This is a genomic window from Rhodanobacter sp. AS-Z3, assembly GCF_029224025.1.
Taxonomy (GTDB): Bacteria; Pseudomonadota; Gammaproteobacteria; order Xanthomonadales; family Rhodanobacteraceae; genus Rhodanobacter.
Genome location: NZ_CP119392.1, coordinates 452,672 through 683,357 on the forward strand (window position 1 = coordinate 452,672; position 230,686 = coordinate 683,357).

At 62.7% G+C, this 230,686-nt stretch carries 187 protein-coding genes, 6 pseudogenes and 1 riboswitch (1 of these 194 only partly in view); of the genes and pseudogenes, 104 read left to right on the top strand and 89 right to left on the bottom strand.

Annotation, left to right across the window (positions count from 1 at the left end):
* Positions 1-111 precede the first annotated feature (111 nt).
* Positions 112-1,758 carry a phosphoglucomutase (alpha-D-glucose-1,6-bisphosphate-dependent) gene (gene pgm, locus PY254_RS01945; RefSeq protein WP_281013806.1) on the top strand — a complete coding sequence of 549 codons (1,647 nt, stop codon included), beginning with the start codon at positions 112-114 and terminating at the stop codon, positions 1,756-1,758.
* 150 nt (positions 1,759-1,908) lie between these two features.
* Entirely contained in the window at positions 1,909-3,957 is a 2,049-nt protein-coding gene (gene tkt, locus PY254_RS01950) for a transketolase (protein WP_281013807.1), read from the top strand.
* 62 nt (positions 3,958-4,019) lie between these two features.
* Here the strand turns inward: tkt and PY254_RS01955 are convergent, their stop codons facing one another.
* Entirely contained in the window at positions 4,020-4,775 is a 756-nt protein-coding gene (locus PY254_RS01955; RefSeq protein ID WP_281013808.1) for a Bax inhibitor-1/YccA family protein, read from the bottom strand.
* A gap of 134 nt (positions 4,776-4,909) precedes the next feature.
* Here PY254_RS01955 and hemC point away from each other — a divergent pair, with 134 nt between their 5' ends.
* Positions 4,910-5,824, top strand: a complete 915-nt coding sequence (gene hemC, locus PY254_RS01960; RefSeq protein WP_281013810.1) for a hydroxymethylbilane synthase — start codon at positions 4,910-4,912, stop codon at positions 5,822-5,824.
* 82 nt (positions 5,825-5,906) lie between these two features.
* Here hemC and PY254_RS01965 read toward each other — a convergent pair whose 3' ends face one another.
* Entirely contained in the window at positions 5,907-6,716 is an 810-nt protein-coding gene (locus PY254_RS01965) for a DUF481 domain-containing protein (protein WP_281013811.1), read from the bottom strand.
* A 96-nt stretch (positions 6,717-6,812) separates the two neighbouring features.
* Positions 6,813-7,697 (bottom strand): hypothetical protein, encoded by an 885-nt coding sequence (locus PY254_RS01970; protein WP_281013812.1) that lies wholly within the window; start codon positions 7,695-7,697, stop codon positions 6,813-6,815.
* Between the two features lie 101 nt (positions 7,698-7,798).
* Between PY254_RS01970 and PY254_RS01975 the strand changes: the two genes are divergently transcribed.
* Positions 7,799-8,773: a helix-turn-helix transcriptional regulator gene (locus PY254_RS01975; protein ID WP_281013813.1), complete on the top strand. Its 975-nt coding sequence runs from the start codon at positions 7,799-7,801 to the stop codon at positions 8,771-8,773.
* A gap of 239 nt (positions 8,774-9,012) precedes the next feature.
* Here PY254_RS01975 and PY254_RS01980 read toward each other — a convergent pair whose 3' ends face one another.
* Complete coding sequence (locus PY254_RS01980) at positions 9,013-10,773, bottom strand: SLC13 family permease (protein ID WP_281013814.1); 1,761 nt, start codon at positions 10,771-10,773, stop codon at positions 9,013-9,015.
* Positions 10,774-10,971: 198 nt separating this feature from the next.
* Here PY254_RS01980 and PY254_RS01985 point away from each other — a divergent pair, with 198 nt between their 5' ends.
* Positions 10,972-11,919, top strand: a complete 948-nt coding sequence (locus PY254_RS01985) for a patatin-like phospholipase family protein (protein WP_281013815.1) — start codon at positions 10,972-10,974, stop codon at positions 11,917-11,919.
* Positions 11,920-11,930: 11 nt separating this feature from the next.
* Here the strand turns inward: PY254_RS01985 and PY254_RS01990 are convergent, their stop codons facing one another.
* The 5 genes from PY254_RS01990 to ugpC form a co-directional block, all read right to left on the bottom strand.
* On the bottom strand, positions 11,931-12,299 hold the full coding sequence (locus PY254_RS01990) for a DUF488 domain-containing protein (protein ID WP_281013816.1): 369 nt from the start codon (positions 12,297-12,299) through the stop codon (positions 11,931-11,933).
* A gap of 63 nt (positions 12,300-12,362) precedes the next feature.
* Positions 12,363-13,079 (bottom strand): glycosyltransferase family 2 protein, encoded by a 717-nt coding sequence (locus tag PY254_RS01995; protein WP_281013817.1) that lies wholly within the window; start codon positions 13,077-13,079, stop codon positions 12,363-12,365.
* A gap of 218 nt (positions 13,080-13,297) precedes the next feature.
* Positions 13,298-14,167, bottom strand: a complete 870-nt coding sequence (locus PY254_RS02000; protein ID WP_281013818.1) for a ParB/RepB/Spo0J family partition protein — start codon at positions 14,165-14,167, stop codon at positions 13,298-13,300.
* A 3-nt stretch (positions 14,168-14,170) separates the two neighbouring features.
* Positions 14,171-15,049 (bottom strand): ParA family protein, encoded by an 879-nt coding sequence (locus tag PY254_RS02005; RefSeq protein ID WP_281013819.1) that lies wholly within the window; start codon positions 15,047-15,049, stop codon positions 14,171-14,173.
* A gap of 76 nt (positions 15,050-15,125) precedes the next feature.
* A complete protein-coding gene (gene ugpC, locus PY254_RS02010) occupies positions 15,126-16,217 on the bottom strand; it encodes an ABC transporter ATP-binding protein (protein WP_281013820.1) in 1,092 nt (363 codons plus the stop codon).
* 143 nt (positions 16,218-16,360) lie between these two features.
* Between ugpC and PY254_RS02015 the strand changes: the two genes are divergently transcribed.
* A complete protein-coding gene (locus PY254_RS02015) occupies positions 16,361-17,716 on the top strand; it encodes a GH1 family beta-glucosidase (protein ID WP_281013821.1) in 1,356 nt (451 codons plus the stop codon).
* Positions 17,717-17,805: 89 nt separating this feature from the next.
* Here the strand turns inward: PY254_RS02015 and rsmG are convergent, their stop codons facing one another.
* Together rsmG and PY254_RS02025 are read right to left on the bottom strand one after the other, a co-directional pair.
* Positions 17,806-18,435, bottom strand: a complete 630-nt coding sequence (gene rsmG / locus PY254_RS02020) for a 16S rRNA (guanine(527)-N(7))-methyltransferase RsmG (protein ID WP_281013822.1) — start codon at positions 18,433-18,435, stop codon at positions 17,806-17,808.
* A gap of 162 nt (positions 18,436-18,597) precedes the next feature.
* Positions 18,598-19,056 (bottom strand): SPFH domain-containing protein, encoded by a 459-nt coding sequence (locus tag PY254_RS02025; RefSeq protein ID WP_281013823.1) that lies wholly within the window; start codon positions 19,054-19,056, stop codon positions 18,598-18,600.
* A gap of 430 nt (positions 19,057-19,486) precedes the next feature.
* Here PY254_RS02025 and PY254_RS02030 point away from each other — a divergent pair, with 430 nt between their 5' ends.
* The 7 genes from PY254_RS02030 to PY254_RS02060 all read left to right on the top strand — a co-directional run bounded on the left by PY254_RS02030 (position 19,487) and on the right by PY254_RS02060 (position 30,881).
* Positions 19,487-20,497: a LacI family DNA-binding transcriptional regulator gene (locus PY254_RS02030; RefSeq protein WP_281015132.1), complete on the top strand. Its 1,011-nt coding sequence runs from the start codon at positions 19,487-19,489 to the stop codon at positions 20,495-20,497.
* 165 nt (positions 20,498-20,662) lie between these two features.
* The gene (locus PY254_RS02035) at positions 20,663-23,494 is read left to right on the top strand and encodes a TonB-dependent receptor (protein ID WP_281013824.1); all 2,832 of its coding nucleotides are present in this window, start codon (positions 20,663-20,665) and stop codon (positions 23,492-23,494) included.
* Positions 23,495-23,628: 134 nt separating this feature from the next.
* Positions 23,629-25,092: a glucoamylase family protein gene (locus PY254_RS02040; protein WP_281013825.1), complete on the top strand. Its 1,464-nt coding sequence runs from the start codon at positions 23,629-23,631 to the stop codon at positions 25,090-25,092.
* 41 nt (positions 25,093-25,133) lie between these two features.
* Positions 25,134-26,405 carry a sugar ABC transporter substrate-binding protein gene (locus tag PY254_RS02045; protein ID WP_281013826.1) on the top strand — a complete coding sequence of 424 codons (1,272 nt, stop codon included), beginning with the start codon at positions 25,134-25,136 and terminating at the stop codon, positions 26,403-26,405.
* Entirely contained in the window at positions 26,402-27,280 is an 879-nt protein-coding gene (locus PY254_RS02050; RefSeq protein ID WP_281013827.1) for a carbohydrate ABC transporter permease, read from the top strand. The genes PY254_RS02045 and PY254_RS02050 overlap by 4 nt, the downstream gene beginning before the upstream one ends.
* Positions 27,277-28,098, top strand: coding sequence for a carbohydrate ABC transporter permease (locus tag PY254_RS02055; protein WP_281013828.1), 822 nt, complete (start codon positions 27,277-27,279; stop codon positions 28,096-28,098). Before PY254_RS02050 ends, PY254_RS02055 begins: the two co-directional genes overlap by 4 nt.
* 2 nt (positions 28,099-28,100) lie before the next feature.
* The gene (locus tag PY254_RS02060) at positions 28,101-30,881 is read left to right on the top strand and encodes a discoidin domain-containing protein (protein WP_281013829.1); all 2,781 of its coding nucleotides are present in this window, start codon (positions 28,101-28,103) and stop codon (positions 30,879-30,881) included.
* 26 nt (positions 30,882-30,907) lie between these two features.
* Here PY254_RS02060 and PY254_RS02065 read toward each other — a convergent pair whose 3' ends face one another.
* From PY254_RS02065 to xth, 3 genes are all read right to left on the bottom strand, one after another.
* On the bottom strand, positions 30,908-31,741 hold the full coding sequence (locus tag PY254_RS02065) for a pirin family protein (RefSeq protein WP_281013830.1): 834 nt from the start codon (positions 31,739-31,741) through the stop codon (positions 30,908-30,910).
* Between the two features lie 158 nt (positions 31,742-31,899).
* Entirely contained in the window at positions 31,900-32,574 is a 675-nt protein-coding gene (locus tag PY254_RS02070) for a YecA/YgfB family protein (RefSeq protein WP_281015133.1), read from the bottom strand.
* Positions 32,575-32,579: 5 nt separating this feature from the next.
* Positions 32,580-33,347 (bottom strand): exodeoxyribonuclease III, encoded by a 768-nt coding sequence (gene xth / locus PY254_RS02075; RefSeq protein ID WP_281013831.1) that lies wholly within the window; start codon positions 33,345-33,347, stop codon positions 32,580-32,582.
* Positions 33,348-33,627: 280 nt separating this feature from the next.
* On the opposite strand from xth, the gene PY254_RS02080 reads away from it, so the two are divergent.
* Positions 33,628-33,837: a cold-shock protein gene (locus tag PY254_RS02080; RefSeq protein WP_007809889.1), complete on the top strand. Its 210-nt coding sequence runs from the start codon at positions 33,628-33,630 to the stop codon at positions 33,835-33,837.
* 112 nt (positions 33,838-33,949) lie between these two features.
* On the opposite strand, the gene PY254_RS02085 is transcribed toward PY254_RS02080, so the two are convergent.
* Entirely contained in the window at positions 33,950-35,992 is a 2,043-nt protein-coding gene (locus PY254_RS02085; protein ID WP_281013832.1) for a M3 family metallopeptidase, read from the bottom strand.
* 94 nt (positions 35,993-36,086) lie between these two features.
* Here PY254_RS02085 and PY254_RS02090 point away from each other — a divergent pair, with 94 nt between their 5' ends.
* Positions 36,087-36,620 carry a gamma carbonic anhydrase family protein gene (locus PY254_RS02090; RefSeq protein ID WP_281013833.1) on the top strand — a complete coding sequence of 178 codons (534 nt, stop codon included), beginning with the start codon at positions 36,087-36,089 and terminating at the stop codon, positions 36,618-36,620.
* Between the two features lie 20 nt (positions 36,621-36,640).
* Here the strand turns inward: PY254_RS02090 and PY254_RS02095 are convergent, their stop codons facing one another.
* Positions 36,641-36,895, bottom strand: a complete 255-nt coding sequence (locus PY254_RS02095) for a YkgJ family cysteine cluster protein (RefSeq protein WP_345781832.1) — start codon at positions 36,893-36,895, stop codon at positions 36,641-36,643.
* Between the two features lie 5 nt (positions 36,896-36,900).
* A complete protein-coding gene (gene aroE / locus PY254_RS02100) occupies positions 36,901-37,731 on the bottom strand; it encodes a shikimate dehydrogenase (RefSeq protein WP_281013836.1) in 831 nt (276 codons plus the stop codon).
* Between the two features lie 114 nt (positions 37,732-37,845).
* Here aroE and PY254_RS02105 point away from each other — a divergent pair, with 114 nt between their 5' ends.
* Positions 37,846-38,103: a hypothetical protein gene (locus PY254_RS02105; protein ID WP_281013837.1), complete on the top strand. Its 258-nt coding sequence runs from the start codon at positions 37,846-37,848 to the stop codon at positions 38,101-38,103.
* 10 nt (positions 38,104-38,113) lie between these two features.
* On the opposite strand, the gene PY254_RS02110 is transcribed toward PY254_RS02105, so the two are convergent.
* Positions 38,114-39,601, bottom strand: a complete 1,488-nt coding sequence (locus tag PY254_RS02110) for a RimK family ATP-grasp domain-containing protein (protein ID WP_281013838.1) — start codon at positions 39,599-39,601, stop codon at positions 38,114-38,116.
* A gap of 250 nt (positions 39,602-39,851) precedes the next feature.
* Here PY254_RS02110 and PY254_RS02115 point away from each other — a divergent pair, with 250 nt between their 5' ends.
* Positions 39,852-40,349, top strand: a complete 498-nt coding sequence (locus tag PY254_RS02115) for a GNAT family N-acetyltransferase (RefSeq protein WP_281013839.1) — start codon at positions 39,852-39,854, stop codon at positions 40,347-40,349.
* Between the two features lie 10 nt (positions 40,350-40,359).
* Here PY254_RS02115 and PY254_RS02120 read toward each other — a convergent pair whose 3' ends face one another.
* Positions 40,360-41,049 (bottom strand): hypothetical protein, encoded by a 690-nt coding sequence (locus tag PY254_RS02120; RefSeq protein ID WP_281013840.1) that lies wholly within the window; start codon positions 41,047-41,049, stop codon positions 40,360-40,362.
* A 139-nt stretch (positions 41,050-41,188) separates the two neighbouring features.
* Here PY254_RS02120 and PY254_RS02125 point away from each other — a divergent pair, with 139 nt between their 5' ends.
* From PY254_RS02125 to PY254_RS02165, 9 genes are all read left to right on the top strand, one after another.
* A complete protein-coding gene (locus PY254_RS02125) occupies positions 41,189-41,344 on the top strand; it encodes an LPS translocon maturation chaperone LptM (RefSeq protein WP_281013841.1) in 156 nt (51 codons plus the stop codon).
* 34 nt (positions 41,345-41,378) lie between these two features.
* On the top strand, positions 41,379-42,206 hold the full coding sequence (gene dapF / locus PY254_RS02130) for a diaminopimelate epimerase (protein ID WP_281015134.1): 828 nt from the start codon (positions 41,379-41,381) through the stop codon (positions 42,204-42,206).
* Between the two features lie 93 nt (positions 42,207-42,299).
* Positions 42,300-42,989: a DUF484 family protein gene (locus PY254_RS02135; RefSeq protein ID WP_281013842.1), complete on the top strand. Its 690-nt coding sequence runs from the start codon at positions 42,300-42,302 to the stop codon at positions 42,987-42,989.
* 7 nt (positions 42,990-42,996) lie between these two features.
* Positions 42,997-43,884 (top strand): tyrosine recombinase XerC, encoded by an 888-nt coding sequence (locus PY254_RS02140; protein ID WP_281013843.1) that lies wholly within the window; start codon positions 42,997-42,999, stop codon positions 43,882-43,884.
* Positions 43,885-43,957: 73 nt separating this feature from the next.
* Positions 43,958-44,494, top strand: a complete 537-nt coding sequence (hslV, locus tag PY254_RS02145; RefSeq protein ID WP_281013844.1) for an ATP-dependent protease subunit HslV — start codon at positions 43,958-43,960, stop codon at positions 44,492-44,494.
* Between the two features lie 71 nt (positions 44,495-44,565).
* A complete protein-coding gene (gene hslU / locus PY254_RS02150; RefSeq protein ID WP_281013845.1) occupies positions 44,566-45,909 on the top strand; it encodes an ATP-dependent protease ATPase subunit HslU in 1,344 nt (447 codons plus the stop codon).
* A gap of 41 nt (positions 45,910-45,950) precedes the next feature.
* A complete protein-coding gene (locus PY254_RS02155; protein WP_281013846.1) occupies positions 45,951-46,583 on the top strand; it encodes a hypothetical protein in 633 nt (210 codons plus the stop codon).
* 67 nt (positions 46,584-46,650) lie between these two features.
* Positions 46,651-47,547, top strand: coding sequence for a ribokinase (gene rbsK / locus PY254_RS02160; protein WP_281013847.1), 897 nt, complete (start codon positions 46,651-46,653; stop codon positions 47,545-47,547).
* Positions 47,548-47,592: 45 nt separating this feature from the next.
* Complete coding sequence (locus PY254_RS02165; protein ID WP_281013848.1) at positions 47,593-48,657, top strand: alkane 1-monooxygenase; 1,065 nt, start codon at positions 47,593-47,595, stop codon at positions 48,655-48,657.
* A gap of 1 nt (position 48,658) precedes the next feature.
* Here the strand turns inward: PY254_RS02165 and mnmE are convergent, their stop codons facing one another.
* From mnmE to rpmH, 4 genes are all read right to left on the bottom strand, one after another.
* Positions 48,659-50,005, bottom strand: coding sequence for a tRNA uridine-5-carboxymethylaminomethyl(34) synthesis GTPase MnmE (mnmE, locus tag PY254_RS02170; RefSeq protein ID WP_281013849.1), 1,347 nt, complete (start codon positions 50,003-50,005; stop codon positions 48,659-48,661).
* Between the two features lie 73 nt (positions 50,006-50,078).
* The gene (gene yidC / locus PY254_RS02175; RefSeq protein WP_281013850.1) at positions 50,079-51,812 is read right to left on the bottom strand and encodes a membrane protein insertase YidC; all 1,734 of its coding nucleotides are present in this window, start codon (positions 51,810-51,812) and stop codon (positions 50,079-50,081) included.
* Between the two features lie 64 nt (positions 51,813-51,876).
* On the bottom strand, positions 51,877-52,281 hold the full coding sequence (gene rnpA / locus PY254_RS02180) for a ribonuclease P protein component (protein WP_281013851.1): 405 nt from the start codon (positions 52,279-52,281) through the stop codon (positions 51,877-51,879).
* 14 nt (positions 52,282-52,295) lie between these two features.
* Complete coding sequence (gene rpmH, locus PY254_RS02185; protein ID WP_008211413.1) at positions 52,296-52,430, bottom strand: 50S ribosomal protein L34; 135 nt, start codon at positions 52,428-52,430, stop codon at positions 52,296-52,298.
* A 193-nt stretch (positions 52,431-52,623) separates the two neighbouring features.
* Between rpmH and dnaA the strand changes: the two genes are divergently transcribed.
* The 9 genes from dnaA to PY254_RS02230 all read left to right on the top strand — a co-directional run bounded on the left by dnaA (position 52,624) and on the right by PY254_RS02230 (position 62,997).
* Positions 52,624-53,958, top strand: a complete 1,335-nt coding sequence (dnaA, locus tag PY254_RS02190) for a chromosomal replication initiator protein DnaA (protein ID WP_281013852.1) — start codon at positions 52,624-52,626, stop codon at positions 53,956-53,958.
* Positions 53,959-54,202: 244 nt separating this feature from the next.
* Entirely contained in the window at positions 54,203-55,303 is a 1,101-nt protein-coding gene (gene dnaN, locus PY254_RS02195; protein ID WP_281013853.1) for a DNA polymerase III subunit beta, read from the top strand.
* A gap of 96 nt (positions 55,304-55,399) precedes the next feature.
* On the top strand, positions 55,400-56,479 hold the full coding sequence (gene recF, locus PY254_RS02200) for a DNA replication/repair protein RecF (RefSeq protein WP_281013854.1): 1,080 nt from the start codon (positions 55,400-55,402) through the stop codon (positions 56,477-56,479).
* A 95-nt stretch (positions 56,480-56,574) separates the two neighbouring features.
* Positions 56,575-59,007, top strand: coding sequence for a DNA topoisomerase (ATP-hydrolyzing) subunit B (gene gyrB, locus PY254_RS02205; protein ID WP_281013855.1), 2,433 nt, complete (start codon positions 56,575-56,577; stop codon positions 59,005-59,007).
* A 156-nt stretch (positions 59,008-59,163) separates the two neighbouring features.
* A complete protein-coding gene (locus tag PY254_RS02210) occupies positions 59,164-60,450 on the top strand; it encodes a tetratricopeptide repeat protein (protein WP_281013856.1) in 1,287 nt (428 codons plus the stop codon).
* Positions 60,451-60,662: 212 nt separating this feature from the next.
* Positions 60,663-61,322 (top strand): energy transducer TonB, encoded by a 660-nt coding sequence (locus PY254_RS02215; protein WP_281013857.1) that lies wholly within the window; start codon positions 60,663-60,665, stop codon positions 61,320-61,322.
* 56 nt (positions 61,323-61,378) lie between these two features.
* The gene (locus tag PY254_RS02220; protein WP_281013858.1) at positions 61,379-62,152 is read left to right on the top strand and encodes a MotA/TolQ/ExbB proton channel family protein; all 774 of its coding nucleotides are present in this window, start codon (positions 61,379-61,381) and stop codon (positions 62,150-62,152) included.
* An 11-nt stretch (positions 62,153-62,163) separates the two neighbouring features.
* Positions 62,164-62,586: an ExbD/TolR family protein gene (locus PY254_RS02225; RefSeq protein ID WP_281013859.1), complete on the top strand. Its 423-nt coding sequence runs from the start codon at positions 62,164-62,166 to the stop codon at positions 62,584-62,586.
* A gap of 6 nt (positions 62,587-62,592) precedes the next feature.
* Complete coding sequence (locus tag PY254_RS02230; RefSeq protein ID WP_281013860.1) at positions 62,593-62,997, top strand: ExbD/TolR family protein; 405 nt, start codon at positions 62,593-62,595, stop codon at positions 62,995-62,997.
* A 91-nt stretch (positions 62,998-63,088) separates the two neighbouring features.
* Here the strand turns inward: PY254_RS02230 and PY254_RS02235 are convergent, their stop codons facing one another.
* Complete coding sequence (locus tag PY254_RS02235) at positions 63,089-63,832, bottom strand: pyridoxine 5'-phosphate synthase (RefSeq protein WP_281013861.1); 744 nt, start codon at positions 63,830-63,832, stop codon at positions 63,089-63,091.
* A gap of 84 nt (positions 63,833-63,916) precedes the next feature.
* Positions 63,917-64,564, bottom strand: coding sequence for a 4'-phosphopantetheinyl transferase family protein (locus PY254_RS02240; protein WP_281013862.1), 648 nt, complete (start codon positions 64,562-64,564; stop codon positions 63,917-63,919).
* An 89-nt stretch (positions 64,565-64,653) separates the two neighbouring features.
* Here PY254_RS02240 and PY254_RS02245 point away from each other — a divergent pair, with 89 nt between their 5' ends.
* Positions 64,654-68,130, top strand: coding sequence for a hybrid sensor histidine kinase/response regulator (locus PY254_RS02245; RefSeq protein WP_281013863.1), 3,477 nt, complete (start codon positions 64,654-64,656; stop codon positions 68,128-68,130).
* Between the two features lie 15 nt (positions 68,131-68,145).
* Here the strand turns inward: PY254_RS02245 and PY254_RS02250 are convergent, their stop codons facing one another.
* The 4 genes from PY254_RS02250 to acs form a co-directional block, all read right to left on the bottom strand.
* Positions 68,146-69,600, bottom strand: coding sequence for a glutamate synthase subunit beta (locus PY254_RS02250; RefSeq protein WP_281013864.1), 1,455 nt, complete (start codon positions 69,598-69,600; stop codon positions 68,146-68,148).
* 16 nt (positions 69,601-69,616) lie between these two features.
* Entirely contained in the window at positions 69,617-74,320 is a 4,704-nt protein-coding gene (locus tag PY254_RS02255) for a glutamate synthase-related protein (protein WP_281013865.1), read from the bottom strand.
* A gap of 189 nt (positions 74,321-74,509) precedes the next feature.
* Positions 74,510-75,181: a response regulator transcription factor gene (locus PY254_RS02260; protein WP_281013867.1), complete on the bottom strand. Its 672-nt coding sequence runs from the start codon at positions 75,179-75,181 to the stop codon at positions 74,510-74,512.
* A gap of 128 nt (positions 75,182-75,309) precedes the next feature.
* Positions 75,310-77,250, bottom strand: a complete 1,941-nt coding sequence (acs, locus tag PY254_RS02265) for an acetate--CoA ligase (protein ID WP_281013868.1) — start codon at positions 77,248-77,250, stop codon at positions 75,310-75,312.
* 216 nt (positions 77,251-77,466) lie between these two features.
* Between acs and PY254_RS02270 the strand changes: the two genes are divergently transcribed.
* Both PY254_RS02270 and PY254_RS02275 read left to right on the top strand, forming a co-directional pair.
* The gene (locus tag PY254_RS02270; RefSeq protein WP_281013869.1) at positions 77,467-78,834 is read left to right on the top strand and encodes a hypothetical protein; all 1,368 of its coding nucleotides are present in this window, start codon (positions 77,467-77,469) and stop codon (positions 78,832-78,834) included.
* A gap of 54 nt (positions 78,835-78,888) precedes the next feature.
* Positions 78,889-79,467 carry an acetate uptake transporter gene (locus PY254_RS02275; protein WP_281013870.1) on the top strand — a complete coding sequence of 193 codons (579 nt, stop codon included), beginning with the start codon at positions 78,889-78,891 and terminating at the stop codon, positions 79,465-79,467.
* 97 nt (positions 79,468-79,564) lie between these two features.
* Here the strand turns inward: PY254_RS02275 and PY254_RS02280 are convergent, their stop codons facing one another.
* Positions 79,565-79,825 (bottom strand): GlsB/YeaQ/YmgE family stress response membrane protein, encoded by a 261-nt coding sequence (locus tag PY254_RS02280; RefSeq protein ID WP_281013871.1) that lies wholly within the window; start codon positions 79,823-79,825, stop codon positions 79,565-79,567.
* Between the two features lie 157 nt (positions 79,826-79,982).
* Here PY254_RS02280 and PY254_RS02285 point away from each other — a divergent pair, with 157 nt between their 5' ends.
* A complete protein-coding gene (locus tag PY254_RS02285; protein ID WP_281013872.1) occupies positions 79,983-81,659 on the top strand; it encodes an AMP-binding protein in 1,677 nt (558 codons plus the stop codon).
* Between the two features lie 17 nt (positions 81,660-81,676).
* Here the strand turns inward: PY254_RS02285 and PY254_RS02290 are convergent, their stop codons facing one another.
* Positions 81,677-81,910, bottom strand: coding sequence for a hypothetical protein (locus PY254_RS02290; protein ID WP_281013873.1), 234 nt, complete (start codon positions 81,908-81,910; stop codon positions 81,677-81,679).
* A gap of 644 nt (positions 81,911-82,554) precedes the next feature.
* On the opposite strand from PY254_RS02290, the gene PY254_RS02295 reads away from it, so the two are divergent.
* Both PY254_RS02295 and PY254_RS02300 read left to right on the top strand, forming a co-directional pair.
* Positions 82,555-82,893 carry a PRC-barrel domain-containing protein gene (locus tag PY254_RS02295; RefSeq protein WP_281013874.1) on the top strand — a complete coding sequence of 113 codons (339 nt, stop codon included), beginning with the start codon at positions 82,555-82,557 and terminating at the stop codon, positions 82,891-82,893.
* A 116-nt stretch (positions 82,894-83,009) separates the two neighbouring features.
* Complete coding sequence (locus tag PY254_RS02300; RefSeq protein WP_281013875.1) at positions 83,010-83,186, top strand: hypothetical protein; 177 nt, start codon at positions 83,010-83,012, stop codon at positions 83,184-83,186.
* Between the two features lie 80 nt (positions 83,187-83,266).
* Here the strand turns inward: PY254_RS02300 and PY254_RS02305 are convergent, their stop codons facing one another.
* The 4 genes from PY254_RS02305 to PY254_RS02320 form a co-directional block, all read right to left on the bottom strand.
* Positions 83,267-84,952, bottom strand: a complete 1,686-nt coding sequence (locus tag PY254_RS02305) for an ABC1 kinase family protein (protein ID WP_281013876.1) — start codon at positions 84,950-84,952, stop codon at positions 83,267-83,269.
* Between the two features lie 117 nt (positions 84,953-85,069).
* A complete protein-coding gene (locus PY254_RS02310) occupies positions 85,070-87,127 on the bottom strand; it encodes a S9 family peptidase (protein WP_281013877.1) in 2,058 nt (685 codons plus the stop codon).
* Positions 87,128-87,210: 83 nt separating this feature from the next.
* Entirely contained in the window at positions 87,211-88,116 is a 906-nt protein-coding gene (locus tag PY254_RS02315) for a patatin-like phospholipase family protein (protein WP_281013878.1), read from the bottom strand.
* Positions 88,117-88,148: 32 nt separating this feature from the next.
* Entirely contained in the window at positions 88,149-89,165 is a 1,017-nt protein-coding gene (locus PY254_RS02320; protein ID WP_281013879.1) for a class 1 fructose-bisphosphatase, read from the bottom strand.
* Positions 89,166-89,328: 163 nt separating this feature from the next.
* Here PY254_RS02320 and PY254_RS02325 point away from each other — a divergent pair, with 163 nt between their 5' ends.
* From PY254_RS02325 to PY254_RS02355, 7 genes are all read left to right on the top strand, one after another.
* On the top strand, positions 89,329-89,937 hold the full coding sequence (locus tag PY254_RS02325) for a DJ-1/PfpI family protein (RefSeq protein ID WP_281013880.1): 609 nt from the start codon (positions 89,329-89,331) through the stop codon (positions 89,935-89,937).
* A gap of 10 nt (positions 89,938-89,947) precedes the next feature.
* Entirely contained in the window at positions 89,948-90,142 is a 195-nt protein-coding gene (locus tag PY254_RS02330; protein WP_281013881.1) for a hypothetical protein, read from the top strand.
* The gene (locus PY254_RS02335; protein WP_281013882.1) at positions 90,142-90,771 is read left to right on the top strand and encodes a glutathione S-transferase family protein; all 630 of its coding nucleotides are present in this window, start codon (positions 90,142-90,144) and stop codon (positions 90,769-90,771) included. Before PY254_RS02330 ends, PY254_RS02335 begins: the two co-directional genes overlap by 1 nt.
* 60 nt (positions 90,772-90,831) lie before the next feature.
* A complete protein-coding gene (locus PY254_RS02340; protein WP_281013883.1) occupies positions 90,832-91,536 on the top strand; it encodes a helix-turn-helix transcriptional regulator in 705 nt (234 codons plus the stop codon).
* Between the two features lie 130 nt (positions 91,537-91,666).
* The gene (locus PY254_RS02345) at positions 91,667-93,457 is read left to right on the top strand and encodes a DUF885 domain-containing protein (RefSeq protein WP_281015135.1); all 1,791 of its coding nucleotides are present in this window, start codon (positions 91,667-91,669) and stop codon (positions 93,455-93,457) included.
* 76 nt (positions 93,458-93,533) lie between these two features.
* Entirely contained in the window at positions 93,534-93,947 is a 414-nt protein-coding gene (locus PY254_RS02350; protein WP_281013884.1) for an MbcA/ParS/Xre antitoxin family protein, read from the top strand.
* A 94-nt stretch (positions 93,948-94,041) separates the two neighbouring features.
* On the top strand, positions 94,042-94,725 hold the full coding sequence (locus PY254_RS02355; protein WP_281013885.1) for an RES family NAD+ phosphorylase: 684 nt from the start codon (positions 94,042-94,044) through the stop codon (positions 94,723-94,725).
* A 20-nt stretch (positions 94,726-94,745) separates the two neighbouring features.
* On the opposite strand, the gene phhA is transcribed toward PY254_RS02355, so the two are convergent.
* Complete coding sequence (phhA, locus tag PY254_RS02360; protein WP_281013886.1) at positions 94,746-95,639, bottom strand: phenylalanine 4-monooxygenase; 894 nt, start codon at positions 95,637-95,639, stop codon at positions 94,746-94,748.
* Positions 95,640-95,777: 138 nt separating this feature from the next.
* Here phhA and PY254_RS02365 point away from each other — a divergent pair, with 138 nt between their 5' ends.
* The 3 genes from PY254_RS02365 to PY254_RS02375 are packed head-to-tail and all read left to right on the top strand — an operon-like array spanning position 95,778 to position 98,113.
* Complete coding sequence (locus PY254_RS02365) at positions 95,778-96,254, top strand: Lrp/AsnC family transcriptional regulator (RefSeq protein ID WP_281013887.1); 477 nt, start codon at positions 95,778-95,780, stop codon at positions 96,252-96,254.
* Between the two features lie 42 nt (positions 96,255-96,296).
* Positions 96,297-97,097, top strand: coding sequence for a lysophospholipid acyltransferase family protein (locus PY254_RS02370; RefSeq protein ID WP_281013888.1), 801 nt, complete (start codon positions 96,297-96,299; stop codon positions 97,095-97,097).
* On the top strand, positions 97,094-98,113 hold the full coding sequence (locus PY254_RS02375; RefSeq protein WP_281013889.1) for a YheT family hydrolase: 1,020 nt from the start codon (positions 97,094-97,096) through the stop codon (positions 98,111-98,113). Before PY254_RS02370 ends, PY254_RS02375 begins: the two co-directional genes overlap by 4 nt.
* Before the next feature lie 14 nt (positions 98,114-98,127).
* On the opposite strand, the gene PY254_RS02380 is transcribed toward PY254_RS02375, so the two are convergent.
* Positions 98,128-98,739 (bottom strand): 2OG-Fe(II) oxygenase, encoded by a 612-nt coding sequence (locus tag PY254_RS02380; protein ID WP_281013890.1) that lies wholly within the window; start codon positions 98,737-98,739, stop codon positions 98,128-98,130.
* A 110-nt stretch (positions 98,740-98,849) separates the two neighbouring features.
* Positions 98,850-99,062 (bottom strand): DUF3820 family protein, encoded by a 213-nt coding sequence (locus PY254_RS02385; protein ID WP_281013891.1) that lies wholly within the window; start codon positions 99,060-99,062, stop codon positions 98,850-98,852.
* A gap of 220 nt (positions 99,063-99,282) precedes the next feature.
* Here PY254_RS02385 and PY254_RS02390 point away from each other — a divergent pair, with 220 nt between their 5' ends.
* Both PY254_RS02390 and PY254_RS02395 read left to right on the top strand, forming a co-directional pair.
* Positions 99,283-101,718: a PAS domain-containing hybrid sensor histidine kinase/response regulator family protein gene (locus PY254_RS02390; protein ID WP_281013892.1), complete on the top strand. Its 2,436-nt coding sequence runs from the start codon at positions 99,283-99,285 to the stop codon at positions 101,716-101,718.
* Between the two features lie 61 nt (positions 101,719-101,779).
* Positions 101,780-102,136, top strand: a complete 357-nt coding sequence (locus PY254_RS02395) for a response regulator (protein WP_281013893.1) — start codon at positions 101,780-101,782, stop codon at positions 102,134-102,136.
* 9 nt (positions 102,137-102,145) lie between these two features.
* Here PY254_RS02395 and PY254_RS02400 read toward each other — a convergent pair whose 3' ends face one another.
* Positions 102,146-103,621, bottom strand: coding sequence for a Ycf46 family AAA ATPase (locus PY254_RS02400; protein ID WP_281013894.1), 1,476 nt, complete (start codon positions 103,619-103,621; stop codon positions 102,146-102,148).
* Between the two features lie 100 nt (positions 103,622-103,721).
* Between PY254_RS02400 and PY254_RS02405 the strand changes: the two genes are divergently transcribed.
* The 8 genes from PY254_RS02405 to PY254_RS02440 all read left to right on the top strand — a co-directional run bounded on the left by PY254_RS02405 (position 103,722) and on the right by PY254_RS02440 (position 109,589).
* Entirely contained in the window at positions 103,722-104,810 is a 1,089-nt protein-coding gene (locus tag PY254_RS02405; protein ID WP_281013895.1) for a PQQ-dependent sugar dehydrogenase, read from the top strand.
* A 56-nt stretch (positions 104,811-104,866) separates the two neighbouring features.
* Entirely contained in the window at positions 104,867-105,490 is a 624-nt protein-coding gene (locus tag PY254_RS02410; protein WP_281013896.1) for a YbhB/YbcL family Raf kinase inhibitor-like protein, read from the top strand.
* Between the two features lie 137 nt (positions 105,491-105,627).
* Complete coding sequence (locus PY254_RS02415; protein ID WP_007809737.1) at positions 105,628-105,783, top strand: DUF1328 domain-containing protein; 156 nt, start codon at positions 105,628-105,630, stop codon at positions 105,781-105,783.
* Positions 105,784-105,836: 53 nt separating this feature from the next.
* Entirely contained in the window at positions 105,837-106,196 is a 360-nt protein-coding gene (locus PY254_RS02420; protein WP_281013897.1) for an ElaB/YgaM/YqjD family protein, read from the top strand.
* A gap of 23 nt (positions 106,197-106,219) precedes the next feature.
* Positions 106,220-106,702, top strand: a complete 483-nt coding sequence (locus PY254_RS02425) for an ABC transporter ATP-binding protein (RefSeq protein WP_281013898.1) — start codon at positions 106,220-106,222, stop codon at positions 106,700-106,702.
* Complete coding sequence (locus tag PY254_RS02430; protein ID WP_281013899.1) at positions 106,689-107,015, top strand: hypothetical protein; 327 nt, start codon at positions 106,689-106,691, stop codon at positions 107,013-107,015. Before PY254_RS02425 ends, PY254_RS02430 begins: the two co-directional genes overlap by 14 nt.
* Complete coding sequence (locus PY254_RS02435; protein ID WP_281013900.1) at positions 107,012-108,211, top strand: AI-2E family transporter; 1,200 nt, start codon at positions 107,012-107,014, stop codon at positions 108,209-108,211. Before PY254_RS02430 ends, PY254_RS02435 begins: the two co-directional genes overlap by 4 nt.
* Positions 108,212-108,539: 328 nt before the next feature.
* The gene (locus PY254_RS02440) at positions 108,540-109,589 is read left to right on the top strand and encodes a serine hydrolase domain-containing protein (protein ID WP_281013901.1); all 1,050 of its coding nucleotides are present in this window, start codon (positions 108,540-108,542) and stop codon (positions 109,587-109,589) included.
* Here PY254_RS02440 and PY254_RS02445 read toward each other — a convergent pair.
* Positions 109,586-111,127: a tetratricopeptide repeat protein gene (locus tag PY254_RS02445; RefSeq protein ID WP_281013902.1), complete on the bottom strand. Its 1,542-nt coding sequence runs from the start codon at positions 111,125-111,127 to the stop codon at positions 109,586-109,588. The genes PY254_RS02440 and PY254_RS02445 overlap by 4 nt on opposite strands.
* 7 nt (positions 111,128-111,134) lie before the next feature.
* Positions 111,135-111,932 carry an undecaprenyl-diphosphate phosphatase gene (locus PY254_RS02450; RefSeq protein WP_281013903.1) on the bottom strand — a complete coding sequence of 266 codons (798 nt, stop codon included), beginning with the start codon at positions 111,930-111,932 and terminating at the stop codon, positions 111,135-111,137.
* 390 nt (positions 111,933-112,322) lie between these two features.
* Here PY254_RS02450 and PY254_RS02455 point away from each other — a divergent pair, with 390 nt between their 5' ends.
* The 6 genes from PY254_RS02455 to PY254_RS02485 all read left to right on the top strand — a co-directional run bounded on the left by PY254_RS02455 (position 112,323) and on the right by PY254_RS02485 (position 120,860).
* Positions 112,323-113,021, top strand: coding sequence for a TorF family putative porin (locus PY254_RS02455; protein ID WP_345781822.1), 699 nt, complete (start codon positions 112,323-112,325; stop codon positions 113,019-113,021).
* Between the two features lie 43 nt (positions 113,022-113,064).
* On the top strand, positions 113,065-113,403 hold the full coding sequence (locus tag PY254_RS02465) for a P-II family nitrogen regulator (RefSeq protein ID WP_281013905.1): 339 nt from the start codon (positions 113,065-113,067) through the stop codon (positions 113,401-113,403).
* Positions 113,404-113,456: 53 nt separating this feature from the next.
* A complete protein-coding gene (locus tag PY254_RS02470) occupies positions 113,457-114,752 on the top strand; it encodes an ammonium transporter (protein WP_281015136.1) in 1,296 nt (431 codons plus the stop codon).
* Positions 114,753-114,941: 189 nt separating this feature from the next.
* Positions 114,942-116,351, top strand: a complete 1,410-nt coding sequence (glnA, locus tag PY254_RS02475; RefSeq protein ID WP_281013906.1) for a type I glutamate--ammonia ligase — start codon at positions 114,942-114,944, stop codon at positions 116,349-116,351.
* A 99-nt stretch (positions 116,352-116,450) separates the two neighbouring features.
* Positions 116,451-117,791: a hypothetical protein gene (locus PY254_RS02480; protein WP_281013907.1), complete on the top strand. Its 1,341-nt coding sequence runs from the start codon at positions 116,451-116,453 to the stop codon at positions 117,789-117,791.
* Between the two features lie 279 nt (positions 117,792-118,070).
* A complete protein-coding gene (locus PY254_RS02485) occupies positions 118,071-120,860 on the top strand; it encodes a putative bifunctional diguanylate cyclase/phosphodiesterase (RefSeq protein WP_281013908.1) in 2,790 nt (929 codons plus the stop codon).
* A gap of 783 nt (positions 120,861-121,643) precedes the next feature.
* Here PY254_RS02485 and PY254_RS02490 read toward each other — a convergent pair.
* From PY254_RS02490 to kdpF, 7 genes and pseudogenes are all read right to left on the bottom strand, one after another.
* Positions 121,644-122,336 (bottom strand): annotated as a pseudogene (locus PY254_RS02490) (response regulator transcription factor).
* Positions 122,333-124,999, bottom strand: a complete 2,667-nt coding sequence (locus PY254_RS02495; RefSeq protein WP_281013909.1) for an ATP-binding protein — start codon at positions 124,997-124,999, stop codon at positions 122,333-122,335. The pseudogene PY254_RS02490 and the gene PY254_RS02495 overlap by 4 nt, the downstream one beginning before the upstream one ends.
* Positions 125,000-125,037: 38 nt before the next feature.
* Positions 125,038-125,622 (bottom strand): potassium-transporting ATPase subunit KdpC, encoded by a 585-nt coding sequence (kdpC, locus tag PY254_RS02500; protein ID WP_281013910.1) that lies wholly within the window; start codon positions 125,620-125,622, stop codon positions 125,038-125,040.
* 75 nt (positions 125,623-125,697) lie between these two features.
* On the bottom strand, positions 125,698-126,495 hold the full coding sequence (locus PY254_RS02505; RefSeq protein WP_281013911.1) for a TorF family putative porin: 798 nt from the start codon (positions 126,493-126,495) through the stop codon (positions 125,698-125,700).
* Positions 126,495-128,567, bottom strand: a complete 2,073-nt coding sequence (gene kdpB, locus PY254_RS02510; RefSeq protein WP_281013912.1) for a potassium-transporting ATPase subunit KdpB — start codon at positions 128,565-128,567, stop codon at positions 126,495-126,497. Before kdpB ends, PY254_RS02505 begins: the two co-directional genes overlap by 1 nt.
* Positions 128,568-128,570: 3 nt before the next feature.
* Positions 128,571-130,349, bottom strand: a complete 1,779-nt coding sequence (gene kdpA / locus PY254_RS02515; RefSeq protein WP_281013913.1) for a potassium-transporting ATPase subunit KdpA — start codon at positions 130,347-130,349, stop codon at positions 128,571-128,573.
* Positions 130,346-130,438 carry a K(+)-transporting ATPase subunit F gene (gene kdpF, locus PY254_RS02520; RefSeq protein WP_281013914.1) on the bottom strand — a complete coding sequence of 31 codons (93 nt, stop codon included), beginning with the start codon at positions 130,436-130,438 and terminating at the stop codon, positions 130,346-130,348. The genes kdpA and kdpF overlap by 4 nt, the downstream gene beginning before the upstream one ends.
* A gap of 1,407 nt (positions 130,439-131,845) precedes the next feature.
* Here kdpF and istA point away from each other — a divergent pair.
* From istA to PY254_RS02540, 4 genes and pseudogenes are all read left to right on the top strand, one after another.
* Positions 131,846-133,343: pseudogene (gene istA / locus PY254_RS02525) on the top strand (IS21 family transposase).
* Positions 133,336-134,162 (top strand): annotated as a pseudogene (gene istB / locus PY254_RS02530) (IS21-like element helper ATPase IstB). The pseudogenes istA and istB overlap by 8 nt, the downstream one beginning before the upstream one ends.
* A gap of 353 nt (positions 134,163-134,515) precedes the next feature.
* On the top strand, positions 134,516-140,854 hold the full coding sequence (locus PY254_RS02535) for a hypothetical protein (RefSeq protein WP_281013915.1): 6,339 nt from the start codon (positions 134,516-134,518) through the stop codon (positions 140,852-140,854).
* Complete coding sequence (locus PY254_RS02540) at positions 140,851-141,789, top strand: RHS repeat-associated core domain-containing protein (RefSeq protein WP_281013916.1); 939 nt, start codon at positions 140,851-140,853, stop codon at positions 141,787-141,789. The genes PY254_RS02535 and PY254_RS02540 overlap by 4 nt, the downstream gene beginning before the upstream one ends.
* A gap of 812 nt (positions 141,790-142,601) precedes the next feature.
* On the opposite strand, the gene PY254_RS02545 is transcribed toward PY254_RS02540, so the two are convergent.
* From PY254_RS02545 to PY254_RS02555, 3 genes are all read right to left on the bottom strand, one after another.
* Positions 142,602-142,859, bottom strand: coding sequence for a hypothetical protein (locus PY254_RS02545; protein WP_281013917.1), 258 nt, complete (start codon positions 142,857-142,859; stop codon positions 142,602-142,604).
* Positions 142,860-143,298: 439 nt separating this feature from the next.
* The gene (locus tag PY254_RS02550) at positions 143,299-143,619 is read right to left on the bottom strand and encodes a hypothetical protein (RefSeq protein ID WP_281013918.1); all 321 of its coding nucleotides are present in this window, start codon (positions 143,617-143,619) and stop codon (positions 143,299-143,301) included.
* Between the two features lie 154 nt (positions 143,620-143,773).
* Entirely contained in the window at positions 143,774-144,148 is a 375-nt protein-coding gene (locus PY254_RS02555) for a helix-turn-helix domain-containing protein (RefSeq protein WP_281013919.1), read from the bottom strand.
* 103 nt (positions 144,149-144,251) lie between these two features.
* On the opposite strand from PY254_RS02555, the gene PY254_RS02560 reads away from it, so the two are divergent.
* The 3 genes and pseudogenes from PY254_RS02560 to PY254_RS02570 all read left to right on the top strand — a co-directional run.
* Positions 144,252-147,299 (top strand): CHC2 zinc finger domain-containing protein, encoded by a 3,048-nt coding sequence (locus PY254_RS02560; protein WP_281013920.1) that lies wholly within the window; start codon positions 144,252-144,254, stop codon positions 147,297-147,299.
* 2 nt (positions 147,300-147,301) lie between these two features.
* The gene (gene xerC / locus PY254_RS02565) at positions 147,302-148,300 is read left to right on the top strand and encodes a site-specific tyrosine recombinase XerC (protein WP_281013921.1); all 999 of its coding nucleotides are present in this window, start codon (positions 147,302-147,304) and stop codon (positions 148,298-148,300) included.
* Positions 148,301-148,442: 142 nt separating this feature from the next.
* Positions 148,443-148,553, top strand: a pseudogene (locus tag PY254_RS02570) (RHS repeat-associated core domain-containing protein); the annotation flags it as partial.
* Between the two features lie 288 nt (positions 148,554-148,841).
* Here PY254_RS02570 and PY254_RS02575 read toward each other — a convergent pair.
* From PY254_RS02575 to PY254_RS02590, 4 genes are all read right to left on the bottom strand, one after another.
* Positions 148,842-149,048, bottom strand: coding sequence for a hypothetical protein (locus PY254_RS02575; RefSeq protein WP_281013922.1), 207 nt, complete (start codon positions 149,046-149,048; stop codon positions 148,842-148,844).
* 875 nt (positions 149,049-149,923) lie between these two features.
* On the bottom strand, positions 149,924-150,181 hold the full coding sequence (locus PY254_RS02580; protein WP_281013917.1) for a hypothetical protein: 258 nt from the start codon (positions 150,179-150,181) through the stop codon (positions 149,924-149,926).
* A gap of 439 nt (positions 150,182-150,620) precedes the next feature.
* Positions 150,621-150,941: a hypothetical protein gene (locus tag PY254_RS02585; protein ID WP_281013918.1), complete on the bottom strand. Its 321-nt coding sequence runs from the start codon at positions 150,939-150,941 to the stop codon at positions 150,621-150,623.
* A 154-nt stretch (positions 150,942-151,095) separates the two neighbouring features.
* Entirely contained in the window at positions 151,096-151,470 is a 375-nt protein-coding gene (locus tag PY254_RS02590) for a helix-turn-helix domain-containing protein (protein ID WP_281013919.1), read from the bottom strand.
* A gap of 103 nt (positions 151,471-151,573) precedes the next feature.
* Between PY254_RS02590 and PY254_RS02595 the strand changes: the two genes are divergently transcribed.
* From PY254_RS02595 to PY254_RS02610, 4 genes and pseudogenes are all read left to right on the top strand, one after another.
* Complete coding sequence (locus PY254_RS02595) at positions 151,574-152,914, top strand: CHC2 zinc finger domain-containing protein (protein ID WP_281013923.1); 1,341 nt, start codon at positions 151,574-151,576, stop codon at positions 152,912-152,914.
* Positions 152,914-154,620, top strand: a complete 1,707-nt coding sequence (locus PY254_RS02600) for an MTBMA_p00010-related P-loop-containing protein (RefSeq protein WP_281013924.1) — start codon at positions 152,914-152,916, stop codon at positions 154,618-154,620. Before PY254_RS02595 ends, PY254_RS02600 begins: the two co-directional genes overlap by 1 nt.
* Before the next feature lie 2 nt (positions 154,621-154,622).
* The gene (gene xerC / locus PY254_RS02605) at positions 154,623-155,621 is read left to right on the top strand and encodes a site-specific tyrosine recombinase XerC (protein WP_281013921.1); all 999 of its coding nucleotides are present in this window, start codon (positions 154,623-154,625) and stop codon (positions 155,619-155,621) included.
* A gap of 142 nt (positions 155,622-155,763) precedes the next feature.
* Positions 155,764-155,874 (top strand): annotated as a pseudogene (locus tag PY254_RS02610) (RHS repeat-associated core domain-containing protein); the annotation flags it as partial.
* Between the two features lie 288 nt (positions 155,875-156,162).
* Here PY254_RS02610 and PY254_RS02615 read toward each other — a convergent pair.
* The 4 genes from PY254_RS02615 to PY254_RS02630 all read right to left on the bottom strand — a co-directional run bounded on the left by PY254_RS02615 (position 156,163) and on the right by PY254_RS02630 (position 158,791).
* Entirely contained in the window at positions 156,163-156,369 is a 207-nt protein-coding gene (locus PY254_RS02615; protein ID WP_281013922.1) for a hypothetical protein, read from the bottom strand.
* 875 nt (positions 156,370-157,244) lie between these two features.
* Positions 157,245-157,502 (bottom strand): hypothetical protein, encoded by a 258-nt coding sequence (locus tag PY254_RS02620; RefSeq protein WP_281013917.1) that lies wholly within the window; start codon positions 157,500-157,502, stop codon positions 157,245-157,247.
* Positions 157,503-157,941: 439 nt separating this feature from the next.
* Positions 157,942-158,262: a hypothetical protein gene (locus PY254_RS02625; RefSeq protein ID WP_281013918.1), complete on the bottom strand. Its 321-nt coding sequence runs from the start codon at positions 158,260-158,262 to the stop codon at positions 157,942-157,944.
* A gap of 154 nt (positions 158,263-158,416) precedes the next feature.
* Complete coding sequence (locus tag PY254_RS02630; RefSeq protein WP_281013919.1) at positions 158,417-158,791, bottom strand: helix-turn-helix domain-containing protein; 375 nt, start codon at positions 158,789-158,791, stop codon at positions 158,417-158,419.
* 103 nt (positions 158,792-158,894) lie between these two features.
* Between PY254_RS02630 and PY254_RS02635 the strand changes: the two genes are divergently transcribed.
* The 3 genes and pseudogenes from PY254_RS02635 to PY254_RS02645 form a co-directional block, all read left to right on the top strand.
* Entirely contained in the window at positions 158,895-161,942 is a 3,048-nt protein-coding gene (locus PY254_RS02635; protein WP_281013925.1) for a CHC2 zinc finger domain-containing protein, read from the top strand.
* A gap of 2 nt (positions 161,943-161,944) precedes the next feature.
* Complete coding sequence (xerC, locus tag PY254_RS02640; protein WP_281013921.1) at positions 161,945-162,943, top strand: site-specific tyrosine recombinase XerC; 999 nt, start codon at positions 161,945-161,947, stop codon at positions 162,941-162,943.
* 139 nt (positions 162,944-163,082) lie between these two features.
* Positions 163,083-163,292, top strand: a pseudogene (locus PY254_RS02645) (RHS repeat-associated core domain-containing protein); the annotation flags it as partial.
* A gap of 125 nt (positions 163,293-163,417) precedes the next feature.
* Here PY254_RS02645 and PY254_RS02650 read toward each other — a convergent pair.
* Positions 163,418-164,395 carry an IS5 family transposase gene (locus PY254_RS02650; protein WP_281013926.1) on the bottom strand — a complete coding sequence of 326 codons (978 nt, stop codon included), beginning with the start codon at positions 164,393-164,395 and terminating at the stop codon, positions 163,418-163,420.
* A 69-nt stretch (positions 164,396-164,464) separates the two neighbouring features.
* Here PY254_RS02650 and PY254_RS02655 point away from each other — a divergent pair, with 69 nt between their 5' ends.
* Entirely contained in the window at positions 164,465-166,951 is a 2,487-nt protein-coding gene (locus PY254_RS02655; protein ID WP_281013927.1) for a hypothetical protein, read from the top strand.
* A 187-nt stretch (positions 166,952-167,138) separates the two neighbouring features.
* Here the strand turns inward: PY254_RS02655 and PY254_RS02660 are convergent, their stop codons facing one another.
* A complete protein-coding gene (locus tag PY254_RS02660; protein ID WP_345781823.1) occupies positions 167,139-167,336 on the bottom strand; it encodes a tyrosine-type recombinase/integrase in 198 nt (65 codons plus the stop codon).
* A gap of 3 nt (positions 167,337-167,339) precedes the next feature.
* The gene (locus tag PY254_RS02665) at positions 167,340-167,765 is read right to left on the bottom strand and encodes a site-specific integrase (RefSeq protein WP_281013929.1); all 426 of its coding nucleotides are present in this window, start codon (positions 167,763-167,765) and stop codon (positions 167,340-167,342) included.
* A gap of 179 nt (positions 167,766-167,944) precedes the next feature.
* Here PY254_RS02665 and PY254_RS02670 point away from each other — a divergent pair, with 179 nt between their 5' ends.
* From PY254_RS02670 to ntrC, 4 genes are all read left to right on the top strand, one after another.
* Positions 167,945-170,239 (top strand): AAA family ATPase, encoded by a 2,295-nt coding sequence (locus PY254_RS02670; RefSeq protein ID WP_281013930.1) that lies wholly within the window; start codon positions 167,945-167,947, stop codon positions 170,237-170,239.
* Positions 170,232-172,091: a UvrD-helicase domain-containing protein gene (locus PY254_RS02675; protein ID WP_281013931.1), complete on the top strand. Its 1,860-nt coding sequence runs from the start codon at positions 170,232-170,234 to the stop codon at positions 172,089-172,091. The genes PY254_RS02670 and PY254_RS02675 overlap by 8 nt, the downstream gene beginning before the upstream one ends.
* A 627-nt stretch (positions 172,092-172,718) precedes the next feature.
* The gene (locus PY254_RS02680) at positions 172,719-173,723 is read left to right on the top strand and encodes a two-component system sensor histidine kinase NtrB (protein ID WP_281013932.1); all 1,005 of its coding nucleotides are present in this window, start codon (positions 172,719-172,721) and stop codon (positions 173,721-173,723) included.
* The gene (gene ntrC, locus PY254_RS02685) at positions 173,716-175,095 is read left to right on the top strand and encodes a nitrogen regulation protein NR(I) (protein WP_281013933.1); all 1,380 of its coding nucleotides are present in this window, start codon (positions 173,716-173,718) and stop codon (positions 175,093-175,095) included. The genes PY254_RS02680 and ntrC overlap by 8 nt, the downstream gene beginning before the upstream one ends.
* A 162-nt stretch (positions 175,096-175,257) precedes the next feature.
* Here the strand turns inward: ntrC and PY254_RS02690 are convergent, their stop codons facing one another.
* The gene (locus PY254_RS02690) at positions 175,258-179,124 is read right to left on the bottom strand and encodes a GH36-type glycosyl hydrolase domain-containing protein (RefSeq protein ID WP_281013934.1); all 3,867 of its coding nucleotides are present in this window, start codon (positions 179,122-179,124) and stop codon (positions 175,258-175,260) included.
* Between the two features lie 269 nt (positions 179,125-179,393).
* Between PY254_RS02690 and PY254_RS02695 the strand changes: the two genes are divergently transcribed.
* The 3 genes from PY254_RS02695 to gnd all read left to right on the top strand — a co-directional run bounded on the left by PY254_RS02695 (position 179,394) and on the right by gnd (position 183,250).
* Positions 179,394-180,722, top strand: coding sequence for a glucoamylase family protein (locus PY254_RS02695; RefSeq protein ID WP_281013935.1), 1,329 nt, complete (start codon positions 179,394-179,396; stop codon positions 180,720-180,722).
* On the top strand, positions 180,719-182,248 hold the full coding sequence (locus PY254_RS02700; protein ID WP_281013936.1) for a mercuric reductase: 1,530 nt from the start codon (positions 180,719-180,721) through the stop codon (positions 182,246-182,248). Before PY254_RS02695 ends, PY254_RS02700 begins: the two co-directional genes overlap by 4 nt.
* A 96-nt stretch (positions 182,249-182,344) precedes the next feature.
* Positions 182,345-183,250: a phosphogluconate dehydrogenase (NAD(+)-dependent, decarboxylating) gene (gene gnd / locus PY254_RS02705; protein WP_281013937.1), complete on the top strand. Its 906-nt coding sequence runs from the start codon at positions 182,345-182,347 to the stop codon at positions 183,248-183,250.
* A 112-nt stretch (positions 183,251-183,362) separates the two neighbouring features.
* Here gnd and PY254_RS02710 read toward each other — a convergent pair whose 3' ends face one another.
* From PY254_RS02710 to PY254_RS02720, 3 genes are read right to left on the bottom strand one after another with little or no spacing between them, the layout of a single operon-like run.
* Positions 183,363-185,690: an EcoAI/FtnUII family type I restriction enzme subunit R gene (locus PY254_RS02710; protein WP_281013938.1), complete on the bottom strand. Its 2,328-nt coding sequence runs from the start codon at positions 185,688-185,690 to the stop codon at positions 183,363-183,365.
* The gene (locus PY254_RS02715) at positions 185,687-185,977 is read right to left on the bottom strand and encodes a type II toxin-antitoxin system RelE/ParE family toxin (RefSeq protein ID WP_281013939.1); all 291 of its coding nucleotides are present in this window, start codon (positions 185,975-185,977) and stop codon (positions 185,687-185,689) included. Before PY254_RS02715 ends, PY254_RS02710 begins: the two co-directional genes overlap by 4 nt.
* 1 nt (position 185,978) lies before the next feature.
* On the bottom strand, positions 185,979-186,263 hold the full coding sequence (locus PY254_RS02720) for a ribbon-helix-helix protein, CopG family (protein WP_281013940.1): 285 nt from the start codon (positions 186,261-186,263) through the stop codon (positions 185,979-185,981).
* Between the two features lie 75 nt (positions 186,264-186,338).
* On the opposite strand from PY254_RS02720, the gene PY254_RS02725 reads away from it, so the two are divergent.
* Positions 186,339-186,632: an addiction module protein gene (locus PY254_RS02725; RefSeq protein ID WP_281013941.1), complete on the top strand. Its 294-nt coding sequence runs from the start codon at positions 186,339-186,341 to the stop codon at positions 186,630-186,632.
* A 65-nt stretch (positions 186,633-186,697) separates the two neighbouring features.
* On the opposite strand, the gene PY254_RS02730 is transcribed toward PY254_RS02725, so the two are convergent.
* The 5 genes from PY254_RS02730 to PY254_RS02750 form a co-directional block, all read right to left on the bottom strand.
* Positions 186,698-186,997: a type II toxin-antitoxin system RelE/ParE family toxin gene (locus PY254_RS02730; RefSeq protein ID WP_281013942.1), complete on the bottom strand. Its 300-nt coding sequence runs from the start codon at positions 186,995-186,997 to the stop codon at positions 186,698-186,700.
* Positions 186,994-187,215: an addiction module protein gene (locus PY254_RS02735; RefSeq protein WP_281013943.1), complete on the bottom strand. Its 222-nt coding sequence runs from the start codon at positions 187,213-187,215 to the stop codon at positions 186,994-186,996. The genes PY254_RS02730 and PY254_RS02735 overlap by 4 nt, the downstream gene beginning before the upstream one ends.
* A gap of 114 nt (positions 187,216-187,329) precedes the next feature.
* Positions 187,330-187,761: a UPF0158 family protein gene (locus tag PY254_RS02740; RefSeq protein ID WP_281013944.1), complete on the bottom strand. Its 432-nt coding sequence runs from the start codon at positions 187,759-187,761 to the stop codon at positions 187,330-187,332.
* A 130-nt stretch (positions 187,762-187,891) separates the two neighbouring features.
* Positions 187,892-188,935 (bottom strand): restriction endonuclease subunit S, encoded by a 1,044-nt coding sequence (locus tag PY254_RS02745; protein WP_281013945.1) that lies wholly within the window; start codon positions 188,933-188,935, stop codon positions 187,892-187,894.
* A gap of 101 nt (positions 188,936-189,036) precedes the next feature.
* Positions 189,037-190,716, bottom strand: a complete 1,680-nt coding sequence (locus tag PY254_RS02750) for a class I SAM-dependent DNA methyltransferase (protein ID WP_281013946.1) — start codon at positions 190,714-190,716, stop codon at positions 189,037-189,039.
* Between PY254_RS02750 and PY254_RS02755 the strand changes: the two genes are divergently transcribed.
* Entirely contained in the window at positions 190,715-191,119 is a 405-nt protein-coding gene (locus tag PY254_RS02755; protein WP_281013947.1) for a TIGR03067 domain-containing protein, read from the top strand. The genes PY254_RS02750 and PY254_RS02755 overlap by 2 nt on opposite strands.
* Positions 191,120-191,281: 162 nt before the next feature.
* Complete coding sequence (locus PY254_RS02760) at positions 191,282-191,749, top strand: hypothetical protein (protein ID WP_281013948.1); 468 nt, start codon at positions 191,282-191,284, stop codon at positions 191,747-191,749.
* 9 nt (positions 191,750-191,758) lie between these two features.
* Here the strand turns inward: PY254_RS02760 and PY254_RS02765 are convergent, their stop codons facing one another.
* The 8 genes from PY254_RS02765 to PY254_RS02800 all read right to left on the bottom strand — a co-directional run bounded on the left by PY254_RS02765 (position 191,759) and on the right by PY254_RS02800 (position 198,440).
* Positions 191,759-192,304: a DUF488 domain-containing protein gene (locus tag PY254_RS02765; RefSeq protein ID WP_281013949.1), complete on the bottom strand. Its 546-nt coding sequence runs from the start codon at positions 192,302-192,304 to the stop codon at positions 191,759-191,761.
* Positions 192,305-192,307: 3 nt separating this feature from the next.
* Positions 192,308-192,520, bottom strand: coding sequence for a hypervirulence associated TUDOR domain-containing protein (locus PY254_RS02770; protein WP_281013950.1), 213 nt, complete (start codon positions 192,518-192,520; stop codon positions 192,308-192,310).
* Positions 192,521-192,631: 111 nt separating this feature from the next.
* On the bottom strand, positions 192,632-192,877 hold the full coding sequence (locus PY254_RS02775; RefSeq protein WP_281013951.1) for a hypothetical protein: 246 nt from the start codon (positions 192,875-192,877) through the stop codon (positions 192,632-192,634).
* 81 nt (positions 192,878-192,958) lie between these two features.
* On the bottom strand, positions 192,959-193,666 hold the full coding sequence (locus PY254_RS02780) for a LytR/AlgR family response regulator transcription factor (RefSeq protein WP_281013952.1): 708 nt from the start codon (positions 193,664-193,666) through the stop codon (positions 192,959-192,961).
* Entirely contained in the window at positions 193,663-194,715 is a 1,053-nt protein-coding gene (locus PY254_RS02785) for a sensor histidine kinase (protein WP_281013953.1), read from the bottom strand. The genes PY254_RS02780 and PY254_RS02785 overlap by 4 nt, the downstream gene beginning before the upstream one ends.
* Before the next feature lie 29 nt (positions 194,716-194,744).
* Positions 194,745-195,407, bottom strand: a complete 663-nt coding sequence (locus PY254_RS02790) for an alpha/beta hydrolase (protein WP_281013954.1) — start codon at positions 195,405-195,407, stop codon at positions 194,745-194,747.
* A 17-nt stretch (positions 195,408-195,424) separates the two neighbouring features.
* Positions 195,425-196,237, bottom strand: a complete 813-nt coding sequence (locus PY254_RS02795) for an energy transducer TonB (RefSeq protein ID WP_281013955.1) — start codon at positions 196,235-196,237, stop codon at positions 195,425-195,427.
* A 43-nt stretch (positions 196,238-196,280) separates the two neighbouring features.
* Positions 196,281-198,440 (bottom strand): prolyl oligopeptidase family serine peptidase, encoded by a 2,160-nt coding sequence (locus PY254_RS02800; protein ID WP_281013956.1) that lies wholly within the window; start codon positions 198,438-198,440, stop codon positions 196,281-196,283.
* A 219-nt stretch (positions 198,441-198,659) separates the two neighbouring features.
* Here PY254_RS02800 and PY254_RS02805 point away from each other — a divergent pair, with 219 nt between their 5' ends.
* From PY254_RS02805 to PY254_RS02820, 4 genes are all read left to right on the top strand, one after another.
* Positions 198,660-201,098: a S9 family peptidase gene (locus PY254_RS02805; protein WP_281013957.1), complete on the top strand. Its 2,439-nt coding sequence runs from the start codon at positions 198,660-198,662 to the stop codon at positions 201,096-201,098.
* Positions 201,099-201,208: 110 nt separating this feature from the next.
* Positions 201,209-202,018, top strand: coding sequence for an SPFH domain-containing protein (locus tag PY254_RS02810; protein WP_281013958.1), 810 nt, complete (start codon positions 201,209-201,211; stop codon positions 202,016-202,018).
* 63 nt (positions 202,019-202,081) lie between these two features.
* Complete coding sequence (locus tag PY254_RS02815; RefSeq protein WP_281013959.1) at positions 202,082-202,675, top strand: HAD family hydrolase; 594 nt, start codon at positions 202,082-202,084, stop codon at positions 202,673-202,675.
* 41 nt (positions 202,676-202,716) lie between these two features.
* Entirely contained in the window at positions 202,717-203,052 is a 336-nt protein-coding gene (locus PY254_RS02820) for a hypothetical protein (protein WP_281013960.1), read from the top strand.
* A 69-nt stretch (positions 203,053-203,121) separates the two neighbouring features.
* On the opposite strand, the gene PY254_RS02825 is transcribed toward PY254_RS02820, so the two are convergent.
* Positions 203,122-203,757, bottom strand: a complete 636-nt coding sequence (locus PY254_RS02825) for a hypothetical protein (protein ID WP_281013961.1) — start codon at positions 203,755-203,757, stop codon at positions 203,122-203,124.
* Between the two features lie 176 nt (positions 203,758-203,933).
* On the opposite strand from PY254_RS02825, the gene folE reads away from it, so the two are divergent.
* Both folE and PY254_RS02835 read left to right on the top strand, forming a co-directional pair.
* Complete coding sequence (gene folE, locus PY254_RS02830) at positions 203,934-204,578, top strand: GTP cyclohydrolase I (protein ID WP_281013962.1); 645 nt, start codon at positions 203,934-203,936, stop codon at positions 204,576-204,578.
* A 110-nt stretch (positions 204,579-204,688) separates the two neighbouring features.
* Entirely contained in the window at positions 204,689-205,393 is a 705-nt protein-coding gene (locus tag PY254_RS02835) for an RNA polymerase sigma factor (protein ID WP_281013963.1), read from the top strand.
* A gap of 65 nt (positions 205,394-205,458) precedes the next feature.
* On the opposite strand, the gene PY254_RS02840 is transcribed toward PY254_RS02835, so the two are convergent.
* The 6 genes from PY254_RS02840 to zwf all read right to left on the bottom strand — a co-directional run bounded on the left by PY254_RS02840 (position 205,459) and on the right by zwf (position 212,003).
* Complete coding sequence (locus PY254_RS02840) at positions 205,459-205,863, bottom strand: DUF998 domain-containing protein (protein WP_281013964.1); 405 nt, start codon at positions 205,861-205,863, stop codon at positions 205,459-205,461.
* 215 nt (positions 205,864-206,078) lie between these two features.
* Positions 206,079-206,918 (bottom strand): TlpA family protein disulfide reductase, encoded by an 840-nt coding sequence (locus tag PY254_RS02845; protein ID WP_281013965.1) that lies wholly within the window; start codon positions 206,916-206,918, stop codon positions 206,079-206,081.
* A gap of 90 nt (positions 206,919-207,008) precedes the next feature.
* On the bottom strand, positions 207,009-207,653 hold the full coding sequence (gene eda / locus PY254_RS02850; protein WP_281013966.1) for a bifunctional 4-hydroxy-2-oxoglutarate aldolase/2-dehydro-3-deoxy-phosphogluconate aldolase: 645 nt from the start codon (positions 207,651-207,653) through the stop codon (positions 207,009-207,011).
* A gap of 126 nt (positions 207,654-207,779) precedes the next feature.
* Positions 207,780-209,627, bottom strand: coding sequence for a phosphogluconate dehydratase (gene edd / locus PY254_RS02855; RefSeq protein WP_281013967.1), 1,848 nt, complete (start codon positions 209,625-209,627; stop codon positions 207,780-207,782).
* Between the two features lie 80 nt (positions 209,628-209,707).
* The gene (gene pgl, locus PY254_RS02860; RefSeq protein ID WP_281013968.1) at positions 209,708-210,421 is read right to left on the bottom strand and encodes a 6-phosphogluconolactonase; all 714 of its coding nucleotides are present in this window, start codon (positions 210,419-210,421) and stop codon (positions 209,708-209,710) included.
* A gap of 118 nt (positions 210,422-210,539) precedes the next feature.
* Entirely contained in the window at positions 210,540-212,003 is a 1,464-nt protein-coding gene (gene zwf / locus PY254_RS02865; protein WP_281013969.1) for a glucose-6-phosphate dehydrogenase, read from the bottom strand.
* 223 nt (positions 212,004-212,226) lie between these two features.
* Between zwf and PY254_RS02870 the strand changes: the two genes are divergently transcribed.
* The 3 genes from PY254_RS02870 to nagA all read left to right on the top strand — a co-directional run bounded on the left by PY254_RS02870 (position 212,227) and on the right by nagA (position 215,281).
* The gene (locus PY254_RS02870; protein WP_281013970.1) at positions 212,227-212,979 is read left to right on the top strand and encodes a GntR family transcriptional regulator; all 753 of its coding nucleotides are present in this window, start codon (positions 212,227-212,229) and stop codon (positions 212,977-212,979) included.
* A gap of 9 nt (positions 212,980-212,988) precedes the next feature.
* Complete coding sequence (locus tag PY254_RS02875; protein WP_281013971.1) at positions 212,989-214,020, top strand: SIS domain-containing protein; 1,032 nt, start codon at positions 212,989-212,991, stop codon at positions 214,018-214,020.
* Between the two features lie 127 nt (positions 214,021-214,147).
* On the top strand, positions 214,148-215,281 hold the full coding sequence (gene nagA, locus PY254_RS02880) for an N-acetylglucosamine-6-phosphate deacetylase (protein WP_281013972.1): 1,134 nt from the start codon (positions 214,148-214,150) through the stop codon (positions 215,279-215,281).
* A 72-nt stretch (positions 215,282-215,353) separates the two neighbouring features.
* Here nagA and PY254_RS02885 read toward each other — a convergent pair whose 3' ends face one another.
* From PY254_RS02885 to PY254_RS02895, 3 genes are all read right to left on the bottom strand, one after another.
* Positions 215,354-216,952: a tetratricopeptide repeat-containing sulfotransferase family protein gene (locus PY254_RS02885; protein WP_281013973.1), complete on the bottom strand. Its 1,599-nt coding sequence runs from the start codon at positions 216,950-216,952 to the stop codon at positions 215,354-215,356.
* Positions 216,953-217,103: 151 nt separating this feature from the next.
* Positions 217,104-220,181 (bottom strand): TonB-dependent receptor, encoded by a 3,078-nt coding sequence (locus PY254_RS02890; RefSeq protein ID WP_281015137.1) that lies wholly within the window; start codon positions 220,179-220,181, stop codon positions 217,104-217,106.
* Between the two features lie 529 nt (positions 220,182-220,710).
* On the bottom strand, positions 220,711-221,691 hold the full coding sequence (locus PY254_RS02895; protein WP_281012220.1) for an IS5 family transposase: 981 nt from the start codon (positions 221,689-221,691) through the stop codon (positions 220,711-220,713).
* A 193-nt stretch (positions 221,692-221,884) separates the two neighbouring features.
* Positions 221,885-222,117: riboswitch (cobalamin riboswitch) on the top strand.
* Positions 222,118-222,243: 126 nt separating this feature from the next.
* On the opposite strand from PY254_RS02895, the gene PY254_RS02900 reads away from it, so the two are divergent.
* From PY254_RS02900 to PY254_RS02910, 3 genes are all read left to right on the top strand, one after another.
* The gene (locus tag PY254_RS02900) at positions 222,244-224,094 is read left to right on the top strand and encodes a TonB-dependent receptor domain-containing protein (protein ID WP_281013974.1); all 1,851 of its coding nucleotides are present in this window, start codon (positions 222,244-222,246) and stop codon (positions 224,092-224,094) included.
* A gap of 171 nt (positions 224,095-224,265) precedes the next feature.
* Entirely contained in the window at positions 224,266-227,442 is a 3,177-nt protein-coding gene (locus tag PY254_RS02905) for an efflux RND transporter permease subunit (RefSeq protein ID WP_281013975.1), read from the top strand.
* A 187-nt stretch (positions 227,443-227,629) separates the two neighbouring features.
* On the top strand, positions 227,630-230,686 hold the 5' portion of the coding sequence (locus PY254_RS02910) for an efflux RND transporter permease subunit (RefSeq protein WP_281013976.1). Its footprint extends 111 nt past the window's final position; only the first 3,057 of its 3,168 coding nucleotides appear in the window; its start codon is at positions 227,630-227,632; its stop codon lies beyond the right edge, outside the window.

The following is a 230,686-nucleotide window of genomic DNA, read 5'->3' on the forward strand; positions in this document are numbered from 1 at the left end:
GTTTGAGCGAATGCCTTTCGTGGATGTGATGAAGAGCATTCGCGCAGAGGGTGCGCTCCGACGAACAATCCACCCGTTGGTGAATTCCAACCGAGAGTTTTCCGAAAGCCCATGAGTCAGAAAATCAGCCCCCTCGCCGGCAAGCCGGCACCGAAGTCGATCCTGGTCGACGTGCCAAAACTGCTGGCCGCCTATGCCGATACCCGACCCGATCCATCGGTGCCGGCGCAGCGCGTGGCATTCGGCACGTCGGGGCATCGCGGCAGTTCGCTCGATGGCAGCTTCAACGAATGGCATATCCTGGCGATCAGTCAGGCAATCTGCGAGTACCGCCAGTCGAAGGGCATCGATGGTCCGTTGTACATGGGCTTCGACACGCATGCGCTGTCACAACCGGCGTTCGAAAGTGCGCTGGAAGTGCTGGCGGCGAATGGCGTCGAGGTGATGATTGCCAGCGGTGGCGAGTTCACCCCCACGCCGGCGATCTCTCACGCGATCCTTTGCTACAACAAGCACCGCACCCATGGTCTTGCCGACGGCATCGTGATCACCCCGTCGCACAATCCGCCGGACAACGGCGGCTTCAAGTACAACCCGACCAATGGCGGACCGGCCGATACCGACATCACCAAGTGGGTGGAAAACCGTGCCAACGCGCTGATCGAGGCCGGGCTGAAAGAGGTGAAGCGCGTACCGTTCGCGCAGGCGCGCAAGGCCGCCAGCACCCACGAACACGACTACCTCAATTCCTACGTTGCCGACCTCGCCAACATCATCGACTTCGACCTCATCCGCAGTGCCGGCGTGCACATGGGCGTCGATCCGCTCGGTGGTGCCGGCGTGCACTACTGGGCGCCGATCGCCGAGCGCTACAAACTCGACCTTACCGTGGTCAGCGATGTGGTCGATCCGCAGTTCGCTTTCATGAGCGTGGACTGGGACGGCAAGATCCGCATGGACCCGTCGTCGAAGTACGCAATGCAACGACTGATTAGCCTGAAGGGCCAGTACGACGTGGCGTTTGCCTGCGACACCGACCACGATCGCCACGGTGTGGTCACCCGTTCCAGCGGACTGATGGAACCGAACCATTATTTGTCGGTGTTGATTGATTACCTGTATCGCAACCGCCCGCACTGGAGTGACCAGGCGGCAGTGGGCAAGACCGTGGTCACCACCGCCCTGATTGATCGTGTGGTGCAGCGACTGGGACGCAAGTTGTACGAAGTGCCGGTCGGTTTCAAATGGTTCTCCGAAGGTCTGTTCGACGGTTCGCTGGGTTTCGGTTGCGAGGAAAGCGCGGGCGCGTCGCTGCTGCGCCTTGATGGTTCGGTGTGGACGACCGACAAGGACGGCCTGGTGCCAGCCTTGTTGTCGGCGGAGATCACCGCGCGCGCCGGCAAGGACCCCGGCGAGCTGTTCGACCAGCTCACCAGCGAGCTTGGCAAGCCCTACGCAAACCGCCTCGAAGCCGCTGCCACACCAGCACAGAAGTCCAAACTTTCCAAACTCTCTCCCGATCAGCTGAAGAGCGATCAGCTTGCCGGCGAGAAGATCGAACAGGTGCTGGACAAGGCACCCGGCAACGGCGCAGCGATTGGCGGGATCAAGGCGATTGCCGCCAACGGCTGGTTCGCCGCGCGGCCGTCTGGCACCGAGGCGATCTACAAGATTTACGCGGAAAGCTTCAAGAGCGAAGAACACCTGAAGAGCCTGCTCGACGAGGCACAGAAAATCGTCGACGCCGCGCTCGCGTAGGAGCGCACCCGGTGCGCGATGCTCTTCGTCACGCGACGAAATGCTCGCGCACTGGGTGCGCTCCTACAACGCCCGACCGCCCGGCAGGCCATGCCCGACTTGCGCGACATTTCGCACCCGATATACAACCCCTCAACACTGGAGAACACCATGTCCAACGATCTCGACCAGCAATGCATCAACATGCTTCGGTTCCTGTCGGTGGACATGATCCAGAAAGCCGACAGCGGTCACCCCGGACTGCCGCTGGGCGCCGCCACGATGGCATATGTGTTGTGGACGCGACACATGAAGTTCCACCCTGCTGACCCACACTGGGCGGATCGCGACCGCTTCGTGCTGTCCGCCGGACACGGTTCGGCGCTGCTCTACAGCTTGCTGTTCGCCAGCGGCTATGACGTGTCACTGGACGACCTCAAGCAGTTCCGCCAGTGGGGCAGCAAGACACCCGGTCATCCCGAGTACGGTCACACTCCCGGTGTGGAAGTCACCACCGGTCCGCTCGGCCAGGGCCTGGCCAATGCGGTCGGCATGGCGATGGGTGAAGCGCAGTTGGCAGCCACGTACAACCGCGATGGCCACACCATCATCGACCATCACACGTGGGCGATCGTCAGTGACGGCGACCTGATGGAAGGCGTGGCCAGCGAAGCGGCTTCGCTGGCCGGCCACCTGAAGCTGGGCAAGCTGATCTGCCTGTACGACGACAACTACGTGACCTTGTCTGCCGGCACCGACATGACCTTCTCCGAAGATCGTGGCGCGCGTTTCGACGCGTATGGCTGGCAGACCATCCACGTCGACGATGGCAACGATATCGATGCGATCCACGCCGCCTTGCGCGCCGCGCGCGAGGACACCAGCCGACCGTCGTTGATTCTGGTACGCACGCATATCGGCTTCGGCTCACCCGAGCAGGACAGCCACGAAGCCCACGGCTCGCCGCTGGGCGTGGAGAACGTGAAGAAAACCAAGCAAAACCTGGGCTGGCCGGTGGAGCCGGACTTCATTGTGCCGGAGGCCGCGCTGGCCCACATGCGTGAAGTGCAACAGCGCGGCGCGCAGGCGCAGTCGGCGTGGAACGGACAAATGCAGGCATACGCCGCCGCGTTCCCGTCACTGGCAAGCGAGCTGCAGGCCCGCCTGGGTGGCGAACTGCCGCAAGCCTGGGACGCAGATATTCCGCTGTTCCCCGCCGACCCGAAGGGTCTGTCCACCCGCGTCGCCGGCGGGCAGGTGATGAACGCGTTCGCGGCGAAACTGCCGGCATTGTGCGGCGGCTCGGCCGACCTCGATCCGTCCACTTTTACCGCGCTGAAAGGCTTTGGCGACTTCAACCCACCGGCGAAACCTGGCGAAGACACCGAAGGTTCCGACGGCGGCGGCTGGAGTCGCGCCGGTCGCAACTTCCACTACGGCGTGCGCGAACACGCGATGGCGGCGATCAGCAACGGCCTGGCTGCGCATGGCGGCTTCCTTCCGTTCGACGCCACCTTCCTGATCTTCTCCGACTACATGCGTCCATCGATTCGACTGGCCGCCTTGATGGGACTGCACGTGGTGCATGTCTTTACCCATGACAGCATCGCGCTGGGCGAGGACGGCCCGACACATCAGCCGGTCGAGCAACTGGCCAGTTTGCGCGCGATCCCGAATGTCACCGTGATTCGCCCCGCCGATGCCAACGAGACGGCGGTGGCGTGGAAGGTCGCCGTGACCTCGAAGGGTCACCCGGTACTGTTCGCACTATCGCGGCAGAAGCTGCCAACGATCGACCGCAAGCGCTACGCCAGTGCGGACGGCGTGCGCCGGGGCGCCTACATCTTGAGTGATGCGAAAGACAACCAGCCCGCACTGATCCTGATCGCCAGCGGCTCCGAAGTCAGCCTGATCCTGCAAGCCGCCGAGCAGCTCGAAAGCCGCGGTATCGCCGTGCGTTGCGTGTCGATGCCTAGCTGGGAACTGTTTGAGGCACAGCCGCAGAGTTACCGCGACGAAGTGCTGCCGCCGGAAGTCACCGCGCGGCTGGCAGTGGAGTTGGGCGTGGCGCAGGGCTGGCGCCGCTACACCGGCGAGCAGGGCGATATGCTCGGCATCGACCGTTTCGGCGCGTCCGCACCCGCCGACAGGTTGCTGCAGGAATTCGGCTTCACCGTCGACAACGTGGTGAAGCGGGCGAAGGCGTTGCTGAGCAAGTAAGTCCGCTCATGCGAAAAGGCCGGCGGATCGCCATGATCCGCCGGCCTTTTTGTTTCAGCGGCTTAGTTGCGCGACTGCAATTTCGACAACAGACGCAGCAATTCCAGGTACAGCCAGACCAGGGTGACCACCAGCGCAAACGCGCCGTACCACTCCATGTATTTCGGGGCGCGGGCTTGGACGCCTTGCTCGATCATGTCGAAATCGAGGATCAGATTAAGCGCGGCGATCACCACCACGACAGCGCTGAAAGCGATACCCATGCCGCTGTTGCCGTTGATGAAGCCCATCGAATGGCCAAAGAAACCCATCACCATATTGGCCATGTAGAGCAGAAACACGCCTCCGGTTGCCGCGACAATACCGAGCTTGAACTTCTCGGTGGGGCGGATCAGCCCACTGCGGTAGGCAATCAGCAGCGCCGCCATGATGCCGAAGGTGAGACCGACGGCCTGCAACACGATGCCCGGATAGCGCGCATCGAAGATTGCCGATAGCGCGCCGATGAACAGGCCCTCCGCCACCGCATACAGCGGTGCGGTGTAAGGCGACCAGGTTTTCTTGAACACCGTGATCATGGCCAGCACGAAGCCGCTGATGGCGCCGCCCATGATCAGCGGCAGCAAGGTTCCGATGCTTTCCGGACCGGCGTACTTGCTCCAGCTGAACATGGCACCGATCACCACCAGCACCAGCAGCAGGCCGGTCTTGTTGATCGTGCCGTTGAGGGTCATGGCCTGGTCGCCATGCGATACCACCGCGCCGCTGGCAGCATCGAGAAAGGTGTTCTTGTTGAGTGCCGGGTTACCGCTTTGCATGATGAACTCCCGATGGTTTGCCACCATCGTACTGGCTGTTGACGGCGACGACAGCCGCCGCGTTGATACGCCGCGCTGCATTGGCATGACCAACTACGCGACAATATGACCTTGCCGAGTCTGCCGGAGTTCCGATGAATCCATCCACCCTGCGTATTGCCACCCGCAAAAGCGCGCTCGCGCTGTGGCAGGCCGAACATGTGGCCGCGCTGCTGCGCGCCGCGCATCCGGGATTGGTCGTCGAACTGGTGCCGATGAGCACACGCGGTGACGAGATTCTGGACAAGCCGCTGGCCAGCATCGGTGGCAAGGGTTTGTTCCTGAAGGAACTGGAAGTGGCCATGCTGGAAGGCCGCGCCGACCTGGCCGTGCATTCGCTGAAAGACGTACCGGCCGAGCTGGAACCCGGCTTCGTGTTGCCGACGATTCTGCCGCGCGCAGATGCCGCGGACGCGTTCGTCAGCAACGACTACGCCGAGCTCGCTGCGCTGCCGCAGGGTGCGCGGGTGGGTACTTCATCATTGCGTCGACAGGCGCAGTTGCGCGCGTTGCGACCGGATCTGGTGCTGCTCGACCTGCGTGGCAATGTGGGCACCCGACTGAGCAAGCTGGACGCCGGCAACTACGACGCGATCGTGCTGGCCTGTGCCGGGCTGGAACGATTGGGACTGGCCTCGCGCATCCGTTCGCGACTGGCCGCACCGCACTGGTTGCCGGCCCCGGGCCAGGCCGCCATTGCGATCGAGGCGCGCGCGGATCAGTTCGCGGTGCTGGCCCTGCTCGGTGCGCTGGAAGATGTCGATAGCCGGCTCACCATCACCGCCGAGCGCGCGATGAACCACGCCTTGGGCGGCAGCTGCACGGTGCCGGTAGGTGCGTGGTGCACGCTGGCCGAACACGGCCTGCATTTGCGTGGACTGGTCGGCGATGCCGCCAGCGGGCGCTTGCTGCACGCCGAGGCCAGCGGCCCCGCTGACCAAGCCGAGGCACTGGGCCGACGGGTGGCTGAGCTGTTGCTGGCGCAGGGCGCGGGCGAACTGCTGGGGTGAGGCGGGGAACGGGGAACGGGGAATGGGGAACAAAAGCTTCCCAGCTTCACGCGCTTCCTGTTCCCTGTTCCCCGCCCTTCACTCAGAAGTTGTAAACCAGATTCGTGGTGGTCAGCGTGTCGGTCTTCTTGGTACCCGGCCGTACGTCGGTGTTGTGGCGAACCTGGAAACCAACCTTCAGCGCCAGCTTGCGGGTCATGCTGACCGCCAGGCTGGCGTCGTTCTGCAGGTAGGAGTTCTTGGAGCCCGCTTCCATCAGGAAGGTGTCTTCGAACGCCGTGTTCTCGGTGAGCTTGTACTTGTAGTTGATCAGGCCACGACCCACCATTTCGCTTTCGGTCGGCTGCCGCTGGTGCACCACGGTATTGCCGACCACCACGGCGACGTCCGCCGGACGATAACGCTTGTAACCCGGACCGATTTCGAACGACAGCTCGTTGCGGCCATCCTTCAGTGCAATGTAGCCGTAGCCCAGCGAGACGATGCCCTGCCAGAGGTTCGAGCCGAAGTCGTCGTGCTCATAGCGCGCGGCGCCCACGATATAGCTGCGCGGATCAAGCTTCAGGCCGACCGAGGCGCCGCCGTCATAGCGATTCGCAGTGGTGTTGAATTCCTTCAAGGTGTTGCCGTTGGTGTCGACCACGGTCTGCTGGCTTTTCGAGCGCAGGGCATCGACGAAGAAGTTGTTCTTCCACTGGTCGTTTTCCTGGCTCAGGCCGAGCTTGGCATTGATGTTCTCGGAGCGAGAATTGCCGGTGGCCGAGGCAAAGCCGAACTCGCCCGAGCCGGTCCAGCCGCCGTTGTTGGCTGGCTGCGTGTCGGTGTCCTGGGCCTGGACGGCGAAGCTCGCAAAGCTGGCCAGCAGCAAGCCGGCGATCAAGGTCTTTTTCATGGGGGACGATCCGTTTGTTAAAAGATGGTAACGCGCTACCTTAACGACGTGGATTGAACTGCCAATGAACGGCGCTGCATCGCCATCGCGGACGACTCAGCCCGCCAACGGAAGTTCGTCGCAGAGTGCCGTTTGGTAGACATGTTGTTCCACCATCTTGCCCAGCAAGCAACTGGGCACGGCGACGGCGGCAGCGAGTAAGCCGCCGCCGAAACGCTCGGTCAGCAACAGCGCGGCGCAGGGCAGCACGTAAACCAGCAGCGCGGCGAACATGCGCAGGGGCGACACCGGATGCAGGATGCTGTCGTGGTCGCCTGCGTGGGCGGGCTCCAGCGACTGCCAGCGCATGCCTTCGAGCAAGCCCAGCAGCAAGGCCAGCGCCAGCAACAGCAGCACCCAGGGATAGGCGCCGTGTTCCGGCTCCGGGCCACTCTGCAGCATGAAACACAACCACAGCCACAGCCCACCGCCATACCACGCGGTGACCAGCCGGCTCACCGGCAGGCTGCTGGACAGCCGCTGCAGATCCGGCGAGAGCTGGTTGCGGAAGCGACAAGCGCTTTGCACCAGGCTGACCAGACTGCACAACATCAATAATGCTCCGGCCAGACGCATGACCAGCGCGTGTCCGTGACCGTCACCCAGCAGGATCAGCAGCAGCACCGGGCCAAGACAGGTCAGCGCCATCCACCCTGCTCGCGTCGGCCAGCGACGCCCCGAGGGCGATGTGCCATACCCATCCGATCCGCCAGCCACGCGTTGACCGCGCGAACCCAATCCAGCACCTACGAGCGCCGTGCCAAGCATTAGCGGCATCTGCATGGGACCGTCACCGATCTGGTTCATGCCAAGCGCCACGCCCATGCCCAGCCAGACCCACAAGCCATAACCGCTGATCGCCAGCACCCGCAACAGAATCTCGACGTATCCCGGCGGCAAGGCATCGGGGGCATAAAGGTCGTGCTCGCGACTGGGCAGCATGAGGCATCCATGACGGTGTTCGACAATGCCCGCAGCGACTTGCGGGCGGCACATACCGCCGCCATGCTACACAAGGCCTGCCATCGACGAAATGCCGCCCCATGGATCGTTACGAACGCATACTGACCCTGCACCGGCTGCTGAAGTCGGCGCATTACCCGATTCCGCTACCGCGCCTGCTCGACGAGCTGGAATGTTCGCGTGCGACGCTGTATCGCGACGTGGCGTTTCTGCGCGATGCACTGCGCGCGCCGATCGAAAGCGGCGGCAACGAGCAGGCGGCGTTCCGCTACGAACTGGCCGACGGCGAGAAATTCGAGTTGCCCGGGCTGTGGCTGACCTCCGACGAGCTGGCCGCGCTGCTGGCCTTGAACGAACTGATCGGCCGTTCCGGCCCCGGCGTGCTGGCCGGCGCGCTGGCACCGTTCAAGTCGCGCATCGAAGGGCTGCTGTCCAATCACGACAACGGCAAGGCCCTGCCGATCGAGCGTATCCGGGTAATCCCCTGGGGCGAGCGCAAACTGGATCAGCAGGTATTCCGCACGGTGGCCGGTGCGGTATTGCAGCGCAAGCAACTGCGCTTCCGCTATCGCGCGCGCACCACCAACGCCGACAGTCGGCGTACGGTGTCACCGCAGCGACTGACGCATTACCGTGACAACTGGTATCTCGACGTGTGGGATCACGACCGCGACGCGCTGCGCAGTTTCGCCGTCGATCGCATCGTCGAGGCACAGACGCTGGATACCGCCGCGATCAATGTGACGGACACCGATCTCAATGACTTGCTGGCCTCCAGTTACGGCATTTTTGCCGGCAAGCCGAAGGCGTGGGCCACCATTCGGTTCTCGTCGCATGCGGCACGCTGGGTGGCCGACGAACACTGGCATTCGCAGCAAAAGGGCGAGTGGCTGTCCGACGGCCGCTACGAATTGAAGCTGCCCTACTCCAACTCCAAGGAGTTGCTGATGGACGTGCTCAAGTACGGTCCGGATGCGGAGATCGTGGCGCCGTTGTCACTGCGCGAGGAGATGAAGATTCTGCTGCAGCTGGCCTTGGGCGGCTACGCCCAATAGATAACTCGAACATGCATTCCTCAGCGGCATTCAAGCTCCTCGAATGCACGAAGTGACGAAACCCGCGCGGCACGATCGCCTCCTCTCCCCTGCGGGGAGAGGATTGAGGTGAGGGGGGCGGTATACGACGCAGCTTGTTCAAAGCCCGCTTCGATGTTGCTTCCGCGCAAGAGTGTCCCCTCACCCCAACCCTGTCCCCGCAGGAGAGGGGGAACGAACGCGAGAAGCTCTTGGCTCGGTTAAAACGGCCAGAACTGCGGGATCAGCCACATCGACAGCGTGCAGAAAATGGCGATCAGCGGGATGCCGACTTTCATGAAATCGGTGAAGCGGTAGCCGCCGGCGTAATAGACCATGGTGTTGGTGGGATAGCCGACTGGCGTGGCAAACGACGTGGCCGCCGCAAATGCCACCGCCACCACGAACGGGCGTGGGTCCACATGCATGGCATGGGCAACCGACACCGCAATGCCAACCATCAGCACCACCGACGGGTTGTGCCCCATCAGTTCGGTCAGCAGCGCGGTCAGCAGGTAGACCATCAGCAGGGCGGCCAGCGGTCCGTGATTGCCAACCACGCCAAGCCCCATGTGGACCAACGCCTCCGACAAACCGCTGCGCTCGATCGCAATGCCCAGCGGCAGGATCGCACCAAGCAAGACGATGATTTTCCAGTCAATGCCTTCGTAGACATCCTTGCGGCCAAAGCAGCCAGTCAACGCCATCGCCACCGCGCCGCAAATGGCGGCAATCGGTATCGGCAACCAGCGCAGGCCTGAGGTCACCACCACCGCCGCCATGATGGCTGCCGCGTACAAGGCCTTGCGCGGGGTGCGATGGGTTTCTTCGCGCTCGCTCAGCACGATGAAGGCCTCGTCATTGCGCAGGTTCGATAGCGCCGCGTCATCCACCAGTACCAACAGCACGTCGCCCACCGCAAGGCTGACATCGCTGAGCTTGTCGCGCAGCAGTTGACCACGCCGATGGATGGCCACGGCAACGGCGTCGTAGCGCCACTTCAGGCCGGTTTCGTCGAGCCGGCGTCCCTCCATCGCGCTGGCCGGCGCCACCATCAACTCGACCATCACGCGTGAACGACTGTCACCCTTGGCGTAACGGCGATCCGGTGCGCTGCGCAGACCGGTGCGGCGCTGGAAGTCCTCGATTTTTTCCCAGTCACCGCGTACCAGCAACACGTCGCCAACGGCAATTTCCTGGCTGCGCGGCGACCACATGCGCTTCTCGCCGCGCAACAGTTCCAGCGGATAGACGCCATAGCGCTCGCCGAGCTTGGCATCGGCAATGCTGCCGCCCAGCAGCGACGATTGTTCGGTCACTTCCAGTTCGGTGACGTACTTGCCGATTTCTTCCTGCGCCGGCATCTGGGCGTCCGTCTCGCGCGGCAGCAGCCAGCGGCCAACCAGCATCAGGTAGACGATACCCACCACGGCCAGAATCATGCCCATGCGGGTGAACTCGAAGACGCCGATCGGGTCCATGCCGTGCGTCTGCGCCAGCGTGTCGGCCAGCAGGTTCGACGAAGTGCCGATCAGGGTGCACACGCCACCCATCTGCGCGGCATAGGCCATCGGCATCAACACACGCCCTGGCGAGGTATTCGTGCGCTGGCACACGCGCAACGCCAGCGGCAGGAAGGTGGCGACCAGCGCGATGTTCTTGACGAAGGCGCCCAGCGGCGCAATCGCCAGCATCAACGCCAGGGTCAACAACCACGGCCGCTTTATGCGCATCAGCAGGCGAGTCAGGGGTTCCAGCGCACCGGAGCGCTCAATGCCGAGGCTCAGCGCGAACATCGCCGCCACCGTTACCGTTGCCTCGTTACTGAAACCGCTCAACGCCTCGGTCGGGCTGATGATGCCCAGGATCACCAGCGCCGCCAGCACCAGCAGGGCGACCAGATCGATGCGCAGCTTTTCGCTGGCAAACAACGCCATCGCCAGCACGATCACCGCCACCGTCGCCCAGCCCTGCAAAGTCATGCAGCGACTCCGCGTGCGGTGGCGCGTGCGGGTGATGAGAGTGCAGCGGTAGCGAGAAACGTCATGCCTGAATCCGGGTGGGTTAGCGCAAGATTGCTTTCACGAGCACCGTCATACTAACCAGCCGCCGCCGCGATCGCTCGTGGTTCGCGCAGCTTCCGCATGGCGCTGCATGCATTTCGTGATTGAATGTTGCTTATGAAAGTACCCGAAACCGCAGCCGCCGCAACGGCAACCTCGCGCGACCGTCGCAAGCCCACTGTCGCGTTGGCTTTAGGCGCGGGCGGCGCCAAGGGGCTGATTCATATTGGCGTGATCGAGGAACTCGAAACGCAGGGCTACCAGATCGTTGCCATCGCCGGCACCTCGATGGGCGCCTTGATTGGCGGTATCCATGCCGCCGGCAAGCTGGCGGTCTACCGCGACTGGGTCTGCGCATTGGACAAGTTCGACGTGTTGCGACTGGTCGACTGGACGTTCACCGGCGGCGGCTTGATCAAGGGCGAGAAAATCATCGAAACCATGCGCACACTGGTCGGTGACGTGCAGATTGAAGCGCTGCCGCTGGCCTTCACCGCGGTGGCCACCGACATCGAGCGTGGCCGTGAGGTCTGGCTCAGCCGGGGCAGTTTGTTCGATGCGATCCGCGCCTCGATCTCGATTCCCACGGTGTTCCGGCCGCACATCATCAACGGCCGCCGGCTGGTTGATGGCGCGCTGCTCAATCCGGTGCCGGTGACGCCATTGATCCGCGAAAGCGCCGACTACACCATCGCCGTCAGCGTGGACGGCGTCGCCACCAGCAGCACACCGCCCGAACCGCCGGTGCGCGACGACAGCGCGCAGGGCAGTTATCGCCAGCGTGTCGGTGATTTCATCGGGCGGATGATTCCACGCGGTGAAGAAGAACCGCGCGAGCCGGGTACGTTCGACGTGATGGCGCAATCGATGGACCTGATGCAGGCGAACCTGGCGCGCTTGCGCCTGGCGGCCTATGAGCCGGACTTGTTGATCGAGTTACCACGCAATATCGCCAGTGCCTACGAGTTCTACCGGGCGCGCGAGCTGATTGAACTGGGCCGCCTGCAGGCGCGCACCAGCCTGGCAAACTGGCCACGCGCAGGGACGCCACAGCGCGAGCGCTGATGCTCGGCGAATCAACGCGGGCCGTGCGAATGCAGCCAGTTTTCCAGATAGGCCTTCATCGCCACCGCGTTGTTGTGCTCTTCGTCGCGCGCGCCGTAGAGCAGGGTGAGCGGGTGCCGCGCGGCGCGTTGCGCCAGCGGTTGCCAATACTCGGCGAGCTGGTCCAGTTCGCTGGCGTAGCGATGGCGGAAGCCATCCCATAACGCCGGGTCATGCCCGAACCATTGGCGCAACGCGGTTGATGGCGCCAGTTCCTTCGCCCACAGATCCAGCGGCACCGCTTCCTTTTTCAGTCCGCGCGGCCACAGCCGATCAATCAATACGCGATAGCCGTCAGCCGGTGCCGCCGGCTCATAAACACGTTTGATGGCGATACTCATGGGCAAACTCCCCGCAGGAGATCCCCAGCATACGACGGTGCAAGCACGCCGTCGTGACGTGAATCAGAGCTCTTCGACGCGGGTGACCTTGCCACGGCGCATCAGCCAGGCCACGCCGCGCAGATCGGCCAGGCCCACCCATAGCCGATCCAGCATGCCGTACTTCGATACGCCGGCAGTGCGGGGTCGATGACCAACCGGCACGCTCAGAATCTGGAAGCCCGCGCGCTTGACCAGTGCCGGCAGGTAGCGATGCATGTGATCGAAGTAGGGCAGCCGCAGGAACACCTCGCGATCAAACAGCTTCAGCCCGCAGCCGGTATCCGGCGTGGCGTCCTTGAGCATGCGCGAGCGCACCGCGTTGGCCACCTTCGACGAAATCCGCTTGTTGAAGCTGTCACGCCGGGTGGTACGCCAGCCGGCAAACAAGCGCGTCTGATCGGTGGCAGCTTCACGCGCGGCGAGCAGTTTGGGGATATCTGCCGGATCGTTCTGGCCATCGCCATCGAGCGTGGCGATCCATGGTGCGGTCGCCGCACGCACGCCATTCCACACCGCCGTGCTCTGGCCGCTGCGGGTGACGTGATGCAGCACGCGCAGTTCCGGATGCGCCGCTTTCTGCGCCGCCAGCACGGCACGACTGTCGTCAGTGGAATCGTCGTCGACGTAGATCACTTCGTAGTCGACGAGGCCACGCAACGCCGCAGCGATCTCGGCCAGCAGCGGCGGGATGTTGTCACGCTCGTTGAAGACGGGAACGACGACGGAAAGTTGCAGCATGAGGGAGGCCTTTCAGCGGAAGTAGATACCGCGCATGACGCAGCAGCGACACAGTTTAATGCGAAAGCGCGGGCGGCTTCTCCGTACGTCCCCAGCGCGGCTACGTTCGATCACGGCAAAAGCCGGAAAAGCGCGTAGGGCGGGCACTGCCCGCCACTCTTGCTGCAGGGTTCCGCAAAGCCGGCGGGCAGTGCCCGCCCTACGGCGGTGGCAATACCTCAGCGAATCTTGCCGAGAATGCCTTCGAGTTCGTCGTTGCTGTGGTAATGGATCACCAGCTTGCCGCGACCACCGCGACCTTGGGCCAGCTCGACACGGGCGGCGAAGCGTTCGCCCAGCTCGCGTTCCAGCGCACTGATGTTCGGATCGTGCGCCGGGGCGTTTTTCGCCTTGCCCTTCGGCGCGGTCTGCGCGCGGCGCGCCGCTTCTTCCAGCTCACGCACCGACCAGCCAAGCGTGACCGCCTGCCGTGCCAGCGGTACGGCGATGGCTTCTTCCAGCGTCAGCAGGCAACGCGCGTGGCCCATTTCGAGTTTGCCGTCGTCGAGCAGTTTCTTGATCGACTCCGGCATTTCGGTGAGTCGCAGCATGTTCGACACCGACGCTCGCGAGCGACCAACTGCATCGGCGGCCTGCTGGTGGGTGAGGTCGAAATCGTCGATCAGCCGCTTCAGCGCGTCGGCTTCTTCCAGCGGAGTCAGATCCTGACGCTGGATGTTCTCGATCAGCGCCATCGCCGGCACGGCTGCTTCGGAGACCTGCTTGATCAGCGCGGGAATTTCGCTCATCTGGGCACGCTGCGCCGCACGCCAGCGACGTTCGCCGGCAATCAGCTCGTAGCTGTTCTTGCCCAGTTCGCGCACAACTACCGGCTGGATCAGGCCCTGCGCCTTGATCGACGCGGCCAGCTCGTCCAGCGCCTCGTCGTTCCAGTGGCGACGCGGCTGGTATTTGCCTGGCTGGATCTGCTGGATCGGCAGCGAGCGCAGCTCACCTTCCTGACTCAACACCGACGGCGTGCCGTCACCATCGCCACCGAGCAAGGCGTCAAGCCCGCGCCCCAAACCACGTTTCTTCGCAGCAGCCATGCCTTATTCCTGATGATTCGCAGCCGGCGCCCTGAGCGTCGGACTGCTGTCGTCGAGTGCCGGCACAGACGCCGCCACTTCGAGGTCTTCGACCGGATCAACCGCCGCGCCGCGCGACAAGCCACGCTCACGCCGGATCATTTCGCCGGCCAGGCCGATATAGGCGATCGCGCCGCGCGAGCTACGATCGTACAGATGGATCGGCTGGCCATGACTCGGCGCTTCAGCCAGCCGCACGTTGCGCGGAATGATCGAACGCAGCACCTTGTCGCCAAAATGCTGGGTGAGCTGCGCCGATACTTCATTGCCGAGGTTGTTGCGCACGTCGTACATGGTACGCAGCAGGCCTTCGATCTCCAGCTTCGGATTCAGTCGGTGACGCACGGCCTTGACCGTGTCGAGCAGGCTGGAAAGACCTTCCAGCGCGAAGTACTCACACTGCACCGGAATCAGCACGCCATCGGCGGCAGTCAGCGCGTTCAGAGTCAACAGGTTCAGTGAAGGCGGACAGTCGATGAGAATGGTCTGGTACTTGTCCGCCACCGTCGCCAGTAATTCCTTCAACCGGTGCTCGCGCGCCAGCGCGTCCATCAACTTCAGCTCGGCGGCGGTGAGATCGCCATTGCCGGGCAGCAGATCGTAATGCGCCTCGGTGGGCACGATTGCCGCCGCCAGCGTCACTTCTTCCAGCAGCACTTCGCAGCCACTGGCCTTGATATCGCGCTTGTTGACGCCCGACGCCATGGTCGCATTGCCCTGCGGATCGAGATCGATCAGCAATACCTTGCGCTTCGCCGCGGCCAGCGCAGCGGCGAGATTGACGGCAGTGGTGGTCTTGCCGACGCCACCCTTCTGGTTGGCGACAGCGATGATGCGAGCCATGGATGGATAGCTACCGTTCGCGGAGGACGGTTAGATTAGCATTGCCGCAGCGGCGTGCCTGCACGCTTCAGTGAGCTCAGGCGCCGATCCGGCTGCCGCTGGCGGCGTCAAACAAGTGCAGCCGCTTGGGCACCAGGGTCAGCGGCATCTGACTGCCGGGCTCGGGCAGGGCCCGCGGCGACACTCGCGAGACCAGCCTCTGGTCGCCGTAGCGCAGATTCAGAAAAACTTCGTTGCCGACCGGCTCGAGCACTTCGAGCTGCGCTGTGAGTGCGGAAATGCCCGCTTCCATCGGCTGCAGATCCTCCGGCCGGACACCCAACACCACGGCACGCTCGCACCATGGTTGCCATGCCGAAGACGGCGGCGGCTCACCCAGAGTGATCTCGCCGTGCGCGGTGACCAAGGTCCAGCCACCATCGTGCTTCAAGGTGCCGTGCAGCAAGTTCATCGCCGGGCTGCCGAAGAAACCGGCAACGAACAGGTTGGCGGGCTTGTCGTACAGGTTCATCGGCGTGTCGATCTGCTGGATCACGCCGCCATCCAGCACCACGATGCGCTGGCCCAGCGTCATCGCCTCGATCTGGTCATGGGTGACGTAGACCATGGTGGCCTTGAGCTGGCGATGCAGCCGGGCGATCTCCACCCGCATCGACAGCCGCAACTTGGCGTCCAGATTGGACAGCGGCTCGTCCAGCAGGAATACCTTGGGATCGCGCACTAGCGCGCGGCCCAGTGCTACGCGCTGACGCTGGCCGCCGGACAACGCACCTGGACGCGACGCCAGCCGTGCTTCCAGCTCCAGGGTTTTTGCGGCGCCCGCTACGCGCTGGTCGATGTCGGCCTGTTTGTGCCCGCGCAACTTCAGACCGAAGCCCAGGTTTTCCGCCACCGTCATGTGCGGATACAACGCGTAATTCTGGAACACCATAGCGATGTCACGATCTTTCGGAGGCAAGTCGTTGACCACCCGACCGTCGATTTCCAGCGTGCCATCGCTGATTGTTTCCAGCCCGGCGATCATCCTCAGCAAGGTGGTCTTGCCGCAGCCAGAGGGCCCCACCAGCACCAGCAACTCGCCGTCGGCGATCTCGAAACTGGCGTCGACCACGCCAACGTGGCCGTTCGGATAGATCTTGCGCAAATTCTTCAGGCGTACGGTGGCCATCAACATCTCCGCAGGGTTGGACGCGATCGCCCGTCATTGTCAGCCGTCTGGCTCCAGCATGCGCGGTCTGCACAGCGGCGGAACATTGCGCTATTCTGCCCATGTAATCGTTTACATCAAGCACTTTGATTGCAGGAACCCCGATGACGCGTGCCAGCTTCCGCTTTCCCGACGGCTTTCACTGGGGTGCCGCCACCTCTGCCTACCAGATCGAAGGCTCGCCGCTGGCCGACGGGGCCGGGCCCAGCATCTGGCAGCGGTTCGCCCATACGCCGGGGATGATGTCCAACGGTGACACCGGCGATATCGCCTGCGATCACTACCGTCGCTACAAGGATGACGTGCAGCTGATGAAGGCGCTGGGCCTGCAGGGCTATCGCTTCAGCATCAACTGGGCACGGGTGTTGCCCGAGGGCACCGGGCGAGTCAATCCGAAGGGGCTGGATTTCTATTCGCGACTGGTCGACGAACTGCTTGAAAACGGCATCGTGCCGAACGCCACGCTGTTCCACTGGGACTTGCCGGCGGCGCTGGATGACCGCGGCGGCTGGCTCAACCGCGACGTTGCGCACTGGTTTGCCGAATACGCCGAAGTGATGTTCAAGGCGCTGGACGACCGCGTGCCGCGCTGGGCCACGCTGAACGAACCGTGGGTGGTCACCGACGGCGGCTACCTGCACGGTGCGCTGGCACCTGGCCATCGCAGCAAGTACGAGGCGCCGATCGCCGCGCACAACCTGATGCGCGCCAGTGGCGCCGGCATCCAGGCGTATCGGGCGCACGGCCAGCACGAGATCGGCGTGGTGTTCAATATCGAGCCGAAATACCCGCACTCCGACAGCGCCGAAGACCTCGCCGCCACGCGCCGCGCACATGCCTACATGAATGAGCAGTTTGCCGATCCGGCGCTGCTTGGCAGCTACCCGCCGGAACTAAAAGAGATTTTTGGCGATGCGTGGCCCGATTTCCCCGAAGACGACTTCAAGCTGACGAATCAGAAGGTCGACTTCGTCGGTATCAATTACTACACGCGCGCCGTGGTGAAAAATGATCCGAATGCCTATCCGCTGAAGGCAGTGCCGGTACGCCAGCCGAACAAGACCTATACGGAAACCGGCTGGGAAGTGTTCGAGCAGGGCCTGACCGACACGCTCACGTGGTTCAAGCAGCGCTACGGCGACATCCCGCTGTACATCACCGAAAACGGTTCGGCTTTCTACGACCCGCCGGTGGCCGAAAACGGCGTACTCGACGATCCGCTGCGCACCAACTATCTGCGCAAGCACCTCAAGGCACTGCACAAGGCGATCGAGGCCGGAGTGAACCTGAAGGGTTATTACGCGTGGTCGCTGATGGACAACCTGGAGTGGTCGCTGGGTTTCTCCAAGCGCTTCGGCCTGTACCACGTCGACTTCGCCACCCAGCAGCGCACGCCAAAAGCCACGGCGAAGCTGTATGCGCAAGTGATCGAGAGCAACGGCAGCATCCTGGACGCGTAGAAGCCCGCTCGCGGGCGATGCTCTGGCTTTTGCAATTCCCGCCAAAAGGCATCGCCCGCGAGCGGGCTCCTGCGCGACACGCCGACCCGTCAGCTGCGACCGATCACCAGCAGATGGCGTTCGGCTGGCAGGCCCGGCACCGCCAACTCGTGCGTACTGCGTACGGCGAAGCCTGACGGAATGCCAGGCAACTCCTCGTCCGGCCGCTTCCCCTTCATCGCCAGCCAGATTCCGTCCGGCGCCAGCAGGTGGCCGCCCCAGCCGAGCATGTCGGCGAGACTGGCGAACGCACGCGCGGTTACGCAATCGAACTGACCTTCGACGTCTTCCACGCGCGACTGCTCGGCGCGCACGCCTTCCAGCTTCAGCGTGCGGATTGCCTCACGCAGGAAGCGCACCTTCTTGCCATTCGAATCCACCAAAAGGATTTGTCGACCCGGCGCGGCAATCGCCAGCACAATGCCGGGCAGGCCGGGACCGGTGCCGAGATCGGCCAGAGTCTGGCCCCGCACATACGGCAGGATCGCCAGCGAATCGAGCAGGTGGCGGGTGACCATCTCCTCCGCATCACGCACGGCAGTGAGGTTGTAGGTCGCATTCCAGCGCTGCAACAGCGCCTGGTAGTCGAGCAGACGCGGCACCGCCTCAGCAGGCAAATCCAGGCCAAGCGCGGCAATGCCTTGTTCGAGTCGTGCCTGCAGAGCGTCGCGGCTGGTCATCGGATCACTCGGGTGCGTGGGGGCGCAAGTATCAGCGGCTGGCGCCGGGCTTGCCAACCCCGACTCAAAGATCAGGTAAAAAGAAACCCGCCGAAGCGGGTCGAAAACTTGAAATCCCCTGTGGCGCGGACGCTCTCGGGCGCCCTGGCGCAACTCCGCTACTCAGGCGGCGTCCAACTCAACGCGCGTCACCATCATTCCGCGTTCCCGCAGTGCACTGTTCAAGGAATGTTTCACCCGTGCACCCACATCGCGCCGATCGGCGCCATCGGCGGCCGGCTCGTTGCGCAGTGCCTCGCGGGCACCGCGACGGATCAATTGATCAACTTGTTCGAACACGGCATCGGCGCGCTCCGGCTCCAACACCTGCCAGTAGACGGTGCCACGCATATCGCCGGCGTCGTCTTGCCGCGCGTCCAGCCGCAGCGTCTGACCAGCGAGGTCAATCTTGTGCGCAACCCGATCCAGCAATGGCAAGACCAGATGCGTTCCCTGCTGCAGAACACGCACCAACTTGCCGCGACGGTACAGGCTGTAGACGTGACCGGCCGGCACATGCCGGATCGCGCTGGCGATCAGCACGGCAGCAAGGGGAAACAGGAGGGCGGATAGAGTCATCATGGTCTTCAGAAACAACAAGTTGTCTTGCTTTTATTGAGAAAGTGGAACAACTAAAGAATACAGTTGTTTGAGTCCACGAATATTAACCTTCATTTAACGATGTGGCCAAGGCTTGGGCGGGGATTCCAGAACGACCTGTGGCAATACCTGTCAGGAAATCGGGAAGTACACGACTGACAAGCCTGAATCGTGCCAGCCACTTGAATGCTGCGGCGCCATAGCGCGGTCTTTGCGCCCACGGATCAGCGAAGGGGTGAATCTGTGACGGGCATCGCGTTCGGATACCGTTAACTTGTTGCACTGCAACGTGGAATCCCTTTTACAAGCGCTTTACAACGTGCCATGAAAACGTTTACGTTGGCGCTGTGCAATGGTTCTTGCGGTCTCCGCCATACATTGCAAGCCACACCATGCCAGTGAGGTTGCCATCATCAAAGCTGCCACCATCAAGGATGTCGCGCGTGAGGCCGGTGTATCCGTGGCCTCGGTATCGCGCGCGCTAAATGGCGGCAGCGGGGTCACCGCGGAGACTGGCCAGCGCATCCACGAAGTGGCCAAACGCCTGCGTTACGTGCCACATGCGGCCGCCCGCATGCTGATCACCCGGCGCACCAACACGGTCGGCGCGCTGCTGCCGGACTTGTACGGTGAATTCTTTTCCGAGCTGATCCGCGGCATCGACCTGGCCGCGCGCGCCCGCGGTATGCATCTGCTGGTTTCCAGTTCGCACGACGATGCCGAGACCGCGGCGCTCGCCCTGCGCGCGATGCAGGGCCGGGTCGACGGCCTGTTGCTGATGTCGCCCCACGCCAATGCTGACTTTTTGCGGCAGAATCTGCCGCAAAACATCCCTACTGTGCTGATGAACACACGTTTGTCCGGCACCGACTACTGCTCGCTGTCGGTGGACAACGACGGCGGGGCCCGGCTGATGGTCGAGCACATGCTGGCGCAAGGGCGTCAGCGGATTGCCTTCATCGAAGGTCCGTCCGGCAATCGCGATGCCGAGCAGCGCAAACTGGGCTTTCGCGAAACCCTCGCCAGCCATGGCCTGGCGAGCGCCGCAACGATGCTGCAAGGAGACTTCAGCGAAGCATCCGGTTACCGCGCCGGCCAGCAGCTGCTGGCCATGGAAACGCGACCCGATGCCGTGTTCGCCGCCAACGACATGATGGCGATCGGTTGCATGGCGGCCTTGCGCGAAGCCGGCGTGCGTATTCCGCAGGAGCTGGCCGTGGGCGGCTTCGATGACGTGCCCATGGCACGTTATGTCACGCCATCGCTGACCACGATCAAGGTGCACATTGCCGACCTGGGCAGCGAGGCTATGGCCTGGCTGGGCGAGCAAATTGATGATTCAACCGGAATGCGAATCGGCACCCGGCGCAAAGTTTCTGCCGAATTGGTGGTACGGGCGTCCAGCGCCGTGGCGTCCGGCTGACCGCATTTTTGAATACTGGCGCTGGATCGCGCCGGAAAGAACCGAGTTTTCCAAGGTCGGTTCGAGGCAGGCGAATCGGAGCACTGGTTCGCGGGCAGCATCACGTCAACATCTCGACGAAGCGTTCCACCTCAATTTGCAACGATTACGGGAGAGGATCAGGTCATGGTCAAACAACATACGTTATCCAGGCACATCTCGCTGGCGCTTGCCGGCCTGCTGGTCACCGCACTCGCCCTGCCGGCGGCACACGCGCAGTCCAGCACCGCCGTCCTGCGCGGACACGTCAGCGCGCCGCAAGGCCAGATGCCGACCGAGGTGGTTGCCACCAATACCGCCAACGGCTTCGTCAGCAAGACCAAGGTCGGCGCAGACGGCAACTACACTCTGGCGGGGTTGAGCCCAGGCAGTTACACCATCGTCGCCAGTGGCAACGGCAGCAGCACCAGTCGTACCGTCACCGTGCAGGTAGGCCAGGCCTTAAGCCTCAATCTGGATGCCGGTGCTGCCGCCACCGGACCCAGCACCAGCGATGCAACGAACCTGCAGGGCGTTTCGGTGAGCGCGGTCACCCTGGTTGAAACACGCACCTCGGAAGTGGCCACCAACATCAGCCAGAAGCAGATCCAGGAATTACCGCAGAACGAGCGCAACTTCCTTGACTTCGCCAAGCTGGTTCCCGGCATCACCACCTCACGCGACCCCAACTCCAAAACGTTCTCGGCGGGCGGTCAATCAGCCGAGAATGTAAACGTTTTCATCGACGGCGCCAGCCTGAAGAACAACGTGCTCAAGGGCGGCATCGCCGGCCAGGACTCCACCCGCGGCAACCCGTTCTCGCAGGAAGCGGTGCAGGAATTCCGCGTACTGACCAACAACTTCAAGGCCGAATACGAGCAGGCCGGCACGGCAATCATCACCGCGGTGACCAAGTCGGGCACGAACGACTTCCATGGTTCGCTCTACGACTACTACCAGAACCAGTCGATGATCGCGCAGAACTCGTTTGACAAGGAAAACCACGTCAAGAAACCCGAGTACAAACGCGAACAACGCGGCTTCAGTTTTGGCGGCCCTATCATCAAGGACGTGGCGCAGTTCTTCATCAACTACGAGGAACGCAAGGACACCGCCAACACCACCGTGCAGATCAACGACCCGCGATTCGCTCAGTACAACGGCACATTCTCGGCACCGTTCAACGAAAAGGCATTCTTCGGCAAGTTGAGCTGGCAGCCGAACCACGACAACAACGTCGACCTCAGCCTGACCACCCGGCGCGACAGCGAGCAGCTCGGTTTTGGCGGCAACACCGCCTACACCGCGCGCAGCAACCGCAAGAACAACGTCGACGATCTGCTGCTGAAATGGCAATCGCGCGGCGAAAGCTATACCAATGACTTGTTGCTGGATGCCGGCACCGCGAGGTGGCATCCCACCTCCGCTCAATCTGGCAACGTGCGCAGCGTGTACGATCCGGGCATCGCGGTGATCGGCAGCGGCAGCGACCTGCAGGACAAGGGCCAGAACCAGCGCACCATCCGCGACGACTTCACCTGGTTCGGCTTGCCCGATCACACGATCAAGGCGGGTATCAAATACGCCACTTACGGCATCACGCTGGAACAGAACAGCGCCACCGTGCCGACCTACTACTACCAGGAAGGAAGTGCTTATCCCGGCGGCTTCAACTCGCCTTACCAGGCCGTGTACTCGCCGAGCGGCGCCAGCGCCAACCTGCACACCAACCAGCTCGGCCTGTACGTGCAGGATGACTGGGATATCACCCAGCGACTGCAGCTGAATCTCGGTCTGCGTTGGGACTACGAGACCAACGCGCTGAACAAGGATTACGTGACCCCGGCCGTGCAGGTCCCCACGTTGCAATACCTGGGTCTGCAGAACTACATCAGCAATGGCCACAACCGCGACGGCTACAAGGGTGCGATCCAGCCGCGGCTGGGCTTCTCGCTGGACGTCAGCAAAGACGGCGACCAGAGCACCACCGTCTTCGGCGGTGTTGGCCGCTATTACGACCGCACTCCGTTTGACTGGATCAGCCAGGAAAAACTGCATTCGCTGGTACCGAACTACACCTTCCGGTTCAGCCCCGGCGGCGTCACCCCCGGGACCATCGCCTGGGATCCGAGCTACCTGACCGCGGCTGGCCTGAATGGCCTGTTGGCTTCGGGCTCTGCCGGCTTTACCAGCGAATTGGACGTGGTCAACAACAACACCAAGCCGCCGCACACGGACCAGTTCAGCCTGGGTGTGCGTCAGGTAATGGGAGACTGGAACGCATCACTGACCCTGACTCGCGTGCTGGGCTATGACCAGTTCACCTGGGTATGGAACCGTCTGCCGCAGCCAGGCTTCGTGCTCAATCAAATGCCGGGCAGTCCTTACGGTGTCGTCCTGCACAACACCGACAAGAAAACGCAATCCAGCAACGTACTGGTCAGCATCAACAAGCCGTACACGGAAGCGTCGGGCTGGGGCATGGGGCTGGCCTACACGTATCAGGACGCTCATCAGCAAGGTGGTGACAACTACTCGCTGGACTATGTCGATCCCGCTGGTTATTACGCCAACAACGTGGGCGAAAAGCAGCATCTGGTACTGAACGGAATCGTACGCGGCCCGTGGGACACACGTTTGACCGGCATCTTCACCTACGGCTCGGGCTTGCCGTACGACTACTTCGCCAACGTGCCCGGTTGCGACTACAACTGCATCTTCTACAAGAACGGCAAGTACGGTCAGAAGTATCTCAACCTGGACCTGTCGATCGCCAAGGAGTTCCACTGGGGCGAGAGCCAGGCGCTGGAACTGCGCTTTGACGTGATGAACGTGTTCAACCGTGATGTCGACAACGGTTACATCAACAACCAGTACAACTGGGGCTCGATGAATCCGAACCCGGACTTCGGCAAGGTGACCAGCGCCGATCCGAACCAGACCCGTCGCTTCCAGATTGGCGCGCGCTATTCGTTCTGATCATTTCGTGACATCCCAGTAGTCGATTCACCCGTCCGTCCACGTCACACGGACGGACGTCTGGACGTCCAGCCTGACCTGCACGAGATGCAGTTCAGGCTGGCGTCGCATACTCAAAGTACGGCAGACCGATCATGAAGCTTCCCCACCGGCCCGCATGGCTTTCCTCTCTCCTTCTTGGCGCGGCGCTGTTACTGGCAGCTCCAGCCAGCCCCGCCTGGCAGGCACAACCGGCCACCCCGGAAGCAAGCCGCAGCAGCGCTGAAGTACCCGCGCTGGTCAACGATCTCGAACAGCGCACCTTCCGCTTTTTCTGGGACAGCGCGGATCCGGCTACAGGCCTGGTTCCTGATCACTATCCCGGCGAGTCCTTCTCCAGCATTGCCGCGGTGGGCTTCGGCCTGACCGCTTACGGCGTGGGCGTGGAGCGTGGCTACATCACCCGCGAGCAGGCGATCGAGCGCACGCTGGCCACGCTGCGTTTCTTCGACACCGCGCCGCAGGGTGACAGCGAAGACGACGACAGCGGCTATCACGGTTTCTTCTATCACTTCCTCGACATGAAGAGCGGCAAGCGCTTCGCGCGCTGGACCGAAGTCTCCACGGTGGACACCAGCCTGCTGCTGGGCGGCGTGTTGTTTGCACAGTCGTACTACGACCGCGACACCCCGGCCGAACACGAGATCCGCACGCTGGCCGATCGCATCTATCGCCGCGTCGACTGGCCCTGGGCACAAGTGCGGCCGCCGTTGATCAGCATGGGCTGGACGCCCGGCGGCAAGTTCATCCCGCATGACTGGGAGGGCTACAACGAGGCGATGCTGGTCTATGTACTGGCACTGGGTTCGCCAACCCATCCGGTGGACTCCGATGCATGGTCGGCATGGACCGGTACCTACGACCGCAGCTGGGGCAAGTTCCAAGGTCAGCAACTGTTGAATTTCGGCCCGCTGTTCGGCCACCAGTACAGCCATGTATGGATCGACTTCCGCGGCATCCGCGACGCCTGGAATCGCCAGCATGACTTGGACTATTTCGAGAACAGCCGCCGCGCGGTGATCGCCCAGCGCAACTACGCGATCACCAATCCGGGGCATTGGACCGGTTATGGCGCAAACGTGTGGGGTTTGACCGCCAGCAATGGTCCCGGCGGCATCCTCGTCGAGGGTCAAGGCCGCCGACAGTTCTACGGCTATACCGCGCGCGGCGCGGGACTGGGCTATCTGGTCGATGACGGCACCATCGTGCCCAGCGCCGCCGCCGGTTCGATCGCCTTCGCACCCGAGCTGGTGATTCCCGCGCTGGAGGAAATGAAGCGCCGCTACGGCACCGCCATCTACAACGAGCACGGTTTCGTTGATGCGTTCAATCCCAGCTTCCACGTGCAAACCCTGCTGCGTACCGGCAAAGTGCTGCCGATGGGCTGGGTCGATAGCGAACAGCTCGGCATCGACCAGGGCCCGATCGTGTTGATGATCGAGAACTGGCGCAGCGACTTCGTGTGGAACGTGATGAAGAAGAATCCGTACATCCGCAAGGGACTTCAGCGCGCCGGCTTCGAAGGCGGCTGGCTGGATGCGCCGGTACCGGCAAAATGATTCACTCGGCGCGTCAGCAACGATGGCGGCGTGGGCTGTGCATGGCCAGCATCGTCTTGTGCAGTGCCTTGCTGGGCAGTTGTAAGCAGGCATCGGACAGCCACGAACTCGTGTTCTGGACGATTGGCCGCGAAGGCGAAGCCGTGGTCAAATTGCTGCCGGCGTTCGAGCGCGCGCATCCGGATATCCGTGTGAAAGTTCAGCAGCTGCCGTTGACTGCTGCGCACCAGAAATTGCTCACCGCGTTCGCCGGCGACTCCACCCCGGATCTCAGCCAGCTTGGCAACACCTGGCTGCCCGAACTGGCGGCGCTGCACGCACTGGAACCATTGCAGGTGCGGGTCGACCATTCGAGCGTGATCCAGCCGTCCGACTACTTCGCCAGCATCTGGTCCACCAATGTGATTGAGGGCACCCTGTACGGCGTACCGTGGTATGTCGACACGCGTTTGTTGTTCTATCGCAACGACCTGTTGAAGGCTGCTGGCTTCGATGCGCCACCGCGTACCTGGGCTGAATGGCGACGCATGCTGGGCGCGCTCAGCGATCCGTCGCAACATCGCTACGGCGTATTGCTTCCAACCAACGAGTACGAGCAATTGATGTCGCTGGGATTGCAGCAAGACGATCCGCTGCTGCGTGATGGCGGACGCTACGGGAATTTCGAGAGTGCCGGCTTCAAGCGCGCGCTGACGTTCTATGTCGACACCTTCCGGCTGCAGCAGGCGCCGGCAATCACCAACGTGGAAGCGGGCAATCCGTGGACGGAATTTGGTCGCGGCGTCTACGCGTTCTATCTGTCCGGGCCGTGGAACATCGGCGAGTTCCGTTCGCGCCTGCCGGCCCTTGAGCAGGACGATTGGTCTACCGCACCACTGCCCGGTCCGAGCAGTCCCGGTGTCGGCGTAGCCGGCGGTTCGAGCCTGGTGATCTTCCGGCGCTCACCGCACAAAGAGGCTGCCTGGAAGTTGATTGAATACCTGTCGCAGCCGGCCGTGCAGCAGCAGTTTTACGACCTGCTTGGCGACATGCCGCCACGGCGCAGCTCATGGGAAGGCGGCGCATTGCGCGACGATCCGAAGGCACGCGCTTTTCGCGAACAGCTGGAACAGGTGAAACCTGCGCCGGCGGTGCCGGAATGGGAACGCATCGCCAACGAAATGCAGCTGGTCGCCGCCCAGGTGATCGCCGGCCGACTGACGATCGACCAGGCCGCCGTTGAGATGGACCACCGCGCTGATGCGATTCTGGCCAAGCGACGCTGGGTGCTGGACCACGCTGCAGCGAGTCATGCGAAGGAGCCCACACGATGAATCCGCAGCGTACGGCCTGGTTGTTCCTTGCCCCCGCGCTGGTCGTGCTGGGAGTGTTCTTCCTGCTGCCGGTGCTTGCCGCGCTCGCGCTCAGTCTTACCGATTACGACCTGTACGCGCTGGCAAACATTCACAACCTGCGCTTCGTGGCGTTGGGCAATTATTGGGAACTGCTCCACCGGCCGCTGTTCTGGGCTGCACTGGGACACACGGTGTACTTCGTCGCGCTAGGCGTGCCCTTGTCGATGGGCGCGTCGCTCGGCGCGGCGATGTTGCTGAACTCACCGCTGGCGACAGCGAAGCCGTTCTTCCGCACGGCGCTGTTCGCGCCGGTGGTGACCACGGTGGTCGCCACCGCCGTGATCTGGCGCTATCTGTTCAACACCAAGTACGGCATGGCGAACTATCTGCTGGGACTGGTCGATATTCACCCGGTGGACTGGCTGGGTGATCCGCACTGGGCGATGCCGACGATCATCGCGTTCGCGGTGTGGAAAAACTTTGGCTACAACATGATCATCTTCCTCGCTGGCCTGCAGGCGATTCCGCCGGACCTGTACGAGGCTGCACGTATCGACGGCGCGTCGCCCTGGCGGCAGTTCCGTCACATCACCTTGCCAATGCTGAAACCGACCATGTTGATGGTCGGCATCCTCACCGTGTCCGGCTACTTCCAGCTGTTTGCCGAGCCGTACGTGATGACCGAAGGCGGGCCACTGCAAAGCACGGTCAGCGTGCTGTACCTGATGTACGACGAAGGCTTCAAGTGGTGGAACCTCGGCTCCGCTTCCGCCGTGGCGTTCCTGTTGTTCGTGATCATGTTCGCAGTGACCGTGCTGATGCTGAAGCTGTCGCAGCGGGGAGACCAGACATGAGCCCACGACTGGCCAAGGCGCTGATCAACGGTCTGCTCATCGGGGTGGCGGCGGTCGCACTGTTTCCGTTGCTGTGGATGTTGTCGGTGTCGTTCATGGCGCCGGGTGCCGCCAGCACGCTGCCACCGCCGTTGTTGCCGCGCCATGCCAGCTGGGACAACTATCGCGAACTGTTCGTGCATGCCGGCATGGGCCGCTACCTGATCAACAGCTTGCTGGTCGCCGGCGCGATCACCGTGCTCTCGGTGGTTTTCAATTTGCTGGCCGGCTATGCGTTCGCCAAGCTGCGTTTCGCTGGTCGCGAGCGATTGTTTCAGGCACTGCTTGGCGCACTGGTGATTCCCGCCCAGGTCGCCATGCTGCCGTTGTTCCTGCTGCTGAAATACATGGGCCTGGTGAACAGCTATGCCGGCGTGGTGGTGCCAGCGCTGGCCACCGTGTTCGGCATTTTCCTGGTACGCCAGTACGCACGCGGCATTCCCGATGAATTGCTCGAAGCGGCGCGGATCGACGGCGCCAGCGAGTCGCGCATCTTCGTGCAGATCGTGCTGCCACTGCTGAAGCCGATTGTCGTGACGCTGGCGATCTTCACCTTCCTCGCCGCGTGGAACGACTTCATGTGGCCGCTGATCGTGCTGACCGGACAGGAGCACTACACGCTGCCGATCGGGTTGGCCTCGCTGGCGCGCGAACATTCGCAGGACAGCGAACTGATGATGGCCGGCTCAGTCGTCACCGTACTGCCGGTGCTGCTCTTGTTCCTGTCGATGCAGCGCTACTACCTCGAAGGACTGCTGCTGGGCAGTGTGAAGGGTTGACGATGCGCCACGGTCATCTCGTGCTACTGGCCTTGCTGCTTGTAAGCAACGTTGTAGGTGCCGAGACCGCAGCGCGAACGCTCGACGATTTCAGTCAACCGAATCGCTGGACGGCTGCGGCCACCGATGACATCCGTGCCACGCTGCACCCGGCCAGCGCTCCACACGGCAAGGCGATCTGTCTGGAGTTCAACTTCAACGGTGTATCCGGCGGCCCCAGCCTGCGTCGTCGCCTGCCCATCACCTTTCCGGAAAATTACGCCTTGTCATTTGACGTGCGCGGCACCATGCCGCCGAATGACCTGCAAGTGAAGCTGATCGATGCCAGCGGCGACAACGTGTGGTGGTACCGCCGCGAGCACTTCACGCCAACGGACGCATGGCAGACCATCACTGCAAACAAGCGCGATATCGTTTCCGCGTGGGGGCCGGCGAAGGACCGAACGCTGCGCCAGACACAGACCGTGGAATTCACTCTTTATGCAGGGCAGGGTGGCCGTGGCGATTTTTGCGTCAGCAATCTGCGTTTGACGCCGTTGCCGCCAGCAGCCGTAGACGAACCCACGCCAGCCAGCCTCACGCCAAACGCCGTGCTGATGCAGCAAGCCAGGCATGCAGCACGCGGCATCTACCCACGTGGCTTCTCCGGTGAGCAGAGTTACTGGACGCTGGTTGGCGTCGACGGTGGCGCGGCAAAATCAGCGCTGATCTCCGAAGATGGCGCGGTGGAGGTGCGCAAGGGCGGCTGGTCGATCGAGCCGATGTTGCTCGACGGCAACCAGCTGATCGACTGGGCCACGGTGCAGACTAGGCAAAGTCTGCAAGACAATTACCTGCCGATCCCCACGGTGCATTGGCAGACCGACGGCGTGCAACTGGACACCACCGCCTTCGCCAGCGGCACGCCGCAGCAGACGAACCTGCTGCTGCAATACCGCCTCTCCAACCGCCGCAATAAACCACGCACGCTGACGCTGGCCTTGCTGTTGCGACCGTTCCAGGTCAACCCGCCAACGCAATTCCTCAATACCCCGGGCGGGATCAGTCCGATCACGGATCTGCGCTGGGACGGTCACGCCGTGCAGATCAACCACGCGTTGCAGGTGGTGTCGCTGCAGCCCGGCGACTTCGTCGCCAGCGCCCATGGTGCGATCACCCTCCCGGAGCGGTTGGCCGCAGGCGAACGTCCGCAGCTGCGCACGCTGCACGATGCAAGCGGGTACGCACAGGGTGCGCTGTTGTACCGACTGACTGTGCCGCCGCACGCAACCATCACGCTGGGGCTGGTGGTGCCTTCGAGCCCGGCGTCATTCAAGCCACCGGCCGATGCGGCAGCGTGGCTGAAACAGCAACGCGATGAAGTGGCGGCAGCGTGGCGCGTGAAGCTCAACCACGTGACGCTTGCGTTGCCCGCCGCGCAGCAGGATTTAGCTGACACCGCGCGCAGCGCACAAGCGCAGATGCTGATGTCACGCGATGGCCCGGCGTTTCAGCCAGGCACGCGCTCCTACGCGCGCACGTGGATCCGCGATGGCGCGATGATGAGCGAGGCGTTGCTGCGCAGCGGTCACAGCGATGTGGTCGGCGCCTTCGTGCGTTGGTACGCGCCGCATCAGTTCAATACCGGCAAGGTGCCTTGCTGCGTTGACGCGCGCGGTTCGGACCCGGTACCGGAGAACGACAGCCAGGGCGAGCTGCTGTTCACCATCGCGGAGTGGTGGCGTTTCAGCCATGACCTTTCCGGCCTGAAGAAGCTGTGGCCGCACGTGGAGCACACGGTGGCGTACATGGACCAGCTGCGCAACAGTGAGCGCACTTCGGCGCAGCAGGGCACCGCGCTGTACGGCCTGATGCCGGCGTCGATCAGCCACGAAGGCTATTCGGCCAAGCCGATGCATTCGTACTGGGACGACTTCTGGGCACTGCGCGGCTACGACGATGCGATCGCGCTGGCCAATGCCCTCGACAAACCTGATGAAGCGGCGCGCTTCACTGCCTCGCGGGATGTTTTACGCAGCGATTTGCAGTCGTCGATCCTCGCCGCAACGCGTGAACACGCCATCTACTACGTTCCCGGTGCGGCCGAACTGGGCGACTTCGATCCAACCTCCACCACCATCGCGCTGTCACCCGCCGGTGCGCAGGAGTGGCTGCCGCCGGCCTTGCTGCAACAAACCTTCGAACGCTACTGGCAGGATTTCATCGCGCGTCGCGACGGCAGCAAGGCGTGGGACGACTACACGCCGTACGAATGGCGCAACGTGGGGGCGTTTGTGCGGCTGGGCTGGCGCGAACGGATTCCGCAACTGCTCGCTTTTTTCATGGCTGACCGGCGACCAGCGGCGTGGAACCAGTGGGCCGAGGTGGTCGGGCATGACCCGCGCAAGCCGCGTTTCGTCGGCGACATGCCGCACGCATGGATCGCCTCGGACTACCTGCGTTCGCTATACGACATGTTTGCATGGGAGCGTGCCAGCGATCACGCGCTCGTTCTGGCGGCAGGCATTCCCGCTGCGTGGTTGCGCCAAGGTCACATCGACATCGAGGGATTGCGGACGCCTTACGGTGAGCTGCACTACTCGCTGCGAGAGCAGCATGACCAGCTGCAGCTTGAGGTAAGCGACGGATTGAGCTTGCCTTCCGGCGGTCTGGTTTTCCCGTGGCCGTATGCCGCTCAACCCAGCGGCAAGGCGTGGCTGAACGGCAAACCGGTGGCATGGCGCAACGGCGAGATCACGATACGCGAGCTGCCGGCAACGTTGAGGATCGAACGACCACGCTGACGGTTGCCGGCAACGCGGGTTCCCCGCTAGAACTTGCCGGCGCGGAAGTCGGCAATGGCCTGCTGGATCTGCTCGGGCGTGTTCATCACGAACGGTCCGTAGCGCGCCACACTTTCGTTGAGCGGTTTGCCGGCGACGACGAGCAGGCGTGCTGGTGTGTCGGTACCTGCCAGTTGCAGTTGTTCGCCATCGGACAAGACGCCCAATTCACTGCGCTGCAACGCTTCGCCACCCACCAACGCTGCCTCACCTTCGAACACGTAGGCGAAACCGTGATGGCCTGCGGGAAGGTCCAGCGTCAATTGCGCACCGGGTTGCAAGCTGATGTCCAGATACACCGGCGCGGTGACGATGCCTTCCACCGGGCCGGTGGCGCCGGCCAGTTCGCCGGCGATCACCTTGACTTCGACGCCGGGGGCGGGATGCACGACCGGGATGCGCTCCGGACCGATGTCCTGGTAACGCGGCGCGGTCATCTTGTCTTTCGCCGGCAGGTTCACCCAGAGCTGGAAGCCCCACATCAGGCCATTTTCCTGCTGCGGCATTTCCGAGTGCAGGATGCCGCGGCCGGCGGTCATCCATTGCACGCTGCCCGGCACCAGATCACCGCGGTTGCCATGGTTGTCGCCGTGCTGCATGTGGCCGGCGAGCATGTAGGTCACCGTCTCGAAACCACGGTGCGGATGCTCGGGGAAGCCAGCGATGTAGTCACCCGCCTGGTCGGAACGGAATTCGTCCAGCAGCAGGAATGGATCAAGCATGTCCAGTCCGGGCTGGCCGATGACGCGCTTCAATTTCACGCCCGCGCCGTCGGACGTATCCATGCCGCGGATGCGGCGGGTGATGTGGCGATCGCTCATGGCTTGCTCCATCAAGGGAATGACTGGCCGACAAGATGGCCCCATCACGCCGCCAGTCCAAGCCTCCGCGCAGGAACGGATCGTTCCATCGACGCGACAGTGGTTCGACGAGACGAGTTACCGCCCTCGTCCCTCACTCCTCTCCACTCATGCCCGCTTCAATGCACCCAGTGACCGCTGCGCTGGCGTGGCGGGCTGATTTCATCTTCCTTGCCCGGCCGCTGTTGCAGCACCATCGTTTCCACTTCGGCTTCGGTGGCAGGTTTGGCTTGCCAGTACTGGTTGACTGCGTTGAGCACGGTGGGCACCTGAGACAGACACTCGTCGTACTCGTCTTCGCTGAGTTTCTCGAATTCGGTATCGGCACTGAGAATGCCTTCGTCCACTGCCAGCGCCATCACCGGCCCCAGCAACTCCATCAACTGCGGGTCTTCGGCGAGGCGGTTTTCCCACAGCGCCGCGCGCAGGTCGATGCCACGACTGAACCCTTCGCACCAGCCGGCAGCCGACAGCAACGGGCCGCCTTCCATTTCGACTTCGCCGAGAATCGGTTCGTAAGCGTCCACATCAAGTTCCGCGCTGATCGAATCGTTGAGCTTGGCCAGCAGTGCCAGCACGCGATTGCCTTCGTCCTCGTCGGCGAACGGTTCGTGCAATACCTCATGCAGCCATTCATCCGGCAGCACCAGCAGCGGGCCAACTGTCAGCGCGCTGAGCAGGCCGTGCACGCCGTCCAGCAGCAAATCACCTTCGCCGGTATGCGCGCGCAGGTAGCGATCCAGCTCTTCCAGTTCGCTGTCGTCCAGCGAGCTGGGCCATTCGGCTTTGGTCATGTCGTTCATATATCCAGTTCCAGCATCACCGGCGTGTGATCGGAAGGGCGCTCCCAGCGTCGCGGTTCGCGGTCGATCGACGCTGCGGTAGCAGCAGATTTCAAAGCCTCGCCGATCAGGATCAGATCGATGCGCAAGCCCATGTTGCGGCGGAATGCTGCCTGCCGATAGTCCCACCAGCTGTAGTGCCCGGCCTCTGGCTGGAACAGGCGGAAACTGTCATGCAGGCCAAGGTCGGTAATCGCCTTGAGTGCGGCGCGCTCCGGCGGCGAACACAGGATGTCTTCACCCCAGGCAGCCGGATCGTAGACGTCGCGGTCGTCAGGACAGATGTTGAAGTCACCCAGCACCACCAGGTTCGGATGGCGTTCGTGCTCGTGGGCAAGGAAGTCGCGTACCTTGGCCATCCAGTCCAGCTTGTACGCATATTTCTCGTCACCGACTGCCTTGCCGTTGACGACATACAAGTCCACCACGCGCAACTTGCCGATGGTTGCGGCCAGGATGCGCCGCTGCGGATCGTCCAGACCGGGGATGTCGGTGACGATGTCGGTAGGTTCGTCGCGAGCCAGAATAGCCACGCCGTTGTAGGTCTTCTGGCCGGAATAGACCGCGCGATAGCCGGCGGCAGCCAGTTCCTCGACCGGAAACTTCGCGTCCTCCAGCTTGGTTTCCTGCAGCGCCACTACGTCCGGTTGGGCGTCAGCCAGCCACTGGGTCAGGTGCGGCAGGCGCACTTTCAGCGAATTGACGTTCCACGAGGCGATCTTCATGCGGCTATTGTAAGGGAACCGGGGTGGCTTCCGGGGGCGGGGGCCCGCCCGTAGAGTGGTCACCGATGGCGCCACAGCGCGGTTTTTGGGGCGGCACAGGGGCGTTTCGAGATGGAGAAATACGGGTTCGCGAATCTTTCGTTGAAAAATCCACCAAAACGCCAAAATCCAGTGTATGCTGGTCGAGCAAGAGTACCGCTTAAAGGCGACTTCTTGCTTCTAGTGGTTCGGCGCATGCCGCCAGGGCCACAAACCATCCATGCTTCAAAGGTATAGTTACATGTCGGATCGTCAGAGCGGTACAGTCAAGTGGTTCAACGACGCCAAAGGTTTTGGCTTCATCACCCCGGAAAGCGGTGACGACCTGTTCGTGCATTTCCGCGCGATCCAGGGCACGGGCTTCAAGTCCCTGCAGGAAGGCCAGCGCGTCACGTTCGTCGTCACCAAGGGCCAGAAAGGCCTGCAGGCTGAGGAAGTCCAGGTTGCCTAATTCCTTCGGGAATTGAGCGGTCTTGAAGAAACCCGCTTCGGCGGGTTTTTTCTTGCCTGGCGTTTGGCGTTTGTCCCGACAACGCCGCGGCAATGCCGCAGCGCTGCCTTGATCAGACCAGCCCGTAGCTACGCAACAAGGCTTCCGGTTCGGGTTTGCGACCACGAAAAGCGACGAAGCTTTCCAGCGCCGGCCGGCTGGCACCTACTGACAGGAACTCGGCGCGGAAGCGTTCGCCGGTGGCGCGGTCAATCACGCCATGTTCCTCGAACTCGCCAAACGCATCGGCGCTGAGCAGCTCGGCCCACAGGTAGCTGTAGTAACCCGCCGCATAACCGCCAGCGAAGACGTGGCTGAAGCCATGCGGAAAACGCTGCCACGCGGGCGGATGCAGTACGGCGACCTGCTTGCGCACCTGCTCCAGCACAGCCAGCGTGCGTGCACCCCGTGCCGGTTCGTACTCCAGGTGCAGCAGGAAGTCGAACAGCGCGAACTCCAGTTGGCGCACCAGGAACAGGCCGGCGTGGAAGTGGCGCGCAGCAAGCATGCGTTCGAACAGTTCGTCGGGCAACCGCTCGCCGGTCTGGTAATGCTTCGCGAACAGGTCGAGTGCTTCGCGGTTCCAGCCGAAGTTCTCCATGAACTGGCTGGGCAACTCCACCGCATCCCACTCGACGCCATCGATACCGCCAATCGAGGGTAACGTGATCTCGGTCAGCAGGTGATGTAGACCATGGCCGAATTCATGGAAAAGAGTGAGCACGTCGTCGTGTGTAAGCAACGCCGGCTTGCCTTCGGTCGGCGGGGCAAAATTGCAGGTGAGGAAGGCCACCGGCAACTGCTGCTGTGCGCCGTCGTCAAAGCGGGCGCGGCAGACATCCATCCACGCGCCGCCGCGCTTGCCATTGCGCGCATACAGATCGATATACGCGCCGGCAAACACCCGACCCTTGGCATCGCGCACGTCGTAATAGCGCACCTCGGGATGCCATACGTCGACGCCTTCGCGCACAGCCAGGGTAATGCCGTAGAGCTTTTCGGTGAGGCCGAACAAGCCATCGAGCACCGCCGGCAGCGGGAAGTAAGGCTTCAGCTGCTCTTCGTCCAGCGTGTACTCACGCTGGCGCAGTTTTTCCGAGGCATAGCCGACGTCCCACGGTTCCAGATTGTCGAGTTGCAATTCGTCATGCGCGAAAGCACGCAGCGTGGCCAGTTCCTGCTGTGCCACGGGCTTTGCGCGCAAGGCCAGATCGTGCAGGAATTCCAGCACCTCGACCGGCGAGCCGGCCATCTTGGTGGCCAGCGATTCTTCCGCGGCGTTGGCGAAGCCAAGCAACTGTGCCGCCTCGTGGCGCAACGCCATGATCTGCTCGATGCGCTCGCCATTGTCGAACTTGCCCGCGTCCGGGCCCTGGTCAGAGGCACGCGTCTGGTAGGCCCAGTACACCCGTTCGCGCAGGCCGCGATTGTCCGCGTAAGTCAAAACGGCCTGCACGCTGGGCTGCTTCAGCGTAACCAGATAGCCGTCCAGTTGCTGGTCCCCGGCGTACTGGCGCAGCACGGCACGACCGGAATCCGGAACGCCGGCAAGGTCGCGCTCGTCGGTAACGTGTTCATGCCATGCTTCGCTGGCATCGAGCACCGCGTTGGAGAATTCGGTGGAGAGTTTGCTGAGCTCGACACCGATCTCGCGAAAACGCGAACGCGCCGGCTCTTCCAGTGCCACCCCCGAGAGTTTGAAGTCACGCAGCGCGTGTTCCACCAGCGCGCGTTCCGCCCGCGGCAGCGTGTCGAAATCCGGTGCATCGGCCAGCGCCTGCACGGCGGCGTACAGCTCGCGGTTCTGGCCCAGTTCGATCGCGTGGTCGGTGAGCTGTTCTTCGGCCGGCGCGTAGACCTTGCGCAGCGCCTCGCTGTCTGCAACCGAGTGCAGGTGCGATACCGGCGCCCAGGCACGGGCCAGACGCTGCTCCAACCGTTCCTGGGTCAACATCACCGTGACAAAATCACGTGGCGCGCCAGGCGCGAGCAGCGCGTCGATGCCCGCGCGATAGTCGGCGAGCATCGTCTCGATCGCTGGCGCGACATGTTCAGGGCGAATTTGCGAAAAAGCTGGCAGGACATCGTCAGCCAGCAGGGGGTTGTCGTGACTCATGGGCGCTCCTTTGCGTAGGCTCAGCGTGGCGACCGGACGCACCGAAATCAAGCGCGGTGATGTGACAAGGCCAGCGCGCCGCTAGAATGCGCGAATGAATTCCCTGCGCAGCTTCAAGGGCATCGCGCCCACCCTCGGCCAGCGCGTCTACGTCGACCCCGTCGCCAGCGTGATGGGTGACGTAGTGCTCGGCGACGATGTCTCGATCTGGCCCGGCGCAGTGCTGCGCGGCGACGTCAACCATATCCGGGTTGGCGCGAAGACCAGCATCCAGGACGGCAGCATCGTGCATGTGGCGCACGCCGGCCCGTACGGTCCGGGCTTTCCGTGCCTGATCGGCGAAGGCGTCACCATCGGCCACGCTGCCGTCGTGCATGCCTGCACTATCGGCGATTACTGCATGATCGGCATGCATGCCACGGTGATGGACGGCGCGGTTATCCAGAAATACGGCTTCGTCGGTGCCGGCAGCCTGGTCGCTCCCGGCAAGGTCGTCGGCGAGCGCGAGCTATGGCTGGGCAACCCCGCGCGGTTCGTGCGTTTGCTCAGCGACGCACAGGTCGAACAACTGCATTACTCGGCCGATCACTACGTGCGATTGAAGGACACCTATCTGGCTTCGGCCTGATCCTGCGCTTGTTGCTGAGCTCAACGGCTCGTGGCGGCTTCCAGTTGCGTCAGCCACGCCAGCGCATGATCACGGTTGGCACCGCACATCGCCGGCTCGGCACGCAAGCTGCTGCACACGGCGGGTCGCTCGGGCCGACCGAAGATGGCGCAGCGGTTGTCTTCGGTCAGTTGCACACAACGAACGCCGGCCGGCTTGCCGTTTGGCATGCCGGGAATGGGCGAGGAGATTGACGGCGCAATACAGCAAGCACCGCAGCCAACCCGGCAAGTTATCGATGTCACGCAGCTTGCTGGCGCAAGGTTTGATAGACCGGTTCGGTTTCCGGCCGCTTGCCATGCCACAACTCGAACGCATCGGCGGCTGTTTCCACCAGCATGCCGAGACCGTCTACCGCGTAGCGCGCACCGGCGGCTTTTGCCCAACTCAGGAAACTGCTGGCGGCGGCACCGTAGGACAGGTCGTAACACAGCGCACGTGAGCCGATCAGCGAACCGGGAAGTTGCAAGGCCACGCCCAGCACGCCAGCTGAAGTCGCATTGACAATCAAGTCGTAGCTGCCGATGTTGGCCAGGTCATCCCAGTAGCGCGTGTGTGCACGCGCGGGATCACCGATCGCATCGGCGAGAACATCGGCGGCCGCGGGTGAGCGATTGACGATGGTCAACGTTTCCACACCGGCATCCAGCAGATCCCACGCCACGCCGTGGGCGGCGCCACCGGCACCGAGCAGCAGCGCGGTATGGCCACGCAGGTCCAGCTCGTGGCGTTCGGTGATATCGCGAACCATGCCGGCACCATCGGTGTTGTGCGCGGCCAGTCGGCCATCCGCCAGTCGGGTCAGGACGTTCGCGCCGCCTGCGCGGGTGGCGGCGGCACTGTGCTGATCGGCCAAGGCAAACGCCGCGGCCTTGTGCGGCAAGGTGACATTCGCGCCATGGCCACCTTCCGCGAAGAACTGCTGCACCGCTTGGGCAAACTCGTCGGGCGCCGCATCAATCGCGCGGTATTCCAGTTCGATACCGAACTGCTGCGCGAATGCCTGATGGATGCGTGGCGACAGGCTATGCGCTATCGGATGGCCGAATACGGCGAACTGAGCGACAGACATGGTGATTCCCTGAAGTGGTTTATGACGTCCATTCTACGTAGGTCCAGAGCATCGTCGCAGCGGATGAGATCAGCAGCCGGCAATCTGCCGCTGTCATTCACCGCTGGAGTTGCCATGCACGCTCGACCGCTGCCTTCCCCGCACCATCAACGCCTGCTTGGCGCCAGCGCACTGTGGCTGGCCGGTGGTGCAAGCCTGTTGCTGACTACGCTGATCCCGGCACACACCGAAACGCTCGGCTGGACGCCGGCGTTCTGGCTACTCGGAGCACCACTGGTCGTGCTGCTGGCACTGCAGCCCGCCTTGCCACGTCAGTTGTTGATGCTCTGCCGGCCACAGCGTCGGGCTCTTCACCGCAATATCTGGCAATAAACCAGGCCGATCAGCGCGCGCTGCCACCCTGACGCTTGCGCTCCATCCGGCGCAAAAACTCCTGCATGATCCGCAGATACAACTCGTCGCCGAGATGCGCATCCTCGACCCCCGCATCAATGGATGGGTTGTCGTTGACTTCGATGACCACCGGCTTGCTGCCGACCTGTTTCAGATCGACCCCGTAGAGACCATCGCCGATCGATTGCGTAGCCTTCAATGCCAGCTTGACCACTTCGGCCGGCGCATCGTTCACCGCGATCGTTTCGAAGCCGCCGGACTTCGCGGTGCCCTTGGCGCCGTGGTTGTAAATCTGCCAGTGGCCACGCGACATATAGTACTTGCATGCATACAGCGGCTCGCGGTTGAGTACGCCGATACGCCAGTCGAAGTCGGTATAGAGGTATTCCTGCGCCAGCAGCAAGGCGCTGTGCTGGAACAGGCCACTGGCGGCCGCGGCCAGCGACGCCTCGTCCTCGACCTTGACCACGCCACGCGAGAACGAGCCGTCCGGAATCTTCAGCACCAACGGGAAACCGAGCTTGGCAACAACGTCCTTGGTGCCCTTTGCATCATCACGATAGAGGATCTCGGTGCGCGGCACTGCCAGCTTGCGCGAGACCATCAGGTCGTTGAGGAAGATCTTGTTGGTGCAACGCAGGATCGAGGTGGGATCATCGATCACCACCATGCCTTCCTTCTCCGCGCGATGGGCGAAGCGATAGGTATGGTTGTCCGACGCGGTGGTTTCGCGAATGAACAGGCCATCGTATTCGGCCAGCCGCTGGTAATCATTTTTGCCGATGGGATCGACTTCGATGCCGAGTTCCTTGCCGGCAGCGACGAAGGACTTCAGCGCCTTCTTGTTCGACGGCGGCATCTGCTCGGCTGGATCAACCAGCATCGCCAGGTCGTAGCGGAACTGACGACGCGCGCGCGGCTTGCGCCACAATTTGCGCGAGAAACGGTCGAGCTCCTCGGCGAACGCGTCTTCCTGGGCATCGTCGAGCGTATGCAATCCGACCGGCTTGATCGAACTGACCTGCCACACGCGATCGCGCTCGAACTCGATCCGCAGCAGCGGGCAGGGAAACATTTCGAACACCTGCCGAGCCAGGTCCTGCAGCGCGGGATAGGCGGTTTCGCCGAAGTAGACGAGGATGCCAAAGTCGGTGGTGTCGCGCCCGCCGGCGGGAAGGAAGTGGGTCAGTTTCTGGTTGAGATCGTCGATGTCCAGACCGTACAGCGAGCGCCGGCGCAGATCGTTGACCGTGCGCACCGACGGCATCACCTTGTGCCCGCGGGCCTCGGCCAGCAACGATACGTAATAGCCGGTGCCGAGATATTTGTAGCTGCGGCAGAGGTTGAGCACGTGCGTGCGCTCATCGTCACTGTCGACCGGCCTGCGCAAATAGTCCATCGCGCTGACAACGTCGACGGACGGGTAGTACGAGCCCCAGTCGGAGGCTTTTTCGACAACGATGACCAGACGGGTCATGACACCACTCAGACGATGCGGCGACGGCGGGAAAGGCCCTCAGCTGGCAGGGCGACGCGTACAAGGCGCGCAGTTTGGCACAGCGTCCGGGTTGCACAAAGGCGCGCGCTGAAGCGCGAATAAACGCGCGGATGGAAGGGCGAATGGATCGTCACAAGGGGCCGGGCGATCAGCCCAGCCACCGAAGCGCATCCGCGGCTGCTAAAGTCCGCAGGTGCCGACCCTTAATTCCCCATCATCTTCTGCTCGCATGCGCCGCGTCTTGCCGGACTCCGCCGACCTGCCGCCGGCAATCAGCAGCACGCGAGTACGTCGCGCCGCCGGCTCCGATCTTGACGATCTGGTTGCGCTGGAACAGCGCAGTTTCAGCACTGATCGACTGAGTCGTGCGCAATACCGCCGTCATCTGGACAGCGATTCGGCGGTGGTCCTGATAGCTACCGACAGTCATCGCCAGCTGCTAGGCAGTGCCGTGCTGTTCTTCCGCAAACGCAGCAGCGTGGCACGTCTCTACTCGCTGGCCACGCGGCAGGAAGCGCGCGGCCACGGCGTTGGCGCAGCTTTGCTGGTGGCCACCATTGACGCGTCCCGCCAACGGGGATGCCAGGCAATGCGACTGGAAGTGCGCAGCGACAACAGCGCCGCGATTGGCCTGTACGAACGTGCCGGGTTTCAGCGCATCGGTCGCTACGAATCCTATTACGAAGATGGCGCCGACGCGTTGCGCTACGAACTGACGTTGGCTTGAACCACGGCGTTCAACGACCCAGTGGTTCTCCGATCCGACGCTCGGTTGCCTCATCAGGGCGCGCGACCAGCGCGCCGGTGCGCATCAGACTCACCGTGTAATGCCCCTGGTCGACCAGCGGCAGGAACGCACCACTGCCATAGACCGTATCGACCTCCGGCAACCAGCTCGGATACTGCTTTTTCAGATCGAGCAAGTCGAAACCACCAGCGTCGCTGAAACTGATCACCGTGCGCGGTGCCTGCATTTCCTGATTGGCGTCGTCGTAACGGCCAGACAGGCGATCCAGCCGATACAGCGGCGGCACGCCGGCCAGCAAGGCAGGCAGTTTCCACTTCAACACGACCGCCTCGATGCGCCAGTCATCGCCCGCCAGTTGCACTTGGCGCGTACGGCCATCAGGCCTGGTGAGGGTGACCGCCCAGCGCTGCGGCGACAGGATATGTGCGTCGATATCCACCACCGGCGCCTCCTCGCCAAGCAGGCGATAACCGCGCAACGCATAGCCCATGCCGGCCAGCAACAAGGTCAGCATGAAGCAGATGATGCACAGCACCGCTCGCCAACTGGCGGCGAGCCGGCGACCGCCATGCAGGCGCTGGCGTACGGCAATCAACTGCACCAGGGTAATCAAGGCCAACACCGCCGCCATGATCAGCAGCAGGGTGGTCGGCAAACGCAGTAGTGCGGCCCAATCCATCTTCGTCGTCCTCATCGCCTGCAACGGCGAATCACGGTCCATCATAACGGGGCAGGTTGATGACAGCGGCCAGAATGTCGGTGGCCGTGGTCAGTCCCGCGGCCTCGCTATACTGGATGCGTTTCCAGGAACCCTGACCATGTCCCGAATACTCTTGCTGCTGACATCCTGCCTCGTTCTGCTCCTGCTTGCCGGTTGCGGCAACAAGGGCTTGCTGGTGCTGCCGCCACATCCGGCCACACCATCCACGGTGGCGGCACCGACCTCCGCTGCGCCAGTCAACACACCACGCTGAGTGATCTCAGGTGAACCTGCTGCGCTTTTCGAAGATGCATGGCATCGGCAACGACTTCGTCGTGCTCGACTGCCGCGAACACGCATTCGCGCTGCAGCCAGCGCAGATTCGCGCCCTCGGTGATCGCCATACCGGGGTGGGCTTCGATCAATTGATCAGCATCGAGCCACCGCGGGACCCATCCTGTGCGTTCTATTACGGCATCTGGAATACCGACGGTTCGCCGTCGGGTCAGTGCGGTAACGGCGTGCGCTGCGTGGCCGCATGGCTGCATCGCGCGGGCGCGCTGGCGATCGGCGAATTGGTAATGATCGAAAGCCCGTCCGGTCCAGTGACGGTGCGTCTGGCAAACGCGCACGAAGTTACCGTGGACATGGGCGAGCCGGTGTTCGAGCCCGCAGGGATTCCACTGCTGGCTGACAGCATGGCGGACCACTACGAAGTCGTCGTCGACAACCGGACACTGGTGTTCGGCGCGGTCTCGATGGGCAACCCGCACGCCGTGGTAACCGTGAACGACCTGGCCGACCCGGCGCTGGAGCAGCTCGGGCCGCTGCTGACCGCCCATGCCTCGTTTGCCGAAGGCGCCAATGCCGGCTTTGTCCAGCGGGTGGATCGAAGTCACCTGCGTTTGCGCGTGCACGAACGCGGCGCCGGCTGGACCCGCGCCTGCGGTACCGGCGCCTGTGCCGCGATGGCCATATTGCATCAGCGCGGCGAGGTCAGCGACTCGGTCACCGTCGAACTTCCCGGCGGCAAGCTGCGGATCGACTGGTCCGGCCCCGGCCACCCGCTGTGGATGAGTGGCCCGGCGGCCTTCGTTTTCGAAGGTGAATGGCCGGTTTCGGCACTCAGCGGGTAATGAGGCGGTTGAAGCGCGCGCCGGTCCATCGCACACTCCGAACTGGCGGCATGCACCCGCGCCGGTCGTGACACGGTTCGAGGACTTTCCCCCATGAGCGCAAGCACCTTGCTCGATGATGCCACCCAGGCCCGGGTGGTCGCTGCCTATCTGAAACGCCATCCGGAGTTTCTCAGCGAATATCCCGAGCTGGCCGCCAAACTGACCATGCCCCGCCCGCAGGGCGCGGTGTCGTCACTGGCGGTATACCAACTACAGAGTCTGCGCGACAAGAATGCGGAACTGGAGCGCCAGCTGGCCGAACTGGTGGCAATCGCTGCGGATAACGAAAAGTTGATGGAGCGCGTGCACGCGCTGACGGTGGCCTTGCTGCGGGCAAATACCATGGAGGTCGCCACCCGCACGGTGATTGCCAAGCTGTCTGCGGACTTCCATACCGAACAGGTGCGCCTGCTGTTGTTCGGCGACGAACCGCTGCTGCCGCGTACCGACTGGATGCAGCAGATTCCCGAAGGTGCGGCGGCCCTGCCGGAGTTCAGCGAATTCCTGCAGAAAAACGAGCCGGTTTCCGGCCGACTTTCCACGGAAAAACTTGAGCGCCTGTTCGGCGCCGACGCGGCACAAATTCAGTCAGTGGCGATGATGCGGCTAGGCGACTGCGGCATGCTGGCCATTGGCAGCGCCGATCCGGATCGCTTCCAGCCGGGTATGGGCAACCTGTTCCTGAAGATGATCGCCAGCACCATCACCGCGGCGCTGGCACGTGCACGGGATGTCTCCTGAGCCGTCGATGAGCCCACAACAACAGGTTGAACTGTGGCTTGCGCGGCTGGCTGACGAACGGCATGCCTCACCGCATACCACCGCAGGTTATCGCCGCGACCTGGCCAAGCTGCTGCGCTTCATGCACGAAGGCAACATCGGCTCGTTCGAAGCACTGGATACCAACCGAATGCGCAGCTTCGTGGCGGGCGAGCATCGCGCGGGACTGGCACCAAAAAGTTTGCAGCGGCTGCTGTCATCCTGCCGCAGCCTGTTCCGCCAACTCAGTCGAGAAGGCTTGCTGGCACATGACCCGTTGCTCGGCATCCGCGGCCCCAAGGTACGCCGCAAGCTGCCTCAAGTACTCGACGTGGACGAAGCCAGCGCACTGGTCGAAACCGACAGTGGCGGCAAGCTGGCGGTGCGTGACCGCGCGATGCTGGAACTGTTCTATTCCAGCGGATTGCGTCTTTCCGAACTGGTCGGCCTGCGCTGGCTCGACCTGAGCCTCGACGACGGCGAAGTCCGCGTACTCGGCAAGGGCAGCAAGACGCGCATCGTGCCGGTCGGTCGCCACGCCATTGCCGCCTTGCGCGCGCTCGGTGCCGAGCAGGGCATGCCCGCGGACGGGCCGGTGTTCCGTGGGCGTGGCAATGCACCGATCAATCCGCGCACCGTGCAGTTGCGCATGAAGACGCTGGCGTTGCAGCAGGGCATCCCCAAGCACATCCATCCGCACTTGTTGCGCCACACGTTCGCCAGCCACATGCTGGAATCCTCCGGTGACCTGCGCGCGGTGCAGGAGCTGCTCGGCCACGCCGACATCGCCACCACGCAAATCTATACCCATCTGGATTTCCAGCATCTGGCGAAGGTTTACGACGCCGCGCACCCGCGAGCCCGACGCAAGCCGTGACGTGACGGGATGCATTGAAGCGAAACCGTGACGGCCCCATGTCATCGGCTCAAGCCCAATTCGCGGAGCCTCCATGGAATCGTTTCACGCCACCACCATTGTCTGCGTGCGCCGCGAAGGGCGCGTCGTGATTGGCAGCGACGGCCAGGTCACGCTGGGTAACACGGTGATGAAGGGCAACGCCCGCAAGGTGCGTCGACTGGGCAAGACCGGTGAAGTGGTTGCGGGTTTCGCCGGCGCTACCGCCGACGCATTCACCTTGTTCGAACTGTTCGAACAGAAACTCGAAAAGCACAACAACAACCTCACCCGCGCTGCGGTGGAGATGGCCAAGGAATGGCGTACCGATCGCCGTTTCGGCAAGCTCGAGGCGATGCTGGCGGTGGCGGACAAGGAAGTGTCGCTGCTGATTTCCGGCAACGGTGACGTGGTCGAACCCGAGCACGGCCTGATCGCGATTGGTTCCGGTGGTCCGTTTGCGCAGTCCGCGGCGATGGCGCTGCTGGAAAACACCGAACTGGATGCACGCACCGTCGTCGAGAAGGCGCTGAAGATCGCCGGCGACATCTGCATCTACACAAACCACAACGTGTCGATCGAAGAGCTGTAAGCCCCCTCGATCCATCGTCACCCGGGCCGGCGCCGGGATAGCGACTGAAAACCCCTCTTTCTGGTGATCCCATGTCTGAATTGACTCCCCGCGAAATCGTCAACGAACTCGACCGCTACATCATCGGCCAGCACGATGCCAAGCGCGCGGTGGCGGTGGCGCTGCGCAGCCGCTGGCGGCGCATGCAGTTGCCGACGGAAATGCGCAACGAGATCACGCCGAAAAATATCCTGATGATCGGACCGACCGGCGTCGGCAAGACCGAGATCGCCCGTCGCCTGGCCACGCTGGCGAATGCGCCCTTCGTGAAAGTGGAAGCCACCAAGTTCACCGAGGTCGGCTACGTCGGCAAGGATGTCGAGTCGATCATTCGCGATCTGGCCGATGGGGCTTACAAGCTGACCCGCGAACAGGCGATCAAACGCGTGCGTACGCAGGCCGAGGATCGGGCCGAGGATCGCATCCTCGACGCCCTGCTGCCGCGCCGCCAGGCCCAGCCAACCGACTGGAGCCACGACGCCGCGCCAGCCCCCGCGATCGACAGCGATACCCGCCAGAAGCTGCGCAAACAGCTACGCGAAGGCGTGCTGGACGAGCGCGAGATCGAACTGGACTTCGCCATGAATGTGGGTGTGGAGATCATGTCGCCACCCGGCATGGAGGAAATGGGCGCGCAGTTGCGCCAGATGTTCCAGAACATCGGCGGCGCCAAGACCCAGCAGCGCAAGCTGGCGATCAAGCTGGCGCGGCCGCTGCTGATCGACGAAGAAGCCGGCAAGCTGCTCAACGACGAGGAGATCCGCGCCCAGGCGATGGAGAACGCCGAGCAGAACGGCATCGTCTTTATCGACGAGATCGACAAGGTCGCCCAGCGCAGCGACCACGGCCATGCCGGGGTCAGTCGTGAGGGCGTGCAGCGCGACCTGCTGCCGCTGGTGGAAGGCTCCACCGTGTCGACCAAGTACGGCCCGATCAAGACCGATCACATGCTGTTCATCGCTTCCGGCGCGTTCTCGCTGGCCAAGCCGTCGGATCTGATCCCCGAGCTGCAGGGCCGGCTGCCGATACGGGTTGAGCTTTCCGCGCTGTCGGTGGGCGACTTCAAGCGCATCCTGCGCGAGCCGCACAATGCACTGACCAAGCAATACATCGCGCTGCTCGGCACCGAAGGCGTCACCATTGAATTCACCGAGGCGGGCATCGACCGATTGGCCGAAGTGGCATTTCAGGTCAACGAGCGCACCGAGAACATCGGCGCACGCCGGTTGCACACCGTGATGGAGCGTCTACTTGAGAAAATCTCCTTCGACGCGGCGGACAAATCCGGTGAAAAGTATCTTATCGACGCCGATCAGGTGGATAGCAGTCTGGGCAGCCTGGTGCAGAACGAGGATCTCAGCCGCTATATCCTCTAGCTTGCAACCACGTAACAAGCCAGCCAGCGCGCTCTGCTAAAATGGATCCCGTGAATAACGTCATCGAACTGAAAAATACCGGCCAGCGCGCCCAGTTGCGCGAGGCGCAGCAAAAGCAGACCTTGATCCGCTTGTGGCGCGACGAGCTGGAACACGGCAGCTTCTGCGGTTACGTGGGTGGCGTCGGCCGGGAGTTTTTCCTGCTGTGGGTGGTCGGTGACGGCATCACCTACGACGGCATGTACGTGATGCGTCACCGTGATATTTCCGAACTGGAAGCCCCGGACAAGCACCATGTGTTCTTCGAAAAGGCACTGGCGCTGAAGCACATCCTGCCGCGTCCGCCGCGCGGCTTCCCGCTGGACAACATCCGCGAAGTCATCCAGGCCGCTGGTGCGCAGGCGCCCGTCATTGGCGTGCATGTGGACAGCGAGGACGAGTCGGAGGTTTGCTATATCGGCCGGCTGGTCAGCGTCGAGGAAGACGGTTTCAACATGCAGGAACTGAGCCCTGACGCAGAATGGATGCGCGAGGCATCGTTCTTCAGCTGGGACGAAGTTTCCACGGTAAGCATCGAGGATGCCTACGCGCAATCGCTGCTGGCCGTCGCCGGCCCCGCACCCGAGCTGTTGCCCAGCGGTGAAACCGGCCTCGGTCGCGCGCCATCGCCCTGAGCGGTGGCAGTAGCGCTGCAACCGTTAAGCTCTCACTTCGTCTTCCCTCGAAACAAGTGAGCAATAGATGACCCGCATCGTCGTCGTCGGCAGCGTCAACATGGATCTGGTCACTCAGGCGCCGCGTTTTGTCGGCCCTGGGGAGACCATTCTGGGCGACCGTTTCCTGACCGTACCCGGTGGCAAGGGAGCCAACCAGGCCGTCGCGGCAGCTCGACTTGGCGCCGAAGTGGCACTCGTTGGCGCCATCGGCAACGACGCGTTCGGCGCGCAACTGCGCGACGGACTGGTCAGCGAAGGTATCGACCTCAGCCAGCTGACCCAGCTTGATGATTGCGGCAGCGGCACCGCCTCGATCACGGTTGCCGAGGGCGAGAACCAGATCATCGTGGTACCGGCGGCCAACGCAAGGGTAACCCCGGCGCAGGTTGAAAGCGCGCAGGCCTTGATCAGCCGGGCTGACGCGGTGCTGGTGCAGATGGAAATTCCGCTGGACGCCGTCGAAGCCACACTGCGACTCGGTCATCGACTCGGCACTCCGGTTATTCTCAACCCCGCTCCGGCACAGCAGCTGCCCACCGACTGGCTGAGACTTGCCCGTTACGTCACGCCGAACCAGCATGAACTGGCGATACTGCTTGGCGCAGATCTCGCGGAAGATTTCCGCGAACTGATGCGTCGCGCGCCCTGTCCGGTAGTGCTGACCCGTGGCGGCGAAGGCGCCTGGTATCGCGACGCAGGCGAACCGACCCATCAAGCCGGCTTCAAGGTCAGCGTGGTCGACAGCACCGGCGCCGGCGACACGTTCAACGCTGCGCTGGCGGTATTTCTGCACGAAGGCCTGGCCGCCGCGGTGCGCAAAGCCTGCCTTGCCGCCGCGCTTTCGGTGACCCGGCTCGGCGCCCAAGGCGGCATGCCACGCCTCGCCGAACTTGATCGGCAACTGTCCGAACATTCCGCCTGATCGCACCGGCGCAAGCAGCGGCCATGTTGGCGCTATGCTGCGGTCATGCGCCTGCGCGATCTCGGCTTCCTGCTCGCCTTCTCCACCGCCCTGCTGCCGTGGGGTGCGCGGTCGCTTGGCCGAGCCGGCGTGCCGCTCGATCTGGCTACATGGTTTCCGCTGCTCTTCATTTTCGGCATCGTGCCGCTGATCGATGCACTGGTCGGACAGGACCGCAGCAACCGGCTCGATCCTGAAGAAGTCGGTCGGCTCGACCGGAATCGTTACTTCCGCACACTGACCGCGCTGGTCTTGCCGTTGTGGCTGGCCACATTGGCATGGTGCACCTGGCAATTCATCAGCTGGCCGTTGGGGCCGGTCGGCGCACTCGGCTGGATTCTCTCGACCGGGGTGATCGGCGGAACGCTGGCGATCAACCCGGCACACGAATTGATCCACAAATCGTCGCGGATCGAACCGCTGATCGGCGGCATCCTGCTATCAAGCGTGGGCTACCAGGGTTTCAAGGTGGAACATGTGCGCGGCCACCACCTGCACGTGGCCACGCCAGAGGATTCCTCCTCGGCACGACTCGGCGAATCGGTCTACGCGTTTGTGCCGCGCGCGCTGTGGCGCAACGTCCGCAATGCCTGGCGGCTGGAATCGGCACGGCTGCGCCAGCGCGGCAAATCCGTGTGGTCGATGCATAACGAGATGGTGCACTGGACCCTGCTGTGGCTTGTGTTCATGGGAGTGGCGGCCACGTGGGGCGGCTTCCGCGGCTTGCTGTTCTTTCTGGCACAAGGCCTGGCCGCGGCAGCGACGCTGGAAGTGATCAATTACGTTGAGCATTACGGTCTGTCACGCCGCGAGATATCACCCGGCCGTTATGAGCGCGTCACTCACCTGCATTCGTGGAACTCGTCGCAACGCTACACAAACTGGTTGCTGTTCAATCTGCAGCGCCATTCGGATCACCATGAAACCGCGCGGCGGCGCTATCAATCCCTGTTGCACCATGAAGACAGTCCGCAATTGCCGGCCGGCTACGCCAGCATGTTCGTGCTGGCGCTACTGCCACCGCTGTGGCGTCGGGTGATGGACCCGCGAGTACGCGCAGCGGCGCAGTAACTCACTTGCCAATGCAGAACGAACTGAAGATCGCGCCAAGCAGATCGTCGCTGCTGTAGCTGCCGGTGATTTCACCGAGAACGTGTTGGGCTTGGCGCAGTTCTTCGGCGGCCAGTTCGCCGGCACGACTGCTGTCGAGAATGTGCGCGGTTTGATCGAGATGTGTGGCTACGTGCTGCAACGCCAGCACATGACGCCGGCGCGCACTGAAGGCGCCTTCGCCGCTGCCCGCGCCGGCCAGCAACTTCAGGTGCTCACGCAAGCTATCGAGGCCTTCGCCGGTTTTCGCCGAAACCCACAGCCAGTGCATGCCATCGCACTGATCGTGCCGTGGCCGCAGCTGGTCGATGTCGATCTTGTTGATCAGTACTACCCGTTCAACGCCGGCCGGCACGTTATCGAAAAACGCCAGGTCGGCGGCATAGCCGGCGTGGGTGGTGACCAGCAGGGCAACATCGGCACGCTGCAGTTCGCCGTGGGCGCGACGCACACCTTCGCGTTCCACCTCGTCGTCCGTTTCGCGCAGGCCGGCGGTGTCGGCCAGTTCAAGCGCGATGCCGTCGAGGCTCAGGCTTTCGCGCAACACATCGCGAGTGGTGCCGGCGATCGGCGTGACGATGGCACGGTCACTGCCAGACAGTGCATTGAGCAGGCTCGACTTGCCGGCGTTAGGCCGGCCCACGATGGCTACCTTGAGGCCATCGTTTAGACGCACGCCGCGTTGCGCCTCGCGCAGGAGTTCGGCCAACTCCGCATGCAGGCGTTCAAGTTGCGCCGTGATAGCTGGGTCGGCCAGGAAGTCGATTTCCTCTTCGGGAAAATCGATCGCAGCCTCGATGTGCACGCGCAAGGCGATCAGCTCATGCAGCAGCGCCTCAACTTTGCGCGAGAACACGCCTTCCATCGATTGCAGAGCCGCGCGCGCGCCCGCTTGCGAACGCGCGGCAATCAGATCGGCCACAGCTTCCGCCTGGGCCAGATCCAGCTTGCCGTTGAGAAATGCGCGCTCGGTGAATTCGCCGGGGCGGGCCAGTCGTGCGCCGAGTTCGCAGACGCGACGCAGCAACAGGTCCAGCAGCACCGCGCTGCCGTGGCCTTGCAGTTCCAGCACGTGTTCGCCGGTGTAGGAGGCTGGCGCGGGGAAGTGCAGCAACAGACCACGATCGATCAACTCACCTTGCGCATTCCAAAACGCTGCGAAGTGCGCGTAGCGCGGCTGCGGTGCGCGGCCAAGCAGGGCCTGCGCGATCGCCGGCACGGCAGCCCCGGACACGCGCAGTACGCCCACACCTGCGGCGCCTGGTGCGCTGGCGATCGCTGCAATGGTGTCGCTGCTGTGATCGCTCATGATTCGCCGACTTGTGCGAAGTCAGCCGCGACGGTTGCCCGATCGCGGCTGACAGGAAGACCGTGACGCGAACTCAGGCAGCCTTGGGCGTGGCCACTTCTTCACGATCAATGTGATGGGTGATCCACCACTGCTGACCCAGACCGACGATGCCGTTGACGGCGTAGTACAGGCACAAGCCGGCCGGGAAGAAGGCGAACATCACCGTGAACAGCAGCGGCATCACCTTCATCATCTTGGCTTGGGTGGGATCCATGCCCGCCGCGACCGGATTCAGGATCTGTGTTCCCAGCATGACCGCCGCGTAGATGATTGGCAGGATGTAGAACGGATCGGGCGCGCTGAGGTCGGGAATCCACATGAACGGTGCGTGGCGCAGTTCCAGACTGTACTCGAGCACATAGAACAAGCCGTAAAACACCGGAAGGGTAATCAGCACCGGCAGGCAGCCGCCCATCGGGTTGACCTTCTCCTTCTTGTACAGCTCCATCATCGCGGTCTGCATTTTCTGCTTGTCGTCGCCGTAACGCTCCTTGAGCGCCTGGACACGCGGCTGCAGCTTGCGCATGCGGGCGCTGGAGCGGTACTGAATGGCGGTGAGCTTCCAGCTCAAACCCTTGATCAGCAACACCAGCAGGATGATGGCCACGCCCCAGTTCTTGGTGATGGCATGCAATTGCGACAGCACCCAGTGCATCGGCACGGCGATGATCTTGAACATGCCATAGTCGATGGTCAGATCGAGGCCGGGCGCGATTGCGTCCATCGAGCCCTGCTTGTTCGGTCCGAGGTACAGACGCGACTGGCTGGTGACGGCCTGACCGGCCGCGACATTGAGGGTGGGCCCGACGGTACGGATCAGGAAACGCGGATGCGCACTGTCCGGGTTGATCGTATCGGTGAGGTAGTGCTCGGTCTGTCCCGCCGGTGGAATCCACGCGGCCACAAAGTACAAGCGCAACATCGCGGCCCAGCCACCCTTGATCTGAGCATTGAGCTGATCTTTGGGTTCGCCGAACTGCTTGAACGTTAGCTTCTCGAACTTCTCGCCGGTGAACCAGGCCGCGCCCTGAAAGCTGCGCGATTCCGGGTTGGTGTAGTTGGCCAGCCAGTTGCTCGGCTTCGGCGGCTGCACCCGCAAGAGTTGCTGGTAGGCATTGCCCTGCCAGGCCGTGGTGCCACCGTTATCGATACGCTGGCTGACGTCGATGACGTAGCTGCCGCGCTTGAACACGTAAGTCTTGGTGACCTTGAGGCCAGCGGCGTCTTGCCAGGTAAGGTCGACCTTCAGCTCATTCTGACCGTCTGCCAGCGTGTACGAGGTCTTGTCGCTGTGGAACAGCGCCAGATGGTTCGGCTGATCGGCCGCTGCCGTGTCGCTGCTGCTGACCAAACCGTTCTGGGCCACCGAGTAGTGCGCATCATCGCTGGAAAGCAGTACGGTCGGCGGCGGATTCGGCGCCTTGCGTGTGCGTGGTGCGTTCGGATAGGCCAGCAAGTCCGCGTGCACCAGACTGCCGCCGCGGCTGTCCACGCTCAGCTTCAACACGTCGGTCTGCACCGTGATCAGCTGCGCCGGCGCAGCCGCTTCGGTGCTCACCGTGCCGACGGCGGGCGTCGCGGCACCTGTGGCATTGCCTGCAGCGCCGGGAATGGCACCCGGCACGCTGGCATCGCTGGAAGGAACACTAGCCGTCGGTGCAACCGTCGACGGCGCTGCCGGTGCATAGTCTTTCTGCCAGGCCATGAACAGCAGGTAGGCCACAGCCAGCAGAGCGAACATGAGGAAGGTGCGCGTTTGATTCATCGCGTAGCAGGTCCAGGTAACGCCACGACACGTGTCAACGCCGCGGAGACAGTAAGGAAAGAGGTCAACGCTCGATTGTGGTGGTCTGGCCGGCGCGCTTCAATGGTTCAGGTGCCGCGGCATGACTGGCCAGCAACTTTTTCCACAAACCATCGAGTTCGATGAGCAACTCGGCTCCCGGCACGCCGGCAGCCTGTTCGCGCGCCATCACCATCATGTCGACTGCCGGCAGTTGATGACGCACGCGACGAAACGATTCGCGCAGCAGCCGCTTGATCCGGTTGCGCTCGACCGCCCGTTTCGAAACACGCTTGGAAATCGCCAGACCGAGTCGGGCATGACCCAAATCGTTGTCACGAAAACGCAAATGAAAACAGCGGCCGCCTGCGCGTCCGCTGTTTGTCCGCAAGGCGGCGAAGTCACCCGGCCGTCGTAGCCGCGCATCGCGCGGCAACCCGGCAGTCAACATGACGCCCGGCCCGATTACGGGATGAGGCGCTTGCGGCCCTTGGCGCGACGGGCGTTGAGAATCTTGCGACCGTCGGCGGTGGCCATACGGGCACGGAAACCGTGCGTGCGAGCGCGCTTGAGCTTGCTTGGCTGGAAGGTCCGCTTCATGGCTTACTCCGAAGGGAATGTGGATAAAAAGGTTGGAAAGTATGGCGGGCTTTTGCGGTCGCTGTCAAATGGTTGCAACTCGACTGCTGTGGACAGGCTTGTGGATATGTGGGCGGCCGGCCTGTGGATGAGGCTGCTAGACTAGTCCATCACCCCGCGCAGCAGCGCTTCAAAGCAGTGGTTGATTTCATTCATGAGTGATCTGTGGCGGCGCTGCCTTGAGCGCCTGGAGGGCGATCTGAGCGCCGAAGACCTGCACACCTGGCTGATGCCATTGCAGGCGCGTGAGGACACTCGGGGTTTGCAGTTGTTCGCACCGAACTCCTACACGCTTGAGACTGTTCGCGAGCGTTACCTGCCGCAGATCGAAGTCGTTGTGGCCCAGTTGGGCGGCAAGCCTTGCCCGGTCCGGCTGGAAGTTGGCTCGAGCGCGGCCCGTCCGGCTCCAGTGACCAAGCCAGCCGCCGCACCGGCCACCCGCCCTGCAGCCGCTGCGACGACCCCGCATCATCACAACCTCGATCCGCACTACACCTTCGAAACCTTCGTCGAAGGCAAGTCCAACCAGCTGGGCAAGGCGGCGGCGATCCAGGTGGCGACCAACCCTGGCCGCGCCTACAACCCGCTGCTGCTGTACGGCGGCACCGGCTTGGGCAAAACCCATTTGATGCACGCGGCGGGCAATCTGATGCGCGAGCGCAACCCCGACTTCAAGGTGCTTTACCTGCGCTCGGAACAGTTCGTCGGTTCGATGATCGAAGCGCTGCGCGCCAAGAGCATGGATGAGTTCAAGCGGAAGTTCCGCTCGGTGGATGCGTTGCTGATCGACGATATTCAGTTCTTCGCCGGCAAGGACACCACTCAGGAAGAGTTTTTCCATACTTTCAATGCCTTGTTCGAGTCGAAGCAGCAAATCATCCTGACCTGCGACCGCTATCCAAAGGAAGTGGACAAGCTTGAGCCGCGGCTCAAGTCTCGACTGGGCTGGGGTCTTTCGGTGGCTATCGAGCCGCCGGACTTCGAGACACGGGCGGCGATCCTGCTGGCCAAGGCTCACGAAAAGGGCGTGGGCGTGGACGAAAGTGTCGCCATGCTGCTGGCCAAGCGCATCCGTTCCAACGTGCGGGATCTCGAGGGTGCGTTGAACACGCTGGCTGCCCGCGCGAACTTCTATGGCAAACCCATCACCACCGAATTTGCCGAGGAAACCCTGCGCGACCTGCTGGCTACCCATGCCCAGGCAGTGACCATCCCGAACATTCAGAAGATCACTGCCGAGTATTTCAACGTTCGGCTGCAGGACTTGCTGTCGAAACGCCGGGTGCGTTCGCTGGCTCGGCCGCGGCAGATCGCGATGACGCTGTCGAAAGAACTGACCGAACACAGCCTGCCGGAAATCGGTGAAGCGTTCGGTGGTCGCGACCACACCACCGTGATGCATGCCTGCAAGACGATCCGCAAGTTCATCGAAACCGACCCGCGGATACGTCAGGATTGGGAACAATTGATCCGGACGCTGACCGGTTGATCCAAACAGGCGCAAAGTTATGGATAAATGGGCGTGCAGGCTGTGGATAATAGGTGGATGAATTGACCGCTGAAGTTATCCACATTTCACACACCGGTAACCCGCGTTTCAGAGCACAGCTTAAAAATCAAGTAAAGCGTTGATTCAATTGTGCTTTTCTCATTTTTTGAGTTATGCACAGCGCCTACAACAACTACTAAACTTCTTTTAAAGACAGAACAGCAGGTATAGGGGAAGCATCGCCATGCAATTCAGCATCCAAAGAGAAGCCTTGCTCAAGCCGCTGCAACAGGTTGTCGGCGTCGTTGAACGTCGGCAGACGTTGCCTGTTTTGGCCAACCTGCTGGTCAAGGTCGGCGACAACAAAGTTTCGCTGACCGGCACCGATCTTGAAGTTGAGATGGTTGCAACCACTGATGCTGAAAAACTGGTGGATGGTGAAATAACCATCCCGGCTCGGAAACTGTTCGACATTGTGCGCGCGCTTCCGGACGGAGCTCGGATCGACTTGAAGTTGAACGGTGACCGCGTTGCCCTGAGTGCCGGACGCAGTCGCTTCACGCTGACGACGTTGCCAGCCAGTGAATTTCCAACGGTGGATGAAATCGAGCTGGTCGAAAAGGTCAGCCTGCCGGAAGAGGTTCTGCGGGACTTGATGGAACGCACAGCGTTTGCGATGGCCAACCAGGACGTGCGCTATTACCTCAATGGCATGTTGCTCGATCTGCAGGAACACACCTTGCGCTGCGTGGCAACCGATGGCCACCGTCTGGCAATGAAGGAGACTGAACTGCAAAGCTCGGTAAGCACCCGACGTCAGATCATCATTCCCCGCAAGGGCGTGAACGAGCTGGTGGGTTTGCTGGAATCGGGCGACGGCCTGGTCGAACTGGAGTTTGGTCGCAACCACCTGCGAGTTCGACGTGGCGAAGTGGTGTTCACCTCGAAGCTGATCGACGGTCGTTTCCCGGATTACGAGGCGGTGATTCCGTTGGGTGCCGACAAGACCGCAACGTTGGACCGCGAAGTTCTGCGTGGTGCCTTGCAGCGAGCAGCGATTCTCTCCAATGAAAAGTACCGCGGTGTAAGGCTCGAATTGTCGCCTGGCAAGTTGCGGATCATTGCGCACAACCCTGAGCAGGAAGAGGCGGTCGAGGAAGTCGAGGCGGAGACGCATGTCTCGGACTTGGCAGTCGGTTTCAATGTGGGCTATCTGCTCGATGCGCTGGCGGCACTGCGCGGTGACCAGGCTCGTTTGAGTTTGCGTGACGCGCAGTCCAGCTGCCTGGTGCAGGAGCACGACAACGAACATGCGCGCCACGTGATCATGCCTTTGCGGCTCTGACTTCCTGCGCATGGCTTTCGCGGTTATCGGTAAAAAACTGAAGCGCCGGAGTTTCCATCAGGAGCTCCGGCGTTCCTGTTTGTGGGCTGATCGCGCATGAACATCGAGCAATTACGCATCGCGGGGCTGCGTTGCTTCGAGGAAGTGGCCATTGAATTGGACCCTGGCATGAACCTCTTCACCGGAGCCAACGGCGCCGGCAAGACCAGTGTGCTGGAGGCCGTGTTCCTGTTGTCTCACGGACGTTCCTTTCGTAGCGGTGCCAAAGATGCGCTTGCGCGCCGAGGGTGCTCCGCGCTTTCCGTGTTTGCAGAGTTGCGGCGCGGGGATGGGCGCAGTGTGCGTTCGGGCTTGGGCCGAAGCGGGTCGCGATGGGAAGCACGGATTGACGGAGCGACGGTACCGCTCGGTCAACTGGTGCAGGAATGTGCGGTGGTTTGTTTTGACCCAGGGTCGCATGCTCTGATTTCGGGTGGCGCAGAGGAACGCCGGCGTTACCTCGATTGGGGTGTGTTCCACGTGGAACAGGATTTCCTCACCTGTTGGCGTCGGTATCAACGAGCATTGAAGCAACGCAACAGTTTGCTGCGCACAACCCCGGTAACCGCAGACGCCCTATATGCGCCCTGGGAGGTAGAGTTGGCGCAGACTGCCCAGCAAATTGACAACCTGCGGGAAGCCTACCTCGGGCTGCTGCGACCGCTGCTCGTGCAGAGCACAAGCGCCTTGTTGGGCGAGTTGGGCGGCATGGAGCTGCGTTATCGACGCGGCTGGATGGACCACGTCGACTTGGCGGACCAGCTTCGCGAGCAACGAGCCAGAGACGTCGGCAGAGGGCACACGACCGCTGGTGCGCATCGTGCAGACTGGACTCTCGCTTTCGAATGCGCGCCTCTGCGTGAGCACCTTTCCCGCGGCCAGGGGAAGTTGGCCGCGCTCGCCTGCATGCTGGCGCAGGCCCAGCTATATGCTGCGCATCATGGCGAGTGGCCAATCGTCTGCCTCGATGATCTGGCTTCGGAACTGGATCAAGCTCATCAGCGCTCAGTAATCGCGCAACTGACGGAAGCCAAGGCACAGATTTTGTTGACCGGGACAGAATCGCCGCTCGCGATGGAGGGCATCCCTGCGCGTATGTTCCACGTGGAACAAGGGCAACTGTCCCGCCTGCTATAATCGAAGGGTTACATCACTCACAGATTGCATAACCCTGTCCAACCCATCACGGTGCCGTGTCGGGCGGGTAACTGGCGCCAGGAAACGGTCGACGCATGAACGAATCCATCAACGAATCGCATTACGACTCAAGCAACATCAAGGTCCTCAAGGGCCTGGAAGCGGTGCGCAAGCGCCCGGGCATGTATATCGGCGACACCGATGACGGCACCGGCCTGCATCACATGGTGTTCGAGGTAGTCGACAACGCGATCGACGAAGCCTTGGCGGGCTATTGCGACAAGGTTGTGGTCACCATTCTCGACGACGGCTCGGTCAGCGTCAGCGACAACGGTCGCGGTATTCCGGTTGATATCCACCCGGAGGAAGGCCGTTCCACCGCCGAGGTGGTCATGACCGTGCTGCATGCAGGCGGCAAGTTCGACGCGAATTCGTACAAGGTTTCTGGTGGTCTGCACGGCGTAGGCGTGTCGGTGGTGAACGCGTTGAGCGACCACTTGTGGCTTACCATCCAGCGTGATGGTCATGAATACCTGCAGGAATACTCACTGGGCGAACCGCTGTATCCGTTGAAGCAAATGGGCCCGTCGTCGAAGCGCGGTACCATGGTGCGCTTCCTGCCCAGCCCGGCCACGTTCACCAGCAACATCGATTTTCATTACGAAATTCTGGCCAAGCGACTGCGTGAACTGGCCTTCCTGAACTCTGGCGTCACCATCGATTTGAAGGATGAACGCGGAGAAGGGCGCCAGGACACGTTTGCCTACGAGGGCGGCATCCGCTCATTTGTGCAATACCTGGCCCAGGTGAAGACCCCACTGCATCCGAACGTGATCAGTCTGATCTCCGAGCAGGACGGGATCGTGGTGGACCTGGCCCTGCAGTGGACCGACTCCTACCAGGAGACAATGTTCTGCTTCACCAACAATATCCCGCAACGTGATGGCGGCACCCATCTCACGGGTTTCCGCGCCGCGTTGACCCGTTCGCTGCAGAACTACATCGAGAAGGAAGGCCTGGCCAAGCACGCCAAGGTTGCTCCCACGGGCGACGACATGCGCGAAGGCATGATTGCCGTGCTGTCGGTGAAGGTGCCTGATCCGAAGTTCTCTTCGCAGACCAAGGACAAGCTGGTTTCGTCCGAAGTGAAAACGGCAGTGGAGCAGGCGGTCAACGAGAAGCTCAGCGAATTCCTGCTCGAGCATCCCACCGAAGCCAAGGCGATTGCGTCCAAGGTCGTCGACGCCGCGCGTGCGCGAGAGGCTGCGCGCAAGGCGCGCGAGATGACCCGCCGCAAGGGCGCGCTGGATATCGCCGGCCTGCCAGGCAAGCTGGCCGACTGCCAGGAAAAGGACCCGGCGTTGTGCGAACTGTTTCTGGTCGAGGGTGACTCCGCTGGCGGCTCGGCCAAGCAAGGCCGCAACCGCAAGACGCAGGCGGTGTTGCCGTTGAAGGGCAAGATCCTCAACGTCGAGAAGGCGCGCTTCGACAAGATGCTGTCCTCGGCCGAGGTGGGCACCTTGATCACGGCATTGGGCACGGGCATCGGCAAGGACGACTACAACCCGGACAAGTTGCGTTATCACCGCATCATTCTGATGACCGACGCAGACGTCGACGGCTCGCACATCCGCACCCTGTTGCTGACCTTCTTCTACCGTCAGATGCCGGAACTGATTGAACGCGGCCACATCTATATCGGTTTGCCGCCGCTGTACAAAGTGAAGCAGGGCAAGCAAGAGCTGTACATCAAGGACGACACCGCACTCAACGACTATCTGATTTCCAGTGCAGTCGACAACGCCTCGCTGACCTACAGCCCGGATGCACCGCCGATTACCGGCGAGGCATTGGAGAAGCTGCTGCGCGGCTATCAGCATGCGCTGGATCAGATCGCCAAGCTGGCACATCGTTTCGATGGTGCCGTATTCAACGCCTTGCTCGAACATCCCCCGATCAACGCGGAACTGTGGGCCGACGAAGCCGTCATGAAGGTCTGGCTGGATGGTGCGGCCGGTCGGTTGGCTGCCAGTGGTCTGGGCAAGCCGCACTACCGCATGGCATTGCGTCCGGCGCAGGGTGAGCAGACGGCGGCGATCGAAGTGGTCAAGGAACAACACGGTCTCAGCCATACCTGGCTGCTCCCGCAAGCGTTTTTCGGCAGCAACGAATATCGTCCGATTCTGGCAATGAGCCAGCAGATCGCCGGCATGATCCAGCCCGAGGCGGTGGCGCGTCGCGGCAACGCATCGCGTGGCGTGCTCAGCTTTCTGGAAGCACGCAACTGGCTGCTCGATGAGGCCAAGAAAGGCCGCAGCATTCAGCGCTTCAAAGGCCTCGGTGAAATGAATCCGGAGCAGTTGTGGGATACCACGGTCAACCCGGAAACCCGCCGCATGTTGCAGGTGGGTATTGAAGACGCGGTCGCGGCAGACCAGATGTTCTCGATGCTGATGGGCGAAGCGGTGGAGCCACGCCGCGACTTTATCGAGGCCAACGCCTTGAAAGTAGCCAACCTGGATATCTGACCATTCGCGTGAGTACGCAAGCTTCAAGGCTAAGTGACTGATTTCCAAGAGCCTTTAATGCGGCACCGCAACTTGTTATTGCGTGCCGTGTAGAGGTACTCTCCGTGATTCCCCCGCGTCATTCGTTGCCGACGCGCACACAGATCGAGGACCACCATGAAGCATGTCCGTGTATTGACCATGCTGGCGAGCGCGGCGTTGCTGTTCTGCGTTGCCAGCAGCCCGGCACTCGCCCGCAAGCACGATGACGCTCCGAAGAAGGAAGCGCTGTATCCGAACGCCACGCGTGTCGAGCCGAAGCTCGACCTCACCAGCGAACGCGACCAGAAGAGCCTCAACGAAGGTCTTGATGCGGTAAACGCCGGTGACAAGGCGAAGGCGCAGGAAGTCCTGCAGCCAATCATCGACAAGAGCAAGAGCAAGTACGCTCAGGCGCTTGCGCTGCAAGGCTTGGCCAGCGTTGCTTACAACGATGGCGACATCAAGGGAGCGATCAGCCTGCTGCAGCGCTCGCTGGCCGCTGGCGTGATGCCAAACGAAACCTTCTTCCAGCTCGAGTACATGTTGGCCCAGTTCCAGTTGGCTGATGAGCAGTACCAGGCATCGCTTGACACCATTGCGAAATGGCGCGCGGAGGGCAAGCGGGAAACCGCAGACTCCTATGCACTCGAGGGCAATGCTTACTATCGCCTCGCCAAATATCCCGAAGCGATCGCCGCCATTACCAAGGCCAAATCGCTGACCACCAAGGCCGAGCCCACCTGGGATCAGATCCTGATGGCCAGTTACGCTGAATCTGGCCAGGACGAAAAGGCCGCCGAGCTCGCCACCAGCCAGTACTCCGCCAATCCGGACGATCCCAGCGCACTGAACAACGCAGTCGCCGTCCTGATGCAGGCGCACAAGTATCCAGAAGCCATTGCGATGATGGAAAAGGCTCGCGCCGCCGGCCACCTGACCAAGGACACTCATTACATCAACCTGGCCAAGCTCTACCTGATCACTGGTCAGGAAAGCGCTGATCCAGGCCCGAATGCCCAAAAGGCTACCGCGGTGCTCGAGGAAGGTATCAGCAAGGGCGTTCTGCAGCCGTCCGCCGACACTTATGTGTTGTTGGGCCAGGCCGCCGAGATTGGCAACAATATCGACAAGGCCATAGGTTATTACAACAAGGCCCAGCCGCTCGCGACCGACGGTGAGCCGGCGCTGCGTGCCGCGCGGCTGATGCTCAGCGAGAGCAAGTATCAGCAGGCAAAGACGCTGGCGCAGACGGCACTTTCCAAGGGCGTCAAGCAGAAGGGTACGGCGTACATGGTGCTGGCCGAATCCGAGCGCGCGATGAAGAACAAACCGGCCGCCATTGCAGCGATGAAAAAAGCCGCAGAGGATCCGGAAACTGCAGCGAAAGCCAAAGCCTGGTTGAAAAAGACTGGCGCTGGCTGAGTTTGGAAAAAAACATGGTGGGCTGCAGGTTGAATGCTTCCATATCACCCTGACAGCGCTATACAAAAGTCATGTGCTGTTGTAACGTTGAAACCTTCCCCTGCGTCTCCCCAGTGGCACAATTCCTCGGTTCCGTCCAGGCATCAGGCGGTATCGAGGCAAGCCCTGCGGCAACGTTGTCTTCCGATTGATCAGCTCCAGACTAGTGACAGATGGCCTCAAGTAACGAAGAAAATGGGCGCGAGCCGTTTAGTTGGAAGCGCACCTGGGCATTGGCTGTAGCCGTCGGGCTGCATGCGTTTGCGTTCCTGTTGATCGTCGCGCCGATGGCGCCGCCGCATCAAAATCACAAGGAAAAAGAACGCATCGTCCAGGTGAACTTCATCGAGCCGCCGCCGCCGCCACCGCCACCGCCGCCGCCGCCGCCGGAGCCGCCGAAGCAGCCACCGCCGAAGATCATTCAGCAGATCAAGCCGCCACCGACGCCGCCACCACCGACGCCACCACCACCGGTGGAAGAAGTCTCGGCAAATGCGACCCCGGCAGCACCGCCAGCACCGCCAGCACCACCGGCACCGCCAGCGGATATCACGGCAAGCTCGGACCTCAGCTACAACAGTCGTCTGCAGCCGAAATATCCACCGCAGGCAGTTCGTCAGCGGCATGAGGGTACGGTGATCCTGATGATCCTGGTGGGCGTGGATGGTTCGCCAAAGGACATCAAGGTCGACAAGTCCAGCGGTTACCATGAACTTGACCGTGCGGCGATGGATGCAGCACGTCGTTGGCGCTTCAATCCAACGATTCGAAATGGACAAAGAGTTGAGGGGTACGCTCGCGTTCCTGTCAACTTCAATCTCAATCAGCTGTAACCGGTTCACCCCGGTTTACAGTTACAGTTCACGCTTGACTTCCCTAGGGTAGCGTTATGTTCCTACAGACTCCTGCAACGACCGATGCCGCACAGGCCATGGGTGGCAATACCAACGCCGAAGCCATGAAACAGATGGGCTTTGACAACCTGATTCAGAACTTCGACTGGCTCGGTTGGGTGGTCTTCGTGACCCTCGTCGCGATGTCGTTCCTGTCTTGGTACTTCATCATCGCCAACGGCATTCGCAACGCGACCGTGCGGTCCCGCGCCGACAAGGTTATCGACGGTTTCTGGGGTAACGGTTCCACCCAGGACGCAATCCGCGAACTCGAAGCGCAGCCGCGCAGCGAGCCGTTCTCGAAGATCGCACTGGACGCTGCTTCCGCGGTTGCCCACCACCAGCAGGCCACCGCGGCTGCCGGTACCACCGGTCGTCTGGCCGAATCGCTGAGCCGTTCGGAATTTATCGATCGCGCCCTGCGTCAGGCTGTGGCTCGCGAGAGCCTGCGTCTGGAAGGCGGCATGACCCTGCTCGCCACGGTCGGCTCTGCCGCACCGTTCGTCGGTCTGCTCGGTACGGTGTGGGGTATTTACCACGCACTGATCCGCATCGCTGCTTCGGGCAATGCCTCGATGAACGCGGTGGCCGGTCCGGTCGGTGAAGCTCTGATCATGACCGCGTTTGGTCTGTTCGCGGCTATCCCGGCACTGTTTGCGTACAACTTCTTCAGTCGCTCGAACCGCCTGACTTACGCCCGTTTCGACGAATTCGCGCACGACCTGCACGACTTCTTCGCAACCGGTTCGCGCGTCGAAAGCTCGAAGTGAGGGATTGACTCATGTCGATGAGCGTAGGAGGCAATTCCGGCGGCCCGATGTCGGAAATCAATGTCACGCCGCTGGTTGACGTGATGTTGGTACTGCTGATCATCTTCATGATCACGGCACCCTTGATGTCCCACTCGATCACGATTGACCTGCCCACAGCCAATCCGAAAACCAAAGATCCAGAGATGGTGGTTGCACCGCTGGATCTGGCGGTCAAGCAGGATGGCAGCATGTACTTCAATGACCATCAGGTCACCGAGGCCGAGCTGCGGGCGCAACTGGCGGTGAACGCTCAGAAGTCGCCACAGCCGGAACTGCAGCTCCGCGTGGACAAGGGCACGGAGTTCAAGATCGTGAAGAAAATCATCGGTGATGCGAAGGATTCGGGCATGGTCCATGTCGGCTTCATGACTACCGACGCGCCGAAGGGGTGATCTGAGATGTCTTTCACTACCAATACCAGTGGTCCGATGTCGGAAATCAACGTCACGCCGCTGGTCGACGTGATGCTGGTTCTGCTGATCATTTTCATGATCACGGCCCCCGTGCTGGCGCACAAGATCCAGGTCGACCTGCCGCAGCCAAATCCGAACCAGACTCCGCCCACGAACCCGCTGGATCCGATCCATCTGAAGATCGACCAATCCGGCGCGTTGTACTGGAACGACACTCCGGTAGACGAACTGGGGCTCAAGGCTCAGCTGGCCGTTATCGCCCAGCAGACCAATCAGCCGGAAATCCAGATCGCCGCGGCGGATGGCGTGGCTTACCAGCACGTTGCCGTGGTGCTGGCTGACGCAAAAAGCTACAACTTGGTCAAGATCGGTTTTACCGAGAACTTCTGACCTGATAACGCCTCGGCAGCCATGACGCAAACGAAAACCCCCGCCTTGCGCGGGGGTTTTCGTTTGCGAAGTGTTGCCAACCTCGCAACGCTCAGCGCAGGATCTGCAGATAGTTGCGCACGGTAGTCGACAAGCCTTCGTATAGTGCTTCACCGATCAAAGCGTGTCCGATCGATACCTCCGCCAGTCCGGGAATCACCGCACGAAAAGTGCCAAGATTCGCCTGACTCAAATCATGACCGGCATTTACCGCCAATCCCGCCTGCTGCGCCCGACGAGCAGTGTCCACGCAGGCAGCCAACTCTGCCGCGGGTTCTGCATTGGCAAAAGCTTCTGCATAAGGCCCGGTATAGATCTCGATGCGCTGCACACCGATGGCTGTAGCCAACTCAAAGTCCTTGCAGCCGGCATCGACGAACAAGCTGACGCGGCAACCCAACTCGCATAATTCTGCCACCAAGGGCCGCAGCCGTTCGATGTCCTGACGCAAATCGAAGCCATGATCCGACGTGATCTGTCCGTCACCATCCGGTACGAGAGTTACCTGAGTCGGACGTACCCCACGAGCCAGTTCGATCAGTCCTGGATAGTCGCCGCGTGCCGCTGCGAACGGGTTACCCTCGATGTTGAATTCCACTCGACCACGCAGCATCGACGCCAAAGCACGCACATCGTGTGGACGAACATGTCGCTGGTCAGGACGCGGGTGAACGGTAATGCCGCCCGCGCCAGCTTCGATGCAGGTTTGTGCAGCACGACAGATGTCAGGTTCGTCACCACCGCGCGAATTGCGCAGTACGGCGATCTTGTTGAGGTTGACGCTGAGCAGGGTCATGGTGAGCCGAAAGTTGCGGAAGACAAAAGAGGCATTACATGCCGGTCAGAGGATACCTGCAACTCAACAGGGACAGTGCGCCAATCAGCCCTGGCTGAAAAGCCTACCCACGCGGATGCGCCTCGGCCCGCCACGCCAGGCCAGCGCGGCAACCAGCTCGGGTCCCAGCGCAAGCTGCTGCAGTTGCCAGGCGCTGGCGTCGTCATCCAGAAGATAGTCGAGTTCCAGCTGACCGGCCTCACCGCGGGTCACCGAGAAGCGATCCAGTCCGAACGCAATACCTCGGCCCAACGCTTTCACCACCGCCTCCTTGGCCGTCCATAACTCAAGAAAAGCCATGGTCTGTTCGGACTCCGTCAGTGCGGCCAGCGATGCTGCCTCGTGCGGACTGAAGAACCGCTGTGCCAGCGCCAGTGCGCGCGGTCGCGGCCGTACTCGTTCAAGATCGATGCCAGGCGAGAGCCGTCGAGCGACAGCGATCAGTGCCTGGTTGCCGCTGTGTGACCAGTTGAAGCCGAGCGACTGGTCGTGGTTCGCGGCAAGCGCTGGTCGACCGTGCTCGCCGTTGGTCAGTTCCACCCTCTCTTCCGAACTGCCGAGATAGCTGGCCAGAACCGAGCACAGCGGCAAGCGTCCGAGCGATGGCTGGTACTCAAGCAACCACACGTGAATCTCGTCATCACGCAGGGTGTCTGCTACGTTGGCAAGCGCAAGTTCGGATGTGGCAATCATCCGTGCATGGTGCCGGCCGCGTCGTTGGCATACAAGCACGCAACCGTCGGGATACGCGGGCGATGCAGGCCTGCCGGGGAGAACAGGGCTTGATCCAGGGTTGGCTGTTGCTGCTGGTCTCGTTGCTGTACGTCGGCCTGTTGTTTGTCGTGGCCTACGCCGGCGACCGTCGGCCGTTGTATCCGCGCCAGCCGCGCCTGCGTCCGATCGTCTACAGCCTCGCGCTGGCGGTGTACTGCTCATCGTGGACGCTCTATGGCGCGGTGGGCACGGCGGCGCGCGACGGCCTGGCCTACCTGCCCATCTATCTGGGTCCGATTCTGTTGTTCGTCTTCGGCTTCGGGCTGCTGCGCCGGTTGGTGCGTGTAGTCAGGCAGCGCAACATCACTTCAATCGCCGACTTCATCGGTGCGCGCTTCGGCAAATCCCATGGACTCGCTGCCCTGGTGGCGGTGATCGCGGTCATTGCGGTGGTGCCGTATATCGCCCTGCAGTTCAAGGCCGTGGCGATGTCCTATGGCGTGCTTGGTGGCACGGCAATGGGTGCGGTGAAGGCCGGTGGCATCGATAGCGCGATGTGGTGCGCGGCCTTGCTGGCGCTGTTTGCGATTCTGTTTGGCACGCGCAGTATCGACGCCACCGAACATCACCATGGCTTGATGCTGGCGATTGCGCTGGAGTCGCTGATCAAGCTATTCGTATTTGTCGCGCTCGCAGGTTATGCGCTATGGCGCGGTCCGGGTCTCGCCGTTACCGCGCAGCTGCCGGTGACCCAGTTGAGCCATGGTCTCTCGCCCGGATTTATTGGTCATACGTTGTTGGCTTTTCTTGCGATGTTCTGCCTTCCGCGCCAATTCCAGATCGGCATGGTGGAGTGCGAGGACGCGGGCGATCTTTCGCGCGCGCGCTGGATGGTGCCGTTGTATCTGGTCATTGTCAGCATCGCGGTGCTGCCGATTGTGGCCGCAGGCGCGCATATGCCATTGGTGAGAGATGGCGCAGCCGATGCGTGGGTACTGACGTTGCCGATGGCGTATGGCGATCGAACCATCGCTTTGCTCGCTTTTCTCGGTGGCTTCTCGGCAGCGACCGGCATGGTCATCGTCGCGGCCGTGGCGCTGTCCACGATGATCAGCAACGATCTGGTGATGCCTGCCCTGTTGCGCATCCGTCGCTTCCGACTGGAACAGCGCAGCGATCTTTCGCAGCTGGTGCTTGGCGTGCGCCGGGTGGCGATCATCCTGCTGGCCGTCATGGCCTATGCGTACTATCGGGTCGCCGCCAACGCCGAAAACCTGGCTGCCACCGGTCTGCTTGCGTTCGCCGCGGTGGCGCAATTTGCGCCGGCACTGATCGCGGCCATCTATTGGCGCGGCGCCAGTCGGCGCGGTGTGATGATCGGCCTCGCGGCGGGTGCCACGGTATGGTTCTACACCTTGTTGCTGCCGGCGCTGATCCACTCGGATGGCTGGCTGCAGTACGGGCCGTTCGGCTGGGACTGGTTGCGCCCGCAGGCACTGTTCCATCTCGGCGGTTGGGAACCGGTGATGCACGGTGCGTTCTGGTCGCTGTTGATCAACGTGGCTTGCCTGGTTTTCTTCTCGCTGCGTTACCGGCCAAGCCTCGAAGAACGCCTGCACGCGGCAATGTTCATCGAGCCTGATCCTTCCAGCCGCGGCGGCGCCGGCGACTGGCGCGGTCGCGTGGTGGTGGCTGACTTGCGCACGATTGCGGAGCGCATCGTCGGCGAACGCAGCAGCACGCGAGCGTTCGAGGAATATGCGCATCGCAACGGCAAGTTGCTGTCGCCGACGGCTGCTGCCGATCGCGCCCTGATCCAGTACACCGAACGTCTGCTGGCCGCAGCGGTGGGTGCGGCCAACGCACGTCGCATCCTGATCAGCGCGTTGTCAGGTCGTGGGCTGGACCTTGCCGAGTCGATGGCGTTGCTGGACGAAGCCTCGCAGGAGTTGCGCTTCAATCGCGACTTGTTGTCGACCACGCTGGAGAACGTCTCACAAGGCATCAGCGTGGTCGATGCGAACATGCATCTGGTCGCGTGGAATCGGCGCTATCTGGAACTGTTCGACTACCCGGAGGGCCTGGTGCATGTCGGCGTGCCAGTCGCCGAGCTGATCCGCCGGAATGCCGAACTGGGTGAATGTGGCCCGGGCGAAGTGGACGGCCATGTGGTCAGGCGTATCGAGCACATGCGCGCCGGATCATCGCATCTATTCCAGCGCATCCGTCCGGACGGCACGGTGATCGAGATGCGCGGCCGCGCACTGCCGGGTGGAGGCTACGTCACCACGTATACTGACGTGACTGCCTACAAGAACGCCGAACTGGCGTTGCGCGAAGCCAATGAAACGCTCGAACTCCGGGTGGAGCAGCGCACTGCCGAACTATCCGAGGCCTTGGTTGCCACCGCGCAGGCGCGGCGCGCGGCGGAGGCAGCAAATATCTCCAAGACACGCTTCGTCGCTGCTGCCAGCCATGACTTGCTGCAGCCGTTGAATGCCGCACGTTTGTTCACCTCGGCGTTGCGCCAGCATCCCGGGTTGGACGCCGACGCTGGCCAGTTGGCCGAGCGCATTGATGCGTCCTTCCGCGCCGCCGAAGATCTGATCGATGCGTTGCTTGATACCTCGCGCCTGGACACTGGCAGCTATCGCCCCGAGGTAGTGGGCTTTGCGCTGGCTGAGTTGTTCGACTCGCTGACCGCGCAATTCGGCGTGGTGGCGGAACAACGGGGTCTGCGCCTGCGAGTGGTTCCGACGCGGCTGGCGGTGCGCAGTGACCCGCAATTGTTGCGGCGGATTCTGCAGAACTTTCTATCAAACGCACTGCGCTATACCCACCACGGCGGCGTGCTGCTGGGCGCGCGCCGGGTCGGTGACGAGGTGCGCATTGAAGTGTGGGATTCGGGCCCTGGCATTGCCGCCGAGCAGCGAGCGTGTATCTTCGATGAGTTCCAGCGGTTGGAGCAGCCCTCGCCGTGGGGTGAGAAAGGCCTCGGGCTGGGCTTGTCGATCTGCGACCGGCTGGCCGGCATTCTCGGTCATCGTCTCGATCTGCAATCGCGCGTGCATCACGGCAGCTGCTTTGCGGTCACCGTATTGCGCAACGAAGCGGTACCGGCACGCGACGGCAGGCCGGCACGCAACGGTCCCGACTCACCGTTACCGCTCACCGTGTTGTGCCTGGACAACGATGCATCGATTCTCGAAGGCATGCGCGCGCTGCTTGGACGCTGGGGCGTCGACTGCCGTACGGTGTTGGACGTGGCACAGGCTCGAGTGGAATTGGCGCGAGGTGCGATCGATCTGATCCTTGTCGACTACCATCTGGCCGATGATGTTGATGGATTGCAGGCGCTGCAGCAGCTGCGCGAGGAGCTCGGCGAGCTGCCACCGGTTGCGATCATTACCGCCGATGGCAGCAGCGAACTGAAGCAACGCGCGCGTGCGCTCGGCTACCCGGTACTGCAAAAGCCGGTGAAGCCAGCGGCCCTGCGTGCCTTGCTGGCGGCGCCGCTGCGCGGCCAGCAAAGCCAACCCGATTAGTGCCAGCCGACCCGTTCAGCGTGGCAGGCGGGAGTCGCCCATCAGATATTCGTCCACCGCACGTGCGCATTGCCGGCCCTCGCGGATAGCCCACACCACCAGCGATTGTCCGCGGCGCATGTCACCGGCGGCAAACACCTTGTCGACGCTGGTGCGGTAATCCGCTGTGTCGGCCTTGGCGTTGCCACGTGCGTCCTTGTCCACACCAAACGCATCAAGCACGTGCTGTAGAGGGGAAACGAAGCCCATCGCCAGCAGCACCAGCGTGGCGGGAATCTCGAACTCGCTATCGGCGACTTCGGTCATCTTGCCGCCAGTCCATTCCAGCCGCACGCAGGTAAGACTGCGCACGTTCCCGTCGCCGTCGTCATTGAAACTTTTGGTGGCCACCGACCAATCGCGCTGGCAACCTTCTTCGTGTGAGCTGGACGTGCGCAGGCGAATCGGCCAGTACGGCCACACCATCGGCTTGTTCTCCTGTGCCGGCGGCTGCGGCAGCAATTCGAACTGGGTTACCGACGCCGCGCCGTGGCGATTGGAGGTGCCCACACAATCGGAGCCGGTATCGCCGCCGCCAATCACCACCACGTTCTTAGCGGTGGCGAGGAGCTGCCGGTCGAGTCGATCACCGGCCACTACCTTGTTTTGCTGTGGCAGGAAGTCCATGGCGAAATGGACGCCTTTCAGTTCGCGTCCCGGTACCGGCAGATCGCGCGGCGCTTCAGCACCGCCGGCGATTACCACCGCGTCGAAGTCCTGCTGCAACTGCTCCGGCGTGATCGTCTCGACCTTGCCATACGCCGAAGCGGCGTTCGCATCGCCCACAAACACACTGGTGCGAAACTGCACGCCCTCGCCACGCAATTGTTCGACGCGGCGATCGATCAGCATCTTGTCCAGCTTGAAATCCGGGATGCCGTAGCGCAACAGTCCCCCGATGCGGTCATTCTTTTCGAACACGGTTACCGCATGTCCTGCGCGCGCCAGTTGCTGCGCGGCAGCCAGACCGGCCGGCCCGGAGCCCACGATCGCCACCGTCTTGCCGGTCGCCTGCGCGGGCGGCTGCGGCGTGACCCAGCCTTCTTCCCAGCCCTTGTCGATGATCTTGTGCTCGATCGACTTGATGCCCACCGCATCGCTGTTGATGTTCAGCGTGCACGCCGATTCGCAGGGCGCGGGACAAATGCGTCCGGTGAACTCGGGGAAGTTGTTGGTCGACTGCAACACATCGAGCGCACGCTTCCAGTCCTGCTGGTACACCAGTTCGTTGAAGTCCGGAATGATGTTGTTGACCGGACAGCCGTTGTGGCAAAACGGAATGCCGCAATCCATGCAACGCGCCGCCTGCGTCACCGCGTCGGCATCGCTGAGCTGACGAGTGAATTCGCGGTAGTGCTTCTTGCGCTGGGTTGGCGCCTCGCTGGTTTCGCTGAGGCGTGGATAGTCGAGAAAGCCGGTGATCTTGCCCATCTGTTTTCTCCTGGCCTCAGGCCGTCGCCTTCTCGGTGGATGCCGGCACGCTGTCGCGGCCCGCTTCGCTCAATGCACGCCGATATTCATGCGGCATCACTTTCACGAAGCGCGCGCGCGCACTCTGCCAGTCGTGCAGGATGTCCTTGGCGCGGAAGCTGCCGGTGTAGCGGAAGTGCGCTTCGATCAGCTGACGCAGGATCGCCTCGTCGGTGGCAGGCGCGCCGCCACGTGTGATCGCATGCCATTGCTGCGGCGGAACGCGTACCTGCTGTTCCATCGTGGACAGCACCGGTTCCAGCGCCACCATGTCGAGGTTGCATTTGCGCTCGAAGCTGCCGTGCGGGTCGTAAACATAGGCCACGCCGCCGGACATGCCGGCGGCGAAGTTGCGGCCGGTTTCGCCCAGCACCACGACGGTGCCGCCTGTCATGTATTCACAACCGTGATCGCCGACACCTTCGACGACGGCGCTGGCACCCGAGTTGCGCACGGCGAAGCGCTCGCCGGCTACGCCGTTGAAGTGCGCCTCGCCTTCCGTCGCGCCGTACAGCACGGTGTTGCCCGCGATGATGTGTTCCGGACCGAAGCCGTGGAAGTCATTCGGCGAGCGCACGATGATGCGACCGCCAGACAGCCCTTTGCCGACGTAATCGTTGCCTTCGCCGACCAGGTCCAGCGTGATGCCGCGCGCCAGGAACGCGCCGAAGCTCTGTCCGGCCACGCCGTCGAGCAGTATGTGGATGGTGTCGTCGGGCAGGCCTGCATGGCCGTAACGTCGCGCCACCTCGCCCGACAACATGGTGCCGACGGTGCGGTTCACATTGCGCACGTTGAGCATGAAGCTGGTCTTCTCGCCCTGCTCCAGCGCGGCGCGGGCCTTGTCGATCAGTACATGATCGAGCGCTTTGCCGCCTTTTTGCAGGCCGTGATCCTGTGACTCCACATGGCGTCGGGCAACCTCGGCGGGCACGTCAGGGCGATGGAACACGCGTGAGAAATCCAGCCCGCGGGCCTTCCAGTGCGCGACGCCCTGGCGCATGTCGAGCAGGTCGGCGCGGCCGACCAGATCATCGAACTTGCGGATACCCAGCTGCGCCATGATCTGGCGTGCTTCCTCGGCGACGAAGAAGAAGAAATTCACCACGTGTTCGGGCTTGCCGGCAAACTTCTTGCGCAGCACCGGGTCCTGCGTGGCAACGCCAACGGGACAGGTGTTGAGGTGGCACTTGCGCATCATGATGCAGCCCTCCACCACCAGTGGCGCGGTAGCGAAGCCGAATTCGTCGGCACCGAGCAGCGCGCCAATCACCACGTCGCGGCCGGTCTTCATCTGGCCGTCTGCCTGCACGCGGATGCGTCCGCGCAGACGGTTCAGCACCAAGGTCTGTTGCGTCTCGGCCAGGCCGAGTTCCCACGGCGTGCCGGCGTGTTTGATCGACGACCAAGGTGAAGCGCCGGTGCCGCCGTCATGGCCGGCGATCACCACGTGGTCAGCCTTGGATTTGGCCACGCCTGCGGCAACCGTGCCCACACCGATTTCGGATACCAGCTTCACCGAGATCGAAGCCTGCGGATTGCAGTTCTTCAGGTCGTGGATGAGCTGGGCCAGATCCTCGATCGAATAGATGTCGTGATGCGGCGGTGGCGAAATCAGCCCCACACCGGGCACCGAAAAGCGAAGCCGGGCGATGTACTCGGACACCTTGTGACCCGGCAGCTGGCCGCCTTCACCCGGCTTGGCGCCTTGCGAAACCTTGATCTGGATTTGATCGGCCGAGACCAGATAGGCCGCCGTCACACCAAAGCGGCCGGACGCCACCTGCTTGATGCGCGAACGCAACGAGTCGCCGGCTTCCAGCGGAATGTCGCTCTCGATGTTCTCCGCACCGATCACGCTGGCCAGGGTGTCGCCGGGCTTGATCGCGATACCGCGCAGTTCGTTGCGATAGCGTGCTTCGTCCTCACCGCCCTCGCCGGTGTTCGATTTGCCGCCAATGCGGTTCATCGCCACCGCCAACGTGGCATGCGCTTCGGTGGAGATCGAACCGAGCGACATCGCGCCGGTGGCAAAGCGCTTGACGATCTCCTTGGCCGGCTCGACTTCCTCGATTGGAATGGCAGCGGACGCGTCGAGGCGGAACTCGAACAGGCCACGCAGCGTCATGTGACGGCGGGTCTGGTCGTTGATCAACTGCGCGTATTCCTTGTACGTGCCGCTGTTGTTGGCGCGCGTCGCATGCTGCAGCTTGGCGATCGTGTCCGGCGTCCACATGTGTTCCTCACCACGCGTGCGCCATGCGTATTCCCCGCCCACGTCGAGCGCATCGGCCAGCACCGGGTCATCGCTGTAGGCCGCCTGATGTTGACGCAAGGCTTCCTCGGCCACTTCGAACAGCCCGATGCCCTCGATATTCGAGGTGGTGCCGGTGAAGTAGCCATCCACCAGTTCGCGGCTGAGGCCTACCGCCTCGAAGATCTGTGCACCGGTGTAGGACATGTAGGTGGAGATGCCCATCTTGGACATCACTTTCTGCAAGCCTTTGTCGATCGCCTTGATGTAGTTGTGGATCGCCTTGTCGGCACTGATGCCGCCCGGGCTGGCGGCAAACTGCTGTGCCAGCACTTCCATCGCCAGATACGGATGGATCGCCTCGGCGCCGTAACCGGCCAGCAGGGCAAAGTGATGTACTTCGCGCGCCGAGCCGGTTTCCACCACCAGGCCGGTGCTGGTGCGCAGGCCGCGGTTGACCAGATGCAGATGGACGGCTGAAGTGGCGAGCAGTGCGGGAATCGCCACGCGCTCACGATCCGCATGGCGATCGGAAACGATCAGAATGTTGTGACCCTGACGGATCGCGTCCACCGCTTGCGCGCACAGCGAGGCCAGCCGTGCCTCGATGCCTTGCTTGCCCCACGCGGCGGGGTAGGTGATGTCCAGCTCGAAGCTGCGGAACTTGCCTTTGGAGTAGCGACCGATCTTGCGGATCTTCGCCATCTCGGCGAAATCCAGGATCGGCTGCTGCACTTCCAGTCGCAGCGGCGGGTTGATGTTGTTGATGTCGAGCAGGTTCGGCTTGGGTCCGATGAAAGACACCAGCGACATCACCAGTTGCTCGCGGATCGGATCAATCGACGGGTTGGTGACCTGCGCAAACAACTGGCGGAAATAGTTGTACAGCGGCTTGTCGCGATCGGACAGCACCGCCAGTGGCGAGTCGTTGCCCATCGCACCGATGGCCTCCTGGCCGTCGAGTGCCATCGGCAGCAGCTGGAATTTCAGGTCTTCCTGGGTGTAACCGAACGCCTGCTGGCGATCGAGCAGATCATCACCGAGACGCGCTTCGGCGCGCGGCTCCGGCAGCGCGTCCAGCTTGATCCGGATGTGTTCAATCCACTGCTTGTACGGCTTGGCGTTGGCGAGCTGGTCCTTCAACTCCTTGTCGTCGATGATGCGGCCCGCTTCCATGTCGATCAGCAACATCTTGCCCGGCTGCAGTCGCCACTTCTTGACGATGCGTGATTCGGCCACCGGCAGCACGCCTGCCTCGGACGCGAGTATCACCAGATCGTCATCGGTGATAATGAAACGCGCGGGGCGCAGGCCGTTGCGGTCGAGCGTGGCGCCGACCTGCCGTCCATCGGTGAAGGTAATCGCGGCAGGACCGTCCCACGGCTCCATCATCGCCGCGTGGTATTCGTAGAACGCGCGATGGTTGTCGTCCATCAAGGTATGACGTTCCCACGCCTCGGGAATCATCATCATCATCGCGTGCGACAGCGAGTAGCCGGCCATCGTCAGCAGTTCGAGACAGTTGTCGAACGAGGCGGTGTCGGACTGGCCGGGATAGATCAGCGGCCACAACTTGCCGAGGTCATCACCGAGTACCGGCGAGGAGATCGCACCGGTACGCGCATTGATCCAGTTGACGTTGCCCTTGACCGTGTTGATCTCGCCGTTGTGCGCGATCATCCGGTAAGGGTGGGCCAGTTCCCAGGCCGGGAAGGTGTTGGTGGAGAAGCGCTGATGCACCATCGCCAGCGCCGACACGGTGCGCGGGTCGGCGAGGTCGAGGTAGTACTGACCGACCTGGCCGGCCAGCAGCAGGCCCTTGTAGACCACGGTGCGCGTGGACATCGACGGCACGAAATATTCCTTGCCGTACTTCAGGCCGAGCGCGCGGATTGCATGACTGGAGGTCTTGCGGATTACGTACAGCTTGCGCTCCAGCGCGTCCGGCACCATCACGTCGGCGCCGCGCCCGATGAAGATCTGCCGGATCACCGGCTCGCGACCACGCACGGTGGGCGACATCGGCATGTTGGCGTCGACGCGCACATCGCGCCAGCCCAGCACCAGTTGGCCTTCGGCCTTCACCGCGCGTTCGAGTTCCTGCTGACACGCCAGCCGCGATGCCTGCTCGCGCGGCAGGAACACCATGCCGACGCCGTATTCCCCCGGCGACGGCAACACGATGTCCTGCGCGGCCATTTCCTCGCGGTAGAACTGGTCGGGAATCTGGATCAGGATGCCGGCGCCATCGCCCATCAACGCATCGGCGCCGACCGCGCCGCGATGATCAAGGTTGCGCAAAATCAGCAGACCCTGCTCGATGATCGCATGGCTTTTCCGACCCTTGATGTGGGCGACAAAGCCCACGCCACAGGCGTCATGTTCGTTGCGTGGGTCGTAAAGACCCTGAGCCTGCGGCTGATCCATTGACACCCCTCCACGAGCATGGTTTGCTATCGACTATAGTGCGATGCAACAAAAGCGCAAGGGATATTTGCGCAATTGGACGTCTATAGGGATGGACGGCCAATTGGTATGGTCGTTGAATTGCTGCAGATGGATGGAAGTTCGGCTTCGTGTGCTGCAACGGCGGGCCGTTGGGCCGTGTCGGGCAGGTCAGTTCTCGGTCGACGGCAGCACTGGTATGGCTTCCTGATCCACGGCCAGCTGGCTGGCCGCAAGCGCGACCTGGGTGCGGTTGTTGACTCCGAGCTTGCGCATGATCGCAGTCATGTGTGCCTTGATGGTCGCCTCGGAAACGCTCAGTTCCCACGCGATCTGCTTGTTCAGCAGGCCCTCGGCGATCATCGTCATCACGCGAAATTGTTGTTGGGTGAGCGTGGCGATCCGGGCGGCAGCGGCGGCTTCGTCCGGCTTCAGCGCATCGGAGCCGCCGAGTAGCGTTTGCGGCAGCCAGACATCACCGTCGAGCACGCTGTGGATCGCCGCCACGATGTCCTCGCCTGCGGTGGATTTGGGCACATACGCTGAAGCGCCATGTGCCAGTGCCCGCCGAGCCACCTGGGCTTCCTCATGGCCGGACACCACCATGATCGGCAGGCCCGGATAGTGTCCGCGAATATGGACCAGCGCCGAATAGCCCCGGGCGCCGGGCATGTGCAGATCGAGCAGCAGCAGTTCGGCCTCGGGGAATTGTTCGATCAAGGCGAGCAGTGCATGCACGCTGTCCGCACCGTGCACGCGTGCCTGCGGCACCGCTGTCAGCACGGCGCGTGTCAGCGCGTCGCGGAACAGTGGGTGGTCATCGGCGATCAGGATGTCGGGCATGGCGATCCGGCGCGGAGAGTGGGGAACGGGGAACGTGTAACAAAAGCGATGCGTGCCGCGCCGGTTGTGGCAGCGCTGTTTGCCCCGGTTCCCCGTTCCCCGTTCCCCATTCCCCATTCCCCTGTTTTTCATTTGATCAACCGGTCGTCCACCAGGCTCTTCACCACGGATGGATCAGCCAACGTGGTGATGTCGCCGAGCTGGTCGGGCAGGTTCTCGCCGATCTTGCGCAGGATGCGACGCATGATTTTCCCCGAGCGGGTCTTCGGCAGGCCGGGTGCCCACTGCAGGTAGTCGGGCGTGGCGATCGGTCCGATTTCCTTGCGTACCCAGGCGATCAGTTCCTTGCGCAACTCGTCGTTGCCGGTCTCCCCCGCCACCAGGGTGACATAGGCGTAGATGCCCTGACCCTTGATGTCGTGCGGGCAACCGACCACCGCAGCCTCGGCCACTTTCGGATGCGAGACCAGCGCGCTTTCCACTTCGGCCGTGCCGAGTCGATGGCCGGAGACGTTGATCACGTCGTCGACGCGACCGGTGATCCAGTAGTAGCCGTCCTCGTCGCGACGCGCGCCGTCGCCGGTGAAGTAGTTGCCCGGATAGGCGCTGAAATAGGTTTCGATGAAACGCTGGTGGTCACCGTAGATGGTGCGTACCTGACCGGGCCAGGAGTCGGTGATCAACAGGTTGCCTTCGGCGACGCCGTCCTTTACTTCACCGTCGGCGTTGACGATGGCGGGCTTGATGCCGAAGAACGGCAGCGTGGCGGAACCAGGCTTGGTCGCTATCGAGCCGGGCAGCGGCGAGATCAGGATGCCGCCGGTTTCGGTCTGCCACCAGGTGTCGACGATCGGGCAGCGGTTCTCGCCGACCACGCGGTTGTACCACTCCCATGCTTCGGGATTGATCGGCTCGCCGACCGAACCGAGCAGGCGCAACGACGCACGCGAGGTCTTCTTCACCGGCTCCTCGCCCTCGCGCATCAGCGCACGGATGGCGGTAGGTGCGGTGTAGAAGATCGTTACCTTGTGCTTGTCGATCACGTTCCAGAAACGGCTGAAGTCCGGGTAGTTCGGTACACCCTCGAACATCACCGTGGTTCCGCCATTGCACAGCGGGCCGTACACCACGTAGCTGTGGCCGGTGACCCAGCCCACGTCGGCGGTGCACCAGTAGACATCGTCCTCGCGCAGGTCGAACACTTGCTCATGGGTATAGCTGACGAAGACCAGGTAACCGCCGGTGCTGTGCTGCACGCCCTTCGGCTTGCCGGTGGAGCCGGAGGTATACAACACGAACAGCGGGTGCTCCGCTTCGACGGGAGTCGGTGCACAATCGGTGGATTGGCCTTCCATCAGCGTGTGGTAATACCGATCACGCGGCGACTGCATGTTCACTGCACCGCCGGTATGGCGAACCACGATCACCGTCTCCACGCTGTTGGTACCCGGGCGCTCCAGCGCGGCGTCCACGTTGACCTTCAGCGGGATGTGCTTGCCCGCGCGCAGACCTTCATCGGCGGTGATCACCACCTTGGCCTGCGAGTCGGCAATGCGCCCGGCCAGTGAATCCGGCGAGAAGCCGCCGAACACCACCGAATGGATGGCGCCGAGCCGGGCACAGGCCAGCATCGCCACGGCGGCCTCGGGAATCATCGGTAGGTAAATCGCAATGCGATCGCCTTTGACCACGCCAAGGTGCTTCAGCGTATTGGCGAATTTGCATACTTCGCCATGCAGCTCGCGGTAAGTGATCCGGCGCGAGTCCCTGGGGTCGTCGCCTTCGAAAATGATCGCCACCTTGTCGCCGCGCGTGGCCAGATGACGGTCGAGGCAATTCGCACTGACGTTGAGTTCGCCATCTTCGTACCAGCGGATGTGCAGGTCTTTCGGATCGAACGAGACGTCCTTGATCTTCGTCGGTGGCTTGATCCAGTCCAGGCGCTGGCCGATGCGTGCCCAGAAACCTTCCTGATCGCTGACCGACTCGGCATACAGGCGGGTGTAGTCGTCGTGGCGCAAGCGTGCGGCGGCGGCAAACGAAGGATCGACCGGGTAGAGCTTGGACATGACGGGCTCCTGCAAATGTTGTCGCGGCGGGCGACGGAATTCTCGCGACAGGCGTCAGCGCCTGATCAAGCGCGAATTTTGAGTGTAGCCCGATCAAGAGAACGGTAGCGGCGTCAGCCATGTTCGACTTTGGTCGAATCTCGACCAATGGCGAATAGCCGCGCGCATTGCAGCATGCGCATGCTCGACCTGTCATCGACGCGGGGAGACGCACGCATGAAAACGCGACACACCAACCGCGGTACCGCGCTTGCCCTGAGCATTGCCTGCGCGCTGATGCTTCCACTCACCGGCCATGCGCAAAGTGATACGCGGGAGCAGCAGCTCGAGCAGCGCGTGGCGCAACTTGAGCAGCAATTGAACGAGCTCAAGGCGATGGTGCAGGCGCAGAAGCCGGCGCCCGCTCCGTTGCCGCAGGTCGTCGCCACTCCCGCACCGGTGACGCCGATATTCAGCAGCGCACCCGGCGTATCCGTGGCCTTGCACGGTTTCATCAGCGCCAGCGCCTTCAGTCAGGACAAAAGCTTCTCCTACGGCAACGGCCAGAATGCGTCGTATCCAACACCCGGCTCCAAGGGCTCACTCAGTGGCGTCGACGTGCGCAACACCCGCTTCTGGCTCGATTTCAAAGGGGCGCAGTTTGCCGGCAACTGGACCGGCGGCGGCCGTATCGAGATGGACTTCTTTGGCGGCTTCAACGGCACCGGCGCCTATAGCCAGCAACAGCCGACGCCGCGTCTGCGCCAGGCCTATATGGAACTGACCAACGCCGAGAGCGGCACCACGGTGCGCATCGGCGAGCAGTGGGACCTGATGTTTCCGATCGACAACTCGGCCACCTCGCTGGCGCATATCGCTTTTCCGCTGGGCTACGGCTCGGGCGTGATCGGCTGGCGCTTCCCTGGACTGGTGGTCATGCAGGACCTCAATCACGGCAGCACTGGCGCGCAGTGGCGACTGGACGTGGGCGTGTTCGAAGGCAGCTGGAGCGGCCCGGGCAACAACCTCAACTACCTGACTGCCGGCAGCGCGGGCGTCCGCCCGCAGCTTGAGGCACGCCTGCATGTGCAGGACAAGAACTGGCTGGCATATTTCTCCGCGCATTACAGCCAGGTTGATTTGCGCGGCGTAGGCGGCAGTGCAGCCACGCCGGTGAAGTCCGCAGTCACCAGCGCGGGTTACGAAGTCGGTGCGCAGTGGAAGCCCGGACCGTGGACCTTCAAAGGCGTGGCCTATACGGGCAAGGGCCTCGGGCAGATCTTTGGTGCCATGTCGCAATTCGGCGACATCCAGGAAACCGGCGGCTACGCACAGGCAGGTTACCGCTTCACGCCGAACTGGAGCTTGTATGTCCTCCACGCCTGGAACAAGCCGGACAAGAACGACGTGGTCGACTGGCTCGGCAACGGCGCGACCGGTCTGCTGCGCAATAGCCAGACCGCGTTGAGCCTGCAATACGCCGCGGGTTCCTACGAACTGGGCATCGAGTGGCTGCGCGACACACTCGACTCGACCAGCAACGGGATTGATCGCAAAAGTACCACCGGTAGTCAGCTAAGCATCAGCGCGCTTTACCACTTCTGATCCAGCACGTCGCCATACATCCGGTCGGAATCATTCACCACGGGAGATTTGCCCATGAGCAACGTCGAAACACAGCCGAAATTTGCCAATCCGGCACCGCTGGGGCTGGCGGGGTTTGCCCTGACTACGTGGTTACTCAGCATGATCAACGCCGGCTGGTTCAGCGGTGACGCCATGAATATGGTGCTGGCCGTCGCCATGGCCTACGGCGGAACCGTGCAGATGATTGCCGGCGTGATGGAATTGCCGCGCGGCAACACGTTTGGCAGCACGGCTTTCCTGAGCTACGGCGCCTTCTGGTGGTCGTTTGCGTTGTTTGTACTGTTCCTGCACGACAAGGTACCGCCCGCCTTTGTTGGCTGGTATCTGTGCTTGTGGGGCGTGTTCACGTTCTACATGTGGCTGGCTACGTGGCGTTCCCCGCGCGCATTGCAGTGGGTATTCCTGGTGTTGTGGATCACCTTCTTCCTTTTGGCGGCGGGTGAATGGACCGGCATGGCGGCACTGCGTGTCGCCGGTGGCTACGCCGGCTTGCTCACCGCGGTGCTGGCGTTCTACCTGTCGGCTGCCGAAGTGATCAACGAATCACGGCAGCGCACGGTGCTGCCGGTGGGCGCGCCACGCGGTACGTAAAGGCATGGGTTTGCGTACGTGATCCGTGCGTGTCGACAGGACACAAAAAAACGCAGCGGCGTGAGCCGCTGCGTTTTTGTCTGGCAACGCGTAAGCGTCAGGCGCGTCTGATCAAGCCGATCAGCACCAGCAGCACCACGGCACCAATCATCGCGTAGACGATGCTGGTGACGATCGGACTACCCAGGTTGAAGCCGACCCCGAGCACCGGCAACAGCCAGCCGGCGAGAAACGCGCCGATGATGCCGACAACGATATTGCCGAGCAGGCCAAAACCAAATCCGCGAACGATCAGCCCGGCCAGCCAGCCGGCGATCGCGCCTATCAATAGAAAAATGAGCAGGCCGGTAGCAGTCATCACGAACTCCTGGCAGGGTCGGAACAGCGGAAAGATGACGCGATGATTCGCGCCAAGCCAAGCAAGCCTCAACGAAACTCTGTGCAGGGATTGTGACGCCGGCGCGCTCGGCTATGCTGGCAGCGACCCTCAAGCGGCACGGACGACAGGAATGCCCATGGCGACCGCCAAGCCAAGCTACGTGCACGGTGTCAGTACGCAGCCCCTGCTGGGCGACACCATCGGCAGTTTGTTGAATCGGGTGACGGCGCGCTATCCCGAGCATCAGGCGCTGGTGGTACGCGCGCAGGGTGTGCGGCTGAACTACCGGCAATTTCACGCCGAAGTGGAACGGGTCGCCGCCGGCCTGCTGGTGCTGGGGCTGGAGCGCGGCGATCGCATCGGCATCTGGGCGCCGAATCGAGCCGAGTGGGTCGTGCTGCAGTTTGCCGCGCCCAAGGCCGGGCTGATCCTGGTCAACATCAACCCGGCTTATCGCGCGCACGAGCTGGAATACGCCTTGAACAAGGTTGGCTGCCGTGCGCTGGTGTTGCCGCGTCGCTTCAAGACCTCGCAGTACCTGGCGATGCTCACCGAGTTGGCACCGGAAATGGCCGCCTGTTCACCAGGCGAGTTGCAGGCAGCACGGTTGCCCACTTTGCGTGAAGTGATCCTGCTGGATGCGCAGGCCGAGCCCGGTACGCGCAACTGGAGTCAGCTGGCGGCACTGAGCGATGCGGCGGCGCTGGCTCGCCTGCACGCGCTGGAGACCACCCTGAATTTCGATGATGCCGTGAATATCCAGTTCACCTCCGGCACCACCGGTGCGCCCAAGGGCGCCACGCTGACCCACCACAACATCGTCAACAACGGCTGGTTCATCGGCGAGGCGATGCGCCTCACCGACTCCGATCGCCTCTGCATACCGGTGCCGTTCTACCACTGCTTCGGCATGGTGCTGGGCAACCTGGCCTGTGTCACGCATGGTGCCTGCATGGTGATACCGGGCGAGGGTTTCGATCCGTTGACTACGCTGGAATGCGTGGCCGAGGAAAAATGTACTGGCCTGCATGGCGTGCCGACCATGTTCATTGCCGAATTGGAACATCCGCGCTTCGCCGAGTTCGATCTGAGCTCGCTGCGCACCGGCATCATGGCCGGTTCGCCATGCCCCAGCGAGGTCATGCGTCGGGTCGTCCACGAGATGCACATGGACCAGGTCACCATTGCCTACGGCATGACCGAGACCAGCCCGGTGAGCTTCCAGACGGTGCCCGACGATCCGCTGGAGCGGCGTGTCGACAGCGTCGGCCGCATTCAGCCGCACCTCGAAGTGAAGCTGGTCGACGAAGCCGGCTGCGTGGTGCCGCGCGGCGTCCCCGGCGAGCTGTGCACGCGTGGCTATTCGGTGATGCTGGGTTATTGGGAAGACCCGGTGCGCACCGACGAGGTTATCGACGAAGCGGGCTGGATGCATACCGGCGACCTGGCCGTGATCGATGAGGATGGCTATTGCAGCATCGTCGGTCGGCTCAAAGACATGATCATTCGTGGCGGCGAGAACGTGTATCCCCGCGAAATCGAGGAATTCCTCTACAGCCATCCAAAAATCCAGGACGTGCAGGTGTTCGGCGTGCCCGACCCGAAACTCGGCGAGCAGGTGTGCGCATGGATACAACTGCGCGAAGGCAGCGAGGCGAGCGTGGCGGAGATCCAGAATTATTGCCGCCACCATCTGGCCTATTACAAGGTGCCGCACTACGTACGCTTTGTTGAGGCATTCCCGATGACGGTGACTGGCAAGGTGCAGAAATATCTGATGCGCGAGGCCATGGCGGCAGAAGCCAGCGCCTGAGCGACCCGGCTGGCTGCTTACGACTGGCCGTGCTTGAGCGGCGGCTTGCCCTCGCGCAGACGTTTGAGATCGTATTCCGACAGTGTGTCTTCGCGTGCGTTGCCGTCGATGCGCGCCTGCACGAAAGCCAGCACGCAGGCGAACACGCCAAGCAGGCCGACCAACATCCAGAAACCCCACGCACCGGCACTGTGGCGGGTGAAACACAGCACGAAAGCGAACACGGTGGAGGCGAGCAGCAACCAGCGCATGGGCAGGCTCCGGCGAGTGGGATGAGCGTCGCCAGATGGCGACCGGACGAGCAGATGATAGCGCTGCGGATGCCTGCATGGCGCGCAGCCGATCACGTTGTGGCGTGGTGTCGACAGGTCCGAGATCCGGAGGCCCGATGCGCTGCAGATGGGCATCTCGCCTTTCGCCGATCCCTCCGTTGCAAGCGTCGCTATGTGGCTGCACAAGGGACGCGGCGCGGCGTCGAACCCCGAAGCCCGTTCCGAACCCCTTCGCCACAGCGTGCCCAACACGTGATGTGTTGACCCAACAGATGCATGGCGACGGTGACGAGGACAGCGGCCTCGTCAGTCGCCCGCCTGGGCCTTGCGTGTTTGCCGACCGGTAGCGCTGTCGCCTTGAACTGGCCTGCAGCAAGCAAGTTTTGGCGCACGTTCGTCAGTTGCAATCGGAGACCTTGCGTTTGGTACCACCGCGCCAAGCTTCGTCACCGGACGAGTTGTTCTGAGGTGGGCCGATCGTTTCCACCGCGGACTTCGTTAACTCCGCGTGGATCATTGGGGTTGCTGCGCGCACTCCAAGTTCACTCCGCACGCGGCAAGGTGTCTGCACCCCAACAGCACGGCAGCCGAAACTTGCCGTGCGTTTCCCCCAAGGAGATTCCATGACTACTGCACCCCGCTTTCTTTCTTCGTCCACGCTGTCCGGCGATGCCATCAAGAACCCGCAGGGCGACTCGCTGGGCGATCTGAAGGACATCATGATCGACACCTCGACCGGCAAGGTGGCCTACGCCGTGTTGTCGTTCGGTGGCGTTCTTGGCATGGGCGACAAGCTGTTTGCCGTGCCGTGGGAATCACTGGCCGTTGATGGCGAAAACAAGTGCCTGATACTCAACGTCAGCAAGGATCGCCTGAAGGATGCCCCGGGCTTTGACAAGGACCATTGGCCGAACTTCGCCGATCCGAGCTTCGCCGACCAGCTGCGCGGCTACTACCGCTAAGCCATGGCTGGCGTCCCTGACGCCAGCCTTCACGGGCCGATGAGTACTGATCGGTTGAAATGTGCACTCCCGTCGACGCGCCGTAACGGCGCGTCGACTTTGCACAGGAGCCTTCCATGTCCTCATTCGCGATATACCTGATTGGCATGATCATCATTATCGGCGGGCTGGTCTACGTCGCTGTGATGATGCATGTACCGAACCAATGGATTGTTGCCGGAGCGGTGGTGTTGCTTGGTGCCGGTATCCTCGGCGCAGTAACCAAAACCCGTCGCAAAGATCCGCCCGAGTAATCGCGTGTAACGATCAACTCGAGTGCATGGATAAACCCATGGGGTCGGAATATCCCCTTGGGTTTTCCTGATGACGCTGATCAGTCGGTTTCGCGATCGGCTGCTCGTTCCACCTTGCGATCGCGCCGCAGCGCGCTGATCATGAGGTTTACTCCCAGCACCGCCGCTACCGCTAGAAAGATCACCGACAGGTAGGGCAGGCCGAGCCACCGGCCGCCATCGTCACTGCCTTTGACCAGCGCGGCACCCACCACCAGCGCGGCGATGATGATGCCGGTGGCCACACGGTTGGCAATTTTCTGCATGCTTTCCATCATGCGCGACTCTTCCAGTCCCTCGATGCGCACGCGCAGACGATTCTCGGCCAGGGTGCGCAGAATCGCCGCCATGTGCTGCGGCGTGTGTCGCGCCAGTTCCTGCATGTCCAGCCATTCGCTGGCCAGGTTCGCCGGCGACATCGAGTCCAGCGCCTGTTGCCGTAACACCTGTTGCAAATGTTCTTCGACCAGGCTGCGAACGTCGAGTTGCGGATCCAGCGCGTTGGTGACGGCTTCCAGATTAAGCAGGGTTTTCCCTAGAACGCTCAGTTCCGGCGGCGGACGCAGACCGCAGGCCGCACCGACCCGAGCCAACTCCAGCACCAGGCGTCCTTCGGAGAAGCCTCGCTTGGCACCCTGGAACCCCACATAGCTGGAGACCAGTTGGTCGAGTTGCCGACGGTAGGTGCCGTGCTGGAAATCCTCGAGTTGGGTGCCCATCGACTCACTAATCTCACCGACCTGATCCGCGTTGCCGCCGATTGCGCCCAACAGAAGTTTGAGCAGATGGCGACGGGTTCGCGGGGTTAGCCGCGCGACCATGCCCAGGTCAAACAAGGCCAGTCGCTGGTCATCCATCAGCAGCACGTTGCCCGGATGAGGGTCGGCGTGAACCAGACCGTGTACGAACACCTGGTCCAGGTAAGCACGCATCAGCTCGGCCGCCTCGGCGCCCATCGGTTGCTCGATGCGCCGCAGCGACGGTATGTGGGTGACCTTGACCCCGCGCACGCGATCCATGGTGAGCACACGGGTGGTCGTGAAATCCTCCACCGGCTGCGGTACGAATAGTCGCGGATAGCACTTCAGGTTGGCGGCGAAGCGTCGCAGGTTGTCCGCTTCCAGCTCGAAATCGATTTCATTGGCAAGGCTGTGGCGCAGCTCGCTGACCCAATCGACAAAGCCATAGCGCCGGCCCATCTCAGTCATCTTCTCCGCGGCACCAGCGAGCTTGTCCAGAATCGCGAGGTCTTCGCGCAGCGTTTGCGCGATGCCCGGTCGCTGTACTTTTACCACCACCGCGCGACCATCGCGCAGGGTCGCGGCGTGTACCTGAGCGATCGATCCGGCAGCCAGCGGTTCGTCATCGAAGTTGCTGAAAAGCGTGGCGATGCGTGCGCCCAGTTCCTGTTCCACCAGCGCGCGCACCTGCTCGACCGGCACCGGTACCACGTCGTCCTGCATGCGCTCCAGCGCGGACATGTAGGCTGGCGGGATCATGTCTGGACGCGTTGAAAGTGCCTGGCCGATCTTGATGAAGGTGGGGCCGAGCGCTTCGAGATCGTCCACGAATTGCTCCGGCCGGCCGGCCGGAACCTGACTGGCCTGCTCGGCCAATGTAGTTTCCTGCACATCCAGATCCAGCCCATCGAACAGGCCGGCCCGTCGGTAGCGCAGCAGGAACGCGCCGATCTGCGCGTAGCGTGAAAGGCTGGCGTGCTCACTCATGGTGCAAATCCCCCGTCCGGTTCAGTCCGGTTGTTCGTGGGGGAATCCTGCCGGTTGGTGCGGCAATACCGCGTCAAGACCGAAGCTTGAACGCGGTACTACCGGCCGGTGTGGCGACTACCGACCGGCGGGAAGATATTTTCCGAACCATGCCAGCGCCCGTTGCAGCACATCGCGCTGGTGTGCCGGATCGACGAAGTGATGGCCTTCGTTCGGATACACCACCAGCGACGTCGGTACGCCCTCGGCACGCAGCGCATGCCACATCTCGAACGATTGTGGTGCCGGACATTCGGCGTCGCGGTCACCGACCACGATCAGCATCGGGGTCTTCACCTGTTTGATGAAGGTGATCGCCGAGCTCTTCGCGTAGACCGCTGGATCGTCATACACGGTGGCGCCGAAGAACGGCGGCATCCACTGGTCGATCAGGTTCTGGCCGTAATAACTCTGCCAGTTGGAGATGCCGGCACCGGCCACCACGGCGCTGAAGCGCTGGGTCTGGGTCGGCGCGAACATGCTCATGAAGCCGCCGTAGCTCCAGCCGGTAAGGCCAAGCCGCTTGTCGTCCACCGGCACTTTCTTTTCCACCGCATCGACGCCAGCCAGCACGTCGCGCAAGTCGCCGTAGCCGAAGTCCTTGCGGTTGGCCTGCACGTACTTCTCGCCCTGGCCGAAGCTGCCACGCGGATTGGGCTGGAACACGAAATAGCCCAGCGCGGACAACGGCGCCGCGCCGTAGCCCACGCCGGGCCAGCGCGGAATCACCGCACTCGACGGACCGCCGTGGACAACCACCACCATCGGGTAGGTTTTCTTCGCATCGTAGTTGGCCGGATACAACAGCCAACCCTGCACGTGGAAGCCTTCGTTGTTCCACTCGACCGATTCGGCCTTGCCCCAGCTCGGCTTCAGCGCGGCGTTGAAGGAAGTCACCGCGGGTGGCGGCGTGTTGCCCAGCGCGCCGCCATGCACCTCGGCAGCACTGGCGTACGAGCTTTGCAGGAACGCGATGTGCTTGCGGTCGGCCGACAACGACATCGCCATCGACGCACTGCCGTCGCTGACGCTGGCCGGCACGGTGAAGTGCACGCGCTGCTGTTGCGCGCGCGTGGCAGAAACGGCGTAGTCGGCGAGCTGGCTCTGGCCGTTGCTGACTTGTGCGACCAGCATCGACTGCGTGCCGGTCCAGCGCAGCCACGATGGCGTGACGCGGATATCCGGGGTGAGGTTGACCAGCGAACCACCGTTGGCCGGCACCGCATAGATGTCGCCACCGGTGGCGCCCTGATCGCTCATCAGGCCGCCGATAAAGGCGATCCGTGAACTGTCAGGTGACCAGCGCGGCAGCGCGATCTGCAATCCATGCAGGGAACCGCTGCTGCTGTCCGAAGCATCGACCAGCACCTTCGCGGCAGCATCGGGCTGCGCACTCTGCATATAGAGCTTGGCGATCCACCAGTTGTTGTCGCCCGGCGGCTGCGCCGCGGTATAGGCGATCCGCGAACCATCCGGCGACCAATCGAACTCGTAGGCATACAGGTTGGCGGGGGTGAGTTCGCGCAGTGCGCCGCTGGCCACGTCGAGACTGGCCACGCGTTGCACTTCCACGCCCGTCACCCCGATTTCGCCAACCGATGGCTTCGCCGCGGCCGTGGCGCTGGCCCGTCGGGTCGCACCCGGCACATAGAGGAAACCCAGTGACTTGCCGTCATCGGTCCACTGCAAGGAACGTACATAGCCGGACAGTTCGGCCAGCCGTTTGGGCGCCGAGGTGCTGCTGCCGTCGCTGAGATAGACGGCGTTCTGCATGGCCTTGGTGCTGGTGAGATCGACCTTGCAGTTGGCAATGAAGGCAAGCTGGCGCGAATCGGGCGACCAGGCGATGCCGGATTCGGCACAGCTACCCGGTGTACCGATCGCACCGATCGGATGTGCATGACGGCCGTCGGCGTCGGCTACTTCGATCGCCGGCTTGCCGCTGCGTTCGATCACCCACGCCAGCTGCTTGCCGTCCGGCGACAGTGCCACCGCCTCGATCGACTGCGCCTTGCCCAGTTCAGTCAGTACTTGTTCGATGCGCGGGTCGATTGTGGGCGAATCGGCTTGCGCGCTGGGCGCCAGCGCAAGGCCAAGCACCAGAATGGGGGCGGACAAGGTTATGCGTTTCAGCATGGCAGGCTTCCGGCGGGGGAAATCCTCACGCTACAAGCCTGTTGTCTCCGCTGCCAAGTGCTCAATGTCACGACTGCGCCGAATCATGGCGTGACGGTGTTCGCCTGCCGTGCTGCGGCCAGCGCCGCAAGTTTGCTGCGGATAAGCGGAATCGCTGCCAGCGTGGCCTGCTCGCCCGCCATGATGGCCTGGTTCTTCTGCTCGAAATCGGTGGCGCCGATGCCGCGCAAGTCGGGTCGGATCACCACGTCGGCGCGCGCACTTTCTTGCGCCGCCAGCTGCCGGCCCATGATGTCGATCGACTGCCCGACAATGCCCATCATGTCTTGCGGGTTGGTTCCGTTCGGTGCCGCGGAGATGTCCACGGCGATCACGAAATCGGCGCCGAGCTGGCGCGCCGCGTCCACCGGAATCGGGCTGACCACGCCGCCATCGACATAGTGCTTGCCGTGAATTTCCACCGGCTCGAACACACCGGGAATGCTCGACGACGCGCGCACCGCGCGACCGGTGTTGCCCCGCATGAAGACCGTGCGCTTGCCCGTTTCGAGTTCGGTGGATACCGCGGCGAACGGTATCTTCAATTGTTCAATCGGCTGCTTGTGCACCATCGCGTTGACGTAATCCTGCAAGGCCTGGCCCTGCACCAGCCCGCCGGAGAACAGGCGCACGTCGCGGATCTTCGCCTCGTCCAGGCCAACCGCCGTCTGCTGCAACGCGAACGCATCCATGCCGCTGGCGTACAAGGCACCGACCACGCTGCCGGCGCTGGTGCCAGCCACCACATCCGGGTGGATGCCGCTGGCTTCCAGCATCTTGATCACGCCGATGTGCGCGAAGCCTTTCGCCGCACCGCCGCCGAGGGCGAGGCCGATCTTGAGCTTCACCGGTGCCGCTGGCGGCGGCGCGACGGGCACAGGGTTGCTGACATGGAAACAGCCACTCAACACGAGTGTGGCGAGCAGCGGCAGCAGGCGACGAAGAGACATGCGTATGGGCATCGGGATGGCAGGCAGTGGCATCAGCCCTGCGCGGCGTCCGCTTCCAGGTGATAGCGCGTGGCCAGTTCCACCTCGTGCTTGGAGCCGAGGAACACCGGCACGCGCTGATGCAGGCCGGTCGGCTGGACGTCCATGATCCGCTGGCGACCGGTGGTCGCCACGCCGCCGGCCTGCTCGATGATGAAGGCCATCGGGTTGGCCTCGTACATGATGCGCAGCTTGCCGCCCTGTTCGGCGATCTTCGCGTCAAGCGGGTAATAGAACACGCCGCCGCGAGTCACGATGCGGTGCACGTCGGCGACCATCGAGGCCACCCAGCGCATGTTGAAATCCTTGCCGCGCGGGCCGCTCTTGCCGGCCAGCAGTTCGCCGATATAGCGCTGCATTGGTGCCTGCCAGTGGCGCTGATTCGACATATTGATGGCGAATTCGCTGGCCTGTTCCGGAATGCGGATGGCGCGCCGGCTCAGCACGAAGCTGCCCACTTCACGATCCAGCGTGAACTCGTGGGTACCGTGGCCGAAGGTCAATACCAGCACGGTGGCTGGGCCATACACCACGTAACCGGCGGCAAGCTGGGTGGTGCCCGGCTGCAGGAAGTGCTCCGCCTTGGGTTCGGTCACGCCGTCGGGGCAACGCAGCACCGAGAAGATCGTGCCGACCGAAATGTTCACGTCGATGTTGGACGAGCCGTCCAGCGGATCGAACAGCAGCAGATGCTGGCCCTTGGGGTAGCCGTCCGGAATCTGCTGCGGATGCTCCATCTCCTCCGACGCGCAGGCGGCGAGATGGCCGCCCCAGGCATTGGCCTCCAGCAGGATCTCGTTGGAGATCACGTCCAGCTTCTTCTGTGCCTCGCCCTGGATGTTGCCGGTACCGGCTTCGCCCAGCACACCGCCAAGCGCGCCCTTGCCGGTGGCTACCGCAATGCGCTTGCAAGCGCGCGCGACCACTTCGATCAGCAACGAAAGTTCGGCGTTGATATGTCCGGCGCGACGTTCCTCGATCAGGAACTGGATCAGCGAGATGGGCTTCATGTCGGGTCCACGGCAAAGAGAACGTGTATTGTCCCGGCTCCGGCTGAACAGTGCCAGCCTGAAGCGGTTCGCGGGTCGTTCTGTCATCTTTTTGCCATGCTGCTGACAGCACGCTGGCAGCAGGCCACCGCCAAGCTGTACCTCCAAGGTGGAGGAAGAACACATGCGCAACACGGTTTATTTCCTGGTATTCGAGGGTTTCGCGGATTGGCAGGCGGCGCTGGCCTTGTGCGAGATCCGTCGGCCCGGCGACTGGCAGGTGCGAACGGTGGGCTTTGCCGCGGCACCGGTCACCTCGATGGGCGGGCTGCGCGTTCAGCCCGATATGACGCTGGACCAGCTCGATGCCGCTGGCGCCGCCATGCTGATCGTTCCCGGCGGCCATTTATGGCAACGCGGCGACGGTGCGCCGGCGGTGGCGGCGATACGTCGGCTGCATGCGGCCGGCGCCGTGATCGCCGGTATCGACAGCGGCGTGCTGGTGCTGGCACGTGCCGGCTTGCTCGATGAGCGCCGTCACACCGGCAACTGGCCCGGCCAGATCAGCGCGCAGGTGCCCGCGTATACCGGCGCGCCGCACTACGACAGCGAGGTGCTGGCGATCAGCGACGGCGGCGTGATCAGCGCCAGTCATCTGGGCAGTGTGGAGTTTGCCCGCGAAGTGATCCAGACGCTCGATCTGTACAGCCCGAGCGACCGCGAACACTGGTTTGGCCTGTTCAAGCACGCGCAGTTGCCGCCATGGTGCGTCGGCGAAGCGATGGCTGCATGAGGAAATCTTCATGAACAAGCTGCTGCACCGCACGCTGATGGCTTATCGTCCGCTGTACCTGCATGCACTGTTGATGGACGGGCAATACCGTTTGCTCACAACCTCAGCGCCAGCCACGACGGATACCAGCGATACCCCGCAAACGCGCCAGCGCAGCTTGCTGGCTGCACTGACCCAGATCGTCTTCCCGCCCCGGAGCAAGTGATGACCCGACCGCATGTCAGCTTCTTTCATTCGCCGCAAACCCGTTCCGCAGGCACCCGTGCCCTGCTCGAAGAACTGGCGGCCGATTACGAGTTGCACCTGCTCGACCTGAAAGCGGGGCAGCAGCGTCAGCCCGAGTACCTGGCGATCAACCCGATGGGCAAGGTGCCGGCGATCCTCCACGGCGATGCGCTGATCACCGAACAGCCGGCGGTCTTTATCTATCTCGCTGACCTGTATCCCGAGGCCGGTCTGGCGCCGCCGATCGGCGACCCGTTGCGTGGGCCCTATCTGCGCTGGCTGGTTTTCTACGGCTCGAGCTTCGAGCCGGCGGTGGTCGACAAGTCGATGCAACGCGAGGCGTCCTCGCTGGCCCTGTCGCCCTACGGTGATTTCGACACCATGCTCAAGACCCTGGTCGACCAGCTGGAACGCGGACCCTACCTGCTCGGTGAGCGCTTCAGCGCGGCCGATGTGCTGTGGGGCACGGCATTGAACTGGACCACGATGTTCAAGCTGGTACCGGAATTGCCGGTGATCCGTGCGTATATCGACCGCGTGCTGGCGCGACCGGCGATGCAGCGCGCGGCGGCGCTGGATATTGCGCTGGTGGCAGCGCAGGGCGCCTGATGCGATGTGCCGTGACGTTCGACGCTGGTCGTCATCGCGCTTCCCGGCGATGATGCGCGGATGCGTCGAGCGGACCGGCTTTTCCTCATCATCCATGCCTTGCGCGGTCGACGTACCGCGCTGCAGGCGCGTTCGCTGGCGCAGACCCTCGGCGTTTCGTTGCGTACGGTTTATCGCGATGTCGCCGACCTGCAGTTGTCTGGTGTGCCGATCGAGGGTGAGGCCGGCGTCGGCTACGTGCTGCGCAAGGGCTCGGATATCCCGCCGCTGATGTTCAACGCCAGCGAACTGGAGGCTTTGGTGGTCGGCACGCGCTTCGTACGCGCGTTTGCCGGCACCCGACTGGCGGATAGCGCTCAGACAGCGCTGATGAAGATCGAGGCGGTGCTGCCGCCAGAGTTGCGCGAGCGCGCCAGCCGCACGCGGATTTTCGCGCCGGTCTGGCGCGACCAGTATCGCGATGACTTTGCCGCCCTGCTCGATCAACTGCACGCGGCGATCATCGGCAATCAGGTGCTGCGCATGGACTACCGTGACGAAGGCGGCAATGCCAGCACGCGTGAGGTCGAGCCACTGTGCCTGTCGTTCTGGGGTGGCAAGTGGACGCTCGGCGCGTGGTGCCGGATGCGACAGGACTTCCGCAACTTCCGGCCCGACCGGATTGCGACCACCGCCGCGAGCGGCGAGGTCTTTGTCGAATCGGAGCAGCGCAATCTGGCGGCGTATTTGCGCGCTGTGGGTGTCGGTGATCTCGCCATCAGCTGAGTGGCAACGTTGCCATGTGGTCGCCGGCCAGCGAGGATAGGCGCCTGAATCACATTTCGTGATGAACACTGCTGCTATCCCGCTACAAGGAACCCGTGTGAACAAGCCTCTCTTGCTGCTGTGCCTTGCCATGCTTGCGCTGGCCAGTGGCGCACCGCCGTTACACGCGGCGGATGTCACCGCGCCCGCGGCTGATGCACAGCTCAGCGCCGATGCGCGTTTTGAGAAAATCTACAACGACGAATGGGCGTGGCGTACCGGCCAGGCCGGGGTCAGCGCGTCGGGCGAATCCCAGCCGAACAAGGGCCGGCTCGATCAGGTCGATGCGGGCAGCCAGCAACAGCGACTGATGTATTGGCGTGACGTGCTGAAGCGGCTTGCCGACGTCGAGGTGGCAAAACTGTCGCCGGCCAACCAGGTCAACTACGAGGTCTACCACGCGCAGATCCGCAACTTCGTGGCCGATCAGCGCTTCAAGAACTGGCAGATGCCGTTCAACAGCGATTCCGCGTTCTGGTCCGACATCGGCTATGAGTTGCGTGGCGATCATTTGCTGAGCAAGCAGGACTACGAACAGTACCTTGACCGGCTTGACCAGATTGCGCCGTATTTCGACCAGCAGATTACCAACATGCGTGCCGGCTTGAAGCGCGGCTTCACGGTTCCCCGTGCGGTGCTGGATGGGCGTGATGTATCGATCGCGGCGGTGGCCGAGTTGAAGGACCCCACCGCCAGCAGTTTCTATGCGCCGTTCAAGCACTTGCCGGCATCGCTGCCCGCTGATCAGGCGCAGGCTCTGCAGGGCCAGGCGTTGCGGCGCATTCGCGACGAGGTGATTCCAGCCTACGCCAAGTTGCTTACTTTCTTCCGCCAGGACTACCTGCCGCATGCGCGCAAGACCCTGGCGGCCGAGGCGCTGCCCGATGGCAAGGCGTTCTATCAGCAGCAGATCCGCGAATACACCACGCTCGACCTCAGCCCCGACGAGATCCACCAGATGGGTGTCGATCAGGTGGCCCAGATCCATGCGCAGATGCTCGCCGTCATCAAGGACACCGACTTCAAAGGCAGCTTCGCCGACTTCCTGCATTTCCTGCGCACCGATCCGCAGTTCTATGCGAAGTCGCCGGACGAATTGCTGATGCGCAGCGCCTGGGTGGCCAAGGAAGTGGATGGCCAGATCGGCCGCTACTTCGACCACCTGCCGCGACAGCGCTTCACCATCGAGCCGGTGCCGGCCGATATCGCGCCGTACTACACCTCCGGTCGCGGTGGTCCGGACGTCTATCTGGTCAACACCTACGACCTGCCTTCGCGGCCGCTGTACAACATGCCGGCGCTGACCCTGCATGAGTCGTATCCCGGCCATGCGCTGCAGCTGGAACTGGCCAACGAACAACATGACCTGCCGGCGTTCCGCCGCTACGGCTACATCTCCGCGTACGGCGAAGGCTGGGGTCTGTATTCGGAATATCTTGGCAATGAAATGGGCATCTACAAGACGCCTTATCAGCGTTTCGGCTATCTCACCTACCAGATGTGGCGTGCTTGCCGGCTGGTGGTCGACACCGGTATCCATCACCTGGGCTGGACGCGCCAACAGGCGATCGACTACCTCACCGTCAATACGGCGTTGTCCGCGCGCGAGATCGCCAATGAAGTGGATCGCTACATCAGCTGGCCGGGTCAGGCGCTGTCCTACGAGCTGGGCTACCTGAAGATTCGCGAACTGCGGGCCAAGGCGGAGCAGGCGCTCGGGGCGAAGTTTGATATCAGGCATTTCCACGACACCGTGTTGTCCACCGGTTCGGTGCCATTGCCGGTGCTGCAGAAACGCATCGACCGTTTCATTGCCGATGGTGGTCCAGAGCCGGACTTTGGCCGCGATTGCGCGAAGTCGAAGGCCGCTTCCACCCCGTGAGGTCAGCCGTTGGCGTATGGCGATAACTTCACACATAAAGTAATATGAACTCATACTTCGTGCAGGGAGTTTTGCCATGACTGCTCGTCCGGCGCACATCGCTGACGCTTCATCGGGTTACGTGGAGCCTGCCACCATGCTGGCCGGTCCCGCGTTGCGGGCATTCTTCCGGCTCGCCGAACACTGGCAGTTACGCATTGCCGATCAGCGCAAGCTGCTCGGTGATCCGCCGGAATCCACCTACTACAAGTGGAAACGCCAGCAGGACGGCGTACTCGGCCGTGACACGCTGGAGCGCATCAGTTACCTGCTGGGTATCTGGAAGTCGCTGCAAATCCTGTTCCCCGATCCAGTCCAGGCCGATGCCTGGTTGCAGCGGCCAAATACGGCGCCGCTGTTCGGTGGCCATTCGGCGCTGGAGCGCATGTTGTCCGGCAACGTGTCCGACCTGTATGTGGTGCGTCAGTACCTGGATGCGCAACGCGGTTGAGGGGTGCCGTCGCGGCGAGCGAGACCGGCCACTGCGATCGTTCACACGTTCAATTTTCCGCATGCGCGCGGCAACCAGTGAGTCCGGATAACCCATGTCGACTGATCTGCCGCCACTGAAGCGCGTTCGCTGGAGCCACGCCTACCGCATCGTGCCCAGTCGCTTTCCACCGATCGGTGTCTACGACCGCATCGCCGATCCGGCCGACATGGACGCGCTATTCGCCATCGAGGCGCTGACCAATCCTCGACTGCGCGAGGAAATTGACGCGCTGAAACAGGTACCCTGGGCGCGTCGCATCAGCGGACCCGGTTCAACGCCGGTCATGGCCGCGTTCACTCATCTCAACGCGGAAGGCAGCCGCTTCTCCGACGGCAGTTGGGGCGTGTTCTATGCGGCGCACAGCGTCGCCACGGCGGTGGAGGAAACCGTATATCACCGCGAGAAGTTCATGGCGGCGACCAGCGAGCCCGCATGTGAATTGCAAATGCGCTGCTACCGCACCAGCCTGGACAGCAAGCTGCACGACCTGCGCGGTGGCTGGCCGGCCGAACAGGCGGCAGACAGCTATGCCGCCAGCGTGTCGCTGGCCCGCCAACTGCGCGCCGAGGGCAGCAACGGAATCGTTTTCGACAGTGCCAGGCATGTCGGTGGCGAATGCATCGCAGCGTTCTTTCCGGATGTCGTCGCACCTTGCGTGCAGGCCAAACATCTGGTCTATCGCTGGGATGGAAAACGCATTGCGCAGGTACTCGAGGTTTCCGAACTCCGGCGCTGACTTGCCCAGCCGAGCGCAGCTCAGGTATCCGCGTTGGTCGCCCAGCCCTCGCGGGTGCCGCGGGTAAATACGCGATCGGTATCGAGCACGTCGCCTGCCGCGTGTGCCGGCAGTTCGTGCAGCTTGGCGTAGAGCGGGGTGAAATCCGGGCCGGTGGCTTCGAACAGCTGCTCGAAGTTTTCGATCACGAAATAGGTCTGTTGATAGGTGTCGATGCGGTAGCGCGTGCTCATCACGCGCTCCAGGTTGAAGCCGATCCGGTTCGGTGCAGCCGAATCCAGGCTGTAGATCGACTCGCCCTTGGAGCTGACGATGCCGGCGCCGTAGATGCGCAGGCCGTCGCCGGTGTTGATCAGGCCGAATTCGACGGTGTACCAGTACAGGCGCGTGAGGTTCGTCAGTGCTTCGGGGCCGATCGCGAACGCCTTCATGCCGCCACGACCATAGGCCTGCATGTAGTCGGCGAACACCGGATTCAGCAACAGCGGCACATGGCCGAACATGTCGTGGAACAGGTCGGGCTCGCTGAGGTAATCGAGCTGGTCGGGCTTGCGGATCCACCAGCTGACCGGAAAGCGGCGGTTGGCCAGATGGTCGAAGAACACCTCGTCCGGCAACAGGCCTTCGACCGCGACCAGCTCCCAGCCGGTGGTTGCACCGAGCACCTTGTTCAGATCGGCGAACTTGGGAATACCGCCATCGCCGAGGCCGAAGCGCTCCACGCCATCCATGAATTCCTGGCAGGCGCGGCCGGGCAGCAGTTCGCGCTGGCGTTTGAACAGCGTGTCCCAGACTTCATGGTCGGTCTGGCTGTAGCTGTCCCACGGCTGCTCCACCACACCGGTGGCGTAGACCGGGATGTAGCCGCGGTCGGTCTGTTGGTGTTCGACCTTGCGTGGCGTGGTGCTTTCCATGGGCTGACTCCGGGCGCGCTGGGGTAGACCAACAGCTTAGGGCGAATCCGCCGCACGAAAGTTGTCTTCTTGTACGAAACATCCCACTTTGTGCACTATCCTTGCGTCGACTCACACATATTCGGTGGCTTGTTGCTCATGACGACGCTGGACCGCACTGATCTTCGCATGTTGGCCGTCTTGCAAAGCGAGGGCCGCATCACCAACGCCGAGCTGGCCGAGCGGGTCAGCCTGTCGCCATCGGCGTGCCTGCGCCGACTGCAACGGCTGGAGGGCGACAAGGTGATCACCGGCTACGCCGCGCAGGTTGACCCGCAGGCGGTCGGCCTGGGTTTGCAGGCCTTTGTGCGGGTGCAGCTGACCAAACATGAAAGCAGCGCGATCGAGAGCTTTGTCGAACGCGTGAACGCGTGGGAGGAAGTAGTCGCCTGCCATGCGCTGACCGGGGACATGGACTATCTGCTGCATGTCCACGTGACCGACCTGCAGGATTTTTCGCGCTTCCTGCTTGATCATCTGTTGAACGCCAGTGGGGTCGGCGATGTCAATTCAAGCTTCGTGCTGCGTACGGTGAAACGGTCACCGTCGCTGCCGCTGGCTCAGCTTGAGCGATAAGAGCCTGCGACGCCGCCAAACTAACGCTAAACTAACCAGCTCATGAGCATCGACACCACTTCCGTGCCCGAACGCGACCTGCTGCGCCCGCTGCGCTATCTGTGGCGCGTGCCGCTGGTGCTGTTGCATATCGTGCTGGGCATCTTGCTGTGTGGTCTGCTGCTGAGCTGGGCCCAGCAAGTGGTGATGACAGGCGGTCGCGAGCCGTTTGCACACCGGATGACGCGGTTGTGGTCGGTGGGCTTGCTGCGCATCTTCGGTCTGCGCGCGCGCCGCTTCGGCAAGGCGCAAGATGACCCGGTATTGTTCGTCGCCAACCACACCTCGTGGATCGACATCACCATGCTGCACAGCCAGCGTGCCGCCTGCTTTGTGGCCAAGGCGGAAATTGCCGGGTGGCCATTGATTGGCTGGCTGGCGAGCAGTGGCGGCACCATTTTCCATCGTCGCGGCAACAACCATTCGTTGTCGGCGGTGATGCAAGTGATGGTCGAGCGCCTGCGGGCAGGCCACGCGGTGGCCGTGTTCCCCGAAGGTGGCACTGGCTACAACGGTGTACTGAAAGTGTTCCATGCGCGGATTTTCCAGGCCGCGCTGGATGCCGACGTCACCGTGCAACCGGTGGCGCTGCGCTTTGCCCGTGACGGGCGGCGCGTGCTGGACGCCGGCTTCCGCGAGCATGAAAGCTTCTTCGCCAACATCGTGCGCATGCTCGGCGCGGCACCAATGGACGCGGAAATCCATTTCCTTGCGCCAGTACCGTCCACCCCCGAGGCGCGTCGACGGATGGCCGAGTTGTCGCGCGAGCGCATCATCGCTGCTCTGGAAGACCGCCCGGAATGAGTCTGTTGTACGGCAAGGATTTCCGCCCGCCCTGGCCGCTGCGTAGCGGTCATGTCCAGACCATGCTGTCGTCCAGTGGCGTGCGCCGGCTGTTGTTGCCGAAGGCGGCCAAAACGGTCTTGAAGGGCGCCGAGCACGTTGTCGTCGATGGCGGGCGCGGCGTACGCCTGTCCGGTGCCTATACCGCGCAAAGCAGTCGTGCGCAGGCACGTGGCCTGGCGGTGTTGTTCCATGGCTGGGAAGGCAGTGTCGACTCCACTTATGTGCTGCAAACCGGCAGCCGCCTGCTGCGTGATGGCTGGGACATCTTCCGGCTCAATTTTCGCGACCACGGCGACAGCCACGGTCTCAACGAGGCGTTGTTCCACTCCTGCCGCATCGATGAAGTGGTGCATGCGCTGGGTGATATCGCCGAGCGCTGGCCCACGCGACCGATGGCGTTGGCCGGATTTTCGCTGGGTGGCAACTTCGCGTTGCGCGCCGCCTTGCAGACGCCGCGTCTGGGCATCCCGCTGAGCTATGTACTCGCCGTCTGTCCGATCATCGATCCGGGCGCAGGCCTGTTTGCGCTGGAGGAAACGGCGCCCTGGTTTTACCAGGCCTATTTCATGCGCAAGTGGCGCCATTCGTTGCTGACCAAGCAGCAGGCGTTTCCCGAACACCAGTATTTCGAGATGTCCGAGCTGAATCAGCATTTGCGCGGGCTGACTGAATCGCTGGTCTTGCGGCACACCGACTTCAAATCCCTGCAGCAATATCTGGACGGCTATTCGGTGGCCGACGACGCCATGCAGGCGATGCAGATTCCCGCCACCATTCTCACGTCCCGCGATGATCCGGTAATCCCGGTCAGCAGCTTCGAGAAGCTCGAATTGCCGCCCAACATCGAGCTGGATCTGGCCGATCACGGTGGCCATTGCGGCTTCATCCGCGACTGGGGCATGACCAGCTTTTCCGACGATTATATTGCCGGCCGCTTCAATGCGATTGCCGATGCGGAAACACCGGCCGGCTGAGCCGCGGCTGCGATTCAATCCGCCGCGTCGAAGGCACGTTGGCGCATCCAGCTGGCGATGCTCATGCGATCGCGGGTGGCCGGCAACACCTCATGTTCGTACATGCCGGACAGGAACAACAGCAACGTACCGGCGCGCGGAAAGATGTCGTGGTGGCTGCCGTCGGCAAGGAATAGCCGCAGCGCCCCGCCGTCGGTGTCTTGCCAGTTTCGGTTGAGGTAGAACACCGCCGAGATGACCCGCGCGTCGCTGCCACGCAGGCGATCGAGATGCCGCGCGTAGCCGGCGCCGGGTCGGTACACCGCATAATGCGACTCGCAATCCACCAGGCTCAACATGAGCTCGCGCCCCAGTACCAGACGCAGTTCGTCCATGCGATCGGTGAACATCTGCTGCGGCCCGCTCATCGCCTCGCTCGCAAACCAGTGCGTGCTGTCGCCACGCAATACCGAGGCGGTGCGGTCGGCGCCCGTGCGCGCGGGCAGCAGTTGCCGGGCATCGTGCATCGCCACACATTCCTGTGCCAGCGCGTTCGTCTGCGCGTCATCCAGAAACCCGGATACCAGGCACCAGCCATCGTTGGCCAGAGCGACCGCGGCATCGCTGAGATAGGAAGTGGAAATCATCGGACGCCTGGCTACGTGGAGCCGCGAGGTGACTGTCTCTCAGCAGGCCAGTGAGTCCGGCGCGGAGTGGCAGGCTGCCCGCGTGGCAGCGTCGCAGCATCGCTGGATCGTCAGCGCTTGCGCAAGGGGTCGAGCAGTTTGCCCAGGCCGTTGTGATCGAGTTCCAGCATCAAGGCCAGCAACTGACCCAGCTGCCCGGGCGGAAACCCTTCGCGCGCAAACCAGGCCAGATAGGCGCCAGGCAAGTCCGCGATCAGGCGACCCTGATACTTGCCGTAAGGCATCCGCACGGTGACCAGCTCCTGCAAGTCTGCAGGCTTCATGCCGATGCCTTCACGACCACCCAGCCAGCATGCCCGCCGATCGGCTGGGGCCCGACGGGCAGGGGGTGGCATTTGTCCGTCCTGCGCGGCGGGGACGAGGGCGTTGAAGTCATGCCGCACAGCATTCCCGTTGCCGCGATCGCGGTCAACCGGATATGGTCCCAAGGGGACGCTGCGCGTTACGCGTTACGATGGTGGGACAGCTACGGAGCGGCATGCAATGAAGACGGGTTTTCTCGACGGTGGCGGCGAAATCGGCGCGCTGATGCGCGCGTATCCATGGGCGCAATCCATCCCTGGCGCGGTCGAGCGGTGGCCCGACTCGCTGCGCACCGTCGTCAGCCTGATGCTGAACTCGCCGTTCCCGATGTTCCTGTTGTGGGGCGACCAGCGCATCTGCCTGTACAACGACGGCTATATACCGATTCTGGGCAAGCGCCATCCCGCGGCGCTGGCTACTCCCTTCCAGCACGTCTGGCCGGAAATATGGAACGAGATCAGCCCGCTGATCGACCGTGCCTACGCTGGCGAGTCCACTTTTTTCGAGAACCTGCCGTTGCTGATCGAGCGCAATGGCTTTCAGGAGCAGGCGTTTTTTACCTTCTCTTACTCGCCGCTGCGCGGCCCGCATGGTGGTGTCGACGGCATGTTCTGCGCCTGCAGCGAAACCACTGCACAGCTGCATGCCGAAGTTGCCCTGCGCAACAATGAAGCACGCTGGCGCGGCCTGTTCGAGAACATGCAGGAAGGCTTTTTTGTGGCACAGGCCATCCGCGACGCGCACAACGCGATCGTTGATTTCCGTTTGTCCGAGGTCAATCCCGCCTTCGAGATCCAGGCCGGGTTGGCATCCAGCACAGCGCCTGGACGCACCCTTCGCGAAGTGTTCCCGATGGTGCCGGAGGAACTGATCCGCGCCTGTGCGCAAGTGGTGGAAAGCGGTGAGCCGAGTCAGTTCGAGATTGCCCTGGGTCATGCCAATGGCCGTTGGTACGAAGTGCGCGTGCGCCTGGCCGATAACGGTGAGCACATCGTCGTGCTGTTTCTCGACATCTCTGCCCGCAAGCAAAACGAAGTAGCCCTGCGCCGCAGCGAGGACGGATTTCGGGGCTTGGCGCAAGCGATGCCCAATCATGCCTGGACGGCCCGGGTGGATGGTTCGCTGGACTGGTTCAACGACCGCGTCTACGACTATGCCGGAATGGGCTACGACGAATTGGTCGGGGACCGCTGGGGCAGCATCGTGCACCCCGATGACTTGTCGCAGGCTGCTGCCGGCTGGGTCCAGGCGGTGGCCGAAGGAAGCCCCTACCAGGTCGAGTTTCGCCTGCGCCGTGCGGATGGTGCCTACCGCTGGCATATTGCACGGGCGATGCCGATTCATGGCGAGCACGGCCGCATTGAACGCTGGGTTGGCACCAACACCGATATCGAGGACCAGAAGCGCGCCGCCGAGTTGCTGGAATTCCGCATTGCCGAGCGCAGCCGCGAACTGGAAGCGGTCAACGAAGAATTGCGCCAGTCACAGAAGATGGAGGCGGTGGGCCAACTCACCGGCGGCATTGCGCACGACTTCAACAACCTGCTGACCGGCGTGATCGGCGGGCTGGACATGATGCAAACCCGTTTGTCGCAGAACCGCCGCGAAGATGCCGAGCGCTGCGCCGGGCTGGCCATGCAGTCGGCACAGCGCGCGGCCGCGCTGACTCACCGCTTGCTTGCATTCTCGCGGCGGCAACCACTGGAGCCGCGGGTGATCTGCGTGAACGATCTGGTGGAGTCCATGCGTGAGTTGATTGACCGCACGCTGGGCCCCGACCTGCAGCTTCAAGTCACCGCAACGGACGCGTCCTGGCCCACCCGTTGCGACCACAACCAGCTGGAAAACACGTTGCTGAATCTGGTCATCAACGCTCGGGACGCGATGCCCGCGGGTGGACTGTTGACCATTGCCACCGGCAACAGCGAGGTGCCCCCGGCGGCGCTGGCCCAGGACGATCCGGCTGCCGGCGACTATGTCTGTCTTGAAGTCAGCGACAACGGCAGCGGCATGACGCCCGAGGTTCTTGCCCACGTGTTCGAGCCGTTCTACACCACCAAGCCGCTCGGTCAGGGCACCGGGCTGGGCTTGTCGATGGTCTATGGTTTTGCGCGGCAGTCGGGCGGGTTCGTGCGGATCGAAAGCGAACGCGGTGTCGGTACCACCGTGCGAATCTATCTGCCGCGCTGCCATGCGGCAGTCACCGAACCGGTGCTCCAAGTCGAGCCGGCGCCACTGTCAGGAACCACGGCGCGTCATGTGTTGGTGGTGGATGACGAAGCCCACGTGCGCGAACTGGTGATGACCCTGCTGCACGACCAGGGGCATCACGGCCTGCAGGCGGCGGACGGGCCTGCGGGTCTGCAGCTGGTCCGCGCGCTGGAGCATCCGCTGGACCTGCTGATTACCGACGTGGGTCTGCCCGGCTTGAATGGCCGTGAACTGGCCTTGCAGGCGCGTGCCTTGCGCCCCGCACTCAAGGTGCTGTTCATCACCGGCTATGCCAGCGACGCGACCTTCGACGCTGACCCTGAAGCCGGTATCGAACTGCTCAACAAGCCGTTCACCATGGCCGATCTGGCCCGCCGTATCGAACGCCTCACCCAAGTGGCCTGAGCCATCTGGCGAAGCAGCAGGCTTGCTGCCAGAATCCGCCATCGGAAGGGGGAGCGCCAACGTGTCAATAACCACCGCCAAGCGGGTCTTGGTCGTCGAAGACGATCCGGTCGTGGCCATGCTGGTCGAAGACATTGTGCGTGATATGGGCTACGACGTTTCGGTGAATCTCACCCTTGAGCACGCCAGCGTCGAGCTGGAAGTGGGCGAGATCGACGCCGTGTTGCTGGACATGCAACTGCGCGGTGAGAATTCCCGCCCGGTGCTGCTCGACCTGCTGGCGCGCAAGATTCCGTTCCTCATTCTGTCCGGTTCCGACCAGAGTGCGTTGACGAACGAGTTTCCCGGCCTTCGTGTCCTGCCCAAGCCGTTCGGCAAGATCGAACTTGAAAAGGCGGTGCGCGATTTGCTGGGTTGATTGCGGGCGTCAGTCCGCCGCCACGCAACGCCCCTGCGCCCAGGTTCTGAGTGCTTCGACCTGTTCGCGCATCAGCACGGAGAGTGGCCGGGTCTGCTGCAAGGCATTCATCAGCGTCGCCTGATCCGGTGGTGCGCCACTGCCGGCCGCGTCGTACAGCGCACTGACGATGGTCTGCTCGATTTCCGCCCCGGAAAAGCCCTCGCTGGCGGCGGCCAACGCGGGCAGGTCGAACTGGGCGGAGTCGAGTTTGCGCCGGGCCAGATGCATCGCGAAGATCTGCTCGCGTACCGTGGCGGCGGGCAGGTCGACGAAGAAAATCTCGTCGAAGCGGCCCTTGCGCAGCAGCTCGGCCGGCAATTCCTGCACCGCGTTGGCGGTAGCCACCACGAACACCTTGGACTTGCGTTCGGCCATCCAGGTCAGCAAGTAGCCAAGTACGCGACGCGACACGCCGCCATCATCGCCACCGCCGGCCAGGCCTTTCTCGATCTCGTCGATCCACAGCACGCAGGGCGACAACAGCTCGGTGCTGGCCAGCGCCTCACGCAGGTTTTTTTCGGTTTCGCCCTGGTACTTGTTGTACAGCGTGCCGAAATCAAGCCGCACCAGCGGCACGCCAAAGCCACCGGCGATCGCTTTCGACGCGAGACTCTTGCCGCAGCCCTGCACGCCGAGCAGCAGCACGCCTCGCGGCGGGTCCAGTGCCGGATCGGGCACCGCGGCGAGAAACACCGCGCGCCGTCGTTGCACCCATTCGCGCACCCGACTGACGCCGGCGATGTCGGCGAAGCTGGCGGTGGCGTATTCGTAATGCAGCAGGCCGGAGCGGTTGAGCAAGTCGAACTTGGACTGCATCAACACCGGCAAGTCGCTCGCGCCGAGTGCGCCGTCGGCGTAGATCAGCTTGCGCACGATGCGCCGGGCGTCCGGGGCGGACAGGCCCAGCAGGTTGCGCACGATGGTGCGCGCCGCGTCGTTGTCCACTTCCACCTTGCGATTCTGTTCGCGCTGCCAGGCGACCGCCTCGGCGCGCAGAATGCCGGCCAGTTCCTTCAGATCGGGCAGTGACAGCGGCACGCGCAAAGCCAGTGCTTCCAGTTCTTCGGGCAACTCCACCTTGGCACCGACCAGCACGATGGTATGTGCGGAGGAGCGCTGGCGTTGCACGATTTCACGCAACTGGCGCAGGCTCATCGCATAGCGCAGCAGGCTGTGGAAATCGAACATCAGGTAGATGCCCGGCTCGCTCTGCGCGCGGATTGCGTCCAGCGTGGCGGTGGCGTCGGGTGCGATGTCGCCTTCGCTCTGGGCGAAGTCCAGCCGGGTCAGGCCGTCGGTCAGCGTCCAGCGCCACAGCGGACGCAGCGCCTGGGCGATTACGTGGCGAAAGCACTCGATCACGCGCTGCTCGTCCACCGTCTCGATCACCAGCAATGGCGTGGCCGCGCGCACCAGCGTGGTGAGATCCTGCAATTCGCTCATGTGTCCCCCTCGAAGAACACAAGTTTACAGACCACGGGCGCTTCTGGCTTCACGCCCGCCGGTATACGCTGGCCGCTCCCCGCGCTGAAGGAGCGCCACCATGCGCCTGTTGCTGCCGTTGTTGCTGCTCGTTTCGTCGCTGCCCGCACTGGCGGCGCCGAAGCTCGACCAATTAGTGTTGCCGAAAGGCTTTCATGTCGCGCTGTTTTCCGACCAGGTGCCGAACGCGCGTGAAATGGCGGTGGGTACCAACGGCACGGTCTTCGTCGGTTCCACCGACGCCGGCAAGGTTTACGCACTGACCGACAGCAACGGTGATGGCGTGGCTGACCGGGTGCGCGTGATCGCCAGTGGCCTGCAGTTGCCGATGGGCGTGGCGTTTCATCAGGGCGATCTATACGTCTCGGCGGTGAGCCGGATCGTGGTGCTGCGCGATATCGAACATCATCTTGACGCCCCGCCTACGCCAGAACTGGTCACCGACAAGCTGCCGACCGAAACCCATCATGGCGGCAAGTTTCTCGCCTTCGGACCGGACGGCAAGTTGTATGTGCCGATCGGCGCACCCTGCAATATCTGCGATCCGGCGCCGGACCACGGCAAGCTGATCCGCATGAATCCTGACGGCAGCGGGTGGGAAGATGTGGCCCACGGCATTCGCAACACGGTCGGCTTCGACTGGCAGCCCGGTACCGGCCACTTGTGGTTCACCGACAACGGCCGCGACCTGCTCGGCGACGATATTCCCAGCGATGAATTGAACGCGATCACTCAGGCGGGTCAGCACTTCGGCTATCCGTATTGTCATCAAGGCGATCTGCTTGATCCCGACTTCGGCAAGGGCCAGACCTGCAAGGCATTCGTGCCGCCGGTGCTGAAGCTGGGCGCGCACGTGGCCTCGCTGGGTATGCGTTTCTACAGCGGCAAGCAGTTTCCGGCCAGCTATCACGGCGCCATTCTGGTCGCCGAGCACGGTTCGTGGAACCGCACGCAGAAGTCTGGCTACCGCGTGATGACGGTGCGCGTGAACGGCAGCAAGCTGGTGTCCTACCAGCCGCTGCTCACCGGGTTCATGCAGCACGAAAAGGCCTGGGGTCGTCCAGCCGATGTGCAGCCGCTGCCCGACGGCAGCGTGCTGGTCAGCGATGACCTGGCCGGCGCGGTCTACCGGATCACCTACCAGCCGTAGTCGTCAGCAAGCCATCTGATCACCGTTCCACGTTCCCCGTTCCCGAGGTAACTCCCATGCAACTACGCAGCGACAGTTTTGCCAGTGGCCAACCGATCCCCGCCGAATTCGCCTTCGGCAAACCCGGCGCTCCGGTGGCCTTGTCGGATAACCACAGCCCGCAGCTGGCGTGGACCAGCGCGCCGTCGGCCACCCGTTCGTTCGCGCTCACCTGCATCGATCCCGACGTGCCCAGCCGCGGCGACGACGTGAACCAGCCCGGTCGCACCGTACCGGCGGACCTCCCACGCGTGGAGTTCGTGCATTGGCTGATGGCGAATATTCGCGCTGAGTACAGTGAGCTCTCCGCCGGCGCGTGCAGCGACGAAATCACCCCGCGCGGCAAGCGCGAGCCGTTCGGTCCGCCGGGCAGTGTGCAGGGGGTCAACGACTACACCGGATGGTTCAGCGGTGATCCGGAAATGGCCGGCGAATACCTCGGTTACGACGGCCCGTGTCCGCCGTGGAACGATGCCTTGCTGCACCATTACCACTTCACCGTGTACGCGCTGGACGTGGCTACGCTGCCGTTGGTGCACGGTTTTTCATTGGCTGATCTGCGGGCCGCGATGGCCGGTCATGTACTGGAACAGGCCGAGTTGATCGGCACGTACACGCTCAATCCGCACGTGGTGAGTTGACCTGTCGCGGCGCTGAACGTCGGCGTCGCGTGCACGTTGGTGGTGTTTGTCTTCACGCCCACAAGGCATGGGATATGGGTGAATGGCATCACGCGGCGTCTCCGCGGTCACGTCTTCCCCCACAAGAGGATTCCCCCATGCTTCACTACGCCCTGGTTTTTCTGGTCATCGCCATCATCGCCGCCGTGCTTGGTTTCGGCGGCATCGCCGGCGCTGCGGCCGGTATCGCCAAGATCCTGTTCGTGATCTTTTTGATTCTGGCGATCATCGCTTTCTTCCGCCGCGCCAGTTGACCCTGCCGGTTGAAACGCACGCGCGACATACCTGAGTCTTTCCGGAGCACGCAATGAACAAGCAAGTCAGCACCAACGAGCCGGTCAACGACCGCATCGACGATCGCGCAGAGCGCATCAAGCAAGCCACCTCCGCGGCCGTCGCCAGCACCAAGGAAACCGTGGATCGCGCGGCCGACCATGTCGAGGAAGGGTTGCACCGTGCCACCGACAAGGCGGCCGGTGCAGCACACAAAGCCAGTGAAAAGGCGGCCGAAGTCAGTGAACGCAGCCGCGAAGTGTATGACCAGACCATGGATCGGGCCGATGCATGGCTGGAGCAGGCGCGCGACTACGTGCGCGAAAAGCCGGTGCAGTCGGTAGCCATCGCGCTGGGCGCCGGCTGGTTGCTTGGCCGCATCCTGCGTCGGTGAGTAACCAGGGGCGAACCGATCCCATGCACGGTGAGGGCGCATCGACTCACGCAGCGGCGGCGCCGGATTCGGCGCCGCCGCCGTCCGGTCTGCTGGCCGAGCTGGGCCAGTTCGGTCGTGCCTTCCGCCGACTGTTCGGTGCGCAACTCGGCTTGCTTGCCGCCGAGTTGGGCCTGGCGCGCAGCGCGGTGTCGTGGATGTTGCTGGCCGCGCTGGCCGCTACCGTGGCTGGCGTCGGTCTGGGACTGACCTTGCTCGCGCTGGTTGGCGTGATGCTGGTGGCGTGGTGGGGTTCGTGGTTCCTGGCATTGCTGGGGCTGGCCGTGCTGCAGCTGTTGTTCCTTGTCGCTGCCATTGTCTTGTTCCGCCGCTGCATGCACTGGATGAGTCTGCCCGCCACGCGCAGTGAATGGGGTGCGATGATGCGTGAAACGCTGCACCGGCCCGATCCAGGTCCTGCCGTGCAGCCTGACCCGCAGGACGGAAAGCCCGATGAACGTGTTTGATCGCATTGCCAAGGTGAAGGCCGCGCAGTTGCGCATGCAGCTCGCCCGCCATGAACTGTCGCAACCGGCATCCGCCCTGTTGCTGCGTGGGCGCGCTCATCCGCTGACTACCGTTGGCGTGGCCGCCGGAGCTGGCGTGGCGCTGGGTACGCTCAACGTGCATCCCTTGCGCGTTCCCGGTCTGGGTTCGTTGCTGGGTGGTGGGCTCGCCGAGGTCGTTGCGCAGGGCACGCGCTTGCTGGCGGAGTTCGCGGAAACCACGACGAATGGGCCGGCCGATGACGCAGCCGGTCCGTTTGGCGAAGCGCAATGACCGCGACGGAAGTTTTACCGGAGCCCGCCGCCGGCACGTCCATCGCATCCGGCGAACAGGCTTTGGCCATCGACGCAGCCGCAGCGGCGGAGTCCGCCGAATCCACCGCCGCGCCTGCTGCAGCGGCAATGCGTCCGCGCAATCCGCTGATTGGCCTGCGGCGGCATCTGCGCGCCATTCGCATGGTGTTTAACGCACTGTTGCTGCTGGCTCTGCTCTACACCATCACCATCGGCAAAGCCTTGCTGATTCCGCTGGTGCTGGCGGCATTCATCGGCCTGGCGCTGAACCCGATCGTTGCGTTTGGCATCCGCTTGCGTATTCCGCGCTGGTTTACCGCGTTCGTCCTGATGGTCGGTCTGATCGCCGGCATCGGCACCGGCGTCGGGCTGCTGGCGCAGCCGGCGATCGGCTGGTTTCATGGTGCACCCGCCGCGATCAAGAGCTTCGTGCCCAAGCTGCGCAGCGTGACCAAACCGCTGGAAGCAGCCAATCGCGCCACCCAGACCCTGGTCAGTGGCACCAGCCGCGCCCAGGTGCCCCAGGCTACGCCGGTATCAATTACCGCCTGGGACGTGGTGTCCACCGCACCGAAGGTGCTCGCCGCCGTGCTGAGCGTGATGCTGCTGGTGTTTTTCTTCCTGATTTACGGCGACACGATGTTGCGACGGCTGGTCGAAATCACCCCCAGCTTCGCCTACAAGCGACACGCCGTGACGATCGTGCGCGGCATCCAGACCGAAATTTCGCGCTACCTGCTCACCGCGTTGCTGATCAACGCCAGCCTTGGCGCGATAACCGCGGGCATGTTGTGGCTGTACAAAGTGCCCGACCCGCTGTTGTGGGGTTCGGTGGCAATGTTTGCGAACTTCATTCCCTACGTCGGCGCCTTCGTCACCACCACCTTGCTCGCCGTGGTGTGCATGCTCTATGCGAGCGATGCGAATCTCGAGGTGTTCCTGCCGGCACTGACGTTCGCCGGTATCACTGCGGTGGAAGGCAACCTGGTCACCCCGTTGATTCAGGGCGCCAGCATGCGTCTGAGCCCGATCGCCATTCTGTTGTGGCTGCTGGTCTGGGGCTGGCTATGGGGCATTCCCGGCGCGCTATTGGCCGTGCCGATGCTGACCTGCACCAAGCTGATCTGCGAACGGGTGCGCGGATGGGAGTGGTTTGCGGTGATCGTGTCGCGGTAGCCGCGCCGTGGATCAGGTAGCGGCCGGCTGACACCGATACCGGCAACAGCAGCGCTACGCCGAACATGATGGGGTAGATCGCAGACCAGGCTGAAGTCGCGCCTGCGAAGATGGCCACGCAGCCACGGCAGCGCGGTGAAAGCGACGATCGCCGAGACCAGCTTGCCGATGGCAAGCCGGCCTGAAACCCCAGCGAGAATGAGTGGTGGGCTCATTCAGCAGGCATGAAGCGACAGCTTCATCATTCTTCATACGCGATTCCGGCACTTCACTCATCGCTCTGGCTTGATGCGCCAGCGGTCGAGTGACCGTATTGCCGAGAATCCTCATGAAACGTCTATTAGCCACCCTCTTGCTTGCCACCACCGCAGTCCACGCCACTCCCCACACGACCCCGGACCTTGCCCGATTGACCTCGGTCGAGCCAAAGATCGCCGATAAAACCTACAAGGACATCACCAGCATCCTGGTGGTTCAGGACGGCAAGACCGTCTACGAGCACTACTTCAACGGCAGCACCGTTGATACGCTCAACGACGTGCGCTCGGCCAGCAAGAGCATCACAGCGTTGCTGGTGGGCGCGGCGATCGACCGCCATCTCATCAGCGGCGTGAAGGCGCCGGTCTATGACTTCTTTGCTGACCACAAGCCAGCCGATCCGCGGCTGCAGAAAACCACGCTCGAAGATCTGCTGACGATGAGCTCGCTGTGGGAGTGCGACGACGAGAACCCTTTTTCCAGCGGCAACGAGGAGCGCATGTATGTCACCGAGCGCTGGCTGGACTTCGCGCTGGCGCTGCCGGTCAAGGGCTTCGCACCGTGGATGGCCAAGCCTGCGGACAGCCCGTTCGGGCGTGCCTTCTCGTATTGCACCGCCGGTGCGTTCGTCGCCGGGGCGGCCGTGGAACGGGCCGCAAAGATGCCGCTCGCGACGTTCGCGGCGCAGGTGCTGGAACGGCCGCTGGGCATCACCTCGGTAACCTGGAACCACTCGCCGGAGGGCATCGGCATGGGTGGCGGCGGCACCCGCTATCGCACCCGCGATCTGGCGAAGATCGGCCAGCTGGTGCTCGATGGCGGACGCTGGGAAGGCAAGCAGGTGATCTCGGCCGACTACATCAAGGCGATGACCAGTCCGCACGCCCAGGCCCGCGATGACGCCGAGTACGGCTATTTCTGGTGGCATTTCCATTTCAATGTCGACGGCAAGGACGTGGCGGCCTGGTCGATGTCCGGCAATGGCGGCAATTACGTGCTATTTGTGCCGCAGTGGCGACTGGTCGCGGTGGTAACCAGCAAAGCCTACAACCAGCGTTACGCCCATCCGCAGTCGCGCGAAATCATCAGCGACTACATCCTCAAGGCTACCCAGCCCTAGCGCTTGGGCGGTGGCAGGTCGGCGGGCTTCCAGTCGGCCGTCAGTACCTGCTGCCGCTGTCGTGCCACCTCGTCGCTGATGCGAGCCAGTTGTCGTTCGAAGCCCGCCTCACCGGCCAGCTTTTCGAACAGCGGCGATACCTGCAGATAGGCGCGATCGGGAAAGCCGGCATCGACGGCGCGGGCGATCGCCGCGACGGCGGCATCCTTGTCGCCACGTGCGAGTTCAAGCAGGGCGACTTCCAGCATGCTGCCTGGCCAGGGCTGGCCTGCTTGCATGTCGGCCTTCAGCGCCGCGATGCGCTGCTCGATCCACGCCGGCGGCGCCGCGGGTTCACCGTAAATGGCTGCCAGCGTTTGCGGCAGGGTGGCTTCCGGCCGCAGTTTGCTCGCGGAGCGGAATGCCGCTGCGGCGCCGGCGCGATCGTGGCGCTGCAGCGCCAGTTCGCCTTGCATCACATACAGATCCACATGCGGCGTATGCCGTGCCAGCGAAGCCTCCAGGGCCAGCTGGGCGTCGTCGTAGCGTCCCTGCAGATACAGGCAGCGCGGCCACGCGATATTGGCGAACACATTGTCCGGGTCGAGCTGGAAGATCCTCGATAGTCGTGCTTGCGCGTTCGCCACGAAACCCAGCAGCTCCAGCTCGCGCGCTATCTGCGTATCGCGGAAGCGCACGCGCGAGGCGTCACCCGACAGTTGCAGGTTCATGCGCAAGGCGTCGGCCAGGCGCCCTTTCTCCTGGTACAGGTAAGCGACCGAGGCGCGACTGGCATTGTCGGAGGCATTCAGTGCAATGGCACGTTCGTAACTGGCGATCGCATCGTCAATGCGTCCGGAGCAATCCTGCGCATAGGCCAGCGCTGACCACGCCGCGGCATTGCTCGGCTCGCGTTCAAGCACGCGCCGCGCCAGCGCGTGGCCCTGATCGGTATCCGCACGGCTGCCGTTGAACAGACAGGCGCGTGCGCTGGATGCACGGCTGAGGCCAAGCAGGGCGTCGCCGTCATCGGGATTGGCCTGCAAGGCTTGCTGGTAAAGCGAGATGGCCCGTTCGTTGTTTTCGGACTGGCCGATCGCAGCGTAATAGGCGGCACGACGCACCAGCGGGCTGCGCAGGTCGGGGGTCACGGCCGCTTTCGGCCACGTCATCCACATAATGACCCCGGCAATCACGACCACCGCGGCGGCGGCAAACCACCTGCCGCGCGCATTTCGGGATGCCGCGATCGGCACCGGCGCGCGACACAACTGGTAACCCTTGCCGCGCACGGAGCGGATGTAGCGCGGCTGCCGGCTGTCGTCGCCGAGCGCCTGCCGCAACAGCTTCACTCGTTGGGTGACGGTCTCTTCGTTGACGACGGCGGGTGCCCAGACATCGGCCATCAGCGTGTCGATGTCCACCACCGCGTCGCCGTGGGCGATCAGGCAGGCCAGCAAGTGAAAGTTCAGGCCGGCAACGTCAAGCCGGGCATCGTCGCGGGTGACCTGCTGGCCAGCCGTGTCGACGATCAGATCGAGCAAGCGAACCTGGGTCATGCCCGAATCATGTGCCGGCCGGGACCAGCAACAGCAGGGTGACGCCGAACGCAATGCGATAGATCGCGAATGGGGTGAAGGTGTGGCTGCGGATGTAGCCGAGCAGCCATTTCACCGCGATGAAGGCGACGATCGCGGAGACCACGAAGCCGACCAGCAGCGCGGTCCAGTCCTCATGTACGGCGCCGCCATCCTTCACCACCTTCAACAGCTCGTAGCCGGTCGCTGCATACATCGTGGGAATGCCGACGAGGAACGCGAACTCGGTAGCGGCGGCGCGGTTGCTGGTGCCGAACAACATCGCCGCAAAAATCGTGGCAGCCGAGCGCGAGGTGCCGGGGAAGATGCCGGCAATCATCTGCGCGATGCCAACCAGGATGGCCACCCGCCAGGTCACTTCGCTGCGATCGGGTTGCCGTGCGGCCAGCAGCTCGGCGCCAATCATCCAGAAGCCGCCGATCACCAGCGCCCAGGCGATCGGGGTCACCTTCTCCGGCAGCTTGAAGCCGAACTTCACCGCGATCAGGCCGAGCACGGCGGTGATCCCGAAAGCGACGATCAGTTTCAGCAGGTAATCGCGATTGCCCGGTTCGCGCCACTGCGTCAGCAACTGCCAGATGCGCTTCCAGTAGATCAGCGTAACCGCAAGGATCGCGCCGGCCTGGATACCGATATTGAACAGGTCCGAGCGTGTGCCCAGTCCGAACTTCTCGGCGATCAGCAGGTGGCCAGTCGAGGAGATCGGCAGGAATTCGGTGATGCCTTCGATGATGCCGAGCAGGATGACGTGGAGCAGGTCGATCACGGGGAAGTCCGTTGAGTAGATGGAGTGTGCCGGTCGGTTGCCGGCACTAAGCGCCATAGCTTACGGGTTTTGCCGGTGGGTTGGCGTGGCCACGGATGTTGTCGATATTGCGCGCGCAGTGCACTGGAACGGTGCAAAGGCGTCAGGCCGACGCGTGCGGCTGGTGCGAATGACTTGGTGAGAAAGATCTTGCGATGGACCCATCGGGCTGCGGCAAGGGCGGCGGCCGATGGCACGCGGCTTGCTGAAGTGGCTTGAGGCTCAGGCGAAAGCGTGACCCGACGAAGTCCGATGGACGTCTGGACGTCCATCGTCCGCAAGCCACATCCGCAAGGGGGTCAGCTCATGAAGCGATACGGAATGGCGGCGCGGGTTTTCATGCCGACTTGTATGGCTTCAGTCAAGCTGCCGGCACTCGCTGGCGACACACCGACCAGCGGTTGGGTCGGTAATGCCGGCGCGGTCAGCGACTACTTGTTTCGCGGCCTGTCGCAGACCAATCGCAAACCGGCTGTGCAGGCCGGCATCGAGTTCGACCATGCGCGTGGCTGGCATGTGGGTGGCTGGGGCAGCACTGTCAGTTGGCTGTCCGATGCCTCGACTTCTGCGGCGCCGACTTCCAGCCGGGTGGAGCTGGATGTTTACGGCGGCTATCGCGGCAGCTTCGCGACTGAAAGGAGTTATGACCTGGGCGCGTACCGCTACCAGTATCCGGGTAGTTATCCAACGGGCTTTACCCTGCCGAACACCAGCGAGATTTATGCCGCACTGGCGTGGAAAAGTCTGTCGCTGAAGTATTCGTATGCGCTCACCCATCTGTTCGGCTACGCCGACAGCGAGCACAGCGGCTATCTCGACCTGACATGGAATCAGCCGCTGGCACCGGGCGCTGGCAGCTCGATGCGCACGTCGGTCACCAGCAAGTGGCGAACGTCGCCGGTGCCTCGTACAGCGCCGGGAAGCTCGGCGTCACGCGCAGCATCGGCAGGGTCTGGTCGGCGGCGCTGGGCGACTACGACACCAGCGCGCGCCGCTCGGTTTGCAACCATGCATACGGCCACTACCTCGGTCGCGCCACGCTGGTGCTGAGCCTCGCGCGGTCGTTCTGAATGCCTTTCACCCGGAGCCAACGATGAAAATGATCACCAGCATCATCCGCCCGTACAAGCTCGACGAGGTTCGCGATGCGCTCGCCCGCGTCGGCGTGTCGGGGATCACGGTGACCGAAGTGCGCGGCTTCGGCCGCCAGAAGGGTCACACCGAGTTGTATCGCGGCGCCGAATACGTCGTCGACTTTCTGCCCAAGCTCAAGGTCGAGGTGGTGGTGACGGACGAGTTGATCGACACCGTGCTGGAGGAAATCCAGCAGGCCGCACGCACCGGGAATGTCGGCGACGGCAAGGTCTTCATCACCGACGTGGATCAGGTGATCCGCATTCGTACCGGCGAACTCGACGCCGACGCCCTGTGAACCATCCACGCGAGGTTGCCATGCAAACATTCACGTTGTTCCGCACCATGCGCATGGCCCTTGCCTTGTTGCTGACTTTGGTAGCACCGATGCTGCACGCCGAGGTCGTCGTGCCGGTAGTCGACAAGGGCGATGTGGCGTGGATGCTCACCTCCACCTTGCTGGTGCTGTTGATGACCGTGCCAGGGCTGGCCTTGTTCTACGGCGGGCTGGTGCGTTCGAAGAACGTGTTGTCGGTGTTGATGCAGGTGATGACGGTGTTCTCGCTGTTGCTGCTGCTGTGGGTGATCTATGGCTACAGCCTGGTCTTCGGCGGTGACGGTGTGCTGATCGGCAACTTCCACAAGCTGTTCCTGCACGGCGTCAGCAAGGACACCGTGGCAGCCACGTTCACTGCTGGCGTGGCACTGCCCGAATACGTGTTCATCGCCTTCCAGGCGACCTTCGCCGGCATTACCGGCGCGCTGATCGTGGGTTCGTTCGCCGAGCGCATGCGCTTCCGCGCGGTGCTGCTGTTTGTGGCGCTCTGGTTCACCTTCGCCTACCTGCCGATTGCGCACATGGTCTGGTACGGACCGACGGGCTATCTGTTCGCCAAGGGTGCGCTGGATTTTGCCGGTGGCACGGTGGTGCACATCAATGCCGGCGTGGCGGGACTTGTCGGCGCGTACATGGTGGGTCCGCGGCTGGGCTTTGGTCGCGAGTCGATGAAGCCGCACAACGTTACCTTCACCATGGTCGGCGCCGCGCTGTTGTGGGTGGGCTGGTTCGGCTTCAACGCCGGTTCCAATCTGGAAGCCAATGCCGGCGCGGCGCTGGCCTTCATCAACACCTTGCTGGCCGCAGCGGCGGGCATGTTGGCGTGGCTGGCCGCCGAAGCGTTGCTGCGCGGGCATGCTTCGATGGTGGGTGGTGCGTCCGGCGTGGTCGCAGGGCTGGTCGGCATCACGCCGGCCTGCGGCACGGTGGGGCCGATGGGGTCCATCGTGATCGGTGTGCTGGCCAGCCTCTGCTGCGTGTGGGGCGTCACCGGGCTGAAGCGCTTGCTGCGCGCGGATGATTCGCTGGACGTGTTTGGCGTGCATGGCATCGGCGGCATCGTCGGTGCGCTGTTGACGGCGGTGTTCACCGCGCCGGCACTCGGTGGCAGTGGCGCGGCGGATTTCGCGATGAGTCACCAACTCTGGGTGCAGGCGCTCGGCGTGCTGATCACGGTGTTCTGGAGCGGGCTGGTTTCGGTGCTGGCTTATCTGACGGTCAAGGCCGCGTTCGGCCTGCGCGTGCCGCACGATGCCGAGCGCGAGGGGCTGGACATCACCACGCACGGTGAAAGCGCCTACGATATCTGACCCAGCCGGCAAGCCCTTCGTTTGAATGTGCAATGATGGTGCGACAAGTCGCCATCATTGCACCACCATGCTGCAATCGGCTTTGTCCGTTCGGTCCGAAAAGCCTGCCAGACCTTGTTCCTCAAGGGTTTGGCTGATTGGCACGGGCTTTGCTCAAACCAAACCATCATCCACCGCCGAGGTTGCCCCATGTCTGCCAACAAAGTGCTCGACCTGATCCAGGAACACGACGTTGAATTCGTCGACTTCCGCTTTGCGGACATGCTCGGTGTACATCACCATGTGACCTTCCCGGCGCACGCGATCGACGAGTCCACGTTTGAAGACGGCAAGATGTTCGACGGTTCGTCGATCACCGGCTGGAAGGGCATCAACGAGTCGGACATGGTCTTGCTGCCCGATCCGGATACCGCGCATCTCGATCCGTTCAGCTCGCATGTGCAGCTGATCCTGCATTGCGACGTGCTGGAGCCGAGCACCATGCAGGCCTACGGCCGCGACCCGCGCTCGATTGCCAAGCGCGGTGAGGCGTTCCTGAAATCCACCGGCATCGCCGATACCGCGTTCTTTGGTCCGGAGCCCGAGTTCTTCATTTTCGATTCGGTGCGTTTCCAGAATGATCCGGGCCGCGTGTTCTACGAGATCGGTTCGGAAGAAGCGGCATGGTCGTCGCGCTACAAGTACGACGGCAACAACACCGGTCACCGTCCGGGTGTGAAGGGCGGCTATTTCCCGGTCAGCCCGGTCGATTCGCTGGGCGACCTGCGCGCCGACATGTGCAAGGTGCTCGAGTCGCTCGGTCAGACCGTCGAAGTGCATCACCACGAAGTGGCGAACGCAGGCCAGTGCGAGATCGGCGTGAAGTTCAACACGCTGGTGAAGAAGGCCGACGAGTTGATGACGATGAAGTACGTCATCAAGAACGTGGCGCACCAGAACGGCAAGACCGTCACCTTCATGCCCAAGCCGCTGGTTGGCGACAATGGCAGTGGCATGCATGTGCATCAGTCGCTGGCCAAGAACGGCGAGAATCTGTTTGCCGGTGATCTGTACGGTGGCCTGAGCCAGATGGCGCTGTGGTACATCGGCGGCATCTTCAAGCACGCCCGCGCGATCAACGCCTTTGCCAACTCCACCACCAACAGCTACAAGCGGCTGGTGCCGGGTTTTGAAGCACCGGTGATGCTGGCCTATTCGGCGCGCAATCGCTCGGCCAGCTGCCGTATCCCGTTCGTGGCCAGCCCGAAGGGTCGCCGCATCGAAGTGCGCTTCCCCGATCCGATGAACTCCGGCTACCTGGTGTTCACCGCCCTGATGATGGCCGGCCTCGATGGCATCATCAACAAGATCGATCCGGGTGCGCCGGCCGACAAGGACCTGTACGACCTGCCGCCGGAAGAAGAGAAGAACATTCCGCAGGTGTGCTCCAGCCTTGATGCCGCACTGGAAGCGCTGGACAAGGACCGCGAGTTCCTCAAGGCCGGTGGCGTGTTCACCGATGACTTCATCGATGCGTACATCGAAGTGAAGATGAAGGAAGTCACCAAGTACCGCGCCAGCACCCATCCGCTGGAATTCCAGATGTACTACTCGCTCTGACCGATTCGGTGGGGTCGTGATGAAAACGGGCGCTGCGGCGCCCGTTTTCATGCTGAGTTAGGATGACTGGAAGTCACGGACGAACAGGGAAACAGCAGGATGCGAATCGTGAAAGTGCTGGCGTGGACCCTGGGTCTGCTGTTGCTGGTGTTGATTGCCAGCTTTGCGTGGGGCCGGCTGCGTCCGCCCACCAGCGCTCAGGCGCAGGCGCTCTCGCTGCTGAAACCCGCGGCTCCACCTGTCGCAGCGTTCAATGCGTGGGCGACCGTATGGTTGCTGGACTACGACATCCCTGCCGATCAGATCGACGCGGTGTATGCGCAGGAACGTCAGCACGCGCTGGACTGGGCGCAGCGGCTACAGAACCAGCCGCCGACAGCGAACTATCAGAAAGAGGCCGCGCAGCACTTTCCGAAACGGCCCGAGTTCACCGCGGCGGATCGGCAAACGCTGTGTCGTCGTCAGGACCGCGACTGCCTGAGCAAGGTGCGCGCGAACCTGCAGCCCCTGCGCGAGCTGCTGGCGCGGCAATCCGCGCGGCTGAGTCGACTGCGTGCCATCCCCACCGATGCCATCCTGTGGGATGAAACCACCAGCAGGCCCGACATACCGTTCCCGGATTTCGGTGCGTACGAAAATCTGCAGTTGACCGCGGCGGCGCTGGACTTTGTCGATGGTCAACACACGCAAGCACTGGCGCAGGTCTGCAGCAACGCATTGACGGTGCGCAACCTGCACGCACATACCAATTCGCTGGTGGGTGCGATGGTCGCCAATAGCTGGATGGACTCGATCGAGCCGCTGCTGGCGGGCATGCTGACTGAGCTGCCGGCGGATCAACCCATACCGGCCGATTGCGCGGCGGCATTCGCGCCGGTTACCCGCGCGGATGTCAGCTTGTGCGCGCCCATGCAGCGGGAATATCAGCTTGTTCAAGGCGGTTTCGCCATCATTGATCCGGCCCAATCCCGTGGGCGGCTGCGAGTGCTGATGCATCTACTGGTCGATATCGACAGCACGCGGCGGCTTATCGCACCTGTCTACGGTTGGGCCTGTCAGCCGGCGGTGATTGACAGCATGCTGGATGATCGCCCGCTCAATGGGGCGCAGCGGCCGCAGGTGCGTTATGACGCTTTCGATGAAGTGTCCAATCGAATCGGCTTGAGTCTGGCGCGAATCACCCAGCCAGATTCTGCAAACTACATGAACCGCAATGAAGACTACGCCGCCGGCCTGCGCGCGATGGGCTGGCTGCTGGCGAACCGTGCGGCTGCCCGTACGCCTGTCGATTGGCGGCAGCAGTTTGCGCAAGCTCGCGCCGACTTGCAGCAAGGCGGCAGCCGCGATTTCCAGCTTGACCCCGCTGCTGCGCGGCTGATCGTGCCACAGCTGAAGGCACGTCCTGATCAACCATCGCTCATCTTGCCGTTGACGAAGTAGTTGAGTCGTCCCGCTGGAGTCGGCTGACGCATGACCCGTCGTGATGCGACCGTTGCCGGCAGCAGCGTGCCTCGCCGTTGATCCGCACCACGCTGCGATACCACGGCGCGCCAGCATCGGTGGTCGCTGCGCGCCATGGGTGAATCACCTGTTGCGTGAGTTAATTGTCACGGCCTGTAACCGTACGCCGGCACCGACCCCAAGACACCCGCCCTGTTCATAAGGCATGCTTGCTCGCACAGGGTGGCCAACGGCTGCCTGCGTCTTGGGGAGAAAGGCGTGCTGTCACTGGCTGTCCCAGGCTGTTACGTGATTGCCGGCATCTGCGCTTATGCCGCAGTGGCGCACATGAGTGCGGCATTGAGACAGCCCCGCCAGCCGGCACAACAGGTGTTTGCACTGGCGTGCGTTATGGCCGTCTTCATGCTGTTGACGCTGGCCGGCCTGTTTCAGTCGAGCGATATTGCCGAGCTGAGCGGCATGCTGCGCTGGAATATCGCCTGCGTGCTGGGATTCGAGATCCTGTACCTGTGGTTCACGGTGCTTTACAGCGGCGTGCGGTCTGCCAGGTTAGCCGTTGTGTTCGGCGTGCTGCTGGGCGTGCTGCTTGTCCGCAATTTCGTGGCGCCGTACACGCTGCAGTTTGCCCATATGGACGTTGTGCGACAGCAGTGGTTGCCATGGGGCGAGGTGCTCAGCAGGGAGTCGGGCGTGCCGAGCGGGTGGGCTTACGCAACGGCGGTGCTGTTTCCTCTGGCGCTGGGTTATCAAGTCAAGATTTTCTGGGACCTGTATCGCCGTCACTTCCGGCTGGCCGATCGGGTCATGTTGATCACCGCGAGTATTTACGCGATCACCTCGACCGAGGGTGTCTTCGCACGCCTGTTCCCGGATCTGGCCCTGGTGCCGGCCGGAGCGCTGGGCTTCGTGGGGCTCATTGCCGGAACCGCCTGGGCGCTGGATCGCAATATCCGGATGAGCCTGCGCAGCGCGGAAGCACGCTTTCGTTCGCTGGTGGAGCAGGCCCCTTTCAGCGTCCAGGTGCTGGCCAGAGACGGCAGTACCCGCATGATCAACCGGGCATGGGAAGAGCTGTGGCAAGTGTCTGGAAAAAGTCTCGTCGGATACAACATTTTCGAGAACAAGAAGCTGGCCGAGCGTGGCATCACCACGTTGATCGCGCAGGCGTTCGCCGGCGAAGTCAGTCAGGCCGAGCCATTCGTCTACGTGCCGTCAGGCCAGCAGCCTCCCGCTGATCCGTCGCGCGAGCGCTGGGTGCAAGGCTATATGTATCCGCTGAAAGACGGCAGCGGCAACATCCGCGAAGTGGTGCTGATGCACCGGGACGTCACCGAGGATCGCCGCCTGGCCGATTCGCTGCGGGCCAGCGAAGAGCGCTTTCGTACGGTCATCGAACAATCGCCGGTCGGCATGGCCTTCCATCGGAACGGGCTGACGCTGAAGGTGAATGCGACGTTCCTGCGCATGCTCGGTTACGACGACCCCGCCGAGGTATGCGACAAGTCGATGCTGCTCTGGATTGCGCCGCAGTGTCGCGAGGACGTTGCAGCGCGGCTCAGCCGCCGCCCGTCTGACGAGGCGGTGGATGACACCTACGAAACCCAGTTCCAGCGCAAGGACGGTTCGCAGTTTCCGGTGCTGATCTATGCCAAAAGCGTGATGATCAGCGAGGGCCAGTTGTCGTTCGGCTTCATGATCGACCTGACCGAGCGCAAGGACTCGGACGACCGCATCAAGTACCTCGCCTATTACGACTCCACCACCGACCTGCCGAATCGACAATTGCTGGCCAACCAGCTGAAACACGCCATGTCTTCCAGCGTTCGCACTGGCCAATGGAGTGCGCTGCTGTTCATCGACCTGGACAACTTCAAGGCACTCAATGAGAGCCAGGGCCATGACATCGGTGACTTGCTGCTGCGCGAAATTGCCGGCCGGCTGACCGCGACGGCACGCCAGGGCGACACCGTCGCGCGATTTGGTGGCGATGAATTCCTGGTGTTGCTGGAGGATCTGGGCGAGCAGGATCTGGAGGCCGCTGAAATGGCCAGAAACATCGGCGCATCGCTACTGGCCGAACTGGCCCAGCCGTGCTTCTTCGGCACCCAGGAGTATCGCGGCACCACCAGTATCGGCGTGACCTTGTTCAGAGGGCTCGATCAGTCGGTCGACGAGATTCTGAAGCAGGGCGACATCGCGATGTACCAGGCGAAAAATGCCGGTCGCAATACCTTGTGCTTCTACGACAAGGCGATGCAACACGCCATCCACGCGCGCAGCACCATGGAAGCTGAGTTGCGCAAAGCCATGGAAGCCGATCAGCTGTGCCTGCACTACCAGATCCAGGTCGACCGGTACGGCCAGCCGATGGGGGCCGAGGCGCTGATGCGCTGGATGCACCCGCAGCGTGGCATGATTTCGCCCGCCGAATTCATTCCGCTGGCCGAAGAAACCGGGTTGATGATACCGATGGGCCGTTGGGCGATGGAGCAAGTCTGCCAGCAGATTGCCGAGTGGCAGCGACATCCGGCGATGCGTGACCTGGTCGTGGCCGTGAACGTCAGTGCCCGCCAATTCAGCCATCCCGACTTCCCCGCGCAGGTAAAGCACGCGATCCAGACGCATGCGATCGCACCGCGCTTGCTCAAGCTGGAGCTGACCGAAAGTCTGCTGCTGGAGAGCAACCAGACCAGCATGGCGACGATGGCTACATTGAGCGATATCGGCGTGCCGTTGTCGCTGGACGATTTTGGTACCGGCTATTCATCGCTGCAGTATTTGAAGTCGCTGCCCTTCCGACAGCTCAAGATCGATCAGTCCTTCGTCAGGGAAATTCATTCCAGCAATAGCGATCGGGCCATCGTGCGAACCATCATCGGCATGGCGCAAAGCCTGGGCCTCGACGTCATCGCCGAAGGCGTGGAAACCACCATCCAGCGCGACCTGTTGATCGAGGCTGGCTGCCGACAGTTCCAGGGCTATTTGTTCGGGCGACCCATGCCGGTCGACAAGTTCGAGGCCGATATACACACACGCCACACGCTGTAATCGGCGGCTCGCCAACCCTCCAGAGAGTCTGGTCCGGCGCAGTTTGGCACCTGCGAATTACCGGTTTGCCTTCACGCGAAGCTGCCTGATCGGCGCCGCCGGGAGCCGCGATGGACACAACTCCGTAGTTTGTGTCCATAAGCACCCCATCGTTTGTGCCTTCTTCGGCTCAGCAACACAAACTATGCAGGTCGATCTATCCCCATAGTCTGTGCATGTCACGTTGGATCAATGGGTTAGCATTTGTCCAGGTTCGCAAAATGGCTTGATAAAGCGGCAAAGTGTGTGCATCTGCGCAGCGGTAACGGCAGATTCGACGACGTCTAGCAGCGGGCCCAGATGAACAGGCTCGGAGACGATTGACCGGCAGCAGGCGTTGGAGATTTGCTTACATGGACGAGTTGTCGATGATTGCGTATTGCCAACGAACTGCCCACGCGTTGCCAACACAGTTGATTAGGGCCGGCAAACGACTTGACCAGCATTGGCAACCAGCTGACCACCTGACTGAGGTCACCCGTCGACCAAAGTCGACTGGCTCCAACCGGCCATTACCAGCCGGTCGATTCCCCTCCCAAGTCTTCGCATAGCGGCCATTCGCTAAGTCGCCAACCGTTGGCTATGTTCAGCAAGCACCACGAAGTAAATCGCTCTAATTCTCCATGACAAGAAGCAGGACTCTCTTACCGAAGGCCGTCTCATCAAAAAAAACTGAACACGGACCGTCAGTCCCAGTACTCTTGCCCGTCGATGACATGGACCACAATGCATATCCACCTAAGCTCAATTGACAAGGAAACGATAGCCGACGCCGGGCTCGGTCTTCAGCCAGCGTGGAGCGGCCGCATCGTCACCCAACTTCTGGCGGAGTTTGCCAAGCACGATACGCAGGTACTGTTTGTCATCGGTATGAGTCGGCCCCCATATCTCACGCAGCAGCTGTTGCTGGGTCACCACCAGACCGGCATGGCGTAGCAGCACTTCCAGCACGGCGTACTCCTTTCGGGTCAGCGCCAGCGGCACCCCTTCCAGACTTACCTCGCGACGTGCCAGATCGACCGCGAGATGTCCATCGTCCTACTGAGGGGAGCACTCCGGCTCACCCGTACGGTTGCGCAGCAAGGCACGCAAGCGCGCCATCAGCTCTTGGATACCGAACGGCTTGGTCATGTAATCGTTGGCGCCGCGGTCGAGTGCACGCACCTTCTCGGTTTCCGCATCTCGCACCGACAACATCAGCACTGGTACTTGACTCCATTGGCGTAATTCGCCAAGCACTTCATGACCGTCGCGATCAGGCAATCCAATGTCCAGAACCAGCAGATCCGGCGATTGCGTCGCCGCGAGTGCCAGTCCGTCTGCGGCGTTGCTGGCCAGCAATACCTCGTAGCCTTCGGCACGCAGCCCTATTTCGAGAAAGCGGCGAATCTGTGCTTCGTCGTCGATCACCAGAATGCGTGGCGCTGATGTGGTCATGCTGCGATGTCGGTCGGTGGCGGCAGTGGCAGGCTGATGCGAATGGTGGTCCCGACGCCCGCACCAGGTAGTGCTTCGACGCTACCGCCATGAGCACCGATCATTCCCCGACAGATCGCAAGGCCGAGGCCAGTGCCTTGCGGCGCGCAGTCACCGCGTGACACCGAATAGAACATGTCAAAGATCTGCGCCCGTTCGTGCTCTGGAATACCCGGACCACGATCAGCGACATCGATCAGCAGGCTGCCATCGACGCAGCTCGTAGTCACACGAACGGGCTCGCCAGCGGGTGAAAAGCGCGCGGCGTTCTCAAGGATATTGAACAACGCCTGCTCGATCAACGCGGCATGGACATAAAGCAGCACGGGACTGCCAGGCGCCATGGTTTCCACGCGAAGATAGGGAAACAGCTTGCGCAGGCGTGTCACTGCTGCTGCGACAATTTCCTCGCTGTCCGTCCAGTCGCGGTTGAGTTTCAGCGTGCCGTGGCCGAGCCGCGTCATGTCAAGCAGATTCTGGATATAGCTGTCCAGTCGCTGCCCTTCTCCGAGGATCGCCTCCAGCAATTCGAGGCGCTCTTTCGGCGGCAATTTCTCCTCGTAGCTGATCAACGTCCCTGCTGCGCCGATCATGGATGCCAGCGGTGAACGCAAATCGTGCGAGACCGAGGATAGCAGTGCGCTGCGCAAGCGTTCGGTTTCACCTTGTACGCGCGCACCCTCAAGCTCGTCTGACAGTCGCACGCGTTCCAGGGCTTGTCCGATGTCCTGCGTCATTGCCAACGCCAAACTGCGCTGTGCTGGATCGGGATCGCCCACGGCGGGTTCGAAATGGAGCGCAACCACGCCCATCGGTTGAGCCTCGCTGCCCAACGGCATGATCCAGTACGGCGCCGCATTCAAGGTGTCGGTACGGTGACCAGCCTGCAAACCATGCTGATCCCCCCAGTCAGCTGCAGCCAAATCCTGCGTAGTGAGCGCGGCTTCCAGAGGTACGCTTGTTGCCACACGCATGATCTGTTCCGCGTCGCGAGCCAGAATCGCAACATGACAGCGCAACGCAAGCGCCAGTGCCTTGCTGCCTGCATCGCGGATGCTGTCAGCATCGGCGCTGGTGCTCAATTTCTGGCCCAGCGTCAGCAGCGAGCGCGTCTGCACCTGTGCGCTCCTCAACGACTCCACCTGGCTGGCAAGCCGGGTGGCAAGACGACTGCAAACCAAGGCGGCGACCAGAAACAGCGTGACGGTCATCGCGTCACCGACATTCGCGATCACCAAGGTGTAGCGCGGTGGCGCGAAAAAGAAGTTGTATCCGAGGAAGCAGAGTACGGCCGTGTAGACGGCGACGGCCATGCGCGTACGAACGGCGACCACAAGAACCGCCGTGAGGAAGATCAGCGACAGGTTTGCCACCGACATATAGCGATCGGCAATGAACGACAGTCCGAACGCCACCAGCGTAGCCAGCGTCGCGTAGACATATTCGCCACGCGCACCGTGTGCAGTTGAAACCTGAAGGTGCCGCCGTGCCTTGGCGCGCTCCACCGGCGTGGCGATGATGGTTAGCTCCAGGTGCGCAGCGTGGCGCAGCAGCAACTGGGTCAGAGATCGCCCAAGCATGCGTGCCAGAACGCGTTCTCGGGTACGGCCAAGAATGATTTGGCCAATACCCTCCCGATCAGCGTGCGCAATCAGTTCGTCGGCAATGGCGTAGCCGCGCAGGATAATAGCTTCGCCGCCCAAGCGGCGTGCCAGTTGCATCGCGGCGTCCAGCCGTTCGCGTCGTCCCGGATCCAGTGGCGCCCCGGTATCAACGAAAGCCACACTCCAAGGCGCGCCACGCCGCTCGGCGATGCGTCGCGCCACACGCACCAGGTATTCGCTCTGACCGTACCCGTCGATTGCTGCCAGCACACGGCGGCGCACCGGCATGCTGCCGCCACGTGCCAGCATGTGTTCGCGCAAGTCGCTGTCAACATGGTTCGCAATCGTATCGACCGCCAGTTCGCGCAATGCGGCGAGGTTGGTCGGCGTGAAGAACGCATCAAGCGCTGCCGCTGCTGTCTCCGGCACGTAGACCTTGCCCTGCTTCAAGCGACCGATCAGTTCACGTGGGGGCAAGTCGACGAGCACAATGTCGCGCGCACGGTCGAGGAACGCATCGGGCACGGTCTCGCGCACAGTAATGCCGGTGATCCGCCGCACCTGATCGTTGAGGCTTTCCAGATGCTGCACGTTGAGCGCGCTGTATATCTCGATTCCAGCATCCAGCAGTTCGGCAATGTCCTGCCAGCGCCGCTCATGGCGACCGCCGGGAAGATTGCGATGCGCCAGTTCATCGACCAGCAGAACAGCCGGCTTACGCGTGAGTGCGGCGTCCAGGTCGAACTCAGTGAAGTCACGGTCGTGGTATCGCACTGCTCGGCGCGGCAACACTTCCATGCCTTCCAGCAGTGCCGCCGTGTCGGCGCGGCCATGCGTTTCCACCAGGCCAACCACCACGTCCACACCTTGCCGTTTCAGCTCGCGCGCGGCGGACAACATCGCGTACGTCTTGCCGACGCCTGGCGCGGCGCCAAGGAACACCTTCAGCCGCTGACTGCGCTCGTCGTGCACGGTACTAAGCAAGGCATCGGCACGTGCTTCGCGGGATGGTTCGCTCATGGACAGATGACCGTTTGGGTGGCACTGCGTTCACTGGATCACCCGGCATGAGCCTGGGCAGCGTCCAGTGCGAGATTGAGTTGGAGCACGTTGACCCGCGGCTCGCCGAGCACACCAAGCTGGCGACCGTCAGTGTATTTGTTCACCAGCGCCTGCACCTGTGCATGGGTCATGCCGCGCACCTTTGCCACGCGAGCAAGTTGGTACTGCGCCGCAGCCGGGCTGATCTGCGGGTCGAGCCCACTGCCAGACGCCGTCACCAGATCCACCGGCACGGCTGCAGTGTTGCCAGGATCAGCCGCACGAAGCAAGGCGATGCGCTGCTTCACCGCATCAGTGAGCGCCGGGTTGGTCGGACCGACATTGGAGCCCGCCGACGATGCGCCGTTGTAAGGATTCGGCGTGGTCGCCGACGGCCGTCCCCAGAAATACTTCGGTTCGGTAAACGACTGGCCGATCAAGGCAGAACCAATCGGCTGGCCGTCCTTCACGATCAGGCTGCCGTTGGCCTGATGCGGAAAGATCAGTTGAGCCAGACCGGTAGCGGCCAGCGGATATAGCACGCCGGTGATGACGGTCATCAACAGCAGCAGGGAGAAAGATTGACGCAGCAATTTGCTCATGGCGGTCTCGGTGTTTTTGAAAGTACGGCCAAGCTTCGGCCGTTTGTTGCTATCCGCGATCGGCTATCGATCGCCTCAGAAAGTCCCCTGCAGCATCAGGAATCCACGCGACCCGCCGACGTTGCGGGTGTTGCTGGCGTCGAGAAAGCTGGAGGTACGCCGATAGAAATTCGCATTGGTCGCATAGGTGACACCACCGCTCAGCGACCAGTGAGTCGCAAACTGGTACTTCAGCGTTGCAACAAAATCGCTGTATCCGGGATTGCGCGCACCGTCAGCCAGTGGTGTCACCAGCGTGGTGATGTAGTGCGTGTGGCCCGCATGCAAGGCGAGGCTCCACGCATCAGTGAGCGGTATGGCGGCATCCAGTTGCAGATAGTCCGTGCCTTTCGAATCGCCGCGATAACCCTGTTCTGTATCCACGCCGAAATAGTCGGTGAGCGCGCGGTTGTATTTCAAAGTGAGCAACTTCCAGCTCAGCGCGACGTTCGCCTCGGCAGTATTCAATGAGCGCGAGCGTAGTCCCGCCTGATCAAGATTGGCACCCGGGTAGACATAGCTGTACAGGCCAGCGCGCCACGACCAGTCGCTGTTGATTGCATGGCCGTAGCTGGCATACAAGTCCAGCTCCATGCCGCCACCCGGATAGCTGCGCTCGCTGATGCTGGAACCCCAGAAACCGGCGGCAAAACCGTTCGTGTTCGCATAGTCGGCGCCACCCTGAATCGCCGGCTGGCCCCACGTCTGGGTCAGGCCGCGGAACATGTAGTCGGAGGTCACGGCGCCATTGCCGCTTGCAGAGCTGTCGGTCGCCTTTGCCTGTGTGAACGGGAGGAGTGCCAGTACCAGCGCGATCATCGGAACGCGTTTCATCAGGAAAGTCCGCACACGACGAGAGCCATGTCGATCAGCTTGATGCCAAGGAACGGCATCACCATGCCGCCAAGCCCATAGATAAGCAGGTTGCGACGAAGCAGCGCAGCGGCACCCAGCGCGCGGTATTTCACGCCTTTCAGCGCGAGCGGAATCAGCGCCACGATGATCAGCGCATTGAAGATCACCGCCGACAGGATCGCGCTCTGCGGCGTCGCCAGATGCATCACGTTGAGAGTATTCAACGCCGGATAAGTCGTGGCGAAAGCGGCCGGAATGATGGCGAAATATTTTGCGATGTCGTTGGAGATCGAGAACGTCGTCAGCGAGCCGCGGGTGATCAGCAGCTGCTTGCCGATCGCCACCACCTCGATCAACTTGGTCGGGTTGGAATCAAGGTCGACCATGTTGCCGGCCTCTTTCGCGGCCTGCGTGCCGGTATTCATGGCCACCGCGACATCCGCCTGCGCCAGTGCCGGCGCGTCGTTGGTGCCGTCGCCGCACATGGCGACCAACCGGTTTTCCGACTGGATGTCGCGGATCAGCTGCAGCTTGGCTTCCGGTGTGGCTTCGGCGAGGAAGTCATCAACACCAGCTTCGGCGGCGATGGCAGCGGCAGTAAGCGGATTGTCACCGGTGATCATGATGGTCTTGATGCCCATCTTGCGCATCTCGGCGAAGCGCTCCTTGATGCCGGCCTTGACGATGTCCTTCAGCTCGATCACGCCCAGTGCGTTCGCACCTTCTACCACGATCAGCGGTGTGGCACCGCGGCGCGCGATGTCCTCGGCCATGCGCTTGAGCAGCGGCGGAATGTGACTATTCTGTGCTTCGAGATATTTTTCGACCGTATCCAATGCGCCCTTTCGGATGTGCCGATCACCCAAATCCACACCGCTCATGCGCGTCTGCGCGGTGAAGGGCACGAACTGCGCTTCGCCTTCAGTCAGCTGGCGTTCTTCCAGACCGTACCTTTCCTTGGCCAGCACGATCACGCTGCGGCCTTCCGGCGTCTCGTCTGCCAGTGAAGCAAGCTGTGCGGCTTCGGCTAATTCGTTCTCGGCAATGCCGGGCGCGGGATGGAAGGCCACCGCCTGACGATTGCCCAGCGTGATAGTGCCGGTCTTGTCCAGCAGCAGCACGTCGACGTCACCGGCCGCTTCGACCGCGCGACCGGAGGTCGCGATGACGTTGGCGCGGATCATCCGGTCCATGCCGGCAATGCCGATTGCGGAGAGCAGCGCACCGATGGTGGTGGGGATCAGGCACACCAGCAGCGCGATCAGCACCGTCAAGGTGATTGGATGGCCGACACCCGCTGCCTGCACGCTATAAATCGAATATGGCAGCAGTGTGGAGCAGGCGAGCAGGAAGATCAGCGAAAACTTCGCCAGCAAGATGGTCAACGCGATCTCATTTGGCGTCTTGCGCCGCTTGGATCCCTCAACCATCGCAATCATGCGATCAAGAAAGCTCTCGCCCGGATTGCTGGTGATCCGCACCACCAGCCAGTCCGACAGTACTTGGGTACCACCCGTAACCGCGCTGCGGTCGCCGCCGGATTCGCGAATCACAGGAGCGGACTCGCCGGTGATCGCACTTTCATTGACGCTGGCTGCGCCCGCTACCACCTCGCCGTCGCCGGGTACCAATTCGCCGGCTTCGACCAGCACGTGATGGCCGTTCCGCAATTCGCTGGATGGTGTGAAAGTGATAAACGCCTGACGATCAGCTGAGGCCAGCTTTTTCGCGATCACGTCCTTGCGCGAGCTGCGCAAGGCGTCGGCCTGCGCCTTGCCACGCCCCTCGGCCAATGCCTCAGCGAAGTTCGCGAACAGCAGCGTGAACCACAGCCACAGGCTGACCCAGAATATGAAGCCGGTCGGTGCCTCGCCGTGGCCGACGAGCGCCTGCACCCACAGCAAGCTGGTGAGGATGCTGCAGACGAACACCACGAACATCACCGGATTGCGGAACTGCAGCCGTGGCGACAGCTTGCGGAACGAATCGGCTATCGCCGTGAGAATCAGCTCACGGTTAAAACTACCCGCTGCTTGCGTTTGTGCGGTCATGCTTCAGTGTCCCGACATGAGTTGCTCGACAATCGGCCCCAGGGCCAGTGCCGGCAAGAAAGTGAGTGCGCCGACCACGATCACCACGAACGCGAGCAGGGTCACGAACAGCGGTGTGTGGGTAGGCAAAGTACCGGCGGATTCGGGTACGTGGCGTTTGGCGGCCAGCGAGCCGGCCATCGCCAGCATCGCGATCGCCAGCGGAAAGCGGGCCAGAAACATGCAGACCGCCAGCAACACGTTCCAGAACGGGGTGTTGGCCGACAACCCGGCAAACGCGCTGCCGTTGTTGTTGGAGGCTGAGGTCACGGCGTAGAGCATTTCGCTGAAACCGTGCGCCCCAGGGTTGGCCACACCGGCCGCGCCACCGGGCACCGTCACCGCGATGGCCGTGCCGATGACCACCAGCGCGCAGGGAATCAGCACCGCGAGACTGGCCATCTTCATCTCGTGCGCTTCGATCTTCTTGCCCAGGTATTCCGGCGTGCGACCGACCATGAGACCGGCGATGAACACCGCCACCACCGCGAAGGCCAGCATGCCGTAAAGGCCCGAACCGACGCCGCCGAAGATCACTTCACCCAGCTGCATCAGCCACATCGGAATCATTCCGCCCAGTGGCGTAAATGAGTCATGCATCGCGTTGACCGCACCGCACGAAGCCGCGGTGGTGATCGCCGCAAACAGCCCGCTCGACGCAATACCGAAACGCGTTTCCTTGCCTTCCATGTTGCCGCCGGCCTGCAGCGCCGACGCGTGGGCATCGACCGCCAGCCCGTGCAGTGCCGGATTGCCGGCCTGCTCCGCGGCGACCAGCGCGATCGCCAGCGGTACGAAGATCACCAGCATCGTGGCGAGGATCGCCCAGCCCTGCCGGCGGTCGCCGACCAGCCGGCCGAACATCACACACAGGCCGCCCGGGATCAGGAAGATCGCCAGCATCTCGATGAAGTTGGAGAACGGCGTGGGATTTTCGTACGGATGCGCCGAGTTCGCATTGAAGAAACCACCACCGTTGGTGCCAAGCATCTTGATCGCGACCTGCGAGGCGGCCGGACCCATCGGCAGGGTTTGCGTGGTGACCTTCGTCTGCGTGGTCACGTCATGGCCAGCAGGATCCTTCGCCGTGGCCGCATAACTGCTCGTCTGCACCACCGGCACGTCGACATACGACTTGAAGTTCTGCACCACGCCCTGCGATACCAGCAACAGGGTGATCAGCAGTGACAGCGGGACCAACACATACAGCACGCTGCGCGTGAGGTCGACCCAGAAATTGCCCAGCCCCTTCGCGCTGCGTCGACTGAAGCCGCGCACCACCGCCACCAGCACGGCGATGCCGGTGGCGGCCGAGAGAAAGTTCTGCACTGCCATGCCCAGCATCTGGGTCAGGTAGCTCATCGTCGACTCGCCGCCGTAGCCTTGCCAGTTGGTGTTGGTGGCAAAGCTGATCGCGGTGTTCATCGCCGAATCGGACGACACTGCGCCGAAGTGCTGCGGATTCAACGGCAACCACCCTTGCACGCGTTGCAGCAGGAACACCACCAGCACGCCGAGCACATTGAACAGCAGCATGGCCAGCGCATAGCGCTTCCAGCCCATGTCCTCGGCGTGATCAATGCCGCACAGGCGGTAGATGCCGCGCTCGATGCAGGCGCCGAATCGGGTGACACGGTTAGGCGCATCGGCAAACACCAGCGCCATGTAGCTACCGACCGGTTTCACCAGCAGCAGCAAGACGATCAGAAACAGGCCGATCTGAACATAGTCGTTGGTGGTCATTCGAACCACTCCGGCTTGAGCAGGGCCACACACAGGTAGCCGACGAGTGCCACCGCGATGATCGCGGCAAGAACATAGGTGACATTCATGAGAGGAGGCTCACGCGGGAAAAGGCAGACAGGTGCGTCACGCGGCGGCTCATTTACGCGGCCCAAGCCGGTCGCAGATCAGCAGAAAGCCAAAAGCTGCAGCGCATAGCACAAGAAGGAACAGCAGGTAGACGAAATCCATCGGCGTCGACTCAAAGAGGAACGACGCGTACTTTAGGAAGTGCCGTATAAGAAAGGGGTAGCGATTTGCCCCGTGTGTATATAGAAATCATTAAATTTGCGCACTTCGCGCGTAGAGCTTGGCGCGCGCTGGAAAGCACCTTTACTACAAGAGCACGTCATCATGCTGATGGTCCGCGATCACAGCGACTAGTTCGTAGATCGCTACAGCGAGGGCAAAAGGCCGGCCATCGCGCTAGCCCTGACGACCGCGGCCGAAGTTGTTCATGAAACCAATACATGATCTCTTGATGCGCTTAGCTAAGCGGTGCAACTCGTTAGTCTGCCTGCGCCCACGTGACGTTGCAGCCACCGGGGCACGGGGTTAAGGCTTGGGTTGTGTAGCCTTCCCGAAAGCTGCCGTTCGCCACGGGCAGCAACGGGTCGGTTGCTGCCAGTCGCCTCCGCTGCCCCCCACACCGGTCGAGCCTCGCGAGCTCCGCTTGTGATCGTGGCATGGAGCGACGCCAAGGATGGGCAACGAGCTGGCGACGATGGGCAGCGCCGCCGCCGGCCGTGGTCAGTTTCGCTGGCGACGCTGGTCAGTTACTTTGGCGAAGCTGGGCAGGTGGCTGGCGTTTTGCAATGATCGGAATTCTTGGGAGTGTTCGCGTTCAAGCGGTGGAGCCTGTGAGGCACGTATTACCTGGATGGGATTGCCCCGGGAGGTACTCCAAAACCTGGATCAAACCCGCGCCGTCAAAGCGGTTAACCGTTAATTCGTGTCGCCACGCGGTAGGCCAGAATCTTGCCGTAGAGTTTTTTCATCGCAGCCGAGCGCCGCCGCCGCGGAGGCCCATGTACCGTGCTCTTCCTTGGCCCATTGCGCGAGCCTCGCACGGAACCATCGGATACGATTCGTGCGACAACCGTTCCCGAAATCGCTGTTCCCTGGCACAGGTACCGAGGTGAAGCGGCCCCACTCGGCTAGTGCGGTGCGTATTCCTGCGCTCGAATCTGATGAGGACCACCAAGCCATGCAAAGCACGGCGAGGCGCTGAAGGGCGCGGAGGTTGCCTGGCAACGGGTGATTCCGGAGCGCTTGTTCGAGTTCGCGCGACCACGGCGCATCAACGGGTAGGTCCCCGTGCTGGCGAAGCTCTCCCCAAACCTGTTGGCGCCGGATGAAAACTGACCACCAAAGAGGGGTTCTGCCGGTTCAAATGTGACCAGGGTGTTCAACCTAACCTGCTGAGCTTTTAACCAGCGGGGAAACGAGGTGATCACATGAGCATGTACGCCAAAGTCCGCCGGATGCACCTGCGCGAGAAGGTGCCGATCAACGAGATAGCCCGCCGCACGAGCCTGTCGCGCAACACGATCAGGAAGTGGCTCAAGGAGCCTGAGCGTAGCGAGCTGAAGTACGCACGACCGGGCGGATGGACCAAGCTCGATCCGTATGTCGACGAGGTCCGTCAGGCGCTGGAGACCGATGCCCACCGGCCCCGGCGGGATCGACGCACGCTGCTGCGATTGTTTGCCCAGATCAAGGCCAAGGGCTACGACGGCGGCTACTCGCAGCTGACCGAGCGCATCCGCCGGTGGCGCGCCGAGGCGGGCTCGGTGACGGCACGCTCGGCCTATGTGCCGCTGACGTTTGGTTGGGGCGAGGCGTACCAGTTCGACTGGAGCGAGGAAGGCATCGTGATCGGCGGCGTCTACCGCCGGATACGGCTGGCGCACATGAAGCTCTGTGCGAGCCGGGCGTTCTGGCTGGCGGCGTATCCCGGCGAAGGCCACGAGATGCTGTTCGATGCCCATACGCGATGCCTGACCGGTCTGGGAGGTGTGGCGCGGCGTGGCATCTACGACAACATGAAGACGGCCGTGGACAAGGTCGGCAAGGGCAAGGAGCGCATCGTCAACGCCCGCTTCGCGGCGATGTGTTCGCATTATCTGATCGACGCGGACTTCTGCAACGTCGCCGCCGGCTGGGAGAAGGGCCGTGTCGAGAAGGACGTGCAGGACAACCGCCGTGGCCTGTGGCAGGAGGCGCTGAGCGAGAGTTTCACCTCGTTCGCCGAGCTCAACGCGTGGCTGGCCGTTCGCTGCCCGCAGGCGTGGGCCGCTGCATCCCATCCGGACTATCCCGGCATGAGCGTGACCGAAGCGCACGAGCACGAGCAGCCGCACCTGATGCCGATGCCGAGCGCCTTCGATGGCTATGTTGAGATCGTCGCCCGGGTCTCCAGCACCTGCCTTGGTCACGGTCAAGCGCAACCGCTACTCCGTGCCGTGCCACTTGGCCGGCCATCGCGTCAGCGCGCGGCTGTATCCCGAACGGATCGTGGTCTATGCCGAACAGCAGGCGGTGGCTGACCACCGGCGTGCACTGGATCGTGATCAGACGGTTTACGACTGGTTGCATTACGTGCCGCTGATCGAGCGCAAGCCGGGGGCGCTGCGCAATGGTGCACCGTTCGGCGGATTGCCCGATGCACTACGCACGCTGCAGCTGGCCTTGTTGCGTCGCCCTGGCGGTGATCGCGTCATGGCTGAGGTCTTGGCGTGTGTACCGACCTTCGGTCTGGAGGCGGTGCTGGTCGCTGTCGAGCTGGTCATCGCCTCCGGCGCGATCAGTGTCGATCATGTGCGCAACGTGCTCGCACGGCTGCGCGAGACACCCACTCTCACGGTCGACACCGCGCTGCGTTTGCAGGAAGAGCCGCTAGCCGATCCCGACCGTTACGACCAGCTGCGTCACATGGAGGTGAGCCATGACTGAAGTCATCGCCGATCTGAAGGCGCTCAAGCTGCACGGCATGGCACAGGCCTATGGCGAGTTGCTTGAACAAGGCGGCACCGCCGCCATGCAAGCCTCGCACTGGCTGATCGAGCACCTGCTTCAAGCGGAGCACACCTATCAAGCTATGCGCACCATCGCCTACCAGATGCATACCGCGCGTTTCCCGATCCACCGGGATCTGGCCAGCTTCGACTTCGCCAGCGCCAAGGTCGACCAAGCAATCGTCAACCAGCTCGCCACGTTGGCCTTCACCGACACCGCGCACAACGTCGTGCTGGTCGGTGGCACCGGTACCGGCAGACGCACCTGGCCACCGCGCTGGGCATCAGCGCCATCCAGCATCACGGCAAGCGCGTGCGCTTCTACTCCACTGTCGAGCTGGTCAATACACTGGAACTGGAGAAGGCTGCCGGCAAGCAGGGGCGCTTGGCCTATACGCTGATGCGCATGGATCTGGTGATCCTGGATGAGCTCGGCTATCTGCCGTTCTCGCAGGCCGGCGGTGCCTTGCTCTTCCACCTGTTGTCCAAGCTCTACGAGCACACCAGCGTGATCATCACCACCAACCTGACCTTCGCCGAATGGGCCACCGTCTTCGGTGATGCCAAGCTCACCACCGCCTTGCTCGACCGGCTGACCCACCACTGCCACATCGTGGAGACCGGCAACGCGTCCTATCGCTTCCGCCACAGCAGCGCCACCGCCAAGGCGAAAATCAGCTCACGCGAGCGGACACGCAAGCGGGGCGACGGCAGTGTCGACACCGTCGGAACCGAAGAGGTCATCGATCCGTTCTGAGCGTCAGCGATCTATACTTATCCACAGCCGAGGGGTCTCCCCTCGGCTTCCTTGCCCTGGTCAGTTTTCAACCGGCAGAGGGGGTCAGTTTTCAACCGGCGCCAACATCCTCCAGACACACACTGCGCTTTCGTCGTGCCGGGCCACGACCATCAAGATCACGGAATCTAAAAAGAGGAGCGTCGAGAGTCAAAAGCACTTGGGAATGGTTCGCAAAAACTTGGGTGTTGACAGTACGTTCTTGCGAGGCAGAGACTTGCGGCGAGCCTGAGCATCACGCCGGGCGACGGGGAAACAGGATGCGTGTCACTTGGCAAGGGATCTGCCTGTGGGCAGGGGTGTTAATGTTTTGCATGCCGATTTGCCACGCGCAATCGGCAGTCACGCCGGAACACGAATACAAGAAACTGATCCGGGTCAGCGAAGACATCCAGCCACTGGGCCAAAACCCGTTCGGCGAAAGCGTCAGCCTGTACAACGGCAATCTGTCGTTCGAGCAGACCGACGTGAGCCTCGCCGGCAACGGACCGATGCTGCAGCTGTCCCGTTCATTTCAGCCCAAAGATAGCAGCGAGGCAGGAGCAGTTGATGGTGGCTTTGCCGACTGGAACGTCGAGCTGCCGCGCATTACTACGATGGCATCCAGTTTCTGGAGAGTCAGCGGCCCCAGCCCACGTTCGCGCTGCAGCCAGTTCGGCCCGCCACCGGTTATCGCTGGCACTCAGGGTAGTGCCGACTGGGATCCGGTGACGTGGTGGAACGGCTACCAATTGGTGGTGCCAGGGCAGGGTAGTCAGGATCTGCTCAAGCGGGCGCCGAAAAACACCTTGTCGCCGACCATGGGCGGTACGGTGTTTCCGATCGTGACCACACACAACTGGATGATCAGCTGCGGCGTGGCCTCGGATGACCAAACCAGCGATCCCGGTGGCGAGGGCTTCATGGCGGTCGCGCCAGACGGCACGCGCTACTGGTTCACCCACCTGGTCTACCGCTGGGCGCCGAGCATGAATCGGTCGATCAGCTCCGGCCCGCAAGGCCTACGGTCGATGGGTGTCCACCCCAATGTGGCTGTCGATGGCTTCCTCATCCGCAGGCAGGCCTCGATGCTGGTCAGCCGTATCGAGGACCGTTTTGGCAACAGCTTGACGTATTCCTACAGCGGCGCGCAGCTCACGGCCATCACCGCCAGCGACGGGCGCCAGTTGAGCGTGAGCTATGTGAGTGGTACCGACCGGATCGGTTCCGTCAGCGTGGTGCCGGCCAGCGGGCCGGCGCGCACTTGGAATTATCAATACAACACGGCGTTACTTCCGCTGCTGACTCAGGTCACCCTGCCCGATGGCAGCCATTGGTCGTACAACCTGGGCGGCTTGCGCGCCGGCACCATAGTTGAAGGTCAAGGTGATTGCGACACGGCGGCTTCGGTTTCAACCAATACACCCAGCGGCAGCATGGTCCACCCCTCCGGGTTGACCGGTTCCTTCCAGATCAAACCGGTCGTGCGCGGACGCTCCTACGTTGCACGGCAATGCAAGATGACGGCGGACGGCAGCAGTTACGCATCCATACCGCGCGTCTATTACGCCTTTGCCCTATCCCAGAAGACCTTCAGCGGCGCCGGCCTGCCCAGCCAAACCTGGAACTACAGCTACTCGCCGGCCAACGCCAGCTGGCTGCAAGACTGTCGCGGCGGCTGCGTCAGCACGGTGTGGACCGACGTGGTCGATCCGTTGGGCCACGCCGTACGCAGCACCTTCAGCAACCGCTTTGATGAAACCGAAGGCCAGTTGCAGCGCACTGACTCTTACAGCGGTGCGGTGGGCAGCAGCGTGCTGCGTTCCGAAGCCAATGTCTACGCCGCGTCCACTAACGGAGCGTGGCCGAGCCTGTACGGCGACAACCTGCAGTGGCGGATGAATCTGGCCATTGTGGAGCAGGTGGCACCGCTCAACCAACGCACCATCACCCAGGACGGCAACACATTCACCTGGCAAGCGCAGGCCTTCAACGCCTTCACGCAAGTCACCCAAACCGCGCGCTCCAACAACGTTGGACAACCGACGCTGACCGAACAGACCAGCTACCTCAACGACCTGCCGCACTGGGTGCTGGGCCTGCCCACGCAGACCAAGAACATCACCAGCAACGAGGTCGTCGACCAGTACATCTACAACTTGGCCAACGTAACGTTGTCGTCGCGTGCCCGTTTTGGGCAGCCGTTGATGAGCTACACCTTCAACAGCGCCGGCCAACTGGCGAGCTTCACCGACGGCAAAGGTCGTACTACGAGCCTGAGCAACTACTACCGTGGCATTCCGCAAACGATCGGTTATCCAGACACGACCCACGAAACGCTGGTGGTGGATGACTTCGGCCAGATCAGCAGCCTGACTGATCAGGCTGGTCACACCACCAACTACAGCTACGACCCCATTGGTCGCATCAGTGGGATCAGTTATCCCACCGGCGACGAAATGGCATGGGCGCCGGAGGCGTTCACTTACACCTTTGTTACCAGCGCCGAGCGGGGTCTGCCGGCCAATCACTGGAAGCGCACCACCACGACCGGCAGCGCCAACGCGGTGACTTACTTCGACGCGATGCTGCGCCCGGTGTTGAGTGACAGCGCCATCGGTAGCACCGTGCAAGCCAGCACCGCAGTCACCTACGACTCGAAGGGACAAAAGGTGTTCGCCTCGTACCCCAGTGCGACCGCTCAGACCTTTACGTTGACTCCTGCGAGTCCCGGCAGCCACACCACCTACGATGCACTGGGGCGCGCCATTCAGGTGCAGCAAACTTCCGAGCTGGGCACGCTGACCAGCAGCACGGCCTATCTCTCCGGTGCGCGTCAACAAGTCACCGATCCCAAGGGCAATGTCACCACCACCCGTTTCCAGGTGTTCGACGAGCCGTCCTACAACGCCGTCATCCAGGTGCAGGCGCCGGCGGGGATTACCCAAACCATCGCCCGCGATATCTATGGCAACCCGCTCTCGATCACGCAGTCCGGTCTGTATGGTACTGAGTCGGATAGCGTGACCAAGACACTGATCTACGACAGCTATCACCGCGTGTGCCGCACCACCGAGCCGGAAAGCGGCAGCGAAATCGTGCATTACGACGCCGCCAACAATCTGGACTGGAGTGCGTCCGGCCTGACCATCAGTCCCACCGACATCACGTGCGCACAGGGACAGGTTGCCACCGCCGCGCAGACGGCACGTACCTACGATGCGATGAATCGTGTCACCACGATCCAGCCGCCTTCGGGCACGCAGAGCACCAGCTACGGCTACGACGCGGTCGGTCGGCTCACCAGTGCCGTCTCGGGGATCAGCAACTGGAGCGGCACCTACAACTACCGCGGCATGCTGACCGGCGAGAGCCTGCAGCTGGTCGGCCAGAACGCCTGGGGCATCGGCTATGCGCACGACGCCAATGGCAGCCTCAGCCTGATCCACTACCCCGACGGCGAGAACGTCAGCTACGCGCCCGATGCGCTGGGCCGGCCTACGCAAGCGGGCAGTTATGCGAGCGGTATCAGCTACTTTCCCAATGGGCAAGTAGCGCAGTTCACCTACGGCAACGGCACCAGCTACGTGGCCGAACAAAACGCGCGTCAGTTGCTCAGCAACTTCAGCTATGGGTCCGGTAGCACCGTGCAGTTGAGCGAAGACCTGGCCTACGATGCCAACGGCAACATCAGCACGGTGAGCGACCTGGCCGGTGGGCCGCGCAACAAGAGCTTTGGCTACGACGCACTAAACCGGTTGACCAGCGCCACGGCGGCAGGTCTGTGGGGTACCCAAGCGTTTACCTACGACGCCATCAACAACCTGCGCACACTGCAGACTGGTGCACAGCTCTCGACCTATGCCTACGACATCAGCAACAAGCTGACGAGCATCAGCAGCGGCGGCAGCACGGTCGCTAGTTATCTCTACGACACCCGCGGCAACGTCATCGGCAAAAATGGAACCACGCTGGTGTACGACCAAAAGAATCAGTTGACCCAGATCGCTGGCAGCGGCGCCTATGCCTACGATGCATCGGGACGGCGGGTTTCGAAGACGGCAGGTGGCGTCACGACGTACTACTTCTACAGTCAGGCTGGGCAGTTGATGTACCAGTGGGCGCCGAGCCTGGCGCAAAGCACCGACTTCATCTATCTCGGCAGCAAGATGATCGGCGACAACGAAAGCGTGGTGCTAGGCGCGCCGGCCACGATCGGTTTCGATGCCAATCCGAACAACGGCAGCTATACGGTGAGCTGGGGCGCGGTAGCTGGAGCCAGCAGCTATCTGCTGCAGGAGCGAGCCAACGGCGGTGCGTGGACCACGGTCTACAGCGGCAGTGCAAGCAGTACTACCCTCAGCGCTCGTGCCGGCGGGAGCTACGTGTACCAGGTGGAAGGCTGTATCGGCGCCACCTGTGGTGCGTTCACCAGCTCAGCCACGCTGGGCGTAAGGCCGGCGGTACCGACGGTGAGCGTGCCGACTGGCACGATCAACGGCACCTTTACGGTGAGCTGGACAGCGCCCGTCAGCACGACGGGCTACACCGTGCAGGAGAGCTTCAACGGCGGCGCGTGGAATACGATTGCCAGTAACACCACAGCCACCTCGATCAGCCGTCCGGGTACTACCAGCGGCAGCTATACCTACCAGGTCGCCGCCGCCAACGGGTATGGCAATCGCGGCTGGGCGGCGTCCAGGGCGGTCACCGTCGACATCACCTATGGCGTGCTGCCGACGACGCCTGCTGCATTGAGCGTTCCTGCCAGCAGCAACAACGGCAACGCCTCAGTGAGCTGGAGCGCCGCGACGCTGGCAACGCGTTACGTAGTGCAGCAAAGCAGCAACGGTGGCACCAGTTGGGCTGGCATCTACAACGGTGCGGGAACCAGCACCGCCGTCTCCGGCTTAACTGATGGTAGTTACCTGTTCCAGGTGCAAGCGTGCAACACCTATGGATGCAGCGGCTGGAAAGCGGGCAGTGCCACATTGGTGGTGACGACTCCGCCGACCACGGCACCCACGGTAAGCGCGCCTGCCAGCAGCAGCAACGGTAGTTATACCGTCAGCTGGAGCGGCGTATCCGGCTCGGTGAGCTACACCCTGCAGGAGCAGATCAACGGCGGTGGCTGGAGCACGGTGCAGACCAATGCCCTGACCAGCTGGAGCACCAGTGGTCGAGGCAACGGCACCTATGGCTATCGGGTGCAAGCGTGCAACGTGGGTGGCTGTGGGCCGTGGAGCGCGACCGGCACCACAACGGTGCTCTTGCCGCCCGCCGCACCAACCAGCATCAGCGTGCCGGCCACTAGCAGCGGCAGCATCGCGGTCAGCTGGGCGGCCAGCGCCACGACAACGACCTACGGTTTGGATCAGAGTGTCAATGGTGGCGCGTGGGCGCAGGTCTATGCGAACAGTGCTACCAGCACCAGCCTGACAGTGAGCGTCTCCGGTAGCTACAGCTATCGTGCCTCTGCCTGCAATGCGAGCGGTTGCAATGGCGATGCCGTCAGTAGCGCCGTAGTGGTAACGATTCCGCCCGGCAGCGCGCCGAGTATTAGCGTGCCGGCAAGCAGCGGCACCGGCAGCTTCAGCGTGAGCTGGGGTGGCGTAAGCGGAGCGACCAGTTATACCTTGCAGGAGAGCGTCAACGGCGGCGGATGGAGCACGGTACAGGCAAGCGGCGCTATTAGTTGGGGCACCAACGGTAGGGGCAACGGCAGCTACGGCTATCGGGTGCAAGCGTGCAACGTGGGTGGCTGTGGGCCGTGGAGCGCGACCGGCACCACAACGGTGCTCTTGCCGCCCGCCGCACCAACCAGCATCAGCGTGCCGGCCACCAGCAGCGGCACCATCGCGATCAGCTGGGCGGCTAGTGCGACGACGACCACCTACGCCCTTGATCAGAGCGTCAATGGCGGTGCATGGGTGCAGGTCTACGCGAACAGCGCCACCAGTACCAGCCTGAACGTGGGCGTGTCTGGCACCTACAGCTATCGTGCCTCTGCCTGCAATGCGAGCGGTTGCAATGGCTATGCGGTCAGTAGCGCCGTAGGGGTAACGATTCCGCCCGGCAGCCCGCCGAGTATTAGCGTGCCAGCAAGCAGCAGCACCGGCAGCTTCAGCGTGAGCTGGGGTAGTGTAAGTGGAGCGACCAGTTATACCTTGCAGGAGAGCGTCAACGGCGGCGGCTGGAGCACGGTGCAGGCAAGCGGCGCTATTAGCTGGGGCACCAGCGGCCGGGGCAATGGCAGCTACGGGTATCGGGTACAGGCGTGCAATAGCGGTGGCTGTGGAGCATGGAGCGCGACAGGCACGACCGCTGTGGCTTTGGTTCCGGCTTCACCCAGCGCGCCGACCTTGAACGTCACGGGCCCTTCCAGCAAGCCGGTAGTGACTGCAAACTGGGCGGGCGTGGCGGGTGCGACCAGTTACGTGGTGGAGGAGACAGACCCGGATGGCACTATCAGCACGTTCTACAGCGGACCCAACACCACGGCCCGAATGCTGATATTCCAGACTGGGTCGGTGAAATTCCGAACGCAGGCCTGCAATACTGCGGGTTGCTCGACCTTCAGCGGCTACAGCTTTGTCACGTTGCATTCGGGCAATGCGAATCTGTTGAAGCAGCAGCCGGTGAGCGCCAGCTCGGTACAGGGAGGTGTCCAGTGAACACGCTCATCCGCATATTCAGTGTGCTGGTCTTGTGGCTGCTGGTCAGCCTCGCGCATGCAGGGACCCGCCACTACTACTACACCGACCCGCAGGGGACGCCGCTGGCCAAAGCGGATGCTAGTGGCACAATCATCGCTACCTACGACTACGCGCCGTACGGGGTGGCGGTGGCGAGCATGAGTCCGGCACCGAATGGGCCGGGGTATACGGGGCATGTGAATGATCCGGATACTGGGTTTGTGTATATGCAGGCGCGCTATTACGATCCCGCCACCGGGCGCTTCCTCAGCGTTGATCCGGTGACGCCGACTGCTGGCGCTCTGTTTGGCTTCAATCGGTACGACTACGCCAACAACAACCCGATCAATCACACGGATCCGGATGGTCGTAGTACTTGTGCGAATGCGAGTTGCACATTGTCAAGAATAGACAGCGTTGTGCCGAGAGCAAATTCTCAGCCTCCTCCGGTCAATGGATCACAAGGAATCAGCTCTTCATCTGCAGTTGGGCGAAATGTATCTGCCGGATATGCCGTCAACATAACTTTTCAAAACGACAATCCGCATGGCGCTAGTCCGGATCAGCCAATTTCCACCGCAACTGCAAATACAGTTGAGAGCACAATTACAGCGTCCGGTGTGCAATCTGTGAACATTAATAGTTCAACTGGCGGTGCGCATGCAGTCCACAGCTTGCATGCGCAGGGTCGTGCAGTGGACATAGACCGAGTGGATGGGCAGCGGGTAGGTCGCGGAAACGCTGGTGCGGCCGATCTTCAACGCGCTGCGCATCAAAATGGCGACGTCAGAGAGAACTTTGGGCCGACAATGATGGAAAGGAGAAATGTTACTGATGGGAGTACTACTCATGTCGCCAATCAAGCCCTCACGAACGAGCATCGAACACATATTCATGTTGGGGGAGAAGACTAATATGCGCAAATTAGTGTTCGTTCTGGTCGCGATATTTGTCTCCCCGAGTGCTTTTCCGGCTGACCTTCAACTTCGATTATCAAATAGCTCGCGTTTAGAGGTGGTGGGGTCCTTTACGTCGCGGGAACTTTGGAACGTAACCGCGCCGTCATCTGTTACGAACGGGAATGCTATCGTGGATTCTCGAGTATTTGACGCCGAAGCTAGGCCTTCAGACGGCAAATGGCGTGGCTGTGCGATCGTAATGGTAGGAACAGGTGACCTTGGCGTGCGGCCTGTTGCATTTCGGGTATGGACAACAGACCGTTGTGAGCTGTCTGTGACCTCTGTGAAAACAAGTCCGCGCACTGGCTCAGAATTCAGAATGAAACTAAACGAGCGCGAAACTGCAGAGATTTTCGTTAATGCCAGTCTTGATGTCAGCGTTAACGGGAAGGTGATAGGTCGCATCAGCGAATAATACGTAGGCACAAAGGTAGGGCACAAAGGGAACGGAGGGCGAGCCAAAGGGGTCAGAGACATTATCCGACGAGTAGTGGTGAAGCTTGGTTCGGGCTGTGAGAATGAAGCCCAAGTGCGCACCGAATACCGTCCCGACACGGTAAAATGGAACTCGCTATCACGCGGCTCGTTTTTCCCTAGCCGCTGGGAAATAGCGCACCCCTCACCGTGGAAATAGGCCCTGCCATGACCGACGCTGAACATGCCGACCTGCTGCGTCGAGCCGCCCTGGAAAACGCCATCGCGAAGCTCGGGGTCAGGTCTAGCATCGTTGCATTGGACAGGGACGATCCGAGACGTGGAAAGTTAAATCACTTCCTGTGATCGTCGCGCCAGACACGCCCCGCCGCGAGCGCTTCCTCGCACGAAGCGAAGGTCTCACTGGGTCCGCTGGTGATATTGCCATCCTGCGTCCACAGCTCCCAGCGACCGTCACGCCGCCAGCTCGGCACGGCGGCGTAACCCTGAGCTTCCAGCGCCGGCACGATGGCATCGACCTCGGGCCGCAGCGTGAGCTGTCCGTTCCATATCAGCGGCGTGCCGCAGCGTCCCGCGCGATGGCTGGTCATGGCGTTCTCTCCTGATCGTAAGTCCCGCCCATCCTGACAGCATGCAACGGATGCCGGCGATGGTTGATGCCGTGCTGCTCTTGCGCCATGGCCCGCGATGACAAAAGCCGCAGAACCGCCGCAGAGCATCGGCACGAAGATCCACAAAGCAGCCGCAGAACAGCCGCAAAGCATCGGCACGCGCCGCAGAGCAGCCGCAGAACCACGATTCCACCACAACCGGCATCGTCCGAGAACGTGCCGTGAAATAATCGGGCATCTGCGGCTCCGGAATTGTCGTTGAATCGTGGCGAGTCGTGCGCGAAGTGCGGGCAAGATAGGTGATGTAGGCCTACATTTGAAAATGTTGGCCACCATCACGTGCCTTATTCGCGCCGGTGGCGCTCAACGGAATCTTGTCCTGCGGAGCGGGCCGGCTGCCGCCGACAGGGGCGGATGATCAGCCGGGATCGTCGACCGGGCGGTGATAGATATCGAGCATGTCTTTTATCACCGCGGAGGCGTCGTCCGGTACGGGGTTGGCGAGCACCTCGGCGAAGGCGCGGGCGGTCACGCTCATGTGATACCAGCGCTTGCGAAAGACCGTCGGCCCGAGGCTTTTGCGCGCCTTCGCGGCGCACAGCGTGAGCACCAGGAAGGCGAGCGTGTGCTCGGGAACGTCAGGCACTTGCTCACGCAGTTGCCGGAAGAGGTCGCCGGTGGCGCCGAGCGCATGGGTTAGCGCATCGGTACCTTGGTAGGGATCGTGCGGATCAGGCATGGGGATCGTCCTGTGCAAAAGGACCGGGCGAGAACGCCCGGTGTGTAATGTCTTTTAGAAAAACAAAAACCCACCGCTCAGGCTGCCGTGGGCATCCTGTGCGATGGGTCGGTGCGATCGTCGGCAACGCGCCGGATCGTTATCGTTTTAGCCGCTACGAATGCATGGCGGCGAGTTGCTTGGTGCGGTTCTTGACGATCAGGCCATCGAGCACCGCCTGCACCACGTGCAGCTCGTCCGCCGGCAGGTTGGAGACGGCTTCAAACAAGAGCGCCAGACGTGCGTTATGCGGGCCACGTTCGTTGGGATCGAAAACCAGCTCATCGAGCGACACGTGCAACGCCAGCGCGATCTTCTTCAAACCATCGAGCGACGGCTGGGCGTTACCGGCTTCGTACCGGCGCACCTGATTGACGTGCAGCCCGGCCAGATCGGCAAGGTCGTTCTGGGTCAGGTTCTGGAACTTGCGCAGGCGCACCAGGTTGGCGGCAATGCTCATGCAGAAATGTCGTAAGGGGATGGTGTGCATGAGGCTAACCCTGGGTTCTGAGTAGGTTTGACAAACCTACCCTAGTGGGTATCACAATACAACCCTGAAAGGGTATTGACACCCATCCCAACAAGGTAGGTTTATGGCACGCATCCCCGAGAGCGAGATCGAGCGGCTAAAAGCGACGGTGGCGGTGCAGCGGCTGGTGGAGGCGCGCGGTATCGAGCTGGTGCGGCAAGGGGCAGACTGGCTCGGCCGCTGCCCGTTCCACGCTGACAAGACGCCGTCGCTGGTGGTGTCGCCCGCGAAGAACCTGTGGCACTGCTCAGGCGCATGCCAGATCGGTGGCGGTCCGATCGACTGGGTGATGAAGGCCGAGGGCGTGAGCTTCCGCCATGCGGTGGAACTGCTGCGCGAAGGGATGCCGGCGGTGTCGGCGAGCGATCGCGTCGTGCGTGTCTCGACGGTGCCGAAGCTGCCCGCTCCGGTGTCACCGGATGCAGATGATCGCGAGCTGCTGCGTCAGGTGATCGACTACTACCACGACACCTTGCAGCACAGCCCCGAAGCGCTCGCGTATCTGCAGTCACGCGGCCTGAATCACCCCGAGCTGATCGAGCGCTTCCGCTTGGGCTTTGCCAATCGCACGCTGGGCCTGCGCCTGCCGGAAAAGAACCGCAAGGCCGGTGCAGAAATCCGCACGCGCCTGCAGGCGCTGGGTCTGGTGCGCGACTCCGGCCACGAACACTTCAACGGCTCGCTGGTCATCCCGATCCTGGACGACCACGGCGACGTGACGGAAATTTACGGCCGCAAGATCACCACGCACCTGCGTCCCGGCACGCCGCTGCACCTGTACCTGCCCGGTCCGCATGCGGGCGTGTGGAACCGCGAAGGCTTGGCCGGTGCTGCGGAAGTGATCGTGTGCGAGGCGCTGATCGACGCGATGACCTTCTGGTGTGCGGGCTATCGGAACGTCACCGCCGCCTACGGCGTGGAAGGCTTCACCGCCGATCATTTAGCGGCCCTGCAGCAGACCGGCACCGAGCGCGTGCTGATCGCCTATGACCGCGATGCCGCTGGTGACGCCGCCGCTGCAAAGCTGGCCAAGCAGCTGATGGCGATCGGCATCGCGTGTTACCGCATCCAGTTTCCCAAAGGCATGGATGCCAATGCGTACGCCCAGCACGTGCAACCGGCCACGAAATCGCTTGGCCTGGTGATCCGTCAGGCGGTGTGGCTGGGCGAGGGTCTGGCACCGAGCCGATCGCGTGAGCCGGCGATGATCGCGGCCGATCCGTCGCCGATCGTGCCGGTACCGATCGCGCCGGCATCGGTCACTCCCTTTTTAGCCGCTGCCGTTGACGTGCTGCCCGTGCCGCCCGAAGCCTCCCCGCCCGACGTGCCGCCGGCCGGGGTGCCGACCCCGGCGCCACCGGCGTGTCCGCCGGCGGTCACCGAGATCAGCGAGACGGAAGTCGTGATGACCTTCGCCGCACGTCGTTATCGGGTGCGCGGTCTGGCCCGCAACCTCAGCCCGGACACCTTGAAGGTGAATCTGATGGTGACGCAGGGCGAGACGTTTTACGTGGACACGCTGGACCTCTACAACGCCCGCGTCCGCACCGGCTACGCTGCACAGGCAGCGCTCGCGCTGGACGTGAGCGACGGCGTGATGCACGCCGATATGGGCCGGGTGTTGCGCGAGCTCGAAGCGGTGCAGGATGCAGCGATCCGTCAGGCGCTGGAACCGGACGTGCCGGCGTCGGTGGCCCTGAGCGAGGACGATCACACCGCCGCACTCGCGCTGCTGACCGCCCCGGACGTGCTGGAACAGATCCTCGCGGACTTCGCCGCCTGCGGTGTGGTGGGCGAACGCACCAATCTGCTGATCGGTTATCTGGCGGCGGTCTCGCGCAAGCTGCGCGCACCGTTGGCGGTGGTGGTGCAAAGCACCTCGGCGGCCGGCAAGTCGGCGCTGATGGAAGCGGTGCTGGCCTTCGTGCCGGAGGAAGAGCGCCTGCGTTACTCGGCGATGACCGGGCAGAGCCTGTATTACCTGGGCCAGACCCAGCTCAAGCACAAGATCCTGGCCATCGCCGAGGAAGAAGGCGTGCGCCGGGCCGCGTATGCCTTGAAGCTGCTGCAGTCCGAAGGCGAGCTGACGATCGCCAGCACCGGCAAAGATCCGACCACCGGCAATCTGATCACGCAGGAGTACCGGGTCGAAGGCCCGGTGATGATCTTCCTGACCACCACCGCGATCGAGATCGACGAGGAACTGTTGAACCGTTGCCTCGTGCTGACGGTGGACGAGGGGCGCGAGCAGACGCAGGCGATCCATCGCCGCCAGCGCACCCGGCGCACGCTCGATGGGCTGCTGGCCAGCGAAGAGCGCGAGCACTGCTGCACCCGGCAGCAGAACGCACAGCGCCTGTTGCGTCCGCTGGCCGTGGTCAATCCCTACGCTGACCAGCTGACCTTCATGGACGACCGCACGCGCACCCGCCGCGATCACGAAAAGTACCTCACCCTGATCGACACGATCGCGCTGCTGCATCAGTACCAGCGCCCGATCCTCACCACCACGCACCGCGGCACCACGATCGAGTACATCGAGGTGACGCGCGAGGACATCGCGCAGGCCAATGCACTGGCGCACGACCTGCTCGGTCGCAGTCTCGATGAACTGCCGCCGCAGACGCGCCGCCTGCTGCAGGCGTTGTGCGCGATAGTGGAAAACCGCCGGCAGGCCGAGGCGATCCCGCGCAGTGAGCTGCGCTTCAGCCGGCGCGACGTGCGCGAGGCCACCGCGTGGGGCGACACGCAGCTGCGCGTGCACCTGGAACGACTGGTGACGCTGGAATACCTGCTCGTGCACCGTGGCCAGCGCGGCCAGAGTTTTGTTTACGAGCTGCGTTATGACGGCGACGGCACGGCAGCGGCACACCTGTCCGGCCTGATCGACGTGGCTACGATGACGACCTCGCGGGGGTCTGATAGTGAGAACGCGGGGCCATCGCGGCCGGGTCGCGGCATCAACGCGGCCCCTCCGCGTGCGCCTGAAACCCCCGCCAACCCGCAGCGGTCCACGCCTGCCGCGCTTCCGCCCACGGCGCCGCGTCCCACGCACGTCATCGGCCCCCACGGTGGAGCGGTGTCGTACCCGTCCGCTGCACGCCACGCCTGAGCATGGCCGGCAAACGCACCGAACAGTTGCAGCGGCTGCTGGCTCCGGCCGCGCCCGAGGCGCTGGCCACGTGGATACAGCGCTATCTGGAAACCCTGCAGACCCAGCACCGCAGCGTGGCCGACCAGCGCACCCGGCGCAGCCGTCTGGCGCACTTCCATGCGTGGTGCCTGGATCAGGAGCTGACGACGCCGGCCCAGGTCACGCACATGACGATGGAGCGCTTCCAGCGGCACCTGTTCCTGTACCGCAAGGCCAACGGCGCACCGATCGCGATCAACGGGCAGCGCGTGGCGCTGTTTACCATCGAGATGTTCTTCCGCTGGCTGGTCCGTCATCAAGTGGTGACGTCCAACCCGGTGGCCGACCTGGAACTGCCCAAACGCACCGACGACCTGCGCGAACCGTTGACGCTGGCCGAGGTGGCCACGGTGCTGGCCTTGCCGAATCTGGCCACGCCGGAAGGGCTGCGTGATCGGGTGGTGCTGGAGGTGCTGTATGCCACCGGCCTGCGCCGTGCCGAGGTGACCCATCTGGCGGTGAGTGACCTGGATCGTGAGCGTGGCACGCTGCACGTGCGTCTGGGCAAGGGCCGTAAGGATCGCTTCGTGCCGGTAGGCGAGCGGGCGCTGGCGTGGATCGCCAAGTACGAACGCGAGGCCCGTCCGGTGTTGCTGGCCGAGCCGGGCGAACGCCGGTTGTTCCTGAATCAGTACGGCCAGCCGCTATCGCCCGATGGCCTGAGCTGGCGTGTGCGCGATTACTTCCGCCAGGCCGGCATCGAGAAGCGCGGTGCCTGTCATCTGTTCCGGCACACGATGGCCACCGCGATGCTGGACAACGGCGCCGACATCCGCCACATCCAGGAAATCCTCGGGCACGGGCAGATCACCAGCACCCAGCGCTATACGCACGTGTCGATCGCCCGGCTCAAAGCGGTGCATACCGCCACCCATCCGGCGGCCCGACTGCACCGCGACCTGGACGACCCGCAAGACTGATCCCAAGGAACCGCAGACAGCGCGGCCGCATCGCGCTAAGGTGCTTCCGTGCGCGCAGGTGCGCGAGGCCAAAGGGGTATCCATAGGAAAACGGCGACGGTAGGGCGAGGGCACGTCGGGTCAGAGTGTTGCGCGCTATTACGATCCCGCCACCGGGCGCTTCCTCAGCGTTGATCCGGTGACGCCGACTGCTGGCGCTCTGTTTGGCTTCAATCGGTACGACTACGCCAACAACAACCCGATCAATCACACGGATCCGGATGGTCGTAGTACTTGTGCGAATGCGAGTTGCACATTGTCAAGAATAGACAGCGTTGTGCCGAGAGCAAATTCTCAGCCTCCTCCGGTCAATGGATCACAAGGAATCAGCTCTTCATCTGCAGTTGGGCGAAATGTATCTGCCGGATATGCCGTCAACATAACTTTTCAAAACGACAATCCGCATGGCGCTAGTCCGGATCAGCCAATTTCCACCGCAACTGCAAATACAGTTGAGAGCACAATTACAGCGTCCGGTGTGCAATCTGTGAACATTAATAGTTCAACTGGCGGTGCGCATGCAGTCCACAGCTTGCATGCGCAGGGTCGTGCAGTGGACATAGACCGAGTGGATGGGCAGCGGGTAGGTCGCGGAAACGCTGGTGCGGCCGATCTTCAACGCGCTGCGCATCAAAATGGCGACGTCAGAGAGAACTTTGGGCCGACAATGATGGAAAGGAGAAATGTTACTGATGGGAGTACTACTCATGTCGCCAATCAAGCCCTCACGAACGAGCATCGAACACATATTCATGTTGGGGGAGAAGACTAATATGCGCAAATTAGTGTTCGTTCTGGTCGCGATATTTGTCTCCCCGAGTGCTTTTCCGGCTGACCTTCAACTTCGATTATCAAATAGCTCGCGTTTAGAGGTGGTGGGGTCCTTTACGTCGCGGGAACTTTGGAACGTAACCGCGCCGTCATCTGTTACGAACGGGAATGCTATCGTGGATTCTCGAGTATTTGACGCCGAAGCTAGGCCTTCAGACGGCAAATGGCGTGGCTGTGCGATCGTAATGGTAGGAACAGGTGACCTTGGCGTGCGGCCTGTTGCATTTCGGGTATGGACAACAGACCGTTGTGAGCTGTCTGTGACCTCTGTGAAAACAAGTCCGCGCACTGGCTCAGAATTCAGAATGAAACTAAACGAGCGCGAAACTGCAGAGATTTTCGTTAATGCCAGTCTTGATGTCAGCGTTAACGGGAAGGTGATAGGTCGCATCAGCGAATAATACGTAGGCACAAAGGTAGGGCACAAAGGGAACGGAGGGCGAGCCAAAGGGGTCAGAGACATTATCCGACGAGTAGTGGTGAAGCTTGGTTCGGGCTGTGAGAATGAAGCCCAAGTGCGCACCGAATACCGTCCCGACACGGTAAAATGGAACTCGCTATCACGCGGCTCGTTTTTCCCTAGCCGCTGGGAAATAGCGCACCCCTCACCGTGGAAATAGGCCCTGCCATGACCGACGCTGAACATGCCGACCTGCTGCGTCGAGCCGCCCTGGAAAACGCCATCGCGAAGCTCGGGGTCAGGTCTAGCATCGTTGCATTGGACAGGGACGATCCGAGACGTGGAAAGTTAAATCACTTCCTGTGATCGTCGCGCCAGACACGCCCCGCCGCGAGCGCTTCCTCGCACGAAGCGAAGGTCTCACTGGGTCCGCTGGTGATATTGCCATCCTGCGTCCACAGCTCCCAGCGACCGTCACGCCGCCAGCTCGGCACGGCGGCGTAACCCTGAGCTTCCAGCGCCGGCACGATGGCATCGACCTCGGGCCGCAGCGTGAGCTGTCCGTTCCATATCAGCGGCGTGCCGCAGCGTCCCGCGCGATGGCTGGTCATGGCGTTCTCTCCTGATCGTAAGTCCCGCCCATCCTGACAGCATGCAACGGATGCCGGCGATGGTTGATGCCGTGCTGCTCTTGCGCCATGGCCCGCGATGACAAAAGCCGCAGAACCGCCGCAGAGCATCGGCACGAAGATCCACAAAGCAGCCGCAGAACAGCCGCAAAGCATCGGCACGCGCCGCAGAGCAGCCGCAGAACCACGATTCCACCACAACCGGCATCGTCCGAGAACGTGCCGTGAAATAATCGGGCATCTGCGGCTCCGGAATTGTCGTTGAATCGTGGCGAGTCGTGCGCGAAGTGCGGGCAAGATAGGTGATGTAGGCCTACATTTGAAAATGTTGGCCACCATCACGTGCCTTATTCGCGCCGGTGGCGCTCAACGGAATCTTGTCCTGCGGAGCGGGCCGGCTGCCGCCGACAGGGGCGGATGATCAGCCGGGATCGTCGACCGGGCGGTGATAGATATCGAGCATGTCTTTTATCACCGCGGAGGCGTCGTCCGGTACGGGGTTGGCGAGCACCTCGGCGAAGGCGCGGGCGGTCACGCTCATGTGATACCAGCGCTTGCGAAAGACCGTCGGCCCGAGGCTTTTGCGCGCCTTCGCGGCGCACAGCGTGAGCACCAGGAAGGCGAGCGTGTGCTCGGGAACGTCAGGCACTTGCTCACGCAGTTGCCGGAAGAGGTCGCCGGTGGCGCCGAGCGCATGGGTTAGCGCATCGGTACCTTGGTAGGGATCGTGCGGATCAGGCATGGGGATCGTCCTGTGCAAAAGGACCGGGCGAGAACGCCCGGTGTGTAATGTCTTTTAGAAAAACAAAAACCCACCGCTCAGGCTGCCGTGGGCATCCTGTGCGATGGGTCGGTGCGATCGTCGGCAACGCGCCGGATCGTTATCGTTTTAGCCGCTACGAATGCATGGCGGCGAGTTGCTTGGTGCGGTTCTTGACGATCAGGCCATCGAGCACCGCCTGCACCACGTGCAGCTCGTCCGCCGGCAGGTTGGAGACGGCTTCAAACAAGAGCGCCAGACGTGCGTTATGCGGGCCACGTTCGTTGGGATCGAAAACCAGCTCATCGAGCGACACGTGCAACGCCAGCGCGATCTTCTTCAAACCATCGAGCGACGGCTGGGCGTTACCGGCTTCGTACCGGCGCACCTGATTGACGTGCAGCCCGGCCAGATCGGCAAGGTCGTTCTGGGTCAGGTTCTGGAACTTGCGCAGGCGCACCAGGTTGGCGGCAATGCTCATGCAGAAATGTCGTAAGGGGATGGTGTGCATGAGGCTAACCCTGGGTTCTGAGTAGGTTTGACAAACCTACCCTAGTGGGTATCACAATACAACCCTGAAAGGGTATTGACACCCATCCCAACAAGGTAGGTTTATGGCACGCATCCCCGAGAGCGAGATCGAGCGGCTAAAAGCGACGGTGGCGGTGCAGCGGCTGGTGGAGGCGCGCGGTATCGAGCTGGTGCGGCAAGGGGCAGACTGGCTCGGCCGCTGCCCGTTCCACGCTGACAAGACGCCGTCGCTGGTGGTGTCGCCCGCGAAGAACCTGTGGCACTGCTCGGGCGCATGCCAGATCGGTGGCGGTCCGATCGACTGGGTGATGAAGGCCGAGGGCGTGAGCTTCCGCCATGCGGTGGAACTGCTGCGCGAAGGGATGCCGGCGGTGTCGGCGAGCGATCGCGTCGTGCGTGTCTCGACGGTGCCGAAGCTGCCCGCTCCGGTGTCACCGGATGCAGATGATCGCGAGCTGCTGCGTCAGGTGATCGACTACTACCACGACACCTTGCAGCACAGCCCCGAAGCGCTCGCGTATCTGCAGTCACGCGGCCTGAATCACCCCGAGCTGATCGAGCGCTTCCGCTTGGGCTTTGCCAATCGCACGCTGGGCCTGCGCCTGCCGGAAAAGAACCGCAAGGCCGGTGCAGAAATCCGCACGCGCCTGCAGGCGCTGGGTCTGGTGCGCGACTCCGGCCACGAACACTTCAACGGCTCGCTGGTCATCCCGATCCTGGACGACCACGGCGACGTGACGGAAATTTACGGCCGCAAGATCACCACGCACCTGCGTCCCGGCACGCCGCTGCACCTGTACCTGCCCGGTCCGCATGCGGGCGTGTGGAACCGCGAAGGCTTGGCCGGTGCTGCGGAAGTGATCGTGTGCGAGGCGCTGATCGACGCGATGACCTTCTGGTGTGCGGGCTATCGGAACGTCACCGCCGCCTACGGCGTGGAAGGCTTCACCGCCGATCATTTAGCGGCCCTGCAGCAGACCGGCACCGAGCGCGTGCTGATCGCCTATGACCGCGATGCCGCTGGTGACGCCGCCGCTGCAAAGCTGGCCAAGCAGCTGATGGCGATCGGCATCGCGTGTTACCGCATCCAGTTTCCCAAAGGCATGGATGCCAATGCGTACGCCCAGCACGTGCAACCGGCCACGAAATCGCTTGGCCTGGTGATCCGTCAGGCGGTGTGGCTGGGCGAGGGTCTGGCACCGAGCCGATCGCGTGAGCCGGCGATGATCGCGGCCGATCCGTCGCCGATCGTGCCGGTACCGATCGCGCCGGCATCGGTCACTCCCTTTTTAGCCGCTGCCGTTGACGTGCTGCCCGTGCCGCCCGAAGCCTCCCCGCCCGACGTGCCGCCGGCCGGGTGCCGACCCCGGCGCCACCGGCGTGTCCGCCGGCGGTCACCGAGATCAGCGAGACGGAAGTCGTGATGACCTTCGCCGCACGTCGTTATCGGGTGCGCGGTCTGGCCCGCAACCTCAGCCCGGACACCTTGAAGGTGAATCTGATGGTGACGCAGGGCGAGACGTTTTACGTGGACACGCTGGACCTCTACAACGCCCGCGTCCGCACCGGCTACGCTGCACAGGCAGCGCTCGCGCTGGACGTGAGCGACGGCGTGATGCACGCCGATATGGGCCGGGTGTTGCGCGAGCTCGAAGCGGTGCAGGATGCAGCGATCCGTCAGGCGCTGGAACCGGACGTGCCGGCGTCGGTGGCCCTGAGCGAGGACGATCACACCGCCGCACTCGCGCTGCTGACCGCCCCGGACGTGCTGGAACAGATCCTCGCGGACTTCGCCGCCTGCGGTGTGGTGGGCGAACGCACCAATCTGCTGATCGGTTATCTGGCGGCGGTCTCGCGCAAGCTGCGCGCACCGTTGGCGGTGGTGGTGCAAAGCACCTCGGCGGCCGGCAAGTCGGCGCTGATGGAAGCGGTGCTGGCCTTCGTGCCGGAGGAAGAGCGCCTGCGTTACTCGGCGATGACCGGGCAGAGCCTGTATTACCTGGGCCAGACCCAGCTCAAGCACAAGATCCTGGCCATCGCCGAGGAAGAAGGCGTGCGCCGGGCCGCGTATGCCTTGAAGCTGCTGCAGTCCGAAGGCGAGCTGACGATCGCCAGCACCGGCAAAGATCCGACCACCGGCAATCTGATCACGCAGGAGTACCGGGTCGAAGGCCCGGTGATGATCTTCCTGACCACCACCGCGATCGAGATCGACGAGGAACTGTTGAACCGTTGCCTCGTGCTGACGGTGGACGAGGGGCGCGAGCAGACGCAGGCGATCCATCGCCGCCAGCGCACCCGGCGCACGCTCGATGGGCTGCTGGCCAGCGAAGAGCGCGAGCACTGCTGCACCCGGCAGCAGAACGCACAGCGCCTGTTGCGTCCGCTGGCCGTGGTCAATCCCTACGCTGACCAGCTGACCTTCATGGACGACCGCACGCGCACCCGCCGCGATCACGAAAAGTACCTCACCCTGATCGACACGATCGCGCTGCTGCATCAGTACCAGCGCCCGATCCTCACCACCACGCACCGCGGCACCACGATCGAGTACATCGAGGTGACGCGCGAGGACATCGCGCAGGCCAATGCACTGGCGCACGACCTGCTCGGTCGCAGTCTCGATGAACTGCCGCCGCAGACGCGCCGCCTGCTGCAGGCGTTGTGCGCGATAGTGGAAAACCGCCGGCAGGCCGAGGCGATCCCGCGCAGTGAGCTGCGCTTCAGCCGGCGCGACGTGCGCGAGGCCACCGCGTGGGGCGACACGCAGCTGCGCGTGCACCTGGAACGACTGGTGACGCTGGAATACCTGCTCGTGCACCGTGGCCAGCGCGGCCAGAGTTTTGTTTACGAGCTGCGTTATGACGGCGACGGCACGGCAGCGGCACACCTGTCCGGCCTGATCGACGTGGCTACGATGACGACCTCGCGGGGGTCTGATAGTGAGAACGCGGGGCCATCGCGGCCGGGTCGCGGCATCAACGCGGCCCCTCCGCGTGCGCCTGAAACCCCCGCCAACCCGCAGCGGTCCACGCCTGCCGCGCTTCCGCCCACGGCGCCGCGTCCCACGCACGTCATCGGCCCCCACGGTGGAGCGGTGTCGTACCCGTCCGCTGCACGCCACGCCTGAGCATGGCCGGCAAACGCACCGAACAGTTGCAGCGGCTGCTGGCTCCGGCCGCGCCCGAGGCGCTGGCCACGTGGATACAGCGCTATCTGGAAACCCTGCAGACCCAGCACCGCAGCGTGGCCGACCAGCGCACCCGGCGCAGCCGTCTGGCGCACTTCCATGCGTGGTGCCTGGATCAGGAGCTGACGACGCCGGCCCAGGTCACGCACATGACGATGGAGCGCTTCCAGCGGCACCTGTTCCTGTACCGCAAGGCCAACGGCGCACCGATCGCGATCAACGGGCAGCGCGTGGCGCTGTTTACCATCGAGATGTTCTTCCGCTGGCTGGTCCGTCATCAAGTGGTGACGTCCAACCCGGTGGCCGACCTGGAACTGCCCAAACGCACCGACGACCTGCGCGAACCGTTGACGCTGGCCGAGGTGGCCACGGTGCTGGCCTTGCCGAATCTGGCCACGCCGGAAGGGCTGCGTGATCGGGTGGTGCTGGAGGTGCTGTATGCCACCGGCCTGCGCCGTGCCGAGGTGACCCATCTGGCGGTGAGTGACCTGGATCGTGAGCGTGGCACGCTGCACGTGCGTCTGGGCAAGGGCCGTAAGGATCGCTTCGTGCCGGTAGGCGAGCGGGCGCTGGCGTGGATCGCCAAGTACGAACGCGAGGCCCGTCCGGTGTTGCTGGCCGAGCCGGGCGAACGCCGGTTGTTCCTGAATCAGTACGGCCAGCCGCTATCGCCCGATGGCCTGAGCTGGCGTGTGCGCGATTACTTCCGCCAGGCCGGCATCGAGAAGCGCGGTGCCTGTCATCTGTTCCGGCACACGATGGCCACCGCGATGCTGGACAACGGCGCCGACATCCGCCACATCCAGGAAATCCTCGGGCACGGGCAGATCACCAGCACCCAGCGCTATACGCACGTGTCGATCGCCCGGCTCAAAGCGGTGCATACCGCCACCCATCCGGCGGCCCGACTGCACCGCGACCTGGACGACCCGCAAGACTGATCCCAAGGAACCGCAGACAGCGCGGCCGCATCGCGCTAAGGTGCTTCCGTGCGCGCAGGTGCGCGAGGCCAAAGGGGTATCCATAGGAAAACGGCGACGGTAGGGCGAGGGCACGTCGGGTCAGAGTGTTGCGCGCTATTACGATCCCGCCACCGGGCGCTTCCTCAGCGTTGATCCGGTGACGCCGACTGCTGGCGCTCTGTTTGGCTTCAATCGGTACGACTACGCCAACAACAACCCGATCAATCACACGGATCCGGATGGTCGTAGTACTTGTGCGAATGCGAGTTGCACATTGTCAAGAATAGACAGCGTTGTGCCGAGAGCAAATTCTCAGCCTCCTCCGGTCAATGGATCACAAGGAATCAGCTCTTCATCTGCAGTTGGGCGAAATGTATCTGCCGGATATGCCGTCAACATAACTTTTCAAAACGACAATCCGCATGGCGCTAGTCCGGATCAGCCAATTTCCACCGCAACTGCAAATACAGTTGAGAGCACAATTACAGCGTCCGGTGTGCAATCTGTGAACATTAATAGTTCAACTGGCGGTGCGCATGCAGTCCACAGCTTGCATGCGCAGGGTCGTGCAGTGGACATAGACCGAGTGGATGGGCAGCGGGTAGGTCGCGGAAACGCTGGTGCGGCCGATCTTCAACGCGCTGCGCATCAAAATGGCGACGTCAGAGAGAACTTTGGGCCGACAATGATGGAAAGGAGAAATGTTACTGATGGGAGTACTACTCATGTCGCCAATCAAGCCCTCACGAACGAGCATCGAACACATATTCATGTTGGGGGAGAAGACTAATATGCGCAAATTAGTGTTCGTTCTGGTCGCGATATTTGTCTCCCCGAGTGCTTTTCCGGCTGACCTTCAACTTCGATTATCAAATAGCTCGCGTTTAGAGGTGGTGGGGTCCTTTACGTCGCGGGAACTTTGGAACGTAACCGCGCCGTCATCTGTTACGAACGGGAATGCTATCGTGGATTCTCGAGTATTTGACGCCGAAGCTAGGCCTTCAGACGGCAAATGGCGTGGCTGTGCGATCGTAATGGTAGGAACAGGTGACCTTGGCGTGCGGCCTGTTGCATTTCGGGTATGGACAACAGACCGTTGTGAGCTGTCTGTGACCTCTGTGAAAACAAGTCCGCGCACTGGCTCAGAATTCAGAATGAAACTAAACGAGCGCGAAACTGCAGAGATTTTCGTTAATGCCAGTCTTGATGTCAGCGTTAACGGGAAGGTGATAGGTCGCATCAGCGAATAATACGTAGGCACAAAGGTAGGGCACAAAGGGAACGGAGGGCGAGCCAAAGGGGTCAGAGACATTATCCGACGAGTAGTGGTGAAGCTTGGTTCGGGCTGTGAGAATGAAGCCCAAGTGCGCACCGAATACCGTCCCGACACGGTAAAATGGAACTCGCTATCACGCGGCTCGTTTTTCCCTAGCCGCTGGGAAATAGCGCACCCCTCACCGTGGAAATAGGCCCTGCCATGACCGACGCTGAACATGCCGACCTGCTGCGTCGAGCCGCCCTGGAAAACGCCATCGCGAAGCTCGGGGTCAGGTCTAGCATCGTTGCATTGGACAGGGACGATCCGAGACGTGGAAAGTTAAATCACTTCCTGTGATCGTCGCGCCAGACACGCCCCGCCGCGAGCGCTTCCTCGCACGAAGCGAAGGTCTCACTGGGTCCGCTGGTGATATTGCCATCCTGCGTCCACAGCTCCCAGCGACCGTCACGCCGCCAGCTCGGCACGGCGGCGTAACCCTGAGCTTCCAGCGCCGGCACGATGGCATCGACCTCGGGCCGCAGCGTGAGCTGTCCGTTCCATATCAGCGGCGTGCCGCAGCGTCCCGCGCGATGGCTGGTCATGGCGTTCTCTCCTGATCGTAAGTCCCGCCCATCCTGACAGCATGCAACGGATGCCGGCGATGGTTGATGCCGTGCTGCTCTTGCGCCATGGCCCGCGATGACAAAAGCCGCAGAACCGCCGCAGAGCATCGGCACGAAGATCCACAAAGCAGCCGCAGAACAGCCGCAAAGCATCGGCACGCGCCGCAGAGCAGCCGCAGAACCACGATTCCACCACAACCGGCATCGTCCGAGAACGTGCCGTGAAATAATCGGGCATCTGCGGCTCCGGAATTGTCGTTGAATCGTGGCGAGTCGTGCGCGAAGTGCGGGCAAGATAGGTGATGTAGGCCTACATTTGAAAATGTTGGCCACCATCACGTGCCTTATTCGCGCCGGTGGCGCTCAACGGAATCTTGTCCTGCGGAGCGGGCCGGCTGCCGCCGACAGGGGCGGATGATCAGCCGGGATCGTCGACCGGGCGGTGATAGATATCGAGCATGTCTTTTATCACCGCGGAGGCGTCGTCCGGTACGGGGTTGGCGAGCACCTCGGCGAAGGCGCGGGCGGTCACGCTCATGTGATACCAGCGCTTGCGAAAGACCGTCGGCCCGAGGCTTTTGCGCGCCTTCGCGGCGCACAGCGTGAGCACCAGGAAGGCGAGCGTGTGCTCGGGAACGTCAGGCACTTGCTCACGCAGTTGCCGGAAGAGGTCGCCGGTGGCGCCGAGCGCATGGGTTAGCGCATCGGTACCTTGGTAGGGATCGTGCGGATCAGGCATGGGGATCGTCCTGTGCAAAAGGACCGGGCGAGAACGCCCGGTGTGTAATGTCTTTTAGAAAAACAAAAACCCACCGCTCAGGCTGCCGTGGGCATCCTGTGCGATGGGTCGGTGCGATCGTCGGCAACGCGCCGGATCGTTATCGTTTTAGCCGCTACGAATGCATGGCGGCGAGTTGCTTGGTGCGGTTCTTGACGATCAGGCCATCGAGCACCGCCTGCACCACGTGCAGCTCGTCCGCCGGCAGGTTGGAGACGGCTTCAAACAAGAGCGCCAGACGTGCGTTATGCGGGCCACGTTCGTTGGGATCGAAAACCAGCTCATCGAGCGACACGTGCAACGCCAGCGCGATCTTCTTCAAACCATCGAGCGACGGCTGGGCGTTACCGGCTTCGTACCGGCGCACCTGATTGACGTGCAGCCCGGCCAGATCGGCAAGGTCGTTCTGGGTCAGGTTCTGGAACTTGCGCAGGCGCACCAGGTTGGCGGCAATGCTCATGCAGAAATGTCGTAAGGGGATGGTGTGCATGAGGCTAACCCTGGGTTCTGAGTAGGTTTGACAAACCTACCCTAGTGGGTATCACAATACAACCCTGAAAGGGTATTGACACCCATCCCAACAAGGTAGGTTTATGGCACGCATCCCCGAGAGCGAGATCGAGCGGCTAAAAGCGACGGTGGCGGTGCAGCGGCTGGTGGAGGCGCGCGGTATCGAGCTGGTGCGGCAAGGGGCAGACTGGCTCGGCCGCTGCCCGTTCCACGCTGACAAGACGCCGTCGCTGGTGGTGTCGCCCGCGAAGAACCTGTGGCACTGCCTGGGCGCATGCCAGATCGGTGGCGGTCCGATCGACTGGGTGATGAAGGCCGAGGGCGTGAGCTTCCGCCATGCGGTGGAACTGCTGCGCGAAGGGATGCCGGCGGTGTCGGCGAGCGATCGCGTCGTGCGTGTCTCGACGGTGCCGAAGCTGCCCGCTCCGGTGTCACCGGATGCAGATGATCGCGAGCTGCTGCGTCAGGTGATCGACTACTACCACGACACCTTGCAGCACAGCCCCGAAGCGCTCGCGTATCTGCAGTCACGCGGCCTGAATCACCCCGAGCTGATCGAGCGCTTCCGCTTGGGCTTTGCCAATCGCACGCTGGGCCTGCGCCTGCCGGAAAAGAACCGCAAGGCCGGTGCAGAAATCCGCACGCGCCTGCAGGCGCTGGGTCTGGTGCGCGACTCCGGCCACGAACACTTCAACGGCTCGCTGGTCATCCCGATCCTGGACGACCACGGCGACGTGACGGAAATTTACGGCCGCAAGATCACCACGCACCTGCGTCCCGGCACGCCGCTGCACCTGTACCTGCCCGGTCCGCATGCGGGCGTGTGGAACCGCGAAGGCTTGGCCGGTGCTGCGGAAGTGATCGTGTGCGAGGCGCTGATCGACGCGATGACCTTCTGGTGTGCGGGCTATCGGAACGTCACCGCCGCCTACGGCGTGGAAGGCTTCACCGCCGATCATTTAGCGGCCCTGCAGCAGACCGGCACCGAGCGCGTGCTGATCGCCTATGACCGCGATGCCGCTGGTGACGCCGCCGCTGCAAAGCTGGCCAAGCAGCTGATGGCGATCGGCATCGCGTGTTACCGCATCCAGTTTCCCAAAGGCATGGATGCCAATGCGTACGCCCAGCACGTGCAACCGGCCACGAAATCGCTTGGCCTGGTGATCCGTCAGGCGGTGTGGCTGGGCGAGGGTCTGGCACCGAGCCGATCGCGTGAGCCGGCGATGATCGCGGCCGATCCGTCGCCGATCGTGCCGGTACCGATCGCGCCGGCATCGGTCACTCCCTTTTTAGCCGCTGCCGTTGACGTGCTGCCCGTGCCGCCCGAAGCCTCCCCGCCCGACGTGCCGCCGGCCGGGGTGCCGACCCCGGCGCCACCGGCGTGTCCGCCGGCGGTCACCGAGATCAGCGAGACGGAAGTCGTGATGACCTTCGCCGCACGTCGTTATCGGGTGCGCGGTCTGGCCCGCAACCTCAGCCCGGACACCTTGAAGGTGAATCTGATGGTGACGCAGGGCGAGACGTTTTACGTGGACACGCTGGACCTCTACAACGCCCGCGTCCGCACCGGCTACGCTGCACAGGCAGCGCTCGCGCTGGACGTGAGCGACGGCGTGATGCACGCCGATATGGGCCGGGTGTTGCGCGAGCTCGAAGCGGTGCAGGATGCAGCGATCCGTCAGGCGCTGGAACCGGACGTGCCGGCGTCGGTGGCCCTGAGCGAGGACGATCACACCGCCGCACTCGCGCTGCTGACCGCCCCGGACGTGCTGGAACAGATCCTCGCGGACTTCGCCGCCTGCGGTGTGGTGGGCGAACGCACCAATCTGCTGATCGGTTATCTGGCGGCGGTCTCGCGCAAGCTGCGCGCACCGTTGGCGGTGGTGGTGCAAAGCACCTCGGCGGCCGGCAAGTCGGCGCTGATGGAAGCGGTGCTGGCCTTCGTGCCGGAGGAAGAGCGCCTGCGTTACTCGGCGATGACCGGGCAGAGCCTGTATTACCTGGGCCAGACCCAGCTCAAGCACAAGATCCTGGCCATCGCCGAGGAAGAAGGCGTGCGCCGGGCCGCGTATGCCTTGAAGCTGCTGCAGTCCGAAGGCGAGCTGACGATCGCCAGCACCGGCAAAGATCCGACCACCGGCAATCTGATCACGCAGGAGTACCGGGTCGAAGGCCCGGTGATGATCTTCCTGACCACCACCGCGATCGAGATCGACGAGGAACTGTTGAACCGTTGCCTCGTGCTGACGGTGGACGAGGGGCGCGAGCAGACGCAGGCGATCCATCGCCGCCAGCGCACCCGGCGCACGCTCGATGGGCTGCTGGCCAGCGAAGAGCGCGAGCACTGCTGCACCCGGCAGCAGAACGCACAGCGCCTGTTGCGTCCGCTGGCCGTGGTCAATCCCTACGCTGACCAGCTGACCTTCATGGACGACCGCACGCGCACCCGCCGCGATCACGAAAAGTACCTCACCCTGATCGACACGATCGCGCTGCTGCATCAGTACCAGCGCCCGATCCTCACCACCACGCACCGCGGCACCACGATCGAGTACATCGAGGTGACGCGCGAGGACATCGCGCAGGCCAATGCACTGGCGCACGACCTGCTCGGTCGCAGTCTCGATGAACTGCCGCCGCAGACGCGCCGCCTGCTGCAGGCGTTGTGCGCGATAGTGGAAAACCGCCGGCAGGCCGAGGCGATCCCGCGCAGTGAGCTGCGCTTCAGCCGGCGCGACGTGCGCGAGGCCACCGCGTGGGGCGACACGCAGCTGCGCGTGCACCTGGAACGACTGGTGACGCTGGAATACCTGCTCGTGCACCGTGGCCAGCGCGGCCAGAGTTTTGTTTACGAGCTGCGTTATGACGGCGACGGCACGGCAGCGGCACACCTGTCCGGCCTGATCGACGTGGCTACGATGACGACCTCGCGGGGGTCTGATAGTGAGAACGCGGGGCCATCGCGGCCGGGTCGCGGCATCAACGCGGCCCCTCCGCGTGCGCCTGAAACCCCCGCCAACCCGCAGCGGTCCACGCCTGCCGCGCTTCCGCCCACGGCGCCGCGTCCCACGCACGTCATCGGCCCCCACGGTGGAGCGGTGTCGTACCCGTCCGCTGCACGCCACGCCTGAGCATGGCCGGCAAACGCACCGAACAGTTGCAGCGGCTGCTGGCTCCGGCCGCGCCCGAGGCGCTGGCCACGTGGATACAGCGCTATCTGGAAACCCTGCAGACCCAGCACCGCAGCGTGGCCGACCAGCGCACCCGGCGCAGCCGTCTGGCGCACTTCCATGCGTGGTGCCTGGATCAGGAGCTGACGACGCCGGCCCAGGTCACGCACATGACGATGGAGCGCTTCCAGCGGCACCTGTTCCTGTACCGCAAGGCCAACGGCGCACCGATCGCGATCAACGGGCAGCGCGTGGCGCTGTTTACCATCGAGATGTTCTTCCGCTGGCTGGTCCGTCATCAAGTGGTGACGTCCAACCCGGTGGCCGACCTGGAACTGCCCAAACGCACCGACGACCTGCGCGAACCGTTGACGCTGGCCGAGGTGGCCACGGTGCTGGCCTTGCCGAATCTGGCCACGCCGGAAGGGCTGCGTGATCGGGTGGTGCTGGAGGTGCTGTATGCCACCGGCCTGCGCCGTGCCGAGGTGACCCATCTGGCGGTGAGTGACCTGGATCGTGAGCGTGGCACGCTGCACGTGCGTCTGGGCAAGGGCCGTAAGGATCGCTTCGTGCCGGTAGGCGAGCGGGCGCTGGCGTGGATCGCCAAGTACGAACGCGAGGCCCGTCCGGTGTTGCTGGCCGAGCCGGGCGAACGCCGGTTGTTCCTGAATCAGTACGGCCAGCCGCTATCGCCCGATGGCCTGAGCTGGCGTGTGCGCGATTACTTCCGCCAGGCCGGCATCGAGAAGCGCGGTGCCTGTCATCTGTTCCGGCACACGATGGCCACCGCGATGCTGGACAACGGCGCCGACATCCGCCACATCCAGGAAATCCTCGGGCACGGGCAGATCACCAGCACCCAGCGCTATACGCACGTGTCGATCGCCCGGCTCAAAGCGGTGCATACCGCCACCCATCCGGCGGCCCGACTGCACCGCGACCTGGACGACCCGCAAGACTGATCCCAAGGAACCGCAGACAGCGCGGCCGCATCGCGCTAAGGTGCTTCCGTGCGCGCAGGTGCGCGAGGCCAAAGGGGTATCCATAGGAAAACGGCGACGGTAGGGCGAGGGCACGTCGGGTCAGAGTGTTGCGCGCTATTACGATCCCGCTGTGGGGAGGTTCCTCAGCGTGGACCCGGTTGGGCCGACGCCAGATAATGTCTTCAGCTTCAATCGTTACGCATATGCGAACAACAATCCCATTGCTAACATTGACCCGGACGGGCGACAAAGCACGATGGATGCCGGATGGTGGACGGGCCAAGCCATTATGGCTCAGCAAAGTCCTAAGGATGCTCTGATCAATTAAGTTCAAAATGGCCGTCCAGACGGCCGTGCTAAAAATATGGATTGACTACGACGAAAAGGCAGATTGTGAGGCATATCGCCGCCATCGCCGTGCTGGGTTACCCCCAATCGCCTCGATTTCCCGCCTCACAGGCGCACCTCCCCTGCGGACGCTAGCAACGTTCGTCGCACCATCCACAGATTCGATAGCGCGAACAGCGTGAGTATCTGAGCGGTGTTCTTGAGCAAGCCCTTGAAGCGCACCTTCTGATAGCCGAACTGCCGCTTCACCACCCGGAACGGATGCTCCACCTTGGCTCGAACCGCGGCCTTCATGTGCTCGGTGTGCTTGACCGCATCCTTCAACTCGCCCTCGGGCATCGCCTTCACGCTGCCGCGTTTGGCCGCGATATGCCACGTGCGGCCGCGCTTGGGTGCCCGTTTCTCGGCGCCTTGGTAGCCGGCATCGGCATGCACCGTCTTCTCTTGGCCGTGCAGCAACTTGTCCACTTCCGTCACGTCGCCCACGTTGGCAGGTGTCGTGGTTACCGTGTGCACCAGCCCCGATTCCACGTCCACACCAATGTGGGCCTTCATGCCGAAATACCACTGCTGTCCCTTGCGGGTCTGGTGCATCTCCGGATCGCGCGCCTTCGCCGCATTCTTGGTCGAAGACGGTGCATGGATGATGGTCGCGTCCACGATCGTGCCCTGGCGCAGCAACAGGCCTTTGTCCGTCAAGTAGCTGTTGATCGCTGCCAGCACCTTTGGCGCCAAGTCGTGGGTCTCGAGCAAATGACGAAAGTTCAGGATCGTGGTCTCGTCCGGTACGCTGCCGCGCGCCAACGAGAAGCCCGCGAAACGGCGCAGCGGCGCCACTTCATACAGCGCCTCCTCCATCGTCGGATCGCTGTAGCCGAACCAGTTCTGCATCAGGTGAACACGCAGCATCGTCTTGATCGGGTAAGGGCGGCGACCTTTGCCAGCCTTCGGATACACCGGTTCAATCAGCGCCAGCAGGGCAGCCCACGGCACCACCTGCTCCATCTCTGCCAGGAAGATCTCCCGTCGCGTCTGCTTGCGTTTGCCGGCATACTCGGCATCGGAGAAGCTCATCTGCGTCATCGAAGTGGCCTACAGCGTTTGGACGGCTAATTGTACCGAATTTAGGAGGACTTATTCAGAGTTTCCCTAGTGGATCTAGTATCGATAGTCGAATCGGTCCAGCGTGTGCAGGACTTAGAAGACTACTTCGCCTTCGTGGATGCCAATGAGGAGGCGGCGTCGCCGTTCGTGGGGCACATGGATCAGTTTGCTGCCTATCGACACTCCCACGGCGTGCTTATCGGTGGTGCGATTCGCCCGACCATGATCATGTTGGACCCGCATGGCGGGTCCAATTATCGGTTTGAAGCGCTGCGGGAGTTCTGGGCCTCGGGGTCAAGCCGGTTTCCTGATGACAAGCCCATGACTTGGTCGGTCGAGCCCACCGAGGGAACATTGGTTAAGCTGATAAGTCGCAATCGACCGCAACTGTCCTGGTGCGCCGACCGGATCGCGCCCACCCTTCATTTCATGCTCGATGTCGAAGCGCAGGATTTAGAGCTTCCAAACGGCAGGCTCTTGGAACTGTTCATCCATTGCGTTGCCGATGCTTGGAATGAGCGCGCTGAGCTATTTTCCGCCGGCCTACTCACGCAACAGCGAATCGTGACGCATTGCCGAGCCAACCTCTCCCGATTGCCAGCAGAAAGCGGGGGGGAGCTTTCTACCGCCCCGTTGTTAACGGCATGGACGATCCGCGAGACCAATGCGGAATCGTTGGTGGTAGAGGTTGAGGTCGATCTGTCTCAGGTTGCCTTCGGCCTGAAGGATGCATTGGATGCGCGATTCGAGGCCTTCTGCGCAGGCGAGTGGCTAAGGGGCGCTTACACCCTGATCAATGCGCCGCTTGATAAGCAGGTGCTGCGGGTGTTGGCGGCTACGGCAGATAGAGCACCTCGCTTCACCCTCTCACACAAGGAACGAACGGTTGACGTGCCGGATCACCCTGATCCGATGTCAGCAGACCTGAAGCATTTCAAGCTAGCTCGGCGCGACTTGGCCATTGAGTTCCAGGCCGAAGGCGTCGAGCCGGGTCGCTACGAACTCAAGCCGGCCAAGGTGTTGATCAACTCTATTCGCAATCGCTACCGGTCCTTGATCCACGATCACATTCGCACCTTTGATCAACAGGCGCTCATCCAACTCGGCGTAGAACAGTTTGATCAGCTGGTCGCAGACTACGATCGCGAGAGCATGCAACTTCGCATGAGCCTTTCGCATGAAGTTGACTTCGATCGCATCCGACGACAAGCCAAAGCGCACAAAGAATTCGTGCGGACGACGCGCAATGTGCGATATCTGTTGGAGTTTAGCTACTGTCGGGGTGTGTCAGGCGGTAGGACACCTGCCGCCGCAGATTGGCGAGCTCTGCTTGCGCAAGTGGATTGGCTGTTGGTGCTCTATGAGGCAAGTGACACCCTACATAACGAGTTGGAAGTCGGCGGCGTCGACGTGGACAACGAGTTCATCTCCAAAGTCTTCTACGAAGGCGACGATGATCAGGCGTACCAGCAAGAAGCTGCGAATGAGATCTTGGAGCAAGGCAATGCTGAAGATCACGTAGCGGCAATGGACGCGAAGCAGAGGGAACGGCTTGATGTGGCCTTCGTGAACAGTGTCGGGTTTTCCCTGTCCACGCTCCTGTCGGTGTTGGCGGTTCTGGGATGCTGGGTTAGTGCTAACCAAGGGACAGTACCGCTGGCGTGGTCCTACGAAGCGCCCAAGGCGGGCATGCTGGCCATGCTCTCCGCGCACTTGCCTGACGTGCCTCCTGCCGAAGTGGGAGCCGCAGTGGACTTCCTGACTTTGGAGGCGGACCAGGTGTGCCGGCTCGCGGGAAGCGATCGTGAAGAGGCCGATGTGCCGGTCTGGGAGCACCGCAAGCGCGTCCACCGCTACGCGATTCGTCCTTTGCTGGGGATCGGGAAAGACAGGTTGTTGTGGGGCGCGGCGGCCGCGCATCGCGCCTTTCGCATATGGAGCGGCACGTTTTCGGACGGCTACCCTCCAGCTGACTTTGGTCATCGCGTGATCGAAGAGGTCGCCGCATCCATAAAGAAGCACATTGAAGATGACTTGGAGCTACGCGCTGTCGAGGTGTTTGCCCGTCACTTCACGTACTTCGAGCACGGCATCGACTTCCATCGAAGGTTTCCGCGAGAGGGCTTCGACGACGTCGGCGACTTTGACGTGCTGGCCTATCGGCCGGAAGACAACCAGTGGTTCATGGTGGAGTGCAAGTACAACAAGCCGCCGTTCTGCATAAAGGACGCGCGACGCCTTCGCGACGAGATCTTCGGGAAGGCGTCTAAGTCGCAATTGGTGAAGACTGCGCGCCGACGCGCATTCCTGGAAGCACATGCGGCGCGACTTCTGCAACTATTGAACTGGCCTGCGGGCGCTGCCGTCGAGATCCAAATCGAGGACTTGTACGTATGCCCGCGTATCTTCCAGTTCATGCGACGGACGCCACGGCCAGTGTCAACGAAGTTCGTTCGCCTAGGAAAGCTGGACACGCTCCTTGCTAGCAAAGGCGGCGGCGGAGCGGAGCCGATAGAGTCTAGGCACATCTCGTGAGATGGGGATGGCATGCTGTGCCAATTACATATGGCTGCGAATGTAGTTGTAACGATAAGGGGACGGAAGTAATTAAGGCCCAGACGTGCGCTTCTTGCCGATGAAAGCTCGGGTCAGAGTGAACTTTCGAACGGCCGCTCCTGGCCGAACAGCGACCGTATCCAACGGCCGCTGTCGGTAGTGATCACTACACCTCAGTCTGCTCAGCCATTTCGAGCGCATCATCAACTTCGATGCCGAGATAGCGGACGGTACTTTCTAGTTTGCTGTGACCAAGCAGCAACTGCACGGTGCGAAGATTTTTTGTTCGCCGGTAGATCAGTGTCGCCTTGGTTCGCCTCATCGTGTGGGTTCCGTAGGAGGCAACATCCAAGCCGATATCCACGATCTATTGATCGACGATGCGCGCGTACTGGCGAGTTGAAAGGTGAAGCGAGTCATGAAGTCTGCTCGGGAACAAGAATGCATCTTGGTGTAAGGATGCCTGGGCCATCCATGCGCTGATCGCGGCACGAGTCTGCTCCGTAATCTCGAACTGCACTGGGCGCTGAGTCTTCTGCTGAAGAACCGTCGCTCGTTGAGCAATCAGATCACCATTGGCGACGTCGAGAACCCTTAGTTTGACCAAGTCGCACGCCCGCAATTTGCTGTCGATGGCAAGGTCGAACAAGCCAAGGTCACGAGCCGCATGGCGAAGCTGAAGGCGAACGCGGATCGCCCAGATGTCACGCAGCCGAAGGGGTGCTTTCTGACCGACGAGCCTGCCTTTGTTCCAGGGCTGCTGACGCATGGGCGACTGGATGGACGTTTTCATGACGCGCTCCCATAGTGAAGGAGCTTGTCAGCTTGCGCCTAGACTCAACGGGCGGTGACCGACCCGAAGCGGTCGGCCGGAAATGCACTTTGAGCCGAGTTTCGGACTCGGGGCTTGCGTTGCGATCAACGTCACGCGCCACAATGCGCCACCGGATCGAGATGGCTCAGGGAAGAAAAATGAAAATCCGACATATCGAAATCGCAAATTTCCGCAAGCTCCAGGCGGTTCGCGTCGACCTCGCGGACGACACTACCCTTCTCGTTGGTGCCAACAACAGCGGAAAGTCCTCTGCGATGCTTGCATTGCGCCGCTTCCTAGTCTCGAACAAGAGCGCTTTCAGGCTTGTCGACTTCACGCTTTGCCACTTCCCGACTATTGATACCTTGGGGGAGGCGTGGGAAGCGGCCCCTGCCGGGAGTCAACCACCGATGATCGATCCGTGGATGGCCATGGTCCCGACACTGGATCTGTGGCTGACTGCAGAAAACGGTGAACTTCACTTCATCAAAGACCTCATTCCGTCTTTCAGTTGGCGGAGCGGGCTTGTCGGCATGCGGTTTCGACTTGAGCCGAAGGACATCGTCGCGCTGTACAACGACTTCCGGTCGGAACGCGAGCGGGTTCATGCGCTGGAGGCGGAGGCGGCTAAAGATGCTGACAAGACAGCGTTGACGCTCTGGCCGAAGGATTTGACCGATTTCCTCACCAGGAGGCTGGGCACGCATTTCGATATGCGCTGGTACCGGCTAGATCCCGCGAGGCTCGTCGAGCCGGACAAAGTGACACGGGAGGCGGTCCTCCAGCCACTCGGACCGTCGACCGTCCCGATGCAGGCCAACCCCCTTGCCGGCCTGGTGCGGGTTCACGAAATCAATGCCCAGCGAGGATTCGGTGAACTGGACGGAAGCGAAAGCGAGGATTCAACATCGGCGGGGCGATCCGGACGACGGTTGTCCGAGCAGCTGCGGGCGTATTACAAGCGGCATCTCGACCCGGAACAGTCACCCGGACCAACCGACATTGAGGCCCTCCGGGCGATGGACGCGGCCCGCGACGCGTTCGATGTCCGGCTCGCCGCGAGCTTCAAACCGGCATTCCAGGAAGTCGAATCGCTGGGGTATCCAGGGGCCAACGACCCGACGATACATGTGGCAACACAGCTGAGTGCAGCCGACGGAATCAATCACGAATCGGCCGTGCTCTTCGAACTCGATTCTGTTGGCGGCGCGGCCGGCGCGCCACCGCTTCGGCTTCCGGAGAGCTCTAACGGCCTCGGATACCAGAACCTCATTTCGATGATTTTTCGCTTGATGAGTTTCAGAGATGCTTGGCTGCGCAAGAGCAAGGCGGCGCACGCATCCCACTGTCTGGTCGTCGAGCCAATCCACCTCGTGATGATTGAGGAGCCAGAGGCGCACCTTCACGCCCAGGTGCAACAGGTGTTCGTCCGCCACGCCTATCACGTGCTTACCAATGATCCGCTGTTGAAGAAATTCCCCGGCCTTTCGACACAGTTGGTGGTGAGCTCGCACTCGAGCCACATCGCCCACGAACTTCCGTATGCGTCGCTTCGGTACTTCAGGCGCCTTCCGGCAGGTATGCATGGAAAACACGTGCCGGTGTCGACTGTGTCAAACCTCGAGGCCGTTTTTGGGGATGACACCAGCACGAAACGATTTGTCTCTCGCTACCTGCGCTCACAGCATGCGGACGTGTTCTTCGCAGACGCGTTGATACTTGTCGAGGGTGCCGCCGAGCGAATCCTTCTTCCGCACTTCATTCGCAACCGATTCGTGCCGCTTCACCAGGCATACGTGACAATGCTCGAGGTGGGCGGCAGTCACGCCCACCGTTTGCGTCCGTTGCTCGACGCTCTGGGAATCCCGTGCCTTGTAGTCACCGACATTGACGCGCTGGGCGGCAAGGCATCTGTACCGGTCAAGCGCAACGCAGGACAGGTTACGGGAAACCCGACACTGCGAAGTTGGCTGAAGTCCAACAACAAGACGAGTGGGATTGACGGTCTGCTTGATCTATCAGCGACCGATAAAGTCATCCTTTCCGACGATCTCTACTCCATCCGTATGGCCTACCAGACACCGGCATCCGTAGCAGTGCCCGCCGGGGCTGCGCCGGAAGAAGTATTGCCAGGAACGTTCGAGGACGCGCTGGTCTTTGCCAACCTTGCCCACTTTTCGGCCGCAAAGGGCAAGGGGATGATGGGTGCGGTGGTGCGGGAGGTGGCAAAGGCAGCGAGCGGCGACGCACTCGCCGCTGGGTTGTTCAAGGTCATCGGTGATGGCGACAAGGCCGGGTTCGCACTCGGCGTTCTTTATGACACGGACTTTGAGGCCCTCATTCCCCCGTCCTACATCGAAGAGGGCCTCTCGTGGCTGCAGGAGCGCATCGTCAAGAAAAAACACGAGATGCTTCTGGTGTCCGTTCCTGCAGAGGATGGCGTGCATGCATGAGCTGCCCGATAGCTTGGTCGACAACGAAGTCGACGAAGTCATTGACCAGTGTTTGCGTCTGGATGCCCCCCAGAGCTTCTTCATGTACGCCGGCGCCGGCGCCGGCAAGACGCGCTCCCTTGTTGACGCACTTGCTAAACTCCGGCTGCGCGAACGCGAGCGGCTGGTGTACAAGGGGCAACGCATCGCGGTCATTACCTACACAAAGGCCGCACGCGACGAGATTCTTCGGCGAATCGAATTTGACGCCTTGGTCGACGTCTCAACCATTCACAGTTTTGCCTGGCGCCTCATTCAAGGGTTCGACGATGAGATCAGGACATGGCTAAAGGTTTCCATTGCCGAATCGATGGCGAAACTTGCAGAAGCAATGGGGCGTGCACGTGAAGCGAACAAGACATATCTCAAGAACAAGGCTGACTTCGAGCGAAAAGAAAAGCGCCTCGATGTGCTCGATTCGATGCTGTCATTCCACTACAGCCCGTCGGGGACAGAACGCCTGCGGGGGTCCCTGACGCACCAGGAAGTCATCGGCATGGCCGGAGATTTCCTGCAAAAGCCCCTGTTGCGCGAAGTCCTCGTCGACCTCTATCCAGTCGTCCTCATCGATGAGAGTCAGGACACGCATGAGGAAGTGATGGAGGCGCTTCTCTCGATCCAGGCACACGCAAGCGATCGGTTCACCCTCGGGCTTCTCGGCGACACGATGCAGCGAATCTACACCCATGGCATGCCTCGTCTCGAGGGCGCGGTACCTGGAGACTGGGCGAGGCCTGCGAAGGTGATGAATCACCGGTCGGCCGAGCGCATTGTCCGTCTCGTTAATACCATCCGCTCAGAGGTCGATGGGCAGCGGCAACGCGCCCGCGAGGACAAGCCCGGTGGATTCGTTAGGCTCTTCATCACCGGCCTTGGTGCAGCCAAGTCACTGGAGCTTGAGGAGGGGATAGCGTGCAAAATGGCTGAGATCACCGGCGACGCCGAGTGGGGACTCGGATCGGAACACCGCAAGACCCTCGTCCTCGAACATCGCATGGCGTCCCGGCGGCTCGGATTCGATGACGTCTTCGGGCCGTTGTATGAGACCGACACACTGAAGACATCGCTCCTGGACGGTGTGCTGGGGCCTGTCAATTTTCTTGTGGACGATGTACTGCCCATCGTGGAAGCGGGCCTCTCAGGTGATGAGTTCACACTGATCGACAGCATCCGGACACGCTCCCCCCTCTTTGACGGTAAGGCGCTTGCCGGGCGCGCCGACCAGTTGGATGCGGTCCGTGCCGCGGGCGATGGTGCACGACGCTTGACTGAGCAACTGCGCGATCGCGATCCTCCACTTCGCGAGGTCATCAGCGGACTGCAGGAGAGCGGACTGCTGGCCGTTCCGAATGCACTGCTCCAAGCCCTTAACGCGCAGGAGCCTGGCGACGGGGCCGCCCCCGACCGCCTAGCGCAAGAATTGCACGCCTGGCGTCGAGTGCTGCAAGCGCCGTTCTCCCAGGTTCGGGCCATGGCCCTTTATTCGAGGGGGCTGTCTGCATTCGATACGCACCAAGGGGTAAAGGGGCTCGAGTTTCCGCGAGTGTTGGTCGTCATCAGTGACAACGAGGCGAACGGATTCACCTTCAGCTACGACAAGGTCCTCGGTGTCAAGGCCGCCGAGAAAGACGCCGAGAAAGAAGCCGGAGGGGGCGATTCCCAGCGCGCCCAAACGCGCCGGCTTCTATATGTGACCTGCAGCCGGGCGGAGCACAGCCTTGCCCTCATGGTCTACGCCCAGAATCCTGGGGCCGTCCGTGATGAGGCCATCCGTAAAGGATGGTTCGGTGCGGACGAGGTCGTCCTCATATGACGGTGCGGCGAGCCAAGGCGTGGCGCGGTGCAGGCTCGGTCGTAAACGGCCGAGGACTATCGCAACACAGTTAGCTGCATAGCGGTTTCGTTGGCGAGTCCAGGCACTACTACCAAGGTGAGCCTGCGCGGCAGGGCTACGCTCGCCAATTACTCCGCAGAGCGCGCTGCCGCATGGGCGCGGATGTCCGCTCCTGGCCGATGACTGCCCTTGCCTGCTTGATGACGGGGGCAATACCGGCGGGCAGCAGCTGAGCTAAAACGTAGCTCCCTGCGTGACGCAAAGAAGCGAGCAATCTCAGATCCTCTCTGTCGATGGAGCGCCAAAATCTAGATGACCACCCTAGCTTGCTGTGGTTTTGACTAGATTGACCTCAGTGCGTGCGAATGCGTCGGCGCGTGAATCATCACTTTTCCCCCGAGTTTTTACCCAACGAAAGTTTCACAACATACTGATTTTGCTGTTTTGTTAGTCAAAATCGCAAACGCCATAGTTTGTAGAGCTACCAAAAGCCATAGTTTGTAATCTGATTACAAACTATGTGCCTAGGAACAGCGGTGCACACGTGCCACGACCCCGCCAAAAATTTCTGTTGCACCATTTAGATGCAGTGCCCAATATGGTGCAATGAACGAGGCCGATTGTCCCAGCTGGGCGGAACCGATGACGACCGGGCTGGCTCGGGTCGATGCAACGCTGCGACTGCAGTGGATCAACCCGGCGCTAGCCGAATGCCTGGCGATCGGTTTGCGCAGTGCGGCGGGGCAGCCGCTGGCGCGCTGGCTCGATGATGCGGCGCTGGCCCAGGCCCGTCGCGCCCTGGCTGAGCAGCGACCACTGCAATGGCGCGAGATGCTGCTGGCCGATCTGGCGGGTCGCGAACTCCGTGCCGATATCGCGCTGCAACCGTTCGCAGACGGCTTGCTGCTGGAGGTCCATGTGCTGGCCGCACCGATGCCGCTGGCATCCCCGTTGTCGGCCACCCTGCGCGGCTTCGCGCACGAGGTGAAAAACCCGCTGGCCGGCTTGCGTGGCGCCGCACAGTTGCTGCAACGGCGGGTCGATAGCGACGACCTGCGTGCGCTGGCGGGGTTGATCATCGACGAGGCCGACCGACTCGGCACGCTGGCCAATCGTCTGCTGCATCACGACGGCGCGCCCCAGCTCGGCCCGGTCAATATCCACCAATTGCTGGAGCGGCTGACCGATCTGCTGCAGGCCGATCCCTCGTCGCCGCAGTTGCGCCATGACTACGACCCCAGCGTGCCGGACCTGCAGGGTGATGCGGATCGACTGCAGCAAGTGTTGCTCAATCTCGTTCGCAACGCAGCCGAGGCGGGTGCACAAACGCTGACCTTGCGCACGCGGGTGGAGCACGGCGTGCGCGTAAGTGAACGAATGTTGCGCATGGCGCTCCGCGTCGATGTGATCGATGACGGTAGCGGCGTGCCCGTCGCGCTGCGTGACAGCTTGTTCGAGCCGCTGGTGTCCGGGCGTGCCGACGGCACCGGGCTGGGGCTCGCACTGTCGCGCGAAATCGCCCACGAGCATGGCGGCGAACTGCGCTGCAGCAGTCGACCGGGACACACCGTTTTCTCGCTGCACCTGCCGTTGGAGCGCACGCATGACTGAAGAAATCTGGCTGCTCGACGACGACCGCGGCGTGCGGTTCGTGCTGGCCGAGGCGCTACGTGACGCCGGTCACGGCGTGCGCGAGTTTGGCGACGTCGCCGCGGCGCGCGCTGCCCTGAAAACCGCTCGCCCGGCCGTGCTGCTCACCGACGTGCGCATGCCCGGCGAAGACGGCCTCGCGTTGTTGGCTGAGTTGCAGACGCAGGCTATCGGTCCGGTGATCGTGATGAGTGCGTATACCGACGTGGCCACCACCGCGGCGGCCTATCGTGCCGGCGCGGTCGACTACCTGGCGAAGCCCTTCGATCTCGACCACGCGGTGGCCTCGGTACAGCGTGCGCTGGCCAGTGCGGCGGCTCCCATGGTGGCTCCGGTCAGCATCGCCGCAAGCAGCCATGCGCTGCTCGGCGAGAGCGCGCCGATGCGTGAGGTGTTTCGTCTGATTGGTCGGGTCGCCGCCAGCGATCTCAACGTGTTGATCACCGGAGAAACCGGCACCGGCAAGGAGTTGGTCGCGCGCGCGCTGCACGACGAAAGCACGCGCCGCGACAAGCCGTTCGTGGCGCTGAACACGGCGGCGATTCCCAGCGAACTGCTGGAAAGTGAGCTGTTCGGGCACGAAGCCGGTGCGTTCACCGGCGCGACCCGCCGCGTCTCCGGTCGCTTCGAGCAGGCCGAGGGCGGCACGCTGTTCCTCGACGAAATTGGCGACATGCCGCTGATCCTGCAGACGCGCCTGCTGCGTGTGCTGGCTGGTGGCGAGTTCTACCGCGTCGGTGGGCGCGAGCTGATTCGTTGCAACGTGCGCATCGTCGCCGCTACGCATCAGGACCTGGCCGCGCGCGTTGCGGCCGGGCTGTTCCGTGCGGATCTAATGCACCGGCTCGACGTGGTGCGCATCGAATTGCCTTCCTTGCGCACCCGTCGCAGCGACATCGCCTTGCTGGCGCAGCACTTTCTTGCCGTGACCGCGCAGGAATTGAAACTGCCGCCGAAGCGTTTCTCCAAAAGTGCGTTGAAGCTGGTTGCCCAACGCGACTATCCGGGCAACGTGCGTGAGTTGGAAAACCTGTGTCGTCGGTTGGCGGTGATCGCGCCGGGTAGCGAAATCCTGCCCGCTGACCTCGGCGGCGCGAGCACGCCGGCACGCGGTGGCGAATGGACCGATGCGCTGCGTGAGTGGGCCGTGCAGGCACTCGCCGATGGCGAAGCCGACATCCACGCGCGTGCGCGCGAGGCGCTGGACCAGACGTTGTTGCAGGCTGCGCTGGAAGGTAGCGAAGGCCACCGCCAGAACGCCGCGCAGGCGCTTGGCGTGGGGCGCAACACACTGACCCGCAAACTGGGTGCCTCACGCACCCGGCGCAGCTAGCACCGATCCGGGCGGTGGGTGCTTCGAAGAGCCGGCGGGCGGTGCCCGCCCTACGACCGCTGTGCCGTACGTGGTGGAGGCCGGTCTCCCGCCCGCCACGTGATGCTACGCGACGCCGTAGGGCGGGCACTGCCCGCCGATACCTGACGCGCGGACCAGCACTCAGCCGAGCGTGACGACTACTTGATGCGTCTTTCCGTCATCGGCCAATACCAGCGCAGCACCGGCTTCGTGCGTGTGGCCGTCCATCTGCACATGCGTTACCCCGCTGCAGACATGTTGCGGATTCTCCACGCTGATCTCATAGCGACTGACGTGTTTGCGGCGATGTTGATAGATGAGCTCGAAGCCGTCCCATGCCTTCGGAATGCATGGCTCGAGGCGTAGTTCGCTTCCGTGCAGATGAAAGCCAAGTACCGCCTCCAGCCCGGCGCGATACAACCATGCCGCCGAACCGGTATACCAGGTCCAGCCGCCTCGGCCGATATGTGGCGCCACCGAATAGACGTCTGCACAGACTACGTACGGCTCCACCTTGTAGCGCGCAATTGCCGCGGCGCTGTCGCCATGGCAGATCGGGTTGAGCAGCTTGAACTGATCGCCGGCGCGGTCACCGTCACCGAGTCCGGCCCAGGCGAATACCGACCATGTCGCGCCGTGCGTATATTGCCCGCCATTTTCGCGCACGCCGGGCGGATAGCCCTTGATATAGCCAGGATCTTTCTTGCCGTCCTGATCGAACGGCGGCGTGAACAGGCGGGCGAGCTGATGCGGATGATCCACCAGCAATTGATCGACCGACGCCATCGCTTGCGCCGCATGTGCGCGGTTGTCGCGACCGGCCATCACGCTCCACGATTGCGCGATGGTATCAATCCGGCATTGCGTACTCTGCGCCGAACCCAGCGGTGTGCCGTCGTCGTAATAACCGCGTCGATACCACGCGCCATCCCACGCCTCTTCCAGTGCAACGCGCAAGGCCGCGGCATAGTCACGCCAACCCAGTGCGCGCTTTTGCTCGCCACGTCGTTCGGCCTCCGGTGCGAGCTGCTCGATGGTGTCGAGCAGGAACCAGCCCAGCCAACTGCTTTCGCCGCGCCCTAGCGCGCCTACTGCATTCATGCCGTCGTTCCAGTCGCCGGTCCCGATCAGCGGCAGCCCATGGGCGCCGCGGGTCAGGCTGGAATCGATCGCCCGCGCACAGTGCTCGTAGACGTTCGCGGTTTCTTCCGATGTGCCAGGCTGGAAGAACGCGTCCGTGGCGTCGTCGGGAATGGCCTGACCCGTGAGGAAAGGCAGCATTTCGTCGAGTACCGCGCGATCGCCACTGACTTCGACGTAATGCATCGCCACGTAAGCCAGCCACACGCGGTCGTCGCGGATCTTCGTGCGAATACCCTGGCCCTTGGGCGGCAGCCACCAGTGCTGCACGTCGCCTTCGGCGAACTGGCGGCCTGCCGCACGCAACAGATGTTCGCGCGCCAGGTCGGGGCGCGCTACACACAGCGCCATCACGTCCTGCAACTGGTCGCGGAAGCCGTAGGCGCCGCTGGCCTGATAGTAGGCGGTCCGTGCCCACAGTCGGCACGCGGTGACCTGATACAACGCCCAGTCGTTTAGCAGCAAGTCCATGCTGCGTTCCGGCGTTTTCACCTGCACCGTGTCCAGCAGGTCGTTCCACAGCGTGGCAACCTCGCGCAGCACGCCATCAAAGTCAGTGTCGCGATATTTCGTCACCAGAGCCCGCGCCGCTGCATCGTCGCTGCCTTCACCGAGCAGAAAGTGCAGTTCCAGCGAGGTATTCGGTGGCAGCTCGACGTGCGTTTGCAGTGCACCGCAGGGGTCCATGCCCGCGCCCACGTGATCGTTCAGGGCGGCGTCAACACGTAACGCGGCCGGGTCGATCATGCTACCCAGCGGCCCGAGAAAGTTTGCGCGATCGCCACTGCTTGAATGCTGTGCACCGGCCAGGTCGAAGAACGCCACCCGCTCGCCAAAATCGGCGCGCCAGCGATTGCGCGCGAACAATGCGCCGGTGGCGTCGTCGTGCGAGGTCACCACGAACGGCGCCGGGGTGCTGCCGTTCGGGCCAAGCGCCCATTCGACATAGCCGGTGATGGTGAGTCGACGCGTCTGGCTGGAGTGGTTGCACAACCGCAACCGTGACAGCTTGACGGAGTCATCGGTCGGCACGCACTGGATGAGCTCCAGTTCGATGCCATGCGCGTTGTTGCGAAAGCGTGTCCAGCCCTTGCCGTGGGTTGTCGTGTAGCGTGCGCCGTCGACGCGGATCGGTAGTGCAGTGGCCGTCCATAACGCACCGCTGTCGGCATCGCGCAGGTAGATCGCCTCGTGCGGCATGTCGCTGACCGGATCGTTCGGCCACGGCGTCAGCGGATTCTGCTGGCTGTTGCCGGACCACGTATAGCCGCCACCTTCGGCGGTCGCCAGAAAGCCGAATTCCGGGTTGGCGACCACATTGGTCCAGGGCGCCGGCGTGGGATGTGCGGCGTCCAGTTCGATGCGGTAGGCGCGCCCTGCCTCGCAGAAGCCCCCATGACCGTTGGCGAACTCGAGCGCCTCGTCATCGTTCTGCAGCGGTGCGGCAGCGCTGCTCGCACGGATCGGAGGCGTAGCCGCAGCGTTCCGCGTGGGCGGCTGCGCGGCGTGCTCGTCGTCGACCGGGTTCAACACCAGCCGCGCCACGGCCAACAGGCCGTCGCGCAGGCTGTCATCGATCTGGTCCGTGCGCAGACAGAACAGCTCGGCCTTGGCGGCATCGCCGTCCGCCTGCAGTTGCTGCTTCTGCGTGCTCACCTGCTGGTTCATGGCGCTACGCGTGGTGTCGTCGCTCAACTGATCAAGCACCACCACATCCATCGCCAGCTGATGTGCGCGCCACCAGCGTTGCGCAAGCAGCAGCGTGTCGAGCAGGGCAAGGTCGTCGTGGCTGCGCAGAAACAGCAAGGCAATCGGTCGGTCGCCGGAAATACTGGCGCCCCACAACGTGGGTGGACCGCCCTCACCACGTGCGCGCTGCGTGGCGCTGGCACGCTGACTGGCGTCGCTGATCAGCAAGGCCCGCTGCCAGTGGGCGAAGCGTAGCAACTGCTCGTGGTCGATCGCGAAGCGCTGGCGTTCGGCCTCTGCATGGTGTGCAGCCGCGGCAAACAATTGCGTTGCCGCCGCCGGATTCGTGAGTTGCTGGCGCAACGCCAGCGCACCATCTCGCGTGTCTGCCAACTGGGTCCACAGCAGCAACTGGATACGTTCGCCCGGTGCCAGCGCAAATTCATGGCGCTGGCTGAACACCGGATCGAGTACGCAGCCGACGCTTCCCGACAATGCCGCTCCCGGCTGCATCGCGGCCGCGTTACGCAGCGTGCGACCGCGGCCGAGGAAGCGGGCACGGTCGGTTTCGTGGGTGGTTTGGCAACGGGTCTCCCCTTCGACCTGCAGTGCCTGCGCTGCCCACACTTGCGCCTGGCTGTCGCTGCGCCGCCGCCGCGTCGCCAGCAACAACCGCTGATCTTCGTCCCATTCGGTTTGCACAAACATCTTGGAGTACGCGGGATGGGCGTTGTCATCGCCGATCGGTCCGAGCACCAGTTCGGCGTAACTGGTCAGCGACAGTCGACGGCTGCAATCGCCGTGATTGCACACGGTCAATCGCCGCAGTTCGATGTCGGCGGCCGGAGCCACGGCGACTTCCAGTCTGCTTTCGAGCGCAGCGTGCTGGCGGGTGAAGGTCATGCTGCCGGAGTCGTGGTCTATCGCGTCGCGCGCCGCGGTGACGCCAAACGGTTGCGCGGTGGCTCCCCACACCTCGCCGTTCTCTTCGTCGCGCAACAGCAGAAAGCTGCCCCACGGATCAGCAACCGGGTCTTCGCGCCAGCGCGTAACGGCCAGCCCCTGCCAGCGAACAAAACCCGTGCCGCTGTCGGTCAGAAACGTGCTGAGTCTGCCGTTGGAAAGTATCGGCAGCGCGCTCATGCGGGTGCCGTCGGAGGAACGAGTGGGTTGAGACATGGCGAACGCAAACTCCTGCGATTGTCGTGGCGAGCTGGTGTGGCTCGAGCATCGCGCCACGCTACGGCGGGCCGCAGAAACACGGTGTGAAATCACCGTCGTGCACGCCATGCTTACAGCGCGCTGCGCACACTGGCCGGTGGATGGCGACGAACCACGGCCGGGCACGAATGACAAAGCCGGTTGTCCCAGCCTTGTTTGGCGATGGCATGCAGACAACCGTCCTGGTTGTCGCGCTCCATCAGCCAGCTGATCCCATGGGAGCCCGGATGCAACCGACAAATACCCTGTGCGCGCTTGACGATGACGCTCTGCTGGAGCGACTGCAGCGTGCCGCGTTCGACTATTTCGTGCAGACCATGAATCCGCAGAACGGGTTGATACCCGACACCTCGCGTGACAATTCGCCGGTCAGTATTGCGGTGGTGGGTTTTGCACTGTCGGCATATCCCGCCGCGGTGGATCGCGGCTGGATCGACCGCGCCGAAGCGGTGCGGCGAAGCCTGCTGGCGCTGCACTTTTTTGCCGACAGCGACCAGAGCGGCAGCCCCACCGCCACCGGTTACAAAGGTTTCTACTATCACTTTCTGGATATCCACTCGGGCCAGCGCGTGTGGCAGTCGGAGTTGTCGATGATCGACAGCGCGCTGCTGATCGCCGGCATGCTCACCGCGGCCAGCTATTTTCAGGCTGACAACGCCGCGGAAGCCGAGCTGCGCGAACTGGTCGACGCCTTGTATCGGCGCGTCGACTGGTGTTGGTCACAGGATGGTGGCGACACTATTCGGCAGGGCTGGAAGCCGGAGTGCGGCTACCTGCACTACGGCTGGGAAGGCTATAGCGAGGCGATCGTGTTGTACGCGCTGGCAATGGGTTCGCCGACGCATCCGGTCTCCGCCGACTGCTATGCAGGCTGGGTGGCGACCTATCAATGGGAAAATTTGTACGGTCAGGATTTCCTGTACGCCGGCCCGTTGTTCGTGCACCAGTTCTCGCAGGCGTGGGTCGACTTGCGCGGCATCCGCGATGCCTTCATGCGTGAGAAATGTTCGGACTATTTCGAAAACAGCCAGCGCGCGGTGCACGTGCAGCGCTGCTACACCCAACTCAATCCGCAGGAATTTGTGGGCTACGACCGCAACTGCTGGGGCCTGTCCGCCTGCGATGGCCCCACCGATGAGCAGGTCGATGTGGCGAATGAACAGCGCCGCCTGTTTGGCTATGCCGCCCGCGGCGTGCCGTACGGCCCGGACGATGGAACCTTGTCGCCACCGGCGGTGCTGGCGTCGTTGCCGTTTGCGCCGGAAGCGGCGCTGGCCGCCTTGCGCAACATGCTGGCGCGCTACCCGGAAATTCTTGGTAACGACCGCCTCGCCACCAGCTTCAATGCCAGCGTGTCCGACAAGAACGGGCGACCGTGGGTATCGGCCGGTCACTACGGACTGGATCAAGGCATCGTCTTCATGATGATCGAAAACCATCGCAGCGGCAGTATCTGGCAACGGCTGCAGCACTGTGAGCCGCTGGTTCGCGGCTTGCGCCGGGCCGGTTTCGCGGGCGGTTGGCTGGATGCATCGATAAGGGAGGCAGCGCAATGAATAGCAAGTTCGACGCCAGCGTGCGCACACTCGTCGATGCCGTCGAGCGCAAGCGCCTCGAAGCGGTGAGTCCCGACGCGTGGAACAATCCCGAGCCGACGGTGCCGTATCAACTGGTCATCGTGGGTGCTGGTTCGGCCGGCCTCGCCGCTGCCAGCGAGGCGGCGGCGCTTGGCGTGCGCGTGGCCTTGATTGAACGCCACCAGATCGGCGGTACCTGCTTCAACACCGGCTGCGTGCCCTCCAAGGCGCTGTTACGCACCGCGGCGGTGTATGCGGAAATGCGCGACGCCGAGCGCTACGGCGCGCGCGTCCCGGCCGACGTAGAAGTCGACTTCGCCGCCGCGATGACGCGCTTGCGGCGTATCCGCAGTCACCTGACCAATACCACCTCGGTGCGCCAGCTTGCGGCCACTGGCGTGGATGTGTTCTTTGGCAACGCGCAGTTCGAAGGGCCCGATCGGCTAAGCGTCAACGGTCAGCCGGTGCCGTTCCAGAAAGTGATGATGGCTACCGGCGCGCGCCCGGATGTTCCCGACCTTCCGGGCCTCAAGCAGGCCGGTTTTCTCACCAACACCACCATCTTCGAATTGACCGAGCTGCCAGCACGACTGCTGGTGATTGGCGGTGGTCCGCTCGGCTGCGAACTGGCCCAGGCGTTTCAGCGGCTGGGTTCGAAGGTGACGATCGTGCAGAAGATGCCGCTGTTCCTTGAACACGAGGAACGCGATGCGGCACAGACCTTGTCCGATGCGTTTGCCCGCGATGGCATCGAGGTGCGACTGAATACCATGCCCACGGCAGTTCGCGTGGATGGCGACGAGAAAGTGGTGGATCTGGTCAGCGACGATTACCACAGTAGCATTCGCGTCGATGCGATTCTCACCGGCGTCGGGCGCCGGCCGAACGTGCAGGGGCTGGGTCTGGAGCATGCCGGCATCGACTACGACGAGACCTCCGGTATCCATGTCGACGACCAGTTGCGCACCAGCAATCCGCGCATCTATGCCGCCGGCGATGTCTGCCTGTCTGCGAAGTTCACCGACATGGCCGAAGAGTCCGCACGCATCGTGGTGCGCAACGCGCTGCTCGGCGGCTGCGAAAAGCTGAGCACACGGGTGGTGCCGTGGTGCACCTATACCGACCCGGAGATCGCCCACGTCGGCATGTATGTGCGCGAGGCCAACGCGCTCGGCATTCCGATCAAGACGTTCACCGTACCGATGCATCAGGTCGATCGCGCCGTGACCGACAGCGAGCAGCTCGGCTTCGTGAAGATCCACCTGCGCGATGGCAGCGACCGGATTCTCGGCGCCACCATCGTCTCGCGTGATGCCGGCGACATGATCAGCCAGGTCACGCTTGCGATGGTCGCCGGCGTGGGCATGCGTACGCTGGCGAACGTGGTTCACGCCTATCCAACCAAGACCACCGCGATCCGCATGGCCGCCATGGCCTACAACCAGACGCGATTGACGCCGCGCGTGCTCGCCCGGCTGAAACGTCGGCTGCTGCGGCATGATTGAATCGCCATCGACCGCATTGATACCAGTCACGTCGACTTTCTGTTTCAGCGCATAGACTGTGTTCTTTCCATTCACCACTCACGCAAGGACTTACGCATGCAACTCGGCATGATCGGCCTCGGCAAGATGGGCGCCAACATGGCGCAACGACTTATCCAGGGCGGCCACAAAGTGACCGGCTTCGATCCCAGTGCGGATGCGCGCAAGGGCCTGGAAGAAAAAGGTGGCGGCTCGGCCGACTCACTCAAGGCGCTGGTGCAGGCGCTGCCCGCACCACGCGTAGTCTGGCTGATGGTGCCCTCGGGCAAAATCACCGACGACACCGTCGATGGCTTGCTGGCGCTGCTGGAAAAAGGCGACACCATGATCGACGGCGGCAATTCCAACTACAAGGATTCGCTGGGCCACGCGGCGAAGTGCGCCGACAAGGGGGTCAACTACGTCGACTGCGGCACCAGCGGCGGCGTGTGGGGCCTGGCCGAGGGCTACAGCATGATGGTCGGCGGCGACGAAAAAGTCGTCGATGGCTTGAAGCCGATCTTCGAGACGCTGGCGCCGGGCAAGGACAAGGGTTGGGGCCGCGTCGGTCCGGTCGGTTCGGGTCACTACACCAAGATGGTCCACAACGGCATCGAATACGGTTTGATGCAGGCCTACGCTGAAGGCTTCTCCATCCTCAAGCACAAGGAAGAGTTCGGCCTCGACCTGGCCCAGGTTGGCGAGATCTGGCGCTACGGCAGCGTGGTGCGCTCATGGTTGCTGGAACTGACCACCGACGCGCTGAGCAAGAACCCGCAGATGAAAGGCATCGCGCCTTACGTGGTCGATTCCGGCGAAGGTCGCTGGACCGTCGACGCCGCGATCGAGTTGAACGTGCCCGCGCCGGTCATCACCTTGTCGCTGATGGAGCGTTTCCGCTCGCGCGACGATGATTCGTTTACCGACAAATTGCTGGCTTCGATGCGCAATGAATTTGGTGGGCATGCGATCAAGAACGAATAGGCTCCCGCCATGAACCTGTAAGAGCGCACCCTGTGCGCGATGCTCTTGCTCGATGATCCCGATTCAGGGCGAGCAAGAGCATTCGTCCTCGTTCGGAGGGCGGGGCACCTTCTCATTGATAAAGATGCGCCTGAATCGCGATAAACGCCTCGCGTATCGCCGGTACCGGACCCAGCAAGCGCTTTGCATCGTTGGTGCCGCCGTAGCGGATGCGCAGAAAGTCGGCGATCTTGCGTGAGGCCAGTTCATCGACGCCGTGTTTCTCGTACGCTTCCAGTACGTACTCGAGAAACGCGCGCATCTCGCGTTGGTAGCCATCCAGTCCCGTTGCACGTGCCGTACCCGCGCGTTCATGGCGGGACATCGGTGCCAAGGTAAAGCGCACATAGGCCAGCACGTCGAAGATGTCGCTGTCGGCCGCGTCGATCAAGCGGCGCATATCCTCCAGCCGGTCGGCGTCGTAGCCGAGATCCTTCAGCCGCTGCTGGAACGCTTCGCGGCGGTCGGGATCACTCCATACCGCGCGCAATTCGTCTTCCGACGCCACCAGGTTGCCCAGGTCGCCAAACAACTGCTGCATGAATTCCTGCGCGGTAATCTGCCGGCCCTCATGCCAGTACGTGGTGGCGGCCAGATAACGGATCGAACGTTCCTTGCCGTCGGCCAGCTTCACCACAATCTTCGGTACCGGCTCGCTGGGGTTTTCCACGCCGCCTGCTGCCGAAGGCGCATCTTCTGGAACTGGCTGGCGTGGTCCACGCGGCGTGCCGGGTTCGTCCGGCGGCAACGGTTCGCCATCCCATTCGGGATCGTTGAAGTGCTCGTAGCCCTTCACGAAATCGTAGATGGTGAAGAAATCCTTGCCGTCGAACGTGCGCGTGCCACGGCCGATGATCTGCTTGAACTCGATCATCGAGGTGATCGGGCGCAGCAACACGATGTTGCGCACATTGCGCGCGTCGACACCGGTGGAGAGTTTCCTCGACGTGGTCAGAATCGTCGGCAGCGTCTTCTCGTTGTCCTGAAATTCGCGCAGATGCTGCTCGCCGAGCTTGCCGTCGTCGGCCGTCACCCGTTCGCAGTAATGCGGGTCGGGGTTGTCCTTGATCTGGTTGATGGCATTGCGCACGCGCGCGGCGTGGTCTTGCGTGGCGCAGAACACCAGCGACTTCTGGCGCTGGTCGATCTGGTCCATGAACTCATGCACGCGGCTTTCCTCGCGTGCGTCGATAATGATCCTGGTATTGAAATCGGCCTCGGTGTATTCCCGGTCGGGGTCGATCTCGCCACCGACGACCTCGTCCTCGTCGGAGAACGTGTAGCTATCCATCGTGCTGACCATCTGGCGCACCTTGAACGGCGTGAGGAAGCCGTCGCCGATGCCTTCCTTCAATGCATAGGTGTAAACCGGGTCGCCGAAATAACGATACGTGTCGACGTTCGCGTCGCGCTTGGGCGTGGCCGTCATGCCCAACTGCACGGCCGGTGCAAAGTATTCCAGGATGCCGCGCCAGCTACTCTCATCCTTCGCACCACCGCGATGGCATTCGTCGATGACGATGAAGTCGAAGAAATCTTTGGCATAACCTTCGAAGGTGAATTGCGGTTCGCCGTCGACTTCCTTGCCGGTCATGAAGGTCTGGAAGATGGTGAAGAACACGCTGGCGTTCTTCGGAATTTTCCCTTGCTTGCGAATTTCCTCCGGGCTGATGCGACACAGCGCATCCGGTGCAAACGCGCTGAACGCGTTGTACGCCTGGTCGGCAAGAATGTTGCGGTCAGCCAGAAACAGAATGCGCGGGCGGCGCACCGGATCGCGGCTCAGGTTCCAGCTCGACTCAAACAGCTTCCACGCAATCTGGAACGCGATGGACGTCTTGCCGGTGCCGGTGGCCAAGGTCAGCAGAATGCGCTGCTCGCCTTTGGCAATCGCCTCCAGCACCGCCGTGATCGCGTTGTGCTGGTAGTAGCGCGGCTGCCATTTGCCACCGCCGGTTTCGAACGGCACCGCGCCAAAGCGGTCGCGCCAGTCGTTGCCTTCGGGGAAGCAGCGTGCCCACAGTTCCTTCGGTGTGGGAAACGGCAAGCCGATATCGCCTTCCTTGCCGGTTTGCATGTCGATCGCGTACCAGCCGATGCCGTTGCTGGCGTAAGCGAAGCGTGCCTGCAAGCGCGTCGCGTAATCCTTGGCCTGGCCCACGCCCGCCGTGTGACCAAGGCCAGCGCGCTTGGCCTCGATCACCGCCAGCTTGCGGTCGCGGTAGCTCAACACGTAATCGGCCGATAGCGGATTGGCCCGGCCGCCGCCACCGGTGATGCGGCCGGGGCAGATCATTTCGCGATTGACCTTCGAGCCTTCGACCACGCCCCAGCCGGCATCGCGCAGCACCGGGTCGATGCGGTTGGCGCGGGTGTCGGCTTCGGTTTCGTTCACGCTCATGCGTAGCCCCCTTCCCGTTGCGCACGAATGGCCAGTATCAATGCCGTATCGATCAACGGCAGGTAGCGATAGAGCGCAAGGTAGCCGTGCGAGCCACGGCCAATCAGCAATTCGCGTTTGTCATCGCCTGCCGGACGGCCGATCAGCGGGTTGTCGGCAAGCACATCCAGCGCGCTGATGATCTCACCCGCACGGGCGTCGGCACTCTCGCTTTCGTGCTGATGCAAGTGCTCGACGATACGGTCGAGATCCTCGATGACGCCGGGTGCCAGCCTGACGCGCGTCACCTCAGCGATCCAGCTTGCGGGCCAGCGGCCGCTTCGCCGACTTGCCTGCCAGCCGATCCATCAGATAAATGCGCGCTTCCTCCCACGGAATGCTCTTTCCGGATTCCAGGAATTGGGCGTAGCGCCGGTCCGCCAAAGCGTGGAAGGCCGCATGCTCTGCGGCAAGATCGGCCTTTTCCGCAATCGCCTCAAGGATGAAGTTGTGCGAGGTCGTGCCCGCCTGCTTCGCCGCTTCGGCGACGCGAGCCTTGAGTTCGTCGGGCAGTCGGATGGTGGTGGTACTCATGAATCGCTCCGGGCGGCGTTACCCTGCAAGAATGTAGCACTTTTGTGTTACAAGAGCGCAAGCGCAGACTCCGGCTTGTTGGCGCTGACTGCGCGAAACAAGATCAAAGGGCTCGTGAGTCTCGGAGGCAGCATGACGACAGACAAACTGAATCGGCTACGCATCCAGATCTCGACGCTTTCCAAGTCGGAGCGAGCCGCGCTTGCCCACGACATCATTGCCGGACTCGACGGGGTTGACGACGATGCCGTTGAACAGGCGTGGGATGACGAGATTTTGCGACGAATGGCGCAAGTCGAAAGCGGCCAGGCCGAGCTGCTGACACGCGACGAATTTCGCCAGCAAATGCGCAGTCGAAGGGGGAGCTGATGGGTGCGCACGGTACGGATACTGGGAGACGCCACCGAGGAGCTAAGGCTCCACTCGGCTGAACCTCACGACTCGCGTGGCTGCCAATAGTCTGGCCGGCGGTGCAGGTGCGCTACCGCTACTACCAGAACAAGCGCCTCGGATTTCCGCAGTTGGTAGATGACACCGTACGGAAACCTTGGTACCAGACAGCGGCGCGAATATGAGCCGATCAGTGGATAGCCGTCGGGGAAGAGTGCGACGCGCGACAAGGTGCGTTCGACTGCTGCCGCGAACTCGTGCCCCAGCCCTCGTCGCTGCGCCTCGTAAAACGCCACCGCGTCATCGAGTTCGGCCGATGCGGGGGCGAGGAAGCGGAACTTCACCCGGCTTTGTACTTCGCGAAAACGTCTTCCGCTGGAACTGATTCGATTTCCCCGCGATCATGCGCCTCGATACGCGCATTCGCCTCGCTCGCCCACGCGGCATCGATGTCGGCATCGGGAACGTCCAGGCTCAACAGCAGCCGTTCCGCGATGGCGGCCCGCTCGGAGGCCTTGAGTTTGAGTGCCTGGTCGATGACGGCGGTGGCTGAAATGGTCATGGTGTCACCCAAACGTTTGCTTTTTGCGAGGATACCACCGCGATTGACGGGCAAGTCTCCGGTCAGGTCTGTTGGCGGGAGAAGGTATTTTGCAGCGTGGGTCGGTGCCGTCGATCAATCGGTCAGCGTGATGCCGTTGTCCGCACACCACGCGCGCAGCGCCTGTTTGGTCTGCTCATCTTCCCACTGGTACCAGCCATCGAGGCTTTGGTGATGCTCCAGCAAATCCTTGAAGCGGGCATAGGCGCCGCGGTGCGAGAAGATTTCGCACGCCTGCTCGTCGCCGGCCGGCAGCTGCGTGCGGGCGAACTCCAGCGCCAGCGGCTTGCCCAGCTCGAGGTCACGCTTGTCCGGAACCGGCACGTAGCGCTCCGCGTCGTCGATATCCTCCGGCAATGGGCCGAACTCGTCGAACTCGTCGCTGTGGCAGAGCTTTTCGCCCGTCTCGCGGCACACCCAGACTGCATTGCCGTACATGTCCCGGCCGCCCAGTAACAGCAGGACGTCTTCGAGAGCATCCAGTGTGACGGGCGTTTGCTTGCCCATGGGAACCTCGAATCATCCGACTATTTGTAGGAGCGCACCCTGTGCGCGAATCACCCGATACCACGCAACGTGTGTTCGCGCACAGGGTGCGCTCCTACAGAAGACCCGGGCGCGACAGGTCGAGACCGCCTCATGTCAGTTCGCCGGAGAACGCTTTTTGCAGGAGGGATTGGCGGAGGTCGGCGAGGTCGGTGAGCTTTGCTTGGTACTTGGCCATCAAGCTGTTGGTCATCTCCAAGCACCGGTCAATGTTTTTGATCGCCCGGGCATTGGTTGTCGTGTCAGATACCGGCATCGGATATGACGCCAACGCTTTGCCGGTGAAATGAGAAATTCCTGTGCCACTGAAGTGACCACTCAATTTGCCGAGCTTGTCGTCGACGAACAACCAATACATTAAAACCTTTGGCAAACTTTCATCGTCAAAGCGAACGCGGTGTAGTGCCTTTTGGAAGTATGTTGAGTCATCCGATTGGTAGATGGATGCTCGTCCGGGATAGCCGCCTTCACAGATGAGAAGGTCCCCTTTGCGGACCTCGTATCTATCAAGCTCACGATCCTCGATACGCATCTCCAGTACATCGGAGGTGTCAATTTCGAACCACCTAATGTTGATGTTGCGGAGATAGGGGCGGAATGTGCCCTTGTTCTTCTGCTTGTCGAGCATTTTTCCGAGGCAGTGCTCCGCGATTTCACCAACCTGCACAAGCTTTCCGCTCTGCGCGATCGTCGTTAGATTGTCATAAGCAACTTTGACGAACAGTGCCTCTGCATCCGCCAGATTGGCCTCGGCATGGGCGCGGGCGCGGTCGAGGGCGGCGAAGGCCTGATCGAGCACCGCAACGATCCGCTTCTGCTCTTCCAGTGGAGGAAGAGGAATCTCCATTCCGCTGATGTGTCGATAGTGCCGTGCGTAACCTAACGATGGAGTGGGATTAGCTTCGAGAAAGTATCGGAGAAATGCCGGGTCCAAGAAGTCCTTTGGCTTGAGAATTTTGACACCGTCAGCGCCGACGACAAAATCGAAGTCGACCAGCTTCAAGACCTGAGTGTGATCCCCAAATACGACGACAGGACTATCGATGCGGATCGCGTCTGCCTCATTGTCCCAATAGCCGTTTATGAAGTCCGATTCTTGCGAAATGATGGGAAGCTTCCCGTCAGTTAGAAACAAGCTTCTCGGAATTTTGGCAGGAACCTTTACGCTATCGAGACAAGCCGACAAGGGTTTCGTTGGGAACGTTTTCGCGATGCCCTCGGGCGCTGGGCGACTGCTCACAACAACCCCCGAATCTCTTCCAGAATCTCCGCCGTCTCCACATCCCGCGCCAACATATCGGCAATGATCTGCTCTGGACTGCGCAGCGCCTCGGCCTCCGGCGCATTCGGATTCTTCACCGACAGATCCCACGTCGCCGTGTCCAGCTCCTTCACCGCCACCGACCAGCTCTTGGCGCTATCGGCCTTGTCCGCCTGCAAGGCCACGAACTCCGCCAGATCCTCATCGTTCAGCGGATTGGTCTTGCCCATGCTGCGGCCCGGATCGAGCTGGTAGTACCAGACGGTGCGCGTCTTCGAGCCTTTCTCGAAAAACAGCACCACGGTCTTCACGCCGGCGCCTTGAAACGTACCGCTGGGGCAGTCGAGCACGGTATGCAGGTTGCAGTTCTCCAGCAGCTCCTTGCGCAGGGCCACGCTGGCGTTGTCGGTGTTGCTGAGGAAGGTGTTCTTGATCACCACCGCGCCGCGACCGCCGGCTTTCAGTTTGCGGATGAAGTGTTGCAGGAACAGGTAGGCGGTTTCGCCGGATTTGATCGGGAAGTTTTGCTGCACTTCCTTGCGCTCACCGCCGCCGAACGGTGGATTGGCCAGCACGATGTCGTGCCGATCCTTCTGCTGGATGTCCATCACGTTGTCGGCCAGCGTGTTGGCGTGGCGGATGTTGGGCGCGTCGATGCCGTGCAGGATCATGTTCATCACGCCCAGCACGTAGGCCAGCGATTTCTTCTCCTGCCCGTAGAAGGTGCGCCGCTGCAGCGTGTCCCAGTCGGCGGCGGACAGATCGTTGCGACGCATCACATCCCACGCTTCGCACAAAAAGCCGGCTGAACCACAAGCGCCGTCATAAATGGTTTCGCCGATCTGCGGCTGCACCACTTTGATCATTGCGCGGATCAGCGGGCGCGGCGTGTAGTACTCGCCGCCGTTGCGGCCGGCGTTGCCCATGCGCTTGATGCGGGTTTCGTACAGGTCGGACAGCTCGTGCTTGGCTTCCTGACTGCCGAAGTTGAGCTGGTCGATGATCTCCAGCGCGTCGCGCAGCGAATAGCCGGAGCGGAAGCGGTTGGCGATCTCGGCGAAGATCTCGCCGATCTTGTATTCCAGCGTGTCGGGATCGTCGGTGGTTTCGCGGAAGGTCTGCAGGTACGGGAACAGCTGGCTGTTGACGAAATCGATCAGGTCTTTGCCGGTCAGCGCGGCATTGAGGTCGGGCGTGCCGTCTGCCGCTTTCGGCGCGGCCCAGGACTGCCAGCGATACGGCTCGTCGAGGAGCGGTGTGTATTCGCGACCTTCCAACCCGGCCTGATCCTCCCACTCCTTCTCCATGTCGTCGAGGTATTTGAGAAACAGCAGCCACGAGGTCTGCTCGGCGTAGTCCAGCTCCGAAGCCAGGCCCTCGTCGTTCCGCATGACGCGGTCCATGTTGTTGAAGGCGTTTTCAAACATGCTGCGAAAGGTTCCTTGAAGTTCGGCGCGCGTACCTACCGAGCCATGCTGATGAAGGCGGCGTCCAGGTAGCGTTCTAGTTTCCTTGGTATGCAAGGACAACACCACATTCGGCGGTGCCCCCCCCGGAATGCGGTCAGATTTCCACTTCTGCACTATGCGCTGATCGCGCCCGGTGAAAGCCAGATGGCATACTCGCCGGCTCCGTACCGCGACCTGCATGCCCATGACAACCATCCATTCCCTACCCGACGCCACCGAACGCGACCTCGCCTTGCTGCAAGGTGCGTGGGAGCAGGTTCGGCTGGAGGCCGACGGGGTGGTTGATCCGCCCGATGATCACGGTGCGCCCGGCGCGCTGACCACGATTGCCGGAACGCATTTCAGCGTGCGCACGCTGGAGGGCGCCTTGCTGCTGGAAGGCTCGTTCATCCTCGACGCCACAACCCGTCCGCGTTCGATCACCTGGGTCGACTCCATGGGGGAGGATCAGGGCGTGCCGTTGCCGGCGAGCTATACGCTGGACGAGGACCGCTTTGAATTCATCGCAGGCAATGCCGGTGCCGCGCGTCCCGTCGACTTCCGTACCGTGCCGGGTCAGACCATGCGAACTTTTGTGCGCCATCGCTGATGCAGAAACGCGTGTTGCCGGGTTGATTCGGCTCGCATGGGTTGTGACGCATGGCGACAAGACACCAGGAAACTCCCTGCTAGACTCGCCCCACCACGCGGCTGATTGCATGCCGTGGCGGGGTGTTGCGCTTTTCAATCGTCTTGTCGGGGATGGGACTTCATGGCTGCACCGTTGTCGTGGAAGCTGGGTGGAGCGGTAGCGGCCGTGATTGTCGCTGCCCTGGCATGGCATGGCGCTTCGCAGTATCTGGCTGGCCGCCACGCCGATGAGCTCACTCGGGAGGTGGCGCACAATACCGAGCTGCAGGCGCAGCAGGCCAAACTGCAGGCGCAGCAGCGCAGTGAACAATTGGCGGCCACCTTGCAGCGCCAGCGCGATGACCTGGCCACCACTTATCAGCAGGTCAACCAGGACGCGGTGGAATACCAGGTAGCGCAGGCGCGGCGCGAGGAAGCGCGGCGGCAGGAAGCGTTGCGGGTGAAGGCGACGTTCCGGCTGAACGCGAACCAGAAATGCGCCGGTGGCATCGTCATCAATCGCAGCGGGTCGAGCTTCACCCAGGCGATCGGCAAGACCGGTGAGCCGATCAAATGCACCGGCGACATGGCGGAAGAGCCGTTGCGCTGAGCGCAGCGCCTATGGCAACTCCGCTTGTGTCGGCGCGTAGCTCAACCGGCCATCCACGATGTGCGCAGGTGAGGTGAACGGGTGCTCGGTGGTATGGCTGGCGTCCAGAATGTGGATCACCTCGATGCCACGCAGTTTCAATACGTCCGAAACAAGCGATCGGTGGCAGCGCCACCAGACTACTTCGGCGCACATCATCGCGGTGCGCTTCTTTTCCGCCAGCTTCAACAGCGCGGCCAGGCCTTCGGCGAATTCCGGCGTGGCGAGATAGTCCGCATAGCCCTGGAACGAAGCATTGCGCCAGGCCGTGTTGGGCGAGCCTGGCTGCACCTTGCGGCGACCGCCGAGTTTGGGTATCCACTGATAACTCACGCCATGCGCAGGTAGCGACTCGGCCAGCGCTTCACTGGCGAAGTGCGGATAGCGACGCGAACCGGGAAAACGCCGCACGTCGGCGATCGCTTCGATACCGTATTCGCCGAGCAGCGCCAGGAATTCTTCCAGCGTGCGGGTGGAATGGCCGATGGTCCAGAGGGTGGCGGGATCGTCAGGCATGGCTCAGTCGATCTTGTGCAGCGCCGAGCCCTTGTGCATTGCCACGTGGTCGGTCTTGTCGCTGGCGATTTCGTACTGGGGATCGTCTTCGCTGCAGTGGCGCGGGTGACCTTTGTACTCGGTGTCGCGGGTATGCACCTTGGTGATCTTGCCGCTGACGTGACCGGCTTCGGAATTCCAGCGCACATGGTCGCCGACCTTGAAGGCGTGGCTCATTGCGATTCTCCTGCAGAGAAGTAAGGCAAGCATTCCAGCACAGGTAGCGTGCACGGAATGTGGCGATCTGCGAGTCGGTGGCGCCCGTCGCTGTGGACGAGCCGCGCGCTGTTACAGCGTGCTCACGTTGCGGCCGAAGATCGCGAAGAAAAGCACCTGCATCACCGCCACCGGTGCAAGCCAGAGCCAGCCGTCATGCGTGAACCCTATTTTGTAGAGTGCCAGCGGGTGCACGAGTAGCAAGATCCACCAGCAGAGGTGTCCCAGCTGAGCGATCAGACCGTGGTGTGTCTTGCGAAAATTCGCCATGCCGACGCCGCCGGGGAGAAAGGCCCAGAACGCGCTGAACGTCAGCACGAACGTAACCACCACTCTCACCAAAACTCCCAAGGGTGCGTCCTTTCTTTGGCGCCGTTGCCAATCTGCCGCCTCAGGTTTTCAGGTCGGCCGCAGCAGCTTGCGTACTGCCGGCAAGTTGCGCCGACTGATCTCCGGCGCCAGTTCGGTGCCGTCCAGCCGAGCCAGCACGCGGCCGTCGGCCAGCGTCTTCAAGCCGAGCAGCCGCGCTGGTGGCACCAGACAATTGCGGTGCAGTCGCACCAGTTGATCGGGGTAGCTTTCTTCCAACTGGCGCAGCGATTCCTCGATCAACAGCTCGCCGCGCCGGTGATGCACGACTACGTACTTCTCGTCGGCCAGCAGGCAAGTGACTTCATCCAGCGCGATGCGCACCTGCTCACTGCCGTGGCGGCCGTGCAGATACGCGGCCGGCTCACGCGGCGCATCGGCAAGCCGGCGTTGCGCACGTTGCAGTGATTCGCGCAGGCGTTCCAGCCGCACCGGTTTCAACAAATAGTCGGCGGCGCCCAGTTCAAAAGCCTGCAGGGCATGGGCCTCGTAAGCGGTGCAGAAGATCACTTGCGGGCGCGCACGACCGGCCAGCCGTCGCGCCAGGCTGACGCCATCGATGCCGGGCATGTTGATGTCCAGCAACAACACGTCCGGTTGCAGCTCGCTGATCGCTACCAACGCCGCTTCACCGTCGGCCACGTTGCCCACCATTTCGATGTCGGCACACTCACCGAGCAGGGATGCCATGCGTGCACGCGCCAGCGGTTCATCGTCGACAATCAGCACGCGGGTCATGGCGGATCTCCGGGCAGTTGCAGCAGCACCTCGAAGCGATCGCCGCGGGCAGCCGCGATCACCCTGGCCTGCGGTCCGTAGCGCCACGCCACGCGCTGGCGCACGTTGCTCAGGCCGTGGCCATTGCCGCCCACCGCTGGCGTGTCCGGCAGGGGATTGATGATTTCGATGCGCACACCGTTGCCTTCACGACGACCGCGCAAAATCACCTCGCCGCCCTCGCGCAATGGCTGGATGCCGTGGCGCACGGCGTTCTCCACCAGCGGTTGCAGCAGCAGTCGCGGCAGCGGGAACTCGGCCGGCAGGTCCTGCAGTTCGCGGGTCACTCGCAGCCGCTCGCCAAGGCGCAGTTGTTCGATCGCCAGATAGCGTTCGACCAGTGCCAGTTCTTCGCCCAGCGTGCCGTCGGCGTTGTCGTGCTGGCCCAGCGCAGCGCGGAACAGATCGCATAAATCCTCGACCGTGCGCTCGGCGGCCGCCGGATCGACGCGGATCAGTGCGGCCACTGTGTTCATGCTGTTGAACAGGAAGTGCGGGCGAATGCGCGCCTGCAGCGCCTCCACTTGCGCGCGCGTTACCGCAGCCAGTCGCGCCTGCCACTGCGCCAGCACGTAGAAGTAACGCAGCATCGCCGCGCCGAGCAGGGCCGCAATCACCAGGTTGTCGCGGGTGAAGTCCGTTGTACCGCTCTTGATCATGCCCATTTGCTGCGCACCGTCGAACCAGTGTGCGACCAGGCTGGCGAGCAACACGATCAGCAGGATCAGCAGCCACACGCCGACATACGGCAGATGGCCCGGCAGCCGTTGCAGCCACGGTCGCAGCTTGCACAGCAGCACGGCGATCACCAGCACCAGCCAGGTGACGAACAACATGCTCACGCTATAGGTCGACCAGTTGCGCGGATTGTCAGCAGCCAGCCACATCACGGTGACGGTCAGCGCGCCGACCACGAACATCGCAAACAACGCCGGCAACCGGCAGAAGTCCGGCAGCAGGCTTTGTTCGGCGGGGCCGCGCAAGGCGCGGCGGGGCGTGATTTCGGGCATGTGGCCAGTATGCCGCAGCCAGCGCCGGATCAGGCCAGTCGCTGGCCGAGCCAGCGACGCAGGTCGCTGATTTCCTCGGCACACACGGCATGCGCCATCGGATAGGTGTGCCAGTCCACGGCATAGCCCAGACCTTGCAGCAGATCACGCGAGTCGGTGCCCCGCTGCAATACAACCACCGGGTCGGCCGTGCCATGACCGAAGAAGATCGGCGTGTGCGCGTTCGCCGCGTGTCGCTCGGCCGCCACGGTGGCGGAGATCGGCAAGTAGGTGGACAGCGCCACGATGCCGCCCAGTGTTTGCGCGTGGCGCACACCGGCAGACAGCGCAATCGCGCCGCCTTGCGAAAAGCCGATCAGGATAATCCGCTCGCTGGGCACGCCGCGTTCGTGCTCGCGCGCAATCAACGCTTCCGTGGCAGCCACCGACTCGCGGATGCCGGCCTCGTCCTGGCGTGAAGTGAGGTCGAAACCGGTGATGTCGTACCACGCCCGCATCGGCATGCCGTTGTTGACCGTCACCGGCCGCACCGGTGCATGCGGGAACACGAAGCGCACGGCAGGCCATGCGGGATCGACCAGCTCGGGCACGATCGGCGCAAAGTTATGGCCATCCGCACCCAGCCCGTGCAGCCAGATGATGCTGTGAGTGGGGTTGGCGGCAGTTTCGTGTTCGACGGCGGGGAGGATCATGCGGTGCTCGGTGCGTGTCAGGGAGCACTGATGATAGTGGCCACCGCACGCGGCTGCAGTGGACTGTCCAGCGCGACGGCCTGTTCCGATGGAAGCGGAATGCCGGGCTGTGCAGCGGCACTTTCCGCTGTCGCGGCTTGCTTGCGTGCGGCTTCGCGAAGAATTTCTATTTGCTGCCGGGTAAACGTCTCGTTATCGATAGAGAAGTCCACCGGTACGCGCACGTGTGTTGCCACTGGTTGGCCTTCCACCTGTTCCGGCGTAGCGTGCCAGCGCTGGGCAGCCGTGAGAACGGCACTCTTGAAGGAGGCCCGCAGCGGCCAGTTCGCAAACTGGCTGCTCACCGACATATCACTCAGGTGGCCGTCCGGCTGCACGGTGGCGTCGAGGATGGCGAACGCGCCTTCGCGCGCGCGAATCGCATCCCGAGGATACCTGGGAGCGACAGGTCGGCTGATATCGGGGCCGTTGCCGAGGAAGCTGATGCGCAGGTTGTACTGCCCTTGCGTGTTCGGCGAAGCCTGCAGCCTGGTATAGACGAACGTATGTGCAGACACTGCGTGGCCATCGCGGGTAGCCGGTACGAATTGCCATTGCTTCACCGCCGCCGAAAGCAGCGCGGCGACCGATGCAGATACCCCTGGGTCAACCTGGGTGGCGGTGAGGTGACCCTGGGCATTCACGTCGGCGCCGATCACGAAAGTCTGTTCGCGCTTTTCGGCGGCCCGAGCCGTTAGCGAACAGACCAACAGCAGGCTGACTGCGACGTAGGTGACGTTTTTCATCAGGACTTCCTTTGGGTGATGGTTGGTTAACGCATCGATCGCCATGCTATGGCGCTTGAAAGATGTCGGCCAGTGCGTCAGGTGATTCTCACGGCATCGTGTCCAATCCCAGTTCATGCGCGAAGAACGTCAGCCCGATCGCCGTATCACCCACCCGCTGACTGAACGGTGCGCCGATGCCGTGGCCGGCATTCATGCGGGTCAGCAGCAGGATCGGTTGGGATGAGTTGCTGGCGTTCTGCAGCGCGGCGGTGAACTTGCGTGATTGCCACGGCGCCACGCGTGCGTCGTTGGCGCCGGTGCTCATCAGCACGGCCGGGTAGGCGGTGTGCGGCTGCACGTTCTGCAATGGCGAGTAGGCCAGCGTGGCCTTGAACTGGTCGGGGTCGGCGATGCTGCCGTATTCGGGGATGTTGTACGGGCCGTTGGCGAAGTTGGTTTCGTGGCGCAGCATGTCGTAGATGCCGACGCGCGCCACCACCGCGCGATAGTCCGCCGGATGCTGCACGATCTGCGTGCCCATCAGCAGGCCGCCGTTGCTGCCGCCGAGAATGCCGAGGTGGGCGCGGTCGGTCCAGTGGGCATCGAACAGCGCCAGGGCGGCGGCGTGGAAATCGTCGAATACGTTTTGCTTGTCCAGCTTCTGGCCTTGCGCATGCCATGCCTGGCCGTTCTCGTTGCCGCCGCGGATATTCGCGTAGGCGAGCACGCCACCGTGCTCCAGCCACGCCAGATTCGAGCCGATGAAGCTGGGCCGGATCGGAATATCGAAACCGCCATAGCTGTACAGAATGGTTGGACGCGTGCCGTTCGCAGTGATGCCCGGCATCGACAGCACGGTGAGCGGAATCCTGGTGCCATCTTTCGAGGTGCCTTCGATGCGCTGCATCACCACCTTTGAATAGTCCGCTGCCGAGGTTTCCTCGAACACGGTTTTCAGGGTGCCTTTGCTGCCGTCGTATTCCACCCAGCGCACCGGCGTGGTCCAGCCGCTGTAGGTGATCAATGCCTTGTTCTGACCGGATTCGGAAGCGATGTCGTCCACGCCGATGCCATGCGCGGGCAGTGGCAATTTGCGGATCAACTTTGCGTTGCCGTCGTACTGCTCTACCCACCAGTCCGGTCCCCAGCTGCGCACGACCAGGAAACCATCGCCGAGTGGTGCCACGCGCTGAATCGCGCCGTCGCGCTGGGCCAGCACCGGCGTAGGCTTGCCATCCTGGCCGATCGCCACGATTTGTCCGCGTGGCGCGTCCAGAAACGAAACGACATACAGACGTCCATCCACCCAGCTCGCACTGCGCACATTGGCCGAGCGGTCAAGCACGCGCACAAACTGCGAGCCCTCGCGCAGGAATACTTCGGCCGGACCGCCGTCACCGGCATAAGCCAGCACGGCGGTTTGCGCGGTGGCCGGTGAGTTCACCAGCACGTACTCGGCGATCCTCGAATACTCCTTGCCGAACACCACCGCATCTTTGTCGGCCGGCTCGCGCAGCACGTGGTGAACCAGCGCCGCGCCGAATTGCTGCACCGCCTGCCCGTCGGCCGGTGGCGGGAAGCGCACGTAGCTGAAGCCGAGGCCGTCGGCGTCCCAGGCCAGACCCACCGGTGAGGTACCGCCGCCGGCCCAGGGCAACGTGTCGGGCAGGTTATCGCCGCTGATCACGTCGAGCACGTGCACGGTGGTCAACTCACTGCCGCCTTCGGCCGTGCCGTAAGCCAGATAATGGCCGTTCGGCGAGGGCCAGTAGGCGGTGATGTTGCTGGCCGTATTGCCGATGTTGGGATCAACCAGGGTTCGTGGCGTGCCATCCGGCCAGGTCTGTGCGATCAGCACGGGCTGCGCCTGCGGCGGGGTCAGTTGCATGTAGAACAGCGTGCCGCCGGCCAGCGTGGGCTGGAAGCGAATCGTCGAGGTGATCGCCAGTTGCTGCACGCGTTTAGTGAGTGCGGTGCCCTCGGGCATCGCAGCCAGGGTGGCTTCGGTGTGCGCGTTCTGCGCGTCGATCCAGCGCTTCACGGCCGGCGCATCGGGATCTTCCAGCCAGCGGTAAGGATCAGCCACGCTGACCCCGTGCAGCGAGCTGGCATCAACGCCGCGCCGGGTCGCTGGCGGCAGGCTTGCCGCTGGACCGATCAGGCTCACCTCACGCGGCGGCGTGGACGAATCATCGGGCGGCAACTGTGGCAAGCCGGTGGCATTGGCTGCCGACAACGCCATCGCAAGAGCAAGGCTGACAAGCATGAGGAGCATTCCCGAGAGCTGAATGATGCAGGGTAACGCCAAAGGCAGGTCGCAGATATTTGCGCCGCAACACCGGCGGTCTCTGCGTGCTGCGGCAACGCGCAGCGGGTTTGATGACAAAGCTCGGCGAGGTCGTCTAGCCCCTGACTTCTGGCACGGTGGTTCGGCCAGCGCGGGTTGCCTCGGCTATGCTGTTTTCTTTTGTCCTGGGGGAACTCCATGCGTCGATTGCTGCTTGCCGGCCTTGTCGCCTTCGCCGTGTTGCCTGCCGCTGCAGCAACCACCAGCACGCCACTGGATCTGGAAACCATCATGGCCAATCCGGACTGGATCGGTCAGGCGGTGGAATCACCGTATTGGAGTGTGGACGGCCGACAGATCTATTACTCGATCAAGCGCGACGGCAGCCAGGTACGTGATCTGTATCGCGTCGATCCGGCCAGCGGTCAAAGCGTGAAGCTGGACCCGGCCGCGCATGCGCAGGCCGACGGACCAGCGGTGTTCGATCGCAGCCACCAGCATGCGGCGTTCGTTCTGCATGGCGACGTGTTCATGGTTGATCTGGCCAGTGGCCGACGCAGCCAGATCACCCGTACGCCGCAGGACGAATCCTCACCGCGCTTCTCCGCCGACGGCCGCGCCCTGCAGTTCCGCGATGGCAACGACTGGTACAGCCATGACCTGAGCAGCGGCGTGACTGCACTGGCGGCGGTATTGACCTTCGCCGACGACCCGCAAGCGAAGCAGCCCGATGCACTGGGCGCGCGCCAGCTGGAATTGTTCAAGACGCTGCGCGATATCAAGGATGACAAGCAGGCCCGCCGCGATCACGCCAAGGAACTTGCCGACGCTGATGCCGGCCGTGCGCCGACGCCGTTCTTCCTCGGCGACAAGATCAAGCTGGTCGACAGCGAGTTGTCGCCGGATGGTCGCTGGATGCTGTTGATCACCGCGCCGAAGAGTTACCAGCCGGGGAAGGCGCCGCAGCTTACCCATTACGTCACCGACTCCGGTTATCCCGTGCAGCAGGAGGCACGTGTCTATGTCGGCCGCAATGATCCGGCGCCGCAGTCGCTGCTGCTGCTTGATCTCGCAAAACATGTGTCCGTGGCGCTGTCCACCGACAGCCTGCCGGGCATCAAGGATGACCCGTTGAAGGAACTGCGCGCACGCGCCGTGGCTGCCCTGCAGAAGGCCGGCAAGGACGACCAGGCCAAGGCATTGAAGGCGCCGGACGTACGCGCTGTGCGCATTGCCGCCGGTGGCGAGGATGGCGGTGGCGGCGGCATTGCCTGGAACGATGACGGCAGTCAGCTGGCGATCCAGTTGCGCGCCATCGACAACAAGGACCGCTGGATTGCCAGTGTCGACTTCAGCAAGCACGCGCTGGTGACCCAGCAGCGGCTCACCGACAACGCCTGGATCAACTGGAACTTCAACGATTTCGGCTGGCTGAAGGATGGCCGCACGCTGTGGTATCTGAGTGAACAGAGCGGCTATTCGCAGCTTTACACCAAGCCGCTTGCCGGCAGTGCCAAGGCATTGACCAGCGGTTCGTTCGAAGTCAGCCATCCGCAATTGAGCGAAGACGGCAAGGCGTTCTACGTGCGCACCAATCAGGTCGCGCCGTACAGCTACGACGTCTATCGCGTGGCTGCCAGCGGCGGCAAGCTGGAGCGTGTCACCAGCTATCAGGGCATGGACGACTTCGCGTTGTCGCCCGATGGCAGCCAGCTGGCCGTGCTGCATTCGTCGCCCTACGTGCTGGCGCAATTGGCGGTGCTGCCCGCCACCGGCGGCACGCCGCTCGAGTTGACCCACACCATGAAGCCGGCGTTCACCGCGCATGACTGGATCGCACCGAAGGTGGTTGAAGTGCCGTCGTCGCACGGTGCCGGCACCATCTACGCGAAGTATTACGGTCCGGCCGACGAGAACACTGCACCGAAGCCTGCGGTGATCTTCGTGCACGGTGCGGGCTACCTGCAGAACGTCACGCTGTCGTGGTCGAACTACTTCCGCGAGCAGATGTTCCACAACCTGCTGGTGCAGCAAGGCTACGTGGTGCTCGACATGGACTACCGCGCCTCGGAAGGCTATGGCCGTGCATGGCGTACCGCGATCTACCGCCAGATGGGTCATCCGGAACTGGAAGACCTGCTGGACGGCAAGGCGTGGCTGGTGAAGAACCATGGCGTCGATCCGCAGCGCGTCGGCATCTACGGCGGCAGCTACGGTGGCTTCATGACCGAGATGGCGCTGTTGCGCGCGCCGGGCGAATTTGCCGCCGGTGCGGCGTTGCGCCCGGTCAGCGACTGGACGCTGTACAACCACGAGTACACGGCGAACATCCTCAACGATCCACAGCTTGATCCGGAAGCATTCAAGGCCAGCTCGCCGATCGAATACGCCGACAATCTGCGCGACCCGCTGCTGATCCAGCACGGCCTGATCGACGACAACGTGCTGGCCGAAGATTCGATTCGCCTGTACCAGCGCTTCATCGAACTGCACAAGAAGAATTTCTGGATCTCGCTGTATCCCATGGAACGCCACGGCTTCGTGCATCCCGATTCCTGGCATGACGAATACCGCCGCATCGATGAATTGTTCGAGACGTATGTGAAGCCGGTGAAGGGCGGCCCAGCCGTTCACTGACCATGGTGTGACGAATCACGGGCCGCCGGCATTCCGATGCCGGCGGCCTTGTTGCATGATCGCTGCGAGTCAAGTTGCATCTTGTTGTCGAATCGAATCGGGGGAACGGAATGAAGAAGCTGCGCTACGCCGCGCTTGCGGCAGCCTTGGTGGTGGCATGCACCGGTTGCACCGTGGTCTCGCCGGATGCCGGCCAGCAGGCCGTACTGATCGACAAGCCGATCCTGTTCGGACATGGCGGGGTGCGCGACCAGGCGGTGACCACCGGGCTGACCTATACGTGGTTCTCCACGCAGCGCATCTACGTCAACATGTTTCCGCAGCAGTACGACGGCAACTTCAGCGACCTGATGTCGAGCGACGGCGTGCCGCTGGACTTCCACGCGATCATCCGCCTGCAGGTGACCGACCCTGTCGCACTGGTGAAGAACTTCGGCCAGGACTGGTACAAGAACAACGTCGAGCAGGAGTTTTTCAACCGGGTGCGCTCGGCGGTGAAGAAGCACGGCATGAACGAGACGGCGATCCAGACCACCGCGATCGACGAGATCGACAGCGAAGTCAGTCGCACGATGAGCGCGTATCTCAGCGACAACAAGCTGCCGATCCGGCTGATCAAGATCACTGTGGGCAAGGCCAATCCGCCGGACGCGGTGCGCAACCAGCGCGTGGAAACGGCGCAGCAGGAACAGCGCGTGCTGACCGAGCAGAAGCGCAACCTCGCTGAACAGTCGCGCAAGGCGGCTGAGCAGAGTCGCGCCGAAGCGGACAATGCCTATCGCCTGGCGATGAACCTCAGCCCGGGCCAGTTCGTCGAGATGGAACGCATCAAGATGCAGACCGAGGTGTGCGCGGCGAAGGATGCCAAGTGCACCTTCATCATCGGCGGTCAGGTCGATCCAGTGGTGAATGTAAAGTAGGCGAAAATCGAGGGCGGCGGCATGCCGCTGCCCTCACGCAAAAACCAAAGGAATGGTTGGTTGATGAATCTTGCCCTGTTCGATTTCGATGGAACCATAACCACCCGCGAAATGTTTTCCGACTTCATGCATTTCGCGGTGACACCGCGACGGCTGGCAAGTGGAAGGTTGCTGCTGGCGCCGGTGGTGATGGGCTACAAGCTGGGCCTGGTCTCCAGCAATGTGATCCGTTCGCGGGCGGCGCGTTTCGGCTTCCGCGGCGTGCCGCTGGCGCGGCTGGATCATGCCGGCGAGCGCTTTGCGCGCGAGGTCTTGCCCGGCGTGTTGCGAACGCAGGCGATGGAACGGATTGCCTGGCACAAGGCGCAAGGCGATCAGGTCGTGGTGGTTTCCGGTGGGCTCGATGTGTATCTGCGGCACTGGTGCCGCCAGCAGGAACTCGGTTTGATCTGTTCCGAACTGGACGTGGTCGACGGCCATCTCAGTGGCCGCTATCGCGGACTCCAGTGCGTGGGCGCGGAGAAGCCGCGTCGGGTATTGGAGCGGTATAACCCGGCTGACTTCGGCTGCGTGTATGCCTATGGCGATACCAGCGAGGATCTTGACCTGCTGGGTATAGCCGACCGAAAGTACTTCAACTGGCAGGAACTGGCCTGAGTGCACCGCACTCGCTTGACCACGAGCTTCCCGGAGGAGCCATGCGCAAACTGTTGATGATGGTGGCGGTGCTGGCCTGCGTGTTGCTGGTTGCCTGCGCCAAGCCGCTGCCGCCCGACAAGTCCGCTTATGCCGGTTACTGGCGCGCGCATGACATGACGTTGTTGATCACCGTGGGTGGCAACGTGGAATACACGCGCCGCGAAGACGGCAAACGCACCTCGATCAATGCGCCGTTGCAGAAGTTCGAGGGTGACAACTTCGTGGTGGGTGTCGGCCCGATGAAAACCATCTTCACGGTATCCACGCCGCCGTATCAGGATCAGGGCGCGTGGCATATGACGGTTGATGGCGTGAATCTGACTCGCGACCAGTGAACTGCTGGCAAGGCACAACGCGCTGCATGCAGCGCGTTGTGCTGATTGCTCAGCGAGCGAAGCGCTGACTCAGTGCAGCGAGGCCAGCTTCACGTTCTTCGCTTTCAACGCCTGCGCCACGTCATACATGGCCTGGTTGAGGATCTTGTGCGTGTTTTCGTCGGCACCATGGCCAAACTTCGCGTCGATGTCCTGCATCACCTGCACATGGATGTCATGCGACAAGGCCTTGTCGAACAGATAGCCCGACCACCACGTGCCATCGGCGGTGGTGCCGGCGGTGACCAACGTGCTGGCCAGCTTCGCACCCTTCAGGTCCGCCGGTGCCGCCGGTAGTTTCACGCCAGCCTCGGTGGCGCGCTTGAGGCCGTCATTGACGGCAAAGGTCATGCCGGCAATGAAATTGTCGGTGGCGGTCTTGCCGTACTGCTTGGTCAGCTTGGCGACTTCGGCGTTGACGGTGTCCTGACCCAGCATGGATACCAGCGCGGTGGCGAAATTGAAGTTGCTCGCGCCACCACCGGCCTCGACCAGCGCGGCAGTGACGTCCAGCGCGGGTGCGCCGTTGTAGGTAACGCCGCCGAACCAGTTCATCGCCGACGCATTCATGGTGTGTGCCGGTGTCGTCTGGGCGGGCTGCGCCTGCACGGCGGTCAGGCCGCCAAAGGTGAGCGCGAGGGCGAGGGCGAAGACAGTCTTGTTCATGGTGATCACTCCTTCGAAAGGGCAGCGTCAGCGAGCGAATGCGCGCTGTAGACGTACCTGTGCGCATGGGATGCAACAGCTCGGCAAGAGGTTCCGGCCGATTGATCCCAACGTGCGGGAACCTCGGACACAGGGCGCACATCCGATGGTTGATCTCCACCGACCAGGGCTTTCCCATGCTCGATTCCGACCCGTCAGTTGACCAGCTCGCCGGCGCCCTGCCACCGGCGGGTGAAATACCTCATCCCAGCCGGGCCGAGGCCGAGGCAGCGGTGCGTACGCTGATCCGCTGGGCTGGCGACAACCCGGCCCGCGAAGGCTTGTTGGCTACGCCGGCCCGCGTGGTGCGGGCGTATGAGGAATGGTTTGCCGGCTACCGACAGGACGCCGCCGGCCTGCTCAGTCGCACGTTTGGCGAAGTCGCGGGTTACGACGAGGCAGTGATTTTGCGCGATATTCCGCTGCAGTCCACCTGCGAACACCACATGGCGGCGATCAACGGCGTGGTGCATATCGCCTATTTGCCGAATGAACGTGTGGTCGGCATCTCCAAGCTGGCGCGGCTGGTCGAGGCGTTGGGTCGGCGCCTGCAGATCCAGGAACGACTGACCGCCGAAATTGCCGATACGCTGACCGAAGTGCTGCATCCGCGTGGGGTGGCGGTAGTGGTCGAGGCCAGCCACGCCTGCCTGTCTTCGCGCGGAGTACGCTTGCATGGCGTGTCGATGCAAACCCGGCGCCTGCTCGGTGAATTCGCGCCGGGGACGCCGCGGCAGGAAATTTTGTCGGCGCTGCTGGGCCGACCCGGGAACCTTGGCTGAGTTCGCTGCATCCCATCGGCGAATTGCTCCGTCGTGCTGCTGGTCTTTCAGCGTGGCGAAGCAAGCTTCGAAACCACCTCGGCTCAAACAGGCGCACAAGGAGAAGCACGATGTCAGCCCATGCCCATGTTGCAACCGTCGACTACGCCGCGCTGGATGACAACGCACTGGTGGCGCTGGTCCGCAGCGGTCAGCGCGAAGCGTTTCGCCACATCATGCAGCGCTGCAACCAGCGCTTGTTCCGGGTGGCGCGTGCGGTGCTTGGCGAAGATGCGGAAGCCGAAGACGTCTTGCAGGAATCCTATATGCGCGCCTACAACAAGCTGGACTCGTTCCGTGGTGATTCGTCCCTGGCGACCTGGCTGACCACCATCGTGCTGAACGAGGCGCGCGGCCGGCTGCGAAAGCGGCACACCATGGTCGATCTGGAACAGGTGGATGCGGCGCCCGACGACAGCCATCAGGTGATCCGCTTCCCGTCGAAATTCGGCAGCGAAGATCCGCTGGTATCGGCCGCCCGCTCACAGATCCGCGGCCTGCTCGAACACGCCATCGACGAACTGCCGCCGGCGTTCCGCACGGTCTACATGATGCGCGACGTGGAAGAGTGTTCGGTCGAGGAAACCGCCACCATGCTGGCGATCAAGCCGGAGACGGTGAAGACCCGGCTGCATCGCGCCCGCCGGCTGTTGCGTGCATCACTGCACGGTCAGTTGGCCAACACCATGAGCGAAGCGTTCCCGTTCATGGGTCAGCGCTGCGCCCGGGTCACTGCTGCCGTGATGGCGCGGCTCGAAGACGCGCAGCCGACCTGACACTGGCAGTAGGGCGGGCACAGCCCGCCGCTGTTGTCGCAACGCCTCGGCGGGCTGTGCCCGCCCTACGCCGCACGATGACGACGAAGCCACAAGGTCGCGAGCAGCAGCCACTCGAGGATCAGCGCGATCACCACGCGTTGTTCCAGCCCACGCGGCATGCCATGCCACAGCACGTCGACCCATAGCGCCACGAAGCTGGTCAGTGCTAAGGCGAAGGCCAATGGAAAGCGTGCTCGCCAACGCGGGTCGGTGCGCAGCCACCACGACTGCAGCAGCATCGCCACGGTGACGCATAGAAAGGCGGCTTGCGCCGCCAGCCCGTGCACGAAGCCTTCCAGGGTCGGTGTGTGTTCGGCCAAATTGCTGTGCGCTACCGCTGTCACGCACAAGCTGATGCCGGCGCAAACGAACAACAGGCACGGCGCCGCACTGCGATGGTGTGCATCGAGCGCGGTAATAACCCGCACCCAGCGCAATCAGGGCGATGGCAAGTACGAAGTACGCCGCCTGCAGTACATGGCCGTACGCATCCAGCAGATAGAAACTCAGCGGCGCGTCGATCCAGTTCAGATCACTGCGCAGCAGCTGCACGACGACTGCGACGGTGATGAACAGCAGCACGCCGGTCAGTGCAATCCGTCCCAGCATGACGGTGATTGGGGCGCGGGAGTCGTTCATTGGCTCAGCGCGGTGCGGAGGTGGGCAGGGCAGTCGATGGCGCCTCTACATCGATCCGCTGCAGGTGCTCGGCCAGCGTCGCGCGCGACAACTCGCCCATGTGTGTATCGCGCAGTCGCCCCTCGGCATCGATGAACAACGTAGTGGGATAGCCGCGCACGTTGTAGTAATTCGATAACTGCAGGTTGGCGTCGATCAGCACGTGCTCCAACGCGAGTTGCTGCACCTTCATGAATTGCTGCACCGCTGCCCCCGATTCGCCCTGGTCAGCGAACACGAAGCGCACCTGCGGCAGCCTGCGCTGCGCTTCGGCCAGCACCGGCATCTCGCGCCGGCACGGTCCGCACCAGGTGGCCCATAGATTGATCACGGTGGGCTGGCCGCGCAGCGTGGCGACGGGGATGTCGTGTCCTTCAAGATCATTCACCACCAGCGCCGGCAACGGCAGTTGTGCCTGCGCGGTCAGTTTGATTGCCAGCAGGCCGGCGAACGCTGCCGCCGCGATGCCAACCGTGACACCAGCAGCCAGCGGCCGTCGCAGCGTTGGCCGACGCCAGCCAATCAGCAGTGCGAGCACGATAACCCCGAGCGCGCCGGCGAGCGGATCGAAACCGTGGTCGCGCACATTCAAAATGCTCAAGGGTTGCTGCACATACTGCGGCCACCAGCCGGCTACGAAGGCTGCACGCGACGCCAGCAGGCCGAGGACGAGAATCAGGAACAGCGGATTGCTCACGTCGGGATAGCCGCGACGATGCAGGAAGCCGGCGGTGGCGAGCCCGGCGATCACGCCGAACAACAACGCCAGCAGGCCGGAGGAAAGCGCGAGTGGTCCGAGATTCACGTGATCAAGTCCTTGTCGGAAGGGCGCGTGTGGATCACGGCGTCCGCGTACAAGAACTACCTTAACCGGTGTCGCCGGAAAGGTGCGCGCTCAGGACAATCCGGCCGCCTCACGCGCCAGCAATTCGATACCGGCCCAGTCGCCTGCAGCGAGCTTGTCTGGCGGCGTGAGCCACGAGCCGCCGACGCAGATCACGTTCGGCAGTTGCAGAAAGTCCGGTGCGCTGGCCAGGCTGATGCCGCCGGTGGGGCAGAAGCAGATCTGCGGCAGCGGGCTGGCCCAGGCGCCGAGCAGTTTGTGACCACCAGCCGGTACCGCCGGAAAGAATTTCAGGTGGCGATAGCCGCGTTCGAGCAAGGCCATCGCCTCACTGGCGGTGGCCACGCCGGGCAGCAGTGGCAGCTCACTGTCGTCGGCTGCGTCGAGCAGGCGTGGCGAGATGCCGGGCGATACGGCGAAGCGGGCGCCGGCCTTGTGCGCGGCATCCAGGTCCTTCGCCGTAAGCACGGTGCCCACGCCGATCATCGCGCCTTCCACTTCGGCGGCAATCGCGCGAATCGCGTCCAGCGCGGCCGGCGTGCGCAAGGTCACTTCAATCGCTGGCGTGCCACCGGCTACCAGCGCGCGCGCCATCGACACCGCCAGCCTGGCATCGTGGATCACCACCACCGGAATCACCGGCGCCAGACGCATGGTGGCTTCGATCTGCTGCTGCTTGTGTTCGATGGTGGTCATGCGGGTGCTCACTGGTTTGCGGTGCGGGTGAGGTAGGGCGGGCACTGCCCGCCGTGTCGCGTGGGGTGAAATGTTGGCGGGCAGTGCCCGCCCTACGCATTCGGTTAATTGTGCGTGCTGTTTGTATCAGACGTCCGCTGCGTGATGGCGGTCGTGGGTGCCGAACACCGTGACACCGGCATCGGCAGCACCGACGGCATTACGCAGGCAGGCGAACAATTCACGGCCCATACCAACATGGTGGCCGGACAGATCAACGTGCGCCTGCGGGCGTGCGGCCCATTCGGCGGCGTCGACCTTCGCTTCCAGCGTGCCGGCAATCGCATCCAGCCGCACGATGTCACCATCGCGCAGTTTGCCCAGCGGGCCGGCGTCAATCGCTTCGGGGGTCACGTGAATCGCTGCCGGCACCTTGCCGGAAGCGCCGGACATGCGTCCGTCGGTGACCAGCGCCACGCGATAGCCGCGCGCCTGCAGCACGGCCAGTGGCGGCGTCAGTTTGTGCAGCTCGGGCATGCCGATCGCCTTGGGACCCTGGAAGCGCACCACCGCCACGAAGTCGCGATCCAGCTCACCGCGATGGAACGCGGCTTGCAGCTCTTCCTGCTCGTGGAAGATCACGGCGGGTGCTTCGACCACCATGCGGTCGTCCGGCACCGACGATACCTTGATCACGGACGTACCCAGGTTGCCCTTGAGCACGCGCACGCCACCGTCGGCGCGGAACGGCTCGTTCGCCGGACGCAACACGGTGAGGTCGCTGCTGTGGGTGACTTCGTTCCAGACCAGCTTGCCGCTCTCGTCCAGCGTCGGCATGCGACGGTAGGCGGCCATGCCCTCACCCCACACCGTACGCACATCGCCATGCAGCAGGCCGGCGTCGAGCAGGCTGCCGATCAGGAACGGCATGCCGCCGGCCTGATGGAAATGGTTCACGTCGGCACTACCGTTCGGATACACCCGCGCCAGCAGCGGCACCGCGGCGGACAACGCATCGAAATCTTCCAGCGTCAGCACGATGCCGCCGGCGCGTGCCATCGCCACCAGATGCAGCAACTGATTGGTGGAACCACCGGTGGCGTGCAGGCCGATCACCCCGTTGACGATGGTGCGCTCGTCGACGACACGGCCAATCGGGTTGTAGTTCTCGCCAAGCGCGGTCATCCCCACGGCCTGATACACGGCAGCGCGGGTCAGCGCTTCGCGCAGCGGCGTGTTAGGGCTGACGAAGCTGGCGCCCGGCAAATGCAGCCCCATGATCTCCATCAGCATCTGATTGGAGTTCGCGGTCCCGTAGAACGTGCAGGTGCCGGGTGCGTGGTAGGAAGCGGCCTCGGCGTCCAGCAACTCGTCGCGGGTTGCCTTGCCCTCGGCGTGGAGCTGCCGCATCTTGGACTTCTCGTCGTTCGACATGCCGCTGGGCATCGGGCCGGACGGCACGAAAATGATCGGGATATGGCCGAAGCTCAGCGACGCGATCAGCAAGCCCGGCACGATCTTGTCGCAGATGCCGAGCATCAGCGCGGCGTCGTAAGTGTCGTGCGACAGCGAAATCGCCGTCGCCATCGCGATCACTTCGCGCGAGAACAGCGACAGCTCCATGCCGGCGCGACCCTGGGTGATGCCGTCGCACATCGCCGGCACGCCACCGGCGACCTGGGCCACCGCGCCCACCAGTCGTGCGGCTTCGCGGATCTGCCGGGGATACGGTTCGTACGGCTGGTGCGCCGAAAGCATGTCGTTGTACGCGGTGACGATGCCGACGTTCGGCGTGATCTTGCCGCGCAAAGCCGCCTTGTCGGCATCGCTGCTGGCGGCGAAAGCGTGCGCGAGATTGGCGCAGCCCAGGCGGTGACGGTAGACACCCTGGCTGCACGCCTCGTCGATGCGCGCGAGGTACGCCGTGCGCGTGGGGCGGCTGCGCTCGACGATGCGTGCGGTGACTTCGGCGACGACAGGGTGCAACGTGGTCATGATTTATTACCGTGTTTTGTAGGAGCGCACCCTGTGCGCGAAAATCAATCAAGAGAGCAGAGCAGCGGACCGGGCAGCGCTCAAGGACACCAGTACACCGCCACCGGCACGCGTTGCTGGGTCAGCACGGCACGCACGGGGTAGTCGCGCGCGGCACCAAGGCCAAGGCGCGCATCGGCGAGCAGGTCGCGTTTCTTCGCGCCGGAAACCAGCAAGTACAGCGAGCGGGTTTCCAGCAAGGTGGCCAGGGTCAGCGTGATGCGCGGCTCGCCGGCACCTTCGGCATGCATCGGCAGCACGCGGGCCGATCGGTCCAGATCAAGTGCTTCGGCAAGATGGTCGCCGCCGGGAAAGAACGACGCAGTGTGGCCATCGTCGCCCATGCCGAGCACCACCGCATCGAACGGCAATGCCAGCGCAGCGATGCGCGCATCCGCGGTGGCCAGCCCGGCTTCCGGCGTAGCGTCGCCGGTGTATAGCGGGACAAACGTTGCGTTGGCAGCGGCGTGTTGCAGCAATAGCGACTGCACCAGTCGCGCGTTGGAGCGCTCATCGGTTTCGGGCACCCAGCGCTCGTCGACCAGGGTGATCTGCACGCGACCCCAGTCCAGTGTCTCGCGCGACAGTCGCTCGAACAGATTCTTCGGCGTGCTGCCACCAGACACCGCCAGCGTGGCATGGCCGCGTTCGTTCAGCGCTGCACGTAGCCGATCGGCAATACGTTCAGCGAGGGCGGCAGCCTGCGCGTTGCAGTCGGTGAAACTATGGGTGGTGACGTTCAGTGATGGGGTCATGGCTGATGATGGCGCTGCGGACAATCAAAGACTGCCGGTGCGCGTCGTGTTGAGGAGAAGGCTGAAGCCTGCGCCACGCGTCGGGATGGCAAGGTGAATGCTCGTGGCGAAGGACGACTCACTCACTGTCTTCATTCCAGGTGCGACCATCGCGTTCGATCAACGCCACTGCGGCGCTCGGACCCCAGCTGCCGGACGCATACGGGCGCGGCGGCTCGTTGCTGTCAGCCCACGCGGCGAGGATCGGGCCGGCCCAGTGCCATGCCGCTTCCACTTCGTCGCGGCGCATGAACAAGGTGGGATTGCCACGCACCACGTCGAGCAGCAGGCGCTCGTAAGCGTCGGGTTGCTGCACGCCGAACGCTTCGGCGAAGCTCATGTCCAGCGGCACGTGGCGCAAGCGGAGGCCGCCGGGGCCGGGGTGCTTGATGGTCAGCCACAACTTAACCCCTTCGTCAGGCTGCAGTCGCAGCACCAGCCGGTTCTGCGCCAGCGTGCCGGACTCGCTGCCGAAGATCGAATGCGGCACCGGTTTGAAGGTCACGGCGATTTCCGACACCCGGCTGGGCAGGCGCTTGCCGGTGCGCAGGTAGAACGGTACGCCGGCCCAGCGCCAGTTCGCGATCTCCGCTTTCAGCGCCACGAAAGTTTCCGTATTCGATTTGTTGTTGCCCAGTTCTTCCGGATAACCCGGCACGCTGGCGCCATCGGCCACGCCGGCGCGGTACTGTCCGCGCACGGTGAGCTGGGCAGCGTTGCTGGCGTCGATCGGCTTGAGCGAATGCAGCACCTTCAATTTTTCATCGCGCACCGCATCGGGTGCCAGTGATGAGGGTGGTTCCATCGCCACCATGCACAACAACTGCAACATGTGGTTCTGCACCATGTCGCGCAGTGCGCCGGCGCGGTCGTAGTACGCGCCGCGATGACCGACGCCGAGCGTTTCAGCCACGGTGATCTGTACGTGGTCGATGTGGCCGGCATTCCACAGCGGTTCGAACAAGGCATTGCCGAAGCGCAGTACCAGCAGGTTCTGCACGGTCTCCTTGCCGAGGTAGTGATCGATGCGGAAAGTCTGCGATTCGCTGAACACCTTGCCGACGGCGTCGTTGATCTGGTTCGCGCTGGCGATGTCGCGGCCGATCGGCTTCTCGAGCACCACGCGCGAGGCGCCTTCGTTGAGCTTGTAGTGACCTAGCCGTGTGCAGATATCGACGAAGAGTTCGGGCGAGGTCGACAGGTAGAACACGCGAATGTGCTCGGGCTGGCTGCCGATCAGTTCCGCAAAATCGTCCCAGCCTTCGTCCTTCCGCGCGTCCAGCGGACGGTAGAACACCTGCTGCAGGAACACGTCGAGCTGGCGCGCATCGCAAATACCGATCAGTGCCTCGCGCAAATGGGCGCGATAGCTCGCGTCATCCAGTGGCTCGCGCGCCACGCCGACGATCCGGGCACTGCCGGGAATCTGGCCGTCCAGAAAACGATGGAACAATGCGGGCAGCAACTTGCGCAGGGCAAGGTCGCCGGTGCCGCCGAAGATCACCAGGTCGAACGGGTCGACCGATTGGGTAGAAGCAGTCACGCAGTTACCTCGACACGATGCCGGATGGCGGGCACGGCTTGTGGGTTCGTTTTGCCCGAGTTCGTGAAGATAGTACCAGTGAAATACCAGAGCGACTAGCCGCCTGCATACGAATTCATTGCACTTACAGAATCTCCCGTAATGCCGGGTTTTGTTGCGTCTGAAACCACTTTCGATGCCGTGGACTTGCGGTTAGTGGTTTGCCATTGGTATCTTTGTCATCATGGAAATTGCCCTGGCCAACGAATACCGCCGGATCTGTGAAGATCCTGCCACCCATCAGCCGCTGGCGTATTTGCGGCTGCGGCGGGCGATCCGCAACATCGTCGAGCACCGCGATATCGAGCCAGGTCAGGCGCTACCCAGCGAGCGTGATCTGTCACAGATCCTGAAGCTGTCGCGCGTCACCGTGCGCAAGGCAATCGCCGGGCTGGTCGAGGATGGTCTGCTGACCCAGCGCCATGGCGCCGGCACCTTCATTGCCGAGCGCATCGTCAAGCCGATGTCGCGCCTGACCAGCTTCACCGAGGATTTGCGTGAGCGCGGCCTGCGTCCGCGTTCGGAATTTTTCGAACGGGTGATGGGCGAGGTCACGCCGGAGGAATCGATGGCGATGAACTTGTCGCCCGGTTCGCTGGTGGTGCGCCTGCATCGCGTGCGTTACGGCCAGGACGAGCCGCTGGCGATCGAGCGCAGCGTGGTGCCGGCCAGCGTATTGCCCGATCCGATGCTGGTGCACGACTCGTTGTACGAAGCGCTGGAAAAACTCGGTGCCCGGCCACGCCGCGCGCTGCAACGCCTGCGTGCGGTATCGCTGAACGCACAGCAGGCGCGCTTGCTGCACGTCAACGTGGGCAGCGCCGGCTTGAACATCGAGCGACGCAGCTTTCTCGACGACGGAAGTGTGGTCGAGTTCACCACCTCCTGGTACCGCGGCGATATCTACGACTTCGTTGCCGAACTGCATACTGACTGAAGGACGCCCATGGCCGCCCGCGACACCTTGATGTACACCGAAGCGCACGAATCAGCGGCGGTGGTTGCACGGCAGTTCGCCGCCAATGAAACCGTAGTTTCCGCGCTGGCGCATGCGCTGCGGACGGCGCCACCGCGCTTCATCATCACCTGCGCGCGTGGCAGTTCGGATCACGCAGCGGCGTATGCGAAGTACGTTTTCGAAACCCGGCTGGGTCTCGCCACCGCCTCCGCATCGCCGTCGGTAACTTCGGTATACGCCGCCGCGCAGCAATGGCAGGGTGCGTTGTTCATCGCCATCTCGCAGTCGGGCAAAAGCCCCGACCTGTTGCGTACCGCCGAGGCAGCGAAGCGCGGCGGTGCCCGCGTGGTGGCGCTGGTGAATGTCGAGGATTCGCCACTGGCGGCGCTGGCCGATACGGTGATTCCACTGCATGCCGGCCCCGAGCGCAGCGTGGCTGCGACCAAGAGCTACATCGCTGCGCTGGCTGCCGTGCTGCATTTGTGTGCGCGCTGGCTTGATGATCCTGAACTGAGTGAAGCGCTGAAGGTGCTGCCGGAGGCCTTGCGCGCGAACTGGGACGCCGACTGGTCAGCGCTGACGGACGGTCTGCTCAAGGCCCACAACCTGTTCGTTGTCGGGCGTGGTTACGGCCTCGGCATCGCGCTGGAGGCGGCGTTGAAGTTCAAGGAAACCTGCGGCCTGCACGCCGAGGCATTCAGTGCCGCCGAGGTGAAGCACGGGCCGATGGCCCTGGTGGGTCCGGACTTCCCGGTGTTGTGCTTTGCGCAGGACGACGACACCCTGGAAAGCACGCTGGCGGTGGCGCGTGAATTCCGTGGTCGCGGCGCTCAGGTTTTCGTGGCCGCGCCAGGTCAGCACGGTGAAGGTACTTTGCCGGTGGCCGCGGGAGTGCCCGCGATGCTGACCCCGTTGCTGATCATCCAGAGTTTCTATCGCGCGGCCAGTGAACTGTCGCTGCGTCGCGGTTTCAATCCCGACGTGCCACCGCATTTGAACAAGGTCACCGAGACAGTTTGATCCAGCGTACGTGGGAGCCCGCTCGCGGGCGATGCTCCTGCATTCCTCGTTCGCCATCGAAGGGCATGCCAGCAAGCGGGCTCCTGCGTGAGGTTTCATGTTTCATGGTTGATCACGGACATTCGAGATGATCCAGTCACTTGCCAACGCCCGCGTCCTCACCCCCGACGGCTGGCGCGACGACCTCGCCGTATTGCTCGATGGCGAGATCATCGTCGACTTGTTGCCGCCATCCGACCCGCGTGTACGCGAAGCGAATCAACATGATCTCGGCGGCGCGATGCTGTTGCCCGGCTTCATCGATGTGCAGGTCAATGGCGGTGGCGGCGTGTTGTTCAACGAAGCGCCCACGGTGGAGACCTTGCGGCGCATCGGTACGGCGCATCGTCGTTTCGGCACGACCGGCTTTCTGCCGACCCTGATCAGCGATGACCGCGCGGTGATACGCGCGGCGCTGCAGGCAGTGGAGCAGGCGCTACGCGAAGGCGTGCCGGGCGTGCTGGGCATTCACCTGGAAGGCCCGTACCTCGCGCCGGCGCGCAAAGGCGTGCATGACGCGAAGTTTTTCCATGTTCCGGACGCCGACGAGATCGCACTGCTGTGCGCACCGCATGCCGGCGTGCGCTTGATCACCCTGGCACCCGATCGGGTGCCGCTGGCCAGCATCGGTGCGCTGGTCGATGCGGGCGTGATCGTCTGCGCCGGTCATACCGCCGCCGACTACGTGACCACGCGCGCCGCACTGGACGCCGGCGTGCGCGGCTTCACCCATTTGTTCAATGCAATGACCCCGTTTGGCAGTCGCGAACCCGGCGTGGTCGGTGCGGCATTGGAAGATGCCGGCAGCTGGTGCGGTCTCATCGTCGATGGCCACCATGTGCATCCGGCCAGCCTGCGCGTGGCGATCGCCGCGAAACCACGCGGCAAAATGTTGCTGGTCACTGACGCCATGCCACCCGTCGGCGCGGATAGCCCGGACTACGTGTTGAACGGCGAAACCATCACCGCCAAAGACGGCATCTGTCAGACCGCCAGCGGCATACTCGCCGGTTCGGCGCTGGATATGGCCGGCGCCGTGCGCAACGCCGTGCAACTGCTCGGTCTGCCACTGGACGAAGCGGTGCGCATGGCCAGCACCTATCCGGCGGAGTTCCTCGGTCTGGGGCAAAGCCATGGCCGCATTGCGCCAGGGTATCGCGCCGACCTGCTGGTGATGGATGACGAATATCGTATCCGGCAGAGCTGGATCGGCGGCCGCTGAGCGACCGGCTGGTGGTCCCTGCGGGCTCTGATCAGTTCGTCATCACACGGCTGTTCGTCCACAGCCCTTGCGTCAAACGGCACCAATAGCCGCCCGCAATGGCTCCAGTTGTTTCGCGTACTGGCGCCATTGATCGAGTCCGCGCGTGTGAATGGATTCGCGCACCTGCGCGCTGCTCGGTGTGGCGACCGGGGACGCGTTGAGCTCCGGATGCAGGCAGCTTTCTTCCATTGCCAGCCCGCAACGCTCAAGCACGGCGCGCAGTGTTGATTGCGGATCACTCACCAGCGCTGCATAGGAAACATCGAGCATCGCGCCCGGCAACTGTTCGTGCCAATGCCGGGTCAGTCGCGCGTACTGGTTGTAGAAATGGGCCAGTGCCTGCAGGTCGTAGCTGTACGACGACACATTGCCAAACATCGCCTTGAAGTTCGAGAAGCAGGTGTCCATCGGATCGCGCACCATGTGCAGGATCGGCGCGTGCGGCAAGGCCCGGCGGATGAAGGCTACCATCTGGATATTGGCCGGCAGCTTGTCGATGTAGAACTTGCGGCCTTGCGCGCGCCACTGGGTCTGTTTCAGGTAGCGCGCGCCCAGCTCGGCATAGTCGATGTCGGCGCTGCGCTGGATGATCTTCAGCAGTCCGTCAGAGCGGGCTGGTGTGACGTCGGCTGACCAGTGTAGCTGCCGCCAGAAGTCCATCAGTTCGCCTGCCGATGCGATCGCGGAATGCCTCGACAAAGCGCGCTCCAGCAAGGTGCTACCGGTGCGTGGCATGCCCACTATGAAAATTGGCGTGGGTTCGTTGCATGAAGAAGGCGAACCGCACTGAATTTCGGCAGCGGACTCCATCGCGATCAAGGCGTCTACAAAAGCTGTTTGTCCGATGGCGTCGTAATGGTTGAGTTCGTGCATAAGCATGTTGCAGCGCTCAAGCGCAGGCCACGCCTCCACGTATTGTCCCAGGTCATCCAGAATCTTGAACTGTGCATACTCGAACTCTGCGCGCACAAACATCGCATCACAATCGTTGTCCACCAGAGGAAGTTTCTGCAGCTGATTTCGCACGGAGTCCAATCGACCAGACTCCAGGTTCTGCTTACCAAGGGTAACCAGCATCACTTCTGCGTCGGCGTAGTGCGGCCAGCGCCGCAAGCATTGATGCAACACGACGCGGGCTTTTTCGAACTCTCCTTGGAACTGCAGAAGCATTGCGTACAGATTAAGTTCGCCGGGTGAATTGACGCCAGCGGAAATGACTTTTTCCATTGCAAGCCTGGCAGGCTCGATCTCTCCCAATGTGAGGCGCAATTGCGCCTGTTCAACCAAAATTTCGGCAGGCAATGTGGGTGCGTGAGAAAGGAGATCCAGACAGCTTCTGGCGGCAAGCACTTCGCCAGTCGCCACAAGTCGCTCGGCAACGGCGACGATGAACGCCGCATCCCGAGGAAGTCGACGGGCAATTTGCAGAAGAACTGCGCTTGAGTTTTTTAGTTGGCCTCGTTTGAACAGAACGTTTGCAAGTTCTAGCCATGCTGCAATGTCGTCAGGAACTCTACACAAGAGCGACTCAAGTGCGCTTTGAGCGGCATCCCACTGCTCACTCTCCATGCAGTGGCGAACCAAGTCTCGCTGCGCTGCTTCTGTGGTGGAAACGATGTCTGAATTCATCGTGGAATAGTAACGTCGGACACTCGGCCTATGTCGGTGTGCAGCTGCGCGCAATCGTGTGAATTTATGCGGTACGCCATTCTGCGGAACAAAAAAACCACCGACCCGAGGGTCGGTGGTTCTGTTGGCCAGTTTCAGCCGGTATCAGCTATCAGTAGTCGTACTGCACCGAGATACGAACGGTGCGCGGCGGTTGCCAGAAGATGCCGTCGCCATAGCTGTTGTTGATGTTGACGACGTCGGGCAGCGGCACCGGCTTTGCGTTGGGACCAAGGTTGTATGCGCTCTCGCCAGCCGCATCGGTCTGGACTGCGCGCTGTTGATTCAGTGCATTGATCACATCCAGATTGAAGCCGAGTTTGTGATCAGCAAACGCCGGCGCGTAATGCACGCCAAGGTTGAGCTGTTCGGTCCACGGAGTGTGGCCAGCCGAGCCCGGTGTGAAGCGAACACCGTGGCAGTAGTGGTAGTTGCCGCTGCCACCGGCATTGTAGCCGGCCGGGTCACCCACGCCATACGCGCCGTAGTAACCCAGGCACTCCTTCGGGGTGCCCGACTGTGCCAGCAAGGTGCCAGACACCAGCCATTCCGGTGTGATCTGGTAAGCACCGCGGAAGCGGATCTGGTGCTTGCGGACGTTGCTCAGATCGCCATCCTGGCCATCCATCAGCTGCCATGCATCCCAGTCTTCGGTCTTGGACACGTCGCCTTGGCCGAAGTCGGAACGCACCTGACCCTCGGTGTTGCCGAAGCCGCGGCTGAAGGTGTAGTCCACACGGCCCATCCACTTGCCGTCGAATGGATGCTCGAGGTACAGGTTCATGGAGCCGATCTTGCGGCGAACCCCGTTGATGAAGCCCCAGTCTTGCTGGGTCATCGGGACGATGACGCTGTTACCGCCGCCGTTTTTGCTGATCAACATGTCGTTGGTCAGGCCGGGGTTGATCAGACGGCACGAAGCCGGGCCGTAGATCGAGTCTGAATAGTCATTCGGATCAAGACCCATGCCGGTCATCTTGGTCGCAATCCGATCCGGCGAGCACTCGTCGTCGATAGCAGTCTTCAGATCACGCCACGAAGCCTTGGCACCGTAGGTCCAGTTGTCGTTGAGCTTCTTGTCAAAGCCGGCGATGAACTCATCCACGTACTCTGGCTTCAAGTTGCGCGCGGTGACTTCCTTGGCATCCTTGGGCAGGCCGTACTCGCCATCGGGCGACGTTGCCGGACCCTGAGAAACCAGACCAGTCGGGACGCCGTTTGCGTCGATGCCGGAATAGTTGAACTTCTCGGTGAGGTAGGTCGACCGGTTCGCAGCACGTTCAGCTGCATTGTCCGGCAAGGCCAGATAGTAACGACCAACGTTGCCGTAGATCTTGAACGAAGAATCGCCGTTCACGTCCCAGCTGGCGCCGATACGGGGCTCCCACTGGTTCTTTTCGTCGACGAAGGCCTTGCCCACATCGTTATAGTTGGTGAAGTGATCGTTGCGCACGCCAATGCTCAGCAACACATTGGACGAGACCTGCCAGTCATCCTGCAAATAGTAGGCCTTCTGGGTCGCAGTCATACTGGTGGCCCAGCCGACGGTGCGCTTCTGCACGTAGGTGGGGTAGTAACGCCAGTAGTAGTTGACCGCCGGGTTGAACGGATTTTGCTGATCCGGACCCTGATGTGCGGCCGCATAATTCATGTTGTCGATACCGACGGCGAAGTCGTGATCGCCAAGGCGATAATCGAAATCGACACGCAAACCATGGGTAGCGTTGGTTGCCTTCGGCGACACCCAAGTGGTGTTGCCTTGCGCGTTGACGATGCCATTCGGGCCGGTACCAGGCGGCAGGTAGGCCGGGTTCTGGTTATACGGACGCGAGATAAACGGCAGCGGGCTCTTGTTGCCGTAGATGGTCGGGTCCTGGAAATGGGCCTTGCCGTACAGGATGCTCAGCGTGGCCGAGTCGGTGATGTAGCTGGTGAAATGACCCAGGTAGAACTGCGCGTTGTCCTTGGTCACATCGTTCGGGTTGGAGAACGCACCCGATTTCAGCGTGCTGTTGTTAAAGACGTAGGTCGATCCGGCACCGTCGGACTCGCGGTTGTTCAGCGCGGTCAGTTCCAGGATGTTGCTGTCGTTGATGTTCCAGTCCAACTTGCCGTAGAACTTGGTGTGCGTGTCGCTGAGGTACTGGACCTTCTGCGAGGCAGCAGATTCCACGTTGGTGACCTGCGACTTGGTGGTTTCGGCGGCCAGGAAGAGGAACAGCTTGTCCTTGATCAGCGGGCCACCCAGGTAGGCGGAGTAGGTGGTGTCCCAACGCTTGTTGTCGTTGCGATACTGGTTCAGCGTACCCGGCTTGCTTGGATCTTCAAGCTCATAATGCGTGACGCCGTTGAGGCTGTTCGGATTGGCGAGGTCAGCGGGGATCGCCGGATTGCCGTAGCGATTGTTGACCGGCGAGCTTTCGAGGAAGCGCGGCGACCACACCACCTGGCCACCGAAGTGCCATTCGTTGGTGCCGCGCTTGCCGAGCTGGTTGATCACGCCGCCGTCGGAACGACCGTACTTGGCGTTGTAGCCGCCGGTCAGGGTTTCCTGCTGGTCAATCGCGCCGTAAGGCAGCGAGAAGCCACCGAGGTTCTTGTACGGTTCGCCGGTGTTGTAGCCGTTCACGTAATAGGCATTCTCCGACACGCTGGAGCCGCCGAAGGCGACGGCGTTGCCGAAGTAGCTGGAACCCTTGACCGTGCCCGGTGCCAGCAGCGCGATGGACTCCGCATTGCGACCGATCGGCAGCCGCTGCAGGTCGGCGGCAGTGATGACGGTGCTTGAATTGACGCTGGAAACGTCGATGGACGGCAGCGCATTGGCCTGCACCGTGACGGCGCTGAGCGAAGTTGTTTCGGCATTGAAGGTGACGTTCGAACCCGCTCCGGGAGCCAGCGAGACATTCTTCGAATCGACAACCGCGCCATTCTTCTTGAGCGAGACCGTGTAGGTACCCACCGGCACGTTGCTGATCTGGAAGCGACCGGCGCTGTCGACAGCCACTTCACGGGACAGGCCCGAGGTGTTGGTGGCAACGACGGTTTCGCCAGCGGCGGCAGGTGCCTGACCGAAGATCGAGCCCGTGGTGGACTGGGCCATGGCGACGCCGCCAAGGCTCATGCTCAGTGCCAGCGCCAGCGCGGTGCGGCGCCAGCCTGGATTGCGATTTTTATTGTGGCTGCTCATTGGTAATGAATCTCCCCGGATTGAAGGCCCGAAAGCCGAGTGACGTAATTCAAAGTAGATAGTTGGACAGCATGCCGAACGCGCACTGGTCAAGCACAGACTGAAATTCGCCGAATATTCCTGGTGGTCAGGCAGATAGCCCATGCCGTCGCCTTGTAGCCATTGCATCCAGCAGCCGGCTGCTCCGAACATAAATCCACTCAATTGCTGGCGTCAACAAAATGTTCAATAAATATTATTAATCAGTAAAAACTTGCGATATTTATAGGCAATAACGCAAGTCCTTGCGTTTATAAGCAAGGCTATCCTGGCTTTCCTCGCGCAAAGCCTTGAATTTCGGAATTTCATGATGAAATGCAGCGGGCATTTGAAAAGAAGTCGTTAAGGATGCTCTGATCAATTAAGTTCAAAATGGCCGTCCAGACGGCCGTGCTAAAAATATGGATTGACTACGACGAAAAGGCAGATTGTGAGGCATATCGCCGCCATCGCCGTGCTGGGTTACCCCCAATCGCCTCGATTTCCCGCCTCACAGGCGCACCTCCCCTGCGGACGCTAGCAACGTTCGTCGCACCATCCACAGATTCGATAGCGCGAACAGCGTGAGTATCTGAGCGGTGTTCTTGAGCAAGCCCTTGAAGCGCACCTTCTGATAGCCGAACTGCCGCTTCACCACCCGGAACGGATGCTCCACCTTGGCTCGAACCGCGGCCTTCATGTGCTCGGTGTGCTTGACCGCATCCTTCAACTCGCCCTCGGGCATCGCCTTCACGCTGCCGCGTTTGGCCGCGATATGCCACGTGCGGCCGCGCTTGGGTGCCCGTTTCTCGGCGCCTTGGTAGCCGGCATCGGCATGCACCGTCTTCTCTTGGCCGTGCAGCAACTTGTCCACTTCCGTCACGTCGCCCACGTTGGCAGGTGTCGTGGTTACCGTGTGCACCAGCCCCGATTCCACGTCCACCCCGATGTGCGCTTTCATGCCGAAGTACCACTGCTGGCCCTTCTTCGTCTGGCGCATGTCCGGGTCACGCTGTTTGTCCGCATTCTTGGTCGAGGACGGCGCCTGAATGATCGTGGCATCCACGATCGTGCCCTGGCGTAGCAACAGGCCCTGGCCGCTCAGGTGCGCATTGACCGCTTCGAAGATCTTCACCGCCAGGCCGTGCTGCTCCAGGAAGCGACGGAACTTCAGGATCGTCGACTCGTCCGGAATCGCGTCCTCGTTCAGCTCCAGCCCGGCAAACCGGCGCATGGACTCTATCTCGTACAACGCATCTTCCATCGCTGGATCGCTCAGTGCGTACCACTGCTGCATGAAGTGGATCCGCAGCATCGTCGATGCCGCCATCGGCGGGCGACCGCGACGACCGGAGGTCGGATAGCTCGGTTCGATCAGCGCCAGCAGGTCGGCCCACGGCACGACTTTGTCCATCTCACCCAGAAACCGCTCACGACGTGTCGGCTTCTTCTTGACTTCAAAACTCAACGAGGCGAACGAACGCTGCTTCATCGGCGATGGGCTTCCTGGGGACTGCTGGCTATGATGCCGCAGACGGGGAATAAATCAGAGCATCCTTAACGCGCAGCGGTCAACCCGAACCATCTCGTCGGACGTTCTCGTTGACTTCGGCAAGGCCCTTCCTGGAGTGGGCTGAATTGTTGCTCGCCAAAACGGATGGCGTTGCACCCCAGCGGCGTTGCCAATACAGTGGCGCGGTTCAGGTGTCCCGCAGGCTTCGTGCCGAGGGATGAAACGGGAAGCCGGTGCGTGGTGTTCACTAACACTGCAAGGCCGGCGCTGCCCCCGCAACGGTAAGCGAGATCCACGACCGGCGAATGCCACTGTGCTTGTGCACGGGAAGGCGCCGTTCGGGGCATGCAGGAAACCGCATGCCACTCGTCAGCCCGGAGACCGGCCCGAACGATTCCTGGTGGCTCGCGGTGGGCGAGGCCGAACCGCGTGTCGGTCGCTGCTGGCTGCCCGTTGTTTCGTCTTTCCTCTGTTTGCTTCCAGTCCATGACATTGATGGGCCGTGCGCGGGTGCGCGGCCGAGGATCGGAAATGAAGAAGACTTTGCTGGCAGCGACGCTGCTCGGTTTCACCGTTGCGGCGCATGCCGCCGACCAGGGCGAGGCGACCAATCCCGGGGCGGTGATTGTCACCGCCACGCGTACCGCGATCACGGTGGACGACGCGCTGTCGTCGGTCAGCGTGATCACCCGCGCTGATATCGAGCGCCTGCAGCCGCTGTCCGTGGCCGACCTGCTGACCGGGTTGCCCGGGGTGAGCTTTGCCAATAGCGGCGGCTACGGCCAGCAGACCTCGCTGTTCCTGCGTGGGACCAATTCGGCACATACGCTGGTGTTGATCGACGGCGTGCGCATCGGCGGCATCGGCAGCGGGCTGGCCGCGTTCGAGCAGTTGCCGGTGGAGCAGATCGAACGGATCGAAGTGGTGCGTGGGCCGCGCTCCAGCCTCTACGGCGCCGACGCGATCGGCGGCGTGATCCAGATCTTCACCCGGCACGGCTCGCCCGACGGCGGTCTGCTGTCTTCGTTCAGTGTCACCACGGGCAGCCACAATCTGTTGCGCGGCCAGTTCGGCCTGTCCGGCGGTAGTGACCACGGCTGGTACAACGTCGCCGTGGGTGCGCAGCACACGCGCGGCATCAATGCCTGTCGCGATGGTGCGGGCACGGTGTTCGCCGGCTGCTATGCGAATGAGCCGGACAACGATCCGTACCGCAACGAAAACCTGGTGGCCAACGGTGGCTACCGCTGGGACAACGGCGCCGAACTCAGCGGCAGCTGGCTGCGCAGCCTGGGCGAGATTCATTTCGACGGCAGTTACCAGAACCGCAGCCGCACCGTGCAGCAGACGGCCGGAACCGCCTTCAGCATCAACCCGCTGCAAGCTTGGAAGACCACGCTGAGCGTGGGCCAGAACCTGGATCGTTACGATAATTACGAGAACCAGAACTTCGTCGGCTACATCTACTCGCGGCGCAACCAGGCTTCATGGCAGAACGATGTCAGCCTCGCCGCCAATCAATTGCTGACCCTGGGCATCGACTGGCAGGGCGAGAAGATTGCCAGCGACACCGGATACCTCGCCAGCCTTCGCAACAACACCGGGAGCTACGTTCAGTACCAGGGCAGCTTTGGCCGCAACGAACTGCAGTTGTCAGCGCGCCGCGATCACAACAGCCAGTTCGGCGATCACAATACTGGCGCCGCCGCGTGGGGTTATCACTTTGATGGCGGTCTGAAATTGTCGGCCAGCTACGGCAGTGCGTTCCACGCGCCGACGTTCAATGACCTTTATTACCCGTATGGCAGTGGTAACCCGACCCTGAAGCCGGAGCAGTCACGCAGCGCCGAGTTGGGCCTGAGCCAGCAACTGTCGTCGTGGAACTGGGCGTTGAATGCCTACCAGACTCGCATCGACCAGCTGATCGCGCTGGACAGCAACTACTTTCCAATGAACATCAGCAAGGTTCGCATCCGCGGTGTGGAAGCCCAGCTTGGCGTGACGCTCGCCGGCTGGCAGCTGCAGGGCTATGCGACGTGGTTGCAACCGCGCAACGACGATGGCGGGGCGAACGACGGCAACGTGTTGCCACGCCGGCCCGAACACACCGCGCGGATTGATCTGGATCGGCGCATCGGCGATTGGGGCATCGGCGCCACCGTCAATGGTGCCGGTCGCAGTTTCGACGACGTCGGCAACCGTCATCCCCTCGGCGGTTATGCCACCACCGACCTGCGTGCGAGCTGGCACTTCGCACCCAGCTGGCAGCTGGAGGCGCGCCTTGCCAACGTGTTCAATCACCACTACGAAACCGTCTGGTACTTCAACCAGCCCGGACGAACGGGTTTCCTGACCTTGCGTTACAGCCCGACCTTGCGCTGAGCGAACAACGCCATCAAGCCGGCAGGGAGGCCGGCACGTGGACACCAGGGAAGGACTGAGGATGCGGAATGAACAGGGACGTTCACTTCCTTGACCGTGCGTGCAATTGCCGACGCCCAGGTTGCCGGCAGCAGGCCCTCTCCCGTTATGCTTGCGCGTCCGGGAGGCCATTTGAATATTTTCGCACCACTGATCCGCCGCCCTGTCGGCACCTCGCTGCTTGCCATCGGGTTGATGCTGGCCGGGCTGTGGGCGTATCTGCTGCTGGGCGTGGCCGCCTTGCCGACGCTGGAATTTCCTGGCGTATTCGTGGCGGCGCAGATGCCTGGTGCCAGCGCACCGACCATGGCCAGCACGGTGATGGCGCCGCTGGAACGGCATCTGGGCCGCATTCCGGGCGTACGCATGATGATGGGGACGGCCAATGACGGCAGCGCCCAGGTCATGGTGATTTTCAATTTCGGCGTGAACATCGACAGCGCCGCGCGTGAGGTACAGGCGGCGATCAATGCGGCCGCGCCCGACCTGCCGTCTGGCATGGCCAATCCACCGCAGTACTTCAAATTTGATACCTCACAGATTCCGGTGCTGTTGGTGGCCTTGACCTCCACCAGCCTGCCGCCGGACAAGCTGTTCGATCTGACTGACAGCATGCTCAAGCCGGCCGTAGCCCAGGTCAACGGGGTGGCACGCGTGCAGGTATTCGGCGGCGCGGCGCATGCAGTGCGGATCGAACTGGACACGCCCGCGCTGGTTGCCAAGGGCATCACCGTCAACGATGTTTCCAATGCGCTGCGTGCGGCCAATGTCACCTCGCCGCAAGGTGTGATCAGCAACGGCTACACCCGCATGACGGTGACTGCCAATGACAGCCTGCATGATCCGGCGGAGTTCGGTCGCCTGTTGATCGCGATGAAGAACGGTATCCCGGTGCGGCTGTCCGACGTGGCCAGGATCAGCAGCGGGCCGGAAGACCAGTATCAGGCCGCCTGGTTCAACGGCCAGCGCGCGGTGACCATGCAGATCAGCAAGCGTGCCGACGCCAACGCGGTGGCCACCGCCAACGCGGTGCGAGCCAAGCTGCCGGAGTTTCGCGCGTTGTTGCCGGCGGACGTGCAAATCACCCCGATCTTCGACCTGACCCAGACCACCCAGTCGGCCCTGCACGAGGTCGAGATCGCGCTGCTGATGAGCATCGTGATGGTGGCGCTGGTGATGCTGGTGTTCCTGCGGCGCCTGCGCCCCACGCTGATTGCGATGCTCAGCGTGCCATTGTCATTGGCTGGCGCGTTTGTGGTGATGTGGGTGCTGGGCTTCTCGCTGAACACGCTGTCGCTGATCGCGCTGGTGCTGTGCATTGGCTTCGTGGTGGACGATGCGATCGTGGTGATCGAGAACATCGTGCGTCACATGGAGCGCGGCACGCCGCCACTGGAGGCGGCCCTGCTCGGTGTGCGCGAAATCGGCTTCACGGTCATCTCGATCACCTTGTCGCTGATTGCCGTATTCGCACCGATGTTGTTCGGCAACAACATGTTCACCATGTTGATGCGCGAGTTCTCGGTCACCTTGACCGCGGCGGTAGTGATTTCCGCAGTGGTCTCGCTGACCCTGACCCCGGCGTTGTGCGGCCGCTATCTGAAACGTGAGCATGCGGTTGACCAGCGCGAGCCGAATCGGTTGCAGCAGATGCTGGAGCGATTCGACAACGGCCTGTTGCAGCGTTACCAGGTTGCGCTTGACTGGGCTTTGCACCATCGCCGGCTGATGCGTTGGCAACCGGCGATCTTGCTGGTGCTGACCGCGCTGCTGGCGGTGGCGGTGGCGATGACCGCGGGCGGCGGCATCATGCCTGACGAAGATATCGGCCTGATGCAGGCCAACGTTCGCGCCGAAGCGAACATCTCGCCGACGCTGATGGCTACCCGTGCGCAGCAGGTAGCCGCGGTGATGCAGGCCGATCCGGCGGTGCTCGACGTATCCACCGTGCTGGGCGGTGGCGGCGGGTCGGTCGGCAACAATGCGCAGATGTTCATCGACCTCAAGCCGTACGGCAACGGCCCCCAAGATCGTCACGACAAGGTCAAGGACGTGATCAAGCGGCTTGATCAGCAGTACAAGCTGTTGGCGGACGTGGACGTCACGCTCAGCGCGGTGCAGTTCCTTGGTGGCGGTGGCGGCGGTGGTGGTGGAGGTCAGGGGCGATTCCTGTTCCAGCTGACCAGTAGTGCGGGCGCCAGCTTGCAGCAGCCGACGCTGAAACTCGCCCAGCAGTTGCGTGCCATGAAGGATTTTCGCGATGTCGGTACCAGCTTCGACAGCATTGGCAAGGAGCAGCTGCTGACGGTGGATCGCGAGACCGCCGCGTCGTTGCAAGTGAGCATGGCGGCGATCGATGGGGCCATTTACGACGCCTTCGGTGAGAAGCCGGTATCCATCATTTATTCGGACACCAACCAGTATCGCGTGGTGCTCACCTCATCGGCGGCGCGGACCCTGACCCCGGCCAGCCTGCTGCAGACCCATGTACGCAACAGTCGTGGTCAGATGATTCCGTTGTCGGCATTGGCAAGCATTGCGCCCAGCATCGCACCGGTCCAGATCAGCCACGTCGACCAGCTCGAATCCGCCTCGATCAGCTACAACCTGGCCGATGGCGTCAGCGTATTGCAGGGCATGAAACTGGTCGACAAGGTGGTTGCCGGCACACTGTTGCCGCCGGGCGTGCAGAAGAAATACGCCGGCGACAATCAACAGTTGCTGGAGGCGGCCAGCGGTGCCGGCCTGATGCTGTTGGCGGTGATCCTGGTGATGTACGTGGTGCTGGGCATTCTCTATGAAAGCCTGATTCACCCGCTGACGATTCTGTCCACGCTGCCTGCCGCCGGCATGGGTGCGTACCTGGCGATGCTGGTGACGCAGACCGAACTCACCCTGATGTCGATCATCGCGATCCTGATGCTGATAGGTATCGTCAAGAAGAATGCGATCCTGATGGTGGACTTCGCGCTGGTCGCTGAGCGCGAACGCGGCCTGTCCGCACCCGCGGCGATCCGCGAGGCGGCACTGGTGCGCTTCCGCCCGATCACCATGACCACGCTGGTGGCGATGGGTGCGGCGATTCCGCTGGTGGTCGGTTTCGGAGTGGGCTCGGAAATGCGCCAGCCGCTGGGCATCGCCATTTTCGGCGGACTGCTGGTGTCCCAGTTGCTGACCCTGCTGAGCACGCCGGCGATCTATCTGTGGCAGCACGATCGACGCGAGCGCAAGGCGGCACGACAAGCCCTGCGTGCCGAGATCCAGCGTCAGCGCCTGTTGCAGCAGCACATGCCGGCCTTGCCGAAATAGCCGTTGGCTCCCGAACGGGCGCGCTCCTGCAGGCGAGATCGGTGCTGTTCTACCCCTGCCTTCCGGCAGGGTGGGTACTTCAGGCACATTCGCCATCGCCTGCAAGCGGGCATAAAGCTCGCATGAACGGAACTCTTCCCTTGCTCATCCCCACGTCGCACCGACGCCAGCTCGCGGTAACCCGGCGATGAATATCTTTGCGCCGTTGATTCGCCGCCCGGTCGGCACCTCGCTGCTGGCCATTGGACTGCTGCTGGCCGGTATCTGGGCGTACATGTTGCTCGGCGTGGCCGCCTTGCCGTCGCTGGATTTCCCCGGCGTCTACGTGGTCGCGCAGCAGCCGGGTGCCAGCGCGCAGACGATGGCCAACACGGTGCTGGCACCGCTGGAGCGGCACCTGGGGCGTATTCCCGGCATCGACGAGATGTATGGCAACGCCAGCGAAGGCTCCGCCTCGGTGATGGTGCGCTTTACCATGGATCGCACCGCCGACAGCGCCGCGCGGGACGTGCAGGCAGCCATCAACGCCGCCGCAGTCGACCTGCCCACCGGCATGCCGTCGCCGCCGCAATACTTCAAGTTCGATACCTCGCAAATTCCGATCCTGTTTCTCACCCTGACCTCGAAGGGCCTGCCGCAGGACAAGCTGTTCGACCTGGCCGACACCCTGCTGAAACCGGCGGTGGCGCAGATTGACGGTGTTGCCCAGGTGCAGGTTTTCGGCGGTACGCCGCATGCCGTGCGGATCGAGCTGGACACCTCCGCTCTGGCGGCGAAGAACCTCACCGCCAACGACGTGGCCAACGCGCTGCGCGCGGCGAATGTCACCTCACCGCAGGGCATCCTCAGCGATGGCAAGACCCAAACCACGGTCAGCGCCACCGACGGTCTGCAGACGGCGGATCAGTTCGCCCGTCTGCTGATCTCGGTAAAGAACGGCACGCCAGTGCGGCTGTCCGATGTGGCCAAGGTCTACAGCGGTCAGCAGGACGAATATCAGGCCGCGTGGTTCAACGATCAACATACCGTAGGTCTGCAGATCAGCAAGCGACCCGAAGCGAACGCGGTTGCCACGGTCGAGGCGGTCCGTGCGCGCCTGCCGCAACTGCGTGCGTCGCTGCCGTCGAACATCACCATGACGCCGGTGTTCGACCTGACCCAAACCACCAAGTCGGCGCTGCATGAGGTGCAGGTGGCGTTGCTGATTTCGATCGCCATGGTGGTGCTGGTGATGCTGGTGTTCCTGCGCCGGCTGCGGCCGACGCTGATCGCCACCATGAGTGTGCCGCTGTCACTGGCTGGCGCGTTCGTGGTGATGTGGCTGCTTGGCTACACACTCAATACCTTGTCGCTGGTAGCGCTGGTGCTTTGCATCGGCTTTGTCGTCGACGATGCGATCGTGGTGATCGAGAACATCGTGCGTCACATGGAACGCGGCGAGCCGCCGATGCAGGCGGCGCTGATCGGCGTGCGCGAAATCGGCTTCACCGTCGTCTCGATCACCTTGTCGCTGGTGGCGGTGTTCGCGCCGTTGCTGTTCGGCAACAACATGCTGGTGATCCTGCTGCGCGAGTTCTCGGTGACGCTGACCGCGGCGGTGGTGATCTCGGCGCTGGTGTCGCTCACCCTCACGCCGGCGATGTGCGCATGGCTGCTCGAACACGAACCGGCCGAGCGCAAGCCGCCGGGGCGCCTCGAGCAGGCGGTGGAAAATTTCGATCGAAAAATGCTGCAAACCTACGAGCGCGCGCTGGACTGGGCGATGCGTCACCGCCGCCTGATGCGCTGGCAGCCGCTGACCTTGTTGTTCCTCACCTTCGCGCTGGGTTTCGCGGTGGCGCAGACCGCCGGCGGCACCTTCATGCCGGACGAGGACACCGGCCAGCTGCAGGTGGATATCCGCGCGGATGCCAATATTTCGCCAGCGGAGATGACCGAGCGCACGCTGGCGGTTTCGAAGATCATGCAGGCCGATCCGGCGGTCGTCGATCAGCTGACCATGCTGGGTGGCGGTAACAGCGGTGGCGCGGTGGGCAACAGCGCGCAGATGTTCGTTGACCTGAAGCCACGTGGTCGCGCACCGGGCCAACGCGACGAAGGCATCAAGCAGGTTGTCGAGCGCCTGTCCAAGCAGTACGACAAATTGTCAGGCGTGAAAGTCTCGGTCAGCGCTGCCCAGTTTCTCGGTGGCGGCGGCAGCGGTGACGGTGGCGGCCAGTACGAATTCCAGCTGATCAGCAACAACGGTGGCGACCTGCAGCCGTGGGTGCTGAAGATGGTGCGGCAGATGCGCACCACCAAGGAATTCCAGGATGTCGGCAGCAACTTCGACCAGGTCGGCAAGCAGCAACTGTTGAAGATTGATCGCGAGGCAGCGGCGCGCCTGCACGTCGGCGTCGGCACCATCGATTCGGCGCTGTACAACTCGTTCGGTCAGCGCCAGGTATCGCAGATCTATTCCGACATCAATCAATATGCGGTGGTGCTCAGTGCCGGTGCCGAGCAGAACGTCAGTCCGGAGTCGTTGCTGAATATTCGCGTGCGCAACGAACAAGGCCGGATGATTCCGCTGTCCGCCGTGGCGACGATTGCGCCGAACATGGCTCCGCTGCGCGTGCGTCATCACAACCAGCTGGAAGCGTCCACCATCAGCTACAACCTGGCCAAGGACGTACCGCAGGATCGCGGCGTGAAACTGGTCGAGCAGGCCGCGTTCGCGGTTGGCTTGCCGGCGGGCATCAAGGTCGAATACACCGGCGCCAACCAGCGCCTGCAGAAATTCAAATCCAACGGCGTGGTGCTGCTGCTCGGCTCGATTCTGGCGATGTACATCGTGCTCGGCATTCTCTACGAAAGCCTCGGTCACCCGCTGACCATCCTGTCGACGCTGCCCGCGGCCGGTGCCGGCGCCTTCCTTGCCATGCTGGTCACGCAGACGCAGATTTCGATGATGGCCATCATCGCGATCCTCATGCTCATCGGCATCGTCAAGAAAAACGCGATCCTGATGGTCGACTTCGCCCTGGTCGGCGAACGCGAACGCGGCCTGTCCGCACCCGAGGCGATCCGCGAAGCCGCACTGGTGCGCTTCCGCCCGATCACCATGACCACCCTGGTCGCGATGGGTGCGGCATTGCCGCTGGCGATCGGCTTCGGCATCGGCTCGGAAATGCGCCAGCCACTGGGCATCGCCATCGTCGGCGGTTTGCTGGTATCGCAGTTGCTGACGCTGCTGAGTACCCCG

Coding starts and splice junctions, on each gene's coding strand:
- pgm (WP_281013806.1), top strand. CDS start 112: ATGAGTCAGAAAATCAGCCCCCTCGCCGGCAAGCCGGCACCGAAGTCG.
- tkt (WP_281013807.1), top strand. CDS start 1,909: ATGTCCAACGATCTCGACCAGCAATGCATCAACATGCTTCGGTTCCTG.
- PY254_RS01955 (WP_281013808.1), bottom strand. CDS start 4,775: ATGCAAAGCGGTAACCCGGCACTCAACAAGAACACCTTTCTCGATGCT.
- hemC (WP_281013810.1), top strand. CDS start 4,910: ATGAATCCATCCACCCTGCGTATTGCCACCCGCAAAAGCGCGCTCGCG.
- PY254_RS01965 (WP_281013811.1), bottom strand. CDS start 6,716: ATGAAAAAGACCTTGATCGCCGGCTTGCTGCTGGCCAGCTTTGCGAGC.
- PY254_RS01970 (WP_281013812.1), bottom strand. CDS start 7,697: ATGCTGCCCAGTCGCGAGCACGACCTTTATGCCCCCGATGCCTTGCCG.
- PY254_RS01975 (WP_281013813.1), top strand. CDS start 7,799: ATGGATCGTTACGAACGCATACTGACCCTGCACCGGCTGCTGAAGTCG.
- PY254_RS01980 (WP_281013814.1), bottom strand. CDS start 10,773: ATGACTTTGCAGGGCTGGGCGACGGTGGCGGTGATCGTGCTGGCGATG.
- PY254_RS01985 (WP_281013815.1), top strand. CDS start 10,972: ATGAAAGTACCCGAAACCGCAGCCGCCGCAACGGCAACCTCGCGCGAC.
- PY254_RS01990 (WP_281013816.1), bottom strand. CDS start 12,299: ATGAGTATCGCCATCAAACGTGTTTATGAGCCGGCGGCACCGGCTGAC.
- PY254_RS01995 (WP_281013817.1), bottom strand. CDS start 13,079: ATGCTGCAACTTTCCGTCGTCGTTCCCGTCTTCAACGAGCGTGACAAC.
- PY254_RS02000 (WP_281013818.1), bottom strand. CDS start 14,167: ATGGCTGCTGCGAAGAAACGTGGTTTGGGGCGCGGGCTTGACGCCTTG.
- PY254_RS02005 (WP_281013819.1), bottom strand. CDS start 15,049: ATGGCTCGCATCATCGCTGTCGCCAACCAGAAGGGTGGCGTCGGCAAG.
- ugpC (WP_281013820.1), bottom strand. CDS start 16,217: ATGGCCACCGTACGCCTGAAGAATTTGCGCAAGATCTATCCGAACGGC.
- PY254_RS02015 (WP_281013821.1), top strand. CDS start 16,361: ATGACGCGTGCCAGCTTCCGCTTTCCCGACGGCTTTCACTGGGGTGCC.
- rsmG (WP_281013822.1), bottom strand. CDS start 18,435: ATGACCAGCCGCGACGCTCTGCAGGCACGACTCGAACAAGGCATTGCC.
- PY254_RS02025 (WP_281013823.1), bottom strand. CDS start 19,056: ATGATGACTCTATCCGCCCTCCTGTTTCCCCTTGCTGCCGTGCTGATC.
- PY254_RS02035 (WP_281013824.1), top strand. CDS start 20,663: ATGGTCAAACAACATACGTTATCCAGGCACATCTCGCTGGCGCTTGCC.
- PY254_RS02040 (WP_281013825.1), top strand. CDS start 23,629: ATGAAGCTTCCCCACCGGCCCGCATGGCTTTCCTCTCTCCTTCTTGGC.
- PY254_RS02045 (WP_281013826.1), top strand. CDS start 25,134: ATGGCCAGCATCGTCTTGTGCAGTGCCTTGCTGGGCAGTTGTAAGCAG.
- PY254_RS02050 (WP_281013827.1), top strand. CDS start 26,402: ATGAATCCGCAGCGTACGGCCTGGTTGTTCCTTGCCCCCGCGCTGGTC.
- PY254_RS02055 (WP_281013828.1), top strand. CDS start 27,277: ATGAGCCCACGACTGGCCAAGGCGCTGATCAACGGTCTGCTCATCGGG.
- PY254_RS02060 (WP_281013829.1), top strand. CDS start 28,101: ATGCGCCACGGTCATCTCGTGCTACTGGCCTTGCTGCTTGTAAGCAAC.
- PY254_RS02065 (WP_281013830.1), bottom strand. CDS start 31,741: ATGAGCGATCGCCACATCACCCGCCGCATCCGCGGCATGGATACGTCC.
- PY254_RS02070 (WP_281015133.1), bottom strand. CDS start 32,574: ATGACCAAAGCCGAATGGCCCAGCTCGCTGGACGACAGCGAACTGGAA.
- xth (WP_281013831.1), bottom strand. CDS start 33,347: ATGAAGATCGCCTCGTGGAACGTCAATTCGCTGAAAGTGCGCCTGCCG.
- PY254_RS02080 (WP_007809889.1), top strand. CDS start 33,628: ATGTCGGATCGTCAGAGCGGTACAGTCAAGTGGTTCAACGACGCCAAA.
- PY254_RS02085 (WP_281013832.1), bottom strand. CDS start 35,992: ATGAGTCACGACAACCCCCTGCTGGCTGACGATGTCCTGCCAGCTTTT.
- PY254_RS02090 (WP_281013833.1), top strand. CDS start 36,087: ATGAATTCCCTGCGCAGCTTCAAGGGCATCGCGCCCACCCTCGGCCAG.
- aroE (WP_281013836.1), bottom strand. CDS start 37,731: ATGTCTGTCGCTCAGTTCGCCGTATTCGGCCATCCGATAGCGCATAGC.
- PY254_RS02105 (WP_281013837.1), top strand. CDS start 37,846: ATGCACGCTCGACCGCTGCCTTCCCCGCACCATCAACGCCTGCTTGGC.
- PY254_RS02110 (WP_281013838.1), bottom strand. CDS start 39,601: ATGACCCGTCTGGTCATCGTTGTCGAAAAAGCCTCCGACTGGGGCTCG.
- PY254_RS02115 (WP_281013839.1), top strand. CDS start 39,852: ATGCGCCGCGTCTTGCCGGACTCCGCCGACCTGCCGCCGGCAATCAGC.
- PY254_RS02120 (WP_281013840.1), bottom strand. CDS start 41,049: ATGGATTGGGCCGCACTACTGCGTTTGCCGACCACCCTGCTGCTGATC.
- PY254_RS02125 (WP_281013841.1), top strand. CDS start 41,189: ATGTCCCGAATACTCTTGCTGCTGACATCCTGCCTCGTTCTGCTCCTG.
- dapF (WP_281015134.1), top strand. CDS start 41,379: ATGCATGGCATCGGCAACGACTTCGTCGTGCTCGACTGCCGCGAACAC.
- PY254_RS02135 (WP_281013842.1), top strand. CDS start 42,300: ATGAGCGCAAGCACCTTGCTCGATGATGCCACCCAGGCCCGGGTGGTC.
- PY254_RS02140 (WP_281013843.1), top strand. CDS start 42,997: ATGAGCCCACAACAACAGGTTGAACTGTGGCTTGCGCGGCTGGCTGAC.
- hslV (WP_281013844.1), top strand. CDS start 43,958: ATGGAATCGTTTCACGCCACCACCATTGTCTGCGTGCGCCGCGAAGGG.
- hslU (WP_281013845.1), top strand. CDS start 44,566: ATGTCTGAATTGACTCCCCGCGAAATCGTCAACGAACTCGACCGCTAC.
- PY254_RS02155 (WP_281013846.1), top strand. CDS start 45,951: ATGGATCCCGTGAATAACGTCATCGAACTGAAAAATACCGGCCAGCGC.
- rbsK (WP_281013847.1), top strand. CDS start 46,651: ATGACCCGCATCGTCGTCGTCGGCAGCGTCAACATGGATCTGGTCACT.
- PY254_RS02165 (WP_281013848.1), top strand. CDS start 47,593: ATGCGCCTGCGCGATCTCGGCTTCCTGCTCGCCTTCTCCACCGCCCTG.
- mnmE (WP_281013849.1), bottom strand. CDS start 50,005: ATGAGCGATCACAGCAGCGACACCATTGCAGCGATCGCCAGCGCACCA.
- yidC (WP_281013850.1), bottom strand. CDS start 51,812: ATGAATCAAACGCGCACCTTCCTCATGTTCGCTCTGCTGGCTGTGGCC.
- rnpA (WP_281013851.1), bottom strand. CDS start 52,281: ATGTTGACTGCCGGGTTGCCGCGCGATGCGCGGCTACGACGGCCGGGT.
- rpmH (WP_008211413.1), bottom strand. CDS start 52,430: ATGAAGCGGACCTTCCAGCCAAGCAAGCTCAAGCGCGCTCGCACGCAC.
- dnaA (WP_281013852.1), top strand. CDS start 52,624: ATGAGTGATCTGTGGCGGCGCTGCCTTGAGCGCCTGGAGGGCGATCTG.
- dnaN (WP_281013853.1), top strand. CDS start 54,203: ATGCAATTCAGCATCCAAAGAGAAGCCTTGCTCAAGCCGCTGCAACAG.
- recF (WP_281013854.1), top strand. CDS start 55,400: ATGAACATCGAGCAATTACGCATCGCGGGGCTGCGTTGCTTCGAGGAA.
- gyrB (WP_281013855.1), top strand. CDS start 56,575: ATGAACGAATCCATCAACGAATCGCATTACGACTCAAGCAACATCAAG.
- PY254_RS02210 (WP_281013856.1), top strand. CDS start 59,164: ATGAAGCATGTCCGTGTATTGACCATGCTGGCGAGCGCGGCGTTGCTG.
- PY254_RS02215 (WP_281013857.1), top strand. CDS start 60,663: ATGGCCTCAAGTAACGAAGAAAATGGGCGCGAGCCGTTTAGTTGGAAG.
- PY254_RS02220 (WP_281013858.1), top strand. CDS start 61,379: ATGTTCCTACAGACTCCTGCAACGACCGATGCCGCACAGGCCATGGGT.
- PY254_RS02225 (WP_281013859.1), top strand. CDS start 62,164: ATGTCGATGAGCGTAGGAGGCAATTCCGGCGGCCCGATGTCGGAAATC.
- PY254_RS02230 (WP_281013860.1), top strand. CDS start 62,593: ATGTCTTTCACTACCAATACCAGTGGTCCGATGTCGGAAATCAACGTC.
- PY254_RS02235 (WP_281013861.1), bottom strand. CDS start 63,832: ATGACCCTGCTCAGCGTCAACCTCAACAAGATCGCCGTACTGCGCAAT.
- PY254_RS02240 (WP_281013862.1), bottom strand. CDS start 64,564: ATGATTGCCACATCCGAACTTGCGCTTGCCAACGTAGCAGACACCCTG.
- PY254_RS02250 (WP_281013864.1), bottom strand. CDS start 69,600: ATGGGCAAGATCACCGGCTTTCTCGACTATCCACGCCTCAGCGAAACC.
- PY254_RS02255 (WP_281013865.1), bottom strand. CDS start 74,320: ATGGATCAGCCGCAGGCTCAGGGTCTTTACGACCCACGCAACGAACAT.
- PY254_RS02260 (WP_281013867.1), bottom strand. CDS start 75,181: ATGCCCGACATCCTGATCGCCGATGACCACCCACTGTTCCGCGACGCG.
- acs (WP_281013868.1), bottom strand. CDS start 77,250: ATGTCCAAGCTCTACCCGGTCGATCCTTCGTTTGCCGCCGCCGCACGC.
- PY254_RS02270 (WP_281013869.1), top strand. CDS start 77,467: ATGAAAACGCGACACACCAACCGCGGTACCGCGCTTGCCCTGAGCATT.
- PY254_RS02275 (WP_281013870.1), top strand. CDS start 78,889: ATGAGCAACGTCGAAACACAGCCGAAATTTGCCAATCCGGCACCGCTG.
- PY254_RS02280 (WP_281013871.1), bottom strand. CDS start 79,825: ATGACTGCTACCGGCCTGCTCATTTTTCTATTGATAGGCGCGATCGCC.
- PY254_RS02285 (WP_281013872.1), top strand. CDS start 79,983: ATGGCGACCGCCAAGCCAAGCTACGTGCACGGTGTCAGTACGCAGCCC.
- PY254_RS02290 (WP_281013873.1), bottom strand. CDS start 81,910: ATGCGCTGGTTGCTGCTCGCCTCCACCGTGTTCGCTTTCGTGCTGTGT.
- PY254_RS02295 (WP_281013874.1), top strand. CDS start 82,555: ATGACTACTGCACCCCGCTTTCTTTCTTCGTCCACGCTGTCCGGCGAT.
- PY254_RS02300 (WP_281013875.1), top strand. CDS start 83,010: ATGTCCTCATTCGCGATATACCTGATTGGCATGATCATCATTATCGGC.
- PY254_RS02305 (WP_281013876.1), bottom strand. CDS start 84,952: ATGAGTGAGCACGCCAGCCTTTCACGCTACGCGCAGATCGGCGCGTTC.
- PY254_RS02310 (WP_281013877.1), bottom strand. CDS start 87,127: ATGCTGAAACGCATAACCTTGTCCGCCCCCATTCTGGTGCTTGGCCTT.
- PY254_RS02315 (WP_281013878.1), bottom strand. CDS start 88,116: ATGTCTCTTCGTCGCCTGCTGCCGCTGCTCGCCACACTCGTGTTGAGT.
- PY254_RS02320 (WP_281013879.1), bottom strand. CDS start 89,165: ATGAAGCCCATCTCGCTGATCCAGTTCCTGATCGAGGAACGTCGCGCC.
- PY254_RS02325 (WP_281013880.1), top strand. CDS start 89,329: ATGCGCAACACGGTTTATTTCCTGGTATTCGAGGGTTTCGCGGATTGG.
- PY254_RS02330 (WP_281013881.1), top strand. CDS start 89,948: ATGAACAAGCTGCTGCACCGCACGCTGATGGCTTATCGTCCGCTGTAC.
- PY254_RS02335 (WP_281013882.1), top strand. CDS start 90,142: ATGACCCGACCGCATGTCAGCTTCTTTCATTCGCCGCAAACCCGTTCC.
- PY254_RS02340 (WP_281013883.1), top strand. CDS start 90,832: ATGCGTCGAGCGGACCGGCTTTTCCTCATCATCCATGCCTTGCGCGGT.
- PY254_RS02345 (WP_281015135.1), top strand. CDS start 91,667: ATGCTTGCGCTGGCCAGTGGCGCACCGCCGTTACACGCGGCGGATGTC.
- PY254_RS02350 (WP_281013884.1), top strand. CDS start 93,534: ATGACTGCTCGTCCGGCGCACATCGCTGACGCTTCATCGGGTTACGTG.
- PY254_RS02355 (WP_281013885.1), top strand. CDS start 94,042: ATGTCGACTGATCTGCCGCCACTGAAGCGCGTTCGCTGGAGCCACGCC.
- phhA (WP_281013886.1), bottom strand. CDS start 95,639: ATGGAAAGCACCACGCCACGCAAGGTCGAACACCAACAGACCGACCGC.
- PY254_RS02365 (WP_281013887.1), top strand. CDS start 95,778: ATGACGACGCTGGACCGCACTGATCTTCGCATGTTGGCCGTCTTGCAA.
- PY254_RS02370 (WP_281013888.1), top strand. CDS start 96,297: ATGAGCATCGACACCACTTCCGTGCCCGAACGCGACCTGCTGCGCCCG.
- PY254_RS02375 (WP_281013889.1), top strand. CDS start 97,094: ATGAGTCTGTTGTACGGCAAGGATTTCCGCCCGCCCTGGCCGCTGCGT.
- PY254_RS02380 (WP_281013890.1), bottom strand. CDS start 98,739: ATGATTTCCACTTCCTATCTCAGCGATGCCGCGGTCGCTCTGGCCAAC.
- PY254_RS02385 (WP_281013891.1), bottom strand. CDS start 99,062: ATGAAGCCTGCAGACTTGCAGGAGCTGGTCACCGTGCGGATGCCTTAC.
- PY254_RS02390 (WP_281013892.1), top strand. CDS start 99,283: ATGAAGACGGGTTTTCTCGACGGTGGCGGCGAAATCGGCGCGCTGATG.
- PY254_RS02400 (WP_281013894.1), bottom strand. CDS start 103,621: ATGAGCGAATTGCAGGATCTCACCACGCTGGTGCGCGCGGCCACGCCA.
- PY254_RS02405 (WP_281013895.1), top strand. CDS start 103,722: ATGCGCCTGTTGCTGCCGTTGTTGCTGCTCGTTTCGTCGCTGCCCGCA.
- PY254_RS02410 (WP_281013896.1), top strand. CDS start 104,867: ATGCAACTACGCAGCGACAGTTTTGCCAGTGGCCAACCGATCCCCGCC.
- PY254_RS02415 (WP_007809737.1), top strand. CDS start 105,628: ATGCTTCACTACGCCCTGGTTTTTCTGGTCATCGCCATCATCGCCGCC.
- PY254_RS02420 (WP_281013897.1), top strand. CDS start 105,837: ATGAACAAGCAAGTCAGCACCAACGAGCCGGTCAACGACCGCATCGAC.
- PY254_RS02425 (WP_281013898.1), top strand. CDS start 106,220: ATGCACGGTGAGGGCGCATCGACTCACGCAGCGGCGGCGCCGGATTCG.
- PY254_RS02430 (WP_281013899.1), top strand. CDS start 106,689: ATGAACGTGTTTGATCGCATTGCCAAGGTGAAGGCCGCGCAGTTGCGC.
- PY254_RS02435 (WP_281013900.1), top strand. CDS start 107,012: ATGACCGCGACGGAAGTTTTACCGGAGCCCGCCGCCGGCACGTCCATC.
- PY254_RS02440 (WP_281013901.1), top strand. CDS start 108,540: ATGAAACGTCTATTAGCCACCCTCTTGCTTGCCACCACCGCAGTCCAC.
- PY254_RS02445 (WP_281013902.1), bottom strand. CDS start 111,127: ATGACCCAGGTTCGCTTGCTCGATCTGATCGTCGACACGGCTGGCCAG.
- PY254_RS02455 (WP_345781822.1), top strand. CDS start 112,323: ATGGCTTCAGTCAAGCTGCCGGCACTCGCTGGCGACACACCGACCAGC.
- PY254_RS02465 (WP_281013905.1), top strand. CDS start 113,065: ATGAAAATGATCACCAGCATCATCCGCCCGTACAAGCTCGACGAGGTT.
- PY254_RS02470 (WP_281015136.1), top strand. CDS start 113,457: ATGGCCCTTGCCTTGTTGCTGACTTTGGTAGCACCGATGCTGCACGCC.
- glnA (WP_281013906.1), top strand. CDS start 114,942: ATGTCTGCCAACAAAGTGCTCGACCTGATCCAGGAACACGACGTTGAA.
- PY254_RS02480 (WP_281013907.1), top strand. CDS start 116,451: ATGCGAATCGTGAAAGTGCTGGCGTGGACCCTGGGTCTGCTGTTGCTG.
- PY254_RS02495 (WP_281013909.1), bottom strand. CDS start 124,999: ATGAGCGAACCATCCCGCGAAGCACGTGCCGATGCCTTGCTTAGTACC.
- kdpC (WP_281013910.1), bottom strand. CDS start 125,622: ATGAGCAAATTGCTGCGTCAATCTTTCTCCCTGCTGCTGTTGATGACC.
- PY254_RS02505 (WP_281013911.1), bottom strand. CDS start 126,495: ATGAAACGCGTTCCGATGATCGCGCTGGTACTGGCACTCCTCCCGTTC.
- kdpB (WP_281013912.1), bottom strand. CDS start 128,567: ATGACCGCACAAACGCAAGCAGCGGGTAGTTTTAACCGTGAGCTGATT.
- kdpA (WP_281013913.1), bottom strand. CDS start 130,349: ATGACCACCAACGACTATGTTCAGATCGGCCTGTTTCTGATCGTCTTG.
- kdpF (WP_281013914.1), bottom strand. CDS start 130,438: ATGAATGTCACCTATGTTCTTGCCGCGATCATCGCGGTGGCACTCGTC.
- PY254_RS02535 (WP_281013915.1), top strand. CDS start 134,516: ATGCCGATTTGCCACGCGCAATCGGCAGTCACGCCGGAACACGAATAC.
- PY254_RS02545 (WP_281013917.1), bottom strand. CDS start 142,859: ATGACCAGCCATCGCGCGGGACGCTGCGGCACGCCGCTGATATGGAAC.
- PY254_RS02550 (WP_281013918.1), bottom strand. CDS start 143,619: ATGCCTGATCCGCACGATCCCTACCAAGGTACCGATGCGCTAACCCAT.
- PY254_RS02555 (WP_281013919.1), bottom strand. CDS start 144,148: ATGCACACCATCCCCTTACGACATTTCTGCATGAGCATTGCCGCCAAC.
- PY254_RS02560 (WP_281013920.1), top strand. CDS start 144,252: ATGGCACGCATCCCCGAGAGCGAGATCGAGCGGCTAAAAGCGACGGTG.
- xerC (WP_281013921.1), top strand. CDS start 147,302: ATGGCCGGCAAACGCACCGAACAGTTGCAGCGGCTGCTGGCTCCGGCC.
- PY254_RS02575 (WP_281013922.1), bottom strand. CDS start 149,048: ATGAGTAGTACTCCCATCAGTAACATTTCTCCTTTCCATCATTGTCGG.
- PY254_RS02580 (WP_281013917.1), bottom strand. CDS start 150,181: ATGACCAGCCATCGCGCGGGACGCTGCGGCACGCCGCTGATATGGAAC.
- PY254_RS02585 (WP_281013918.1), bottom strand. CDS start 150,941: ATGCCTGATCCGCACGATCCCTACCAAGGTACCGATGCGCTAACCCAT.
- PY254_RS02590 (WP_281013919.1), bottom strand. CDS start 151,470: ATGCACACCATCCCCTTACGACATTTCTGCATGAGCATTGCCGCCAAC.
- PY254_RS02595 (WP_281013923.1), top strand. CDS start 151,574: ATGGCACGCATCCCCGAGAGCGAGATCGAGCGGCTAAAAGCGACGGTG.
- PY254_RS02600 (WP_281013924.1), top strand. CDS start 152,914: ATGACCTTCGCCGCACGTCGTTATCGGGTGCGCGGTCTGGCCCGCAAC.
- xerC (WP_281013921.1), top strand. CDS start 154,623: ATGGCCGGCAAACGCACCGAACAGTTGCAGCGGCTGCTGGCTCCGGCC.
- PY254_RS02615 (WP_281013922.1), bottom strand. CDS start 156,369: ATGAGTAGTACTCCCATCAGTAACATTTCTCCTTTCCATCATTGTCGG.
- PY254_RS02620 (WP_281013917.1), bottom strand. CDS start 157,502: ATGACCAGCCATCGCGCGGGACGCTGCGGCACGCCGCTGATATGGAAC.
- PY254_RS02625 (WP_281013918.1), bottom strand. CDS start 158,262: ATGCCTGATCCGCACGATCCCTACCAAGGTACCGATGCGCTAACCCAT.
- PY254_RS02630 (WP_281013919.1), bottom strand. CDS start 158,791: ATGCACACCATCCCCTTACGACATTTCTGCATGAGCATTGCCGCCAAC.
- PY254_RS02635 (WP_281013925.1), top strand. CDS start 158,895: ATGGCACGCATCCCCGAGAGCGAGATCGAGCGGCTAAAAGCGACGGTG.
- xerC (WP_281013921.1), top strand. CDS start 161,945: ATGGCCGGCAAACGCACCGAACAGTTGCAGCGGCTGCTGGCTCCGGCC.
- PY254_RS02650 (WP_281013926.1), bottom strand. CDS start 164,395: ATGACGCAGATGAGCTTCTCCGATGCCGAGTATGCCGGCAAACGCAAG.
- PY254_RS02665 (WP_281013929.1), bottom strand. CDS start 167,765: ATGAAAACGTCCATCCAGTCGCCCATGCGTCAGCAGCCCTGGAACAAA.
- PY254_RS02670 (WP_281013930.1), top strand. CDS start 167,945: ATGAAAATCCGACATATCGAAATCGCAAATTTCCGCAAGCTCCAGGCG.
- PY254_RS02675 (WP_281013931.1), top strand. CDS start 170,232: ATGCATGAGCTGCCCGATAGCTTGGTCGACAACGAAGTCGACGAAGTC.
- PY254_RS02680 (WP_281013932.1), top strand. CDS start 172,719: ATGAACGAGGCCGATTGTCCCAGCTGGGCGGAACCGATGACGACCGGG.
- ntrC (WP_281013933.1), top strand. CDS start 173,716: ATGACTGAAGAAATCTGGCTGCTCGACGACGACCGCGGCGTGCGGTTC.
- PY254_RS02690 (WP_281013934.1), bottom strand. CDS start 179,124: ATGTCTCAACCCACTCGTTCCTCCGACGGCACCCGCATGAGCGCGCTG.
- PY254_RS02695 (WP_281013935.1), top strand. CDS start 179,394: ATGCAACCGACAAATACCCTGTGCGCGCTTGACGATGACGCTCTGCTG.
- PY254_RS02700 (WP_281013936.1), top strand. CDS start 180,719: ATGAATAGCAAGTTCGACGCCAGCGTGCGCACACTCGTCGATGCCGTC.
- gnd (WP_281013937.1), top strand. CDS start 182,345: ATGCAACTCGGCATGATCGGCCTCGGCAAGATGGGCGCCAACATGGCG.
- PY254_RS02710 (WP_281013938.1), bottom strand. CDS start 185,690: ATGAGCGTGAACGAAACCGAAGCCGACACCCGCGCCAACCGCATCGAC.
- PY254_RS02720 (WP_281013940.1), bottom strand. CDS start 186,263: ATGAGTACCACCACCATCCGACTGCCCGACGAACTCAAGGCTCGCGTC.
- PY254_RS02735 (WP_281013943.1), bottom strand. CDS start 187,215: ATGACCATTTCAGCCACCGCCGTCATCGACCAGGCACTCAAACTCAAG.
- PY254_RS02740 (WP_281013944.1), bottom strand. CDS start 187,761: ATGGGCAAGCAAACGCCCGTCACACTGGATGCTCTCGAAGACGTCCTG.
- PY254_RS02755 (WP_281013947.1), top strand. CDS start 190,715: ATGACAACCATCCATTCCCTACCCGACGCCACCGAACGCGACCTCGCC.
- PY254_RS02750 (WP_281013946.1), bottom strand. CDS start 190,716: ATGGGCATGCAGGTCGCGGTACGGAGCCGGCGAGTATGCCATCTGGCT.
- PY254_RS02760 (WP_281013948.1), top strand. CDS start 191,282: ATGGCTGCACCGTTGTCGTGGAAGCTGGGTGGAGCGGTAGCGGCCGTG.
- PY254_RS02765 (WP_281013949.1), bottom strand. CDS start 192,304: ATGCCTGACGATCCCGCCACCCTCTGGACCATCGGCCATTCCACCCGC.
- PY254_RS02770 (WP_281013950.1), bottom strand. CDS start 192,520: ATGAGCCACGCCTTCAAGGTCGGCGACCATGTGCGCTGGAATTCCGAA.
- PY254_RS02780 (WP_281013952.1), bottom strand. CDS start 193,666: ATGACCCGCGTGCTGATTGTCGACGATGAACCGCTGGCGCGTGCACGC.
- PY254_RS02785 (WP_281013953.1), bottom strand. CDS start 194,715: ATGCCCGAAATCACGCCCCGCCGCGCCTTGCGCGGCCCCGCCGAACAA.
- PY254_RS02790 (WP_281013954.1), bottom strand. CDS start 195,407: ATGATCCTCCCCGCCGTCGAACACGAAACTGCCGCCAACCCCACTCAC.
- PY254_RS02795 (WP_281013955.1), bottom strand. CDS start 196,237: ATGGCGATCGATGCGTTAACCAACCATCACCCAAAGGAAGTCCTGATG.
- PY254_RS02800 (WP_281013956.1), bottom strand. CDS start 198,440: ATGCTTGTCAGCCTTGCTCTTGCGATGGCGTTGTCGGCAGCCAATGCC.
- PY254_RS02805 (WP_281013957.1), top strand. CDS start 198,660: ATGCGTCGATTGCTGCTTGCCGGCCTTGTCGCCTTCGCCGTGTTGCCT.
- PY254_RS02810 (WP_281013958.1), top strand. CDS start 201,209: ATGAAGAAGCTGCGCTACGCCGCGCTTGCGGCAGCCTTGGTGGTGGCA.
- PY254_RS02815 (WP_281013959.1), top strand. CDS start 202,082: ATGAATCTTGCCCTGTTCGATTTCGATGGAACCATAACCACCCGCGAA.
- PY254_RS02820 (WP_281013960.1), top strand. CDS start 202,717: ATGCGCAAACTGTTGATGATGGTGGCGGTGCTGGCCTGCGTGTTGCTG.
- PY254_RS02825 (WP_281013961.1), bottom strand. CDS start 203,757: ATGAACAAGACTGTCTTCGCCCTCGCCCTCGCGCTCACCTTTGGCGGC.
- folE (WP_281013962.1), top strand. CDS start 203,934: ATGCTCGATTCCGACCCGTCAGTTGACCAGCTCGCCGGCGCCCTGCCA.
- PY254_RS02835 (WP_281013963.1), top strand. CDS start 204,689: ATGTCAGCCCATGCCCATGTTGCAACCGTCGACTACGCCGCGCTGGAT.
- eda (WP_281013966.1), bottom strand. CDS start 207,653: ATGACCACCATCGAACACAAGCAGCAGCAGATCGAAGCCACCATGCGT.
- edd (WP_281013967.1), bottom strand. CDS start 209,627: ATGACCACGTTGCACCCTGTCGTCGCCGAAGTCACCGCACGCATCGTC.
- pgl (WP_281013968.1), bottom strand. CDS start 210,421: ATGACCCCATCACTGAACGTCACCACCCATAGTTTCACCGACTGCAAC.
- PY254_RS02870 (WP_281013970.1), top strand. CDS start 212,227: ATGGAAATTGCCCTGGCCAACGAATACCGCCGGATCTGTGAAGATCCT.
- PY254_RS02875 (WP_281013971.1), top strand. CDS start 212,989: ATGGCCGCCCGCGACACCTTGATGTACACCGAAGCGCACGAATCAGCG.
- nagA (WP_281013972.1), top strand. CDS start 214,148: ATGATCCAGTCACTTGCCAACGCCCGCGTCCTCACCCCCGACGGCTGG.
- PY254_RS02885 (WP_281013973.1), bottom strand. CDS start 216,952: ATGAATTCAGACATCGTTTCCACCACAGAAGCAGCGCAGCGAGACTTG.
- PY254_RS02890 (WP_281015137.1), bottom strand. CDS start 220,181: ATGAGCAGCCACAATAAAAATCGCAATCCAGGCTGGCGCCGCACCGCG.
- PY254_RS02895 (WP_281012220.1), bottom strand. CDS start 221,691: ATGAAGCAGCGTTCGTTCGCCTCGTTGAGTTTTGAAGTCAAGAAGAAG.
- PY254_RS02900 (WP_281013974.1), top strand. CDS start 222,244: ATGAAGAAGACTTTGCTGGCAGCGACGCTGCTCGGTTTCACCGTTGCG.